Annotated in this window: 182 protein-coding genes and 2 pseudogenes (1 of these 184 running past the window's edge); 146 read left to right on the top strand and 38 right to left on the bottom strand. The window is 39.2% G+C overall.

All coding sequences use genetic code 11. The annotated features are described in order from the left end of the window. The first annotated feature begins 1052 nt into the window (after nt 1-1052). The 5 genes from J2S74_RS04315 to J2S74_RS04295 all read left to right on the top strand — a co-directional run bounded on the left by J2S74_RS04315 (nt 1053) and on the right by J2S74_RS04295 (nt 4424). Nucleotides 1053-1175 (top strand): hypothetical protein, encoded by a 123-nt coding sequence (locus J2S74_RS04315; protein ID WP_307322277.1) that lies wholly within the window; start codon nt 1053-1055, stop codon nt 1173-1175. Between the two features lie 354 nt (nt 1176-1529). Then, nucleotides 1530-2312 (top strand): DUF6904 family protein, encoded by a 783-nt coding sequence (locus J2S74_RS04310; protein WP_307322274.1) that lies wholly within the window; start codon nt 1530-1532, stop codon nt 2310-2312. 16 nt (nt 2313-2328) lie between these two features. Then, nucleotides 2329-2622 (top strand): hypothetical protein, encoded by a 294-nt coding sequence (locus J2S74_RS04305; protein ID WP_307322271.1) that lies wholly within the window; start codon nt 2329-2331, stop codon nt 2620-2622. A 180-nt stretch (nt 2623-2802) separates the two neighbouring features. Next, nucleotides 2803-3543 carry a Fic family protein gene (locus tag J2S74_RS04300; RefSeq protein ID WP_307322269.1) on the top strand — a complete coding sequence of 247 codons (741 nt, stop codon included), beginning with the start codon at nt 2803-2805 and terminating at the stop codon, nt 3541-3543. 548 nt (nt 3544-4091) lie between these two features. Next, a complete protein-coding gene (locus J2S74_RS04295; RefSeq protein ID WP_307322267.1) occupies nt 4092-4424 on the top strand; it encodes a hypothetical protein in 333 nt (110 codons plus the stop codon). A 651-nt stretch (nt 4425-5075) separates the two neighbouring features. Here J2S74_RS04295 and katG read toward each other — a convergent pair. Continuing rightward, nucleotides 5076-7295: a catalase/peroxidase HPI gene (gene katG, locus J2S74_RS04290; protein WP_307322265.1), complete on the bottom strand. Its 2220-nt coding sequence runs from the start codon at nt 7293-7295 to the stop codon at nt 5076-5078. Nucleotides 7296-7774: 479 nt separating this feature from the next. After that, a complete protein-coding gene (locus tag J2S74_RS04285) occupies nt 7775-8047 on the bottom strand; it encodes an acylphosphatase (protein WP_307322262.1) in 273 nt (90 codons plus the stop codon). Between the two features lie 355 nt (nt 8048-8402). Here J2S74_RS04285 and J2S74_RS04280 point away from each other — a divergent pair, with 355 nt between their 5' ends. The 13 genes from J2S74_RS04280 to J2S74_RS04220 all read left to right on the top strand — a co-directional run bounded on the left by J2S74_RS04280 (nt 8403) and on the right by J2S74_RS04220 (nt 24464). Next, complete coding sequence (locus J2S74_RS04280; RefSeq protein ID WP_307322261.1) at nt 8403-8810, top strand: immunoglobulin-like domain-containing protein; 408 nt, start codon at nt 8403-8405, stop codon at nt 8808-8810. A gap of 404 nt (nt 8811-9214) precedes the next feature. Next, on the top strand, nt 9215-10813 hold the full coding sequence (locus tag J2S74_RS04275; protein WP_307322259.1) for a xylulokinase: 1599 nt from the start codon (nt 9215-9217) through the stop codon (nt 10811-10813). A gap of 268 nt (nt 10814-11081) precedes the next feature. Next, on the top strand, nt 11082-12554 hold the full coding sequence (locus J2S74_RS04270; protein ID WP_307322257.1) for a protein adenylyltransferase SelO: 1473 nt from the start codon (nt 11082-11084) through the stop codon (nt 12552-12554). A gap of 86 nt (nt 12555-12640) precedes the next feature. After that, the gene (locus J2S74_RS04265; RefSeq protein ID WP_307322255.1) at nt 12641-13105 is read left to right on the top strand and encodes a divergent PAP2 family protein; all 465 of its coding nucleotides are present in this window, start codon (nt 12641-12643) and stop codon (nt 13103-13105) included. 212 nt (nt 13106-13317) lie between these two features. Next, a complete protein-coding gene (locus J2S74_RS04260; protein WP_307322253.1) occupies nt 13318-14313 on the top strand; it encodes a LacI family DNA-binding transcriptional regulator in 996 nt (331 codons plus the stop codon). 207 nt (nt 14314-14520) lie between these two features. Beyond that, complete coding sequence (locus tag J2S74_RS04255) at nt 14521-15921, top strand: sucrose-specific PTS transporter subunit IIBC (protein WP_307322252.1); 1401 nt, start codon at nt 14521-14523, stop codon at nt 15919-15921. Nucleotides 15922-16003: 82 nt separating this feature from the next. Beyond that, the gene (locus J2S74_RS04250) at nt 16004-17449 is read left to right on the top strand and encodes a glycoside hydrolase family 32 protein (RefSeq protein WP_307322250.1); all 1446 of its coding nucleotides are present in this window, start codon (nt 16004-16006) and stop codon (nt 17447-17449) included. Nucleotides 17450-18011: 562 nt separating this feature from the next. Then, the gene (gene atoD / locus J2S74_RS04245; protein WP_307322248.1) at nt 18012-18665 is read left to right on the top strand and encodes an acetate CoA-transferase subunit alpha; all 654 of its coding nucleotides are present in this window, start codon (nt 18012-18014) and stop codon (nt 18663-18665) included. Between the two features lie 2 nt (nt 18666-18667). After that, nucleotides 18668-19300: a 3-oxoacid CoA-transferase subunit B gene (locus J2S74_RS04240; RefSeq protein WP_307322246.1), complete on the top strand. Its 633-nt coding sequence runs from the start codon at nt 18668-18670 to the stop codon at nt 19298-19300. A 48-nt stretch (nt 19301-19348) separates the two neighbouring features. After that, nucleotides 19349-20533 (top strand): acetyl-CoA C-acetyltransferase, encoded by a 1185-nt coding sequence (locus J2S74_RS04235; protein WP_307322243.1) that lies wholly within the window; start codon nt 19349-19351, stop codon nt 20531-20533. An 88-nt stretch (nt 20534-20621) separates the two neighbouring features. Continuing rightward, the gene (locus tag J2S74_RS04230; protein WP_307322241.1) at nt 20622-21395 is read left to right on the top strand and encodes a 3-hydroxybutyrate dehydrogenase; all 774 of its coding nucleotides are present in this window, start codon (nt 20622-20624) and stop codon (nt 21393-21395) included. 262 nt (nt 21396-21657) lie between these two features. Further along, on the top strand, nt 21658-22941 hold the full coding sequence (locus J2S74_RS04225; RefSeq protein WP_307322238.1) for a GntP family permease: 1284 nt from the start codon (nt 21658-21660) through the stop codon (nt 22939-22941). 119 nt (nt 22942-23060) lie between these two features. Beyond that, a complete protein-coding gene (locus J2S74_RS04220; protein ID WP_307322237.1) occupies nt 23061-24464 on the top strand; it encodes a sigma-54 interaction domain-containing protein in 1404 nt (467 codons plus the stop codon). A 65-nt stretch (nt 24465-24529) separates the two neighbouring features. On the opposite strand, the gene J2S74_RS04215 is transcribed toward J2S74_RS04220, so the two are convergent. After that, complete coding sequence (locus tag J2S74_RS04215) at nt 24530-25027, bottom strand: hypothetical protein (RefSeq protein ID WP_307322234.1); 498 nt, start codon at nt 25025-25027, stop codon at nt 24530-24532. Between the two features lie 95 nt (nt 25028-25122). Between J2S74_RS04215 and J2S74_RS04210 the strand changes: the two genes are divergently transcribed. Together J2S74_RS04210 and J2S74_RS04205 are read left to right on the top strand one after the other, a co-directional pair. Continuing rightward, on the top strand, nt 25123-25698 hold the full coding sequence (locus J2S74_RS04210) for a vWA domain-containing protein (protein ID WP_307322232.1): 576 nt from the start codon (nt 25123-25125) through the stop codon (nt 25696-25698). Between the two features lie 247 nt (nt 25699-25945). After that, the gene (locus J2S74_RS04205) at nt 25946-26407 is read left to right on the top strand and encodes a DUF6407 family protein (RefSeq protein ID WP_307322230.1); all 462 of its coding nucleotides are present in this window, start codon (nt 25946-25948) and stop codon (nt 26405-26407) included. Nucleotides 26408-26431: 24 nt separating this feature from the next. Here J2S74_RS04205 and J2S74_RS04200 read toward each other — a convergent pair whose 3' ends face one another. Continuing rightward, on the bottom strand, nt 26432-26737 hold the full coding sequence (locus J2S74_RS04200) for a hypothetical protein (protein WP_307322228.1): 306 nt from the start codon (nt 26735-26737) through the stop codon (nt 26432-26434). A 299-nt stretch (nt 26738-27036) separates the two neighbouring features. Between J2S74_RS04200 and pssA the strand changes: the two genes are divergently transcribed. The 4 genes from pssA (at nt 27037) to J2S74_RS04180 (ending at nt 31441) form a co-directional block, all read left to right on the top strand. After that, a complete protein-coding gene (gene pssA, locus J2S74_RS04195; protein WP_307322227.1) occupies nt 27037-27744 on the top strand; it encodes a CDP-diacylglycerol--serine O-phosphatidyltransferase in 708 nt (235 codons plus the stop codon). Between the two features lie 182 nt (nt 27745-27926). Continuing rightward, complete coding sequence (locus J2S74_RS04190) at nt 27927-28097, top strand: hypothetical protein (RefSeq protein ID WP_307322224.1); 171 nt, start codon at nt 27927-27929, stop codon at nt 28095-28097. 322 nt (nt 28098-28419) lie between these two features. Continuing rightward, nucleotides 28420-30669 (top strand): ATP-dependent helicase, encoded by a 2250-nt coding sequence (locus J2S74_RS04185; protein ID WP_307322221.1) that lies wholly within the window; start codon nt 28420-28422, stop codon nt 30667-30669. Between the two features lie 151 nt (nt 30670-30820). Beyond that, nucleotides 30821-31441 (top strand): YpjP family protein, encoded by a 621-nt coding sequence (locus tag J2S74_RS04180; RefSeq protein WP_307322218.1) that lies wholly within the window; start codon nt 30821-30823, stop codon nt 31439-31441. 322 nt (nt 31442-31763) lie between these two features. Here the strand turns inward: J2S74_RS04180 and J2S74_RS04175 are convergent, their stop codons facing one another. Further along, nucleotides 31764-32060, bottom strand: coding sequence for a hypothetical protein (locus tag J2S74_RS04175; protein WP_307322215.1), 297 nt, complete (start codon nt 32058-32060; stop codon nt 31764-31766). Nucleotides 32061-32320: 260 nt separating this feature from the next. Between J2S74_RS04175 and J2S74_RS04170 the strand changes: the two genes are divergently transcribed. The 15 genes from J2S74_RS04170 (at nt 32321) to J2S74_RS04100 (ending at nt 46079) form a co-directional block, all read left to right on the top strand. Continuing rightward, on the top strand, nt 32321-32647 hold the full coding sequence (locus J2S74_RS04170; protein WP_307322213.1) for a YckD family protein: 327 nt from the start codon (nt 32321-32323) through the stop codon (nt 32645-32647). 178 nt (nt 32648-32825) lie between these two features. Continuing rightward, entirely contained in the window at nt 32826-33290 is a 465-nt protein-coding gene (locus tag J2S74_RS04165; RefSeq protein ID WP_307322211.1) for an RNA polymerase sigma factor, read from the top strand. Beyond that, on the top strand, nt 33290-34498 hold the full coding sequence (locus J2S74_RS04160) for a hypothetical protein (protein ID WP_307322208.1): 1209 nt from the start codon (nt 33290-33292) through the stop codon (nt 34496-34498). Before J2S74_RS04165 ends, J2S74_RS04160 begins: the two co-directional genes overlap by 1 nt. A gap of 12 nt (nt 34499-34510) precedes the next feature. After that, complete coding sequence (locus J2S74_RS04155; protein WP_307322205.1) at nt 34511-34696, top strand: hypothetical protein; 186 nt, start codon at nt 34511-34513, stop codon at nt 34694-34696. Between the two features lie 357 nt (nt 34697-35053). Beyond that, the gene (desA, locus tag J2S74_RS04150) at nt 35054-36142 is read left to right on the top strand and encodes a Delta(5) desaturase DesA (RefSeq protein WP_307322199.1); all 1089 of its coding nucleotides are present in this window, start codon (nt 35054-35056) and stop codon (nt 36140-36142) included. A 69-nt stretch (nt 36143-36211) separates the two neighbouring features. Beyond that, complete coding sequence (locus J2S74_RS04145) at nt 36212-37372, top strand: sensor histidine kinase (protein ID WP_307322196.1); 1161 nt, start codon at nt 36212-36214, stop codon at nt 37370-37372. Then, nucleotides 37350-37949, top strand: coding sequence for a response regulator transcription factor (locus J2S74_RS04140; protein WP_307322193.1), 600 nt, complete (start codon nt 37350-37352; stop codon nt 37947-37949). Before J2S74_RS04145 ends, J2S74_RS04140 begins: the two co-directional genes overlap by 23 nt. A 236-nt stretch (nt 37950-38185) precedes the next feature. Next, nucleotides 38186-38671 carry a BsuPI-related putative proteinase inhibitor gene (locus J2S74_RS04135; protein ID WP_307322189.1) on the top strand — a complete coding sequence of 162 codons (486 nt, stop codon included), beginning with the start codon at nt 38186-38188 and terminating at the stop codon, nt 38669-38671. 273 nt (nt 38672-38944) lie between these two features. After that, nucleotides 38945-39400 carry a DUF2512 family protein gene (locus J2S74_RS04130; RefSeq protein WP_307322186.1) on the top strand — a complete coding sequence of 152 codons (456 nt, stop codon included), beginning with the start codon at nt 38945-38947 and terminating at the stop codon, nt 39398-39400. Between the two features lie 353 nt (nt 39401-39753). Next, on the top strand, nt 39754-40986 hold the full coding sequence (locus J2S74_RS04125) for an MFS transporter (RefSeq protein ID WP_307322183.1): 1233 nt from the start codon (nt 39754-39756) through the stop codon (nt 40984-40986). Nucleotides 40987-41090: 104 nt separating this feature from the next. Then, entirely contained in the window at nt 41091-41930 is an 840-nt protein-coding gene (locus tag J2S74_RS04120) for a S1 family peptidase (RefSeq protein ID WP_307322182.1), read from the top strand. A gap of 80 nt (nt 41931-42010) precedes the next feature. Further along, entirely contained in the window at nt 42011-42190 is a 180-nt protein-coding gene (locus J2S74_RS04115; protein ID WP_307322180.1) for an H-type small acid-soluble spore protein, read from the top strand. 237 nt (nt 42191-42427) lie between these two features. Beyond that, on the top strand, nt 42428-43417 hold the full coding sequence (locus J2S74_RS04110; protein ID WP_307322177.1) for a DUF4003 family protein: 990 nt from the start codon (nt 42428-42430) through the stop codon (nt 43415-43417). A gap of 107 nt (nt 43418-43524) precedes the next feature. After that, nucleotides 43525-44343 carry an ABC transporter ATP-binding protein gene (locus J2S74_RS04105; protein ID WP_307322174.1) on the top strand — a complete coding sequence of 273 codons (819 nt, stop codon included), beginning with the start codon at nt 43525-43527 and terminating at the stop codon, nt 44341-44343. Then, nucleotides 44340-46079 carry a putative ABC transporter permease subunit gene (locus J2S74_RS04100; protein ID WP_307322171.1) on the top strand — a complete coding sequence of 580 codons (1740 nt, stop codon included), beginning with the start codon at nt 44340-44342 and terminating at the stop codon, nt 46077-46079. The genes J2S74_RS04105 and J2S74_RS04100 overlap by 4 nt, the downstream gene beginning before the upstream one ends. 60 nt (nt 46080-46139) lie before the next feature. Here the strand turns inward: J2S74_RS04100 and J2S74_RS04095 are convergent, their stop codons facing one another. Beyond that, complete coding sequence (locus J2S74_RS04095; protein ID WP_307322168.1) at nt 46140-46265, bottom strand: hypothetical protein; 126 nt, start codon at nt 46263-46265, stop codon at nt 46140-46142. A 278-nt stretch (nt 46266-46543) separates the two neighbouring features. Here J2S74_RS04095 and J2S74_RS04090 point away from each other — a divergent pair, with 278 nt between their 5' ends. Continuing rightward, complete coding sequence (locus J2S74_RS04090; RefSeq protein ID WP_307322165.1) at nt 46544-47761, top strand: S8 family peptidase; 1218 nt, start codon at nt 46544-46546, stop codon at nt 47759-47761. 52 nt (nt 47762-47813) lie between these two features. Here J2S74_RS04090 and J2S74_RS04085 read toward each other — a convergent pair whose 3' ends face one another. Next, nucleotides 47814-48428 (bottom strand): polysaccharide deacetylase family protein, encoded by a 615-nt coding sequence (locus J2S74_RS04085; RefSeq protein WP_307322163.1) that lies wholly within the window; start codon nt 48426-48428, stop codon nt 47814-47816. 285 nt (nt 48429-48713) lie between these two features. Between J2S74_RS04085 and J2S74_RS04080 the strand changes: the two genes are divergently transcribed. From J2S74_RS04080 to J2S74_RS04070, 3 genes are all read left to right on the top strand, one after another. Next, the gene (locus J2S74_RS04080; protein WP_307322161.1) at nt 48714-51074 is read left to right on the top strand and encodes an ATP-dependent DNA helicase; all 2361 of its coding nucleotides are present in this window, start codon (nt 48714-48716) and stop codon (nt 51072-51074) included. Between the two features lie 226 nt (nt 51075-51300). Next, nucleotides 51301-52359, top strand: a complete 1059-nt coding sequence (locus J2S74_RS04075) for an XdhC family protein (protein ID WP_307322159.1) — start codon at nt 51301-51303, stop codon at nt 52357-52359. Then, a complete protein-coding gene (locus J2S74_RS04070) occupies nt 52356-53000 on the top strand; it encodes a nucleotidyltransferase family protein (RefSeq protein WP_307322157.1) in 645 nt (214 codons plus the stop codon). Before J2S74_RS04075 ends, J2S74_RS04070 begins: the two co-directional genes overlap by 4 nt. 115 nt (nt 53001-53115) lie before the next feature. Here J2S74_RS04070 and rbsK read toward each other — a convergent pair whose 3' ends face one another. Beyond that, entirely contained in the window at nt 53116-54033 is a 918-nt protein-coding gene (gene rbsK / locus J2S74_RS04065; protein ID WP_307322153.1) for a ribokinase, read from the bottom strand. 218 nt (nt 54034-54251) lie between these two features. On the opposite strand from rbsK, the gene J2S74_RS04060 reads away from it, so the two are divergent. The 5 genes from J2S74_RS04060 to J2S74_RS04040 all read left to right on the top strand — a co-directional run bounded on the left by J2S74_RS04060 (nt 54252) and on the right by J2S74_RS04040 (nt 57245). Further along, on the top strand, nt 54252-54746 hold the full coding sequence (locus tag J2S74_RS04060; protein WP_307322152.1) for a small multi-drug export protein: 495 nt from the start codon (nt 54252-54254) through the stop codon (nt 54744-54746). 21 nt (nt 54747-54767) lie between these two features. Continuing rightward, entirely contained in the window at nt 54768-55508 is a 741-nt protein-coding gene (locus tag J2S74_RS04055) for a hypothetical protein (RefSeq protein WP_307322151.1), read from the top strand. Between the two features lie 19 nt (nt 55509-55527). Continuing rightward, the gene (locus J2S74_RS04050) at nt 55528-55917 is read left to right on the top strand and encodes a GntR family transcriptional regulator (protein WP_307322149.1); all 390 of its coding nucleotides are present in this window, start codon (nt 55528-55530) and stop codon (nt 55915-55917) included. Between the two features lie 26 nt (nt 55918-55943). Further along, entirely contained in the window at nt 55944-56813 is an 870-nt protein-coding gene (locus J2S74_RS04045) for an ATP-binding cassette domain-containing protein (RefSeq protein WP_307322147.1), read from the top strand. Between the two features lie 138 nt (nt 56814-56951). Then, nucleotides 56952-57245 carry a hypothetical protein gene (locus J2S74_RS04040; protein WP_307322144.1) on the top strand — a complete coding sequence of 98 codons (294 nt, stop codon included), beginning with the start codon at nt 56952-56954 and terminating at the stop codon, nt 57243-57245. A 97-nt stretch (nt 57246-57342) separates the two neighbouring features. On the opposite strand, the gene J2S74_RS04035 is transcribed toward J2S74_RS04040, so the two are convergent. Beyond that, nucleotides 57343-57444: a sporulation protein YjcZ gene (locus J2S74_RS04035; protein WP_307322142.1), complete on the bottom strand. Its 102-nt coding sequence runs from the start codon at nt 57442-57444 to the stop codon at nt 57343-57345. Between the two features lie 653 nt (nt 57445-58097). Between J2S74_RS04035 and J2S74_RS04030 the strand changes: the two genes are divergently transcribed. Together J2S74_RS04030 and J2S74_RS04025 are read left to right on the top strand one after the other, a co-directional pair. Then, nucleotides 58098-59072, top strand: coding sequence for a nuclease-related domain-containing protein (locus tag J2S74_RS04030; protein ID WP_307322140.1), 975 nt, complete (start codon nt 58098-58100; stop codon nt 59070-59072). 147 nt (nt 59073-59219) lie between these two features. Further along, on the top strand, nt 59220-59816 hold the full coding sequence (locus J2S74_RS04025) for a nitroreductase family protein (RefSeq protein WP_307322138.1): 597 nt from the start codon (nt 59220-59222) through the stop codon (nt 59814-59816). 168 nt (nt 59817-59984) lie between these two features. On the opposite strand, the gene J2S74_RS04020 is transcribed toward J2S74_RS04025, so the two are convergent. Then, complete coding sequence (locus J2S74_RS04020; RefSeq protein WP_307322135.1) at nt 59985-61055, bottom strand: cell wall-binding repeat-containing protein; 1071 nt, start codon at nt 61053-61055, stop codon at nt 59985-59987. Between the two features lie 362 nt (nt 61056-61417). Between J2S74_RS04020 and J2S74_RS04015 the strand changes: the two genes are divergently transcribed. Beyond that, entirely contained in the window at nt 61418-63616 is a 2199-nt protein-coding gene (locus tag J2S74_RS04015; protein ID WP_307322133.1) for a sensor domain-containing phosphodiesterase, read from the top strand. Between the two features lie 46 nt (nt 63617-63662). Here J2S74_RS04015 and J2S74_RS04010 read toward each other — a convergent pair whose 3' ends face one another. After that, on the bottom strand, nt 63663-65255 hold the full coding sequence (locus J2S74_RS04010; protein WP_307322131.1) for an alkaline phosphatase family protein: 1593 nt from the start codon (nt 65253-65255) through the stop codon (nt 63663-63665). A gap of 154 nt (nt 65256-65409) precedes the next feature. On the opposite strand from J2S74_RS04010, the gene J2S74_RS04005 reads away from it, so the two are divergent. Continuing rightward, nucleotides 65410-66858: an alkaline phosphatase family protein gene (locus J2S74_RS04005; RefSeq protein ID WP_307322127.1), complete on the top strand. Its 1449-nt coding sequence runs from the start codon at nt 65410-65412 to the stop codon at nt 66856-66858. A 41-nt stretch (nt 66859-66899) separates the two neighbouring features. Further along, nucleotides 66900-67904 carry an SGNH/GDSL hydrolase family protein gene (locus tag J2S74_RS04000; RefSeq protein WP_307322124.1) on the top strand — a complete coding sequence of 335 codons (1005 nt, stop codon included), beginning with the start codon at nt 66900-66902 and terminating at the stop codon, nt 67902-67904. Between the two features lie 790 nt (nt 67905-68694). On the opposite strand, the gene J2S74_RS03995 is transcribed toward J2S74_RS04000, so the two are convergent. Then, nucleotides 68695-68820, bottom strand: a complete 126-nt coding sequence (locus J2S74_RS03995; protein WP_307322123.1) for a hypothetical protein — start codon at nt 68818-68820, stop codon at nt 68695-68697. Between the two features lie 126 nt (nt 68821-68946). On the opposite strand from J2S74_RS03995, the gene J2S74_RS03990 reads away from it, so the two are divergent. From J2S74_RS03990 to hpaB, 3 genes are all read left to right on the top strand, one after another. Then, complete coding sequence (locus J2S74_RS03990; protein ID WP_307322120.1) at nt 68947-69081, top strand: hypothetical protein; 135 nt, start codon at nt 68947-68949, stop codon at nt 69079-69081. Nucleotides 69082-69087: 6 nt separating this feature from the next. Then, nucleotides 69088-69891: an immunoglobulin-like domain-containing protein gene (locus J2S74_RS03985; protein WP_307322118.1), complete on the top strand. Its 804-nt coding sequence runs from the start codon at nt 69088-69090 to the stop codon at nt 69889-69891. A gap of 131 nt (nt 69892-70022) precedes the next feature. Then, entirely contained in the window at nt 70023-71489 is a 1467-nt protein-coding gene (gene hpaB / locus J2S74_RS03980) for a 4-hydroxyphenylacetate 3-monooxygenase, oxygenase component (protein WP_307322115.1), read from the top strand. Nucleotides 71490-71603: 114 nt separating this feature from the next. Here hpaB and yjcZ read toward each other — a convergent pair whose 3' ends face one another. The 3 genes from yjcZ to J2S74_RS03965 all read right to left on the bottom strand — a co-directional run bounded on the left by yjcZ (nt 71604) and on the right by J2S74_RS03965 (nt 72922). Then, nucleotides 71604-71711: a sporulation protein YjcZ gene (yjcZ, locus tag J2S74_RS03975; protein WP_307322113.1), complete on the bottom strand. Its 108-nt coding sequence runs from the start codon at nt 71709-71711 to the stop codon at nt 71604-71606. Between the two features lie 132 nt (nt 71712-71843). After that, entirely contained in the window at nt 71844-72314 is a 471-nt protein-coding gene (locus tag J2S74_RS03970; protein WP_307322112.1) for a CBO0543 family protein, read from the bottom strand. 98 nt (nt 72315-72412) lie between these two features. Beyond that, nucleotides 72413-72922 carry a MarR family winged helix-turn-helix transcriptional regulator gene (locus J2S74_RS03965; protein WP_307322109.1) on the bottom strand — a complete coding sequence of 170 codons (510 nt, stop codon included), beginning with the start codon at nt 72920-72922 and terminating at the stop codon, nt 72413-72415. A 246-nt stretch (nt 72923-73168) separates the two neighbouring features. Here J2S74_RS03965 and J2S74_RS03960 point away from each other — a divergent pair, with 246 nt between their 5' ends. From J2S74_RS03960 to J2S74_RS03935, 6 genes are all read left to right on the top strand, one after another. Continuing rightward, the gene (locus J2S74_RS03960; protein WP_307322107.1) at nt 73169-74263 is read left to right on the top strand and encodes a hypothetical protein; all 1095 of its coding nucleotides are present in this window, start codon (nt 73169-73171) and stop codon (nt 74261-74263) included. A gap of 599 nt (nt 74264-74862) precedes the next feature. Then, nucleotides 74863-75057 (top strand): hypothetical protein, encoded by a 195-nt coding sequence (locus J2S74_RS03955; RefSeq protein ID WP_307322105.1) that lies wholly within the window; start codon nt 74863-74865, stop codon nt 75055-75057. A 139-nt stretch (nt 75058-75196) separates the two neighbouring features. Further along, nucleotides 75197-76141, top strand: coding sequence for an alpha/beta fold hydrolase (locus J2S74_RS03950; RefSeq protein WP_307322103.1), 945 nt, complete (start codon nt 75197-75199; stop codon nt 76139-76141). 238 nt (nt 76142-76379) lie between these two features. Further along, on the top strand, nt 76380-77735 hold the full coding sequence (glnA, locus tag J2S74_RS03945) for a type I glutamate--ammonia ligase (protein WP_307322101.1): 1356 nt from the start codon (nt 76380-76382) through the stop codon (nt 77733-77735). A 370-nt stretch (nt 77736-78105) separates the two neighbouring features. Further along, nucleotides 78106-79857 (top strand): ABC transporter ATP-binding protein, encoded by a 1752-nt coding sequence (locus J2S74_RS03940; RefSeq protein ID WP_307322099.1) that lies wholly within the window; start codon nt 78106-78108, stop codon nt 79855-79857. Between the two features lie 21 nt (nt 79858-79878). Beyond that, nucleotides 79879-81708, top strand: a complete 1830-nt coding sequence (locus tag J2S74_RS03935) for an ABC transporter ATP-binding protein (protein WP_307322097.1) — start codon at nt 79879-79881, stop codon at nt 81706-81708. A gap of 142 nt (nt 81709-81850) precedes the next feature. On the opposite strand, the gene J2S74_RS03930 is transcribed toward J2S74_RS03935, so the two are convergent. Continuing rightward, the gene (locus J2S74_RS03930) at nt 81851-82717 is read right to left on the bottom strand and encodes an AraC family transcriptional regulator (RefSeq protein ID WP_307322094.1); all 867 of its coding nucleotides are present in this window, start codon (nt 82715-82717) and stop codon (nt 81851-81853) included. 608 nt (nt 82718-83325) lie between these two features. Here J2S74_RS03930 and J2S74_RS03925 point away from each other — a divergent pair. The 12 genes and pseudogenes from J2S74_RS03925 to J2S74_RS03870 all read left to right on the top strand — a co-directional run bounded on the left by J2S74_RS03925 (nt 83326) and on the right by J2S74_RS03870 (nt 98014). Next, nucleotides 83326-84648, top strand: coding sequence for an efflux RND transporter periplasmic adaptor subunit (locus J2S74_RS03925; RefSeq protein ID WP_307322093.1), 1323 nt, complete (start codon nt 83326-83328; stop codon nt 84646-84648). 316 nt (nt 84649-84964) lie between these two features. Beyond that, nucleotides 84965-88057, top strand: coding sequence for an efflux RND transporter permease subunit (locus J2S74_RS03920; RefSeq protein ID WP_307322091.1), 3093 nt, complete (start codon nt 84965-84967; stop codon nt 88055-88057). Nucleotides 88058-88494: 437 nt separating this feature from the next. Further along, the gene (locus tag J2S74_RS03915) at nt 88495-89337 is read left to right on the top strand and encodes an FG-GAP repeat domain-containing protein (protein WP_307322089.1); all 843 of its coding nucleotides are present in this window, start codon (nt 88495-88497) and stop codon (nt 89335-89337) included. A 266-nt stretch (nt 89338-89603) separates the two neighbouring features. Next, nucleotides 89604-89819 (top strand): annotated as a pseudogene (locus J2S74_RS03910) (short-chain dehydrogenase); the annotation flags it as partial. Nucleotides 89820-89928: 109 nt separating this feature from the next. Further along, nucleotides 89929-90888 (top strand): 2-hydroxyacid dehydrogenase, encoded by a 960-nt coding sequence (locus tag J2S74_RS03905; RefSeq protein WP_307322087.1) that lies wholly within the window; start codon nt 89929-89931, stop codon nt 90886-90888. 41 nt (nt 90889-90929) lie between these two features. Continuing rightward, complete coding sequence (gene cuyA / locus J2S74_RS03900; protein ID WP_307322084.1) at nt 90930-91922, top strand: D-cysteate sulfo-lyase; 993 nt, start codon at nt 90930-90932, stop codon at nt 91920-91922. 133 nt (nt 91923-92055) lie between these two features. Further along, the gene (locus J2S74_RS03895) at nt 92056-92841 is read left to right on the top strand and encodes an SDR family oxidoreductase (RefSeq protein WP_307322081.1); all 786 of its coding nucleotides are present in this window, start codon (nt 92056-92058) and stop codon (nt 92839-92841) included. 185 nt (nt 92842-93026) lie between these two features. Beyond that, entirely contained in the window at nt 93027-94265 is a 1239-nt protein-coding gene (locus J2S74_RS03890) for a Gmad2 immunoglobulin-like domain-containing protein (protein WP_307322078.1), read from the top strand. Between the two features lie 330 nt (nt 94266-94595). Continuing rightward, on the top strand, nt 94596-94985 hold the full coding sequence (locus J2S74_RS03885) for a hypothetical protein (protein ID WP_307322076.1): 390 nt from the start codon (nt 94596-94598) through the stop codon (nt 94983-94985). A gap of 125 nt (nt 94986-95110) precedes the next feature. Continuing rightward, the gene (locus J2S74_RS03880; protein WP_307322074.1) at nt 95111-96256 is read left to right on the top strand and encodes a DUF3800 domain-containing protein; all 1146 of its coding nucleotides are present in this window, start codon (nt 95111-95113) and stop codon (nt 96254-96256) included. Between the two features lie 166 nt (nt 96257-96422). Then, nucleotides 96423-96866 (top strand): DoxX family protein, encoded by a 444-nt coding sequence (locus J2S74_RS03875; protein ID WP_307322072.1) that lies wholly within the window; start codon nt 96423-96425, stop codon nt 96864-96866. A 374-nt stretch (nt 96867-97240) separates the two neighbouring features. Then, the gene (locus J2S74_RS03870; RefSeq protein WP_307322070.1) at nt 97241-98014 is read left to right on the top strand and encodes a DUF429 domain-containing protein; all 774 of its coding nucleotides are present in this window, start codon (nt 97241-97243) and stop codon (nt 98012-98014) included. 26 nt (nt 98015-98040) lie between these two features. Here J2S74_RS03870 and J2S74_RS03865 read toward each other — a convergent pair whose 3' ends face one another. Continuing rightward, nucleotides 98041-98406, bottom strand: a complete 366-nt coding sequence (locus tag J2S74_RS03865; protein WP_307322067.1) for a response regulator — start codon at nt 98404-98406, stop codon at nt 98041-98043. A 653-nt stretch (nt 98407-99059) separates the two neighbouring features. On the opposite strand from J2S74_RS03865, the gene J2S74_RS03860 reads away from it, so the two are divergent. From J2S74_RS03860 to J2S74_RS03830, 7 genes are all read left to right on the top strand, one after another. Further along, on the top strand, nt 99060-101402 hold the full coding sequence (locus J2S74_RS03860) for a beta-glucosidase (RefSeq protein WP_307322065.1): 2343 nt from the start codon (nt 99060-99062) through the stop codon (nt 101400-101402). 123 nt (nt 101403-101525) lie between these two features. Continuing rightward, on the top strand, nt 101526-103019 hold the full coding sequence (locus J2S74_RS03855) for a sensor histidine kinase (protein WP_307322061.1): 1494 nt from the start codon (nt 101526-101528) through the stop codon (nt 103017-103019). Next, nucleotides 103012-104586, top strand: a complete 1575-nt coding sequence (locus J2S74_RS03850; RefSeq protein WP_307322058.1) for a response regulator transcription factor — start codon at nt 103012-103014, stop codon at nt 104584-104586. Before J2S74_RS03855 ends, J2S74_RS03850 begins: the two co-directional genes overlap by 8 nt. A 187-nt stretch (nt 104587-104773) precedes the next feature. Beyond that, complete coding sequence (locus J2S74_RS03845) at nt 104774-106117, top strand: ABC transporter substrate-binding protein (protein WP_370875955.1); 1344 nt, start codon at nt 104774-104776, stop codon at nt 106115-106117. Nucleotides 106118-106342: 225 nt separating this feature from the next. Continuing rightward, entirely contained in the window at nt 106343-107266 is a 924-nt protein-coding gene (locus J2S74_RS03840; RefSeq protein ID WP_307322054.1) for a carbohydrate ABC transporter permease, read from the top strand. Beyond that, a complete protein-coding gene (locus J2S74_RS03835) occupies nt 107267-108091 on the top strand; it encodes a carbohydrate ABC transporter permease (RefSeq protein WP_307322051.1) in 825 nt (274 codons plus the stop codon). 361 nt (nt 108092-108452) lie between these two features. Further along, nucleotides 108453-109448: a helix-turn-helix transcriptional regulator gene (locus tag J2S74_RS03830; protein WP_307322049.1), complete on the top strand. Its 996-nt coding sequence runs from the start codon at nt 108453-108455 to the stop codon at nt 109446-109448. Between the two features lie 47 nt (nt 109449-109495). Here the strand turns inward: J2S74_RS03830 and J2S74_RS03825 are convergent, their stop codons facing one another. Continuing rightward, on the bottom strand, nt 109496-109999 hold the full coding sequence (locus tag J2S74_RS03825) for a ferritin (protein ID WP_307322046.1): 504 nt from the start codon (nt 109997-109999) through the stop codon (nt 109496-109498). Nucleotides 110000-110211: 212 nt separating this feature from the next. Between J2S74_RS03825 and J2S74_RS03820 the strand changes: the two genes are divergently transcribed. The 10 genes from J2S74_RS03820 to J2S74_RS03775 all read left to right on the top strand — a co-directional run bounded on the left by J2S74_RS03820 (nt 110212) and on the right by J2S74_RS03775 (nt 124639). Then, nucleotides 110212-110583 (top strand): nucleotidyltransferase family protein, encoded by a 372-nt coding sequence (locus J2S74_RS03820; RefSeq protein ID WP_307322045.1) that lies wholly within the window; start codon nt 110212-110214, stop codon nt 110581-110583. A 14-nt stretch (nt 110584-110597) separates the two neighbouring features. Beyond that, nucleotides 110598-110903, top strand: coding sequence for an HI0074 family nucleotidyltransferase substrate-binding subunit (locus J2S74_RS03815; protein ID WP_307322043.1), 306 nt, complete (start codon nt 110598-110600; stop codon nt 110901-110903). A 162-nt stretch (nt 110904-111065) separates the two neighbouring features. Beyond that, nucleotides 111066-112232: a tryptophan synthase subunit beta gene (gene trpB, locus J2S74_RS03810; RefSeq protein WP_307322040.1), complete on the top strand. Its 1167-nt coding sequence runs from the start codon at nt 111066-111068 to the stop codon at nt 112230-112232. Nucleotides 112233-112704: 472 nt separating this feature from the next. Continuing rightward, nucleotides 112705-113727: a Wadjet anti-phage system protein JetD domain-containing protein gene (locus tag J2S74_RS03805; RefSeq protein WP_307322038.1), complete on the top strand. Its 1023-nt coding sequence runs from the start codon at nt 112705-112707 to the stop codon at nt 113725-113727. Then, nucleotides 113709-115211, top strand: coding sequence for a replicative DNA helicase (locus J2S74_RS03800; RefSeq protein WP_307322035.1), 1503 nt, complete (start codon nt 113709-113711; stop codon nt 115209-115211). Before J2S74_RS03805 ends, J2S74_RS03800 begins: the two co-directional genes overlap by 19 nt. A 1-nt stretch (nt 115212) precedes the next feature. After that, complete coding sequence (locus tag J2S74_RS03795) at nt 115213-115962, top strand: DUF6063 family protein (protein ID WP_307322033.1); 750 nt, start codon at nt 115213-115215, stop codon at nt 115960-115962. Then, nucleotides 115946-120403, top strand: coding sequence for a coiled-coil domain-containing protein (locus J2S74_RS03790; protein ID WP_307322030.1), 4458 nt, complete (start codon nt 115946-115948; stop codon nt 120401-120403). Before J2S74_RS03795 ends, J2S74_RS03790 begins: the two co-directional genes overlap by 17 nt. 573 nt (nt 120404-120976) lie before the next feature. Continuing rightward, complete coding sequence (gene grpE, locus J2S74_RS03785; RefSeq protein ID WP_307322027.1) at nt 120977-121522, top strand: nucleotide exchange factor GrpE; 546 nt, start codon at nt 120977-120979, stop codon at nt 121520-121522. Between the two features lie 3 nt (nt 121523-121525). Continuing rightward, the gene (locus tag J2S74_RS03780) at nt 121526-123379 is read left to right on the top strand and encodes an Hsp70 family protein (RefSeq protein ID WP_307322024.1); all 1854 of its coding nucleotides are present in this window, start codon (nt 121526-121528) and stop codon (nt 123377-123379) included. Nucleotides 123380-123394: 15 nt separating this feature from the next. Next, the gene (locus J2S74_RS03775; RefSeq protein WP_307322021.1) at nt 123395-124639 is read left to right on the top strand and encodes a DnaJ domain-containing protein; all 1245 of its coding nucleotides are present in this window, start codon (nt 123395-123397) and stop codon (nt 124637-124639) included. A gap of 568 nt (nt 124640-125207) precedes the next feature. On the opposite strand, the gene J2S74_RS03770 is transcribed toward J2S74_RS03775, so the two are convergent. From J2S74_RS03770 to J2S74_RS03760, 3 genes are all read right to left on the bottom strand, one after another. Further along, nucleotides 125208-125993 (bottom strand): YihY/virulence factor BrkB family protein, encoded by a 786-nt coding sequence (locus J2S74_RS03770; RefSeq protein WP_307322018.1) that lies wholly within the window; start codon nt 125991-125993, stop codon nt 125208-125210. Between the two features lie 102 nt (nt 125994-126095). Then, on the bottom strand, nt 126096-126398 hold the full coding sequence (locus tag J2S74_RS03765; protein ID WP_307322307.1) for a 2Fe-2S iron-sulfur cluster-binding protein: 303 nt from the start codon (nt 126396-126398) through the stop codon (nt 126096-126098). Then, nucleotides 126398-128059: an L-aspartate oxidase gene (locus tag J2S74_RS03760; protein ID WP_307322015.1), complete on the bottom strand. Its 1662-nt coding sequence runs from the start codon at nt 128057-128059 to the stop codon at nt 126398-126400. Before J2S74_RS03760 ends, J2S74_RS03765 begins: the two co-directional genes overlap by 1 nt. Before the next feature lie 352 nt (nt 128060-128411). Here J2S74_RS03760 and rhaM point away from each other — a divergent pair, with 352 nt between their 5' ends. The 3 genes from rhaM to J2S74_RS03745 all read left to right on the top strand — a co-directional run bounded on the left by rhaM (nt 128412) and on the right by J2S74_RS03745 (nt 130955). Further along, on the top strand, nt 128412-128726 hold the full coding sequence (gene rhaM, locus J2S74_RS03755) for an L-rhamnose mutarotase (protein WP_307322013.1): 315 nt from the start codon (nt 128412-128414) through the stop codon (nt 128724-128726). Nucleotides 128727-129037: 311 nt separating this feature from the next. Further along, complete coding sequence (locus J2S74_RS03750; protein WP_307322011.1) at nt 129038-129961, top strand: aldo/keto reductase; 924 nt, start codon at nt 129038-129040, stop codon at nt 129959-129961. A 97-nt stretch (nt 129962-130058) separates the two neighbouring features. Beyond that, nucleotides 130059-130955 carry a fumarylacetoacetate hydrolase family protein gene (locus J2S74_RS03745; protein WP_307322009.1) on the top strand — a complete coding sequence of 299 codons (897 nt, stop codon included), beginning with the start codon at nt 130059-130061 and terminating at the stop codon, nt 130953-130955. A gap of 166 nt (nt 130956-131121) precedes the next feature. Here J2S74_RS03745 and J2S74_RS03740 read toward each other — a convergent pair whose 3' ends face one another. Continuing rightward, nucleotides 131122-131772, bottom strand: coding sequence for an SGNH/GDSL hydrolase family protein (locus J2S74_RS03740; protein ID WP_307322005.1), 651 nt, complete (start codon nt 131770-131772; stop codon nt 131122-131124). 1018 nt (nt 131773-132790) lie between these two features. Here J2S74_RS03740 and J2S74_RS03735 point away from each other — a divergent pair. Further along, the gene (locus tag J2S74_RS03735) at nt 132791-133588 is read left to right on the top strand and encodes a DUF4145 domain-containing protein (protein WP_307322001.1); all 798 of its coding nucleotides are present in this window, start codon (nt 132791-132793) and stop codon (nt 133586-133588) included. Between the two features lie 357 nt (nt 133589-133945). Here the strand turns inward: J2S74_RS03735 and J2S74_RS03730 are convergent, their stop codons facing one another. Next, complete coding sequence (locus J2S74_RS03730; RefSeq protein ID WP_307322000.1) at nt 133946-134920, bottom strand: aldo/keto reductase family protein; 975 nt, start codon at nt 134918-134920, stop codon at nt 133946-133948. A gap of 554 nt (nt 134921-135474) precedes the next feature. On the opposite strand from J2S74_RS03730, the gene J2S74_RS03725 reads away from it, so the two are divergent. Both J2S74_RS03725 and J2S74_RS03720 read left to right on the top strand, forming a co-directional pair. Then, a complete protein-coding gene (locus tag J2S74_RS03725) occupies nt 135475-136668 on the top strand; it encodes a hypothetical protein (RefSeq protein ID WP_307321997.1) in 1194 nt (397 codons plus the stop codon). Between the two features lie 40 nt (nt 136669-136708). After that, nucleotides 136709-137884, top strand: coding sequence for an amidohydrolase (locus J2S74_RS03720; protein WP_307321994.1), 1176 nt, complete (start codon nt 136709-136711; stop codon nt 137882-137884). A 502-nt stretch (nt 137885-138386) separates the two neighbouring features. Here J2S74_RS03720 and J2S74_RS03715 read toward each other — a convergent pair. Continuing rightward, nucleotides 138387-138998 (bottom strand): GntR family transcriptional regulator, encoded by a 612-nt coding sequence (locus J2S74_RS03715; protein WP_307321991.1) that lies wholly within the window; start codon nt 138996-138998, stop codon nt 138387-138389. Between the two features lie 277 nt (nt 138999-139275). Between J2S74_RS03715 and garR the strand changes: the two genes are divergently transcribed. From garR to J2S74_RS03700, 3 genes are read left to right on the top strand one after another with little or no spacing between them, the layout of a single operon-like run. After that, nucleotides 139276-140163, top strand: a complete 888-nt coding sequence (garR, locus tag J2S74_RS03710; protein ID WP_307321989.1) for a 2-hydroxy-3-oxopropionate reductase — start codon at nt 139276-139278, stop codon at nt 140161-140163. Between the two features lie 7 nt (nt 140164-140170). Next, nucleotides 140171-141607 (top strand): four-carbon acid sugar kinase family protein, encoded by a 1437-nt coding sequence (locus tag J2S74_RS03705; RefSeq protein WP_307321986.1) that lies wholly within the window; start codon nt 140171-140173, stop codon nt 141605-141607. A gap of 30 nt (nt 141608-141637) precedes the next feature. Then, complete coding sequence (locus tag J2S74_RS03700) at nt 141638-142981, top strand: GntP family permease (RefSeq protein ID WP_307321984.1); 1344 nt, start codon at nt 141638-141640, stop codon at nt 142979-142981. A gap of 441 nt (nt 142982-143422) precedes the next feature. Here J2S74_RS03700 and J2S74_RS03695 read toward each other — a convergent pair whose 3' ends face one another. From J2S74_RS03695 to J2S74_RS03675, 5 genes are all read right to left on the bottom strand, one after another. Further along, nucleotides 143423-144772, bottom strand: coding sequence for a purine-cytosine permease family protein (locus tag J2S74_RS03695; RefSeq protein WP_307322305.1), 1350 nt, complete (start codon nt 144770-144772; stop codon nt 143423-143425). Nucleotides 144773-144920: 148 nt separating this feature from the next. Further along, complete coding sequence (locus tag J2S74_RS03690; protein ID WP_307321982.1) at nt 144921-145256, bottom strand: cupin domain-containing protein; 336 nt, start codon at nt 145254-145256, stop codon at nt 144921-144923. After that, on the bottom strand, nt 145257-147014 hold the full coding sequence (locus J2S74_RS03685) for a hydantoinase B/oxoprolinase family protein (RefSeq protein WP_307321979.1): 1758 nt from the start codon (nt 147012-147014) through the stop codon (nt 145257-145259). Nucleotides 147015-147017: 3 nt separating this feature from the next. Further along, on the bottom strand, nt 147018-149060 hold the full coding sequence (locus tag J2S74_RS03680) for a hydantoinase/oxoprolinase family protein (RefSeq protein WP_307321976.1): 2043 nt from the start codon (nt 149058-149060) through the stop codon (nt 147018-147020). A gap of 48 nt (nt 149061-149108) precedes the next feature. After that, nucleotides 149109-149651 (bottom strand): helix-turn-helix domain-containing protein, encoded by a 543-nt coding sequence (locus J2S74_RS03675; RefSeq protein ID WP_307321972.1) that lies wholly within the window; start codon nt 149649-149651, stop codon nt 149109-149111. Between the two features lie 348 nt (nt 149652-149999). Here J2S74_RS03675 and J2S74_RS03670 point away from each other — a divergent pair, with 348 nt between their 5' ends. The 26 genes from J2S74_RS03670 to J2S74_RS03545 all read left to right on the top strand — a co-directional run bounded on the left by J2S74_RS03670 (nt 150000) and on the right by J2S74_RS03545 (nt 182373). Continuing rightward, complete coding sequence (locus tag J2S74_RS03670; protein WP_307321969.1) at nt 150000-150677, top strand: N-acetylmuramoyl-L-alanine amidase family protein; 678 nt, start codon at nt 150000-150002, stop codon at nt 150675-150677. A 301-nt stretch (nt 150678-150978) separates the two neighbouring features. Beyond that, nucleotides 150979-151941 carry an MBL fold metallo-hydrolase gene (locus J2S74_RS03665; RefSeq protein ID WP_307321967.1) on the top strand — a complete coding sequence of 321 codons (963 nt, stop codon included), beginning with the start codon at nt 150979-150981 and terminating at the stop codon, nt 151939-151941. A gap of 12 nt (nt 151942-151953) precedes the next feature. Continuing rightward, nucleotides 151954-153486: a class I adenylate-forming enzyme family protein gene (locus J2S74_RS03660; RefSeq protein WP_307321964.1), complete on the top strand. Its 1533-nt coding sequence runs from the start codon at nt 151954-151956 to the stop codon at nt 153484-153486. A gap of 39 nt (nt 153487-153525) precedes the next feature. Further along, entirely contained in the window at nt 153526-154305 is a 780-nt protein-coding gene (locus J2S74_RS03655) for a helix-turn-helix domain-containing protein (protein ID WP_307321961.1), read from the top strand. A 224-nt stretch (nt 154306-154529) separates the two neighbouring features. Next, complete coding sequence (locus tag J2S74_RS03650) at nt 154530-155675, top strand: XdhC family protein (RefSeq protein WP_307321959.1); 1146 nt, start codon at nt 154530-154532, stop codon at nt 155673-155675. 2 nt (nt 155676-155677) lie between these two features. After that, a complete protein-coding gene (locus J2S74_RS03645) occupies nt 155678-156307 on the top strand; it encodes a nucleotidyltransferase family protein (RefSeq protein ID WP_307321956.1) in 630 nt (209 codons plus the stop codon). Further along, nucleotides 156285-158723: a xanthine dehydrogenase family protein molybdopterin-binding subunit gene (locus J2S74_RS03640; RefSeq protein ID WP_307321954.1), complete on the top strand. Its 2439-nt coding sequence runs from the start codon at nt 156285-156287 to the stop codon at nt 158721-158723. Before J2S74_RS03645 ends, J2S74_RS03640 begins: the two co-directional genes overlap by 23 nt. Continuing rightward, entirely contained in the window at nt 158720-159175 is a 456-nt protein-coding gene (locus tag J2S74_RS03635; RefSeq protein WP_307321951.1) for an SRPBCC family protein, read from the top strand. Before J2S74_RS03640 ends, J2S74_RS03635 begins: the two co-directional genes overlap by 4 nt. A gap of 40 nt (nt 159176-159215) precedes the next feature. Then, nucleotides 159216-160100 (top strand): FAD binding domain-containing protein, encoded by an 885-nt coding sequence (locus J2S74_RS03630; protein ID WP_307321949.1) that lies wholly within the window; start codon nt 159216-159218, stop codon nt 160098-160100. Next, nucleotides 160097-160585: a (2Fe-2S)-binding protein gene (locus tag J2S74_RS03625; protein WP_307321947.1), complete on the top strand. Its 489-nt coding sequence runs from the start codon at nt 160097-160099 to the stop codon at nt 160583-160585. Before J2S74_RS03630 ends, J2S74_RS03625 begins: the two co-directional genes overlap by 4 nt. A 19-nt stretch (nt 160586-160604) precedes the next feature. Further along, nucleotides 160605-162167, top strand: coding sequence for a class I adenylate-forming enzyme family protein (locus J2S74_RS03620; RefSeq protein ID WP_307321945.1), 1563 nt, complete (start codon nt 160605-160607; stop codon nt 162165-162167). Further along, nucleotides 162167-162970 (top strand): enoyl-CoA hydratase/isomerase family protein, encoded by an 804-nt coding sequence (locus J2S74_RS03615; RefSeq protein WP_307321943.1) that lies wholly within the window; start codon nt 162167-162169, stop codon nt 162968-162970. Before J2S74_RS03620 ends, J2S74_RS03615 begins: the two co-directional genes overlap by 1 nt. A 188-nt stretch (nt 162971-163158) precedes the next feature. Then, the gene (locus tag J2S74_RS03610; protein ID WP_307321940.1) at nt 163159-163434 is read left to right on the top strand and encodes an FAD-dependent oxidoreductase; all 276 of its coding nucleotides are present in this window, start codon (nt 163159-163161) and stop codon (nt 163432-163434) included. Between the two features lie 14 nt (nt 163435-163448). Then, complete coding sequence (locus J2S74_RS03605; RefSeq protein ID WP_307322303.1) at nt 163449-164480, top strand: FAD-dependent oxidoreductase; 1032 nt, start codon at nt 163449-163451, stop codon at nt 164478-164480. Nucleotides 164481-164573: 93 nt separating this feature from the next. Next, complete coding sequence (locus J2S74_RS03600; RefSeq protein ID WP_307321937.1) at nt 164574-165821, top strand: benzoate/H(+) symporter BenE family transporter; 1248 nt, start codon at nt 164574-164576, stop codon at nt 165819-165821. A gap of 517 nt (nt 165822-166338) precedes the next feature. Continuing rightward, a complete protein-coding gene (locus J2S74_RS03595) occupies nt 166339-167142 on the top strand; it encodes a hypothetical protein (RefSeq protein ID WP_307321934.1) in 804 nt (267 codons plus the stop codon). A gap of 263 nt (nt 167143-167405) precedes the next feature. Beyond that, nucleotides 167406-168920, top strand: coding sequence for a hypothetical protein (locus J2S74_RS03590; RefSeq protein ID WP_307321931.1), 1515 nt, complete (start codon nt 167406-167408; stop codon nt 168918-168920). 422 nt (nt 168921-169342) lie between these two features. Next, nucleotides 169343-171439 carry an HNH endonuclease gene (locus tag J2S74_RS03585; RefSeq protein ID WP_307321928.1) on the top strand — a complete coding sequence of 699 codons (2097 nt, stop codon included), beginning with the start codon at nt 169343-169345 and terminating at the stop codon, nt 171437-171439. A gap of 297 nt (nt 171440-171736) precedes the next feature. Then, nucleotides 171737-173251 (top strand): hypothetical protein, encoded by a 1515-nt coding sequence (locus J2S74_RS03580; protein ID WP_307321924.1) that lies wholly within the window; start codon nt 171737-171739, stop codon nt 173249-173251. 29 nt (nt 173252-173280) lie between these two features. Next, nucleotides 173281-175968, top strand: coding sequence for a phospholipase D-like domain-containing protein (locus J2S74_RS03575; protein WP_307321921.1), 2688 nt, complete (start codon nt 173281-173283; stop codon nt 175966-175968). 44 nt (nt 175969-176012) lie between these two features. After that, on the top strand, nt 176013-176864 hold the full coding sequence (locus J2S74_RS03570; RefSeq protein WP_307321918.1) for a GIY-YIG nuclease family protein: 852 nt from the start codon (nt 176013-176015) through the stop codon (nt 176862-176864). 25 nt (nt 176865-176889) lie between these two features. Continuing rightward, nucleotides 176890-177255 carry an HIT family protein gene (locus tag J2S74_RS03565; RefSeq protein WP_307321916.1) on the top strand — a complete coding sequence of 122 codons (366 nt, stop codon included), beginning with the start codon at nt 176890-176892 and terminating at the stop codon, nt 177253-177255. A gap of 117 nt (nt 177256-177372) precedes the next feature. Further along, nucleotides 177373-177699, top strand: a complete 327-nt coding sequence (locus tag J2S74_RS03560; RefSeq protein WP_307321913.1) for a nucleoside triphosphate pyrophosphohydrolase — start codon at nt 177373-177375, stop codon at nt 177697-177699. Then, entirely contained in the window at nt 177692-180118 is a 2427-nt protein-coding gene (locus J2S74_RS03555) for a DEAD/DEAH box helicase family protein (protein ID WP_307321911.1), read from the top strand. Before J2S74_RS03560 ends, J2S74_RS03555 begins: the two co-directional genes overlap by 8 nt. 18 nt (nt 180119-180136) lie before the next feature. Next, nucleotides 180137-180895 (top strand): protein NO VEIN domain-containing protein, encoded by a 759-nt coding sequence (locus tag J2S74_RS03550; RefSeq protein ID WP_307321908.1) that lies wholly within the window; start codon nt 180137-180139, stop codon nt 180893-180895. A 149-nt stretch (nt 180896-181044) separates the two neighbouring features. Then, on the top strand, nt 181045-182373 hold the full coding sequence (locus J2S74_RS03545; protein ID WP_307321904.1) for an IS3 family transposase: 1329 nt from the start codon (nt 181045-181047) through the stop codon (nt 182371-182373). Between the two features lie 94 nt (nt 182374-182467). Here the strand turns inward: J2S74_RS03545 and J2S74_RS03540 are convergent, their stop codons facing one another. Further along, nucleotides 182468-182704 (bottom strand): hypothetical protein, encoded by a 237-nt coding sequence (locus J2S74_RS03540; protein ID WP_307321901.1) that lies wholly within the window; start codon nt 182702-182704, stop codon nt 182468-182470. 218 nt (nt 182705-182922) lie between these two features. Between J2S74_RS03540 and J2S74_RS03535 the strand changes: the two genes are divergently transcribed. The 6 genes from J2S74_RS03535 to J2S74_RS03510 all read left to right on the top strand — a co-directional run bounded on the left by J2S74_RS03535 (nt 182923) and on the right by J2S74_RS03510 (nt 193457). After that, nucleotides 182923-184416 (top strand): ATP-binding protein, encoded by a 1494-nt coding sequence (locus tag J2S74_RS03535; RefSeq protein WP_307321898.1) that lies wholly within the window; start codon nt 182923-182925, stop codon nt 184414-184416. After that, nucleotides 184416-187220, top strand: coding sequence for a Z1 domain-containing protein (locus J2S74_RS03530; RefSeq protein WP_307321896.1), 2805 nt, complete (start codon nt 184416-184418; stop codon nt 187218-187220). The genes J2S74_RS03535 and J2S74_RS03530 overlap by 1 nt, the downstream gene beginning before the upstream one ends. After that, nucleotides 187202-188230, top strand: coding sequence for a PD-(D/E)XK motif protein (locus J2S74_RS03525; protein ID WP_307321894.1), 1029 nt, complete (start codon nt 187202-187204; stop codon nt 188228-188230). The genes J2S74_RS03530 and J2S74_RS03525 overlap by 19 nt, the downstream gene beginning before the upstream one ends. Beyond that, entirely contained in the window at nt 188227-190002 is a 1776-nt protein-coding gene (locus tag J2S74_RS03520; RefSeq protein ID WP_307321891.1) for an AIPR family protein, read from the top strand. The genes J2S74_RS03525 and J2S74_RS03520 overlap by 4 nt, the downstream gene beginning before the upstream one ends. 145 nt (nt 190003-190147) lie before the next feature. After that, complete coding sequence (locus tag J2S74_RS03515) at nt 190148-191830, top strand: DNA cytosine methyltransferase (RefSeq protein WP_307321888.1); 1683 nt, start codon at nt 190148-190150, stop codon at nt 191828-191830. Nucleotides 191831-192296: 466 nt separating this feature from the next. Then, on the top strand, nt 192297-193457 hold the full coding sequence (locus J2S74_RS03510; RefSeq protein ID WP_307321885.1) for a hypothetical protein: 1161 nt from the start codon (nt 192297-192299) through the stop codon (nt 193455-193457). Nucleotides 193458-193477: 20 nt separating this feature from the next. Here the strand turns inward: J2S74_RS03510 and J2S74_RS03505 are convergent, their stop codons facing one another. Next, the gene (locus J2S74_RS03505; RefSeq protein ID WP_307321882.1) at nt 193478-194290 is read right to left on the bottom strand and encodes a DNA-methyltransferase; all 813 of its coding nucleotides are present in this window, start codon (nt 194288-194290) and stop codon (nt 193478-193480) included. A 1062-nt stretch (nt 194291-195352) separates the two neighbouring features. Here J2S74_RS03505 and J2S74_RS03500 point away from each other — a divergent pair. From J2S74_RS03500 to J2S74_RS03440, 13 genes and pseudogenes are all read left to right on the top strand, one after another. Beyond that, nucleotides 195353-195595 (top strand): 3'-5' exonuclease, encoded by a 243-nt coding sequence (locus J2S74_RS03500; RefSeq protein ID WP_307321879.1) that lies wholly within the window; start codon nt 195353-195355, stop codon nt 195593-195595. A 126-nt stretch (nt 195596-195721) separates the two neighbouring features. Beyond that, nucleotides 195722-195913, top strand: coding sequence for a type I restriction enzyme HsdR N-terminal domain-containing protein (locus J2S74_RS03495; protein WP_307321876.1), 192 nt, complete (start codon nt 195722-195724; stop codon nt 195911-195913). After that, complete coding sequence (locus J2S74_RS03490) at nt 195910-196308, top strand: type I restriction enzyme HsdR N-terminal domain-containing protein (protein ID WP_307321873.1); 399 nt, start codon at nt 195910-195912, stop codon at nt 196306-196308. Before J2S74_RS03495 ends, J2S74_RS03490 begins: the two co-directional genes overlap by 4 nt. 9 nt (nt 196309-196317) lie before the next feature. Then, nucleotides 196318-197379 carry a S24 family peptidase gene (locus J2S74_RS03485; RefSeq protein ID WP_307321870.1) on the top strand — a complete coding sequence of 354 codons (1062 nt, stop codon included), beginning with the start codon at nt 196318-196320 and terminating at the stop codon, nt 197377-197379. Between the two features lie 90 nt (nt 197380-197469). Further along, a complete protein-coding gene (locus J2S74_RS03480; RefSeq protein WP_307321867.1) occupies nt 197470-198438 on the top strand; it encodes an SNIPE associated domain-containing protein in 969 nt (322 codons plus the stop codon). Nucleotides 198439-198465: 27 nt separating this feature from the next. After that, nucleotides 198466-198825 carry a GIY-YIG nuclease family protein gene (locus J2S74_RS03475; protein WP_307322301.1) on the top strand — a complete coding sequence of 120 codons (360 nt, stop codon included), beginning with the start codon at nt 198466-198468 and terminating at the stop codon, nt 198823-198825. Between the two features lie 203 nt (nt 198826-199028). After that, the gene (locus J2S74_RS03470; protein WP_307321864.1) at nt 199029-200435 is read left to right on the top strand and encodes a M20/M25/M40 family metallo-hydrolase; all 1407 of its coding nucleotides are present in this window, start codon (nt 199029-199031) and stop codon (nt 200433-200435) included. Nucleotides 200436-200785: 350 nt separating this feature from the next. Beyond that, a complete protein-coding gene (locus J2S74_RS03465; RefSeq protein WP_307322299.1) occupies nt 200786-201766 on the top strand; it encodes a winged helix-turn-helix domain-containing protein in 981 nt (326 codons plus the stop codon). An 82-nt stretch (nt 201767-201848) separates the two neighbouring features. Next, nucleotides 201849-203417 (top strand): hypothetical protein, encoded by a 1569-nt coding sequence (locus J2S74_RS03460; RefSeq protein WP_307321861.1) that lies wholly within the window; start codon nt 201849-201851, stop codon nt 203415-203417. Between the two features lie 245 nt (nt 203418-203662). Beyond that, nucleotides 203663-204070 (top strand): gamma-glutamylcyclotransferase family protein, encoded by a 408-nt coding sequence (locus J2S74_RS03455; protein WP_307321858.1) that lies wholly within the window; start codon nt 203663-203665, stop codon nt 204068-204070. A gap of 12 nt (nt 204071-204082) precedes the next feature. After that, nucleotides 204083-204538, top strand: a pseudogene (locus J2S74_RS03450) (gamma-glutamylcyclotransferase family protein); the annotation flags it as partial. Beyond that, complete coding sequence (locus J2S74_RS03445; protein ID WP_307321855.1) at nt 204538-205044, top strand: hypothetical protein; 507 nt, start codon at nt 204538-204540, stop codon at nt 205042-205044. The pseudogene J2S74_RS03450 and the gene J2S74_RS03445, both read left to right, overlap by 1 nt. A 40-nt stretch (nt 205045-205084) precedes the next feature. After that, nucleotides 205085-205279 (top strand): conserved phage C-terminal domain-containing protein, encoded by a 195-nt coding sequence (locus J2S74_RS03440; RefSeq protein ID WP_307321852.1) that lies wholly within the window; start codon nt 205085-205087, stop codon nt 205277-205279. Between the two features lie 53 nt (nt 205280-205332). Here the strand turns inward: J2S74_RS03440 and J2S74_RS03435 are convergent, their stop codons facing one another. Beyond that, on the bottom strand, nt 205333-206163 hold the full coding sequence (locus J2S74_RS03435) for a helix-turn-helix domain-containing protein (protein WP_307321849.1): 831 nt from the start codon (nt 206161-206163) through the stop codon (nt 205333-205335). A 92-nt stretch (nt 206164-206255) separates the two neighbouring features. On the opposite strand from J2S74_RS03435, the gene J2S74_RS03430 reads away from it, so the two are divergent. Further along, the gene (locus J2S74_RS03430; protein WP_307321846.1) at nt 206256-207071 is read left to right on the top strand and encodes a phytanoyl-CoA dioxygenase family protein; all 816 of its coding nucleotides are present in this window, start codon (nt 206256-206258) and stop codon (nt 207069-207071) included. Nucleotides 207072-207478: 407 nt separating this feature from the next. Here the strand turns inward: J2S74_RS03430 and J2S74_RS03425 are convergent, their stop codons facing one another. The 6 genes from J2S74_RS03425 to J2S74_RS03400 all read right to left on the bottom strand — a co-directional run. Then, the gene (locus J2S74_RS03425) at nt 207479-207883 is read right to left on the bottom strand and encodes an NUDIX hydrolase (protein WP_307321844.1); all 405 of its coding nucleotides are present in this window, start codon (nt 207881-207883) and stop codon (nt 207479-207481) included. A 535-nt stretch (nt 207884-208418) separates the two neighbouring features. Beyond that, nucleotides 208419-209234, bottom strand: coding sequence for a carbohydrate ABC transporter permease (locus tag J2S74_RS03420; protein ID WP_307321842.1), 816 nt, complete (start codon nt 209232-209234; stop codon nt 208419-208421). Nucleotides 209235-209249: 15 nt separating this feature from the next. After that, a complete protein-coding gene (locus tag J2S74_RS03415; protein WP_307321839.1) occupies nt 209250-210203 on the bottom strand; it encodes a carbohydrate ABC transporter permease in 954 nt (317 codons plus the stop codon). Between the two features lie 280 nt (nt 210204-210483). Further along, a complete protein-coding gene (locus J2S74_RS03410; protein ID WP_307321836.1) occupies nt 210484-211839 on the bottom strand; it encodes a sugar ABC transporter substrate-binding protein in 1356 nt (451 codons plus the stop codon). 14 nt (nt 211840-211853) lie between these two features. Continuing rightward, nucleotides 211854-213335 (bottom strand): argininosuccinate lyase, encoded by a 1482-nt coding sequence (argH, locus tag J2S74_RS03405; RefSeq protein ID WP_307321833.1) that lies wholly within the window; start codon nt 213333-213335, stop codon nt 211854-211856. Continuing rightward, a protein-coding gene (locus J2S74_RS03400) for an ROK family transcriptional regulator (RefSeq protein ID WP_307321832.1) crosses the window boundary here: on the bottom strand, nt 213336-213928 show its final stretch. Its footprint extends 625 nt past the window's final position; only the last 593 of its 1218 coding nucleotides appear in the window; the start codon falls outside the window, past its right edge — the gene reads right to left on this strand; the stop codon is at nt 213336-213338. It abuts the gene before it with no gap.

The raw sequence follows: 213928 nt of genomic DNA, 5'->3' as shown, positions 1-213928 counted from the left end.
CCTATCTTATAGGGCACTTTTCGTATCTCGAGGATACAGGAAGTAGCAACTCCTATCTTATAGGGCACTTTTCGTATCTCGAGGATACAGGAAGTAGCAACTCCTATCTTATAGGGCACTTTTCGTATCTCGAGGATACAGGAAGTGCAACTCCTATCTTATAGGGCACTTTTCGTATCTCGAGGATACAGGAAGTAGCAACTCCTATCTTATAGGGCACTTTTTGTATCTCGAGGATACAGGAAGTAGCAACTCCTAACTTAGGTAATTTCTTACTAATCGTTAATTTTAGTATATGCAGGAAGTAATATTTTGTCAAGGGATAAGATACTTATCTGCTTCCTTAATAAGGTATATGTTCTTTATATTTTAAAATTACCCTTTATTTAACTAAAACAAATTTCTAATGAATTACACTAATAATTCATATAATATTGGTATAAAATATATGTGTACAATCTGTGATTTATCCAATAGATTTTGGAGATTATTACCGAAATAAATTAATGAACGATTAATTCTACAAAGTTTTTTTCGTTATTAGATGGTTTTAACTGTTTTAACTGTAATGATTTTTTTGCTTTTTAACTTCGTTACCTTTATGATTTGACAACTTACACAACACTAATAAGACCCTCTAACTGTTATTAAGAATGATCTATATTAATCAAAATATTCATTATTTTATATTTTACCCTAGATGCTGTTTAATAATACTCTTTACTTAAATTATTCATTTGTTAAATATTAGTTCATATTTTGTTTATAAACCCACCAACACCCAGTGTGTTGTCAATTACAGTCCACACAGGTTGAGGTAGTTTCGCAGATAGTTTTAAAATAAACTCTGTTGAATTTATTATATCTGTTTTAAGGATAACTTTAGCAAATCTTCTTCAACAAGTGACCTAGGGTCTATATTGTGCAAAAGTTTTCTCTTCGATTTAGACGTTAGGACACCTCCTAATGTCTTTTTTCATTGGATTTATACTGTTAAATAAGTGGTTTCTTGGCTAAACTAGAGTTAAAGATTTAGTAATTGGAGTAGCCTCATGGATATTCAAGAACAGCTCAATCAAGCAAGCTTTAAAGAGATTGATAGACTAACAGATGGAACAGCTGCTAAGGGACAAAGGAAGAGGGACAAAGGGACAGTTTCAGCGTCCCAGAAGTGAACGGGACAGTGAACCTGTCCGAGGCTGCTGAGAAACTCAAATAGTTAAATTGCAATGGCTCCGTCGTTGCGCGCCTACTATGAGAAACCCACTCATAGTAGGCTTCCAAAAGATTGCAACGGCTTCGCGCATTGCTTAGAGGGACTGAAAAAGTGGGAAAGCACGAGGCCACTGAAAAAGTCATATATTTTTCGCTGAGAAAATAGCAATCGCTCCGCGCGTTGCGCGCCTGCTATGAAAAAACCACTCATAGCAAGCTTTAAAAACTTGCAACGGCTTCGCTGATTGCTTCGAGACCACTGAAAAAGGGAAAAACGTCCTTTTTCAGTGGCCTCGGAAAGCACCACTTTTTCAGTGCCCTTAGAACAAATTAGAGAGGGATTCATTATGATTGAAGTAAGAAATACTACAAACTATACAGGAGTAATGATATGTGGAGATTTTCATGATTTTGAAGCACTTTATAATTCACTTCATACAATTGTAGGTGATGAATGGGAGTGGGAAGCTTATGAGGGGGCTAGATTAAGGGTACTTGGTACTTGTTATGATATTCGCCATGCTTTAATGGGGAATCGTGAAGTCAAGTTTGTTGAAAATGGACTCGATCACGATAAGAGGAGGTACTTGTCAATTGTAGGAAACGACAAAAATATTTATCTAGCGTGTAATGTTCTATGGCCAGAAATACTTTTTGTTACAATGGCATTAAATGATTTTATTAAATTGTATGCAAAAAAACAGGCTAAGAATAATTATAATATCTTTAGTGATTATCGAAATGTTTGGGATACATCGATTACAACAGTTCGAAGCTTTCAGGCTGCTATTGCAACTTGTTTAAAAGTAACGATACCAGAAACATCACATAACAGAGTATTAAAATTAGTAAATCATGACTATACTTGGTCTGATCATTATGCAACACAGTACGTTGATGAATTGAATTGTGAATTTATTGAAATGAATAAAGAAAAGCGGTTAAAAAACATTTCCATTATGGCTAAGCGACTAGCAGAAAAGGGTCGAGAGTATCAAGCAGTAGAGATAGCTGTGTTAGATGCAGCAAGAAAATATAACTGCCATATGACTGAAATAAAAGCTTCGACTGAATATCCTGAAAACATAGAGTGGTAAAAAAAGGTGGATGGAAGTGTCTAAAAAGAAAAATACTGCAACTTGGGCAGAGGCAAAGAAACGATGCCGATTAAATCAGGCTGATATACAAATGGCAAAAGAATTGGGAATGACACCAAAGAGTTTAATTAAAAATATCCCTACACGGAATGAGCAATGGAAAGCACCTGTAAAAGTCTGGATTAGTGATTTATATGAGAAAAAATTTGGAACGGTCCTGACAGTTAACTCTACTCACAGTAAAAAAACAAGTGGAAAGAAAAAGCCCATGATTTCTGAGTCTTGGGATGATGAGGAGTTACCGTTTTGATGAAAAACATAAAGCGATTATCTGAAGAGGAAATAAAAGTCATATTAAGAGCAGCTCGGGACAAAGGGACAGGTTCGACGTCCCAGAAGTGAACGGGACAGTGAACCTGTCCCCGTGTCCCGTTCCCGTGTCCCGTTGAATTCTTAATTAAATTGGTACAAGATTAGAGAGGTGAAGCCAATGTTCGAACAAATTAATCAAAAAAAGGCTCTTCTGGATGCTAATCGACCTTTACCTAAATATACAGTCAAAAGTTTACGTGAAAAGTTATTACTCGAATGGACATATAATTCAAATGCAATTGAAGGGAATACGTTAACAATCAACGAAACGAAAGTGGTTCTAGAAGGGATTACTGTTGGCGGCAAAACGATGCGCGAACACTTGGAGGTCCTTAATCATCGTGATGCGATTCAATTTGTGGAGGACATTGTACAAAAAGGTGAACCCTTATCGGAGTGGCAGATTAAGAATTTACATCGACTTGTACTAAAAGGGATTGATGATCAATATGCAGGTGTATATCGAGACCAGCAAGTTTTTATTTCTGGTGCCAAACATACACCTCCACCTCCTTATCTAATAAAAGAAGAGATGGAGCAGCTGATAACTTGGTATGAGCAAGCAGAAACAAAGAAATTACATCCAGTTACTCGGGGAGCTATGTTACATGCTATTTTTGTTGGTATTCATCCTTTTATTGATGGAAATGGCCGGACATCACGATTGTTATTAAATTTAGAACTTATGAAAGACGGCTTTCCACCAATTGTTATTAAAGTAGCAAATCGCCTTGCTTATTACGAAGCATTAGATAAAGCACATACCAAGAAAGAATATGATGACTTTATTAATTTAGTCACAATCGAAGTAGAAGACTCATTAAACTTGTATTTAAGTGCAATAAATAAAAATGCTTAGTTCAAGCAAAATTTTCTGCTAGAAAAATTAGGTAAACACCACTACATCATTCTATCTGCGATCACTATTCAACCCAGGTGGAGTGCGTCTCGCAATTCATTTTAGAAGAAGGCAACTAACCCTTTATGGGCGTTGCCTCTTACTTTTATTGTAATAGATTAACAATACAGTATTGAATCCAGATAACACTCGAATTTTGTCGAACCATTTACTATTGACAAGTATAATTGAATGAAACTATGATATAGACAAACCTCACATTACCTCTAGATTCTTACACCCATTTTTTTAACACCTTTTACAAAGAAATCCCTGAAAAATGAAGTAACTGATGAATTATACCAACGTTTTTGAACAACCTCTTTATTTTCACTTCACGTATTCTACTTAAGACTCTTTTTTTCCATCTGTTTTTAAAAATCAATTAATAAAAAATCAAAACTGAAAGGGGTGATTAGTCATGTGAATTTATAATTTTCCTAGTAAGCTTTCAAAGTCTCTGTAAACGTTTTCTAGTATTAAATTTAAATTTTAAGGAGGATTATTTAATGGGTCACGATATTTCTGGATTCAATAGAGCAGGAGAAGAAATTGCTTATGCACGTTTTAGCATGGGGAATTATAATGCCACTATACTGTACGAAGTACTCAATGCCTATGATTACTATGCTGGAGTGAGTGGATCAGGCAACACTTCCACTTTTTCAGTACAACAAATAGAAAAGGCTTTGAATAACTTTAAGAAAATATACATTAAGGGTGATTCTACCCTTTTAGAAAGTGATTACTCAAATTGGGATCTAAAACAAATCCTGAATTTTATACAAAACTGTTTAGAAACAGCACAAAAAGAAGGGAGTGTTAGAGTCTATTTTGGCTAATGTTTTTAATAGTGTTTACTAAATGCTTTCATTTCAATGATATACCCTTATAACTACTAAGAGATTACTTCCATATTGATCAACTTTCCTTTCCCCTCCACAAATCTTACGAATTTTTTTATCCAAAACTCCCATTAAACTTAGAAATACATTAAAGATGTATTATCTTATTGATCTTGTATCCTAATTTATATTACTAATCTTCTTTTAAAAAAATACAGAAAAAGACCGAAGGATACAAGTTTCAAATCTTTTACCTTTTTAATAATAGGTACTGTTAAGGTAAATAACTAAAATCTACACGAAACGAAGTGCAATTTAATGGGGACGTCCATTTTGTGAATGGGTAAGGTTGACTATAGTTGAATTGTAAAGTAAGTGGTATGACAATTGATTAATTCCAAATCAATGATTTTACTATACAGCTCGGTGATGTTAGGGAAATGCATAGATTTGATGGGATCATAGGTAGTGATTTTTTTCTAGCAAATAAATTAATTATCGACTTTGAAAATATGGAAGTACGAAAAAACTAGGTTAAGGTGCTACATCATATAATATCTACCATCACCATCCAAACCAGGGAGACAGGCCTCATTTTAAAGAAAAACCGCCGTCTATAAAATAATAACGGCGGTTCCTTCTTTAAACTTATTTACCTGTTAGTTGAGCTTTCTTAAGGTCAACCGACTTAAGGTCGAAACGATCGGCATTCATTACCTTAACCCATGCAGCTATAAAGTCATTGACAAACTTCTCTTTGTTATCGTCCTGAGCATAAACTTCTGCAAGGGCACGTAGAACGGAGTTCGAACCGAACACGAGGTCTACTCTCGTTGCTGTACGCACTACTTCACCTGTATTACGATCACGTCCTACATATACGCCTTCCTCTACAGGCTTCCACTCTACTCCCATGTCAAGCAAGTTAACAAAGAAGTCGTTCGTGAGAGTGCCTACGCTATCCGTGAATACACCGTGTTGTGTGCCACTATGGTTTGTGCCAAGAACACGCATGCCACCGATAAGGGCAGTCATTTCAGGTGCAGTTAGACCAAGTAGTTGAGCTTTGTCTACGAGGAGCTCTTCTGCACTTACACTGTATTGTTTTTTCTGATAGTTACGGAATCCATCAGCGACAGGCTCAAGGACTTCGAAACCTTCTACATCCGTTTGCTCTTGGGTTGCATCGCCACGTCCAGGAGCAAAAGGAACCGTTACATCAAAGCCAGCATCTTGTGCCGCTTTTTCAATTGCAGCACTACCACCGAGTACAATTAAATCTGCAATACTAACTTCTTTATCAAAACTATTTTGAATCCCCTCTAGTACACTAAGAACTTTTGAAAGTTGCTCTGGTTGATTCACTTCCCAATTCTTTTGAGGTTCAAGGCGGATTCGGGCACCATTAGCGCCACCACGATTATCGGAACCACGGAACGTACTAGCAGAAGCCCAAGCTGTTGTTACAAGCTCACTTACTGTTAGTCCTGAGTCTAGGATTTTTCCTTTCAGATCAGCTACTTCAGCATCTGTTAAATCATAATTACCAGCTGGTACAGGGTCTTGCCAGATTAAATCTTCTTCTGGAACTTCTGGGCCTAGATATCTTACTTTAGGACCCATGTCACGGTGAAGAAGCTTAAACCATGCACGAGCAAATGCATCGGCAAACTCGTCTGGATTCTGATGGAAACGACGAGCGATCTTTTCGTATTCTGGATCATGACGCAGTGCCATATCTGCTGTGGTCATCATCGTTGGAACTTTAACGGAGGCATCTTCTGCATCTGGTGCAAGATCCTTCTCATCAGGATCTACAACCATCCACTGCCATGCTCCTGCAGGGCTCTTAGTAAGCCACCATTCATATCCAAACAATAGATCAAAGTAACCATTATCCCACTGGGTAGGATTAGCAGTCCAAGCGCCTTCAATACCGCTAGTGATGGTATCACGACCTTTACCCTTGCCGTGTGTGCTTAACCAACCTAAGCCTTGTGCTTCAATCGGAGCAGCTTCTGGATCAGGACCAACATGGGCAGCATCTCCAGCACCGTGTGCTTTACCAAAAGTATGACCGCCGGCGATGAGTGCCACTGTTTCTTCATCGTTCATTCCCATTCTTGCAAAGGTTTCACGAATATCGCGAGCACTTGCAATAGGATCTGGTTTACCATTTGGACCTTCAGGGTTAACATAGATAAGGCCCATTTGAACGGCAGCAAGTGGATTTTCAAGCTCGCGATCACCAGAGTATCGGTTATCCTCTAGCCATTCCTTTTCAGAGCCCCAGTAGATATCTTCTTCTGGATGCCAAATATCAGCGCGTCCTGCTCCGAAACCAAATGTCTTTCCACCCATGGATTCAATAGCAACATTCCCTGCTAGAAGGAGTAAATCGGCCCAAGAGATCTTATTACCATATTTTTGCTTAATCGGCCATAGGAGTCGACGGGCTTTATCAAGGTTACCGTTGTCAGGCCAGCTGTTAAGTGGTGCAAAACGCTGGTTGCCTGTTCCACCACCACCTCGGCCGTCACCTGTACGATATGTACCTGCGGCGTGCCAAGACATACGGATAAAAAATGGACCATAATGTCCATAGTCAGCAGGCCACCAATCTTGACTGTCTGTCATAAGTTCATGAAGATCCTGCTTAAGGGCATCGTAGTCTAATTTTTTAAACTCTTCTGCATAATCGAAGTCTTCTCCCATAGGGTTTGTTTTTCTATCATGTTGATGGAGAATATTGAGGTTCAACTGGTTTGGCCACCAGTCTCGGTTTGACGTGCCACTAGATTTGGGACTAGTAGCGGCGCCGTGACTAAATGGGCACTTTCCAACGTTCGCATTGTCTTTAGTATCCATACTTTTTTCTCCCCTTGTTTATAAATTTAATTACGCTTCTAATCGTAAGAAAAATTAGAAGACTATAATTATTATTATGTAATCATTATAATAAACTATTATTTGTTTTAAAAGAAATATGCTTGCTAAATTAATATATTTAAACAGATGAAGGACAAATAGATGAAACACCAACGGAAAAGGTTATAACACTTACATTATAACCCGGTGGTTTACATGAAGAAGAACGAAATTGTTACATTTTTATTAATAATTGTATTATTTATTCCCGTTACTTCTAAACTTTCAAACATATATTAATATATTTACTTTAACCAGAGATGAGAATAGCTAGATTATTACTTTAGCTACGTTCAATATTGTATATGGAGATAATATTATTCATATAAAATTTTTAGAACTAAAATGGACAAAAAGTTATTGTGGAAGAGAAGGAAGGAGATAAATAATCTATACAATGAAGTAAAAAGATATTATTTTTAGTACTTTATTTTAAAGGTTGATAGGTTTGTCCAATTGTTTTGCTTCTCCACTATGACTTCATTTACTCTTGAAAAGGGTGATCCTTTTTTCACTCTAGAGAGAAAGTTCTCAAGAATGGGACGTTTGCCAATAGCGTAAATACTTACTGTTCCATCCATATTGTTTTTTACCCATCCATTTATATTTTGTGTCAGAGCTTCGCTATGAACGAAATAACGAAATCCAACCCCTTGAACATGTCCGTGTACGTAAATTAACCAACATTCCAAGCCGATCATTCCTTTTTTTATTATAAAATTAGACTTATTAGTAATTTACGTTAAGGTAATGCCAATAATACATTTGCACTTTATTTATAGGAGAAATTCGTAAAATAAACCGGCAAATAACAATATTACTTAAGAAATTAGTTAATGCAGGAAATGTGAGATTAATAGAGAAAATAAACTAATAATGATAACAGGAATAAATGTAGTAATGGGATGAGAGGAATTCTTTTCATGGCTCTTTTCGCAAACTTTGTCAGCGACGAGGGATGCTTCATGAATCTTTCATTACTTATTGATTTCATTTTTCCCCAAACAAGCAATTGAAACGGAGGGTTCTATGGATAAGGAAAATGATTTGATTAAACCTTTGTCTGCTGAGAAAATCGTTGAAATAACAAAAGCCAATTTGCAAATTCCAAACGCTGATGATATTCGTGGCAATATTACATTACCATCACGAAGCGAAGCAGGTGCAACGATCACTTGGGAAACAAATAATCCCGATGTGGTAAGCGTAACTGAAATCATCAATGATAGAGATGAATGGATCTTAATGGTTGACCAGTATATTGCAGGATTAGGGTATCTACCTTTAAGAACAACTGATTTATTAAGCGCAGAATTCACTATTTTACATTCATCGGAATACTCCTTAGGCAATTTCAAAAAGAGGCATGGATCCGTAATAAACGTTACTCAAGAAGAGTATGAAGCTATTATGAAAAAATGGTCAGGTGAAGAAGTGCTAGAACTGGGAAAGTAACAAGAAATCTACAAGGGTTTAGCCAAGTGGAACTAAGGAGGAATGTTTAATTAATGAATTTACGAAATGTTTATATTTTTATTAATGAGTTGCCCTTTTAACTATGTTATAATGTATAATGAAAAAGGGTCATTAAGTTAAAACCATTATAGAAAATAGTAAAAATGATCCTATCGATATATAATAAACATGCACATGTTAATAACAATTGTAAACGAATACTTTGGAAAATCTATTTTAGCTCTTTACCACATAGATTGTTGTTATTTTGATAACTCGAAGGAGTGAAAGGCGGAGACTGAAACGGATTCGAGTGACAAGTTGTCAATAAGCAACAATTTATTAGAAAACAGCATTTATTTTTTTACATAAATCACTTTAATCAGTTATTGGAGGAAAATCACATGAGTCTTGATGTAAAAAATGCCATTGAAAGTGGCAAAACAGCACTTGGTATTGAATTTGGTTCTACTCGAATTAAAGCAGTTCTCATTGGAGAAAACAATGAACCGATCGCATCCGGGAGCTATGACTGGGAAAATAGCTATGTAAACAATATCTGGACATACAGTCTTGAGGATATTTGGAAGGGATTACAAGACAGCTATCAAAAGATGGCAAACGATGTGAAACAGCAATATGGAGTCACCTTAAAAACAGTAGGATCCATTGGTTTTAGTGCCATGATGCACGGCTATATGGCTTTCGACAAAGATGGAGAACTTCTCGTACCTTTCCGTACATGGCGTAATAATATTACTGAACAGGCTTCTACAAAATTAACAGAGGTATTTAACTACAATATTCCTCAAAGATGGAGTATTGCTCACCTGTATCAAGTAATCTTGAATCAGGAAGAACATATTGCCGACATTAGCTTTCAAACAACGTTAGCCGGTTATATCCATTGGAAACTAACAGGAGAGAAGGTTCTAGGAGTTGGTGAAGCATCTGGTGTATTCCCAATTGACTTAGAAACGAAGAACTACAATCAAACAATGATCGGTCAATTCAATGATTTGGTAGCTCCTAATAATTTACCTTGGAAATTAGAAGATATTCTCCCTAAGGTCTTGTTAGCAGGAGAAAATGCAGGAGTACTTACAGAAGAAGGAGCTAAGCTTCTGGATGTTACAGGAGAGCTTCAAGCTGGTATTCCCCTTTGTCCGCCAGAGGGTGATGCAGGAACTGGGATGGTTGCAACAAACAGTATTGCGAAACGCACTGGTAATGTATCTGCAGGTACTTCAGCTTTTGCAATGGTTGTACTGGAAAAAGATTTGTCTAAAGTACATCCTGAAATCGATCTTGTTACGACACCTACAGGTAATCTAGTAGCGATGGCTCACTCAAATAATTGCTCTTCCGACTTGAATGCATGGGTAGGATTGTTTGATGAATTTGCAAAAGCAGTGGGTATGAATGTAGACGCGAATGAATTATATGGAACTTTATTTAAGCAAGCCCTTCAAGGAGATCCCGATGGTGGCGGCCTATTATCTTATGGTTACCTTTCCGGTGAGCACATGACTCATTTTGAAGAAGGTCGTCCATTATTTGTTCGTTCTTCAGAAAGCAATTTCAATTTATCTAATTTCATGCGTGTACATTTGTTTACAGCATTTGGCGCGATGAAAATAGGCATGGATATTCTTCTCAAAGAAGAAGAAGTGAAGCTTGATCAAATTTTAGGTCACGGTGGTTTGTTTAAGACAGAAGGCGTAGGACAAGGTTTCTTGGCTGCGGCTCTTAATGTTCCTGTTTCTGTTATGGAAACGGCAGGAGAAGGAGGAGCATGGGGTATCGCCCTTCTTGCATCTTATATGGCTAACAAAGAGAATAACGAAACATTAGAAGACTATTTAAATCAGAAAGTGTTTGCAGGTCAACAAGGTAAGACTATGTCCCCTGACCCTAAGGATGTAGAAGGCTTTGAACAATTTATGGAACGTTACAAAAAAGGACTTGCAATCGAAAGAGCAGCAGTTGACAATCTTAAATAACTTTTAGATATTTAACGGGACAGGAGGTCAATCTCCTGTCCCATTATTGGTTTTATAGGGAATAGTCCGAAATGGATTACTGAATATACATAAAATGCGGCAGGATATTATAACATGTTGAAGAAGAAACTAATGAATGAGCTTTGTATTATTTTAGTTAAAGGCTGTTTTCGTAAACTTTATTGCTTTTTTTGAAGAGCTTGGAGGAGCGAAAGGCGGTGACTCCTTTTAGAAAACAGCTAGTTAAAAAAGAAAGGAAGGTACATAAATGAGTAATGAAGGATTAGAAACAGGCTGGAACCTGAAGAATAGTTATGGTAGGCTTCCGAAAACATTTTTTTCCACCATCAATCCTACCCAGGTTCGTTCACCGGAGTTGATTATATTTAACGATACTTTGGCATCCTTTCTCGGCTTAAAGGCCGATGCTTTAAAAGGTGAGGAGGATGGTACAGCTGTCTTTGCGGGGAATCAAATTCCCGAGGGGGCAGAGCCACTTGCCCAAGCATATGCTGGCCATCAATTTGGTCATTTTACGATGCTGGGAGATGGTCGGGCTATTCTTCTAGGAGAACAAATGACTCCACAAGGTGAGAGGATGGATATTCAGCTAAAGGGATCTGGTAGAACACCGTACTCACGTGGTGGTGATGGGAGAGCGGCACTTGGGCCGATGCTAAGGGAATATATTATTAGCGAAGCCATGCATGCCCTTGGTATCCCCACTACCCGCAGTTTAGCAGTTGTGACAACAGGAGAGCCAGTATATCGTGAGACAGAATTGCCCGGTGCTATCCTGACCCGTGTGGCTGCAAGTCACCTTCGTGTTGGTACCTTTGAATATGCTGCAAGATTTGGAACGGATGAGGAGCTTCGGGAGCTTGCGGACTATGCTATTAAGCGACATTTTTCAGATGCTGAAGAGGATGAGAATCCGTATCTTTCCCTTTTAAATGCTGTAATTAAAAGGCAAGCTGAGTTGATTTCAAAATGGCAGCTAGTTGGTTTTATCCATGGGGTAATGAACACGGACAACGTGACCATCAGTGGAGAAACGATTGATTATGGACCATGTGCCTTTATGAATACGTATGACCCAGCAACCGTATTTAGTTCTATTGATAGACAAGGCCGCTATGCGTATGGAAATCAGCCAGGTATTGGTGGATGGAATTTGGCTAGATTTGCTGAAACCCTATTGCCTCTCCTTCATGAGGATGAGGATCAAGCCTTAGAAATGGCACAGGATGCAATATCCAATTATTCTAAGTTATTTAAAAGTAATTGGATCGGAGGGATGAGGGCAAAACTAGGGATATTTAACGAAGAGCAAGGAGATGAAGCCTTAATAGAGGCTCTCCTTGGACTCATGCAAAAACATAGCGCTGACTTTACTAATACCTTCCGTAATTTAACATTAGGTGAACTGTCGGAAATGGAATTGTTCGAAGCAGAAGAATTTAAACAGTGGCATAAGCAATGGCTAGAGAGGTTAGCTAGGCAGGATCAATCGAAAGACACGTCCATTGAGCTGATGCAGAGCAAGAATCCTGCAGTAATTCCAAGAAATCATCGGGTAGAAGAGGCATTGGAAGCAGCAGTGGAACAGGAGGACTTTAGTGTGATGGAGCAGTTGCTTGATGTTCTTTCCAATCCTTACGAGCTTTCGCCTGGAAAAACAGAGTACTGCAAACTACCAGATCCATCTGCCGGCCCTTACCGAACCTATTGTGGAACATAACAGTAAATGCTCTTGGCCAAATATATTTATATCTCACTGTATAGATTAGGCCTATTTCCCGAAAACTAATCAGAGAGGTGATTAGGGTGAGTAGAGGGATCGTAACATCATTAATTGCAATTGTTATTGCCCAATTCTTGAAAATACCTTTAAAGCAAAGGGAAACAAAAAAGTGGGCTTGGGAAACCTTTTTTGAAGCGGGTGGAATGCCCAGCTCCCACTCCGCTGGTGTTGCATCATTAGCGACCTACACTGGCTTAAAATTAGGGATAAGAACACTGGACTTTGCATTATCGGTTATTTTTGGTTTATTAGTCATGTACGATGCACAGGGGATACGAAGACATGCTGGGGAGACTGCAATTAAAGTAAATGAATTAGAAGCCAAAGTAGAACAATTAGCAGGAGAGTCCACTGGCAGTTACCATGAACGAAAAGAAAAGCAATTAAAAGAGAAGCTTGGCCATCAGCCTGAGGAAGTCTTTGCCGGAGCTATATTAGGTGTAATTGTCGGTGGCATAAGTCATCTATTAGAAAAAACTTATCGCTAAAAATGATTTAAACGTATATTAATAAATAGGGGAGCAGGAATCGGATAAAACTTCCTGCTCCTTTTATGTTGCATACTGATTTATTTCTAAAGGTGTATACATGTACACTTTTTTTTTGTTTCTGAAAAAGCTATAATTGTGTTTTCAGAAACGAAAAGTGAGTTTTAACTATTTATAATTCTCTAAAACAATGGTTTGGGGGTGTTATTTGAATGTTAACCATAAAAAAAATTGCTGAAATGGCCCAAGTTTCAAGAACGACAGTGTCACGTGTATTAAATGATTCTGGATATGTAAGCGAAGAGGCACGGAAACGGGTGCTGGCTGTTATCGAGGAGACGGGATATGTACCGAGTCAGCATGCAAAATCACTTCGGACAAAGAAAACGAAGGTAATTGGAGTGATTCTTCCAAAACTGAGCACAGAAACTTCTGGCCGAATTGTGAATGGAATGAATGATGTATTTCAGGAGCATGGGTACCAAATCCTCCTTACTAGTACGAATCTAGATGTTCAAAAGGAAATGGAATATTTACGTCTATTAAAAAGTAGACAAGTAGATGGAGTCATTCTGATTGCCACCAATATTAACTCTAAGCTAAAGGAGGAAATTAATCAGCTAAATCTTCCTTTTGTAGCCATCGGACAAGATATTTCAGGAGTATCATGTGTGACGTATAATGATTACGAGGCAGCGAAAGCAATGACAGAGCTCCTTATTGCGAAGGGACGTAAAAATCTCGCATTTATTGGAGTGGATGAATCGGATCGTGCAGTTGGTTATGATAGGAAACAAGGTTTTATCGATGCAATAAAAAAACACGGTCTTTTGTTGCGGGAAGAATGGATGGAGAAAGGCAAATTTGATATTGAGTCTGGCTACGAAGCGATGAAGCAGATTATTCATAAAGCAGGGGGAGGTCCGTTTCCTGATGCTGTTTTTGGGGTTACGGACAGGATAGCAATTGGAGCAATGCAATTTTTAAGAGAAAAAGGCCTTCAAATTCCAAAGGATATCTCCGTTGCTGGAATTGGCGCTTCTGAGATTTCTCGTTTTGTTCATCCTCCTTTAACTACGATGGATTATGAGAATGAGAAAGCTGGACAACAAGCTGCTCAGATTTTATTAGAACAAATTAATACAAATAAAGAGAGGGAAAAAAAGGTAAAATTAAATTATAGACTTCTAGAACGAGATAGCATATAATCGTTTTGAGAACGATAACAAAAATAATAACTCTTTCTTATTATGAAAAACAATAATATTAATTTGCTGGATCTTTTTTTACAATACGTAAAATGGATCCAATAATATTTATGTTTGTGGAATCGATTCCACAATATTTTTTATTAAATTGTGGAATCGATTCCATATTAAAGCTACCATAAGAAGGAGAAAAAAGGAGCGGTAATAATGGCTGAAAATCATCAAATTGCAAAAGAGATTATTGAAGCAGTAGGGGGAGAAGATAATATAATTTCCGTTGCCCATTGTGCAACTCGATTACGGATTATGATAAGTGATAAGGAGAAAGTGGATCAAGCTAGAATAGAAGATACAGACAAAGTTAAGGGAGCTTTTTATAATTCTGGCCAGTATCAAATTATTTTTGGGACAGGAACGGTAAATAAGATTTATGAGGAAGTCACAAAGCTTGGCATTGGAGGAGCAACAAAATCTGAGCAGGCAAAAAAAGCAGCGAAAAGCGGGAATGCATTCCAAAGGGCAATTCGTACGTTTGGGGATGTCTTTGTACCCATTATTCCGGCGCTTGTTGCTACTGGTTTGTTTATGGGGTTTAGAGGGCTTGTTATGCAAGAGCAAGTTCTTGCGCTGTTTGGGATGACACCGGATGACATTTCGGAAAATTTCCTGCTGTTCACGCAAATTTTAACGGATACGGCATTTATCTTTTTACCAGCCCTTGTTGCATGGTCTACGTTCAGAGTTTTTGGCGGGTCACCGATAATCGGAATTGTACTAGGGTTGATGCTTGTTAGTCCTGCACTTCCTAATGCATGGGGTGTCGCTAGTGGAAGTGTTGAACCACTCATGTTTCTTGGATTTATCCCAGTTATAGGTTACCAAGGATCAGTACTTCCAGCGTTTATTGCGGGAATCATTGGAGCAAAATTGGAAAAGCAAATTCGAAAAAGGGTACCTGATGCATTTGATTTGATCGTTACACCATTTTTAACACTACTTATTATGATCGCATTAGCGTTGTTTGCAATTGGACCAATTTTCCACATGGTAGAAGAAATAATTTTAAGAGGAACTGTTGCTGTTCTTGAATGGCCTTTTGGTATTAGTGGAATTTTAATCGGATTTTTTAATCAAATAATTGTTATTTCTGGTGTACACCACGTATTTAATATGCTTGAAATTCAATTACTGGAGAGATTTGGGTTTAACCCGTATAACGCAATTGTTACTTGTGCAGTTGCGGCGCAGGGCGGGGCAGCTTTAGCTGTTGGGTTAAAGACGAAAGCAAGGAAGCTAAAAGCGTTGGCACTTCCTTCTTCACTATCTGCTTTCTTGGGGATTACAGAGCCAGCAATTTTTGGTGTCAACCTACGCTATGGAAAACCATTTTTGATGGGGTTAATTGGTGGAGGAGTTGGAGGATTTTTTGCATCGATCTTTGGATTAAAAGCAACAGGAATGGCCATTACCGTTATTCCAGGAACATTACTTTACCTAAACGGCCAAATTTTGCTTTACTTGCTTGTAAACTTTATTGCTATTGGAACGGCGTTCACTTTAACTTGGATGTTTGGATACTCAGATAAAATGCTGGAAAACAAAAAATAATAAAGTTCACTTCTTAGAAAACGGTTGATCCTTCTAAGAAGTGAATAGGAATGAATGACTCAAAAAACAGGAGTTTTATAACATGAATCAAGTAGATTTACTTCAGAAAGCGTATAAGAAAGTCGAAGATAATAAAGAGAATATACAATTAGATCCATACCGTCTTCATTTTCACTTAATGCCCCCAACAGGGTTATTAAATGACCCCAATGGACTGATTCATTATAAAGGGACATACCATGTATTTTATCAGTGGAATCCGTTTCAAACGGCACATGGATCTAAGTTTTGGGGGCATTATACGTCCCGTGATTTGATCCATTGGCAAGAGCAGCAACCAGCACTTGTGCCCAATGAATGGTATGAGAAAGATGGCTGTTACTCTGGAAGTGCGATTGAAGCTAATGGGGAATTGGTTTTGTTTTACACAGGAAATGTAAAACATGGAGAGGATAAACGGGAAACCTATCAATGTATGGCTGTTTCTTCCGATGGATTAAAGTTTGAAAAAAAGGGGCCTGTACTTTTTTTACCTGAGGAATATACGTCTCATTTTAGAGATCCGAAAGTATGGAAGCGAGAAGATGTTTGGTATGCTGTTGTAGGGGCACAAAATCTCAATAAAGAAGGAGTTGTTGCCCTTTTTTCTTCAACCAATTTAAAAGAGTGGAATCATATAGGAATTCTAGCAGGAAGCAAGTTAAATGGATTGACTGATTTAGGCTATATGTGGGAATGCCCTGATTTTTTTAAGTTAGGCGAGAAGGATGTTTTGCTCGTTTCTCCCCAAGGGGTGGAAGCGAAAGGCCATCTTTATCAAAATGAGTTTCAGTCAGGTTATTTTATCGGTAAATGGAAAGTAGGAACAACAGAATATTTGCATGGAGAATTTACTGAGCTTGATCGGGGCTTTGATTTTTATGCGCCTCAGACCTTTGAAGATGAGCGTGGCAGAAGGATTATGATCGGTTGGATGGGAATAACGGATGAACAGGAAGTGTATCAACCAACGATAGAAAAAGGCTGGGTTCATGCATTAACGATTCCCCGAGAACTGGTGTTAGAGGGGGAAAAGCTCATACAAAAGCCCGTTACAGAACTGAAGCAGTTAAGACAAGAAGATGGTATAAAGTATAATGTAAAGTTAGAAAATGAAGAAAAGTCGTGGGAAAAACTAGCTGGTGTTGTCAGTGAATTGAAGATACGGTTTGAACATCTTGAGGCTGAAACAATCGAGTTAAATATACGTAGTCATCTAAAGCTAACGTACAATCAAGACCAAAATCTTTTTACGTTGCAGAGAAAACGATTTAAGGATGGCAAGGTCGAAAGTAGGAGCTGTGAACTTCCGAAATTAGAGGAACTTTATATATATTTAGATACAAGTTCCGTTGAAATTTTTATCAATGGTGGATCCGAAGTGTTTACAGCTCGATTCTTTGCTGATCCGAAAGATGAAGAGTTTGCAGTGAACGTGAAAGGGCAAGTACACCTGTTTATTGAAAAGTGGAATCTAGTATCTAGGTGACTACGACCTTTTTAAAATATCATAACTCCGGGAAATTGCACTGAGAGTGATTACTTGTGGGATAAAAATAAACAATGCTAAGAGGATGAGTCAAAAGGTATAAAACACCTTTTGGACTCGTCCTCTTTTTCTTTTTGGAAGGCTGTTTTTTTAAAAGGTTACTCCTGCGCCAAGAACATGTTGTATCGCTTGGATTCGCTACAGGCGGACCCCTTCCGCTTCCCCAAGCTTGTTCAAAAAAGCAACAAAGTTTACCAAAACATCCTTGGGAAAAAAAGCACTTTTCCGCCATTCCGGAAAAGTGACATTTATTTTTTCCGGAAAAGTGGAAAATTCCATTTTTCCGGAATTGTAGAGGAAGGGTTACTGTCACTATTTTTTTAGTCTAAAAAATAAAATAAAAAACCTCACGTCAAAATAAGTAAGCGTTTTCTAAGGTTATGGACATTTTTATTATAAAAAATTATTTAAGAAAGCATTTTTTTAAAAGTTGGCACAGAAATTGCTTATTAATAGGGTGAGTGATTGGAAGACAATCATCATATCTTGGAGGTGCTTTTTTATGAGTAAAATTACTTCATATGACGAACTCATACCAATGTTTAAAAATGGAATGACTGTTATGTCTGGTGGGTTCATGGGGGTAGGTACTTCGGAAGTGTTAGTATCTGCTTTATTGGAGTCAAATGTAGAGGGATTAACCCTAATTGCAAGTGACACAGCAACGGAAGATAAGGGTGTTGGCCCTTTGATTGTTAATAAAAGAGTAAAAAAACTTATCGCATCACATATTGGGACGAACCCGGAAACTGGGAGACAGATGATTCAAGGGGAATTAGAGGTGGAATTAGTACCTCAAGGAACCCTCGCTGAGCGAGTGCGTGCCGGGGGATCAGGACTTGGTGGAATTTTAACTCCAACTGGTGTAGGGACAGTCGTAGAAGAAGGAAAGAAAAAAATGGAAGTTGATGGTCGGGAGTTTTTGTTAGAAAAACCTTTGCGTGCGGAGGTTGCCCTTATTAAAGCTAAAAAGGCAGATAAGTTTGGAAATCTTGTCTATAACCAAAGCGCTCGCAACTTTAACCCGATGATGGCATTGGCTGCTGATTTAGTCATTGCGGAAGTGGACGAGATTGTGGAAATAGGGGAAATTGATCCACATGAGGTGGCAACTACAGGTATCGTAGTGGACAAAATTGTTGTAGGAGGACAGTAAATATGACTGCAAAAGAAATTATTGCTGCACGTGCAGCGAAAGAGATGAATGACGGTGATGTTGTTAACCTTGGCATTGGATTACCTACATTAATTCCCAATTACTTAAGGGAAGGGGTTAATGTCATTCTCCAATCAGAAAATGGTTTTATTGGCCTTGGACCTGTAAAGGGTGAACCTCAAGGGGAACTCGTAAATGCAGGTGGACAGCCTGCAGGAATTAATCCGGGGGGAGCCTTTTTCGACAGTTCCTTTTCATTTCAGTTAATTCGTGGGGGGCATGTGGATGTTACGGTTCTTGGAGGATTAGAAGTGGACCAGTACGGTAACCTTGCGAACTGGATGATCCCAGGAAAAATGGTTCCAGGAATGGGTGGTGCTATGGACTTAGTGACAGGTGCCAAAAATGTAATTGTGACGATGGAGCATTGTTCCAAAAAAGGAGCACCTAAAATCCTCGAAGAGTGCAGATTACCGTTAACGGGAAAAGGCGTCGTAGACGTGATTATTACAGAGTTGGCCGTTTTTACTGTAACGGAGGACGGTTTAGTTTTAGAGGAGTTGCAAGAGGGTGTGGACCTGCAAACGGTAATTGATAGAACAGAAGCGAACTTCAGAATTCCAGAGCTGGCATAGCTCACAGCTAAAGGATAGTAGAGTCATTGAATAATAGGAGGGTGTTATATGCGTGAGGTTGTTATAGTAAGCGCTGTCAGAACAGCAATTGGAAGCTTTATGGGATCCCTAAGTAAGACCCCAGCTACTGAATTAGGAGCCATTGTCATTAAAGGAGCTCTAGAACGAGCTGGATTAAAGGGAGATCAGGTAGATGAAGTCATTATGGGGAATGTTCTTCAAGCAGGACTTGGTCAAGGCCCTGCCAGACAAGCAGCTCTTAAGGCAGGAGTACCAGTGGAGGTAGCCTCCACAACCATTAATAAGTTATGTGGATCAGGTTTGAAAGCTGTTCATTATGGTGCTCAAGCGATCCAATTAGGGGATGCAGACATTGTTGTGGCAGGTGGCATGGAAAACATGAGTCTTGCCCCTTACCTTCTAATGGAAGGGCGTACTGGCTATAGAATGGGCAATGGGAAAATGATAGACAGCATGATTCAGGATGGTTTGCTATGTGCAGTTAATGACTACCACATGGGAGTAACAGCAGAAAATATTGTGGAAAAATACGGATTCAATCGGGAACAGCAAGATGAGTTTGCTGCGTGGAGCCAGCAAAAAGCGGAAGCAGCAATAAACGCAAACAAATTCGAAGATGAAATTGTTCCAGTGGAAATTCCACAACGTAAAGGTGATCCAATTGTTTTTGCTAAAGATGAATTCCCAAGAGCTGGCGTTACAGCGGAGAAACTTGGGAAATTAAAGCCAGCATTTAAGAAAGACGGAACTGTAACACCGGGAAATGCTTCTGGAATTAACGATGGAGCTGCTGCTCTTGTTCTTATGAGCAGAGAGAAAGCAGCATCTCTAAGAATTAAATCTTTAGCGGTTCTTCGTGGAAATGGATCTGCTGGGGTGGATCCGGAAATTATGGGAATTGGTCCTGTTCCAGCTACGAAAAAAGCTTTGGAAAAAGCAGGTGTTACATTAAATGACATGGACTTAGTGGAAGCAAATGAAGCCTTTGCGGCCCAAGCATTAGCAGTAGGCAATGATTTAGAAATTCCAAGGGAAAAGTTAAATGTTAACGGTGGGGCTATTGCTTTAGGCCATCCCATTGGTGCAAGTGGAGCGCGTGTTTTAGTTACGTTATTGCATGAAATGAAGAAAAGGGATTCCCGTTACGGCTTAGCTACCCTTTGTATTGGTGGCGGTATGGGAGTTGCAAGTGTTGTGGAGATGGAGAATTAAGAATATATTATTCTGCTTGGATACGCTGTAGGCGGACGCCTTCCGCTTCTCCAAGCCTTTTCGAAAAAAATTATTGGGGGAATGTAAGATGGAAAAGAAAGTAGTTTTTGTTACGGGGGCAGCTAGTGGAATTGGATATCAAATTGGTGAAGCATTTCTTAAGGATGGAAATCGTGTAGTTTTTACAGATATTAATGAAGAAAAAATTAAGGAAGTTACTGAAAATCTACGAAATGAAGGTTTTGATTGTTTAGGGTTAAAAGTAGATGTGACAAAAGAAGAAGATATTAAAAATGCCATTGAAGCAACGGTAGAGAAATATGGAAGATTAGATGTTTTATTTAATAATGCTGGCTTACAGCATGTGTCGCCAATCGAAGAGTTCCCAACAGAAAAATTCGAATTTATGATTAAGGTAATGCAAATTGCACCATTTATCGCCACGAAATATGCATTCCCTATCATGAAGGAACAAGGCTTTGGCCGCATTATTAACATGGCATCCATTAATGGACTTATCGGATTTGCAGGTAAATCTGCTTATAACAGTGCAAAACATGGGGTAATTGGTTTAACGAAGGTTGCTGCCCTAGAAGCTGCTGATTACGGTATTACTGTAAACGCTATCTGTCCAGGATATGTGGATACACCACTTGTTCGAGGTCAATTTGAAGACCTTGCTAGAACTCGTAATGTACCAGTTGAAAAAGTAAAGGAAGAAGTCCTCTACCCATTAGTACCACAAAAACGTTTACTAGACGTTCAAGAAATTGCTGACTATGCTATTTTCTTAGCAAGTGAAAAAGCAAAAGGAATTACAGGTCAAGCAGTTGTTTTAGACGGAGGATACACTTGCCAGTAATTTTATACGAAAACTATGTTTTAATACATTGTTTATTTTCAAACGAAGTTGATTGAAGCGAGTGCCTGAAGCGTAAATCAACTTCCAAATTTAGCACAGTCAAAATAGTTTTCATTTATCGTGGTGTCTATAAAGACATGGGAGTTTTGAACACGCTTTAATATGGTTTTGCGATAAGAAGTTAACATCTCGGCACTTGTATGACCAGGGTGTGCAAATGCCGAGACTTCCATTATTATATTGATTATTGAGGGGTGTAGTTATGTTTGGAATTATACTAGGTCTAATCGTTTTAATGACCCTCGCATTCATGGGATGGTCCATCATTTGGGTTGCACCAATAGCAGCTGGGGTTGTAGCGCTAACTGGCGGCTTAGACCTGTTAGATGCTTATACGAACACGTACATGAGTGGGTTTGTCAACTTTGCGAAGAACTGGTTTCCAGTTTTCATGCTAAGTGCTATCTTTGGTAAGTTAATGGAAGATACAGGAATGGCAAAATCCATTGCCACTGTATTGTCCAGGTTAATGGGTACAAAACGAGCTATTTTAGGGGTATTACTATCTTGTGCTGTGTTAACGTATGGGGGAATTAGTTTATTCGTTGTAGTATTTGCTGTTTATCCTCTAGCGTTGTCCTTATTCCGTGAAGCTAATATTTCTAGACGGATTATGCCTGCTACTATTGCATTAGGTGCTTTCACGTTCACAATGACAGCGTTACCAGGAACGCCACAAATCCAGAACTTAATTCCAATGCCTTATTTCAATACGAATGCCATGGCAGCACCAATCATGGGTATCGTTGCAGCGCTTATTATGGGGTTTGGTGGTTACTACTATTTAATTTGGCGTGAAAAACAGCTCACCGCTAAAGGGGAAGGCTTTGTTGAACCGAAGGACAAGAGTTCCATAAAAGTTGTTGAACATACGCCGAACGTTTATTTGTCATTATTACCTCTTTTAATGGTCTTATTAACTTTAAATTTATTAGATTGGCATATTGTTGTTTCACTACTTTCTGGTATCTTACTTATTCTATTACTAAACATTTCGAGAATAAAAGGTTTTGTACCTTCCATTAATGGTGGAGCAGTAGGGTCTGTTACGGCAATTATAAACACAAGTGCCGCAGTAGGGTTTGGAACAGTTGTACAAGCAGTCCCTGGTTTTAAAAAGCTTACAGAAATGCTCATGAATGTTCCAGGTAACCCACTTATTTCAGAAGCTATCGCTGTTAACTTATTAGCTGGTGCCACTGGGTCTGCTTCAGGTGGAATGGGTATTGCGTTGGAAGCATTAGGAGATCAATATTATCAAATTGCATTAAGCACGGGAATTAGTCCGGAGGCCTTTCACCGTATTGCATCCCTATCATCTGGAGGACTAGATGTTCTTCCGCATAATGGTGCCGTATTAACACTTTTAACCATTACTGGATTATCACATAAAGAAAGCTATAAAGATATTGCAGTAGTAGCCATTGTTATTCCTATTATCGCTACTGCAGCTGCTATTGCTCTTGCTGCAATGGGTATCTACTAAACAGGAAGTTTACTAAAAGACTCCAAAATTTGGAGGAAGCTGTTTCAAATGGAACAGCTTCTTCTTATTATAAAATTTGATATAATAGAGTCTAATTGATTGGAGGTATTTTAATCGATATGAAAAGGCTTCCATTTGAATGGTTAGAAGAAATTATTCGACTTAGCATGGAACGAATCGTTGTAGTGGATCGGGATGGGATAATTGCTTATATAGATGATGCGTATTGCGATTTCTTAGGAACATCAATGGATAAAGCTATAGGTCTTCCGGTACAGGAAGTTATTGAAAATACGCGGATGCACATTGTACTGGAAACAGGTCAGAGGGAAATAGAAAATCTTCAACCGATTAATGGCAGTGTAATGATTGCGAATCGATACCCTATCATCATTGATGGTGAACTAGTGGGAGCATTGGGGACAGTGATGTTTCCTGATCCTGATAACTTAAGACTTTATAAAAATAAAATGAATAAGCTAATGGAAGAATTAAATTTTTATAAAAATAAATCGGTAAACGAATTGAAAAGTAAATACACATTCAACGATCTAGTAGGGAAAAGTGCTGAATTCACTACCGTAAAAATATTAGGGGAAAGAGTAGCAGGTAGCGATTCCTCTATTTTAATAACTGGGGAGTCTGGAACAGGAAAAGAGTTATTTGCCCATGCCATTCATCATAGCAGCTTACGTAGTGAGTACCCATTTGTTCCTATTAACTGTGCATCCATTCCCGAAAGCCTCTTTGAATCGGAGCTTTTTGGCTATGCGGATGGAGCCTTTACGGGGGCAAAAAAGGGAGGAAAAGAAGGACTATTAAAGGTCGCTAATCAGGGGACAGTTTTTCTAGATGAGATCGGAGAGTTATCTCTTACTTCTCAAAGTAAATTATTACGGGTATTGCAGGAGAACGAGATTCAGCCTGTGGGGGGCCAAAAGACAGAGGCAGTTAATTTACGAATTATAGCAGCTACAAATCGAAATCTAGCAAAGATGGTGAAAGAAGGCACCTTCCGTCAGGATCTCTTTTACCGATTAAATGTAATAAATATAGAGCTTCCACCCCTTCGAAAAAGGAAAGAAGATATTGAAGCCATCTCTAGAAGTCTATTATTAAAGCTAGAAAGGAAATTTTACAGAAATGGCACAGACTTAACTCCTGAAGTTATTAAAGCTCTCGAGGCGCATAATTGGCCTGGAAATGTACGAGAACTGGAGAATGTTCTAGAAAGGGCGATCAACGTTCTAGATGGTAATAGAATTGAATTAATCCATCTACCTTTATATATTACCGATAAAGAAGTAAAGCCACAAAACACAAGCTACTCTGGCAACGAGGTAACTGTTAACCTATCCTCATCCCATTTTCGACCTCTTAAGGAAACAATAGAGGAAGTAGAAAAAAAGGCTATTATACAAGCCATGGAATTAACAAGCGGAAACAAATTAGAAGCAGCTAAATTACTAGGAATAGGTAAAACAAGCTTTTATGATAAATGTAGATATTATGGAATTAAATAATTTTTTGAATGCAACATTTTATTAGGGAAGCTTGCTCCAATCTTTTTATGGCGACAGCTTCCCTATTATTTTAATCCCCCACCTGTCAGCGGCTTTAAACTGAAATAGTCCAAGGCTTCATTAACGAGCTGTAGGTCATAGATCTTTTTTTCGAGGTGAAATTGGATGATAAGGTCGGCAGTTTCGCTGTTGGATAAAGAATAGCCTGCAGAGCTTAATAGCTTATCCATTTCGTCATCATTTAATTCAAGGGCGAAGGCCAATGCAATGACGGTATTTTTCCCTAGACGGTAGTTAGGGTTGGAACGGATTTTGGAAAAGTGTTTCCGATCAATGCCGGCTTTTTTGTATATCTCCGAATCACTTGCCCCTTTTGTATCAATATAATTAAACAACACTGCCTTTAAAGTAGGTTGACGATTTTTTTCGATGAAATCTTCCAGCTCAATGGGAGACATATCTGCCAAAATATATTCAGAGGATTTTACCGATTCTAATACAATCACATCCGTATGAAATCGAATATACTCTTCTAACTCTTCCAATAGCTTTTTATCGAGCATGTCTCTTCCTCCAAAATGTCGCTTAGGAAGCGACCATTTATTGTTGGTATCCCTTTAGTATTATCTTATCAAATAAATGGGAGGAGAGGATATTTATGTTGACTGAAATCATTTTTTTACTGGATCGAAGTGGTTCAATGGCAGGGCTAGAAGGGGACACGATTGGCGGGTTCAACACTTTTGTTAAAAGGCAATGCCAGCAAGAAGGAGAAACGATTATCACTACTGTACTATTCGATGATCAATATGAAGTATTGTGGAATGGTGTAGATGCAGGGTCAATTAAACTGACGGAGAAGGAGTACTACCTTAGGGGTTGCACAGCACTCCTAGACTCTGTTGGAAAAACCATTTTGGATGTAGGTCACAGGTTGAATAATACAAGGGAGGATCGCAGGCCTAATAAGGTTATTTTTGTCATCACAACCGATGGGATGGAAAACGCAAGTCGAGAGTTTTCTTATGAAAAGGTGAAGGAGCTCATCAAGCATCAGCAAGACAAATACAGCTGGGAGTTTATTTTTATGGGAGCAAATATGGATGCGCCTAGAGAAGCAGATAATCTTGGCATCACGATGGAAAATGCCTTCAGCTTTGAAGCATCCAGTAAAGGCGTTGAAATAATGTACGATACCATTTCCGAAGCAGTCCTAGAAAAAAGGCAGAAGTAACTATATGGAAAAGGCAGTAGCGATCCTCAATCAAGGGTGGCCTTTTTATCAAAGGCTGTTTTCGTATACTTGGATGCTTTTTAATAAGCTTGGGGAAGCGGAAGGCGGCGACTCCAGCGGGAAAAGCAACGACTGAAGACACCGTGGGGCGGTTTTCCCGAGGAGGCTGAAGTGTTGCCCGCGGAGCCAGGATGGCGACATTATGCCGTTGCCCACAAGCGGGGCCTGAAATGCTTCCTCGAATAGTTTGCGTCGAGTAATCGCAGACGCAGGACGTGGGCTGCCTTTAGGCGTAATTGGTCTGCCTGAAGCGTATCCAAGCCAAATTTATATTCTTAGAAAACAATTTTTTAGAAAAGAGCCTTTTCAAAAGTTTGTTTTTCTTTTGCAATCACGGTACAATTTTTCCATAGAGGTGAAGGTGATGAAAGGAAAAAAATCCATTCAGCAATTTGTTTATGATACAATCGCTGCCACAGAGAGTTTTGACCCGAATAACCCAAATAGTCTCAAGGAAATTATTAAGGCTGTCATTCATTATTATGAATTAAAGACGGACTCTGTCTTAGAAGGGAAAACGGAGACCTTGTATTTAGCCTCCATTGCCGAAGAAAATATACTTACTAGAGCAGCCCAGCTGGCAGTTGGGGATAAGGAAGACATTACGATTGAGGAAGTTTATAATAGTCAAGTTGTAAGAAAGCATTAAAGGGCGATGTGAGTCGAAGCCATGCTATTGAAGCTCCGGCCTTTCCCTTTTTAATTTAAAATAAGCATTTACAAATTCTGAGGGTTCTTCCTTTATATAATAGGTACGAACCCCTTTGTTTGTATGCAAATAAATATACCCCATTGCTCCGTCCTCTTCTTTCTTTCTGTAAGAAATGTCAAAAATAGAGGTGATGGGATACATATAGTCCTTTACGGTAATCTTGTCTTCATAAAGCTTCATATCGTATGTAACCTCTACAATTTTCTTTTCAATGGGACTAATCTCCTGATGAACCTCTACACATTGCTGAACTGCCAATGGCTCCATGTGTGAAACAACTCCTTTAGATTTGATGCCTTTAAAAAAGAATAAGATAATGGTGTATGAACATTCTCCTTACGTCTATATTAAAAGTATGAGAGCCATTAATCAAATTAATGTACTTTATAAAGGAATATTTCACAAAAGCGATTGTTATCGACAACTCCAAGTAGTGGAAAGTAACTGTTGGAACGGATTCGAGTATAAAAAAGATTACTTTTGCCATGGAAAAGAAAATATACTATTGTATAAGGATAGATATATAAATATGAAAATTATTGTATGGAGTGGAGTGGGAACGTAGCATGAAAATAACGAAAGGCATACCAAATATGGTCACGTTGGCCAACCTTTATTGCGGGTTTTTATCCATTGGTTTTGCCGCTGACGGACAGTATAATAATGCAGCCATTTTAATATTAATTGGAATGATGTTAGACAGTATGGACGGCAGATTGGCGAGAATGCTGAATGCAGATAGCACATTTGGGAAGGAATTAGATTCCTTGGCAGATATCGTTACGTTTGGTGTAGCTCCATCCTTTTTAGTATATTATACATATTTTTTCCAATTTGGTTTGTTGGGATTTGCTGTTGCCGGTCTATTTCCCTTATTCGGGGCCTACCGTTTAGCTCGTTTCAATGTGACACCACCAAAATCATCTATGAGCCATTTTACAGGTGTGCCCATTACAGCAGCGGGAGGAATACTGGCTTTACTAACATTGTTCGGGAATACAATGCCTGAAATTATTACGACCGTTATCTTTACAGCATTGTGCTTTTTAATGGTAAGCAGGATAAAAATTCCAAGCTTAAAGGATGTGCCACTTCCTAAATACGGTACAATTATAACGATATTTCTTGGGTGTTTACTAATTGTGATCTATAGAGGATCCTATACTCAGTTTCCTTACTTGATTTATATCGCTACACCACTTTATATTGCTTTTCTAGCCTATCGATTTGTCCAAGGTAAAAAAAGAAAGAAATTAGAAAGGGAAAATTCATAAGGAAAAGTGCCATTCTCATGTAGGGGATGGTATTTTTTATTTTTCTGATGAATTTTTAGAAATACCTGAATAGTGCAGTGTGCTGAGAAAATTTTTTCTTCACGAAAAATACAAAAAATTTAGTGTATTAATTTTCTTGATTTGGAGAATATAAAAATGATTTTAGAAAGGAGGTGCGGTTCATGGAAGCAGATATGACCATGGAAGAAGTACTACTAGAAATTCAACAGTTAAAGGAGGAAATGGGGGTATTAAGTAAGAAGAAGCTAAAGAAAACACACCCAAGGTTAGTGAAAAATGCCCTTTACCATTTCCCTGACTGGCAGCATGCAGTAGATGAAAGTATTTCTTAGGCCTACATACTTCATAGTGACGACATCATAGAAAAAATATAAAAAGGTCAGCGTTCGAGATAGGACGCTGGCTTTTTTTATAGGGGAGAGCTTGGATGGGGTGTGGTGGATTTTGTTGGGATTTGTCGAATCGCACATAGAAGGTATAAAATCGCACATAGAGCTCTGAAAATCGCACATATAAGCTGAAAAACCGCACATAGAACCGCAAAAACCGCACATAGACAGGTAATTTTTTGGAGATACTATCATAGTAGGTTCTTAATTTGTTAATCTTATATAATAGAACTAGAATTAATATGTAAAAATGAGAGGGATTTATATGAATAGGCTGTCAGGGGAAGTGTTTTTTGAACGTAAAAAACAGGAAATTGGTGTTTCTTTAAACGAAGTTCAGAAAAAGGCTGTACTACATACGGAAGGGCAATTACTGTTGCTCGCCTCACCTGGTTCGGGAAAAACTACCACCATTATTATGAGAATTGGCTATCTTATTACGGAAAAGGGAGCAGATCCTTCTCGTATTAAAGGAGTTACCTTCAGTAAAGCATCTGCAATGGATATGAAGGATCGATTCCAACGTTTTTTCCCAGAGCTTGCCCCTGTTGATTTTTCTACCATTCATAGCCTCGCTTTTGAGATAACGAGAGAATATTTTTATAAAAAAAGATTGACATTTGATTTGATAGAAGGAGACGCTAACAAGAAGAATAACGGACCGCAGCAGCTTCCCCTAAATAAAAAGTTGATTTTACGAAACCTCTTCGAACAGCTTGTCGGGGACAAGATAACGGAAGATCAAATGGACGAGCTCACAACCTATATTAGTTTTATTAAAAATAAACTTCTTCCGAAAGGGGAGTGGGCTTCCGTAAAATGTGAAGTACCGCGGGCTCAGATGATTTTTCAAGAGTATGAGAAGCTAAAGCGATCACAGGGAACGAACCTTTTATTGGATTATGATGACATGCTGACGATTGCTAATCATGCCATGGAAAAGGACCTTAATCTTCTAAGGAAGTATCAGAACAGATATGATTATGTATTAACAGATGAAAGCCAGGACACGTCCATGGTCCAGCACGCTATTATTGAAAAATTAGTAAAGGAACATGGTAATTTGTGTGTGGTTGCCGATGATGATCAGTCCATCTATACGTGGAGAGCTGCGGAACCTCAGTATTTACTTAACTTCAAAGAGGTGTTTCCCGATGCTGAAATATTGATGATGGAACAAAATTATCGTTCATCGAAGGATATAGTAGATGTGGCCAACCAATTTATTAAAAGAAACAAGCAGCGTTATGATAAAAATATGTTTACAGAAAATCCCTCCCAAGAGCCTATACGGATCCAAACGCTGACTGATTATAAATTCCAAGCAAAATATGTGGTACAGGCTATTAAGGAAAGAACAGGGAATTACTCCGACGTAGCTGTTTTGTTTAGGAACAATTCCTCGTCCATCATCCTTATGAATGAGATGGATCGAGCGGGTATTCCCTTTTATTTGAAGGATTCCGACAATCGCTTTTTCTCCCATTGGGTCGTTGAAGATATCTTGAATTTCATGAGGATGAGCTTTAACATGAAGCGAGCAGATATTTTTGAGAGAATTGGGATGAAAATGGACTTATACATTTCCAAAAGTAAGGTGGAGTCTCTCAAACTAGTTTCTAGTGATCTATCTGTTTTTGACCAGTTACTTGCAAGTGGAGAATTAAAAGGGCATCAAGTGAAAAAACTCAAGGAAGCAAAGAAAGTCTTTCAGGAGATGAAAGGGGCCAAGCCACTACCAGTCATTAGAATGATCCGAACGGATTTGGGTTATGAAAAGGTCCTTGAAAAAATCTGTGAACGACTAGGTTTTAAAATGGATTATCTAAATGGAATTCTCAATACGTTAGAGGAGATCGCCGATACCCTTGAAACGATGGAAGACTTTGCAAAACGACTGCAGTATTTAGAAGGTTTATTGAAGAGCTCCAAGTTCAACAAGGGAAAAAACGTAGTGACCTTCTCCACCCTTCATAGCTCTAAAGGGCTAGAGTTTAAGGAAGTGTACATGATCGACCTCATCGATGGAATTATTCCGTCACAGGATGACATCGATTCCTATCGTGATGGAGAATTAGAAATGATGGAAGAGGCAGTTCGGCTTTTTTACGTTGGAATGACTCGGGCACAACAGAAATTGGTCCTAGTAACCTATTCCACCAAAGATTTTGTCAGAGTTCGCCCCTCTCAGTTTGTAAGAGATGTAAAGAAAATAATGAACCCTCCAAAGGAAAAGCGAGAGACAGAGGCTGATACGAAGAAGAAGAGTGGAATAAGCCAGCGGAAAAAGTTTCAAGATGAGGTTGTTACCAATCCGAACGCTATAAAGGAAAAGGAATTATTAAAAGAAGGGGAGACCGTTAAACACCGGGTTTTTGGCAGAGGGAAAATTGTAAAGGTTGATCATACCCATATTATAATGCAGTTTCCTAAAGTGGAGAAAAAGCTGCTGCTGCAGATGTGTTTAGACATGGGGCTACTGGAACCGTTGGAGAATGAAACGACACAGGGGTAATTTGTGCCACCCTTGTTGATTCCCCCCTTTACTTTAGAAATCTAAAAAAATGTTAAAAATTATGACACTTTAGTTAAAATTGAATAGATTTATAGACTTTCTCCCTCAACGTGGTAAAATCTAGGTAAGGACACAAAAGGGAGACATTTCTATGAAGCTATGGTTTAAAAAAGTATCCGTTATCCTAATTACATTTATGACTCTTGGTGTTTTTATACCACCAAACTATTTGGATACACGTGCAGAGAACGAGGACGTTGTCTCTTCTTCACGGGAGTATGCAGATAATCAGTCATCGGAAAATACACATAACAATGAAATAGATTACTCTAATGAATACGAAGATAATGATGACACGACTTCATCAGCTGATTATTTAGTTAATATGCTAACTGCACAAGCAAAAGAGCAAACACTCTACAAGCTTGGTCCTAGAATTATTGATCGGGTAGAGGATGAGCTAACAACAACTATATTGCCTAACATAGAAGAAGTGTTACAAATGATTTTTGAAGAAGCAGGAGAAGATGAGTTCCAATACTATGGAATAACGGAGCAGCCTGCAAATGGTTATGGTGAAAAGATCTTCGTCCTTTATGATCACCGTACAAAAGAGGAGATTGCCAGATTTGATGTAAGACGGGACAATCGCCCTAAGGACGGTCACTGGTTTAATTTTCACTATCATTTAAGTAAGGATAACTTTGAAGAGCATTATAACATCGGAGACGTGTATTGGGATAAAAACACTCCGCCAAAATGGATGGCATAAATAAGATGTTGAGTCGATCCAGTATGGGTTCATCAGCCACCACAATGGAACGAAAATAAAGCCAGGGTTCCATGTCCCGTATCAAAATGGTATCTGGTTCGATTAAGAAATAAAATAAATAGCAATTATTTAGGCACCTGATTAGGAAGGTGTCTTTTTGTTATTAAGATACTAGTTTTATTATGTAAAATGCTAATTCAAATAGACTTAGTTTATAACTGCTTTATGAGACGGGTAAGCTGCATGTTAAAGTCCCTACCTGTTTCATAACCTCTTTATGAAACAGGTAAGGGCTCTGATTTCGAAATAGTATCATTTTATTTTATCTAATAAAACCTCCTGGACGTGGTCCCCATTGAGGTGGTGCAACTGGTGCCCCCCATTGCTGTTGTGGCGCCCAAGGTTGCTGAGCAGCAGGTGCCCCCCATGGTTGTTGGGCTGCCCAAGGCTGCTGAGCAGCAGGTGCGCCCCATGGTTGTTGGCCTGCCCAAGGTTGTTGTGCAGCGGGAGCACCCCATGGTTGCTGAGCCCCGGCAGCTCCAGTCATTTGTCCAGTAAGATAATTTCCTAATAGTGCTCCGCCAACAGGTAAAAGTAAACCTCCAAGTGGTCCAAACATTTACATCTCTCCTTTAGAAAATAATTGCCTCTACAGATTGAAATAAGTATTTTTTTATCTAATCAAACACTTTAAAATATCCAACCCATTGCAAGGCTTACCCATATGTGTATGAAGTCGGACATAAAAGTGCGTGAGCAAGGGCCCGGTAAACTAGCCTAATGGTTCTGGAAAACGGTCAAGTTCACAGGAATTTTATGGATAAAAATAAAAAAACTGTACAACATAAGCTCTATAGTTTTAAAAAGGGAGTGATTATTTTGAAGAAGTACATATTTGCTGGTATGGCAGCTGTAGTTTTAATGATAAGTACAATGGGTATTTGCACACCTGAGGCTGGTGCAGAGGGGTTCAATAAAGATGTGGAATTAACCATTGAACAGAAGGATGAAATGGCTAAGCTTCAACAGAAAGCGTTGGAGCAAAAGGTAGAAATCATTCACAAATATGTGGAGTATGGTGTTATCACGGAGGAGAAAGGAGAGAAAATTATCTCCCGTTTAGAGAAGCACCATAAAGAACTAGCGGATAATGGTTTTATTCCAAAATGGGATAAGCATAAGCGTCATGGTAATCATCATGATTAATCTTCAAGGCTAGGCCAGCACAATAGTGTTGGCTCTTTTTATAACTTTTTTCATTTTTCTCCAACACTTTTCCCCTCTCATCCGTTATCTTTATGAGAGAGAAAAGCCGCGGCTCTCACCTCTAATAAATTTTGAAAGATGAGCTTTAAGCTCATTAAAGCATAAGCGAGGGAAGGAAATGGAAGCTATTGATCTATATGAAAAGTTGAAGCTGGATCTTTATCGCTTTGCCAGGTCAATAGCAAGGCATGAACAGGAAGCAAATGACCTCGTGCAGGATGCATTGGTTAAGGCGTTAGGTGAGAAAAAGCTTTATAGTTTACCAGAGTATAAGCAGCGTGCTTGGTTTTACCGAGTGATGAAAAACCAGCTTATAGATGAACGGAGAATGGATAAGCGCCTAATAGAGTGGGAGGAGGATTTAGATATTCCAATCCCGTTTATTGCTACAGAACACTTGGAAATGAGTGAGCTATTATCCCAATTACCATTGGAATTTAGTGATCTGATTTTTAAGAGATATTGGTTAGGGTTATCCAGTAAGGAAATAGGTGAGCAGGTTGGAGTTCCGGCGTCAACGGTACGATATAAGCTTCATTTAGGGATAAAACAATTAAGGGAGATAATGGAGGAGGAAGTATAATGGGTCAACATATTGGGAATGTGGGAATTTTAAACTTAGTGAATGCTACAGAAGAAAGTGTTGAAGGGGTAGAGAGTATTGGAAATGTGGGGATGCTCCTTTACGGGAAAGAAACAGCTCATCTTGTATCTAAATTAAATATAGGCAATATAGGTAAGACGATTGAGCTTCCGGAGGACTACCGTTTTTATAATGGAAATTTAATCATTGACCAAGCTTATTTAGACACAATACAAGATTCAATCCGATTGCTTGTGAATGGTACGGTTATTATAGATAAAGAGGTTCAACCTGATCAATTACAAAAAGGGAAAATCAGCCTTATTGTGAATGGCAGTGTTTATGCACCAGCTCATTTATCTGCAGCTGTAGGGAATATTTTAGCAGAGGGCGGCATGAAAGTGGATCACTACGAAGGGCCGCAGCCACGTTTTGAAAGTGGAGAAGTTACTTTATCCAATGCCTTTTTAGACGCTTTGGAAGATTCCCAGTGCCTCGTCATTAGTGGTGTTCTTCGCTTAGCTCAAGATTTAGATTTGAAAAAATTTGACGAGAAGATTAGCAAATTAAAATTAAAAGGACTCGTTACTTTATTTGAAAATCAAGAATCTATTTTTTACAAGAAAGCCGTTTCCGTAAACAGTAAATTAGTAAAGGTCATCCCCGATGGCTACGAGGTATTGACGAAAACACTTCGCCTGAATTCACGTTCCATTCGTCGTTTTAAAAACAAAAAGTTGTATACGAAGAAGCCTTTAATTCTCGAAGGAGATGTAACAAGGGAAATGCTTACGAATGCCATCACCAAACTAGAGTCCACTTCTTTTGTTATTTGTCATGAAACCTTAGAGGATCTGGTTTATGAAATAGCGAGTAATCTAGATACAGAAATATTATCGTACAAAAATAGCTTTGTTATGGTTGAGGGAGAAGATACATGGTCTAACGATGAATTTCTTGCTTTAGAGAATCCGACGAATTTTATCGTTCAAGGGCAACTAACCCTCGAAGGGGATGTCCAGGGGGATGTTCTAAGTGAAAAAATAGCAGCTTTAGATATCCTAGGTGAAGTGATTGTTTCTGAAAAAAAATTAAAAGGCAGCTTGCAAAATGTCATACGGGTGAATACTGGCAGAATAAAAGATTTAGGAATCAGGGATGGAAGAATGCCGCAATCCTTAAAAAATGTGGGGGAGCTTTCCCTATAGGAGGGAGTCGGAATGTATCCGATAGAGGAACGTATTGCAAAACAACGAATGGAGGAGCTGCAACAGGAGGCAAAACAACATAGACTAGCCCAGCAGCTATTATCCATTGATAAAAGAAATGAAATATCCACCTTCCAAATCATCATAAAAGTCCTGTCCCTCTTCGAATTTAGATTAACTATTAATTTTGGTAAGTAGACTGTTTTCATAAACTTAGTTGCTATTTTGAAAAGCTTGGAGAAGTGGAAAGCGTCCGCCTGTAGCGTATCCAAGCCCAAGTATATCCATCTAAAACAATACAAAACAGCTTTCGGGTAATTAAAGGAATGTATTATATAAGGGCCACTGTCATCAGATGAGGTCCTTTTTTCTGTTGAAGTTAGTTATATTACGATAGTTAATAACTTATAAATCGTGTTTATATGACATTTGTCATACTGTGTCACTGACGTTTATGACTTATGGGAATCCCTTTCATTTTTTATACTTAGTGATATAAGTAAGTACTGTGATTTGGGGATACAGTACAAAGCGCAATTTGGGGAGGTTATAACCATGAGTAAAACAAATTCAAATATTGCTAAATTGAAAAAGGAAATGGCTCCTTTTGAAAAATCAGATACAAAACAAAGTATAAAACAAGTAATTAATACGTTAGGACCGTTAGTAATTCTTTGGTACGTTGCCTATTTAAGTTTGTCAGTGTCCTACTGGCTTACATTACCGATCTTAGTTGTAAGTGCCGGTTTCCTCGTTCGAACGTTTATCATTTGTCATGACTGCTGTCACCAGTCGTTTTTCAAAAACCGTAAAGCCAATGATATATTAGGTACTATTACTGGAGTGTTGACGCTGGTTCCTTATGAGCAGTGGAAGAACAGCCATAATATTCATCACGCAACGAGCAGTAACTTAGACAAACGTGGAACAGGAGATATGTGGCTCTTAACTGTAGAGGAGTATGCAGAAGCGCCTCTTTGGAAAAAAATTGCTTATCGCGGTTATAGAAATCCACTTGTTATGCTAGGATTAGGTCCAATCGCCGTTTTCGTTATTCAATATCGTTTTAACACAAAGAATGCCCGAAGAAAAGAGAGAATGAACACGTATATTACGAATGTATCTATCGTAACTTTATATGCTACTCTTATTGCCTTAGTAGGCTGGCAGGCGTTCCTTATGATTCAAGCTCCGATGATGCTCATCTCCGGGATGCTTGGTATTTGGTTGTTTTACGTTCAACACCAATTTGAAGACTCTTATTTTGAGCATGATGATGAGTGGAGCTACGTGCAAGCTGCCGTAGACGGAAGCTCTTATTACAAGTTGCCGAAGGTGCTTCAGTGGATCACTGGTAACATTGGGTTCCACCACGTGCATCACTTAAGTCCAAGAGTGCCAAACTATAACTTGGAAAAGGCACATGATTCGTCTGTGCCACTTCAAAAGGCCACAACCATTACAATTGGCACTAGCTTTAAATCATTACGATTCCGACTTTGGGACGAAGAGACAAAGACTTTCTTAACCTTTAAAGAGGCAAAAGAAGTATACCGCAAGAAGCAAGCTGCGAAACTATCGCTGGCGGATAACTTTACTCCAACACCAAAACCACAAGTAGAACTAGTACGAAAAGCAAACTAATTAGTAAAAAATATGATACAATAAACGAAATAAATGAAACGGATTTAGGAAAGAAAAGAGGGACGGATTGTGAAAAAATGGGGTGAAAAATTTCGGAAAAACACAGGACTTAGTCCGTACGTTTGGATCGTTTTTTACATCCTCCCTTTTTATTTTATTTTCCATGATTCCTCCACCTGGCAAGTAGCTATTGGCATCGCTATGATCATTGGCTACTTTATTTGCTATGTATTATCCTTTGCCTCCCATGGCTGGATTGTCTATATTGGGGCTGGTATGCAAATTGCCATTTCCACGGCCATGAGTCTGCTATTTGGATATATTTATTTCTTTCTATTTCTAGCATTCTTTATCGGCAACCTTAAAAAAAAGGCTGCCTTTATTACGTTTTATACAATCCTTCTCGTTACGACCTTTGGAACCAGTTATTATGGGTTCATCACACATAGTGTTTTTATCACACAGCTACCCTTTGTTTTCTTAAGTATCATTGCCGTCATTCTTGTTCCTGTCAGTACATATAACAAGAACAAAGAAGAGATGCTTCAAGGCCAACTGGAGGATGCGAACAAACGTATCTCTGAGCTAGTGAAGATGGAAGAAAGACAGCGAATTTCAAGAGACCTTCATGACACCCTTGGGCAAAAACTATCATTGATTGGGTTAAAAAGTGACCTAGCTGCAAAACTCATTAGTAAAAATCCTAATCAAGCAAGAACGGAAATAAAGGATGTACAAAAAACAGCACGAATTACACTAAAAGAAGTTCGAGAACTGGTCATGGAAATGCGAGGAACAAAGCTGGAGGATGAAATCTATCGAGTAAAGCAGCTTTTGAAGGCAGCAAACATAAAATTTAACGTGGAAGGACCGCTACACCCTCCTAATACATCTTTGATAGCAGAAAATGTAGTGAGCATGTGTATTAAAGAGGCAGTTACAAATGTGGTAAAGCATAGTAAAGCCACCGCTTGTTCCATTTCCATAGAACCAACTAAAACGGATTTAGTTGTTAAGGTCCGTGACAACGGAAAAGGAATTGGTCAAAAGGCGAATCGAACAAAAGGCAGTGGACTTCGGGGCATGAAGGAACGGCTGGAATTTGTAAATGGTAACCTGGATATCTATGGTGAAGACGGGACCACCATTGTTATTAAAGCACCGAATAATTTCATTCAATCGGAAGATAGGGAGGGGGCGGAGCGTTATGATTCGGATCGTCATAGCTGAGGATCAGAAGATGTTACTAGGAGCTCTATCTGCTTTGTTAGATTTAGAAGATGATATGACCGTTGTGGGAAGTGCCAGCAACGGTGAAGATGCAGTAAAACTAGTACAGGAACACAAACCTGATATATGTATTATGGATATTGAAATGCCCAAGAAGACTGGGCTGGAAGCTGCTGAGGAGTTAAAGGATTTTGGCTGCAAGGTTATTATTTTAACAACCTTTGCCCGTGCTGGATACTTTCAACGGGCAGTGAAAGCCGGTGTTAATGGGTATATGCTAAAGGACAGTCCTAGCGACGAACTCGCCGATTCGATCCGCAGTGTCATGGCAGGCCGCCGTATCTACGCCCCAGAACTTGTGGATGAATTTTATAGTGAGAAAAATCCGTTGACGGAGCGTGAAAATGACGTTTTATCCCTAATGGCAGAGGGGAGAAGCACGAAGGAAATTTCTCAGGAACTACATCTCACAAATGGAACCGTTCGGAATTACATCTCTTCCATCTTGGAAAAATTAGAGGTAGGGAATCGAATCGAAGCAATAACTCGTGCAAAAGAAAAGGGTTGGTTTAAATAAAAAGGTTGAACAATAGATCCTATCCAAAAGGTAAAAATGGACTTGGAGAAGGGATACCCACATTGCACCGTAAATTTACGGTGTTTTTTTAATGTTTCCCGTGTGTTATTGTCCCCGGAAACTGTCAATAATGTTCCTGATAGCCTAATGGTAATGGTGTAACGATTTTGGTGTGAATTACGACTTACATTATGAAAAACAAAATTTTTTACAATAGAATATTGGAGGGAATCATCATGAAAAAACTGCTTTATTTGTTTATATTAGGGCTCTTTCTAACAGGCTGTGGAACTGGTAATGGAGATAATCAAACGGGAGACGAGGTAACAACAGGTGAAGGTGGAAATAATGCAGGGAACGGAGCTGTTACTGGGGAACTGGTACCAAGTATTATGGAAGATGGGGAATTAATCTTCGTTTATACAGTAAGCAACCAGACGGAGGAGGAAGTAACTTTAGAATTTTCCACTTCCCAAAGATATGACTTTTCTGTTGAAACGAAAGATGGGGAGCAAGTTTTCCTATTCTCAAGTGTAGCCATGTTTTTACAGGTGGAAGGAGAAGAAGTGTTGCAGCCTGGAGACGAACTGGTCTATGAAATTAATTTAAAGGAATTCCAACTTGACGAGGAGTTGGAGCCGGGAGATTACGAGTTGAAGGCATGGATGACGCCAAAAGAAGGAAGCATGTCAGAAGTGTCGATGGACTTCACTGTTGAATAAATAGTTGTTAGTAAGGTTGGTGCATTTTTGTATCAACCTATTTTTTTGCTTAAGAATATGTCGGGAATGTGAACACGGCGGGTAAAGTTACTGCGACGGCGGGTAAGTAGTGAGTAATGGCGGGTAACGGTCCAAGACACCACGGGTAAACTCCCCATAACGGCGGGTAACCGATACACGTCCACCTATTTATATGGAAAAATACAGTATGAACACTCTCCTTTTGGTAAAAATGAGTGGAAAGAGACAGTTAAAACAAAAGGAGTCAACTTGATGAATCATTTAAAAGCCTTTTTTATAAAATTTGCCGTTACTTTTTCCATTCTGTTCCTCATTTTAGGAATTTACTATCAAGCTTTCATTGGTGATGTTCTCGCTATTAGCTTTATCCTAAGCTTTGTTACTTATATCTTAGGAGACTTAGTAATATTACCGAAACTTGGGCATTTATCTGCCGTGTTTTCTGATTTTGGATTAGCCTATATCGGTATTGTGACACTAGGGGCTGCTTTCATAGAAAGACCGCTCATCTTCGGGGCTGTGTCCTTTTTCGCTGCACTAGCTATAACAGTCAGTGAAGGGTTTTTCCATAGATACATGACAAAAAGCATTTTGCCGGAAATGGAACAAGGCCAGCTAATGGTAGAGCCGAGAATAAACTTTATTACCGAATTTGCAGAAGAGTTGGATGTGAACAGTGAAGTTCCAAAAAATAAGGAAGAAAAATAGCATTCGTCGAAAGGGAGCAGCCCTCGAAGCTGCTCCTTTTTTCATTGTAGCCCCATGCTAATGAGAATTTCACACCATGGAGAATGAAAATTTTTAGTCTCCTTGGAATGAGCGGAGGTCCACGAGACTCCTGCGGAAGAACGAGCAAGCCAAGACCACGCAGGGCAAAGCCCGTGGGGGCTTGACAGGTCGTCCGCGGAAAGGGAGTGGACCGTAGCGAATGACAACCAGATTTATATTTTCATAAAAAGTTTCAAGAAAAATTCGAAAAACGAATAAATTACTACAATATGCCCTTGAAAGTTTCGTCACTCGAAATATATAATAAGATAGAGAATAGGATGTGAATAAAAATGCAAGAAGGAAACTGGAAACGGAATTTATATATTTTAATGGTCTGTCAGTTTTTTGTCATGGCAGCCATGACAATGATTATCCCCTTTTTACCACTTTATCTTCAGGATCTCGGTGTTACGGATCCGCAAGCTGTAAGCCGTTGGGCTGGATTTATCTTCGGAGCTAACTTTTTATCTGCTTTTATTTTTGCACCATTATGGGGCCGTATGGCAGATCGCCATGGCCGTAAACTAATGCTACTTCGATCAGGCTTCGGAATGGCCATCGTCATCACCCTCACAGGATTTGCCATAGGACCTTGGTCACTTCTTTTTCTTCGATTGTTAAATGGAATGATCTCCGGATTTATCCCAGCAGCTATTGCCTTAATGTCTATGAGTACGCCAAAAAAACATGTTGGATATGCCCTAGGAATGCTGCAGGCAGGTGCCGTTGCAGGCGGTATTTGTGGACCGTTGTTCGGAGGAATTATGGCGGATTTAATGGGATTCCGCATGATTTTTTACGTAACGGGAGCAACGATTCTTGTGGCAGCCTTCGGTGTGTTGTTTTTCGTCAAAGAGAACTTTGAGAAAAAAGAAGAAAAGGTGAAAACAAATACACTGCAAGACTTCAAGAAAATTGCTGGAACTTCACCCATGTTAACCTTATTCACTGTATTTTTTATTGTGCAATGCGCCCTTATTGGAATTAATCCGCTCTTGTCATTGTATGTACAGGAGTTAACTACCTCACAAAATGTGGCCTTTTATGCAGGGTTGGTCATGTCTGTGATGGGGTTTGCGAACATGTCTGCCAGCCCGTTTTTAGGGAAGTTAAGTGACCGGAAAGGGGCTCATTTTGTACTACTAATTGGATTGCTGTTTACAGCGATTATTACTTTGCCACAAGCCTTTGTACAAAGCTATTGGCAGCTACTATTCCTACGGTTTTTACTTGGACTTGGTCTAGGGGGCCTCCTACCATCCATCAACTCCCTTATTCGCCATTTAGCCCCAGAAGGAATGGAAAGCCGCACGTACGGTTTTTCCAACAGCTTTATGTATTTAGGGACAATGATCGGACCTATCGCTGGTGGTTGGCTTGCCTCCTTTGCGGGAATGAGGAGCCTGTTCATCGTATCGGCAATCCTCCTTTTCGTCAATGTCTTTTTGGTAAAAACAAGGGTCATACCCGTAATGAACAGGAAAATGGCCGAATCGAAAAGAAAGAAAACAGTAATAAGTTAACTTGCAGAGGTGTCACTCACTAGTTGTGGCATCTCTTTTGTAGTTTTTGCAATAATGTAGGACATGGTAAAATAAAGAGAAGGATGTCGGGCAGGGGGGTTACAATGGACGAATTTAATAAAGATAAAGAAAAGGACAGTCATAACCAAGAGGAAGAAGAGCTTTATTTTGACGGAGAAAGATACTATACGCGGGAAGAGTTTTTTAATCCTGATGATGAAGAAGAGGAAATAGATCCAAAGAAGAAAAAAACGGGTAAATGGCTGAAGGTCACTATTGCTTCTATACTGACTGTCGCTCTATTGAGCAATGTTCTCTCCCTATGGCCCCAGCTATTTAACTTAGCTTCCATTGAATTTTTGGCTATTTCAAGGGAGCTTTCCCAAAATGAAGATGTGCAGGCCTTTAAGGAATCGGTGGTAGTGGTAAGGGCTGGGGACAGCAAAGGAACGGGTTTTTACATTTCTAATGAAGGGCATATTATGACCAATTATCATGTTATTGATAATCTCCCCCAGATGGTGACCGTATCCTTCCAGGATGGTAAACGGTATCCGGCATCTGTCGTGATGGAGGATCCTGCTATTGATATTGCCATTTTGCAGATTGAAGGGGAGAACCTAGATCGACCTGTTCTTGAGTTTGAAGAAACGTGGGAGGAAGGGTTGCCCGTTTATATTATTGGCAATCCGTTATTTTTTAATTTTATTGCTAATCGGGGACATGTATTGGATCTTACCCCAACAAGAAACAGGGACGACCCGATGCTTATGATTGACGCACCCATTTATAAAGGAAACAGCGGGAGTCCTGTTATTAATCATGATGGTAAAGTTGTGGGAGTCGTATATGCAACCACCCGGGTTGATTATGAAGGGGATCGAATTCGCGTAGGATTAGCTGTGCCAGTCGATTATTTCAAAAAATATCTCGATGATTTTTAAGTTGGAATGCCTTCCATTGAATATTTGGTTAAATAGGGGAAAACCTATATTTGTCATTATAGTGAAGGAGGGTAAGCCGAATGGAGAAAGAGCGTGTTCAAGAGATTTTAGACTCCCCTGATATGATTCGAGTGACCTATAAAGGGACTCCTGTATTTATTGAAACAGTGGATCAAGACGCAGAAAAGGCATATGTATTTCCAACGGAAGAACCGGATAACCGTTTTAGCGTGGAAATAAAAAGTCTGCAGGAGCATTAAAAAAAATTCGACAGGTAACCAGTGGGCCTGTCGAATTTTTTATAGGGGCCCAAAATTTAAAGGACAAAGTTGACGAGCCACCATAAATTGGCAATGGAATTCGAAACTTATATTAGGGCAAAAATGAAGAAATGCTATCATTTTTTCATAATTATCGAATCAACCTAATAAATAATTGAAACATTTTCAACTGCCCGACGTATATACAAGTATCAGAAGAACAAAGGATGTGTTCTCATGGGGCAGGTTTCGGATCAACTCGTCAATGAATTCACAGATGCCTATGGTCAATTGAGGAAAAAGCTAAAATGGCACGTATCCGACGAACGATCCCTAATAATGGTTGCAGCTCTCTATATTATCAAGGGGAAAAAGTTAGATATACAGCAGTTCCTTGATGTTAGTGACTACATTAATAAAAATGTTGGTGTTTTCTCTTCCTTGAAGTCTTCACTGCGATTTACCATTGCAACAATGCTGCTTCTTCGTTTTGATAATCCAACGGAAAAATTCCATCATTATATGAAGATCTATGACAAGCTTGTCCAGAAGGGTTTTAAAAGGGGGAATTTCACTTATATCTCTGCAATTAGTCTTCTGACAAATGAAACGAAGCTAGATGACTTAAATGTAAGTATTGAACGGGCCGCAGAGGTATATGAAGAAATGAAAAAGAGGCATGTTTTTTTGACCGGGCAAAGTGACTACCCATTAGCCGTTTTATTAGCACAGGCAGATCGAAATGTGGAGAGCCTGATGGATGAAACGGATTACTATTACGATAATTTATCGAAAAATGGTTTCCGTAAAGGGAATGATTTGCAATTTCTATCCCATGTTTTATCCTTGCAAAAGGAAGTCGACTCCGAAGATCTTATGGAACGGTGCAGCATGATAACAGATAAATTTAAGGAAGTAGGTAGGTCTGTAAAGCCTATGTATTACCCAGCGTTAGGGGTCCTTGCACTCTTGGATGATGGGGAAAAAGAAGTGACTAATATCATGAATTTATACGATCATCTAAATAAGGAGAAATTGTTTCGGTGGCATAAAGATATGAATTTTATCATGGCTATTCATTTTACAGTGAAAGATAAGGTAGATCATACTAGTTTAGTAAGTACAGGTATGCAAACGACAATGGAAACAATACTTCAAGCGCAGCAGACAGCTATGGTTGCAGCCATGGCAAGAACAGTAATAATAGCTTCCAACAATAATAATTAACGTTACTAGCCGGTGCTTCAGAAGCCACCGGCTTTTTACAATCTATGCGAATGAGCCTTTCAACAAAAACAGTAGTATTTATTAAAATGTGTTACCATATATAGGAATTGAAAAGGTTTTTAAAGGGGAAGGATGGAAGAGTGATGGCGACGATTGAACTGAAGGATATTCAAAAAACATACGGAAAAACGGAAGCGGTGAAACACCTTAACTTAACTATATCGGAGGGAGAGTTATTTGGTTTCTTAGGACCTAACGGAGCGGGGAAAACGACGACGATAAAAATGATGACAGGTTTGTTGGAGCCCACCGAAGGGACCGTAGAGATTTGCGGGTTCGATATGTGGAAGAAACCAATGGAGGCAAAAAGAAACATTGCCTATCTACCGGACCAGCCAAATTTGTATCCTAAATTAACAGGTTGGGAATTTCTTAGATTCATAGCTTCGGTGTACCAAGTTAATGAAGATGACTTCTTAGAGCGGGCAGAGAAATATTTACATATGTTTCATTTAACGGACAGTGCAGAGGATCTATTGGAGAGCTATTCCCATGGGATGAAGCAGAAGATAGCTTTAGTAGGCGCTTTAGTCCATGATCCGAAGGTTATTTTTTTAGACGAACCTACTGTAGGACTTGACCCTGGAAGTGCCCGTAAATTGAAGGAGTTGTTAAGGGAGCTATGTGATCAAGGGACGACTGTATTTATGTCCACACATATATTAGAAATTGCAGAAAATATGTGTGACCGGGTGGGAATCATTACGAATGGGTCGTTGCTGGCCCTTGGTACGATGGAGGAATTAAGGGCGCAAGGTGGAAACGATAAAGCAACGTTAGAGGATATCTTTTTAGAATTGACCGCTGGTGAGGACTCTGCAGAACTCATTCGAAGCTTGGAATCTGAGGATGTGAATGGAAAATGACGAAGCTCCTCTTACAAATATATTGGAAACAGTTCAAACGAACCTTTTCCGGATTGCGGGCGGGACAAATCCTGCCTATCGTTGCAGTTGGCTTCTTGGGTCTGATGTTTTTGCCAATTTTTATTTTGGGAGTCAGGGCATTAGGAGAAATTTTACCGGTGGAATTCCTGGCAAGCTTGTTTTCCATCATTGCTTTGTCTGCCGTTATCTTAACGATGCTGTTCGCTATTCCTCAAGTATTTAAACATTTGTTTTCGTCTAGAGATGTGGAGTTTTTATTTACCCTGCCCGTAGCAACGAAGCATATATTTTGGGTGAAGTATATACAAAGCTTTTTTTCCACAGCAGGATTTGTTTGGATTTTATTAGTACTCTTTTTTGTAGTGTTCGGATCCGGAGCTAATGTCAGTGGTTTCTATTATGTGGCAGTTCCACTTGTTTCTTTGGCTGTGGTGTTAATTGGCTTGACCATTGCCTATTTATTTAATCTAGTTCTTATTCAAATTATTCCTAGAAGCAGAGCAAATGAATTGATGACACTCATGACGGGGATGGCTGGGCTCTTCGTTATCATTCTTTTTCAACTACCTAATATTATGGGGTGGAACAGAGTATCAGTGGGCTTAACCTCTGAGCTCCCCACTCTTCCAGTGCTGCTGCCCACTACTTGGGCTGGAGAGTCTCTGTCCCTTTTCAGTCAAGGCTTCTCCTTTACCGCCTTTGTTTGGGCCATTAGTGCAGTAGTTTTTGCAGTGATCGTTTCCCTTTTAACGTCTACTATTGTGGAAAAGGGATTCCGGACAGGCTGGATTCGATTAAGTGAAGGGACGTCAAGAAAGAAAAAACGGAAGCGTCCAATGAAAAAATCTGGTTTATTGAAGCACCCTATCATCTTTCTTGGAATGAAGGAGCTACGTGCTGTTCAACGAGACCCTAGGGAATGGCTGACCTTTTTACCGTTGCTTGTCATTATGATTTTTCCTATAGTTGCCCTTATGACCAATGAAGGTACGCGGCAGGCGATTATTCATAATCCGTTAATTAGCTGGCTTGTGGCACATGCAATGATTATTTTTTTCTTTACGATGCTCATGGGAAACTTTTCCGCATCTAGCATTGGTCGGGAAGAGAAGGCAGTTTGGATATTAAGGACACTGCCATTAACAGGTATGCAAATTGCATTAGGGAAGTTGTGGATTCATTGGTTGATACCTTTTAGCTTTGTCATTATCCTTGAAATAGTTTTAACGTTTTTCTTAGGATGGGCCTGGTATTTAGGAGTTGCAGGGGTATTAAGCATCGGTTTCATTTCTTTAGGAATGAGCAGTATTGGACTATGGGCAGGAACCATTGGAGGAAAGTATAATCCTAACAACCCTCAACAAAGAATCGAGACTGGAACTGGCTTTTTACTCATCTTTATAAATATTCCTTATATGCTATTAATGTTTGCCATCGCTGTCTTGCTCTTTATGCCTACGGAATTTCAGCTGCAGATTAGTAATTTTTCAGAGAGCTCGTTAGGCTTCTTATCTTTCCTTGCTTCCATTGTGACAGGAGTATTATCTGTCAAAAACCTATTAGGGGACTGGAGCATGCTTGTGGGGATATTGACGTTGGTTATTGCATCCTTAACCATTACGTATTTATTCCTATGGCTTAGTGCCAAAAGAATTGATCAAGGTATTCAAATTACGATAGTAGACGGATCTGGGGGGAAATTGAAAAAGCTATAAATCAGTTAGAAAGGCTTAGCCATTTGGAGGCTAAGCCTTTCCTATTAACTATCGTACATTTTACAAAAATCTGTTTTCGAATTGTTGGTGTATTTTAATTTGATGTTGGTTCATGTATTGTTCTGTTCGGTGTATTTTATCTAAATTTGGTTTGATGTAGTTTCTAATGAGTGTTAGGATTGTCATCTTTCTAACCTCCCCGTTTCTTAACTTAAATACATTTTATCCCTTAGAAATATTTCCCTAAACATACTGGGGGTTGGTTTTCACTACTCCTATGGTCTGATTTATTTCTCATCTAAAAGTTGCAAATTACCTCGTCAATACTTTTGTTTTTCAACTTCGTATGACTTTTGTACGATTTTATCCCTTCGGAGAACGAAACATTAATTATTTAGAATATTTGAATATTTTTCATATATGTATGAATACAGTAACATTCAATTTTTCTTAGGAGGGATTAGGTGAAGAAAACTTTATCTGTTTTATTCATGCTGTCGCTTTGCTTTGTTTTAATTGTGCCATCGATCGGTGCACAAGGGGTTTCCTCTGAAGGGAAGAGTGGCGAATACTTAGTTCAATTTAACGGGCCGGTGAATCACGGATTACTTACTGCTTTTGGTGTTAGTGAAGAAGATGTTTTCCATGAGTTTAATGCACTTCCCGTTGTACACTTACAATTAACGGAGAAACAAGCATTCGGATTAAGTAACCACCCTAAGATTAAATATTTAGAAGAAAATGCAGAGGTTCAAGCACTAGGTCAGACAGTTCCGTGGGGTATTCCACATGTTCAAGGGACAGATGCACATGGGGAAGGTTATACGGGGAATGGTGTGAAAGTAGCCATTCTTGATACGGGAATTGATAATACCCATGAGGATCTTAATGTTCAACCAAATGGACATTCCGTTTTCTCCGATGCCGATAATAGTGATCCGTTCTATGATGGCAGCGGGCACGGTACACATGTGGCAGGTACAGTTGCAGCATTAAATAACAATCTCGGTGTTCTTGGGGTAGCTTATGATGCAGAGCTATATGCGGTAAAGGTTTTAAACAATAGCGGAAGTGGATCCTACGCTGGTATTGCAGAGGGAATTGAGTGGTCTATTGAAAATGGAATGGACATTATTAATATGAGTCTTGGCGGCTCCCATAGCTCCTCTATTTTAAAGGAATTCTGTGATCTTGCCTATGACTCTGGAATTCTATTAGTGGCTGCTGCAGGTAACAGTGGAAACCGTGGTGGAAATAACGATTCTGTTGGCTATCCAGCAAAATATGATTCTGTTATTGCTGTAGCTGCTGTGGATGAAAATAATAATAGAGCATCCTTCTCCAGTACTGGACCTGCTGTAGAGCTATCTGCACCTGGAGTAAGGGTATTAAGTACGGTTCCAGGTAATGATTACGCTAGTTACAATGGAACTTCTATGGCATCCCCGCATGTGGCAGGTGTTGCTGCACTCATCTGGGCAGAAAAACCTGAGCTATCTAATGTGGAATTACGTGAACTATTACGTGCAACTGCAATTAATTTAGGAGGATCCAACCAATATGGGTATGGACTTGTGCAGGCACTTGATGCTATCGAATATACCGGATCCGGTGGCGGTAATGGAGGCGGCCAGGATGATGATGACAGTGGATCTGGTAGACCGGGGAATGGCCGACCTTAAACCTTAATTAATTTAGAAAAGACGATGTGTACTGTTTGTACCATCGTCTTTTTTATGGGAGGGAAATTTCGTAGCCTTTTTCCTTTATTTCATCTATTAGCTCTGGAAGGATGGATACGGTTTGTTCCAGTTCGTGAAGAAGGATAATCGAGCCTGGTTGAATATTTTCTATCACATTACAGAAGATTTTCTCTGGTTTTTCCTTATGCTCCCAATCGTAAGAGGAAATCTCCCACATAACGGGGGTTAACTCTAATTCCTCCATGATGTCCATCGTGTCCTCATTGTATTGTCCAAAAGGAGGGCGGAAATAACGGACTTTCTGGTCAGTGACTGCTTCTATTTTTTCTAAACTTCCCTTTATTTGCCTATATTGTTGTTCTCGGGAAAGGTTTGTTAAATTTTTATGATTGTGGGCATGGGAGCCAATAATATGTCCTTCGTCTAGCACCCTTTTCCACGGTCTTTTAGGATGTAATAATCTAGATTGCCAGAAGAACATTGCCGGAGCATTTTTTTGCTGCAAAATATCCAAGATACTGTTCAAATGTCTACCAGGTCCATCGTCAAAAGTAAGGACAACCTTTTTCTGGTCTTTTTTAAGTTGTGCTAAATTTTTTAGCCATCTATCGTCTTGGAGATCGTACACGACCTCATCCGTTACCACTCATGGAGTCCGCATTTGGAAGACCTCCTTTATATGTTTAGTTCATTTTAATCAATTTTGATCAGGATATGAATGATAATTATAAAAATACCTGCATATTTTTTTGGTGGGAGGGTGTGAAGATTATCTAATTTTGTTTAATTTAGTCGAATCGCACATAGAGGGTTAATAATCGCACATAGAACCATGATAATCGCACATAGAAACTAGATTATAGCACATATAACCTCAAAAATCGCACATACAGCTACCATCTAGTTCACTAGATAGAACGTATGTGCTAAAATGAAAGAAACTAACGAAGAAAATAGACTAATTTTTTATATAAAAGTGGAACTGGGTGATGTTGTGAGCGACAAAATTGAAATTTCCGTCCGGAGTTTAGTGGAATATGTCTATAACAGTGGAAGTATTGATACAACACTCCAGGTGAAAAATACGGCCCTAACAGACGGGATCAAAACGCATCAAAAAGTTCAGAAAAAGTACGATCCTGACGATCGAAAGGAAGTGCATCTGACTGCCGCAATCAACTATAAAGACTTCACCTTTCTATTAGAAGGGAGATGCGATGGTGTTCTCTTTCAAGACGGGGTAACCATTGATGAAATCAAGTCTGCTTCAAGGGGACTATCCCATATTGACCCAGAAGGGAACCAGGTCCATTGGGCACAGGCTAAGCTCTACGGTTATATGTATGCAAAAGAGCATGAGCTAAAAGAAATCAACGTACAAGTTACCTACGCAGATGTGAAAACAGATGAAATAAAGTCCACGAGGAAGTCCTTTACTTTTGAGGAATTAGAGGCTTTTATGTTTACTGTGCTCAACGGCTATATCAAATTTGCTGCCATCACAGCCGCATTTACAAAGGAGAAAATAAACTCCATTCAGCAGCTCACCTTTCCCTTTGAAAGCTATCGTAAAGGACAACGGGATATGGCAGTGGCCACCTATAAGACCATCCTTGATGATAAAAAACTGTTCGTGAAGGCTCCAACGGGTATTGGAAAGACCGTGTCTACTATTTTTCCAACCGTAAAAGCCATCGGGGAGGAAAAAATTCAAAAACTGGTCTATATAACAGCAAAAACCATTACCCGGACTGTAGCGGAGGAAACCTTTTCTCTTCTGAGGGAAAAGGGACTTCGCATGAAGGTGTGTACCATCACGGCCAAGGATAAAATTTGTTTCAAGGAAGAAACCATATGTCAAAAGGAATACTGTGAGTTTGCTAACGGTTATTATGACAGGATTAATGAAGCAATTTTGGATTTATATGAAAATGAGGATAAGCTGGACCGGGAAACGATAGAAAAGTACGCTAAAAAGCATACTGTCTGTCCTTTTGAATTTTCCTTAGATGCGGCAATGCTTGCTGATGCCATCATCTGTGATTATAACTATGTGTTTGATCCCAGGGTAACGTTAAAACGGCTATCTGGTGAAAATAAAAATAGTTATGCTTTACTAGTAGATGAAGCTCATAATCTAGTTGATAGGGCTCAAACGATGTATTCAGCATCCATTCGTAAATCGTTATTCTTAGAGGTGAAAAGGGAGTTTTCCAAAAGGGACAAGAGTATCTCTCAATCAGCCAATCAAGTAAATATGTTTTTGCTAAACTTAAAAAAAGAGCGGCTTTCAGACCCCTACACGACACAGGAAGAGCCCCTAGAAGAATTACCAAATTTGCTCCAGCAATTTGTCGAAATATGTGAGGAGTGGCTGCCACGTAATTCTAATAGTGAGGGGCTGGATGTGCTCCTGGAGGCTTACTTCGAGGCAAATACGTATTTGAAAATTAATAAACTTTATGACGAAAATTACATTACCTATTTCGAACGAAACAAAAGTGAAGTAATTATAAAGCTTATGTGCATGAATCCCTCTAAGCTTCTTCGCGAAGGGACGAAAAACTATCGGGGAACGGTGTTCTTTTCTGCTACCCTCATTCCAGGTAATTATTATAAGGAGATGTTAGGTGGTACTAGTGAAGATTATACGTTATCACTGGACTCCCCGTTTAATCGTGATCAATTAGACACCACCATTGTAAATGTCTCTACAAGATTTAAAGATAGGGATAGAACAAGTCAGAGAATTGTCGATGTGATAAAGGAAAGGGCAGCCCATATTGGAGGGAATATATTGATTTTCTTCCCGTCCTATCAATATATGGCTCTCGTTTATGGGGAGTTTACAGAGCAGTTTCCGGAAGTTCCTACGATCATTCAATCTAATACTATGAATGAGGGAGAGCGGGAAGAGTTTTTACAGAAATTCCAAGGAAATCATCAAAAAGGGGTGCTAGGTTTTGCCGTTTTAGGGGGCATCTTTTCTGAAGGGATTGATTTAAAAGGGGACAGGCTTAAAGGTGTTATTGTTGTTGGGGTTGGTTTACCTCAATTCAACACGGAGCAAGAAATTATTAGAAAATACTTTCAATCCATTGGGAAAAACGGCTATGATTATGCCTATGTTTACCCAGGAATCAGTAAAGTTCTCCAAGCTGGGGGCAGACTTATTCGTACAGAGACCGACACGGGACAGCTTGTGTTAATCGATGATCGCTTTTTAACTCCCAAATATCAGGCACTATTGCCCTACGAATGGAAAGACTTTGAGGTAGTATACGGTTATTAACATATTCCCTGTGGAAATCTAATCAAATAAGAAGATTCTAGAATAGTGATAAAATTTCCAAGGAAATGTTCTTTTATGACGTCATTTCCGAGGAAATGATGTTGTGTTTTGTCAAATCCATGAAAATACTTGTGAAAGCACTTTTCCATGTGGAGGAGTGCTTTTTATGTATGAGATCCTTTGGGGAATGCATACATATTACAAAGGATGATTAGGGGGATAGGTAATGAAGGAGTTTTATAACTTTCTAAAAATGATACAGAAAAATGCTCATCAATCATTTTGTATAGCAACAGTAATTGAAGTAATTGGTTCCGCCTATCGACATGAAGGGGCAAAAATGCTTTTTTGCAATAATGGTCAGCGGTACGGAACCATCAGTGGAGGTTGTTTAGAAGAGGATTTACAAGTCCATACAGAAGAGGTACTTTACAATAAACTGACGAAAATCATGACGTATGACCTAAGGGCGGAAGATGACATTGGTTGGGGGCAAGGAGCTGGCTGTAACGGAAAAGTAAGGATTTTACTTGAGTCTCTGCAATGGGGTCCTTACTTTGAAACTGTTTTTTCTCATTTAGAAATAGGGAAGCATATTATATCTGTTCGAAAAGTGAAAGAAGGAGAAATTTCAACAATGCCCGCATTATTTTTTACAAATGGTGAGGAAGTGGGAACTTTGCCCTTTGCTATTGGAAGAGAATTAAATACTCAAGTTATGGAGTTTATAAGGGAAGAGCGTCCATTAAAATACGTTACGTTTAGTAAGGATGAGGATTATTTAATGGAGCGTTTGGAAGGAGAGGATTTTCTTTATATTTTCGGTGCTGGTATGGATGTGGAACCGGTTGTTAGAAGGGCAGCTGAATTTTCCTTTTCACCAATTGTCATTGATCCAAGAGAAACCCGTTGTAATGAGAGGAATTTCCCCAATGGGAAGGAGCTGATTGTGGAGCATCCGGAAAGATATTTGGCAAGTAATGAAATAAAGGAAAATAGTTACGTTTTGATTATGAACCACCACTTTGAAAGGGATCGATACGTATTAAACTATCTTCAAGAAATGACTCCTCCCTTAAAGTACGTTGGAATTTTAGGGCCGAGGGAAAGGACAAAACGGTTGTTAGGTTCTACAAAAATTCCAGAGTGGCTTCACTCTCCAGTTGGAGTGGATATACACGCAGAAGGTGCCGAAGAAATTAGTATTAGTATTTTAGCTGAGTTAATTAAGGAACGAAATAAAAGAAGAGCGCTTAGCCGTAAAAGAAAGTGGGCAATGCTATGAACCAAAACAACATATCAGCTGTCATTCTCGCTGCCGGCATGTCATCACGAATGGGAAGGGGAAAAGCAAAGCAGTTGCTACAGCTAAGTGGTGAATCCATTTTAGAGCGAGTCATTAAAAAGATTCAAACCCACCCTTTTTCTAAAATTATTGTCGTCGTTGGACACGAAAGGGAGAAAATAAAATCTCAAATCAACATCAATGATCCTAGGCTAATTTGGCTGGACAATGATGAATATAAGTTAGGGCAGCACCATTCCTTTAAAAAAGGGATGGAAGCCTCCCTTTCCCATCAGCAAGAAGGGGTAATGTTCTTTTTAGGTGATCAGCCATTTATTCAAAATAAGGTTATTAGCCGGATAATGGGCAATGGAGCAGAACGGTTGGAGAAGGAACAGACTCCCTTTGCTATCCGCCCTCATCATAAGGGAAGACCGGGGCACCCTGTATTTTTTGGAAACATAAGTAAGCTTCATACAACATGGAACAAAGGGGGAAGGGCTCTGTGGCGAAGTATGGAAGAAAAAGAAATGATACATCTTGAAGATCCGTATATTCACTTTGATGTTGATACACCAGATGATTATCAACGAGCCCAAAGGATTGTCCTAGAATTGGAAAAAGGAAAATGGGAAAATTGAGCACTGTGACATCATTTTTCCAAAAGGCAGGTTGTGAAAAGAAATGGCAGGTCAGTAGGGTTATGAAGAGGGTGGCTCAAAAACTTGGAGTACCCTCTTTTTTGATTGTATTAAATTAATCGGTAGAATTGGTGATCTGTCCTAGCGTTGGCATTCCTCCTTGGGCACCAAATTTGGTAACGGAAATGGAAGCTGCTCGAACGGCAAAGGATAAGATTTCTTTCCACTCCCATTGTTTTGCTAAACCATAGGAAAGTGCTGCATTAAAACAATCCCCTGCCCCTGTCGTATCTACTACTTCTACTAGAGGAGCTGTAACATGCTCTAATTTTCCTTCAATAATATGGGTTGCCCCGTGTTTTCCACGGGTAACAATTAATTTATTTCCAAATTTAGATTCCCATGTACGAATGGCTTCAAACAATTCAGCATCAGATCTATCTGCCTTTTTCCCAATCAACATTTCAAACTCTGTCTCATTAGGAGTGATAACATCTACTAATTGTAGTAACTCTGGTGATAGGGGATTAACTGGTGCTGGATTTAATACTGTTTTTACACCCGATGAACGTGCTATACGAAGGGACTCATGTACGGTTTCCATTGGAATTTCCAGCTGAAGCAGTACAATATCAGATGCAGCGATTACATCCCTATAGGACTTTACCATTTCTGGTGTAAGCTTTCCGTTCGTCCCCGGGACAATAGCAATGGAGTTATCCTCTTTAGTGTGGTAAATACTTGCTATCCCTGTAGACTCATTTTTCAAAGTGAAAATTCCATCTTGAGAAAGTCCATACTGTTCCATTTCTTCAAGTATTCTTTTCCCAAAAAGATCATCTCCCACGGCTCCGATCATTGTGACATCAGCACCTAATCTTGCACATCCCACAGCTTGATTAGCACCCTTGCCCCCAGGTATATAATGAATGGAGTCTCCATGTACCGTTTCACCTATTTGTGGCATTACCTCTAATGAAATAACTAAATCCATGTTTAAGCTACCAACTACAGTTATTTTAGGAGTGTCCATTACCTTCGCCTCCTTGAAAATTTAATTGCTCCATTTATTATAGCAAAGGGCTAGTAAAGATAGACCTGTACTTAAGGTGTTTCTCCTTATAAATTGGAAAAAGCACAAACTACACCTAAATTTTGTATATTTCCAATTTCTTACTTTTCAAATTCACTTTTTGGTGTTATAGTGTTTATATTGATATACACACTATAACACTGAAAGGGGATGTTATGATGGATTTTATTGAATTCCTTTGGGCTTATATACTTGTCTTTTTATTATCTGCAACACCGTTTCTCGAAGCATGTGTTGTGATTCCCATATCGATCGTGGCTGGTCTATCGCCAGCACCAGCGATCATATTAGGGTTAGTGGGAAACATTCTTACTGTTTTAGTTGTCATCTTATTTGTTAATAAAATTAAAGAATGGAGAAGAAGAAGGAAAGAAGGGGATGTAGAGAAGGGAGAAAGCAAACGAACAAAACGGGCACAAAATATTTGGAAAAAGTATGGATTGCCTGGGTTAGCTATTATTGGTCCGATGTTTGTGGGAAGTCACTTAACTGCTTTTATGAGTATCTCATTAGGAGGAACGAAGAAAAGAACCTTTTATTGGATGACGATAAGTATTACACTTTGGACCATTGTATTAACGATTTTAGCCGTTTTAGGAATTGATTTACTAGGAAGAGAAGACGATGGTTTTCTCCAAAACATTTTTCAGTAAGTAGGTATAAGGAGGGATAAGGTGATGCAACAAGCATTCTGGTTAGCGAGAAAAGAATTAAAATATAACTGGGTGGGACTTCTATTTACCATATTAATGACAATATTTTTTGCTACTCTTTCAGCAACATTATTAGAGCAGGCAGCAAGACATTTGTTTGGATCAGATGTAACGTTTTACAATAAAGTTCTCATTGATATTATGTTCGTCGCCATGACACCATGTTTAGGGGCTATATTTATGTCTCGTCCATACTTAAATTTTGAGACGGTGAAGGAAGATCCCTTTAGTAAACGGATGGCTTTTTATCGTACCTTACCAATTCCGGTTGCAACCTTAGGGTTAAGCAGGACCCTGTTTAGCTTAATCACTTTAGGGATTCTATCTATCGTTTTTTACGGAACGATTGCTATTTTCGCATCATTTACGTTGTATCAATATATCTCACCGGTGGAGTTTATTATATTTATTTTTGTATGGTTTGGTTACGCCCTTGCCTTAAGCGGGATTAATCCTTTCATTGAATACGGTACGAACGGAAAGATGCTCCACCTTTCTCCATTATTTATATTGGCCATATTTGTAATTGTGTTACTTAGTTTTTATTCTTACGTCGGTTACGGCATTGTGGAGTGGGTCCTTCTTTTAATTAGAGATTATGGGTGGATGATAGCATTTATTTCCTTCCTTATTGGAATATCAGGCTGTTATCTTTGGAGTAAATTACTGACGGTTCGATTAAAAAAGAGGGACTACATGTAAAGGAAGGGAGGCGGACGAGATGAAGCTGCCGATCCGAGTTTCAGAAGAAAGCAGAGAACCGATTTATCATCAAATTGAAACACAAGTGAAAGCCTTAATTGTTAGTGGACAATTGCCGCCAGGTACGCCACTCCCTTCGATCCGTGTTTTGTCCAGTGATCTATCCTGTAGCGTGATTACCACAAGACGGGCTTATCAAAACTTAGAAAACAACGGTTTTATAAAAACGGTTCAAGGAAAAGGGACCTTCGTGAAAGAAATAGACTCCGATAAAAAGGAAGAAACAAAACGTAAGGTTGTGTTGGATGCCATTGTAAAGGCCGTGGAGCAAGGGAAGCAGGTGGGGTCTTCTAAAGAAGAACTACAATCTATTTTTGAAGAGGCTATCAAAAAGGCATTTAATGATTAAGGAAGGTAAAAGGGGAAGGTGAGATCATGGATACTAACGTATTAAATATTAATGGTTTAACGAAGAATTATAAAAAGTTTTCCCTTGGACCATTAGATTTACAAATAGAGAAAGGGACCGCAGTTGCCATTGTAGGTGCAAACGGTTCTGGAAAAAGCACATTATTCCGGTTACTTATGAATGTACTGCAGCCGGAAGCTGGTTCCATCGAATGGTTTGGCCAGAATTTGTTACGAAAGGAAACGGAGATAAAGGGAGAAGTGGGGTACGTAGGTGACATGCTGGAGCCATTTGGTCATTTAAAAATCAAAGAGCTCGCTGCTCTTGTTTCCCATTGGTTTCCATCCTGGGATGAAAAGTACTATTCTCAACTAATTAAACGGTACCAGGTGGATGAAGAAGTTAAGTTTGGAAAAAGCTCGAAGGGAACGAAGAAAAAAGTAGAGCTTGTTCTTGCAATGTCCCACCGTCCTTCCGTATTACTATTAGATGAGCCTTCAGCTGGCTTAGATATAAGCTCCCAGCGAAAAATGAAGGAGGATTTAATCTCCTTTATGGAAGACGGAGAAAAGAGTATTATTTTAGCCACACATAATGTGGAGGAAGTGAAGCAGATTTGTGATTTTATTACGATTCTTCGGGACGGCAAAGAAGTATGTACCTTCATGAAGGATGACATTTATGATAACTGGGGAAGGATCTGGGTCGAGAAATTTCCACAAGGTTTAAAAAATAACCCTAATATAATTGCCTATGAGGAAAATCCACCTCAAATAGTGACAAACAATATAAGGGAAATGGAAGATCTACTCCAAACAGAACAGGTGAGGATTATTAACATGCAACGGGTAAATCTTGAAGAAGTGATTGAGTATTTTGTGGATACGGAACAATGATTGTAGACAAATAACTGCCTCGACCTATCCTTAATGTTGAGTCAGTTATTTTTTATTAAATTTAATTGCTCCTTCCCTATCTGTCAAAAAATTCAGATGTGTGTTAAAATTTAACAAAAGAATATAAGGGGGAAGGGTATGAAGAAACTTGCCTATATTGCTGGTGTACTGTTCATTCTTATTTCCATATTTGCACAAATGACATCCTTAATTGACGACCGCTATACCATCGGAAGTATTTGGTTTATTGGTGTATTTGCTGGGTTCTTAGGGCTTATTGGTGCAAGTAAAGTCGGTGAAAACTACGAAAAAGCGAAAGCAATTCTTTTGTTTTCCGTTATTTTTGGCTTTATAGGTATTGGATTTTATGCAATTATCCCTGCTTTATTGATTCTTTATGTTTTGTTTCAAATTCGTCCGAAAGATAGGTAGTGTTATAGCTTGCTTCAGTACTAATTTGTACTTTTAAACGGAAAATAGGGACGCCAGTCGAATTCTCGACTGGCGTCCCTTACTTATTACCTTTGAATTAGTAACCTGGAGTTACTACGACTGCGCCGATGATTACTAGCAGTACAAATACTACTAATACGAAAGAGAAACCGCCTAAAGGTAAGTGAGTGTGTGTCATTTTAGCCAAACCTCCTTTAAAAGCAGCAGTTTGAAAGGGATTTCTCAGAGAAACCCTTTCTACTATTACCATATTACTGGTGAGTAAAATGGATTGTATTTTTGTCTAATTTTGTCAAAATTCCGCAGGTGTTGATGGGTGGTGCAGATTAGAATAATTCTAGTTCGATAGATTATTGGGCGAATTCGATAGATTACAGTTTGAAATCGATAGATTATAGTCTGAATTCGATAGATTAACCAATTAGCTGGAAACCGTCAATTGTGGTAGATGCGTGGAAGGGGTGGTGCAGATTAGAATAATTCTAGTTCGATAGATTATTGGGCGAATTCGATAAATTACAGCTTGAAATCGATAGATTATAGTCTGAATTCGATAGATTAACCAATTAGCTGGAAACTATCCATGCAGGAATGACGTTGGAAAGAGGTGGTGCAGATTAGAATAATTCTAGTTCGATAGATTATTGGGCGAATTCGATAGATTACAGCTTGAAATCGATAGATTATACCCCAAATTCGATAGATTATCCATTCAACTGGAAACTACTTCGACGTAGTTTTCACAAAATAGACATATCTTTCCCCCTTAAACAACAGGATTCCCCCCTTCTCTTGCAGAAACTAATGGTATCAATGAAAGGGAGTGATAGTTTGATATCAAAACCGCTAACTAAACCAATAATTATTAATCAATTAGAGGCTTTATTAAGGCGATTGCCTCAAAACTACATTAGTCGTCCTAAAATCGAGGGGGATTTAGCCAAATACAAGTCGGGTTATAGGGGACAGATGTCCTTAAATTACTATTTTAACTTTCTTGATGAGAAGGAATTGTACATTTTACAGGATTTAAGACTTCCGTATAAAGATAGTTACTTTCAAATTGACGTTACAATTGTTTGTCAGTATTTTATATCCTTACTTGAGGTGAAAAATAACGCTGGACTCCTTGAATTTGACCTCGATTTACATCAACTGAAGCAAACATACAATGGTATGGAAAAAATATATGATGACCCTGTTCAGCAAGTTCAAAGGCAGAGTTTTCAATTAAATGCTTGGCTTACAAAAAATAAATTTGCTGCTGTTCCAAGTGAATATAATGTAGTAATATCTAATCCTTCTGCTTATATAGTTCCGCCAAAGCCCCATCAGCGCTCCTTCTTCATAGATAAAATAATCCGCCCAGGTAGTATCCAAAATAAAATTCAATTTTTTCAAAGAAAGTATCGGAAAGAGCAGCTAACGAAACAAGAGGTACGACGGTTGGTCAATCGTTTAATTAAAAGTCACACACCTAAAATTGAGAATGTATTAGAAAAATACCAAGTTTCAGAAACGGATATTATAAAAGGAGTCCATTGTCCAAACTGCTCAAAACTGCCGATGATTAGACATTGGGGAACATGGTATTGCCAATATTGTGGACACAATGACCCTGATGCTCACCTCGGTACGTTGAAGGATCGAGCTTTTCTTCTTGGTAGAGAAGTAACAAACCAACAAGTTAGAAACTTCCTGAACTTCCCTTCCATTTCAACTGCCACAAGAATACTTCATTCTATGGAGCTTTCCTACGTTGGCACTACAAAGAGTCGCATTTACTTTTTACCCCCAGTTGACTAGTGCTAAGATTTACCCTTTAAAGATTGGAGACTATAACCGGTTATTGTTATAATTAGCAAACAGAAATTTTCGTCCAAGGAATTTGCTGTTTAACAGTATTCCCCATTGGTGAATAGTATAAGTTACATAGGAAAGGGGTTTGTGATTGTGGATATATTTAAAGGGATACATGAAAGGCGAAGTATAGGGAAAGTAAAATCGGATCCTGTGGAAAAGGAAAAGATTGAGAAGATGTTGGAGGCTGCCACTTGGGCACCGAACCATCACCATACGGAGCCTTGGAAATTTTTTGTGCTGTCAGGGGAGGGAAGGCGTCCTCTAGGGAGGGTCCTTGCTGAAATAGCGAAGGAAAGTATGGACGATCCAACGACAACGGAAAATCAGGAAAAATTAAAAAAGGCAGCGGAAAAGCCGTTCCGAGCGCCTGTGATTATTACAGTAGCCGTGACACCATCAGATAATCCAAAGGTCATTCCCATTGAAGAGGTGGCGGCAGTTAGTGCAGCGATTCAGAATATGCTCCTTGCTGCCCATGCTCAAGGATTGGGCGCCATTTGGCGTTCTGGAAAACCTGCTTATCATCCGAAAATGAAGGAGCTATTCGGATTAAGGGAACAGGATGAAGTGCTGGGCTTTGTTTATGTTGGCTATTCAGATATGCCAGAGCGACAAGGGAAACGAACCTCCTTTACGGAAAAAACTACTTGGGTCGACTCCGACAATGGTGGAAATTCTATTAGCTAATTAGGGGTAGTATAATAATTTTTTTAAATAAAGGAAATGACTTTTGCTGACGCTCGCTCACTACGAGAAAACCACTCGTAGTGAGCTTTATAAAGATTGCGACGACTTCGCTCATTCCTTAAGAGAGGAACTCAAAAGGGGAAAATTACCCTTTTGAGTTCCTCTCTTTCAATGTCCTCCGTGGGCGCTGTGATCGTGGTGGCCGCCACCGTTTGCAGGGACGATTTCTAGCATTTCATCTAAATAGCCTTGGGTTTGATGGGTTACTAATTCCTCACTGCCGATTAAATAGGCATGGTTGAAAGGGCCTTCTGTAGGTGTATGCTCAAAGATTGGTTTGAGAAGCTCCAAATAGACATGCATTTCCTCTGTAAATCTACCGTCTTCTAGCCATACCATTGGGGCGTGCTTTCCTAAATGAGCAAATGGAGCAGCAGTAATGGCCAATTCAGGAATTTCTGTGGATACCATAACGAGACCATGTCCTGGGTTCGATACTCCCCAACCAAAACTTGTTTCTTCATCTTTAAACTTAGCAAACTCGATGGAAACTTGGGCAGGAGTTTCTCCACCAATTCGGGTGACTTCACCAAATTGGCTTAATTGGTCAAAAACTTCTCCTGAAACAACTGACTCAGGACCGACTACATAAATGTTCGCATTCCCACCTCGTTTTTCCAAAGCGGCAATGGTCTCTTCTGGAATTTCATCCATAGAAACGTAAAGAAGTGACTCATCCATATGAGTGATCCAGCTTCCTGCAGGAATAGTATATTCTTTCGCGCTGTCATCCATGGAACCGATAATAACACTATTAGGAACGTTATTAATTAAATTAGTGTAGATTTCATCTATTTCATAGGCGAAGGCAGCGGGGGTATCCTCTGTAATTTGTTGCACTTCGTAATCTGCTAGTTTCTCTAATTCTTCATCGTTTAACTTGCCTAAAACCATAATCTGTATACCATTTACATTTCCTTTCGGATCTAATCTTTCAATCTCGTTGAAAATTACCTCTGGAATTGTTCCGTTGTCACTAAATAATAACGGTCCGTCATTCGGATGATGTACTAAATTTAAGCTAGCAAGGGCTAACTGCCAGTTTTCATAGGGTGCTAGCATAATAGTGCCTGGTTGATTTGCCTCCTGATCTTGGCTCTCTTCCGTAGCGCAAGCAGCCGTAAAGCCTGCTAATATGGATAAAACTACAATAATTAGAATTTTTTTAATGTTAAACAAATTATTCCCTCCTCGTTCTTCTTATTTGATTATTATTCTAATTTGGGTGTTTGAAGAAAGTATGAAGAAACTTTGGACGAAATTTGAACTTCCTCGAATTCAAAAGAGTACCCCTTTTTACGCATCTACCACATGAGTAGTTTCCAGCTAAATGGATAATCTATTGGATTTGGGGTAGAATCTATCGATTTCAAGCAATAATTTATCGAATTCGTCCAATAATCTATCGAACTAGAATTATTATAATCTGCAACCTCCTGTTTACCCGATTGGAGATACCTTTTTAATCAATTCTTATTACTGTGTTATAATAAATTAGAGATTTTATCGATTTTTGTAGAAAAAACAAAGGAGGGTTGTCTGTGGAGCGTGATCATAGTCTTTATTCCATCTTGAAAGAGCAGAATAAAATAATTGAAATGATTTCTATCATGAATCTGCCCCTTGCAGACATTCTCCATGAACTAATCCATACCATTGATTTCATCATGCCTACTATTAAATCCTCCATTATGATATTGGATGAGAAAACTCAAAGCTTGGGGAATGGAATTGGGAAAAAGCTACCTCCTGGATATTTACGGGATATTGATGGGCTTAAGATTGGGCCCTGTACAGGATCTTGTGGAACCGCTGCTTATTTCAAAAAAACAGTTATTGTAACCGATGCAAAAACGGATCCCCTATGGGAACCGTTTCGAGATATAAGCTATACATATAACATTGCCGCCTGTTGGGCTAAACCACTAATTTCGCCGAATAATAAAGTTTTAGGCACCATGGCCTTTTATAGTGATGAAAACAGGAAACCGACGGCTGAAGAGCTAGAATTAATGGATACCTTCTCTAACTTAGCAGGTTTAATTATTTTAAAGAAGAAGACGGAAGAAATTTTGCATTTGTCCAATACTGTGGTGGAGAATAGTCCAGTTATCCTTATGCGATGGAAGGCTGAAGAGGGATGGCCCCTGGAATATGTAACGGAAAACGTTTCTCAGTTAGGCTATACAACGCAGGATTTTATGTCTGGAAAAATAGAATTTACTTCCATCATCCATCCAGATGATTTAAATAGGATTGAAAATGAGGTTGAATATTATTCAAAACATGAGATTGACCAATACATTCAAGAGTATCGAATTCTCACAAAAGATGGAAAGGTAAAATGGATTGATGACCGGACTATCATTCAAAGAAATGAAGAGGGAGTAATCACCAATTATCAAGGGACAATCTTGGACATAACGGAACGAAAAGAAGCGGAAGCTACCATCAAGTTTTTGGCTGATAATGATACGTTAACCCAATTGCCAAATCGTCGGGTTTTCTTGGAACAATTAGCATTGGAATTAGAGGAAGCCCAATCAGAGGAACATATAGTGGCGGTGCTGTTTTTAGATTTAGATAACTTTAAAGATGTTAATGACTCCATGGGGCATCATTTCGGAGATCAACTATTGCAAAACATAGCCAATACGTTGAAAGCTGCCATATCGGAGGATGGATTTATTTCCCGTGTATCAGGGGACGAATTTGCTATTATCTTATCAAATGTTAATGACCAAAAAGTCATAGGAACAGCAAAAAAGATACTACAGATTTTTAACGATCCATTTGTAGTTGGTGGAATGGAGTTCTCCATTACAGTAAGTGTAGGAATCAGCCTGTTTCCACAACATGGCGACAATCCTGACACCTTGCTAAAGCATGCTGATCTTGCCATGTACAGTGCTAAAAAACAAGGGAAAAATTGTTTTCAATTCTATACGAGAGAAATTAATGAGAGCGAACGGATAAGGAAAAAGCTGTATAAGGAGCTGAAGAAAGCTTTAAAGGAAAATCAATTTGTTTTGTATTTCCAACCCCAGCTGAATATCCATACGTTAGAAGTCACTGGTGTTGAAGCATTAATTCGCTGGGATCATCCTGAGAGGGGAATCCTTTCCCCTATGGAATTTATTCCCTTTGCAGAAGAATCAGGATTGATTTCTGCCATCGACGAATGGGTATTAGGGGAAGCATGTCGTCAACGTGCTGATTGGAAGAAAATGGGCTTTTCACCCTTTTCCATGAGCGTTAACCTATCGGCAAGGCAGTTCTATAATCATAGTCTTGTGGACGATGTCCAGAATCTGCTGAAGGAATTGGAGCTTGCTCCTAATGATTTAACATTAGAAATGACGGAAGGAACGTTAATGACGGATAAGGAAAAAACGATAAACGTTTTGAAAAGGCTAGGGAAAACAGGCGTTTCTACTTCCTTAGATGATTTTGGGACAGGCTACTCCTCCCTAAGCTACCTAAAGTTCCTGCCCATTAACAAATTAAAAATCGATCGCTCCTTTATGTCTGATATAACCGAGGATGTGAGGGACGCGGCAATTCTTGAAGCCATTTTCACATTGGCCCAGCGTTTAAAGCTCGATGTGATTGTGGAAGGGGTAGAGACAATGGAGCAGCTCAATTACTTAAAGGAAACAAGCTGCGGCGAAGCGCAAGGGTACTTTTTCAGCCGTCCACTTCCGGTCAGCGAGATCGAAGGCTTTTTCAAAAGAGCATAAAAATAAGATCCGGTCCTTCTACAAACAGAGTTGGACCGGATCTTTTTTACTCCGATAATAATTCTAGTACATAATCCTTCAGATCCAAGATACGCAGATTCTTTGGCTTTTTATCCGTGCCGGCAATAATTAATACGGCTAAGGCATCGTTTTTATGAATGCCCCCATGGTCACCTCCTGCGGGATAGGTGGGCACGGTATCGTCATAGAAGGAAAACCCTGGCTTAGCTGTTAAGATTAACTTGGAAGCTTCATGGCTTTTTAATGAAGTGTACAGTTGATTTAAGACGTCGGGATAATCCACATAAGCAATTTCTTTAGACGCATCATCAAGCTTTAGAGTCAAAACAGTTGGGTCTCCTTCAATGGACCATGTTTGACCATAGCGATCTGTCCAGCTTCCGCCAGGCTTGAAAAGGAATTCACTATTTTTTTCACGGTAGGCTTGTACAGTAACCCAGTCATCATCCCCATTATCCGTCAGCCATGCGGCAAAATCAATTCGGTAATCATCGATGGCTTGTTTCCCGAGTTCTTGCAATATTCCTTGACGCTGAACGTCATATATATAGGACATCCGGCCATTAACTCCAAAGGCAATTTCCCCTTCAGAAACAGGTGCACCCAAGGAAGAGGCTAAATATCCATCATATAAATCACGTAAATCGATGGTTAGTGCTTCTTCATTTTCTGCTAGCTTGTCCTGGCCGTGGTCCCCTAAGAGGATAAAAATATTGTTTTCTAAGGCAGCCTCCCAGCTGTCATAGGCATTCAGAATTTCTTGTAAATAATTATCTATCTCTTCGAACCCGGCCCGATAATGGGGACTGTGTTCGTGGGCAGTGATATCAAATTCAGGAAAAAATACCAGGGTGAAATGTGGCTGATCCCCCTGCTCGATCAGTGCTCGCATCACTTCTGTGGAATACTTATCATTTATGCCATAGCGATTGAATATACCATCCGTAAAATTATAGTCATCAAGAAATTCAGGTATCTTAAATCTGCCAAAGGCTAACAGATCTGGCCCCTTCGTTTCTATTGTATCTGGCAGGTTCACTATTTCATTGGACAGTCCAGGAAACTCCAGCACATGTGTCTCATCACCACGGTAAACAATCAGATTAATAGCTCCGGTGGAAAAACCTCGCTCAGACAGCTCCTCGAATATTGTGGGGACATTAGGATTTAGATGCTTATTGTTAAGGTTATACGCCGCATCTATTAGGCTGTCACGGAGACCTAAGCTTAACAGAGTTTGAATAGAGGTACCATAGTTCACCATTCGATCCTCCGCTTCGTTGTACCAATATAAACCGGGAACCTTATGCTTATCTGACATTTCCCCTGTTAATAGTGTACTTTCAATAGTAACGGACATGGTAGGGAAAGGGGAAACCAAATCATTGTAATACTGCCCCCTCTCCACGAGATATCGAAGGGCAGGCATATTATTTTTCTCTAAGCTACTTTCCACTAAAGATCCCATCATCGTATCGACAATAATCATGACCACATTTTTTTGGGGGAAGTTGCTCCGGTCCTCTTCATAGGATAAGCCCTGGAGACCGTCATCGGTCTGCCCCCCCTGACACGCAGATAACATTAACACCGTAAAAAGAATAAATAGCCTCTTCATAAAAGCCTCCTATATAAAAATGTATGACTTTTTCAGTGCCATTTGCATTTGTTCGTATATTTTAGGTTTCCTTTAACTTCCTGTTTTATGAATGCCTGAGAGGATAAAATAAAATGCTATACAAAAAAAGTTCCATTTTTACGGAGGAAAGGCCATGACCCCATCATCTAAACCAATTGTTCTCTTAATCATTGATACATTAATGACGAGGCCTCTAGAGGAAGCCATTCAAAACGGATATGCACCAGCCCTGAAGTTTTTCAAAGAAAAGGGTAACTATTTTCCGCAAATGGTCAGCTCCTTCCCTACTATGTCTGTAACGATAGAGAGTACATTGTTAACGGGAGAATACTCCCATAAGCACCGTCTTCCTGCACTCATTTGGTATCACGAAGATGAACAAAGAATTGTAAACTATGGTACGGGAATAAAAGAAATTATGAAAACCGGTTTCTCTCAGTTTGTTAAGGATATGTATTATGGCCTTAACAACGTACATTTAAGCCGGGATGTTAAAACGATTCATGAAGAGCTGGGAAAAAGGAGCTTAAAGAGCGCGGCTATCAATGCCTTTGTTTATCGTGGAAAGCATATTCATGAAATGAAACTTCCTCCTGCGTTACGGTTAACAACTGGATATAACAGCACTTGGAAAATACAAGGACCACCTATCTGGTCCCTCGGCTCCTTTTCAAAGCTAAGCCCATTTACCGTGAACCCACAAATTTTTTCTGGAAATTATAAAGCGGGATTCCGAGAATTAAAGCATTTAATTAGAAAAAACAAGCTTCCTCCATTTACCATGTGTGTTATTCAAGATCTTGATTTACGTATTCATTTCAAGGGGCCGATGGATATGAAGGGTATACAGAAGATAGATCGGGAATTACAAAAGATGCTGAACCTTTATGGGAGTTGGGATAATGCATTGCAGGAGGCAACGTGGATTATCTTATCCGATAACGGCCATGCACCAATGGGAGATAGGAAGGATCACCATGTTATACATTTGAGGAAGGTGTTAGATGGGTTTACCATTATGAAGGGAACTACCCCCATTTCTCCAAAGGATGAGCTAGCCCTTGCCGTTAACCAGCGAATGGCCTTTATTTATTGTATAGGGCCGAATGTGAATAAAAATAAAGTGATTGAACAGCTAAGAGGGGACGAACGAATCGATATTATTGCTTGGGAGGAGGAGGGGAAAAATCATGTAGTATCGGGGGTACTGGAAGGGAAACTTTCCTTCTGGCCAGGGGAGGATTACGTAGATGAATATAAGCAAACTTGGGGTATATCAGGGGAAGTAACACTATTAGACATTACCATTCGTGATAATCAAATTACCTATGGAAATTATCCCGATGCGTTGGCCAGACTCTCCAGCAGCCTTCAATCCCATCAAGGGAATTATCTCGTTGTAACGGCAAAACCGGGATACGAGTTTAAAGAAAAGGCATCACCTATTCATGTGGGGGGTGCTGCCCATGGCTCCTTGCATAAATATGAATCACTCGTGCCAATGATCGTGGCAGGAACAGATTCTTATCCGAAAAAGGAGCGGATTGTTGATTTGAAGGAATGGATTTTAAGCCTTATTTAATTTCGTTTACGTTATACTAGAAAGGGAAGGTAGGTGATGGTATGAAACGAGTTCTTCCTGTATTTCTAGTCATCGTACTATTCGGAATGATATTCTCACCAGGTGTAAAGGGAAATGAAGGGGAAGAGGAAAAGGTCCTCGTTTCCTTAGGGGATTCCATTAGCGCTGGATACAATCTGGAGGCCCCAACGAACCAGGCTTTCCCCCATTTAATTGGTGAAGGTAGTTTTGAAGTGACGAATTTAGCCGTACCAGGGTGGACGACGAGGGATTTGCTGATGGCCCTTAAAGATGATGAGACATTTTGGACACATATAGAAGATGCCAATGTAGTTACTATTAATATTGGAAGTAACGATCTTCTGCAGGCCATTAATTTCTTTGGATTGTTAGAAGAACCAAGCTCCTTTAACCCTGAGGTAGTTCAGGAGGGGTTACTTGATGCTCGCTATGTTTTATGGAGGAACCTAACGGAAATCTTAGGCATCATCCGCTATCATACAGACGAACCCATCATTTTTTATAATATTTATAATCCAATCGTATCGGACGGCTCCTTTCTCATGGAGCTTCTATATATTATCGTGGATGAACTAATTTTAGATATAAATCGGAATATTCTAGAAAGCTACCACTCCATTGAGGAAAAAATTTTAGTGGTGGATGCCTATGGAGTTTTTTCTGGAAATCAGGAGCAGTATATCATCCCAGGGGATATTCATCCAAACACGGCAGGACAGGAGAGGCTAGCTCAATTGGCTGATGCCGCATTAGGATATGGAGAAGTGGTAGCAGAAGTTTCGGGGGAAGGGACTGTGGAAGAGGATTTGCCAGTGTTGAAAGAGGATAAAGCAATTGAGGAGACGGCGGACGAAGATTATTTAGTAGCAGAGGAGCAGGAAGGAGAGGAATTAGATGAAACAGGCACCACTTCCTTCTTTTCGTTATTTAGTATTTTCATAGGTACAGCTATTTGTATTTGGCTGATCTTAATTGGAAAGCAGTATTTAAAGAAAAGGGGAAAAAGTAGTGATCTAGAAACATAAATGGGTTGTCTCAAACGGCATTTTGAGACAGCCTTTTTATATAAAAACTTAGGTTAGAATAATTCTAGATCGATAGATTATGGTTGGATTATGAGTGGAAATCGATAGATTATAGCTGGATTTCGATAAATTATCCAATTCGTTGGAAACCGCAAAGTTAAAATTAATTAGAATTATTCTAGAACGATAGATTATGGTTGGATTTCGATAGATTATGAGTGGAAATCGATAGATTATAGCTCAAAATCGATAGATTATCCAATTTGTTGGAAACCGCAAAGTTAAAATTAATTAGAATAATTCTAGAACGATAGATTATAGCTGGATTTCGATAGATTATGATCGCAAATCGATAAATTATAGCTTAATTTCGATAGATTATCCAATTTGTTGGAAACCGCAGAGTTAAAATTAATTAGAATTATTTTAGAACGATAGATTATGGTTGGATTTCGATAAATTATGACCGCAAATCGATAGATTATAGCTCAAAATCGATAGATTATCCAATTAATTTGGAAACCGCAAAGTTAAAATTAATTAGAATTATTCTAGAACGATAGATTATAGCTGGATTTCGATAGATTATGAGTGGAAATCGATAGATTATCATCCAAATTCGATAGATTAGCCAATTCACTGGAAAAACAACAACCGAAATTCAAACGAAAAGACCAATTTTCCCCATAAAAATGAGGTAATGCAGCGGCTAATTGGTAGCAGGATCAAATTTCAGCCCAACAAAATGGAAAGCTGAATAAAAGATCCCTCCTTAGAGGGATTTAGGTAACTAATCTCTTGCATCCTCGAGTTCGCGGCTGACTTTAGAAATGGTTGTTCTTTCTCTGCCGTTGCTAGGTTGAGCTGCATCCTTTGACTTAATAGGATTACGTTTCGATTTAGAGCGTTTGCTCATTTCGTTTCACTCCCTTTTTAAACTTCCTTCACCACTATTTTCACCCCATACCTACAATTTATGTGGAGAAACTTTTTCCGAGCAACGTCGTCATAATAGCAAAGAACAAAATAAGGTGTGATAAACATGAAACGGCAGACAAAAATTCCCAAAAAAATCGGATTGTTAACGGCAACATTTATTTTTTTCCTAATGGCAGTGGGGTGTGGTCAAGGGTCTGGCGGATCCTCCATCCCTGAGAGTGAATGGGAGGTTGGGTAGGGAAGCTTGCCGAGCAGTATTAAGGGGAAAGAGGTACCGGATAAAGAAGTTGCGAAGGTATTATCGGAGCTTATGCTGTCTCCTTATAATGAAGAGCTGTGGGAGAAAACGAAGTATGATGGTCCAACAGGTAAGTGGTTTCTCCATGATGGAAGCGGTCATTTCGGCTATGGGCTGACGTCTGGAACGATGAAACCAGGGGGAGACTTGTTTGTGTCCCTTTATGCTCAAGGGAGTAAGGAAGTGACAATGGAGCGGGACATTCGTATCCAGCTTACGGAGTTGGAGGAAGACTGGTCCACAGAAAAAGATGTTATTCTTGAGGAATTGGTCCATGTGGAAAGGGTAGCTGGAGAAGAAACGGTATATTCCGGTACTCTCCCTAAAAAAGAGAATGCCCTTTACCTTTTAAGTGTGGAAATTCTCGATGAGGCAGGAGAAGTGGAAGATACAAGGGTTACGTTAATCTATGTACCAATACCGGAAATAAACGCTTCCCTCTCCACGGATCAGGAAGTGTATGAAAGGGGGACGGCTCAACTAACATTAACCTTGGAAAACCATGGTCCCACAAACCTCTTCTTCGGAGTGTATTACTCTATTGAAAAAAAGGTGGGAGGGACATGGCGAGTAGTTCCAATGGATATTGCCTTTGTGGATATTGGAATTACCCTTGCAGTGGGTGACGAATACGAGGAAACGATTGATATTAGGGAGCTTACCGAAGGAGAATATCGGGTGATTAAAGATATTCAGACGGATGGCCTTGACCTTAGGGAGACGTTAGCAGCGGCATTCACAATAGAATAAGCTGCCTATAAAGTTAATTCGGGGATGAGTCATATGGTTGAAACATGCCATTCGACCCATCCTCGTTATTTGTAAGTGACAAGCTTTCCATGCATATATATAGAAACACCTTTTTTTCAGGGGGGATGAGGTTGGCAATTGTCTTGGGAAAACAATATATAGAACGAATTGATGGACTCAATAATGAAGTTTGGATAGACGGAGAACGGGTGACTGGTAAACTTTCAGAACACCCGGCCTTCGAAGGAATCCTCCGTACAAAAGGGATACTATACGATACACAGCATGATAGGAATACACAATCATTGGTCACAGGAATTACACCTAATGGAACCGAGCGAATGAATTTTGCTTTTGAACAGCCTGTTACTGTTAATGACTTAAAGAAGCGGAGGGAAGCAACCCAGCTATGGGCGAGAAAAAGCTGTGGGACGGTGGGGCGTTCCCCAGACTATATTAATACTGCGATTATGACGTTAGGGTCTTCACCTGGTTTTTTTGAAAAAAAATATGCAAATAATGTTCAAGGAGTATATGAGCAGGCGGTAAAGAAGGATCTTTCCTTTACCCATACCTTCATAAATCCGCAAGTAAATCGATCTCCAAACTACTTGAAGTTTGAATTTTTAAATGAGCTAAACAAAAAGGATATTATTGCGGCAAAAGTTATTGATGAAACGGAAGAGGGGATTGTTGTTCATGGTGCGCGCCTCCTTGCTACACAAGGGGGATTAACGGATGAGGTATTAGTTCTTCCAACAGGGAGCGCCACGTCCGATCCATCTTATGCTTATGCCTTTGCCATTCCTTCCAATACGAAGGGTCTTAAATTCCTATGTAGAGAACCGTACGCAAGCAAGGTATCTAACTCCTTTGACCACCCATTAACGGCACATTTTGATGAAATAGATTCTGTGGTGGTATTTGATCATGTCCTCGTTCCATGGGATCGGGTATTCCTTTATGGAGATGCAGAAAGGGCAGCTGGGATTTATAAGGATATCCATTTAAATATTATGCTCCTTTTTCAAGCCGTCTCTAGGCAAGTAGTCAAAACGGAGTACTTACTGGGCTTAGGGGAAGCATTGGCACAATCCATTGCCATAACAGAATACAGCCATGTTCAGGAAAAATTAAGTGAGATCATTATTACCTTAGAGATTATGAAGGCACTCTTGTACCGAGCAGAAATGGGGGCAACTAAGAATGAATTTGGAACGTTGGTACCGGAAGCCATTCCATTAATGACCGCATCCAGCTATTATCAAAATATATATCCTCGCCTTGTGGAAATATTGCATTTGCTTGGGGCAAGTGGATTTATTGCTTTACCTACTGAAAAGGACTTTCAATCAACCGTTGGCAAGGATATAGAACAGTATTTACAGGGGAGAAATGCAGGTGCAAAAGATCGTGTCCAGTTGTTCCGACTTGCTTGGGACTTAACCATGAGCCCCTTTGGAACGCGACAAACACAGTACGAACGTTTTTTCTTCGGAGATCCAGTCCGCCTGTCATCGGCCCTTTATCAAGCTTATGATAAAAAAACACTGGTCGAACAAGTAAATGATTTTTTACAGAACCACCACGGTTATTGAAAATAGGGAGGGGGCCGTAGCGAATGACAACCAGATATGTTTTTTCAGTAGCAAGTAGTAAAAAGAAACAAAGGGATGCCACTCAGGCATCCCTCTTATATGCTTCTTTGAATTTTAGTAGTATCCGTAACCATGAGGTGTTACTACAACTGCACCTATGATTACTAAGAGAATGAAAATCACTAGGATAAATGAGAAACCGCCAAATGTTGCGTGTGACATTCTCGAACGCCTCCTTTAGAAGCAGTTTAGTAAAGGCTCTTCATTTCCTTTACACTATTACCCTATTTATTTCTAATAAATATTGATTGGATGAATGCCTAAAAAAATGAAAATGGGCAATGAAGGGGGATATCAATCCACGCATTTAAAGAACCACCGGTAATGGATACGTGAAATATAAAAAGTAAGCCAAATGGAAATAAAGCTCCAATACCATGTCCAGTTACAGTACTTGATTAGCTTTGTATTTCTCACGGCGTAAAGCTCAGGTAAAGAAATTACCGCGGTGAAAAACAAGTAATACAAGCCTTTTACAAAGATGCTTTTCTTTTCTGGGTAATGGACATTAAATAGGGCTGAGAGCGTCGGGAATACAAAATATTCGAATGTGAAGCTCGTATTACTTTTCTTGAACTCCCTGTAAGGATATTTTATCCAGCCTTTCTCAGCAACAATTAAACCAGCACTCCAAGTGATAAGTTGCTTAAAAAGAAAAGCAACATAGGCATGCATTCTTTTTTCCTTTGGAACTAAAAAGATCAGTAAGAAGAAACAAATAATCCAAGTTGATGCTAACAAGGTTTTTTCCTTCGTGTAACTCATGGTGCTCCCCTCCAGTTTAAAGTGTATTATTTCACAATCGGAAAAAAATATTTGCGAAGGAAACTAAAAAAACGAGAACCATGAAATGGTTCTCGAAATTAATTCTCTTCCTCAAGTATATAGTTCGTTGACTTTTTTACAAAATCAGTAAATGACTTACCAATAACATCTTCTCCTAAACAGGAAAGCATATGTGTTAATTCATTTAATTGATCCTCTGGTATAGTTTCTATCTTCTTAATAAAATCAATATCTGTCTCGTGGGATTGATTTTTAATAAATGTTTTAACAACCTCTGAACCAGCATCTGTTAAGGTAACTTCCCTTGTACGTGCGTCCTTTCCATTTGTTACAACTACTAAGCCATTCTCTTCTAATTTTTTTAGCTGGCGAAAAACATTGGACATATTCGTTTGAGATAAAAATGTGAGGGTGGACATGGTCATTTTAGGCTCAAAATAGAGACTCCAAAGAATTCGAAAGCTAGGAAATGATTGCTCATATTTTTTTATACTTTTTCTAATGTCATTTTCTACGACAAAATTAATCCCTCTAATTAGAGCGTAAATGTAATACCCCTTAGCAAAGGATGTCTTTGATTTCCCCATTTCCCGCTCCTCCTTGAACTTTATTTCACTGGATTTGCAATAGAATCATTATTAACATTATTTTACAATTATAAAACATAAATGGTGGAAGATGGGAAAAAGGTAACAGTTTAGCAGTGCTTGTTACGAAAGGATAAGGAAATTTTGGGGAATTTCTTTTGGAGAATAGCTATATTTTCCTGTTTAATTTTTGATAAAAAAGCAAATATTTATTTCATTAAAGAAAAAATAAGGTGGTTCGTTCAATTGAAAAATATCATTGTAGGCTTTCTTTTACTACTGACGCTCCTGCAGTCGTCGAATACATATGCCCATGACGCTGATCCAAAAATTACTTTCCTCGTTAAGTCATCAAGCACCTCTGTGTTTCAAACAACATTAACGGTGGAATCTAGAGATCTTACAAATAATATTCTCCATTATGAGCTAGGGAAAAAGGTATCCGTCCTTCCGATAGCAGGAAATTATATTTTGCTCGAAGAGAATGGGGGGATGGTTCGCTCCTTCTTAATGGATGAAATGGGGAACTTTTATGATTTAGAAAAAAAACAGGTAGTGAATTTTTCCCCAGAAACTGTTAAAAAGATTCGAGGTTACTTTAAGGGTTTACATGGGAATCATTTTGGTGAATTAGTGGAATGGGAGACGGGAGAGACGTTGCTGCCACGGTACTCCGAGTTTAAAGTTACTGATTTGGAAACGGGACTAAGCTTTAATGCCCAAAGAAGGGCAGGAAGCAACCATGCGGACGTACAACCGTTGACGAAAGAAGACACGGCAATCATGAAGGAAATTTATGATGGGACGTGGAGCTGGAAAAGGAGAGCGGTGGTCGTTCACTTTGAGGAGGAACACATTGCCGCGTCTATGCACGGAATGCCCCATGGTGCAGGTGCACTTGCCAATGGATTTCCAGGACACTTCTGTATTCATTTGATGGGAAGCAGAACACACACCACAGGGAAAGAAGACCTATCCCATCAAGTAATGGTACATAAGGCAGGAGGAGAGTTGACAGAATTTGTTCGAGGGTTAGAGGCGGAAGAAGTGGCGAAGTTGTTCTTCATCGCTTTAAATCAGAACGATATGGACTTGTTCCAACAAATATATGTGGGGGATGCACAGGAGTTTCGTCCAATTGTAGAGAGTGTGGAATCCGTTAGAATATTAGAGCATAGTAGCCCATCGGCGGAGGGGTCCTTTGTTTATGAAGCACCAGTAACCTATATTGTAAAGCAGCAAGGGCGGCCGGAGATAAACGATGTATTTACATTGGAAATTGTTAGGGAGTCGTTGATGAGCCCGTGGAAATTGGTGAATGTTCCATTTAATAATTGGTAAAGAGCGAGGGGCAGTTTTATGAAAGGTTTATGGAACAGGTAATCGGTGTTTGAACTTACATACGCGTTTCATGGGGAAGGTTCGAGATGTCTGTACTTAGGATTTTGTTCTTCTATTAAGTTATATTTCTTTGTATATATAGTAATAGGAAGAATATAAATCAGTGATTTTAAAAGGCTTTTTTCGGAAACTTTATTGCTTTTTTTTAAAAGCTTGGAGAGGCGGAGGTGGCGACTCCAGCGGGAAAAGCAACGGCTAAAGACACCGCAGGAGCACTTTTTTCTGCGACGAGCAAACATAGTGGCGCAAGAGCACTTTTTTCTGCGACGAGCAAACATAGTGGCGCAGGAGCACTTTTTTCCTGCGACGAGCAAACGAAGTGGCGCAGGAGCACTTTTTTCCTGCGACGAGCAAACGAAGTGGCGCAGGAGCACTCTTTTGAAAACACCTTTTAAAAAAGGGAATTGTCTTTCCGTGAAAATTAGGGTAAATATTTTTTAGTCAAGTAATGAAGGAAATTCGGAAAATAGGAAAGAATTAAGTTAATAATATAAAAACCTGCGTCAACAAACAAAATCTTATAAGGGGAGTGGTGGATTATGTTTGGGAGGGATTTAGATAGGGTTATTGTAGTTGAGGATAATGAATTTAGTATTAAGAGTGCGCAAAAGGAATCGCAGAAAGCCACTAAGAAAGGGCATCGGGTAGTCTTTGACCTTCGCAACATTAAGGACCGGAAAAGAAAGACGGAACTCACTTCTCTTTTAAGTACCATTGACAGGATGATTAAATAGGTGTGAACGGAGTTGCTTTCCTCTCTTCGGTAAGAGTAGAAAACAGCAAAACACATGGCTTTTGGAGGTGTAATTAGCATCTCCTTTTTTTATTGATGTATAAAGCTTATAAAACATACGTTAAAGTTTAATATAAGGGGTGGAAGACATTAACTATTTAGAAACAATTGAAATAAATAATTCAAAACAGTGGGTTTATATACGTAGCCAAAACCAATACAACCCCATTATTCTATTTTTACATGGTGGTCCGGGGGCTTCTCAAATTTATTGTGCTGATAAATATTTCAAAGCATTAGAACATCATTTTATCTTAGTGGATTGGGATCAAAGAGGGTCTGGAAAAAGTTACAGTAGGAATACTTCAAAAGAATCAGTTTCCATTAACCAATATGTTGAGGACATAAGGGTTTTAACAGAAGTATTAAAGAAACGCTTTAATAAAGAGAAGTTATATTTGGTCGGTCACTCTTGGGGGAGTGTTATTGGTTTGTTAGCAGTCGAAAAATATCCTGAATTGTTTCATAGTTATATAGGAATTGGTCAAGTCATCAATTTAGTTGAAGGAGAAATGAGAGGGTATGAATATGTATTGGAACAATCGAAATTGAAAAATGATACTATTACTCACAAAAAACTTAACAAAATAGGACCTCCTCCTTATAACTCACTATTTAAAACGGCGATTGTTAGGAAGCTTGTCGATAAATACGGAGGGTATAAATACCAACAAAAAACAAAATTGTGGAACGATTACCTGAAGGAAATGCTAGAATCTAAACATTATAGCCTTTTAGATATCGTTAAATGGTTTAAAGGGACAAATTATTTAGTGAAGCGTCTAAACAATGAGCTGTTAACAATCAATTTTTTCGAGCAGGTTAAAAAAGTTGAAATTCCTATTTATTTTTTAGCTGGAAGGTTTGATTATATTACACCATCTTCTTTGGTGGAAGAATACTTTGAAATGGTAGATAGCCCACACAAGGAAATGATTTTTTTTGAAAACGAAGCACACGATTTACACTTTGAAAATACTAATAAGTTTTTCGACGTTTGCCTCAAAATTTGTAATAAGCCATGATTTTTAGCGTGAAATCAACGGCTTTTTCTTTGTATTACCATTGAAAATTTAGGTGTGAATAAACATTTTTCTGCCTCAATCGGACCCGTTATATAGTCGTGTAGGGGCTCTTTACTCCTTTAAAAAATTACCGTGTCAGATTATCTTACGAATTTCCTTACATGTTACCAGAAATGTCTTAATATTAAAAACATAACAAAGGATGTTAACTACGTTAACGCGGAAGGGGACATGTAAAATGGCAATGGTAACGGAGCAAGTAAATACTTTAACGGCAATTAAAGAAGTGATCAAAGAGAAGAATGTGGAGCTGTTACATTTACAGTTTGTTGATATCGAAGGGATTTTAAAGCATGTAACTGTAACAGCGGAGCAAGTGGACGATGTGGCAGAAGGAAAAATCATGTTTGATGGATCGTCCATTAAAGGATTTTCACCAATTAACCGATCTGACCTTTATTTACAACCGGACTTAAGTACTTTCGCAGTTCTCCCTTGGTCAGTGGAGGAAGGCTACTCAGAAGCTCGCTTCTTATGCAGCGTAAAGAACCCAGATGGCACTGATTTCGAAGGAGACCCTAGAAACGTATTGAAGAAAACGGTGAAGAAAGCAGAGGAAAAAGGGTACACCATTAATGTAGGTCCAGAGCTAGAATTCTTCCTATTTGAAACGGATGAAACGGGTCGTCCAACACAACAAACGCAAGACTTTGCTGGATACTTTGAGCCATCTCCACATGATAACGGAGAAAAGGTAAGACTAGAAATCTATCGTGCATTAAAGGCAATGGGCTTCACGATCGAAGCATCTCACCATGAGGTTGCCCGCGGTCAGCATGAAATTAATTTCAAGTATGCCGATGCGTTAACTTCAGCTGATAATGCAACGACTTATAAATGGGTCGTAAAAACAGTGGCGAAGAAGTTTGGATTACACGCTACGTTTATGCCAAAACCAATTGCTGGCGAAAACGGAAGTGGGATGCATACGAACATTTCACTATATGATTTAAACAAGGGTGAAAATGCATTTTATGATGCTGCAGAGGAAAAAGGGCTATCTAAAACAGCCTACAGCTTTATCGCTGGATTACTAGAAAACGTAAAAAGTTTTGTGGCAGTAACGAATCCTCTAGTAAACTCTTATAAGCGTTTAGTACCTGGATATGAGGCACCTTGCTATATCGCATGGTCTGACTCCAACCGCTCAGCGTTAATTCGTATTCCTGCAGTGCGGGGGGCAGGTACAAGGGTAGAAATTCGCTGTCCAGATCCATCTGCGAACCCTTACTTGGCATTTGCAGTAATCGCGTCTGCTGGTATTGATGGAGTGGAAAAGGGCTTAGAAGCTCCAGCGGCATTTGATCGCGATATCTTCAGCATGACAGCAGAAGAACTATTCTTAGAAGAAATTGAAAACTTACCAACTAGCTTAGAGTATGCCATAAATGAGTTTGAAGCAGGCGAAATCGGCCGTTCGACATTCGGTGACCACGTGTTCGATGAATATGTCCTAGCAAAACGTGCTGAATTAGACAGCTTCCGCACAACCGTTCATGGCTGGGAGTTGGAAAACTATCATACTAAATTCTAATATGAAGTATTATCCCCCATTGTTATTTCGCAATGGGGGTTTAGCTTATCCCTAGGTAGCAGCTCCGCAAGGAATTTGTCCAGGAGACTTCTGTCCAGGAGTCCCACGTCCCGGGGAACCCCGTCCGGAAGACTTCTGTCCTGGAAGCTGGCATCCCGGAGCCCCTCGTCCGGAAGACTTCTGTCCTGGAAGCTGGCATCCCGGAGACCCACGTCCGGAAGACCTCCGTCCCGGAGACTTCCGCCCAGGCCCCCCCTTCCCGAAACCCCAAGCAAGATAATCCATGTAAGGTGATAAAATAATCCATGGTTAAATGCGATAAAACAAGATAATCTTAACTTTACGAATATTTAATCAGGGGGAAGTGCGCTTGAAATCTGAATCATTTGTGAAGAGTCATCTCATACGATACAAATGGCAATATCTTTTCGGTACGATTTTATTGTCCATATCAAGCTTATTGCAGCTTCAAATACCTAAGTTTCTCGAAACCTTCGCCGACCATGTGGAGGCCTCTACACTAACACAAACCATTCTCATTCAACTAGCTATTTATATCACCCTTATCGGCTTTGGGATTGCCTTCTTTCGATCGAGTGGTCGAATTTTTATCTTCCGTCTTTCGAGGATACTAGAAAAGAAAGTAAGGCGATCGTTGTTTACCCATTGGGTAAAGATGCCTTCTCAATACTACAACAAACAGCGGATTGGCGACCTCATGTCTCATGCCATCAACGATGTAAACCTGATCCGTGATGTGGCCATGCGTGGTATCTTCCTAACAATTGAAGCCTTTATTTTGATCACCGTTGCGGTCATTACGATGGCCATAACGATCAATGTTTGGCTGACGTTACTCGTCATTCTCCCACTCCCCGGTTTGACCTATCTTACGTATAAATTCCGATTACAAATTCAAGAGCGCTCCACAAAGGTTCAGGAGGCAATTGGCCACCTTACCAGTACGGTACAGGAGTTTTGCTCTGGCATTCGTGTAGTAAAATCTTACAGCCAAGAAAACCATGAAAGGCAGCGGTTCAAAAGAGATAATCAACATAATGTGAAGGCTAACCAACAACTGATTCTCACGAACTCCATGTTTAATTCCATCAGCATTGGCATCGTTGGCTTAAGCTATCTCCTCTCGATTTTTTTCGGGGGACTGTTGGTCATGAATGGGACGATCAGCTTAGGGGAGTTTGTGGCCTTTAATACGTACCTGTCCTTGTTAATTGCTCCCGTGGAAAACTTGGGGAAGGTCATTAACACGTTGCAGCGGGGCTGGGCTTCTAACATTCGCCTTAGGAACATCCTCAACACGGAACCTGAAGTGAAGGATGAGTCCATGGTACAAGAGGATGGGGAAGTACATGGGGAGATTCATATTGAGAACTTAAGCTTCTCTTATCCAGAAAGTAACGAGGTTGCCTTAAAGAATATCCATCTAACTGTTCCTAGAGGTTCGAGCCTTGCCATCGTTGGCCGGGTTGGCAGTGGAAAAACAACGCTCATTAATGTGTTAACGAGGATGTATAATCCACCGAAAGGGACAATTTTTTACGATGGAAGGGATATCTATGAAATCCCGTTAAAGACGTTACGGAAATCGGTGGGCATTGTTCCACAGGAGAACTTTCTTTTTTCCTCTACGATTGCAAAAAACATCGCCTTTGACCCTGAACATTATAGTCGTGAAGACGTGGCAGAGGCAGCCAAATTATCGCAAGTGTATAACAACATTATCGAATTTCCGAAGAAGTTTGATACGCCATTAGGGGAACGGGGGATCTCCTTATCCGGTGGGCAACGGCAGCGGGTAAGTATTGCCAGGTCCCTTATTAAAGAGGCGTCGATCTTTATTTTTGACGATAGCTTATCGGCTGTGGACGGGGAAACGGAGGAGAAGATCCTTCAGGGGATGAAGGAGAAAATGAACGAACAAACGACCATCATCGTAAGTCACCGTATTTCTTCTATTAAACATGCAGATCAAATTATCGTTATGGAAGAAGGGCGAATCGCGGAGCGTGGTACCCACGAATCCCTCCTTAAGGAGAAGGGGCTTTACCGAAGGATGTACGAGAAACAAACCTTCGGCCATGAAAACATTATTGGAGATTGAGGCGTTGGGAGGACAACGACGATGAACATCCATAAGGAAAAACAGGTAGCCAATGGGCTGGATCGTGAATTACTTTCGAAATTATTAGCCTTTGCCAAGCCATATTGGAAGAAGATTGTCGTAGCATTTGTATTAGCGGGCTTGTTTGTGGCAGCTACGTTAGTGCAGCCCTACTTAATTAAAGTGGCCATTGACGATTATTTAACGGTGGAATCATCCCTGCAGGAAAGCTTCCAAGGGTTTGTAATAGTAGGGGTACTGTTTTTGATCTCCGTTATTGGCGCGGCGGTGTTAACGTATTATCAGGACCGTCTCCTGCAATTTACAGGGCAGTCCGTCATCTTTGATATTCGGGAAAAGCTTTTTCGCCATCTTTCCAAGATGCACATGCAATTTTTTGACCGAAATCCAGTGGGGCGTCTCGTAACGAGGGTAACTCACGATACGGAGGCCCTGAACCAGCTTTATTCCCAAGTCATTGTCAATCTGGTGAAGGAAGTGCTTATATTAGTAGGAATTTTTATTATTTTAATTAATATGAGTGTAACCCTCACGTTAATTAGTTTTACGGTCATACCCTTTTTAATTATTTTAGTTTATTTTTATAAATCATTAGTTCGCCGTGCCCACCGCTATACGCGACTGGTGTTGTCGAGACTCAATTCCAATTTAGCGGAAAACTTGTCTGGGATGCGGATTATTCAATTTTTTACACGGGAACGGAGACAAATTCGTCAATTTGATCATTTAAACAACGAGCATTACCGGGCGGGGATGAGGGGGACGGTGGTAAACTCCATCTTCAACCCCGCTATCGGGTTTCTTGGTAATATTGCCCTTGCCCTGATTATTTGGTACGGGGGAATTGCCGTGATCGATAGTGCCCTCACCTTTGGAGTGGTGTACGCCTTTACCCATTATATTCGCCAGTTTTTCCAGCCGATTATGGCACTGGCCGATCGCTATAATCAAATCCAAACGGCCATGGCCTCTGCGGAACGAATTTTTGAATTGATGGAAGAGGAACCGGTTATCAAGGATCATCCAAAGGCACGTAATTTCCCTCGGGCGGTGCAAGGGGATATTCAGTTTAAAAGTGTTTCCTTTGCCTATGTGGAAGGGGAGACAGTGCTAAAAAATATTAGCTTCCATATTCGACCTGGGGAAACGGTGGCATTTGTAGGGGCAACGGGAGCGGGGAAGAGCTCTATAATCAATTTGATCAATCGTTTTTATGATATACAGGCGGGTGCGATTGAAATTGATGGGATGGATATTAAGAAAGTGAAGATTGCGGATCTCCGTACGAAGGTCGGCATCATTCAACAGGACCCGTTTATTTTTACGGGGGACGTCATCTATAATATTCGACTCCACAATGACCATCTTTCCGATGAGGATGTGAAGGAATTGACGAGGTCCATAGGTTTAGAGGAGTTTGTGTTGAGTTTACCTAACGGATATAATACGAGGCTTGGGGAGCAAGGGGTCATATTATCCAGCGGGCAGCGGCAGCTTATTTCCTTTTTGCGGGCACTCGCCTTTGATCCAGATATTCTAATCTTAGATGAGGCCACATCCAATATCGATACGGAAACGGAAGAGCTTGTCCAGAAGGCCTTGTACCGAATTTCGGAGGGACGAACAACGATCATCGTAGCCCACCGGTTATCGACTATTAAACACGCGGACAATATCATCGTCATGGACCGGGGGGAAATCCGTGAAACAGGGGATCACTATGACCTTCTGAAGCAGAGAGGAATCTATCACCGCCTCTATCAAATTCAGAACAAAGAATCCATCATGGAAAAACGTATGAGCGGCATTGGGAAAGGGATGAAAGTATAAGAGGGTGCCTCAAAAGGTATGTTTTAAACCTTTTGAGGCACCCTCGAAGTATTTGTGAAGCCGTCGCAATCTTTTAAGAGCCCACTACGAGTGGTCTTCTCGTAGTGGGCGAGCGACGAGCGAAGCAAATACCATCACTTATTCATCTCGTTCTCCGAGACGCCATTTTCGTTTTGTGCCGTTTGGCAAATTCCGTGGGGGAGACTCCAACCACTTTTTTGAAAATTCGACTGAAGTAAAACTCATCCTGGTAACCGACACTTTGGGCAATTCCCTTTAGCTTGTAATCGGATAACACTAACAATTCTTTGGCACGGTCCATCCGTACGTGGAGAAGGTAATCCATGGGACTGTATCCGATGAATTTTTTGAACACACGGGAGTAGTGACTAACGCTCATTCCCGCCTGTTCTGCCAAACCTTGAAGGGTAATGGGCTCATTATAGTGCGTCGTCAAATAATCCACCGTAGAATCGATGGCGTTGGTAGTGTTGCCGAGGGCCTTCTGGGATCGAAAATCCTGAATAATTGTAAAGAGCAATTCTAAGAATAAGAGCTTTTGCTTCATGGCTACGGTGGCTCCTCGCCTTTTTCTTAAGTCCAGCAATTGCTCCAATAGATTCACAGCCTGGGGAGGATTTTGCAGGTTGTACATACCGGAGAGGGGAAAGTCTATGTTATCTTCTTTGGAAAAATTCCATTGGTCCTTTTCAACGAAGGCCGCCGCAAAAGTGAAACGAATGAAGTAATATTCCAGTGGTTCTTTAGGGTCTGTGGAACGCTCAATAATCATGCCTGGTTCAAAGAAGAATAGCTTGCCAGCCTCTACGGGGTAACTTGTTCCATTAATGATGAATTCTCCTTTCCCTTTGGAAATGAACCAAAGGGAGTGAAAAGCCTGCTGCCGCGGAGGATGGTACCAACTAGGGTCACACGTTTTATAGCCAACGAGAATAATAGAAAAAACAAGTCTATTAAGTTTGGATAAAATCTCCCCAGGTTTAATCATAATTTGCCATTCCTTTCGGTGGGCGACTGCAGAAAACTACTTTAGTGACTTTTTTCAATAATCCCGATCAGTCTTTGTTCAAATACCCACGTATTAAAACATAGTTTATTTTCAAACGAAGTTGATTGAAGCGAGTACCTGAAGCGTAAATCAACTTCTAAATTTAGCACAGCCAAAAATAGTTTTCATTTATCGAAGACATGGGAGTTTTGAAGAGCCTATTATAATGCTATACATTTAAGTATAATGCCTTTTTTCGTTAAAATGATTGTAAAGGTCTTATAAGGTGAAGGGAATATTGTTTAAGTTTGAAAAGGATGGGGGATTATCGGTATAGTATGGGGTTTTAATGGGGGAGGTTGGGGGATAATCAGCTTAGTATGGGGGATTGTTGAGGTAGTATGGGGTTTCATTTCCTTAAATTAACTAAAAAACAAAAAATTACCAACCTCACTCATTCAGAAACCATAACTTTTCCAACATTTTGTTCTTAAAATTGTAGGTTTATATACTAATATTTTACTGGATTTATGATTTAATAGAATTTGTACATGTTTTTTAGAAATGATGAGCGGTGATTATTGAAATAAAAATAAGGTGGGGAAAGAATGGAAGCGGTATCGAAGAACGTTAAACGGATATGCCTTACAACAATAGCTTTCCTTTTTTTAGTAGGCTGTAACGGGGAATCGGAGGCTCAATCGGATGAAGAGGAGAGCAACCCTGTTTTTCCAGTGGAGATTATCAAAGTGGAAAAAGGGATTTTAACGGATGAGGCTAGTATTTCAGGAACCATAATGGCGGCGAGGCACATGCCGGTCCTTTCCATGTTGACGGGAGAAGTGACCGCTGTTCATGTAGAAAACGGAGATACGGTAGAAAAGGGAGATGTCCTTATTGAAGTGGATGCCAGTGACATTGAACTGAACATTTCCCAGGCTCGGGCTGGATTGCAGGCGGCAGAGGCAAACTACAACAGTGCAAAGGCCATGAGGGAACAGGGGATTAAGCAGGCAGAGCTTCAATTGGAACAAGCCCAAGAGCTACATGACATGTTGTCCAATGCAGAAGAGGCAATGGATGAGCTAGTAGATGCGGAGCTCCTTTCGGATGTAGACAATATTCCAGAAGAGTTTCAAGAGTTTTTTACAAGACTGATTATGAGCAATCTTGAGAGTAATTTGCCTACGGAACGAGATATTGCCCAAGGGGAAACGGCAGTCAAACAAGCGGAAATGGCATTGGAGCAGGCAGAGGGAACGGCTCAACTGGAAGCGGCGGAAGCACAGGTGAAACAGGCGGAGATCGCATTGGAAATGGCGGAGAAGCAAAAATCCAATGCGGTGATTACGGCACCTATGGCAGGACAAATTACGAACTTTAATACGATGGTCGGAGAGATGGTTTCCCCACAAGCGCCATTATTGCAGCTTGTGCAAATGGATGAGCCACTGGTGAGAATGGATGTAAATGAATCAATGCTCCCGAATCTCAAGGTGGACCAAGAGGTAGAGATTCATGTCCCATCGTTTAATAAAACGTACAACGGACTCATTAAATATATTGGGATTATGCCAGGGGAACAATCCCGATCCTATCCAGTGGAAATCACTATTACGGACGCTGACGAGGATCTTCGTATTGGCATGCATGCGAGAGCCATCATTCACACCGATGTAACTGAGGAGCAAGTACTCGTGCCAGTAAGAACCGTAGTGGATGAAAACGGGGAAAAATTTGTTTATGTCACGGCCGACGGGGAAACAGTGGAGCGACGAAGGATTACGATCGGCAATGAAACCTCCGAATGGTTTGAGATAGTAAATGGCCTGGAAGCAGAAGAGTTCATTGTAGAGAGAGGGATACATCAGCTTTATGATGGAGCCCAAATCAACGTACGCAACGGAGACGACTTCAATTTTTCCAATTAATCAAGTCTGTTCAAACAGGGAAAAACACCCCTTTTTATAATATAACTATGTTTTATTCATTGCTTATTTTCAAACAAAGTTGATTGAAGCGCAAGGCACGAGACTCCTGCGGGAAAAGCAACGGCTGAAGACACCGCAGGGCGGTTTTCCCGAGGAGGCTGAAGCGTTGCCCGCGGAAAGCGAGTGCCTGAAGCGTAAATTAACTTCCAAAATTTAGTGCATCTAAAAATAGTTTTTATTTATCGTGGTGTCTGTAAAGACATGGGAGTTTTGAACAGACTCTAGTACTGCACGTAACAAAAATGGAGGAAATTCAATGAGACTCATAAAAGAATCGGTCATACGGCCAGTAGGGGTGATTATCGCTGCCCTCGTTATGATCATATTGGGCGGGGTGTCCCTAACAGGCCTCAAGGTCGATTTAATGCCAGATTTAGAGATTCCTATTGTGGCTATTTCGACGCCGTATCAAGGGGCTGCCCCACAAGAGGTGGAGAATCTCGTAACCCGCCCCTTAGAGGGAGCATTAACGGCCACAGAAGGGTTATCAACGATTCAGTCTATTTCAACGCAAAACCAATCGTTAATTCTATTAATGTTTGATTTTAATACGAATCTAGATTCTGTCATGCTAGATTTACGGGATCGAATCGATATGGTGCGTCAGACGCTCCCAGAAGGAGCCAGCAGTCCTACGCCAATGAGATTTGATCCTAACCAAATGCCAATTATGCAAGTGGGAATCTCGGCGGATATGGATTTAACCCGCCTTACAAATATAGCGGAGGACAATATCATTCCACAAATTGAGCGAATCCCTGGTGTTGCTTCTGTCGATCTTGCTGGTGGTCGTGAGCGGGAAATTCTTGTGGAGCCAGATTTGTCCTTAATGCAGCGATACGGTTTGACTATTTCTCAGCTCTCCCAAATCATCGCTGGGGAAAACCGAAGTGCACCTGCTGGGGAAATTGAGCGAGGTGGCCAGGAGATGGCCCTGCGAATCGTTGGTGACTTCCGAACGGTAGCTGAGTTGGAGAACATTAATGTTCCGTTACGAACAGGTGAATTGATTAAGCTATCTGACGTGGCGGAAGTAAAGGATACATTCAGCGAAATGTCGGCCTTTGCTTATGTGAATGGGGAACCGACGTTAAGTATGGATATCTCTAAGACCTCTGATGCCAATACGGTTGAAGTGGCACAAGCTGTTTCGAGGGAGCTGGAAAGGCTTCAACGAAATATTACGCAAGGGGTTACGCTCACAACGATCATGGATTCGTCCATCTTTATAACCGATTCCATCGATAGTGTTGCATTGAACATGATCCTCGGGGGTTCCATGGCCTTGCTAGTACTACTGGTCTTCTTAAGGAGCTTCCGCAGTACCTTGATTATTGGATTGTCCATTCCTATTGCGGTTATTTCTGCCTTCACCTTACTGTACTTTGCCGGGGAAACGATTAACATTATCACCTTAGGGGGACTTGCTTTAGGGATCGGACTTTTGGTGGACAATTCCATCGTTATTTTGGAAAACATTTATAAGTTCCGGGAACGGGGCTACAGTAAAAAAGAGGCGGCATATGAAGGGGCAAAGGAGGTTTCCTCCGCAGTTATTGCCTCCACCATGACAAGTATGGTTGTATTTGTCCCGATCGTATTTACGAGTGGAATTGCAGCAGAACTGTTTATTCCATTGGCCTTAACAGTGGGCTTTACCTTGTTAGCATCCTTAGTTGTTTCCTTAACGATCGTTCCAATGCTTTCTGGATTATTGCTGCCGGATTTAGTTGCGACGGAAGTGAAGGAAGAAGAAGCAAGGGGCTTAAGAAAACTCGCCAAGGATATTGGAAATAGGTTGGAGAAACTAACGAAAGCCTATGGAAGATTACTTCAATGGGCCATCGATCATAAGAAAACCGTTGTCTTAGGAACACTCCTTCTTCTAGTAGGTAGTTTAGGTACTGTTCGATTTGTTGGGATGGAATTAATCCCATCCTTTGACCAGGGGGAGATTATGGCAGGTTTTGAAACACCCCCAGGAACTACCTTTGAAGAAACAAGGGAATCGGTAAGGGAGATCGAGGAGTTTTTACTTAGTATCGATGCCATCGAAGTAGTTCACACATCCATTGGTGGCGGTGGGATGATGGGGCAACGAGGGGGAACGAATAATGGAAATTTTTACGTCCGGTTAGTCTCCCCAAGTGAGCGGAATGTGACCACCAATGAAATAATTAATGAGTTCGGAGAATTCACTAGCACTCTACCCAACATAGATGTGAATGTGAGAGCCTTTGAGAGTGGCGGGATGGGCGGTGACCCTATCAGTATTGATGTGCGGGGCGACGACCTTGAAACCCTTCATCTCATTGCCGATGATTTAAAGGATATAATTAGTGAGGTGCCTGGAGCAGCCAATATAGAACATTCCCTTGGAGAAGGGCGACCAGAAATGCAACTCCATGTGGATCGAGACCTTGCCTATCAGTATGGCCTCTCCTATGCAGAAGTAATGGATACAGTAAGGACGAGCGTGAGCGGTCAGGTGGCCTCCTTAATGCAAACGGAAGGCCAGGAAGTTAGCATTACCGTTATTTTATCGGAAGACTACCGAACGAATTTTTCCCAATTACAAGGGCTGCCGATCTTAACACAAACAGGGGATATCGTCCCATTATCCGCCGTGGCGGAATTCGTACAAGCGGAAGGTCCTACAACCATTAATCGTCAAAATCAGTCTCGTGGAGTTTCCATCACAGGGGATATTATGGATCGGGATTTAGGAAGTGTCATTGCGGATATTGAGGTGGAATTAAGTAATTACATTTTTCCTGAAGGTTACGACTATAGCATTGGGGGAGAATATGAAACGATGATGGAGGCATTTGCCGACTTAGTCCTTGCCTTATCATTGGCCATCTTCCTTGTATATGCAGTAATGGCGTTCCAATTTGAAAAGGTATTGTATCCGTTTATTGTCATGTTTAGTTTACCGGCAACCTTTATCGGAATTATGATTGGCTTCCTCGTAACTGGACGGCCATTAAGTGCTCCCGCGTTCATAGGGGTCATCATGCTGGCAGGGATTGTCGTGAACAATGCCATCGTGCTGGTAGATTATATTAATAAATTGCGTGAACGGGGATATTCAAGGGAAGAAGCAATCTTAGAAGCGGGGCCAATGCGATTGCGGCCAATTCTCATGACGATGCTTACTACCGTTTTAGCCATGGTGCCTCTGGCCATTGGTATTGGAGAAGGGGCAGAACTACAAGCCCCAATGGCAACAGTCATCGTCTTCGGACTATCCTTCTCCACATTGATCACACTAGTATTCGTTCCAGTAATGTATATATACACAGACCAGCTAACAGATTGGTTTAAAAAGAAAAGGTTTGGGAACTGAGGGCACAACCTCCGTTACCTATCGTAAAACGTCTAACAGAATTCAATCTGTTAGACGTTTTTTAAAAGGCGTTTTTCGCAAACTTTGTTGCTTCTTGAAGCTTGGAGAAGCGGAAGGCGGCGACTCCAGCGACGAGCTTAACTTCTTGAATTCACTACGAGTTGTCTCGACGGATGCGCTACGAAGCAATGCTTGTAGAGGAAGAGACAGGTATTACGGCTGAAGACACCGCAGGGCGGTTTTCCCGAGGAGGCTGAAGCGTTGCCCGCGGGGAACTAGGACGGTGACATTACGCCGTTGCCCACAGGACGTGGGCTGCCTTTAGGCGTAATTGGTCCGCCTGTAGCGTATCCAAGCTATACTATATAAAGGTTTTTTGAATTAAGAGAAAAAATGGGCATAATATCTCCGACTGATAAAAGTGAGGGAGATTTATGATGAAGAAACGGATGCTGTTTACCTTATTCACCATTGCACTAATCTATTTTTCACCAATGACAAGTCACGCTGATGATGATCTTCTGGAGATCATAAGGGAATTTGTCCCTGTCGAGGGAACGTTAGTGAGTCCGGTAGCACCTGCAAATACCGATGCCTATCAGCTATATGATTTTGATGGGGATGGGAAGGAAGAAATCTTGGTTACCTATGTATTGGAAGCCAAGATATTCCCGTCCCCTTCCCGGTATGGTGCAATGGTTTTAAAAAGGGATGAGGATGGGTGGAAGAAGATTTGGGAGACGCTATTTCAAGGTGTCGGACTCGACTACTCCGGTTTTGCAGATATTACTGGGGATGGTACCGACGAATACCTTTTCGGGGTGACCATCGGTGCTTCCGCGGGGAATTCTCTAGAGATTTTTCAGTGGAAAAACAAGTCCCTGAAGGAAATTGGAAAGGTCCCTTATCATATGTTGGAATTGTTGCCAGGTAAAACGATAGGACTAGCCCTGTGGCAGCGGTATATCGCAGACACCCATTTTGTAGAGGTTCTTTCATGGAATGGGAAAAAATTAGTTTATGATGAGGAGTTATATGAGGCCTACTATCCAAAAATTGAAGCATTCTACAATGAGAAACTAGCGCAAATGGATGCGTGGTTTTATTGGTACACTTTAGCAGATGCACAGGTCAAAGCCAACCAATTCCAGAAAGCTAAAAAGTCCATTGAAAAGGGAATGGCATTAGTTAAAGAATTATCCATGCCCGATGAGGTCAAAAACTTTAAGAAACTAAGAAAACAGCTAGAGAAAAAGAAAAAATCCAAAAAAATAAATTAGCTCTAAAAAGGTTGTTCAGTCCCTTGAACAACCTTTTTAGAGTTCCAAGTTTAAAATATATCCACTTAATTTTTCAAATAGTGAAAATTCATACTATACTAATAATAGAGTGTGAAAATGAGATAAGGAAGAAGGGGGTAGGGAAGATTGAAGAATTACATGGTAGTCGGTGGGAGCCGGGGCTTAGGAGACGCTTTTGCGAAGGGGGTTCCTGAAAAGGGAGACACGGTATGGATTGTTAAGTCATGTTTTGCGTGAAAACTTAAAGGAAGTATGGAATTGGGGTCACGTGTATTAATCCTGGGAGTATAGCTGCGCAAATTCCCTATGAGGAGGGTGCGGAGAAAGTCCTTGCTACATATAAAGGGAAGCAAATTCCTGTTCACGATCTAGTTTCCCTTGTAAAATGTGTTGTCCATCTGTCAAATGCTTCCTGTGTTAAGGAAATCAATATTCCAGCTATGTATGATACGGGAGTGTGATTGGTGGATCGCGACAAGTTGATGAGGAAGCAGGCAAGAAGTGTCGCGAAACAGAGCCATTCATCTTTCCGGTAAATAGAATCCAACCAAAAGAAAGGGGAAAGTGATTTTGACTAAACAAAAAGTGTTTTCCGAAAAACAACTTCCGCAAAATATACAATCGTATTTAGAAGAACATGTGGATTTAAAGGTATGGGACAAATCGACCCAAATGCCTCGCGAGCTACTCCTTAAAGAAATAAAAGATGTCCAAGGCCTCATTACTACTGGTTCGGCTATTAATGAAGAACTGTTGCAGCAGGCACCAGAGCTAAAGGCTGTTAGTACTATTTCCGTTGGGTACAATCATTTTGACACCGAGGCTATGAGAAAATACAAAGTAATCGGCACTCATACACCATATGTTTTAGATGATACGGTTGCAGATCTTGTGATGGCTTTAATGCTCTCTGCAGCCAGGCGTATCCCGGAGTTAGACGCAATGACAAAGCGTGGAGAGTGGAAAAAGGGGGATGACAATCCGCGCTTCGGAGTGGATGTTCATCATAAGAAGCTTGGAATTATCGGAATGGGACGCATCGGCGAAACCATTGCGAAGCGAGGGAAGAACGGATTTGATATGGAGGTTAGTTATTTCAATCGAAGCCGTAAGCCAGAGGTGGAAGAGAAATTACATATTGAATACAAATCGAAAGATGACCTTTTAAGTGAGTCCGATTTTATTGTATTAATGGTTCCACTTTCCCCCGAAACAAAGCATTTCATTGGGGAAAAAGAGTTTAAGCAAATGAAAAACTCAGCAATATTTATCAATGCATCACGGGGACAAACGGTGGATGAACAAGCGATGATTGAGGCATTACAGAAGGGAGAAATTCTGGCTGCAGGTTTAGATGTTTTTGAACAAGAGCCGGTGGAGCCAACGAACCCCTTGTTGACGATGAAAAACGTAGTAACACTTCCACATATTGGCTCAGCAACAGCTGAAACAAGAAATGCCATGGCCATGCTCGCCGCAAAAAATTTAGTGGCTGCCCTGACTGGCAAGGGAACCTACTACTCTGTTTAGGTGCACAACTTTATAAAAAAGTTCAGGAAGGGGAGATTTCGTTGAATATTGAACAGTTTCCGCGGAGGAATTATACCTATTCCCCAACGCCTATTGAAAAGGCGACACATTTTACTGAGGCGTTAAATGGTCCTAACATTTATATCAAAAGGGACGATTTACTTGGCTTAGCCGAGGGGGGAAATAAAACAAGAAAACTAGAATTCCTCATAGGGGATGCCCTACAGAAAGGGGCAGACACGATTATTACAGCAGGTGGAATTCAATCCAATCACTGCCGCCTAACCTTAGGGGCCTGTGTGAAGGAAAAACTAAAGTGTATTCTTGTCCTAGAAGAGAACGAAGTGGATCAATACCTAACAAAGACAAATGGTAATTTCCTTCTATTTCAATTATTAGGTACGGAATCTATAAAGATCGTTCCAAACGGAACAGATGTCTATGAGGAAATGGATAAGATTGCAGAACAAGTGAAAGTTGAGGGACGAAGCCCTTATGTGATTCCTGTAGGTGGTTCCAACGTGACAGGAATTACAGGATATGCAGCCTGTGCAGAGGAGATCCTGGAACAGGCGAAGGAACAAGGTATAGACTTCGATTATGTGGTTTGTACGAGCGGAAGCGGCGGTATGCATGCAGGCTTGATTACTGGATTTTTTGCAAGGGGAAGTAAAACGAAGGTCATTGGCATTAATGTTAGTCGTGGGAAAGTAGAACAAGAGGGGAAAGTTTATGAGCTTACGAAGGAGACGGCGACCCATTTAGGATTAGCCAACAACCCTCCACGTGATACGGTAGTTTGCTTTGAGGAATATGTAGGTCCAGGTTATGCTATGCCTACGAAGGAGATGGTAGAAGCGGTGAAACTATTAGGTAGGACCGAGGCTATTTTGCTGGACCCAGTTTATACGGGAAAAACAATGGCTGGAATCGTTGACCTCACAAGGCAAGGCTACTTTAAGCAAAGTGATACCATTTTATTTATCCACTCTGGCGGTACACCGGCATTATACGCTTATGCCCCTCTCTTTTAGGAAAAAAATAGGGCGGATCTCGTAAACACGGGATCCGTCTTTTGATTTTCGAGAACTAAACCAAGTTTTTCTAATACACATAGGTTAGGGGGGAATAATAAAGAGAACTTTGTGAAAAGGTGGGAATGTTTAAATGTCGGAGTTCAAAGGAAAAGTGGCTATTGTTACTGGTGGTGCTTCCGGGATGGGGAAGGCTGTTGCCAAACGGTTGATAGCATATGGTGCGAGAGTATGTATTTTTGATATTAGTATGGAAAAGATCCATGAGTGTATAAAACAAATAAATGGGGAAGAAGGACAGGCAATGGCTGTAGTCTGTGATATTTCAGATGCAAAGGATGTTGAGCAGGGAGTTAAGGACGTTATGGAGCAATGGGGAAGGCTTGATATGGTTTTTGCCAATGCTGGAATTGCAGGAACGCTGGCCCCCATAGAGACCATGGACATAGAAGAGTGGGATAAAACAATAGGGACAAACGTCAGGGGTACCTTTGCCACAGTGAAATATTCCATCCCGTACTTGAAAGAAGATGGTGGCAGTATCGTTATTAATAGTTCCGTAAGTGGAAACCGGGTGTTCTCGCAAGCAGGGTTTTGCGCTTATAGCACAAGTAAAGCTGCGGAAGTTGCTTTTATGAAGATGGCGGCACTAGAGCTTGCACAATATAAAATACGAGTAAACACCATTTGCCCTGGGGCAATTAAAACGAATATTGGAGAAAGTATTCATAAATCAAAGGATTTAAAAGAAGTCAGCATTCCAATGGAGTTTCCAGAAGGAGATCAACCGTTAGAACATCGGCCAGGGTCCGTCGAACAAGTGGCAGACTTAGTGGAATTTTTATTATCACCTCGTTCTTCACATATAACGGGAACAGAAATATATATCGATGGGGGAGAATCTTTATTACGAGGATAATAAAGATTTTTTTTGAAAAAAATAGGCGTGACCTTTTTGGAATCCTACCGTCATACTTAGTGAAGGAAGAACAATGGGGACTGCGTCGTGTTCCCATGCTTGCCGCCTGAACATATAGTAATCATTATAGCTAAAGTAATAGACAGTGTTTTTCCTATTATGATCCAATAGGAGGCTTGAATGAAATGAAAGGCTTTTTTAAGCGATGGATGGTCGTTGCCGCTTGTTTAACGTTATTTGTTGCCTGCAGTCAGGATGATATAGTGGAAGATCCGTTACCTAATGGAGGGTCTGATACATCAGCGGAGGAAGATACGAATGGTAATTCAGAGGCTACGGACCCTAAAGATGGGGAAAGGGAGGACGCTGCCAATTGGGAGGATCTTGCGGATGGACGAGAAGTAGTTTTGGAAAACGAAGCATTTAAAATCTTCGAACCATCGCCCAACGCGGAGGTGGAGACAGAGTTAGTCGTTCGTGGTCTAGCAAAGGTGTATGAAGGTACCGTGCATTATGAATTGGAAGACGGCCATTATATTTTTGCCAGCGGCTTTGTAACTGCAAGTAATGGAGCACCTGATTGGGGAGAGTTTGAGATTTTTATTGATTTGAGGGACGTGCCAAGTGGAGCCGCAACCCTATACCTTTTTGAAGAAAGCGCCAAAGACGGGGCTTGGCATAAAAATCAGTTAGCCATCCCGTTAGAAGTGGCCAATGAGAAAGAGGTTGTAGAGCCTAACAACCCGGGCCCAGAGGTTGTACTAGAAAATGAATCCTTTAAGATCTTTGATCCTGCACCGAACTCCGAAGTAGAAAATCAATTAGTCGTCCGTGGGCTGGCTAGAGTGTACGAAGGTACAGTGCAGTATGAGTTGGAAGACGGCCATTATATTTTTGCCAGTGGCTTTGTAACTGCAAGTAATGGAGCACCTGATTGGGGAGAGTTCGAGCTTGTGATTGATTTAGCCAAAGTGCCAAGTGGATCTGTAACACTATTTTTATTTGAGGAAAACGCCAAAGACGGCTCTTGGAAAAATCAGCTAGCTCTCCCTTTAAATGTGATCAACGGGGCAGTTATCAATGAACCGGATAACTCAGACCCAGAGGTAATCTTAGAGAATAATGCATTTAAAGTGTTTCAACCTGCACCGTACACAGAGGTAGAAAATCAAGTGGTGGTCCGCGGATTAGCGAGAGTATTTGAGGCCACATTGCAGTATGAACTGGAGGATGGTCATTATATCTTAGCTAGGGGATTCACTACAGCATCCGACGGTGCACCAGAGTGGGGAGAATTTGAAATACTCATCGACTTTGATTATGTTTCGAACAGTACTGTTACCCTAATCCTATTCGAAGAAAGTGCCAAAGACGGCTCAAGAATAAATGAATTGGTAATACCTCTAACGGTAAAAAATAAATGAATTCGAGGGGACGTTGAGCAAACGTCCCTCTTTGATTGTTTTATAAAATTCGTCTCCTGTAAATAAGTTTGCGGTATAGTAATATGGATTCATTATCCACGTAATTTGCCGCGAACCGAACGCAATCGCAACACCACTGCTACTTTCCAGTGACACTAGCTTTCACAACCCAAAAATAAAGTTTAAAATAATTTACTCTTTTTTAACGAGTTAGCAAATGTTTAATTAGGGGGTCGCTTGTTGTCATTTTGTCTTTGTTCTTCTTAGAATAAACAATGAGGAATATGAGAATAGTAGGTACTAATAATACTAGTAGAGGCGGTACTTGGAATGAGTAGATTCATAGGATTTTTAATAGGTGTGTTATATATGGATTGGATTTTCCACTCAAGGCATGTGTATGCCTTTGAACTGGCAGCGACCACAACGGCTGAACGTCTAGGGGCCTTGGCATTTATTGGCTTAGGGACGATACTCTTTTTTATCTTCTGTGCAAAATTTTTTCTAGCCTCTTTCTTTCATGGTGTTCTTGCGGCAGCGGGATTTTTTGCGAGTTTTGATATTGTCGTTATCCATTGGATTTTTCAGCTCCACCGGTTGACGGCAGGGCCAGAAGCGAATGTCATTGAACCTATTCTTGTTGTTGTTGGGATTATTCTATTTATTTATGCCATTAAAAGGGAAAGGGGATTAGTCCAACCAAGTGTGGAAGAATCGTAGATGTTTTGTGCAGGCTTCCTTCATGTTTTCCACATTTATAAAGGGTTACATGAAGTTTTGTCGAAATATTTAAATAATACAACAACGTGTTAAAAGAGTTGGATTTTGCTAGAGGGGGATAGGGCATGGCGGAAAAGACATTTGCTTTTGTTGATGAATTTGGTAACTTTGGTTTTGACTTCGAGGAACAGAATGTTTCCTCCCATTTCATCGTGACGGCCATACTGGTGAAAGAGAAGGATCTTGAAGACCTTCACAGCCAAGTGGAGGATATAGGGAAAAGGTATTTCCCATCTGGGGAATTAAATGTGAGTGCCGACAAGAGAATGCAAGTTTTACAAGAGGTTGCTCCCCTCAACTTTACGATTTTCTCAGTGGTTGTAGATAAGCGCAAATTACATACAGATAGCGGACTTGGTTATGACAAGAGCTTTAAAAGGTTTTTATCGGGACGCCTTTATAAACAGTTATTACACACCTTTCCCCATTTGCAGCTGACTGCAAGGGATAATGGATCGAAAGAGTTTATAAAGGAGTTCAAGGAATATATGCACTCTAGACATCAGCCTAATTTGTTCAACCAGTCGGAGTTCGGTTTCGTCGAGAGTCCATCTGATGTTTTGTTGCAGCTTGCGGATATCATTTGTGGAACGATTGCTTCTGGATATGATCAAGGAATGAAATCAGACTACTATAAAAAATTTTTTTCCATACTTAAGGAAAGATGGATTCGCATCGATGAATGGCCGGGGAAAAAGAAAGGGTACACGGTAGACCTTGGTGACCTAGAGGATGAAGTCGCGGAATACAATGATATCATAGCGGACTTATCCCTTGAGCGTGCCCAAGAGTTTATCAGAAAATATGAGTTTTCCGAGGAGCAATACAAAAGAGATCAAGTAAATTTCGTGAAGTTCTTGCTGTTGAATCTGGAGTATAACCGCCACGGTTATGTAAGGACCGATGAAATTCTTAGGAACATAAATGCCTTTCGAAAAAATCAGCTGAGCAGTACCCAACAGTTAAGGACCAATATTGTTGCCAAGGTTCGGGATGAAGGGGTTCTCATTTCAAGCAGTGATAAGGGCTATAAGCTGCCGGTCTGTGTGGAGGATGTCATTGAGTTCGTAAATCACAGCAACATCATCATTCAACCAATGTTGAGCAGGTTAAAAAAGAGCCGAGACCAAATCTTACGTGCTACAAAAAATGAACTGGACATATTCGCCAGTGCAGAATTTCAGCCTTTAAAGAAATATTTTGATCAATAGGGGAAGGCTGGCAGCCATAGTGTAGCTGCCAGCCTAATTTTCGTTCACTGTCCACTACAAAGACCCCGAAATAGCCCTTTCCAAAAAAGTGAAGGAATAAAATACATTTTGAATTATAGATTATTAGTGGACAACTTATTTCATTGGGAAGGGGAGAGCCGCAATAATGAGAAAAGTAGATTTGGGTATAACTATTGTTCGCGTTATAGTGGGTTTGATTTTCTTTGCTCACGGAATGGACAAAGTGGTTAGGGGCTTAGGGAATACCATGGATTATTTTGCGAGTCTGGGCATTCCAGGATTCCTAGCAATAGCTGTGGCATTTATTGAGTTAGTTGGAGGACTAGCACTCATATTAGGATTAGGCACAAGACTTGTAGCCACTATGTTAATTCCAGTTATGCTGGGCGCCATCTATTTTGTCCATTGGCCCGAGGGACTAATGAGAAGCGCTGCAGGAGCAGGCTATGAGCTTAACTTAATCTTATTAGGTGCCTGTCTACACTTAGCCTTATCAGGAAGTAATTATTTTGCTGTAGACAGTTTGCTTGAAAAAACAGGTGCAGAATACTCCACGAAAATTGGAAAGTGGATAATCGAGAAAAGATAGTTATATAGAGGGGGAAGCCTCTAAATCTCGAGCAAAATGACTAGCAAAATTGCTAGTCATTTTTTGCTTGTGTAATTTTTTCAATGGAGTAGCTATGTTGTAATATAAGGGGATTATTGGTAATCGCCAGTGAATGGCCCTTAGCGTTCCATGTGGGGATTATAAAACAGGTAATTATCGGTTGAGAAAGGTTACGCGTTTCATGAAGAGTTTATGGAACAGGTAATCATAAGTTGAGAATCCCTACGCGTTTCATCGAGTAGTGTCGATGTATCCGGAAAAATGGAAACTTGTCCATATTTAAATCATACTCAATAAAAGCGTCACATGGTAGGATTGAATCATTAATAAATGAAATTATGGAGGGGTTCATAGTGGCATTTGATAAAGTAATCGCCATAGGTTGGGATGTTGGTGGCTGGATGGGGAGTAATCATGGTGTGGCTATATGTCAATGGGACAAGACTTCTAAAAAAATCAGTTGGCTTGGTAAGCCTACTGAAACCTCAATAACCCATAATAGTCTAATGTCTTTGGAGCAGCTTATTCAACAGGTTGACCCTTCATTCGACTTAGACCATAGCAGCAGAAGTAACACCCTTGTTGTGATAGGTGTCGACGCACCACTTGGTTACCCAATGGCTTTCACCAAATTATTAAATGGAGAAACGCCACCAATTGTCAAACCGCAGAAAGAAATACATAATCCGTTGGCGTATCGCCGGACCGATCAAGAAATACATAACGTTTTTGGAAAAAAGCCCTTGTCAGCAGTATTCGATCGAATTGGCAACAACGCTACATTGGCCATTTTACATACGAGGCTTTGGGAGAAGGATAACGATTTTATAGTCTACCCATTTCGCGAAAGGACTTTTAAAGATAACCGAATTATTATAGAAGTGTACCCGGCGTTAGTAAAGGAAAGGAGAAATGCTGAGGTGTCAGAGGAATTAAGGCAATACATGCCTGCAGGAATCGAGCCTGGAACCGATGCGTACGATGCCAGTATATGTGCTCTCTACGCCATTGCCTATGGAACGAATGGTACCCTGCTTCCGAAACTAGTGGAACCACCGATTCATTTAGCAGAAGAATCAAAAGAAGAAGGTTGGATTTATTATATGATCAATAGGGGCGAGGAATGATTGGTTAGGGGGACGGACTGCCCCAATTATTTCACCACTAATCTATCAAAAGTTTCAATTAATTCATCTTTACTATAGGGCTTTAATATATAGTCCATTACCCCTTCCGTCGAAGTCTTTTTTGTAACGCCAAGGGTATCGAAGGCAGTTAAAATAACAAATTTTACATGAGGGGAATCCTTTCTAATTTCCTCTATCGTTTCAAGACCATTCATTCCTGGCATTTTAATGTCCATAAAAATAATGTGAGGTTGAAAGGTCTTTGCTATTTGTATGGCTAAACGACCGTTGCGAGCCTCATCATTAACTACAATATTAGTAAGTTCCCTTTCTAGTATCATTTTTAGACCCTTTCTCTCAATATCCTCGTCATCAACTACCATCACTCTCATATACAACCTCACCCCCTTTGTATTTGTTACCGTTTTCATGTTTGTGGTGCAAAAACATAATGGGAACTCTTTAAGAGCGTGCTCAAAAAGCGTCTTGCAATGGCTCCACTCGCTGCGCGCCTACTAGGAGAAAACCACTCCTAGTAGGCTTTAAAAGACGGCAGCGGCTCCGCTCATTGTTTCAAGTCTGTTCAAACGGGAAAAACAGCCCCTTTTTGAACAGACTCTTTAATTATTTTTCTATTGAAACACTAACTATTCTGCTTTCAAAAGGTTGGCGTTACAACCGGGCGTATTGAAACGCGAAAATAGCAACTATCAAAGAATTCGCGTTGCAACCAAGCATATTGAAACACGAACAACTGAGTTTTCAAGGATTATCTAAACATATTACCTTCCATTTCCTATTATAATGACAATACTCTAAAAATTCAGCAAAATGACAAAAGGTTTTAAATAATGCTAAACTACCTGTTTTTCTGCCAGAAAACATCAGATATACTCGTTTAAGAAAATAGATTGTCGATTCATAAGACTAGCATAAAAATGTCCATGTTAAAACCAATATATTACAGATATTTAGAAATAAAACTACAAACTCCTTTGATAGTATAACAGTTGTAAGCGCTTAACAATTAAAGGGAGGTAGTTGAATGAGTAGGAAAAGAAATGCACTTTTATCGGTAGTACTTTCGGGAACTCTGTTACTATCGGGATTTGGCTCTGCTTTAGCTGGTAATGCCCAACAAAATGATGGGCCACCACAGTTAACAGGGTTGGATTCGATTGATGATGTTGTAGCAGCAATGACATTACAAGAAAAGGCAGCACTTGTGGTTGGGGGAAACAAAGAAGTTTTAGAAGAGATTGACAATGAGATTATTGGTAACCAAGCAACGAGAGTACCAGGGGCGGCTGGTCAAACTCAAGCCATTCCAAGGTTGGGGATCCCTTCTATTGTTTTAGCCGATGGTCCAATGGGGGTAAGAATTAATCCTACGAGACCAAACGATGACAATACTTATTATGCAACAAAATTCCCGGCACCTAATGTACTTGCTGCCACGTGGGACCGCGATTTGGTATATGAAGTGGGAGAAGCGACAAGCCACGAATTAAGAGAATATGGAATTGACCTCCTTCTTGCTCCAGGAATGAATATTCAAAGCTACCTTTTAAATGGTAGAAATTCTGAGTATTTTTCTGAAGATCCATACTTAACAGGAAGAATGGCAACAGCACTTGTTAGTGGTGTAGAAGACCATGGTATAGGAACTACTATTAAACACTTTGCAGCTTATAACCAAAGGGCCGATAACAATATTGATGCCATCGTAAGTCAAAGGGCTTTAAGGGAAATCTATTTGAAGGGCTTTGAAATGACAGTGAAGGATGCGGATCCATGGGCAATTATGGACTCCTATAACAAAATTAACGGAACTTGGGCTACAGAAAATAAAGACCTACTTACACATATTCTGAGGGAAGATTGGGGCTTTAATGGATTTGCCATGACGGACTGGGAGTTTGGTGCTCGTAATATTGCCAAGCAAATGGAAGCTGGAACTAATTTGTTAATGCCAGGAAGACCACAACAGTCTACAGCAATCGTTAACGCTGTAAATGACGGTATTCTAGATGAAGCGGTATTAGATCGAAATGTAAAGGACATTCTACGGATTATTGTTCAAACACCAACATTCCAAGGATACGAGTATTCTAATGATCCTGACTTAGCTGCAGGGGCAGAGGTGGCTCGAAAGGCTGCGGCAGATGGTATGGTATTGTTGAAAAACGAAGAACAAACATTGCCTTTAGATAGTGATACAACCGTTTCTTTATTTGGTACTCCTTCCATTGAAACAATGACTGGCGGTCGTGGAAGTGCCCTTGTACATGCAGAGTATCAGATTGGCATTGCAGAGGGATTACAAAATGCAGGCTTCACTATTAATGAAGAGCTTTATGAAAAATATGAAACGTATGTGGAGACATTAAGGGCAACGGATGAATACAAGCAGACGCCTGGTAACTTCTTTGTATCTACTTTCCCAACGTTACCAGAAATGGATGTATCGGAAGAAGCAATTACTGCAGCAGGGAACTCTGACGTAGGGATCATTGTCCTAGCCACGGAGTTTGGAAGCTATGGAAATGATAGATCCTTAGAAGATTTTTACCTCTCGGACTCCAAGCAAGCGATGATTGATGATGTAACGGCGGCGTTCCATGCGGAAGGAAAACCTGTTATCGCGATCTTAAACGTGGAAGGACCACTGGAAGTTGTTAGTTGGAGAGATAAAGTAGATGCCATTCTATTATCCTGGCAGCCAGGTCAAGAATTTGGTAATGCGGTGGCAGATGTTTTATCAGGTAAGGTAAATCCTTCTGGTAAACTACCACAAACATTCCCGAAAGATTACACAGACTTACCGTATTCAGAAACATATCCTGGAACGGGAAGCTTTATCTACGAAGAGGACATTTATGTGGGCTATCGCTACAATACAACCTTTGATGTGGAGCCTGCCTATGAATTCGGTTTTGGTTTATCCTACACAGAATACGAGTATAGTAATATTCGTGTAAATCGAAACGGCAACTTTAAAGATAAAATTCAAGTTTTTGCAACAGTCGAGAATGTTGGGGAAGTTGCCGGTAGAGAAGCAGTTCAAGTGTATGTGAGTAAGCCAGACGGTAAGTTAGAAAAGCCAGAGATCGAATTGAAGGCCTTTGATAAAACGAGGGAGCTTCGTCCAGGTAAAAAAGAGAATTTGCGTTTTGAATTAGACGCGAAGAACCTTGCTTCCTTTGATGAAGAATTATCTGCTTGGGTATTAGAAGCAGGAACATATGAAGTAAGAGTCGGTGCCTCTTCTACAGATATTAGAGGAACAGCTACATTTACAGTAGCTGAAGATGTAGTTGTAGAGGTAGTAAATGATGTGCTGGCACCGCAAATAGAATTTGAGAGATTATCGAAATTCGCTCAATAAATAGGATTCCCCCTCTTCATATCAAAAGAGGGGGTTCCCTTCATTAAAGGACTTCATTACTTTATTGGCGAATTATGTCTTTATACATAAATGCTCCTTTGGCAAAAACAAGGTGGTGCCCCTATGAAAATACGTAAAAAGCTCATGACCTTTTTCTTAATACTTATTCTTTTAATGTCTTCTATAACCATCTACGTTTATCAAATTAGTCAAAACTCCGTTAACCAATACGACGATATTCTACAACGTTTTTTAGTATTGAATGAAATCTCTCAAGTAAACAATGAGTTACACGACTTGTTTAATGATTACTTTCTCGTGCCTTCAGATAGTAAAATTGACACCTTTGAAGACTACAAGGAAGAGTTTTTGGCACATCAGCAGGAGTTTAATGAACTCATTGCTCCTGAGAGTGATGTTTCCATGAGTAAAAACTATTATCATATGATGGCCTATTTAATTGACAGGATGGAGAATGCCTATCTTGCCCATGGGGCAGGGGAAACAATGCAGTACTTTCAATATCGGGATGATGCCACAAAGGTGTCGACTTGGATTAATGATACGACATTAATGTTTATTAACAATGAATTGGAACAGTATCATAAGTTTCATCATGATCTGCTACTGCAAAATCAATATAATTTATCCATTGCATTAGGAGCGGCTACTCTTATTTTACTAGGGTGTCTCGTCATCGGCTCGATTTTTTACCAAAGAATTACGGATCCTATTGAGGTACTCGTCAAGCAATCGAAGGAGCTTTCCGCTGGGAATTTTGATTTAAAAGATATTCCCGTTACAAGGGATGAAATGGGAGTTTTGGCAAGGACATTTAACACGATGAAAAATAGTATCCATCAGCTAATAAAGGAAATGAAGCATCGGGCGGAATTGGAGTCACAACTAAAGGAACAGAAGATCAAAAATATGGAAACGACTCATTTATTGAAGGAAATGGAATTAAAGACATTGCAAAACCAAATTAACCCGCACTTTTTATTTAATACGTTAAATACCGTTTCGAAAATGGCTTATATTGAGGGAGCCGAGGAGTCCAGCGAGCTGATCGTCTCCATTTCTAAACTCCTCCGCTATAACCTTAAGAAAATTGACAAGCCGGTGACATTAGAGGATGAGTTAAATAATGTACGAGAGTATATATGTATTCAAAAAAGTCGTTTCGGTAATCGGATCGCTTTTGATATGGATATTTCTACTTCCCAACTAGATATCCCCATTCCACTGTTAACGTTGCAGCCGTTAGTGGAGAATGCTTTTATCCACGGTGTTGATACCATGGAAGAAGGGGGACGGATTGTCATCATAGTTGAAGATACTGGAACTCATGTACAAGTGGTCGTGACCGATAATGGTGAAGGGATGGACGAAACGTGCTTGAAGCGGATTAAAGAGGAAATGGAACAGGGAAATATATCTAATCATCATGGGGATACGACCCGTATCGGCATGTCCAATGTATATAAACGATTGGCCCTCCTTTATGAAAGCGATGGGATAATGGAGATTGAGTCCAACCTTGGTAAAGGTACAAAAATAACGTTAAATTTGCCAAAACATAATTTCGTGAGTAAAGAGGTGGTCGTGAATGTATAAGCTTTTGATCGTAGACGATGAACACATGGAGAGGCAAGCACTGCGCGTTATGGTCTCCAAAATGTTTCCGAATATAGAAGTGGTTGGGGAAGCGGAGAACGGACGGAAAGCCATTGAAATGGCAGAACAATATCAACCTGACTTTATAACAATGGATATAAAAATGCCTGGGATTGACGGGTTACAAACGATAGAAGAAATAAAGAAACTGAGTCCCGGTGCTACTTTTGTAATTATGTCTGCCTTTGATTCTTTTAACTATGCTAAAAAGGCTATAAAGCTTCATGTAAATGATTATCTATTAAAACCATATAAGCGTCAGGAATTGCGGGAAACGTTCCAAAGGATTTGCAGACAGAAGGACGAGGAAAAAAGGGAACGATTAGAAACGTTGAAGCTAAAGGATCAACTGGGCCATATTAATACTTTGGCAGAAGTGGAGTGGGTGTCTACGTTAATTCATAATCAGCATCAAGATTTTTCCCTAGAGGAATTGAACAGGCTCCTAAATATTCAAATAATAGAAGGGATGTGTGTGGTCATTCATATTTCTTCTGTTGAAGGACTGACATTATCCGATTCCCATAAAAAACATTGTTACAAAACGATAAAAAATCTAGTGAAAAAACAAATAGAGTGTATCGTTGGACCCATGATCAACCAGCATATACCTGTTTTTGTCATGAACGATGAGGAGAAACAATCTACTAGTCTTCGAAATAAGGTCATTCATCTTATTAAGGACACCTTCCAAACAATGTCAGCCCAAGGGGAATGTAAGGAATTGGAACTCTTTGCTGGAGCAGGTCAACCATATCGGTCTATGGATGGGTTAAAAAAGTCTTACCATGAAGGAATCATTGCCTTAAGGGACCGGGAATATAAAGGGAAAATTCGGTTTTATCAAGATTTGATTGGGGATGTGAAGGAAGGGACAATTCCTGTAGAGCTGGAAAAACAATTGCTGCAAGCTTTATACAGCGGTAACTATAGTAATGTTGTTCAGTTATTTGATTCCATTTTTACTCGAATGCATACTCATTTTGCTGGGGAACTTGAGCAATTGAAAAAGTATGTGACGGAGCTTTTTATTGTTATTACACGTGTATCTGAACTTAGTTATGTGAACGATTTAGCTTATTACCCTACGGTAGAGAACGTAGAACAGTTAAGGGAGGAGGCGCTCTTTCGCCTGAAGGAAATCATGGAGGAAGTAACCCATGAGTCTTCCCAAAATAGTGAGGACTTCTTCAGAAAAGGGAAAGCTTATATTTCCCAGAACTATAAGAAAGATTTAACACTGGAATTTGTGGCAAAGGAAATCAATTTAAGCCCTACCTATTTTAGTAAGCTATTTAAAAACCACGCTGGAATTAATTTCATCGATTACTTGACACAAGTAAGAATCGGTGAAGCAAAAAGGTTGTTGACCACTACGGACATGAGCTTAAAGGAGATTTGTTTTGAAGTCGGCTACCGGGATCCTAATTACTTTAGCAGGGTGTTTAAAAAGAGTGAATCCATTCCCCCTTCCCAATACCGGGATCAAGTGACCATAAAAGGTTAAAAAAATCCAGAGGAAACGTAAAAAAGTACTAGTGAGTGCGACGGGGTTGTTAGTCTTTTCACATAGAGTAATTTTGTCTAGATGATGATAAAAAAAGTAAGCATTTAGAAACCGTTCTAGTAGTTTCTACATGCTAAGATTTGAATTGTAAACGATTTCAAATCTAAGGGGGAATAAAAAAGTGAAAATCAAGAAATTTACTTTGTTAACGATTTTATCTATTATTCTTGCATTGTTTATGGTAGCTTGTGGCTCCGATGAAGAGGAGACCACTGGAGACGATCAAAATGGTAATGGCGACAGCAATGGTCAGGAGGAAGCAGCAGGAGATAATGGTGAAGCCACAGCAGAGGAAGGATCCCTAGAAATCTTCAGCTGGTGGACTGGAGCAGGGGAGGAAGCAGGATTACTTGCCCTCATTGACTTATTCGAAGAGAAGCATCCGAATATTGAAGTGGTAAATGCAGCAGTTGCTGGTGGTGCAGGGACCAATGCCCAGGCTGTATTAGCGAGTCGTATGCAAGGAAATGATCCTCCAGGTACCTTCCAAATCCACGGTGGTGCAGCATTGAATACTGGCTGGGTAGCCGCAGGTAGAATGGAGCCAATTACAGATTTATATGATTCCGAAGGATGGCACGATAAATTCCCACAAGATTTAATTGATATGGTAACAAGCGATGAAGAAATTTACTCCGTACCGGTTAATATTCACCGCAGTAATGTTCTTTTCTATAATGTGGAGATATTTGAAGAGCATGGTTTAGAAGCACCTACAACCTTTGATGAATTCTATGAGGTTGCGGATGCCCTTCAAGCAGCTGGTGTAACGCCACTTGCCCTTGGAGACCGTGAAAGCTGGACTGCATTACACTTATTTGAAACGATTCTACTAGGAAGCTTAGGTGCCGATGGATATAATGCTCTATGGACACGGGACCTAGATTTTGACTCACCAGAGGTTGTAGAGGCCATTGAGCACTTCCATAAGTTCTTAACTTACGTAAATGATGATCATGCAGCACGAAACTGGCAGGATGCTGCACAAATGGTTGCCCAAGGGAATGCAGCTATGAACATTATGGGTGACTGGGCTGCAGGATACTTTGCCACAGACTTAGAGCTAGAGCCGAACGTGGACTTTGGATTTGTACCAACACCGAACACCACAGGAAAATTCATGGTTGTAACGGATAACTTCGGATTACCGAAAGACGTGGAAAATCCTGAGATCGTAAAAGACTTCTTGAGAGTATTAGGATCTGTTGAAGGTCAGGATGTATTCAACCCATTAAAGGGATCCATTCCTGCACGTGTGGATGCAGATGTAAGCAAGTACAACGCCTACGGCCAACAAACAATTGAAGACTTTAGGGAAGCGGTATTAACTCCTAGCTTGGCGCACAACTCTGCAGCTCCTGCAGGATTTGTCTCCCAAGCAGACCAAGCAGTAAATATATTTGTTGCTTCAGGAAATGTTGATCAGCTGGTGCAAGCACTACAAACAGCAGCAGAACAAAATATTCAGTAATAGTGGTAGTTAATATGAAGATGGTAAGCGGTGGTAGATCACGAATAGCTACCACCCTTCCTTTTATTTACAAGGTTACTTTTAAAAGATTGCATTTAACGTAGAACTTAATTTGGCTTGGATACGCTACAGGCGGACGCTTTCCGCTTCACCAAGCTCTTCAATAAAGCAACAAAGTTTGCATTTACTATTGTTTAATTATGTTGGTGTAGGGGGTAATGTGCGTTGAATCTTAGTAAAGTGTCTTCAGATAAATTACTTCCAGTACTGTTTATACTGCCATCCATTGTGGCCATTGGTATTTTTGTTTATGGGTTTATTAGTTGGACGGGATATGTGTCCTTCTCTAATTGGAATACACTAACACCTGATTTATCCTTTGCCGGCTTAAAAAACTATTTGTTCTTGTTCAACGATTACAGATTCCAATCTGGTATGCGTAATACGCTATTCTTTACCTTGTTTTTTATCATCGGTGTATTAGGGTTAGGGTTCTTTTTAGCCACTTTTATAGATTCTAATATTAAAGGGGAATCCTTTTTCCGTAATATTTTCTTATTTCCAATGGCATTATCCTTTGTTGTTACAGGTGTTGTATGGCAATGGTTATTAAACCCTAGTACTGGAGTGAATCTATTACTAGCATCCTTAGGCTTCGAAAGCGTACCGAGGTGGTATATTGATACGACCATATTATTCAGCTTTCCCTTAGGACAAATTCAATTTGGTATTCCAATCGCTTTACTGTCCGTAGTTATTGCTGCTGTATGGCAGATGACAGGTTTTTCATTAGCTATGTATTTGGCAGGTTTGAGGGCTATTCCGGAAGAGGTAAAGGAAGCAGCACGAGTGGACGGGGCAACAGAATTTCAAATCTACCGCAAAGTGATTTTTCCAATACTCATGCCCATTACCGTTAGTATTATCATCATCATGGGCCATATCTCTTTGAAGATATTTGATTTAATCTATGCAATGACAGGATCAGGGTCCAACTTCGTCACAGATGTACCAGGGGTTTACATGTTCGAAACGACCTTCCGTGGTAATTTCTTTGGACACGGTGCAGCGATTGCCATGATCATGCTACTGTTAGTGGCTGTGGTGATTGTGCCGTATCTAATCGTGAGCAGGAAGGGGGATTCCTAGATGTTGAAAAAAATTAGACTGGGTAGAGTATTGGTTTATTTGATCCTGGCAATGATGACCATCTTCTTTCTAATGCCGATATATGTCATGTTAATCACGAGTGTCAAACCTTTAGCAGAGGTTTCCCTTGATCGAATGTGGGAACTCCCATCTACCGTATCCTTTGAGGCCTATGGGTATGCTTTTGAACGATTATATCCGAATTTGTTAAATACTATTTATCTAGTTGTTCCAGCAACATTGATTTCAGCGTTGTTAGGTTCCTTAAACGGTTATGTCATTTCCAAGTGGAAGTTTAAAGGATCTGACTGGATTTTTACAGCAATATTATTTGGAATGTTTATTCCTTATCAAAGTATTCTCATTCCGTTGATTCAGTTTTTACAAAGCATTGGGTTGTATAATTCCATTCCAGGGTTAATCTTAGTGCACGTCGTATATGGGATACCCATTACTACGTTGATATTTAGGAACTTTTATGCCAACATCCCGACGGAATTATTGGAAGCAGCGAAGATCGACGGCGCAGGGTTCTTGGGAATTTACCGTTACGTCATGTTCCCGTTATCTATATCGGGCTTTGTGGTTGTTTGCATTTGGCAGTTTACAAATATATGGAACGAGTTCCTATTTGCCGTTAGTATCACAAGTTCAGGCTCACAGCCAGTGATGGTTGCCCTTCAAAATCTATCGGGAAGCCAAATTGTTCATTGGAATGTACAAATGGCCGGAGCCTTATTAGCAGCACTTCCAACACTATTAATCTATATTTTGGTTGGGAAGTATTTTGTGCGGGGTCTCCTTGCGGGTTCAGTGAAAGGGTAAAGACTATTAGAGAGATTGCGTGCAAATACCACCTCTCAAAAAATAAAATGTTTGCGGTATGGAGGATAGTTTTGGAGCTATCCTCTTTTTTGTGGTTTCGGTAGTAATCCTTTTCACTTACACTATTGGGAATTTTTGTGTGAGGGGAGGTTTGGATGGAACAGGTAATCGTTGGTTGAGGGTGCATACGTGTTTCATGGAAGGTCTATGAAACAGGTAATCACCAATTGAGGCTCAGGACGCGTTTCAGAAAATAGTTATGAAGCACTTCTCAACGAATTTTGAAGGAATTTCCAAGTCAATGTAGAAGAAGTTCCATACTAACTGTTCATCCAACGCTTCGGAAGGGGACCATCTAACTATGGAAAAAAAACTAAACAACAAACAGCGTTTGCTACGGGTTCAGGACCTGTTGAAGAAATATACAGACGAAGATACGGAGCTCTCATTGGAAGAGTTACTGGACAAGTTTTACGAAGAGAATGGTGTGCATATTGGTAGGAAGGCTCTTCGTGATGACTTGAGGGAACTGGAAGAGTCGAGGTTGTTTGATGTGACGGAGAATCAGGAAAAAGAAGGGGTGGAGAAATATTACAGCCACCAGCATCGGCTCTTTGAGATTCATGAACTGCGTCTACTTGTGGATGCTGTTTCGTCTGCAAAATTCATTACAAAAAAGGAAACGGAAAAGCTTGTAACGAAGATTCAGGCTTTGACAAGTAAGAACCTTGCGAAACAGCTGGAAAATAGAATTATTCTCTCGGACAGTGCGAAAACGGAGAATGACAAGGTGAAGCATATCATTCATGAGTTACACACTGCTATACAAAAGCAGCAAGAAATCACCTTTCAATACGGGAAATACAATTTGGCAAAGCAATTTGTATTAAATCGGGACGGAGCTTTTTATAACGTTAAACCATACGCCCTTGTGTGGAACAATGATTTCTATTATTTAATCGGGGAATATATTCCTCGGAAGGAAATCCGCCATTACCGGGTGGATCGGATGCGCAATATCTCATCTACGGAGGGGACATTTTTACCTGATCCGAATTTTGATACAACAAAGTACACTCAAAAGCTCTTTCATATGTATGCGGGAGAGGAGTCTATTTTAGAAATTGAGTTTGCTGCGGATCTAATCAATGTAGTTATCGATCGGTTTGGCAGGGAAGCGAGTATTCGCCCAACAGAGGAAGGGACATTTCGCCTCTCCACAACGGCAGTTATAAGCGATGGATTAGTAAGATGGCTCCTAACCTGGGGCTGTGATGCGAAGGTACTTACCCCACCATTTTTGGTAGAACGAATGAAAGAAGAATCGGAAAAACTATATAACAGATATCATTCATAAAGAAAAGGGACGGCTAGGTAACCGTCCCAAATTCATTTTCTCAAAAATCATTCCCCAGGCGTGAAAGTTCGTTTGCCCAGTTCATTTTCTAGCATGTAGAAGGCGTTACTGTCGTTTTCAATTCTTCTTAGTTTTTGAATAATATTATCGAAAGAAGCTTCTTCCTCTACCTGCTCCTCAATAAACCACTTCAAAAATGTCATGGTGGCGTGTTCCCGTTGGTCCAATGCCATGTCGGAAAGCTTATAAATTCGTTGGGTAACATCCTTTTCGTGGGCAAGGGATTTTTCGAAAGCATCTAATACGGAAGCGAACTCATTGTTCGGATTTGGTATTCCAGTAACCTCCGCTTTTTCCCCCATATCATTGATGAAATTATAGAACTTCATTGCGTGAAAGCGTTCCTCTTCTGCCTGTGCCAAAAAAAAGTTTGCGAAGCCATCAAGGCTTTCGTGGGAACAATAAGCTGCAGTAGCCAAATATGCCTGCGCGGAATAAAATTCAAAGTTCATTTGATCATTTAAACCTTTAACAAGCTCTTTACTTAACATAAAATTCACCTGTCCTTAATGTTTATTTACTTTTGATGTTACTATAGCCACTAACCGATGTCCAATGAGGACAGTTATTTAAAACAAAGCACTATAAAATAGGGCGTGGACGGTACTTCAGAAAGGTATAGTTCAATTAATGATTGATGTATAATGTAGATAAGTAAAAGGACGAACAATGGTAACAAAATGAGAATAAAGGGGGGAGAAGAATGTCCACTCGGTCGGAATTACGAGAACAAATCTTAGGGGAGTTAAGGAAAATAGTAACGGATACACTTTCCGATGAAAATGTAAGGATTTATTTGTTTGGCTCATGGGCGCGCAAAGAAGAAAAACATAGTTCAGACATAGATGTTGCTGTAGAATGTATAGAACCTATTACACCGAATAAATGGCAGGAACTAAGTGAAAGAGTGGAAGAATCTACGATTCCTTATCATGTGGACATAATTGATTTAAATACGGCAAGTTCCTCCCTAGAAAAAAATATAAAAAAAGAGGGGATCATATGGAAAGATTGCATGAAAGGTGAACTTCTGCAGAAAAAGCACTTAAGTCTTTTAAAGAGCTCGTTTTACTAGACCAACCAAACGATGTGGAGAAAGATGCAACGATTCAACGGTTTGAATTTACATTCGAAGCGTCATGGAAAGCGGCGAAACAATATTTGTATGATGTGGAAGGGATAGACATTGGTTCACCTAAAGGAGTCATTCGCAGTTGCCGGGAAGTTCATTTATTGAATGAGGAAGAAGTGATTCTTGGATTAAATATGGTAAATGATAGAAATTTAACTGTCCATACTTATAACGAAGAAGTGGCAGTGAAAATTCATGCCAATTTAAAAAGTTATTATAACCTGTTAAACACCTGGGTTCAAAGGATGAGAGAAAAAGCTTAAATGGGGATGCACCCCTCTCCGCACCTATATTCTGAAAATTTATCCATTTCAGTCTTACTTGTTGACATCAACATTACCTAAAAGATAAAATACGTCATAAGTTAGTTTTTTTAGTTTAGAGAAGTTAGTTTAGTAGAGAATAGCTGAGGAGAGTGAACGGAAATGAATAAAGAAGTTATGGGAAAAGGGTATTTTGGTGAGTTTGGAGGAAGTTTTGTTCCTCCACAATTGCAGGAAGTATTAGAAATTTTAGCAGACCAGTTTGAGAAGTACAAGAATGACCCTGAATTTAACGAAGAGTTTAAATACTATTTAAAAGAGTTTGTTGGGAGAGAGAATCCCCTTACCTTTGCAAGTAACCTAACAGAGCAACTGGGTGGAGCGAAGATTTACCTTAAGCGTGAAGACTTAAACCACACGGGTGCCCATAAAATTAATAATGTCATCGGCCAAATCCTATTAGCGAAGCGAATGGGTGCCAAGCGTATCATCGCGGAAACCGGGGCAGGTCAGCATGGTGTCGCAACCGCAACCGCTTGTGCCATGTTCGGCATGGATTGCACTATTTACATGGGAAAACTCGATACAGAAAGGCAAGCCTTAAATGTTTTTCGAATGGAGTTATTAGGGGCTAAAGTCGTTGCTGTTGATAAAGGGCAAGGCCGCCTCAAGGATGCGGTGGATGAAGCATTGAATGATCTCGTGGAAAACTACGAAAATACCTTTTACCTATTAGGTTCAGCCGTAGGTCCGCACCCATTCCCATCCATGGTGAAACACTTCCAAGCTGTCATTAGCGAGGAGTCCAAACGGCAAATTATTGAAAAGGAAGGTCATCTACCTGATGCGGTTATCGCCGTAACAGGGGGAGGAAGCAATGCCATCGGAGCATTCGCTCACTTCATCGACGAGCCATCCGTTCGACTTATTGGAGTGGAACCGGATAAAGCTGCAACCCTCACCGAGGGAACGCCAGCGGTAATCCACGGATTCAAGTGCCTTGTTTTACTTGATGAAGAAGGAAATCCACAACCGACGTATTCCATTGCTGCCGGCTTAGACTATCCTGGTATAGGACCGGAGCACAGCCATTTGAAAACGAGCGGCCGAGCGGAGTACTATACGGTTACCAATGAAGAAGTATTAGAGGCATTCCAGCTTTTGTCTAAAACAGAAGGGATCATCCCTGCTTTAGAGAGCGCACATGCCATCGCCCATGTAAAAAAATTAGCACCACAGCTTTCAAAGGATCAAGTCATCATCGTAAACATATCCGGCCGCGGAGACAAAGACGTTCATCAAGTATATGAAATGTTGAAAAATGAATAGATTTTTGAAAAGGCTTCTGCTGAAGAAGCCTTTTTTGTGTGGTTTTTAGGTTTTGGCTGCAGTCTATAGGGCGGTTTTGTTTATAATAATTCTAGTTTGGTAGATTATTGTAGAAATTCGATAGATTATTAGTGGAAATCGATAGATTATTGCTCCAAATCGATAGATTATCCCACAATTTCGATAGATTAGCCAATTTACTGGAAATCCCGCCTTTTACAATCGGAAATAAAAATGTAAGGTTGGGGGAAAAATGGGGTAGTTTGGGCTTTAAACGGGGGAGTATGGGGTTTAATCGACAGGGTATGGGGGATTATGAGGATAGTATGGGTTTACATTTACTTTCATTAACTACAATTCTTAAAATACCCAAATTTGTGAAGAGTCGATTACATATATTTCTACTGCTATCCCTTCGACAATCTAGTACAATAGAAATTAGAAAAATGTAAGTATTTAGGGGGAGTTGTCGATGGAAAAGATAAAGAAACGGCTAGTTGCTTTTCCGAAAAAATCAATATCATTAGTGGATTTAGAGGAATTATGCAAAAAGGATGTGGAATCCTACGAGGAGTTCTCGTCTATTATATTAAAATTTGAAAAGGAAGGAATTCTTAAAATGGTAAAGGCTAAAGGGCAAAACTCCCGGCCTCCTTTTTTAGCATTTCAATATAGAATAAATAAGAGTCCATTAAAGGAATTACATCATCAGGATTTGCAACGTTTTCGCCTTCAACTTCATCCGACCATCTCCATAGATCATTACTATAAAGAGGATCCTTCTATTTGGAAAAAAGACCTTCCTTTTATTCAAAAAATTGACGAGTACATAAAGGAGCACAACTTTCCAATAGAGGATGTTCCTGCCCCTGAACGGAGCTTTGAATTAGTAGGGGACGAGAAGTGGATTACGGAGAAAGGTGGCAAGGAGCTCCTAGAAAAACTGGGAATCTATGACCGGTTGAAAATTATTCCAGTTTCGGATCCTCTCATGTTCGCCATTAATCCAATAACTATTAACCATTCAGAACAGCTGCACCTGATTGTGGAGAACAAAACGACTTATCAAGGTCTTCTCCCAATATTACGAGAGACAAAATTCTCCACTCTTATCTATGGGAGCGGCAAAAAAATTATAAAAAGCATCGAACAGTTTCCTTCCCAATACCCTGTTCAAGCGACACATAAATTCCTTTATTTCGGAGATGTGGATCGGGAGGGGATATCCATTTGGTATTCCCTAAACAACAAACAGCCCACCACGTTAGCACTACCTTTTTACCGGGCGTGTCTTAAAAAGGAAGCATCGAAAGGGAAAGGCTATCAAAGGGAACGGTCAGAAGCAATGGAGAAATTTCAAACCTTCTTCCAACCACAGGAACAAGAACAAATTACCAACTTACTAGAAAAGGGGCTGTATTTACCGCAAGAAACCCTTAAAACGAAAGAACTACAGGAGATTTGGAGGGAGTCAGATTGGACAGGCATGATATAAAGGATTTAATTAGTGGCTTCAGGGATCGGACGAGAAGGCTTGCTCTGTTTGACCCCCTCCATGAACTGGAGCGTAAGCGGGAGCAGGACCAACAGAATACCCTGATTGATATGAAAGGCCTTGGTCTTCTCACCCTCCTTTTCTTTTTCGAGCAAAAAATCATGAGGCAAACGAAAACAGGAGTGAAAGAGCTTGCTAGGTTCCTTCAATCGATTACAGAGTCGAAATATAAATTGGATGAGACTCAATATGAGAGATTAGCAAGATCCATTATTCAAACCTTTCGACCTACCACTGGAAAAAAACGTAGCTATGTTTTTTATAACTGGGAAGAAAAACGGGATGACAGCATTGAATACTCCATTCTTAAAGCCAATGCATTCGATGTAAAAACCAATACGCAGTATTATACATTGGATGAAGACGGGCTCGAATTGCTTTTTGCAACGAAAGAGTTTTACAGTGAATTTCAATTGTCCATTAATCAATTAATGCTCCGCAAGCAGTTAGATAAAGGGGAGTTCAAAGGGGCGCTCCGCCAAATAAACGAGATGCGAATTGATGTGGAAACTCTCGAGGAGCGGATGATCAAGCTAAAGCATGAAATACAACGAAGCATTGTTTCGGAGGAAACCTTTGAACGATATAAACAACTGTTAGAGGATATATACGGCCGCCTTGCAAGGGAAGATGAAGAGTTTCAAGAACTCCGTCAATTTGTAAAGGAAACTCGGGAACGGCTATATTCCAAGGATGTTCACCAAAGGGAACGGAAAACGTATGAGCTTGTCCTCAAAATTAATCAAGAGCTGGAGAAGGTGCATTATGACCATTCCCGTCTCCTTGAACAAACCGTTTCCCTTAAAAATACAACGTTAATCACTGCACAGGAATCCCTTTATTATACAGGTATCCAAGCTTTTAACTTTGATCAAGATCTCGTTTCAAAAGTTATATCCACACCACTTCCTATGGAGGCAATGAAAGGGGTTCTGCACCCGTTTCTAAAGGTGGAAGAAAACGAGCTGTGGTCGCCGTTAACGATTTTTGCCGAGCAAAATATAACGGAAGAACGGGAAGAGACGGTGGAACAGGGCCTGATAGAAGTGGACGGAGATCAACAAGATCATCCTTATCGAAGCTGGCTCACGGAAAAATACAAAGAAGTGATGGACCTTTACTTAGACGCTTTTTATGAAGCTAAAGTTGCCACACTGGAAGACTTCATGAACTATTTAGAGAAAAAAGACCAACGCAAGGTACTGGAGCAACGTTATTTTTACGATTTCTGGTTAATTCTTCACCAGCGGTCGCCAATCATTAATGGATCGGTGGAGGAAGAAGATGGTCAGAAAACATTGCTCAGTGGTGCTTTGAGCCTCCTTGGTAGACGAACGTTAACCATTGAAGAGGGGAAAGGCACGATCTCTAAAGTAAAACGGTACTCCATTCAACAAATGATCCTGACATTGGAGGAAGAGTAACATGGATTATACAGAACAGAAGGTAATCAAAGCCTTTCAATTATATACAACGATAGCGAGAGACGGATTTGCGGAAGGGGAGGCCCTACAGCAATACAAAACGGACGATGATATACGGGCTCTCCTAGATTCTTTTAGCCGTGAAGTAGATTGTGTTGTGATTCGAACGAGTGAGCGGTTATTTCTCGTTCCTCGGACGAAATTGTCACCATTCCATGTAAGCAATGATTGGATTAAGCGGAATTATCTCCGTTCAGGTGCTACTAATGCAGATATTTATTTACTGTATTTTTCCACGATGGTCTTATTCGGGAGCTTCTATGATTCGTATCAAAGCCAAGAACCGACGAGACAGTTTCTTCGTTTAGAAGAGTGGGTACAGTTTATCCAAGGGAGAATGGACCAGCTTAAGGTCCATGATGAAGACGAGTTGAAGGAGCTAGAAAAGGAGTTTTCCTATAACTGGCGCTCCATCATCGAAAAATGGGATGACATGGATGACATTAAGGAAACGGCTAAAAAGCAGACGGGGAATACGATCAGCCGTTTCAGCTTTATTGACACAGTAAAACGATTCCTTGTGGATCAAGAGCTAATCCAAGAAATTGGTAATGACGAAGTGACGTTAACAGAAAAGGCAAAAACGATTATTCAGCGCTTCTATATGGAAGTGGAATATAATAGAGGAATTTTGGAGTTTATTTACGGATTTGAAGAAAAGGGGAGTGAAGAGGATGCCATCCATCAGTAAAATTCGCTTAACAAATGTCATTTATGAGGAAGGGAACAAGCGCTACAATGATGAGCTGTTTCTATTTGACGGCTACAATGGGGCGATCCTCCTGGAGAATGGTGGGGGAAAAACGGTACTCATCCAAACGGCACTACAGGCCATCCTCCCCCATGTGGACTTAGCAGACCGGAAAATCAAAGATACATTAGTTCTTGAAAATGCCCCGGCCCACATTGCTATTGAGTGGATCACCAATGATGAGCCACGCCAATATGTGGTGACGGCCGTTTCCTTATTCATGAATAAGCATGGACTTGATTCGTTGCGGTATGTCTATGAATACACGGCTAATGACCCAAATGGAATTGAAGGAATCCCCTTTGTCCGTGATGGAAAAGGTGGAAAGCGCACTGCCGAGCGGGGAGAGATGGTAGATTACTATGGTGGTATGAAGGAGAAATCCTTCCACGCAAAGACCTTCTCTACTATCAAGGAATACAAGGGGTTTTTGGAGGAACAGTACCATATCATTTCCAGCGAATGGGAGAGTGTTGTGAAGATTAATAGTACCGAGGGAGGTGTGGAGGCCTTCTTTGATGACTGTAAAAATACGAATCAACTCTTTGATCGATTGCTGATCCCTACGGTGGAAAGCTCGATTGCAGGGCATGATGCCACCATGTTTGCAGATATGTTTGAAAAACAACATACAAGCTTCAAAAACTATAAAAAGCTAAAAGAAACCATCGAAGAGAATAAACGGATCCAACAGCAGTTGGAAGAGTATGTGCGGACGTATGAAGGACTCCATAAGAAAGAACAGGTATATGAGAAAACGAAGGAACGGACGAAGGGAATTTGGCTCGAGACCCTTAGGGAAAAGGAGAGTACAGAAAGGGAGCGGGACAATATTGTTCAAGAGCTGGAACGTTGGAAGACGAGTAACTATCAATATAAGATGAAGAAGGCCTCCCTTGATATTCAGCTAGAAAAGGAAAAATTAATAGCGTTACAAAAGGACCATGAGCAAGTAGTCATCGCTCGAGGAGTAAAGGAAGAAGAGTTATTGGAAAAACAAAAGCATTACTACTCCTTGAAATATGGTGAACTAAAGGAAGCCCTAAAGGAACATCAAGACCGATTAGCCCATGTGGAACAGGAAATGGAAAAGCTCGATCAAACGGAGGAATTAGATCAGCTAAATGATCAATTAGAAGAGGCGAAGGCCCAGCTATTAGGTTTCTTCTTGGAGGAAAAAGAAGGGCTGGAGAAGGAAAAGCAAGGTCTTATCTATGAACGGAACCCTGTGGAAAGGGAATTAGCCAACCTTCTTCAAGTTGAGCAGGAAGTAAAAGGAAAGAAAGAGGCATCAGAAAAGACCCTCTCCGAAGTGCAAGGGCGCATTCGTATGCGAACCTCTGATATGAAGGATTTAGCTAAGAAACTTCTCACTAATCCCCTAGAAGAAAATGTCCAAGTGGAGTATGGAAAGTGGACGGAGAGAAATGGGCAGTTGGAAAGGGAGTTAATCCAGCTCAAGGAAGAGGAGCAAAGGTTGGTCCAAAGGAAGTTAGAGGCAGAAGGGAAGAAAGAAACCCTTCAAGGAGAATTTACTCGTGTGGAAAAGGAAAAAAATCAACTGGATTTCCAATTGTCAGAGGTTGGGAATAGGGAAAGGGAGTTAATCCTTAAGCTAGCTTCTGTAAGACCCCAGTGGTCCAGTTTGGATTCCGTTTACTTTCAGCAGAACTCCATTATGACTAAAATTCTAGAAATGATCGAGAAGCTAGATAAAGAACGAAGTACTTTACTCTATAAGGAACGGTTAGCCTACCGCTTTGTGGATGATCATGGAAACCAGGAGCAGTTCTTCGGTGATGCCTTCGTGGAACAACAGCTACACACGTGGAAAAATCAATTGGATTATGTTGTTACAGGGGTGGAATATTTACAATCATTAGCCCCGTCGGAACAAGAAAGGAAAAAGACGTATCCTTTGTGGCCGTTAACATTGATAACGACGGCAAAATCCAAAGGGAAACTGCAGGAAAAGCTTTTTCAAGTAACGGATCGTTTACAGTTTCCCGTCGTTGTTTTGACAACGGAGGAAGCGGCAGCGGTTTCTGAGAATGGGGATGAAGGTTATTCTTGGATAGCGCCAAAACATTGGGGAGAAAATAGCGACCCTGTCTTTTTCCAAGAGTGGAAAGAACGAATCGGCGACCTCGCTCGGGAGACGACCACAAAAAGGGAAGAAAAGGAAGCGGAACGAAACCAATGGGAACAAATACAAAATGAGTTTGACAGTTTCTTTCAATATTACCCATACGAAAAAATAAAAGAATGGGAAGAAGCCCAAAGGGAAAAGACAAATGTAGTGAATGACGTTCTTTCTTCGATAGATAGGTTGAAGGAAGAAATAGTGGAAATAGAGATGGCCATTTCTAGTAATGGTCAAATGTACAAACAAGCCCATGAGGAAAAACAAGGCTTGCTTAGGAAAATGCAGGATGGAGAGCAATATCTTCAATATGAACAGGAAGTAAAACGAGAGGAAGAGCGGAAAGAGGAAATTCAGCAAAGGCTTGAAGGGTTGAAAAGGGAACTAACAGGCCTTGTGAAGGAAATAGGCGACTTCGAGGAGCAGAAGAAAGATTTAGATGGACGCATCCAAACTTTATCCTTTCAGATCCAACAATTGTTGGCTGAAGAAGACTATCAGGATGTTAAGGATTTGCAGCCAATTTTTACAGGGGAGAGCAAGAGGGTCATTAAAGAACGGATTAGGGATATAGATTATAAGATTAATGGCATTAACCGCACCCACCGGGAACTTAAGGTGAAACATGATGCGGCCCGCGAAAATATAGCTTCTACTGAAAAACAGATGAGGGCTCTATTGAGTGAGCATGGAGAAATCGATGTGGAGCTGCCTTTCCCAAGTGACGGGAAACAAGAAATGGAGTTAGTTTGGGCGAAGCTTTTATCTTTGAAGGATGTGGTGAAAGAGCTTGGGACGGAAGTGGAGAAGAAAGCCACTTTGATGAATACGCAAAAAGGTAAAGTGGAAAACAAAGTGGAGCGGTTCCGGGAAGATTTTTCCGAAGAAGAGGTGTTGGAGTTTGCTGGGCTTGAGCTAAAAGAGGTGTCCGAGGAGCTCAAGCTAGAGAAGGAGCGGTTAAAGGAGAAAAAGAAATTCATAACTGAAGAAGAGGCACGAGTGACCCAAGAGTTGAGGAGTATCGGGGAGGCGGAACGTGGCTTGGACCGCCATAGCGAGTTACATCACTTCGACGCGCCTCACATAAAGGGGCAACTGTTACTCCATGAGGAAATTTCTATGTTTAAAGAGAATCGGAAGGGCTTCGTGGCGAAGGTGACAAAGGAACTGCAGGAGAACCGAGAAGCGGTGGATGCTGAGAAGGTGCAAGTGGAACGGGCGAAGCGAAGGTTCCGGGAGTTCTGTAATGGGGCTATCACGGATGTTAAAATGCGAAACATGGCGTTAAATGGGGTAGAACAGAAGGAAAGCTATGACGACATCGTTACCTTTAAGAAAAACATGATGGTAAGCGTGGAGCGGGCAACGAGCTACGCCAATGAGCATATTCGCCAGAAGGACGCTGAGCTGCAATCCTTTATCAATCACATTCATAGCCACCTGGAGACCATTGTGGAGGAATTAAAGCAAATTCCGAAAAAGACGAAGGTAAAGGTTGGGGACGATTGGAAGCAGATATTCACCTTTAGCATCCCCGAGTGGGAGCCGGAGGAAGGGAAAGCTCGGATTCGCGATTACATGGAGTGGATCTTGCAACAGCTGGAATCGGAGCGGTTCTTAAACGATCAAGGAGTTCAGGACGATGCAAAAATCAGGAAAGAAATCGAATCGTGGCTCCATTCGAAACAGCTGCTGCAAATGATCATGAATAACGAGGTTATGAAGGTAAGCTGTCGCAAGGTAACAAACGATAATAAGGTTACTACGAGGTCTTACTCCTGGGAGCAGAGTAATGTGTGGTCGGGAGGAGAAAAATGGAGTAAAAATATGACGTTGTTCTTTGGAATTTTGAATTATGTGGCGGAGAAAAAGCAGCATATTCAGCCGAAGATGAAGCGTCATAGAGCAGTTATTTTGGATAACCCATTCGGAAAAGCCTCCAGCGACCATGTGTTGAATCCTGTTTTCTTTGTAGCCGAGCAATTAGGCTTTCAAATTATAGCGTTGACGGCTCATGCAGAGGGGAAGTTTCTGCAGGATTTCTTCCCAATCATTTATAGTTGTCGATTGAGGGGGGCTGCTGGACTATCAGGAGCAGGGGCAGCCTCAGGATCCGGATCCGGGGCGGGTAAGCAAGTGATGACGAAGGAAAAATGGCTGCACCACGCCTACTTCCAAGATCACGAACCGAAGACCATTGATAGGCTCGGAGAAACAGAGCAAATGACGTTGTTTTAATATAAAAAGATGCGTGGGGACGGTTTGGGCCGCGGAGACAAAGTATATGAAATGATGAAAAATAAGTGTTTTGAAAAGGCTTCTGCTGAAGAAGCCTTTTTTTGTGCAGTTTTTAGGTTTTGGCTGCTGTATATGGGATGGTTTTGTTTGTAATAATTCTAGTTTGGTAGATTATTGATGTAAATCGATAGATTATTAGTGGAAATCGATAGATTATTGCTCTAAATCGATAGATTATCCCACAATTTCGATAGATTATCCAATTTACTGGAAAACACCACGGTTATAATCGGAAATAAATATGTAAGGTTGGGGGGAAATGGGGTAGTTTGGGCTTTAAACGGGGGAGTATGGGGTTACATTTACTTTTACAACCTTGTCACGGACCGGGTCCCGTACAGTTTTGTGAACTTTTCTAATTCAAGGGGGAAAAGTTGTTTTTGTATGTGACATTATTAGACATTTTTAGTAAAGTGAAAAGTGTGATGAATGATGATGATGTTGGGGTTATTTCAAATATAAAATATAGATTAGTAACCGATAGAATGTAATTACTAGAAAGCGGGTGTAAAGGTGAGATTTCCATTCTTCAAAAAGCAGGATGAGTCATTATTAACGGAGTTGCAACAGGTGCGAGGGCAGTGGGCCACAACGGAAAAAAGGTTGGACGAGCTTGAGCAGCAGATTCAAAAGGCAACAAGACTTCAATATAAAACAGGGAAAAACCTGGATGATAAATTAGATAGATTATCCTCAGCTATAAAGGAACAGCAGGAAGCAAACAACTACCATAACGCGGAACGGATAGTGAAGAATTTAATTGGTCAAATCGATGATATGGATATTGTCCTTGGAAACTTACAAGAGGGTGACCAATGGGAAGAACTGATAAAAAGGTGGATCGATACTACACTCTCCACCCTGCGGGAATTAGGTGTTCAAGATACCGTTCATCTTGGTGAACAATTTGACCCCCGGCTAGCAGAGGCCATTGAAACAGTCCCAACTTCAGAGTATCTTCAACCACTACAGATAGCTCGAGTATATAAACGAACATTTATAAATGAAAAAGGCATTATCATTAGAAAAGGCCAAGTGGCCACAGTGAAGGAGGAGTAGTAAATGTCATCAGCATCCAGTAAGGATAGTTCCTTTCGTCCCATCGTTGGCATTGACCTAGGTACAACAAATTCAGCTTCAGCGTATATTTTTAAACAAAAACCGAAAATGATCCCTCTCGAAAACGATGAAAATATGATCCCATCCGTTGTTCTCATTCATCCGAAGGGCCGAGTCGTGGTTGGGGAAGAAGCGAGAAGTGCATTAGTAGCTATGCCTGATAGAACAAAGGCGGCGGTGAAAAGAAGTATGGGAGAGGACATAACATTTCCCCTTGGAGAACAGTCCTATACACCGGAAGAGTTATCGGCATTCATTTTAAAAGAAATAAAGGAGTCAGTTGATGATGTCTTAGGGGAAGGGGAAAAGGAAGCAGTCATTACTGTACCAGCTTATTTTACAAACGCTCAGCGTCAGGCCACCAAAAAGGCTGGGGAGTTAGCAGGTTTCGTGGTGGAGCGAATCATCAACGAACCCACTGCAGCAGCACTAGCCTATGGACTGCAGAATTTAAATGATGACAGCCATATTCTTGTTTATGATCTTGGTGGAGGTACCTTTGACGTTTCTGTAGTAGAAATGATGGGCGGCATCCTTGAAGTAAAAGCCTCTGAAGGGAATAATCAGCTTGGCGGAGAGGATTTCGACTGGCACTTAGTGGACTGGCTGGCAGAGAAGGTGATGGATGAGCATGGGGTGGATCCACGTCAAGACGTTCGTGGCAAAGCTAGATTAAAGGAAGAAGCTGAAAAGGTAAAAAAAGAGTTATCATTCGTTAACTCCGTGGATGTTGCTATACCGGTTATTACTGTAAAAAATAATGTGCCAATTGGACTAGATGTTACGGTAACTAGGGAAGAATTTATTTCCCTCATCAACCCTTTACTTCAAGAAACGGAAGAAAAACTTCGACAGGTACTTGAAGAGGCAAGTCTAAAACCTAGTGATATAGATGAAGTACTTCTTGTTGGGGGCTCAACGAGAATTCCACAAGTTCATAAGCTTGTTCAACAATTTTTTAAAAAGGAACCGAGAAGTGATCTTAATCCTGATGAAGTAGTCGCTCAAGGGGCGGCGGTACAAGCCGGAATAAAATCAGGGGCACTTTCGAAAAAAGGGATAATTGTTACGGATGTGGCCCCTTTTTCTATGGGCATCGCCGTAGTAAATCATAGTCCAGGGAAAAGAGCAGGGATGCCTGGAGCCTTTCATGCGATCATCCCGCGAAATACCACCATCCCTGTGACACGTAAAGAACAATTTACTACTACTTCCGATGGTCAAACGGAAGTAAAAATAGAAATTTATCAAGGGGAGAACGAGTGGGTAAAGGACAACTATTTCCTTAATGAGTTCCTATTAGAGGGGCTACCACCACGGCCAGCAGGGGAAGAGGGAGTAGATGTCACCTTTCGATACAATTTAAATGGTATTTTGGAAGTGGGCGCAAAGAGCATCACAACTGGTGCTGAAATGAAGGTTAGATTAGAAGATGCCATAGATCGTAGCTCAGAAGATGCCTTTTATGGTAGTCTTGCAAAAATAGAAGGAGCCTATCAACAGGATGACGGAGAAAAAGAGGTTACCGAAGATGAGGAATGGAACCTTTTCGACTACTTAGAGGTGGATGATGATGACCAAGAAGAAGCGGAAGAGACACTTCAAGAGTTGATGGAAGAAGCAGAAGATTGGCTGACTCGCTTTACAAATGAATTAGATAATCGGGACGGACATTGGAAGGAACAGTTACTTCAAGCAATTGCACAATTAAAAGGGGCTTTGGATGAAAAGGATACAACTAAGTTACATGAAGCTATCGAAAAATCCGTCGATTTAGCCATTGACTTAGAATTGTAATGGAAGGTGAATTTTATGAGCATTTCAACAGCAGAAAGCTATTATAAGATTTTAGGCACGACGGCAAAAATAAGTCAACGGAGAATTAAGGAAAAATATATTGAGGCTGTGAGGAAGCATCCACCTGAGACGGATCCAGAACAATTTGAGAAAATCCGTAAAGCATACGAAGTACTTAAGGATCCCTTGAAGAGGAAAGAATATGACCTCATGAGAAAATATGGTGGGAAAATTGAGAACATGCTTGAAAAAGCTGCAGATTATGTTACTGGTGATGATTTTACAAAGGCAGCTGCCATCTATAAAGATGTTTTAGCCATAGACGCTACTAACTTATCTGCAAAAATAGGATTAATGTTTATTCATATAGTCGAAGATGAATTGAATGCTGCTTATGAATTATTTCGTGAGCTGCAGAAAAATGCGGATAGGTTAAGAGAAGAGGGAATCGAATTAGACTTCATCTATTCTGTTTTTGCAAAAATGTTAATAGAAATGGATTATAACAAGGAAGCTTATACCATTTTAGAAGAGGGATTAAGGAAATTTTCCCACCAAAATACTTTTATTTTTGAACCACTAACGATGGTATGTATCATGCTCGAAAAATACGATCGAGCTATGGAAGTGGCAGAAATGGCTATTCCCAGTCCCGAGGAAGAAACAGTGGAAGATGTTCCGTCCTATATCATTTGGATCCATACAATTTCACAAACAGATCAGTGGTCTAAGCTGTCCAGAATTCAGTCTCGATTCCGTAAACTATTGAAAGGAATCGAAGAAGAGGAAGACCGTATGGGCGTATTTTATGCACTAATGGAAGAATACGAAGAAGCCTATGAACATCAAAAATATCGATTAGCAGAAATATTTATTGACTTTGCTAAATTGGTCCAAGTTGACCTCTATGATATTAAAGAAGAAATAAAAGAAGTAAAAAAATTGGTTCGTGTAGAGAAAGACTTTAATAGAATTTTCCAAGATGAAAAAACCTTCCCTTTAGTACTGCGAAATGCAGTCCATTGGTACTTTGACGATGAAGATCATCCCGTCGTTCAGCAATTAGAAAGTCAGTTCACCCCAGAATTTGTTGCTGAATTAGAAGAGGAGAAGGAATATTACGCAGCGAGTATTCTTCACTTAAAAAAGAAATACCCAGCACTCTATAGCTACTTTAAAGAAGAATGGGACAGCCTATTTGAAGAACTAACGAGATATTTTAATAGAGAAATGAAACGAGGGTTAAAAAAGTTTTTCTAACAAGGGATGGTTCCGATACTTCCAAAAGGGAGTACCGGAACTGTTTTTTTTAGGTCTGTAAAGTGTGCTAGGAATCAATACCAAGATAGTTGCTTGGCGAATATACATTGAATTAGGAAGAATCCGTTATCTAACTAGGGGGATGGGGGATTATTGAGGTAGGTGGGGGGATTATGGGTATAGGTTGGGGTTTTATCGATAGGGTATGGGGGAATATCGAGGTAGTATGGGGTTACATTTACTTCTATTAACTATAATGGAAAAATATACAAATTAACCCACGTGCGAAGCGAAGTGTATATGACAACAGTATAATGCTTTCTTCTGTAAAAATAACTTACTTCTTATATGACCCTTAAGATTCTGAGCTTATATAATCTCCTCAAATCAACCCAAAATTTATAAATTGACTATTACCCTTATCACTCTAACATAATAATCTCTAATTCCTTTTTAATCTATATAATGCCAAAATGTGACTATCGGAACATCTAATGATAATCCTATCCTGAGTACGTTTCCAGAGCATCTTTCTGAAGATGCTCGCGGAAACGTACTCGTTATGTGTTTAGCTGCTTTCTTTCAACTCCGCATTTATTTCTCCTCCGAGGAGGATGATGACGGAAGAGAGGTGGAACCAAATCATGAGTGCGATGACGGCTCCGATTGTTCCGTAGGTGGCTGTGTAATTGGCAAAGTTATCGAGGTAAAAGGAAAATAACAGGGATGTCAGCTGCCAGCCGAGTGTTGCAAATAGAGCCCCTATGTAAACCTCCCGCAGTTTCAGTTTGGTATTCGGTCCAATTAAGTACAATAATGTAAAAACGATAAACAGGATAACGAAGCTGATTACCCAGCGGAAGAGGTTGAAATTCAAGAAGTTTAGGTCGATGGCGAAGAAATCCTTCATTACGCCACCAACGACTTGTAAACTTAAAGCCACAAGTACGACAGCAAACATACCAATGGTTAAAAAAATTGAGATGATTCTGCCTTTAAAGAATTTCCTTTCTTCCGTTACATGGTACGCCCTATTTAACAAATGGAGAATCGTGTTTAAGGCAAGGGATGCTGTCCAAATGGTAAAAAGAATACTAAAGGATAATAATCCAGTATTATGCTGAGCGGTGATTCTCGTCCACTGTCCTTCGATAAAATAAAAAATCTCTGCAGGAACCACGTCGCGGAGGAGCTCCAAGTCAAATTCAAGTGCAATAGGCAAGAAAGAAAACAAAGAAATGATAAAAATGAGAAATGGAAAAATTGATAGCAATAAATAGTAAGCGCATTGTGCAGCTAACTCAATTAAACGGTGCTCTTTAAAGCGTACAAAGATCGAGATGATGAATTCCATTTATGAAACCTCCACTTCCATTAACGTCACAAAATAGGGACATACTTCCTTTATGTTACCATCCAATTGCCAAAATTAAACATAGGACAGCCGCACCCCTTTTTAAAGTTCTTTTACGAGATCTTTAATTGTACTTCCTTTTGGCAGTGGTGCTAGGGTGAGGAAGCCGTTGGTACTTGGCTCTGCCAGTTTCATGCAGCTTAGTCCAGGTTTTCCGTTGATGATCATCATGCAGGTTGCGCACAACCCCGTGCGGCAGGAAAAGCGGTAGGCAAGGCTGGGATCGTGATGCCGGTAAATTTCCTCTAAAGCTTCAAGAACGGTCATTTCCTTCGTATAATCTACTTCAAACAAATCCACCACTTCTGAATTCGCACGTTCAATTTTTACCGAAAGTTTCTCCATCACCTATCTCCCCCTTTCACTGGGCTTGTGCCAAATTCCATTGTCTCATCATCAAGTTTCACAATTGTATGGTACGTTTCGGAGGACATTTGAGGATAATCCGTAGTAAAATGTGCTCCACGACTCTCCTTCCTTTGGATAGCAGCACCTACAATGGCCTGAGCTGTGCGAACCATATGGCCAGCTTCAATAAAATCAAGGATTTCACGGGAATAGACCCCAGTACTACTAAGCTTCACCTGCTCCAGTTCGACCTCTACTTCTTTCAGCTGTTGTAACGCTTTTCCAAGACTTTCGTTCGTACGAATAACCCCAACGTTTTCACCTAATATCCCTTGAAGCTTCTCCTTTAACTCATGGGGCCTAATATGTCCATTCGTTGGTGACTGAATTTTTTTCAAAAACAGGTCTGTCATCTTGGATTGTGGTGAATTGGAAGGGGGAGCGGATGTGATCCCCTCGACCGCGGTGGCCGCTAGTCCTGCTCTGGCGCCAAAGACAATGCATTCGGAGAGGGCGTTGTTGCCGAGACGATTTCCCCCGTGGAGCCCACCGGCAGTCTCACCGGCAACGTACAGCCCTGGGACTGTGGTGGCTCCGTCCCCATCAGCCTGAATACCGCCCATAATAAAGTGAGCTGCTGGTCCAATTTCTGCACGGTCCTTGGCAAGATCTATCCCTCGATCTGTGCATAGGGTAAACTCGTGGGGGAACTCCTTCTTTACCTTGTCCAATTCACCGGAAGCATCGAGGTAAACGCCGCCCCGTGACGTGCCTCGACCAGTGGCAATTTCTGTTGCGATGGCGATGGCTAGCTTGTCCCTTGTTGTATTTTCTAAAAACTCCGGTTCATAAGCGGTCATAAACCGCTCCCCACGGCTGTTGTAAAGCTTCGAATAATGGTAAAAGCTAATGCACAGTCCGGCAATGGAATGTGGCGTAACTAAACTGACGGGATAAAATTGAACTTGTTCCATATCGATCAAGGAAGCCCCGGCAGCTAATCCTAAGGAAAATCCATCTCCTGTGGTTTGCGCCGGGTTGCTAGTAATGGGATAGAGTTGGCCGATTCCCCCAGTGGCAAGGATTACTGCATTACTATGTATAAGGTAAGGCGTGTTTGTCTTCTGGTCAAAAACAATAGCACCACAGATGTGACCGGACGTCTTCACTAACTCCAAAGTAATTACATCGCTCCATTTCCGAACATTATCCATGGAGTTTACTTTCCGAATGAGGGTTTGGACAATGGCAAGCCCCATTTTTCCCTTGCGAGCACTGACGGAACGGGGGACAGAATGACCAGCAGTGGGAAAAACAGCTACTTCTTTATTCTCATCTAAATCAAGCTTTAATCCCCAATCGATTAAATCCTCAAGGCGGGTGGAGAGGTCGTTAGCAAGGATATTCATCAACTCTGGATCGCTAAGACCGCGGCCACTTTCTTTAATATCATTAAGGTAATTTTCTACACTATCTTCCGGTTGGGACCAGGCACCTAAGCTGGCAATTTGCACAGCGCCTACGGTGGAGCCACTTTTCCCAACAGCACCTTTATCAATAACGAAAACATCTGCACCTGCCTGACCAGCATATACACTAGCGACAAGACCAGCCGCACCAGATCCAATGATTAGAATATTCGTTTTTATAACTTCCATTGACTTCATATAAAACAACTCTTTCCTTTACCTTTACTATTGAATTTAGGCTGTTGCTTTTCCCGCTGGAGTCGCAGCCTTTCGCTTCTTCAAGCTTTAAAAAAAACAATAGGGTTTACAAAACAGCTATTATACAAGACACATTTTACTAGAAATGAGGTGTAAATAAAAACATAGGGAGTAGTGAACGGGGCCAAGGGAAATTGGTTGTTAGAAGAGGGGTTTGGACATGGAGCGTTGAATTAGTATGGTAAAGAAGGGAAACTAAACCAAGGCTTGGGTATATAAAGCAGAGCAAAAAGTTCTTAATGGGTAAATTCTCAACAAAAAATAGAAGAAAAGGGGAATGGAAATGATTCGAAAAGCTTCTGTAATGAAAGTCTATCCTGGACATTTTGAAGAATACAAGAAACGCCATGATGAGTTGTGGCCGGAAATGGGAGAAATGCTAAAGGAGCATGGGGCACATAATTACTCGATTTTTTTAGATGAAGAGACTGGAAATTTATTTGCCTATGTGGAAATTGAGGATGAGGAACGCTGGAGTAAGGTGGCGGAAACGGAAATATGCCAAAAGTGGTGGGCGTACATGAAGGACATCATGGAAACCAATCCTGATAACAGCCCTGTGGCTAAGGAATTAAAAGATGTATTTTACTTGAAATAATAGACTGGAAATAGGTATGAAATGAGGCTGGAACAAAAGTGTTTTATAAATGACAAATCCGAACGAAATAGAGATTATAATTGGTGCATATAAAAATCGCTTCGGAAATATACTTCGCTTTCCGCGGGCGGCTGGTGAGTCTCCTCGTCTAACGCACTGTGGGGTCTCATCTTTGCCTTTGCTCCCGCAGGAGTCTACGTATATTTCCTCCGCTAAGGTAGTACACTGTTCGTATTTCCAGTTAAACGCTTTGTTATGTCCTAGCCTCATTTTGGAAAATATAAATGAAACTGCAAAAGGAGTGGAAAGGAATGAAATATCGAAGACTTGGAAAAACGGATTTGAAGGTGTCTGTAGTTGGTGTTGGAACATGGCAATTTGGTGGGGAGTGGGGGATGGATTTTTCCCAAGAAGAAGTAAACAGCATCTTAGATAAATCGAAGGAAGTGGGCATAAATCTTATTGACACGGCAGAGTGTTATGGGGACCATCTTTCGGAAAAATTTATTGGGAACTATCTGTCCAACGATAAGCGAGAGGATTGGATTGTGGCAACGAAGTTTGGTCACCAGTTCCACGCTAATTTTGAGCGTACAAATCACTGGTCAGCGGAGGAAGTATTAACACAGTTAGAGGATTCTTTAAAGGCCCTAAAAACAGATTACATAGATCTTTATCAGTTCCATTCAGGCAGTGATGAATCTTTCAAGAACGATGAACTATGGACGATGCTTGATAAACAAGTACAGGCAGGGAAGATACGTCATTTAGGGATATCTATCGGCAGCAATCAAAACATTTATCAAACGGATTTAGCAACGGAAGTGAATGCTAAGGCGATACAAGTGGTGTATAACCGTTTGGAGAGGGAGCCGGAGGAAGAGGTTTTCCCATCATGTGAGAGGCAGGATTTAGGGGTCCTTGCACGTGTTCCATTGGCAAGCGGTTACCTTAGTGGGAAATACAAGCCAGGTGCTGTCTTTGGTGATCAGGATGTTCGCCACAAACATGATCAAGAAGACGTAGCAAGGAAGCTTCGTTTAGTGGAAGAGATTAAGTTGAACGAAGTACCAGAAGGGGTCAATATGGCTCAGTGGGCGTTGGCCTGGTGCTTAAAGCATCCTGCCGTAACAACAGTAATCCCAGGGTGTAAAAGTCCGGAACAAGTGGAGCTAAATGCTAGTGCAGCAAGCTTAGATCTAGTTCAAGATGACCACCCACAGGCGGTAAAGTAATAATAAATATCACAAAGCCTGCATCGGGTGGCTCTTCGCCGAGCCTCCTTGGAGCAGGCCTCATTATTAGCCATAAAAGGGGCGGAGGAGAAATTCTATGAAACTAGTTACGTTTGTGAAACAAGAAGAACAAAAATTAGGTGTGAAAACGGACCGGGGAATTATGGATATAGAAGCAGCGTTAGAAAAGGTACCAGCGGAGAATGTTCCAACGTCGGTGATGGAAGTTATTCAACAAGGTGAGTCAGCGGTTGCTGCTTTACAACAGTATGTGAGTGCATTGGCGGAAACAGAGGATACTTCCTTTATTCTCGATGAAGAAACGATTCAGTGGGGGCCCGCTGTTACACAGCCAAATAAAATTATTTGTGTGGGGTTAAATTACCGTAAGCATGCCGATGAAACAAATTCCCCTTACCCGGAAGTTCCGATTCTATTTAATAAATTTAACAACGCTTTAACTGCACATAAATCTACTATTGCAGTCCCGAGAGTGACGGAAAAATTAGATTATGAAGTAGAACTAGGAGTTGTTATTGGAAAAGAAGCAAAATACGTAAGTAAAGGAAATGCATTGGATCATGTTTTTGGCTACTGTACGGCGAACGACCTATCTGCAAGGGACTTACAATTAAAAACACCACAATGGCTATTGGGGAAAACATGTGATGATTTTAGTCCAGTAGGTCCCTATTTAGTAACGGCAGATGAAGTGGGCAACCCTAATAACTTGTCTTTAAAAACCTATGTTAATGGAGAAGTACGTCAGGATTCAAATACTTCCGATATGATTTTTTACGTAGACGAAATCGTGAGCTATATTTCTCAGCATATGACGTTAACCCCTGGAGACATTATCTTAACAGGCACACCTGAAGGAGTAGTAATGGGATATCCGAAAGAGAAGCAAGTTTACTTACAACCGGGGGATGTAGTGACTGTGGAGATTGAAAAGGTAGGTTCCTTAACAAATACCTTTGTTGCGGAGGAATAATTGTATAATTAAATAATGGGCGGTTCCAATGCTTCCTTTCAACAGATAGGAAGCATTGGAACCGCCCAAGACCAAGTGAAATAGTTAATAAGTAAAGTTCCAATGGCTTCGTCCGTTGCATTCGGCCTACTGAAAAAAAGGAAAGCACCTTTTCACTAGTCACAAACTATTTTTCCCAATTAAAGCTAATCTCCCGTAAAAACGCTCTTGCTAGGAGCATGTGACCTGTTGCAGATGGATGAACTCGATCCCAGGCTAATGCAGAAGAATGTAAGTTCTTTAATACTTTATTAAAGGCTGCTTGTGTATCGACAAGAATGCAGTCATACTTTTCTGCCAACTGTTTCACTATGTCTCCGTACTGATTCATGGTATGTAGCATGGCATCTTCGTTATTTTCGATGTAAAAAGGAGTCATTAGTACCATCCCTTTTACATTTCGTCTTGTTTCCGATACAAGCTTCTCTAGGGTTTCTGCGTACTCATCTAAATACACATGTTTTTCCTTTATTAAAGGTTTGTCGAATTGACGCCAAACGTCATTAATACCAATCATGATGGAAAGCCAATCGGGATTATGGGCAAGAACATCCTCCTGCCACCGAGCATGCAGATCTCGAACCGTATTCCCACTAATCCCTTGGTTAACTACCCTTATTCCAAGCTCAGGATAAGTGGACTGAAGTAATGCATCAACGAAAGAGACATATCCTTTTCCAAGGGCATCAAAGGTCCCTTCTCCTTCAGGCTTTTTCCTATCACAATCCGTTATGGAATCCCCAATAAAAAGAAGCTTATTCCCTTTTTCTAGTATCATAAACTCCCATTCCTCTCCGTATAAAATTTAATTTGAGTATAGCATAAAAGTAGTAACATATTGATTAATTTTCAACCAAGTGTTGCTCATATAAACCCTCATCACTTATTGTTTCACTTTATTATTTAATAACTATATAGTTCAACCTAAAAATAAAAATTATGTGATCATTCGCTACAGCCCACTCGCTTTCCGTGGGTGATCTGCCGAGCCTCCTCACGACTTCTGCTGTCTCTTCCTCTGCTAGTGATGCTCTGTTGTAGCATCCGTCGAGACAACTCGCAGCATATTCATGATGCCTATGCTCGTCGTTGCGGGGTCTCGCCTAGACCATACTCCCACAGGAGTCTCGTGGGCCTTCGCTCATTCCTCAGTTAAACATTGTCAATTTTCATAGTCCATGGTGTAATTTTCATTGCATGGAAGTCAACCCTGAAAATACAAATGCTGGATTACAGATTGCATCTCTCGAAGGAGTGAAAGGCGGCGACTCCTGCGGGAAAAGCGTGTCCTTGGGAGACCCCACAGATGCGATAGCGAGGCCACTGAAAAAGTCAATTTGAACAGTGGCAATGGCTTCGCTCGTTGCGCGCCTTATATGAGAAACCCACTCATATAAGGCTTTGAAAACATTGCAACGGCTCCGCTCATTGCTTCAAGGCCACTGAAAAAGATAAAAAGCGATCTTTTTCAGTGGCCTCTGCGATAGCGTCGAGGAGGCTCCCGGACCGCCCGCGGAAAGCGTCCGCCTGTAACGGATTCGAGAGACAAGATTAATGCATTTTCATATCCATGGTGCATATAGTACTTGCATGGAGAACTCCCTAAGATACAAGGTATTAAGGGCGGTCTTATACTTCATTCAGTTTCAATGGATGTATACGATCGTCTTTTTTTAGTATGCACGGAAATACATCGTTTTCCAGATTTAAAGGAAATCGAGAATATTTATAGAACTTATTAATAATTTTATTTATGTAGATTTCGGTACGAATGAAACTAAATACGAGGTGATGGGATGGGGAAGGGGAACTTTGATTTTTTAGCAAAGAAGTGGAATTTGTTAGCTGAAATTGGTCAGATGGCAGAAAAACATGTTGTTAATGATCCAAATACAACGCTAGTTAAACTAAGAATGTTTGGGGAAACGGTAACGGCCATCCTCAACGATTTGGAAAAAATCCCACGCATGGATATACATCCGCAATACAAAAGAATTAAAAGGCTGTTAAGTAAGGACATCATTAGCTATGAAATTTATGATAAATTGCAGTTTCTTCGAATTCGGGGGAACAGGGCAGTACATAATGCCAAATATGGCACCAGCGAAGAGGCAGAGGATGCCTTAAACCAAGCCTTTCAATTAGGGGTTTGGCTGATGAGGGTGTATGGCCAATGGGATTTCAAAGAGCCCAAATACATAGAACCACAAGGGGAAGTATCCCCAATAAAAACCCTATCACCACCACCTTCTAAAACAAGGGAACAGAAGCTAATTAAAGTACAAAAAGATAAGATTAAAGAACGACCAACCATTCAAGTAAAAATACACAAGTATTCGAAAGATGAACAGGGATATGAAACATGGCTAGAAGAAAATTATACAGGTTATGTGTTTAATTATTTTGGCGGCACCAATAGCAGTAAAGGAATGAATAAAATTCACCGAGCAGATTGTAGATTCCTAATGAGAAAACAAGACAAAGGAAAAAGGACCACAATCCCTAAAGTGTGCTCCAAGAATAAAGATGAATTAATAGAGTACGTTACCCATGAAAGAGGCAACTCATGGGAATTCTGTAAAAGCTGCTTCTAAATTGATCTTTCTGTAACCTTTGGATCTCAAAGCGTTATAGATCTTTGTTCTTGGAATTATTTATTTAATGTGAATACAAAAAATAACACTCAACTTATAGAGTGACATTTATTAATGAGGTAGTGATAGCCTAAATAAAGGGATGCTTTTAAGGGGGCAATTCAAACTGTTACATGAAAGGAAGTTCCATAATATATAATTAATTGGATAAATTAAAAAAGACTTAGTTCGTCTACCCACTGATCAAGGTAACCAAATGTTGCATGAAGAGCGGCGACAATAAATGTTAAAGAAAAAAGTAACCACTCTTGGTTACTTTTTTCTTGTTCCTATGACAGTAAAAACTCTAAAGGGTTGTTATCTTAACGGTGCAAATCCTTCAACTTTCTTTAAAATACGCTCAATCTCAGCCAAAGTATCTTCCGAAAGGTCCACTTCCACAGCCTTCACATTTTCTTCAATTTGCGCTGGTTTGCTTGCACCGATTAATGCAGAGCTGACGCCTGGGTGGCGAAGGACCCAAGCTAAGGATAGCTGTGATAACGAGATGCCTAACTCCTTAGCAAGGCTGTTTAGTTCTTGTACACATTCAAGAACATTTTCTTGAAAATAGCTTTTAATAACGAAATTCACGCTTTCATCGGCTCCGCGGCTGTCCTTTGGTAAGTCCATTCCTGGCTTATATTTACCTGTTAACACCCCTTGCGCTAGTGGAGAAAAAACAATTTGGCCAATACCATTTTTTTCACTAACAGGTAGTACTTCTTTTTCAATATATCGCTCGAACATATTATAGATCGGCTGATTCGATATAAGAGGGCGTAAATTCAGGCGTTGACTAATTCCTGTTGCTTCTGTAATTTGAGCTGCGGTCCATTCACTCACAGCAGAATATAAGATTTTCCCTTGTGCTGTTAAATCATCCAATGCACGGAGGGTTTCTTCCACTGGCGTTTGGTCGTCAAATCGATGACAATAGTAAATATCGATATAGTCAACATTCAACCGCTTTAAGCTAGCCTCGCATTGTTCCATGATATGCTTTCTTGATAATCCCCGATCATTTGGCCCATCACCCATTGGGAAAAATACTTTTGTGGAGAGGACATAGCTGGAACGATCATATTTTTTTAGTGCTGCTCCCATGGCTTCTTCTCCAGCCCCGCGATTGTAGGCGTTTGCAGTATCAAAAAAATTAATGCCATTTTCAAATGCTGCGCGAACACATGCATCAGCAGCTTCTTGTTCTGCGGCAGTTCCGTATGTAAGCCAGCTTCCGAGTCCAATTTCACTTACTTTTAATCCACTATTACCAACATTTCTATATCTCATAATAGCCAATTCTCCTTTACTGCTTAGTTGAATATATATTTCTGTTAATATAATAACTTATTTATTAATCTATTCCCAATGTTCTTTTTTTCGAAGGCACAGATTTTGTGTTAGAGATAGGTAATTTTCATCTTTAGAAACAAAAGCTACGACCTGGAAATGTGTATACTTCAAATGGTCTAGTGGATTTTATTATCTTTTAGGCAGTGAAGTCGCTAATACCAAACAATAAAACAATTCGTTTCCATATTTATATATTTTAGTATCTTCTACGGATACGAGCTCTTAATCTATCAACGAAGCCATACTTCACTCTGCTTTTATAATAAAAAAGGGCCCTGAGATGCTTTTTATTATTTTGAAATAGTAAAAAAGATATTTAAATAAAATTCAAATCTCCTCCCGAAATATAGAATTGGTTAAAATTTAAATGTAAGCGCTATTTTCGAAAATTCTAAAATGAATAAATTGACTGAAAACTATAATTATATTATTATACTAATATTCTACCTAAACAACAAAAATCATACTATCAAGAAGGTAAGGTGTTTCTTATGTCGCAGATGTTAGCTTTAGTTATTTTAACTTTTATTTTATTTATTGGAGATTTTGTTTCAGCACGCACAAAGGCCTGGGTACCATCGGTTTTCATATGTGCGGTACTGTTCCTTATAGGATATTGGACTTTCTTCCCGGAGGATATCGTGTCTCTAGCAGGTATCCCGCCGGTGGTCGCAACATTGTCGATGTACCTGTTAATAACCCATTTAGGAACATTGCTTTCCCTGAATGAACTGAAAAGACAGTGGAAGACGATAGTGATTGCCCTCTCCGGAATTCTGGGGGTCATTGCCATGTTAATGACTGTCGGAACGCTTATATTCGGCTTTCAAACGATGGTTGTAGCGATTCCGCCTTTAGTGGGCGGCGTTGTTTCTTCATTAATTATGTCGGAAGCAGCCAGTGCGGCAGGATTTACCACTTTAGCGGTATTTGCCATTGTTATCTATGTGATCCAAGGTTTTGCAGGATATCCGATTACAGCAGTACTCCTGAAAAAAGAAGGAAAACATCTGCTGGAACTATATCGCAATGGCCAACTTGAAAAGAAGCAGCAGTCTGATGGGGCGAAAGAAGTGACTGCGACGGTGGAACCAGGCGCTGCCAGATGGAAAATGCCTGAAAAGTATAATACGAATTTCTATAAGTTTTTCAAACTTGCTCTGGTGGGTTATCTTGCTTACCTTACGTCCACATTATTAGCACCTGTTGTTAATATCAGCCCATTCATCCTTTGCTTAGTGTTTGGGGTCATTGCTTCCAGTGTGGGCTTCCTTGAAAAGCAAGTATTGCAAAAAGCAAATGGTTTTGGCTTTCTCATCCTAGCGTTAATGCTATTCATCTTTAATGGATTAAACCAGGCAACTCCAACTATGATGCTTAGCATTTTGTTCCCGCTAATCGGTACGATCATTGTCGGTCTTATCGGCATGTACATCTTCTCTGCCATTGCAGGAAAAATCCTTAAAGTGAGTAAAAACATGGCGTTTGCGGTTTCCCTGACAGCACTATACGGTTTCCCGGCTGACTATATCATTCCGAAAGAAGTCGTCAATTCTTTAACAGAAGATGAAGAAGAAAGAGACGTGTTACTCAGTCATATGTTGCCACCAATGCTTGTTGGAGGATTCATTACGGTAACGATTGTATCCGTTGTATTAGCTGGAATCTTCGCTGGCTTCTTATAAAAAAATGGAGGAAATTAAAATTAACGGAGGTGGAATCATCATGATTCATCAAAAAATAAAAGAAGCGATCAGCAAATATAATGAAGAACTAACGGCACTACGAAGAAAGTTTCATAGTGAACCAGAGTTATCTTGGGAAGAAGAAAATACGACCAAATTTGTCTGTGAGTATTTGCACAATTTAGGAATCTCCTATCGGCGAGCAAAGCCAACAGGAGTAATTGCCGAGATTAAAGGCGGAAAGCCTGGAAAAACAGTGGCCCTTCGCGGGGACATGGATGCCTTATCCGTTGAACAGCTGAACAAGGATTTACCCTATGCGTCGAAAGAGGACGGGAAAATGCATGCTTGTGGCCACGATGCGCATACGGCGATGTTATTAATTGCTGCAAAGGCCTTGAATGAAAATAGAGAGGAGTTGCCAGGGAATGTCCGCCTTCTCTTCCAGCCGGCTGAAGAAGTGGCAGAAGGAGCGAAAGCACTTGTGTCGCAAGGGGCAGTGAAAGGAGTCGACAATGTGTTTGGGATTCATATTTGGTCGCAAATGCCAACACAAAAGGTAAGTTGTAACCCAGGTCCATCCTTTGCTTCGGCAGACCTTTTTACAGTCACATTCAAAGGAAGAGGTGGCCATGGTGCCATGCCTCAAGATTGTGTGGATGCGGCGATTGTGGCTTCCGCGTTTGTGATGAATGTTCAGCCGGTTATTTCAAGAACCATTGACCCGCAACATCCGGCCGTATTAACAGTTGGAAAAATGACCGTTGGCACCCGCTTCAATGTGATCGCGGAAAATGCCGTCATAGAAGGAACTGTTCGCTGCTTTGATCCGGGGACACGGGACCATATTGAAGAACAACTTACTCATTACGCGGAACAAGTTGCCGCTCTTTACGGAGCAACAGCAACAGTGGAATATACTCGCGGAACACAGGCAGTCATTAATGATGAATCTAGTGCGAAACTAGTTCAAAAGGTGGCAGCAGAAGCCTTTGGTGAAGACGTATTATACAACGAAAAACCAACAATGGGCGGTGAGGACTTCAGCTTCTACCTTGACGAAGTACCTGGAAGCTTTGCATTAGTTGGCAGTGGCAATCCAGAAAAGGATACGGAGTGGGCTCATCACCATGGGCGCTTCAACATTGACGAAGACGCTCTAGCCGTAGGGGCAGAGTTGTATGCTCAGTATGCTTGGGCATATTTAAACAGCTGATCTCCTTCTCCTTTAAAAAGGAAAGGTTTTGCCCCCTCATCGGTTAACAGTCGTTACTCTACCAACGAAGCTAAAGTAGAATAATATAATGAATACTAATGTATTTATAGTACCAGTTATAGCCAGACTTTTGCAGTTAAAACGAATAAAAAACAGCCTTGAACTAGCACGATTGCTGGTTCAAGGCTGTTTTTGTTTGTCAGAAAGTTGTAGTGTAAATCACCCTTACTAGCTATCAGTTTGCATCACAGTGTTTACATTTTTTGTTATTCAATTGTGAAGTAGAAGTGATTATAAGAAAAATCCTATAGACACTGTAACTGCTTATGTATGCTTAAAGAAGTTTTTATCTTTAAGCCCTTTTTGTTTTGAATTATACTTTGAAATTCGTTTTGAAAATCATTTGAGTATTTATGTTGTGATGTCAAAAGCAACGAGTGAAGTTTCACGAGTAGCCATTAGATAAGGGTATCACTAATAGGAAGGTGCCTTCCAATTTGGGTTATTGCTTTAACAAATGCAAACAAAAATCTAAATCAGCCTGTAAATGCTGCTTCATAAGTTTTTCTGCCAGATCTCCGTCATGAGCAAGAATCGCCTCATATATGTCTTGATGCTCATCAATCAGAAACGGTCGTTTATAAAGGACAACTGTCTTTCGGAAGAGGTAAATAATAGACTGCATTCGATCAATAATATCAATCATAACTGGATTATTACTTGCTTGTACAATAAGATCATGAAATTCTTTATTTGCCTTCATAATTTCTTCTGTTGATCCACTTCTTGCTATAGATATACACTTCTCTAACCTTTGTAATGTTTCCTCGTTCATATAAGAAGCCGCACAACGGGATGCAAAACCTTCTAGCAAAATCCTAATTTGAAAAATATTTCGTAAATCTGCCTCTGTTGGATTAATAACTTTCTTTTGTTTAATTAATCCTTCTTGTTCGAGCTTGCGAATGGATTCCCGAATAGGTGTCCTGCTCATTCCTAATTCTTGTGCAAGCCGTTCCTCAACTAATTTTGTCCCACTTGGAAGCTCGCCATTAAGGATTTTATCCCGAATATATTCATACGCCTGAATAAAAGCTGTTGTCTGTTTACTCACATTGATTCGACTGCTGCATCATGTTCCATTTGCAAACAGCCTAACCTCCTTTTTACTTATCATAATAAAATTTCTTAAAGTATTTCTATATTTATAAAAGCCTTGCCCTTTTACTTTAATTAGTCTCTCTAGAAAGTATAGATGTATTTAATTACTTTTAAAAGTAGAAAAATATTTTGTGTACAATTTAGATTTTTTTGTATACAAATTTTAATAAAATGTGTACAATTGAACCGTTGAATGAAAACGCTTTAGAAAATGGAGGGGGATATGAATCATGAAACTCGGTTTTATTGGACTTGGCATAATGGGAAAGCCAATGACTCTTAACCTATTAAAAAATGGATATGAAGTAACAGTATTTGATATTAACGAAGCAGCAGTTAGAGAACTAGTTGAGCAAGGTGCTATAGGAGCCCGGTCACCGATGGAAGTAGCCCAAAACAGTGAAGTAGTTCTAACAATGCTGCCTAATACTGAGCATGTAAAGAGTGTTATCTTAAACGACAACGGTATCATAGAAGGAGCTGAGGAAGGTACTATCGTAATTGACATGAGTTCTATTACACCAGTAGCTTCTAAGGAATTATCTGAAAAATTAGCTGAACGTGGCATGCATATGCTAGATGCTCCTGTAAGTGGTGGAGAGCCTAAAGCAATTGATGGAACTCTTTCGATTATGGTTGGTGGAAAAGAGGATATTTTTGAAAAGGTAAGACCAATACTAGCGTCAGTAGGCAAGGATATTGTCCTCGTGGGGGATCATGGTTGTGGTACTACAGCAAAACTTGCTAACCAAATTCTTGTGAACGTTAACATCGCCGCAATGTCAGAAGCGCTCGTATTAGCAGCAAAAGCGGGGATTGATATTGAAAAGATGTATCAAGCAATCCGTGGTGGATTGGCAGGAAGTGCTGTTTTAGATGCAAAAGTACCTATGATATTAGAGCGAAATTTCCAAGCTGGCGGACGTATTGATATTAACTTAAAAGACTTAACTAACGTTATGGATACGGCACACGAAATTGGGGTACCGTTACCACTTTCAAGTCAAGTATTAGAAATGTTCCATGCTTTAAAAATCGATGGAAAACAAGCAGATGATCACTGTGGTTTAGTACAATACTACGAAAAATTAGCAAAAATAGAAGTGAAAAAAGGGTGATATAAAAATGTCTATTATAGAGAGAAAAGTTGATGAAGTATTGACTTCCTATGAACCTATTAATAAAGAAGAATTAACTAGGCTATGGAATGAAGTTCGTCCTTCTTTTCAACATCAAATCATTGTACTAGATGATGACCCAACTGGAGTTCAGACTGTTCACGGTGTAAGTGTATATACGGATTGGACAAAAGAAACAATTGAAAATGGCTTTTTAGAAAAGAATCAAATATTTTTTATCTTAACAAATTCGAGAGCCTTTACAGAGAAAGAAACGGAAATTGTTCATCGTGACATTGCAGAGCGTGTAGAAGAAATAGCTCAAGCGATGAATAAACCTTACCTCATCATTAGCAGAGGTGATTCTACATTACGGGGGCATTATCCACTGGAAACTGAAGTAATGAAAGAAGCGGTTGAACGTAACGGTAATGTAGAAATGGACGGAGAAATATTATTACCTTTCTTTAAAGAGGGAGGACGCCTTACCGTTGATAACATTCATTATGTTCAATACAACGATACACTAGTTCCAGCTGGGGAAACAGAATTTGCAAAGGATCGAACTTTCGGATATGAGTCTAGTCATCTAGGAGAATGGATAGAAGAGAAAACAAACGGTACTTACAAGAAAGAAGAAGTAACTTATATCACTTTAGAAAGCATTCGTAAGCTAGACATAGAGGCAATCAGTGAGCAATTAATGAACGTGTCTAGCTTTAATAAAGTAGTGGTAAATGCATTGGAAGAGGAAGATGTGATGGTCTTTTCGATTGCACTAACACTTGCTTTGAATAAAGGGAAGCGCTTTATGCTTCGAACAGCTGCTACCTTTACAAAAGTAATTGGAGGCATTTCTACCCGACCTTTACTAAAACGAAAAGATTTAATTGAAAATAACTTAAGAAATGGTGGGCTCATTATCGTTGGCTCCCATGTGCAAAAAACAACGGCTCAGCTTCAAGAATTACAAACAGTTGACTCCTTGCATTTTATTGAATTTGATTGTCACCTTGTCCTGAATAAAGCTGCATTTAAACATGAAGTGGACCGCGTTCGAAAAGAAGCAGAAGAAAAGGTGGCACATGGAATTACAACAGTTATCTTCACAAAACGGGAGCGTCTTGATTTAGGGGAAGGCATGAAGGAAGAAGAACTAAAATTGTCAGTGGAGATATCCGATGCCGTAACAAGCATCGTTCGAAACTTTGAAGTAAGACCCAACTACATCCTCGCAAAAGGTGGAATCACTTCCAGTGATGTAGGGACAAAAGGCTTATGCGTAAAACGAGCAACAGTTGCAGGACAAATTGCACCTGGAATTCCTGTTTGGAAAACGGGAGAGGAAAGTACATTCTCATATATTCCGTATGTGATTTTCCCAGGTAACGTAGGTGCTGATACGACGTTAAAAGAGGTTGTTTTAGAGTTAGAACAAATATAAGATTTATATAATGAGAGGAGATATTCATTCATGGTTACAGGAAATTTATTAATAGTCATTTTTCTATTATCCTTAGCAACATTATTTTTCTTAATTTTAAAAATGAAGCTTGAGCCATTTCTAGCTTTAATTGCTGTAGCATTAGGAACAGCAATAGTGATTGGAATTCCTTTAAATGAAGTCCCGGGAATAGTAGCCGGAGGTTTCGGTAATACCTTGATTGGTGTCGGTATACTAATTGGTTTAGGGGGTATATTTGGAACATTCTTAGCAGCTTCTGGAGCAATCGAAAAGATTGCACAAGCAGTTTTAAAAGCTTTCGGAAAAGATAAATCCCCTGCAGGCTTAGCGATAACTGGTACTGCTGTTTCTATTCCAGTATTCTTTGATGCAGCATTCGTTATTTTAAGTGGTTTAATTAAAAGCTTATCTAAGAAAACTGGCATCTCTATTGTATCCTTTGTAACCGCTTTAGGAGTAGGTCTAATCGTTTCTCACAGTATGATTGCACCAACACCTGGTCCACTTATCGTGGCAGAAAATACACAATCAGACTTAGGGTTATTCATTTTATATGGTATTATTTGTGCCATTCCTGCAACAATAGTCGGGGGATATTTATATGGGATGTTTATTGGAAAAAGGTTTAATCATTCTGGAGAAATTGAAGAAGAAGTGGTAACTCCGGAATTTACACCGAAAAAAGAAATCAGCACAAGTTTATCTTTATTTATGTTAGCGTTACCTATTCTATTAATTTTATCAAATACATTTTCAAAGCTATTGGTACCAGAAACAACTATCTCGAAGTTATTAGGTTTTATAGGAGATAAAAACGTAGCCTTATTTATCAGTGTAATCGTGGCGATTATTGTATTAACACCTTACATTAATAAATCTAAACAAACCCTTTATACTGAGGCTATTAACTCTGCAGGGATTATCTTATTAATTACTGGTGCAGGTGGAGCGTTTGGTGCCGTAATTAATCAAAGTGGAATTGGAGATTTCTTAATAGTGACGATGCAAAGCTGGAGTATTCCTGTTTTATTATTAGCTTTTATTTTTTCTCAAATTTTACGGGCTTCACTAGGCTCTGCTACAGTAGCACTTGTAACAACATCTAGTATTTTAGGACCTCTTGCCTTTGATTTAGGTGTATCCCCAATCTTACTTGGTCTTGCTATTTGTTCAGGGGCAATTGGATTATCACTACCTAATGACTCAGGCTTTTGGGTTGTAAATAAATTTGGTAAATTAACGATCCCACAAACGTTAAAAGCTTGGACAGTCGGTGGATTTGTAGCTGGATTAACGGCCCTAATAACTGTTTACATTTTAAGCTTATTCTCTGGGATTTTACCAGGACTATAAGACTATAAAAGGACGTCTAGAAGATGCTATAAAAGTATCGCTCTCTGGACGTTCGTTTATCTAAAATTATAAGGGGCGAACTTTCACTATGCTTGTAAATACAATAGATATATTAAAAGATGCACAGAAAAATAGATTTGCTGTCGCGGCCTTTAATGTACATAAATTTAGAACATGCAAGGAGCCATAGAACCAGTCATGACTAAGTTTATAAGGTTGTTTTCGTCTAATAGCGAGATCCAGGAAATAGAACATTAACACCTATCTAAAATAGGCAGTGGAAGTGATTCTTTAGTAAAATGTTTTAGGATATAACCTTGGGTTGGTGGGAAAGGATGGTTACTTTTTTACTTTTTTGCAGTTATGAAAATTGTAATTTTATTCAATTTATTAACTAAAAAATACCACAACCTCATTTTAAAAGGTTGTGGTATATATAAATTAACTTACTTTAGGAGCTTCTGTGTTACCTTCTGTTTGTTTCCATTCTTCTGGAGTGAATTGGTCTGGAGCTGCTTTTGCCTTAATCTTCATAGCAATGACGTAAACAACACCAGCGGCCAATAACGATTGAACAGCAGGCAGTCCGAAAGGCTGAACATATTGTGTAAAGTAACCAATAGCGGTTGCAATTACGATTGCGATCGTTGCCATCCAGTTCCAGCCTGGGTTATCGATCCAATTTTTATTACGAACGAAGAAGAAATCGGCGAACATAACACCAGCAATGGCTGGATAAATCAATGCAGTCATGAACAAGAAGTCCATAAAGTAGTTAAGAACACCTGCTAATGCTACGACAATAGCAATGATTGTTCCGATAAATGTGAGGATTGCTCTCCCTTTACCAGAGTTAACATTCATAAGGTTAGAAAGGGCAAGACCCATGCTGTAGTTATTAACTAGCTGACTAGTCCAGGTTGCAAACCATAAGATTAGAAAGCCCCAAATAGGGAAGCCTAACCCAAGCATTACTTCAACAATATCAGCAGATCCAACGCCCACGGACATAATGGCACCTACATAAAATAGAGGGAATCCAACTGCAATAATACCTAATGGAATAAGGACATTATCTTTTACTTTTGGTTTAGCATAACGTGTGTAGTCCGATGCGATAACCCACTGAGATACATTCACACCAATAATTAAACTTACTGCCATAAGAAACGTCATTGTAGGTTCAGGAGACCAAGAAGAGATTGTTTCCCAACCTGTTGTTGTTAATGCATAAAAGATACCGGTACCAATGAGCAATAGACCTGCTGGTACAGCAATATAATCTGTCCACTTCATGGAGGCATAGCCTATAATAGAAGGAACTGCAAATAAAAGTCCGACAATTACGGTGATGATTGCCCACGCAAACCATTGGCTGTTATAATCAATACCTATCATTGCAGAAATAGCATTACCAGCTACAGCAGTTTGCAATGCCCACCATCCGGTTGACACGACAAAAATGGTAAGTCCAACAATAAACCGAGCTTGTAAGGAACCGAAACTAGTACGTGCGATAACGGAAGAGGAACGGCCTGTTTTCGCTCCTATGTAACCTTGAATAGCATTCCCAATCCATTGAAAGACGAATAATGACACGGCGAGGATCCAAAAAATTTGCGACATACCGAAACTAACCGCTAGCATGGCACCAACCATTAACACTGGAATGGTAAACTCCAAGCCACCAAAAATAACGGCAGGGGTTAGCCAATGCTGACGCTCAGAAGATGGGATAGCAGAGAGTGCCTCATCTTTTACAATCGTCTTTGGAACATTTTTTTCTTCCAACACAGAAATCACTCCTTTTGAATTTTGAATATTCTGTAAAATTCTCTTACAAAACTATTAATCCTATTAATAGTTTTTATGTTAACCTTGCCTTCCTGTTACTAGGCGGGGAGGCAAGGTTAATACCAAAAAGCTCAAAAAGTATCTACTATCGTTTTACAAGGGCCCAAATAATTTCACAATCCTCGTTACCGTCGTTATAAGCCCAGTGCTCTTCTCCGTATGGGATAAAGGTTGCTTGCCCTGCGGAGACTTTATATTCTTTGCCACCGCTCATGGTAGTAATAGAGCCTTTTATAACAATGGCATACTCATCTTCTTGATGGGAACCGGTTCCTTCTAGGGGAATGCGTGCTCCTGGAGGGATCGTCACTGTTCCAAAAGTAGCCCGTGCACCTTCTAATATAGAGTCGTCAAAGAGAGTTCTCATTTCAATATTTGGTTTGTTTTCAGGAGAGACTTGATTAATTGTTACTACTTGCATTTACACACTCTCCTTTCCTTGACGTTCTTCCGTAACACCAATAACATCCAGTGTTTCTTCATCAATAATGACTCCAAAGTCAACTTTTGCTTGTTCCACAGTAATGTATTGATTTTTTACATCCATTACTACTTTTTCCACAGGACGTTTTAATGGACTGCCGTAGCCTCCCCCAGTGGCTGTGATAAGACGAACCACATCATTTTTTCCTAAAGGATATTTATTGTATTTACCAAATGGGCCGTCAACGGTACCATCGGCTTTTACAATTTCAATTTTATTGTTAGATCCTTCTTTGCCCCCTTCAGCACCCCAAACATTGAATTTATGACGTCCAAAGGATCCTGTAAAGGCTTGATTATCAGTTAATGCCCGGTAGGAGCGGATAACCCCTTGGCCGCCACGAAATGTCCCGGCACCTGCACCATCTGTGTTAAGGCTGTATTCATCCACTAATACACCATTTCTTGTTTCACAAACTTCTACAGGGATGTTAAATGTCTCGCCGTCGAGAATACAGAATTGACCTGAATCACCGTCACGGTCAACGGCAGCACCCCAACCACCAACAGAAGGTTCAACAATTAAAAATGGCTCATCTGTATCTGGGTGTTTTCCAGATACAATTGCAACACAGACAGATAAGAGATGCCCAGCTGTTAAACGATCTGGAATAACTGGTGCTAACGCCTTCCAAACAAGGTCACAGCCGAATAGCATGGACTCCCAATACATGGATACTGGGGCAGGTCTCGCTGCATTGAAGACAGACCCTTTGTCTGTTAATACCTTTAACGGGCGGAAAGCTCCATCATTCACGTCTTGGGATGGATTTGTTACGGCAAGGAAAATGGTTCGAACGGAAGAGACCATTCCCGTTAGTGTCGAGTTAATGGATCCTGTCACTTGCGGATGACTCCCACGGAAGTCACAAATAAACTCATGGTCCGTAATGGTCAGCTTCAGCTGTACACGAAACGGGCCTTCTTCAATACCGTCATCATCGATATAGTCCACAGCTTCGAAAGTTCCTTTAGGAAGCTGCTTTAATGCTTTCAGTGTTAATTGCTCACCGTGATCTAATAGGTGGTCAATGGAATTTTTTACAACGTCTTTGCCGTACTTATCACAAAGCTCTTGGAAACGTCTGTCCCCTGTTTTTAAGGCGGCTACCTGTGCCCACATATCTCCAAGGGAGAGGTCAGGGAAACGGACGTTTGCTGCAATAATGTCTACAACGGCCTGATTGAGTTTTCCTTCGTCGTAGAGCTTTACGCATGGGAATTGCAGACCTTCTTGATAAATTTCCGTAGAGTCAGTGGACATAGATCCAGCGTCTTTTCCACCCACTTCGGTCCAGTGGGCTTTGTTTGCGGAAAAAGCAACTAATTCTCCTTCGTAGAAGATTGGCATAACAAGGCCTACGTCACATAGGTGGGAACCGCCGCCTCCATAAGGGTCATTAATTAAGATAATATCTCCCGGTTTTAAGTCACCTTCTTTGTTGTATCTTTCAATCGTTTCTTTTACCATGAAAGAAAGCATACCGATAAAACCTGTAACCCCATTTCCTTGCGTTAATAACTGACCTTTCGAATCAGTCAAGCCGCTTGCGTAGTCTAATACTTCATAGATAATCGGGCTCATGGAAGTACGAGCTAATGCGTAGAACATTTCCTCACCGATGGCTACTAAAGAGTCTTTTACAATGTCTAATGTAAATGGATCTACTTTTGGAGCAATTACTTGTTTTGTCATTTATTACACCCCCGTATTTATGATTAAGTTTCCATAAATATCAACTGTTAGCGTTTGATCAGGATAGAGTATGGTGGAGTTAGATTGTTCCTCTACAACAGCAGGTCCTTGGATCGTGACATCGGCACTTAAAAGGTTACGGTCAAACACGTTGGTGTCGATCCATCCCATATCTTCATAAAGAACAGGGCGAACTTCCTTTAAAGCATCTTCTGCAGTTCCGCCAATACGATCTAATTTTGCCAATTCCGGCTTATTCACCGTACCAAAAGCTGTTAAGTGAATATTGACGATTTCCGTTGGTGCTTCTTCTAATTTGAAGGTATACAGCTGTTCGTGGGTTTCATGGAACTTATCAATCACGAGCTGTAAGCTTTCCTCTGTAATGTCACCAGCTGGAACTGGAACTTTTACCGTATGTTCTTGACCAACATAACGTAAGTCAGCAAAACGAGTTAAGACGACGTCGCTCTCGGCAATTCCTTCGTTGTTAAACTGCTCGACTGCTTCTACTTCCTGTTTCGTTAACTTCTCATTTAACTCAGCTAAATTAATTCCGTCGACACGGCGGATAAAGGTTTGAATGAAATCGTGACGTAAGTCTGTCATGAGCATGCCGAAAGCAGAAAATACAGATGCGCCGACAGGAACAATAACTTTTCGTACTCCTAATTCCTTGGCTAGGGCAGGGGCATGCATGGAACCACCGCCGCCAAAGGCAACTAAAGCAAATTCACGAGGGTCATACCCTTTTCGAACAGAGATGAGCTTTAATGCATTAAGCATGTTCGAGTTAGCGATACGGATGATACCAAGGGCTGCCTCTTCAACGGTAGTATTAAATGGCTCTGCAATCTTTTCTTGGATTGCGGCTCTTACTTTTTCCATGTCTACGTCGTTATCAAAGTTTTTCGGAGATAAGCGTCCGACAACTAAGTTAGCGTCCGTTGTAGTAGGTTCTTCTCCACCTTTGCCATAAGCAACAGGGCCTGGAAGGGCTCCGGCTGATTTAGGGCCAACTCGTAAGGAACCGCCACCGTCGATCCAAGCAATGGAACCTCCGCCATTACCAATCTCAACGATATCGACTACTGGTACTTTTACTGGATAGCCAGCAGTTTTATCGGTACGTTCAATGCTATACTCCGTCGAAACCTTGACTTCCCCTTTATCAATCAGGGAGCATTTGGCTGTTGTCCCGCCAATATCAAAGGCAATAATATTTTGTTCTCCGAGCATTTTTCCCAGTATAGCGGAGCCGTATATTCCTGCAACCGGTCCTGACTCAAGCATATTAATTGGTGTTTCTTTCGATTGATCAAAGGTAGTTGTTCCGCCGTTGGACTGCATAATATATTTGTTCGACTCTGTACCAAGTGCCGCTAATTCACTTTCTAAACGATTAACATAAGAGGAAGCAATTGGTTTCACATAGGAATTTAATACTGTCGTGCTTGTTCTCTCATATTCCCGCCATTCTTTTGTTACTTCGTGGGAAGCGGTAACTGCCACCTCAGGCCACAATTCTTTAATAAGGGCAATGGTTTCTTGTTCATGAGAAGGGTTACTATACGCATGTATGTAGGAAACGGCGATGGCTTCCACTTCTTCTTTCTGGAAGTATTGAACGATTTCCCTCACTTGGTCTTTATTTAAAGGCTCAAGGACTTCCCCTTTATAATTCAAACGCTCTTCCACTTCTTGGCGTAAGTATCTTGGAACGAAAACAGTTGGTTTTTCATAACGAACGTTAAATAGATCTGGACGATTACCACGGGCAATTTCTAGTACATCCCGAAACCCTTTGGTTGTAATAAGTCCCGTCTTCACACCTTTTCTTTCTGTTAAAGCATTAATAATGACGGTTGTTCCATGAATAAACGTGTCTAATAATTTAGGGTTGATACCGCTTACATTAATGACATCCATAACCCCTTGTTCGAAGTTAGGAGGGGTAGTATGGCTCTTGGCTACGCCCATTTTTCCATCGTTATCCACGTAAACCAAATCTGTAAATGTACCTCCAATATCAGTTGCAACTCTCATAGGTAAAGCCCCTTTCGTCATGATATTTTATGAAAAACTATCAGTCTCTTAAAAAAGGACTGGTGTTAACACACATAGAACCTTTGCATCGTTATCCAGCGGATTTTCCCAATAATGTGGTACATGGGATGGGAAGTGAATCGAGTCTCCTGCTTTCACGATGTATTCTTTTCCATCTACATTGAAAAGGACGATACCATCTAATACATAGTAGAACTCTTCTCCTGGATGGCTAAATACTTTGTCATAAGGCTGGCCAGGGGATAGGGTTACGAGTAAAGGTTCTAAGGACCTTCCGGTAAACTCCCCACCGAGTCGTACATATTCTGCCGTGGAACCTTCAATACGAAATGGCTTCTGGTCCGTTGTTTTCACTACATAATTGTAGTTAGCGTGGCTTTCGAAAAAATCAGTAATGGGAACTTCTAATGCATCAGCGATCTTTTTTAAAGATGTGATAGCTAAGGAAGAAGACCCCCGTTCCACTTGAGATAGAAAGCTAACGGATAAACCTGTCTTTTCACTTAAGTCTTTTAGAGTGAGTTTTTGCTCATTGCGCAACGAGCGTATCTTGTCAGTAACTTCATTCATAACTAACCTCCAACACATTGAGAACTATTTTTGTATTTGTGTAAAAATTTTAGTATTACTGTATTTTTTCTCATGTTATCATAATGATTTTTAAAAATAAAGAAAATTTTAAACTATTTTATAATTTTTTAGGAAATAGTGAAAAAAGGTTACTTGTACGTTGTGGACCAATTCACATTGCCAAACAATCCCAGCAAATTTTTTGAGTTTTAGTCTTATCAAAAAGGCTAATAGAAAGAGGAATTCTATTAGCCTATTACCACTCGCACATTTCTTTTTTCTTTAAGAGACATGTCTAGACAAGCTTCTTTAGTTTGAATAGATATGCTCTAGAAGGGAGGTGTTAGAATGTTTAAGCTTTATTTAGACCCTGGTCATGGGGGCTCTGATACTGGGGCCACTGGAAATGGGATGCAAGAAAAGAACCTCACCTTAGATATTTCACTTCGTATTCGCGATATTCTTGAGAATGAATATGAAAATGTTCAAGTGAGAATGAGTCGAACAACGGATACTACTCGAAGTTTAAACGAACGTACCGATGATGCAAACAATTGGGGAGCCGATTATTTTCTGTCCATTCATGTCAATGGATTTGATGGAACGGCCCAAGGATATGAAGATTATATTCATAGTAGTTTATCAGACACGTCCCAGACTGCCCGTTATCGGGATATTATGCATGAGGAAATTACGAGAGTAAATGATCTTGTTAATCGAGGGAAAAAGAAAGCAAACTTCCATGTTTTACGAGAAACGAGAATGTCAGCTCTCTTGACGGAGAACGGCTTTATTGACCATCCAGAAGACGCGGAAAAATTAAGAGATCCAAATTGGAGACAGACAGTTGCCCAAGGACATGTAAATGGATTAGCCCGTGCCTTTAATCTACAACGAAAAGATCCCATATACCGCGTCATTGTTGATGGTACTCAAGAAGGAGCTTACCGTGAACAACAAAATATTCTAAATGCCGTTCAACGAAATCTGGGAAGTGCCAGCAGAATTGTTGTGGAAAAGGTTTAAAGCAAAACCAAGAGGAGTATACTTATCCGTCAAGGGTGAGTATACTCTTATTTCTGTTCCTTTCTTACAATTACATTGTTGTAAAAATAGTTAGTTTTTCTTGTTTCTTTGATGACCAGAAACCAATGAAAAACACTTATTCTAATTAATTTAACTTCATAGTATTAATTGAGTGTATGCTAGTAAATCATTGAACCTCTGTAAACATAATTAAAGGAATTCTATATGAAATGTCAAATGTAGAGTATATCAATATTTATAATTTAACAGACTTAATCGCAACAAATTAAGGAGGGGTACGATGGAAAATAATAAGCCAATTGATTTAGGTAAAGGTATATCATTAATTGATGGTTTCGATTTAGGTTTGTCTTACCGCACTGGAACGTATGTCATTCATGAAGAGGAATTAACATTAATTGAAACGGGACCAAGTCCTTCAGTCCCCTATATATTACAAGGATTAAAAGAATTAGGATATAATCCAGAAGACGTTCGCTACATAATTGTTACTCACATTCATTTGGATCACGCAGGTGGCGCGGGTTTATTATTACAATCATGCAAAAATGCAAAAGTAGTGGTTCATCCAAGAGGATTTAAGCACTTAGCTAATCCTTCTAGATTAATTGCAGGGGCAAGAGCAGTGTATGGGAGTGAGTTTGATTCCTTATTTGATCCTATTATTCCAATTCCAGAAGAGCAGTTAATAGTAAAAAATGATGGTGATCAATTAAAGATTGGAGAAAAGTGTAAGTTACAGTTTTTAGATACACCCGGTCATGCCAGTCATCATTTTAGTATTTATGATCCTGTGCGAAATGGTATATTTACTGGGGACACGGTAGGGATGCAATATGAATGGCTAAAGGAATTAAAGATCAATTTTCATTTACCAATTACATCTCCAAATCAGTTTAACCCTGACACGATGCTTCAATCTATTGAACGAGTTAGAAGTATAAATGTAGATTCTATCTATTATGGTCACTTTAGTATGACGAACCATGTTAATGATGCTTTGAACCAAGTTGTATACTGGATTGAAAAGTTTGTAAAAGAAGGGGAAAGGCTATTTAAAGAAAATGACTCTCAAACGGTTTTAGCTTCTCGCCTGTACGAACTGGTACAAGATTATTTATTAAAACGAAATGTACCGGAAGACCATCGAATATACCCTCTTTTAAAACAAGACATGGAGATTTGTGCCATGGGAATACTAGATTACTTGAACAAACATGAAAAGGAACTAACAATTTATTAAGGAGGAATAACGTTGCACCTAGGGACTCATTTTACGTTTACTGCCAATCGATATCCAAACCAAGTAGCTATCGTCCAAGGGAATAGACGCTATACGTATGAACAACTAGACAAAGAAATAAATCGAGTTGCCTATTCACTCCAGAAACTCGGTTTAGGAAAGCAGGATCGAGTAATGGTTCTGTTAAAAAATAGAATAGAAACAGTTATAATTTATTGGGCTGTGCAAAAATTAGGTGCTATCTTTACTCCTATAAATTTACGTTTAGCACCGGATGACATTCAGCATTGTGTTATTGACGTAGAGGCCAAATTTATTGTTTTTGAAACCACTAGTGCTCATTTAATTAAAAATACTAAATTTGAAGAAAGACCAATTCTTATTAGTATTCATGAAGGGCAAGGAGATATTACGTATAGTGAATTAAGAGATCGGGGGTCAGAAACCTTTACGCCAGCTTCAATAAATGAAGATGATATCTCTGTTATTTTGTATACATCTGGTACTTCCGGTAAGCCAAAAGGGGTACCAAGAAGTCACAAAAATGAATACGCTTCCAGTATGGCGCATATCGTTCAATGTCATTATCAGAATCTTGATAAAACATTAGGTGCGGTTCAAATTTATCATACGATGGGGATACGCTCTCTTTTAGCTATGGTTTTATTAAATGGAACCTATGTGATTAGTCCAGATTTTGATCCAGACGAATACTTAGAGATGATCGATGAAGAAAAAATAACTTGTCTATATTTAACCCCAACAATGTATCATGATCTTGTTTATAGTAAAAAAGCTAAAATTTATACGTTTAATGATTTGAACACCCTTGTTTATGCAGGGGCACCTATGTCTTTTGATTTAATAAAAAAATGCTATGAAGTTTTTAAACCTAAGCATTTTATCAATCATTACGGGAGTACGGAAATTTATACGTTTACTACTTGCTCAAACATTATGGAAAAACCAGGCTGTGCAGGCAAACCTGGACTTCACCAAAATATTAGACTAGTGGTACCAGGAAAAAATAGGAAACCTTCTCCGGAATCTCTTGTGCCCCATGGTGAAGTTGGAGAAATTATTGTGGACATGCAATCCTACGAAGCATTCAAAGGGTACTGGAACAGGCCAGATGCTACTAGAAAGGCCATTAGAGAAGGGTGGTACTATACAGGTGATTTAGGCTATATAGACGAAGAAGAAGATTTGTTTGTAGTCGGACGTGTAGACGAGATGATTTTATCCGGCGGTGAAAATATACATCCGCAGGATATTGCTAGTGTCATTATGGAGCATAATCAAGTAGATGAAGTGGTAGTCGTTGGTGAAGAGGATAAAAGATGGGGACAAATGGTTGTAGCTTATGTTGTAGTAAAAGACCCCCAAGTAACAGCGCAAGAATTGGATCAATTCTGTAAGGAACATAAAAAGCTATCCAATTTTATGAGACCAAGAAAATATGTATTCATTCCAAAAATTCCAAAGACATCGGCTGGGAAAATTATGTATAGAAAGTTAAACTCGCATGATAGTGAAGATACATAATACTCTTTTTGAGAGGTAGGGATAGAGAGGTGAATAGATATGGGTGATATATTGATTATTGATGATGATATTGAAAGCTGTCATTCTGTACGTTCGATTATCGAAGGAAGTCAATTTAACCATCTATCAATATATGAGTCTAATACGGCTCATAGAGGACTAATTTTATTGAAGCAAAAGCAACCAGCAGCACTTCTTATAGACCTCTCTCTTCCTGATCATAATGGATTAGATGTAGGCAAACAAGCGCTAGAGTTATATCCACAGATCCCGATTATTGTACTGACACAATTAAAAATGTTTGAATCCATACAAGAGTGTATTAATGCAGGGTTTTCTGGCTATTTACTAAAGCCATTTTCAAAGAGTGAACTCCTAACTATCTTAGACCGTTTATTAAAAAAAGGTGTAAATCCTCCAAATGGAAATGAATTATTAAATAACAAAATTTTAACGGAAAATTTTAAAACAGATTTGGGAAATCCTATTAAAACCGCGATCAAGCTGATTCAATCTAATTATAATGAGACATTAAATCTCCATGAAATAGCCGATTCTGTTTATTTAAGTCCCTCCCATTTTAGTCGGTTATTCAAAGAAGAAACTGGAACCACATTTGTAGAATATTTGACACGATATCGAGTAGAAAAATCAAAGGATATGTTAAAAATGACCTCGTTGCCTATTGAGGTGATTGCAAACAATATTGGATTTACTAGCGCTAGTTATTTTGCAACCACATTTAAACGGATCGAAGGAAAAAAGCCGAGAGAATATCGAAGAATGTTTACGGAATATGGCAAGAAAATGAAAGTATGATAAAAAAGTGAAAGAACAGGTTATTTATAAAAAAATAATTAAAATAATATTAAGAAAATTTTAAAACTTCCCGTTGGGAAGTTTTTTTATAATGGTTACTAACAAATAACATAAAAAGTGTTTTTCCGTTTGGAGAAATGCTGAAAACGTATCCTCGTTTTATCAAAGAAATCCTGAGAGGTGAGAAGTTGGTGATAAATCTTTTCCAAGAATTAGGGGATTGCATGAAAAATAGAAAAAAAGCAGTTATTGCAACAATTATTAATAAAGAAGGTTCCACTTACAGGCAAGTTGGAGCGAAAAGCATCTTTCATGAAAGTGGAAAGGTAATTGGAGTATTAAGTGGTGGTTGCGTAGAAGAGGATCTTTTTGAGTACTGTAAAGATGTAATGGAGACAGGGCAATCTAAAACAATTTATTACAATTTTCAAGAAGAAGATCCACTATTAGATCTTAACGTAGGTTGTCATGGAGCTATGACTATTTTCTTACAGCTATTTGATCCTATTAACAGCTTCCAGGAGTGTCAACAGTTGTTAAATAATCTTTCTAAGCTATTAGTCGGCTGTAAGCCTATTAATTTAGTAACCATTGTAGATTCTGAAGACGAAAAGCAAATTCCTATTGGTACTTGTTTTGAACCGAATGCAGACTACTATTATTTTAATGAGTTTAAAATATTGAAAAGTTTACATGAGCAACCTTTATCTATTATGCATAGTCCTGAATCCAACACCATTTTGGAAACGTTTGCAACGAATGGTTGGATCAACATAAAAGTAAACTGTTATATAGAAAAGTTAGAACCTATTCCTAGATTAATAGTTTTTGGTGCCGGACCTGATGTTATACCTGTTGTAAAGGGAGCAAAATTACTTGACTGGCATGTAACTGTAGTGGACCACCGGCCTGGATATGCAAATAAAGACATATTTCCAGATGCGGATAAAATTTTCTTAATAGAGCCAGGGAAGCCCGTCGAGGACATTCATGTAAGTGAAAATGCTTGTACAGTGATTATGTCCCATCACTTTCAGCAAGATATGTTGTACTTGAAGTATTTACTAAAGCAACATCCATTTTATATAGGACTGTTAGGTGCAAGGCATCGGTCGGAAAGATTAATCCATGAATTGCAATCACAAGAGGGAATATTCATTAATGCAAATTTAGAAGAAAAACTTCATTATCCAGTGGGGATAAATATTGGTGCAGAGAGTCCAGGGGAGATCGCAATGAGTATCCTTTCCGAAATGATGTTAAAAAGGAATCAGAAAAATGGAAAGCCCTTAAAGAACACCGTTGGCCCTATTCATTGTGAGTCAAAAAACACTAATAAAATTTTATTGGGTGTTAATACAGAAGAATGAATATGAAAAAACAACCAGAAGTATGGATCGTTGTTTTAGCGGCAGGATTTTCAAAAAGGATGGGGAAACAAAAGCTCATGCTACCAGTAGGGCGCAAAACCCTTCTAAGACGATCGGTAAAATCTGCTTTGAGAGTAGGAGATGTATCGGGAGTAGTAACTGTTCTAAATGCGGCTTTCCCAATGCTCGTAGAAGAAATAAAGGACTTACCTGTTTCTATAAAACAAAACGAAGAATCTTATCTAGGTATGAGTTCCTCCCTAAGAAAAGGAATTGAAGCCTTACCGTCATCAGCCGATGCAGCAGCGATCTTACTAGCTGATCAACCTGGAGTAGCTTGGGATGTTGTTCATAAAGTGGTGTTAGAGTATTTAAAATCAACACCATTAATTACTCAAGCCTCTTATCAACAAACTCCCGGACACCCAGTAATATTTGATAAGCAATTGTTTCCTCAATTAATAGGAATACGGGGAGACCAAGGAGCAAAAGAAATTATAAAAAGTTATAAAGAGGAACGAAGGTTAGTTCATGTTACATCTCCAATACCTGAAGATATTGATACATTGGAAGATTATGAGCGAATAATTTTGAAAAGGGGTCTATGTGATGCAACATCAACAAATTGGTAAAGCGCTAAAAAGAGTGGAGGATCCCCGATTAACCTCGGGTGAGGGGACTTATATTGATGACTTGAATCCAATTGGAAATATTCATCATGTAGCAATTCTTCGAAGTCACCATGCTCATGCAAACATTAAAGAGATTAGAACCGAAAAAGCAGAAAAAATGAAAGGGGTAAAAGGGGTAGTTGTTGGAAAGGATATAGCGGAACTTACAAAGCCTTTTCCAGTTGGTGTCTCGAACCCGGTGAAATATTACTCTCTTGCTATAAATAAAGTGAGGTTTGTTGGAGAACCAGTAGCAGTGGTAGTAGCTGAAAATCGTTATTTAGCAGAGGATGCCATGGATCAAATTGAAGTTGATTATGAACCTTTGCCAGCTGTTGTAGATATTGAGGAAGCTATGGCTCATGATGCACCCATTTTACATGAAGAAATTGGAACGAACATCGCAAATCAACGCTTTTTTGATTATGGAAAAACAGAAGAGGCTTTTGAGGAAGCGGATGTCGTAATTAGTCATAAATTTAAATTTCCAAAGTATAGTGCAACTCCTGTGGAAACATATGGTGTAATCGCAAATTATCAAGAGAGTGAAGGACAGTATACCGTATGGTCCAATTTTCATGGCCCTTTTACGTTACAGTCAGTTATGGCTGCTGCTTTAAATGTATCAAGCAACCAATTAAGGTTAATCGTTCCAAAGGATGTTGGAGGAAGCTACGGTATTAAGTCTGGAGTTTTTCCTTATATTGTGCTCATGTCTATTGTCTCAAGAAAAATAGGGGTACCTGTAAAGTGGATTGAGGATAGGCAAGAGCATTTATTAGCTAGTTCTAGTGGAACGGACAGGGTCACATGGATTGAAGCGGCTGTGAAGAATGATGGAACGGTCACAGCTTTGAAAATGAAAATGGCGGATAACGTTGGAGGATATATTCGGGCTCCGGAACCAGCTTGTTTATACCGCACTCATTCAAATTCTACAGGAGCCTACCGTATTCCAAATTTACAAATGGAAACCATTGCTGTTATGACAAACAAGTGCCCAACTGGATTAATTCGCGGATATGGTGGACAGCAGCTTTATTTTCCATTAGAGCGAATGATGCAAATGATTGCTCGAAAGTTAAATTTAGATCCTGCAGAAGTACTAAATAAAAACTTAATTCGTAAAGATGAATTCCCATTTGAAACAGCTTCTGGTGGAATTTATGATAGTGGCAATTATGAAAAAGCTCTTAAAACCGCACTGGAGACAGTGAAATACGAAGAGTTTAAGGAGAAGCGGCAAAAGGCTAGGGAAGAAGGGAAGTATCTTGGGATAGGCTTAGCTTGTATCGTAGAACCATCTGGGTCAAATATGGGCTATGTCACCATTGCCTTAACTCCAGAAGAAAGGGCAAAGTCGCTCCCTAAATCAGGGTGTGCGGAAGGGGCAACAGTGTCCATAGATCCTATGGGAGGAATCAAGGTAAGAATTAGCACTGTTCCTACTGGTCAAGGACATGAAACTGTTTCAGCGCAAATCGTAGCAGAAGTATTAGGGGTAAAGCCTGAAACGATAAAGGTAATTGCGGAGATGGATACAGCAACGAGTCCTTGGTCCGTAGCATCAGGAAGTTATTCTAGCCGCTTTGGTCCAATTGGTTCCAGTGCTGTATTTCAAGCGGCACAAAAAGTACGAACGAAGCTTTTACGGATTGCTGAACACCAGTTAAAGGTTCCCATACAAAACTTGAAAATTAGTAACGGAAAAGTAGTTGTACAAGGGCATGAAGAAAAACAACTTTCATTAAAAAGACTAATTGGTACAGCACACTGGAATCCCCAAGACTTACCAGAAGGTATGGAACCTGGGATTCATGAATCTGCTTTTTATACTGTTTCAACTGCGAAATCTCCTAGAGAGGATGATACCGTTAATGGATCCGTGACTCATGGTTTTGTAGCTGACGCCGTTACGGTGGAAGTAGATGCTGAAACTGGAAATGTAAAAATCTTAGACTACGTTACTGTTCATGATGCAGGAAAGCTCCTCAATCCTCTGATCGTGGATGGGCAAATTTTAGGTGGGTTAGCACATGGCCTTGGGGGAGCAATGTATGAAGAATTAGTATACGACAAAAATGGTCAGTTGCTAAGTGGTAGTTTCATGGATTATCTTTGTCCAACTGCTACGGAAATGCCGGAAATTACGATTAAACATCAAGAAACGCTATCACCAGTTACTCCATTAGGTGCAAAGGGTTTAGGGGAAGGAAATACCATGAGTGCTCCAGTTGTTATTGCAAATGCTGTTTCTGACGCCTTACAGCCATTAGGAATCACCATTGACGATTTACCTTTATCACCTAATAAAATTTGGAACAAAATACAAGAAAGCAAAAAGAATATAACAGCACTTAAGGAGGAGTTAACATGAACGGAAATGGAAAAATGGAACTTCCAGGTTTAAAGGAGGATGTATTTAATAGTTTACTAGAGCCGGAACTTCTTCAAAAATGCATGATGGGATGTAAAAAGCTAGAGAAGATTGGAGAAAACAAATACGCTGCAGATCTTTCTGTTGGCATTGCTGCAGTCAAAGGGAAGTATGAAGCTACCATACAGTTGGAAGATGTGGAGTTTCCGAATCATTACAAGATTATCGTCCATGGAGAGGGGAAACCAGGCTTTGTAAATGCGGAAGGTGTCATTGATTTATCTGATCTTGAAAATGAAGAAACTTTATTAGAATACACCTACACTGCTGAAGTTGGAGGGAAAGTAGCTTCTATAGGGCAACGGATGTTAGGTGGAGTTGCGAAGCTAATTATTAGTGACTTTTTTAAGAAGGCAAAGAAAGAGCTTCAACGGCGTGAAAAAACAGATTAATAGAAAGTCAAAATAAATATCGTGAAAGGGGGTAGATTGAATGAAGCCAGCCACTTTTGATTATTATCGTCCTGACTCCGTAGTAGAAGCACTTCAATTGTTAGAAGAGTATGGTGATGAGGGAAAGCTTCTTGCAGGAGGTCAAAGCTTTATCCCGATCCTTAATATGAGAATGTCAGAACCGGAAAGTTTAATAGATATTAACCATTTAAAAGAGCTAGATTATATCAAAGAGGAAGATGGTTACCTAAAAATTGGTGCTGTAACTCGACAGAGTAAATTAGAAAAATCCCCTTTAGTAAAAAAATTAGTTCCAATTTTAGTAGAAGCAACCTCCTTTATCGGACATATTCAAACAAGAAACCGTGGGACGGTAGGGGGAAGTGTTGTTCATGCAGATCCAAGTGCGGAACTCCCGTTAACCTTACTCACATTAGATGCAAAAGTGACAATTAAAAGTATGGATGAAGAACGGGAAGCGAACTTACGTGATTTCTTTATCACCTATTTAACGACTGAAATTATGCCTTCAGAATTGTTAACGGAGATTCAAATCCCATTACAACATATGTCAAATGGGTATGCATTTGAAGAATTTAGTCGTAGACATGGCGATTTTGCACTAGTCGCAGTAGCTTGCTTGCTAGATGTAGATGAAGTAGGAACGGTCACTTCCGGAAGGTTAGCCGTTGGTGGAATAGATGCAGTTCCTGTACTTGCAGAGGATGCAATGGATTTATTAATTGGAAAAAAGCTCTCAGAGTCCTTGCTTCAAACAGTGGGGGAAAAAGTTGTAGAAGATGCGGAGCCAGATGATGATTTACATGCATCGAAGGAATATAGACTGAACCTTGCAAAAGTTTTAATTAAAAGAGCCATACAGAAGGCTTATGGGAGAGCTGTAAAGAGGGGGGATTCCCTATGACAAAAGTGTTGTGGACACAACAAATGATTATTTCTACAAATATCAATGGGAAATTAGTTGAAAAATCAGTGGAACCACGAAAGCTATTAAGTGACTTTATAAGAGAAGACTGTGGTTTAACTGGGACTCATGTAGGTTGTGAACATGGTGTATGTGGCGCTTGTACTGTATTAGTTGATGGTACAGCTGTGAGGAGCTGCCTCATGTTTGCTGTTCAAGCAGATGGGGCGGAAATTAAAACAGTGGAAGGCTTAAAACAAGAAAAAAATGGTCCGCCACTACAAGATGCATTTTCTGAATGCCATGGACTACAATGTGGCTTCTGTACTCCTGGAATTTTAATGTCAAGTCTGGAGTTTTTAGAAACAAACCCTAATCCTTGTACAAAAGATATCACCGAAATGCTTTCAGGGCATCTATGCCGTTGTACTGGGTATAAGGGAATGATTGAAGCAATCCATAAAGTTTCAAATAAAAATTTATAGACTAAGGAGGGTGAATATTGTGGATTTAGGATCACTTTTTGAATTCGCAGTTTCTAGATTTCCAGAAGCAACAGTAATTGTAGAAGAGGATAAGCGATATACCTATCAACAATTTAACAAGCAAATTAATCGGATCGCTTATGGTCTACAATCTCTTGGAATTAAACAGGGAGACCGAGTAGTTCTAGTGACAAAAAATCGTACAGAAATGGTAGCGCTTTACTGGGCTATCCAAAAGATTGGTGCTGTTTTTACCCCGATAAACTTTAGGTTATCAGCAGATGAAGTGAAATATTGTGTAAATAATGCTGAAGCTAAGGCTGTTGTTTATGAACCTGTCAGTGAAGAGACAGTTTATGAAGCAACAAAAGAAGATTCGCCTATATTGATTAGCTTACATCGAGGGGAAAAAGCACATAAGACTTACGAGGATCTGGTAAACCATGACCGTGAGGATTATAGTCGCCCTCAAATAGCAGACGAGGATTATTGTTTAATGTTATATACATCTGGAACTACTGGACGTCCGAAAGGTGTACCACGTTCCCACAAAAATGAGTATGGGGCTGCTGTAGCTCATATTATTCAAAATCATTATGAACCAAAGGAAAGTACCATTGGAATTATGCCTTTATATCATACGATGGGGATGCGTTCCCTTTTATCCATCACGTATTTAAACGGTAAATTAGTGATGATCCCCGACTATGAACCGGAAAAGACATTAAAAGCTTTAGATCAAGAAAAAATATCCTGTGTTTATTTAGTTCCAACCATTATTCATGATTTACTACACCATCCTCGTTTTGAAGAATATGATTTGTCCCATTTACGGAAATTGGGTTATGCGGGAGCAGCGATGACGTCAGCCTTAACGAATGAATGCTTTGAAAAATTGAAGCCTGAAGTTTTTGTCAATCATTATGGGAGTACAGAGGTATATACCTTTTCCATTTGCAATTATCTCCATAAGAAACCAGGCTGTGCAGGGAAGGCAGGCTTTCATCAACACCTTCGTCTAGTAATACCAGATCCAGGTGGAAACTCCACTCCTAACGATCTAGTCCGCTCAGAGGAGCCAGGTGAAGTAATTGTAGATTTAAAATCAATTGAAGCTTTTAATGGTTATTGGAAACGACCAGATGCAACAAAAAAGGCCATTCGGGATGGCTGGTATTTTACAGGGGACATGGGATTTATTGATGAAGAGGGAGACCTTTATATTATCGGAAGGGTAGACGATATGGTTATCTCGGGAGGGGAAAATATACATCCCCTTGAGGTAGAAGACGTTATTTCATTGCACCCTAAAGTTTCGGAAGTTGCAGTTGTTGGATTACCTGATGAGCGTTGGGGAGAGAAGGTTGTAGCGTTTGTAGTTTCAAAGGATTCTTCTTTAACTTCTGAAGAGCTAGAGAATTATTGCAGAGAGAATAAAAGCTTAGCTAACTTTAAACGCCCGAAGGAATATGTATTTGTGGAAGCAATTCCTAAAAGTCCAGTTGGGAAAATATTACGAAGAAAACTAAAAACAGGTGAGTATAAAGAGATAAATAACGATACAGAGGAGAGTGTGTCTTAATGACTAACAATTTATCAATTTCTGAGGCAAAGTGGGATCATATTAAAGTCAATAAAGATATAGAAAGGAAAACAGCTACTATTGTATTAGATCGCCCTGAAAAAATGAATACTTTGAGTTACATCGGCCGTTCACACCTCAATGAAATCTTTGAACAGTTAAATAAGGATGACGATGTAAGAGTCATTATTATTAAGGGGGCAGGAGATAAAGCATTTACCTCGGGAGGAACGATTACAGAGTTTATGGAACGGCATCCAGAAGAGCTGTCTCTCTTGCATAAAAATGTTGCAGCACCAGATCGATCTCCCAAACCTGTCATTGCCCAATTACAAGGATATACCTTTGGTGTTGGATTAGAGATTGCCATGGCATGTGATTTCAGGGTAGCATCAGATAATGTTCAATTAGCACTGCCGGAATTGAATCTAGGTATGATTCCAGGAAGTGGAGGTACACAGCGAATTGCTAGAATTGTAGGAGTTGGAAGAGCGAAGGATATGATTATGAGGGCGCGCCGTGTCAAGGTAGACGAAGCTTACCAATGGGGGCTTCTAACTGAAGTAGTTCCACATGAGGAATTAGAAGATGCTGTTCAAAATCTCGTTGATGAACTTGTAAGATTCTCACCATTAGCTCTAAGAGTATTAAAACGGGTGATAAATTCTTCACAGGAAGGTCCTTTAAGTACAGGGCTAGAGATAGAAGGATACGCCTATGGCATGTTAAGGTCTACGGAGGACTTCCGAGAGGGAGTAGAAGCCTTTGATGAAAAAAGAAAGCCATATTTTACTGGAAAATAAATCTAAACTTACTACTTTTTAATGAAATAAAGAAAGGATTTACTGTGGTTATGCTAGATAGTTAAATGTCAATTATACTTACCTACTTTCGTATTCAAAATAGTAGAAGTATAAATGAATGCAAATTCTATAAGTATCCTAGCATGACCATTTTATCAAAATATTAAATGGAGGGATCGGAAATTTCTATGGGTGAAAAATGGTTTACGGAGACATCAAAAGAAATACCAATAATTGCCGAAATGGATGTAGTAGTTGTAGGTGGTGGACCTTCTGGAGTTGCCAGTGCAGTTACTGCTGCAGAACAAGGAATGAAGACACTTATTATTGAACGTTATGGATTCTTTGGTGGAATGTCAGTAGCCGGTTTATCAGGAACAATTGGTGGTTTGTACAGTTCCTCAACCAAATCTAAACTAGAGCAAATTGTGCATGGGTTTGCTGGTAGTTTTCAAGTCTATTAAAATCAAGAGATGGAATTGCAGAACCCTTTAGATTTGGACATACAGCCTTTTGTGTACATGACCCATTAGTTTGGAAGGAAACATCGGATCATTTAATTAGGGACTCTGGCGTTAATGTTTTATTCCACACATCCTTTGTAGATGTTATTATGGAAGACAATAAGATTGTTGGAGTCATTATTGAAAACAAAGATGGCCGTAGTGTGATTAAAGGAAAAGTTTTTATTGATGCAACAGGTGACGGTGATGTGGCAGCAAAAGCCGGTGCTCCATATGTTTTCGGTAAGGACGGATCTGTTCAATCACCAACGATGGTATGCCGAATGAATAATGTAAATTGGGATAAAGCATTACAAATAAGTTCGCAAGAGGTAGGGGAAAAAATAGATGAAGCAGTAAAGTCAGGAAGTTATGATTTGCCACGACGTCATATATTCCTTTTCCCTTCTCCTCATAAAAACGAGGCATTGATTAATGCAACTCGTATTGCAGGCCCGGATAATGCTGGTTTATATGGTACATCTACTAATGATCTAACATGGAGTGAATTTGAAGGACGTAAACAAATAAGAGAATATGAGCGTTTTCTGAAGCGTTTTATACCAGGATTTGAAAGCGCTTATATTATTGATAGCGCAACGCAAATTGGAATTCGTCAAACACGAACAGTCGTTGGGGAGTATACGTTAATGAACGATGATGTGATAAAGAAACGTAAATTTAAAAATGCTATTGTTCGTAGTGCTTGGCCTATTGAAGCACATGGTACAGATGGTGTTAAGATTGTACATTTAGACGATGACTATTACGAAGTCCCATTTGAAGTCATGTTACCAGAAAAGGTAGATCAATTACTCACTGTCGGAAGGTGTATATCTGCAGAACATGAAGCATTGGCTTCTGTTCGAGTTACGGCACAGTGTTTTGAAGAAGGATTTGCAGCGGGATATGCTGCAACCCTATCAGTTAAAGAAAATATTACACCGAAACAGGTTGATATTCATAACGTTCGTGATTTTATGATCTCTAATGGATCGGAATTATAAAATTGTAAGAGTCTGAGAAATAAATTCAGAAAATTCATAATTATGAGTTGTGGTTATTGTGCCTAAAAAACTATTGAGTAAGGAAGGATAATTATGAGTAATGAAAATTCTATTATGACAGGTATAAGAGAATTGCCACAACATTTGAATCTAAAGACTATCAGCTCTGGCTTATTAGCTGGTATATTTGGAATTACAGGACCTGCCGTTATCATTATTGGTGGTGCTTCAGAAGCAGGTTTAACACAAGCTCAAACGATATCATGGATTTTTTCCGTCTACTTTTTTGGAGCACTGATCGGGTTATTTCTATCGTTAAAATACAGACAACCGATTATCGGTGCTTGGTCTATACCAGGAGCTGTTTTAGTTGCAGCAGCCCTTCAGAACTATAGTTTAGCTGAGGCAGTTGGAGCTTACTTTATCGCCGGTGTCATCGTTTTCGTGTTAGGGATATCAGGTGTAATAGGGAAAATCATGTATTGGTTACCGGCACCAATTATTATGGCAATGATTGCAGGTGCAATGATACGATTTGGAACTGGAATGATAACGTCCTTACAATCCGCCACATTGGTGGCAGGGTCTGCCATATTGGCCTATTTAGTTTCGTCCAGGTTGACTAAGAAATTTCCTCCAATATTATCGGCGTTATTAGTTTCAGTAACGATAGCAGCATTTATGGGATTATTCCAAATGGGAGACATGGCTCCTACATTTGTCGGTCCACAGTTTTTTACACCAGCATTTAGTGTGGGGGCTATCCTTTCCATCGCTATACCACTTGCCATTTTAGTAATAGGTGCAGAAAATGCACAAGCATCAGGTGTATTAATGTCACAGGGGTATAAACCTCCTATCAACTCTATGACTATTTGGAGTGGTGTCGGCGGTATGGCAACTGCTTTCTTTGGAGGCCACAACGCAAATATTGCTGGTCCGATGACTGCCATTTGTGCATCAGAGGAATCTGGAAAAAAACTCTCAGGAAGGTATGCATCTGTTATTGTAAACTTTATCGTCTTTGGTGGATTTGGTTTATTGGCAGGTATTGCGGTACCATTTGTAATTGCTATGCCGGGAGCACTTGTAGGAACGGTTGCTGGTTTGGCAATGATCGGAGTACTGTTAAGCTCACTACAAGCTGCATTTAGTAAAAGTAGATTCCAAATTGGAGCCTTCTTTTCTTTAATTATTGCTATGTCAGGTATTAGCTTTTTCGGAATAAGTTCTCCATTCTGGGCTATTATTGGAGGGGTAATTGTTTCCCTTATCATAGAAGGAAAGGATTTTGAACAATCTAGAACAGGCGGAGAGACAACAACAAAAGCAACTGCTTAAGCGGTGCACATTCACCCGTGAAGTTTGTCGAGGGTACACCTTAAATGAAATTTAGTAACGATCTGCTTCTTATTTGAAGCAGATCGTTTTTTCATTAAATATGCTGTCACCACTCGATAATTAAAGGGAAATACGAGGTAATGCAGAATTTATTCTCATGCAAGTAATTTCTCATTTTTAATTACGCCATATCCCCTAAGGAAGAAATTAAAATTTCGCTAAAGGAAGAAGGGGTAGATCAACCAGTTAAATATGCTCGAAAAATAAGTGAGCATGATGAGGGTATCGAAGGAAACCATAGTTACGCAACAGAAAGCAATTATTCAAGCTTTTGAAACTTTAGGTGGGGTACGGAATATTCAGGAGATACAAACCTGATCAATACCGAATATTACTTAGACCGAGGGATTCGAAACAAGAATAGAAAGTTATTAAGCTAACAAAACCACCCAACTAACCTTCAATACCAGCCCTTTATGGATATACCAACCAATACTAACGAAGAGGTGCAAACCCAATGAACCTATCCAACCAGCTATCCAACCTAAACAACGCCTTACAACTCAGAGGATTTCTCGTCAACAATCAACAAAACGAACACATATACATTAGCCAAGGAAACCATGCCCAAGACATCCGAAACCTTATCCAACTATTTGAACAACACAACATCCCAGCCACCATCCATAATGGAAACATTTATTTACAAGAAGAACAATTACAAACCAACCATATAGATTTCAACAAAATCATCTGGCATCCAGCCCAAAACCATGAAGCAGGTGGCAACGGACAACCCCGGGGATTTCGATACTTCACCAAAAGCATCCACGGTCCAAAAATCCGGACCCTCACCCTAGAAACGGGAATAGCCCGAATGGTCAAAGCCATCAGTGCAGCGGGCATCACCACCATCAACAGCTGCGACGGACACGGCAAACGAGCACCCATCGTCAACTTCTTCGGAACCTATAACGCCAGCTGGTTTTATGTCCAATTTCAAAAGATGCTCCAAGAGACCAAAACCAATCTAAATTACCAATGGATATTCACGGAAGAAGAAAAAGCTTTAACAGACCCTGGGTTAAAGGGAGTAAATCCCACTCGCAGCAAATATAACCTAGACCTGGTGCTTGAGGACTCTTTGCAAATTGCCGATTACTTTTTTAATAACGCTCAAGCAATATCCGAAACAAAGCGGACGATCTTCCGTAAAAACCGCAACACCCTCCGCAAACAAGTAAAGGACATGACCTTCGACCAACTATGTGTATGGATGGAAACAAGGGAGCAGGAATATACATCATTAATATCAAACTAACAAATTAAATAAACCACGAGGAGAGAGAAACATGGAGTATTTCATCATAAAGGATGGCAAGGTAGTGGAATTGACAAAGGAAGAATTCGAAAAGCTGGAGGGAACCCCAGTAGAAAAGGTGATTAAAAACATGACACCGGAGGAATTAGCTGAATTCCAGAAAACAAGGCAAGAAAACTTCATTAAACCGTTGATGGAAATATTAATCAATTCAAAGATAAGAAAGAGGAATAGGAGAATCCTATTGGAAAGGAGGTATAAACATGGGAGTACCATTAACAAATTTTACTGTCCTAAAATATATCGCAGATGGTATAGAAAGCAAAGATGCCCCTCGTGATAATTTATATATGCAACTGGCACTAGATGCCCTTAAGGAATATAGTATCTTTGCCTTTGTCTTGCACGATCCGAATGCCCATCCAGAATTCCATGAGTTTTTCCAAAGGCAATTTGAAGACTTACATTACAGTTCTGGGGAACACCTTGTGTTTTTTGGTCTAGCGGATGCCCCGGAAATGAAGACATTGGTTGGCAGAAAGGACGCCTATAGGGATATTCGCGATATGATATCCGGGTTTGAGGAAGAGGAACAGCGGAATGTAGACCTTAGTTATTCTGCCTTTGCATTAGCCAATAGTTTAGATATTAAACCAGAAAAGCTGCCAGCGATTATCGTTACAAATGACTTCCGGTTAGATTCCTTCCGCTACTATAAAACCTGTCCGAAGGAAATGGAGAAGCAAATGGGCAGAATAGCAAGTATCTCTCGGAAAATATACTTAGTCAGGCAATTGGGGACAACTTCTATTGAAGAAGAACAGAAACTGCTTAATCGGTATTTAGATGAGGCAGAGCTGGACCTCTGTAACGGAATGGGAGATGCCTTTTTGACAGAGAGTCTAGCAAGGGCTTTATCGGATGTCATGAGCTTTATTGTTCAAATGGATGATACAGGGGATTCACCTACCCGTGAGGCAAAACGAATAGCAGAAAGAGAAAAGCGAATAAGCATAAATAGAGTAATCAGTAGTTTAAATGATTTAAAAAGAGCTATCGGTGAAGTGGATGAGGACAATTTAGAAGGTCACCAACTTTATCCACTAATTGAGAAGTTGAATATTAAATTGGCTAACTTCATAACAATGCTAGAAAAAGGAAATGTGTCAGTAATGAAGGACCCCCTTCCAATTAAAGAAGCCTGGTTAGACAATCATTCCGTTCAGCTGTTGCAGACAGCAATAGAAGTAGAAGCCTTTCTAAAAACCAAAAAATTAAAACTGGACTATTCCTCCAGTGCCATCTGTTTGGCGAAAATGTTTGAGCAGGAAATTAATAACTCAATAGTACATTGGTTTAGAAAAAAACATTCCATTCAATTGCCGGAATACTATAATGAGGTCCAACCTAGAGTGAAAGCATTTGCCAAACCTAACTTTCCAGAAGGGCACCGCTTTTACCCAGGTACCCCCATTAATTTAAATAGTGAAAGAAACAGAGATTGGGCACCACCGGAATTAGGTAAATCAAAAAATCTAGCTCACTATAACCTGTCAGAACAAGACTGGCATCAATTCGGAATTACTAATTATAAAGAATTCCTTGATAATTGGGATAACATTCATAAGATTCGAAATAAAGCTGCTCATACAGAGGAAGTAACCTTAAAGGATCTTTCGAAAATGAAGTCCTCCCTTACCAAAATGGCAACAACCCATACGATTGAGAGATTAGCACATTTGAAAAATACTTTTAAAAGAGATGTAATGATAACTTAAATCCATTCTATTACAGTTCAATTTAGCGCACGAAGAACGATTGACCTTAAGTAAAAAAGATACGAAATGAAATAAGTAGCCTTTATACCTTGGCAAAGAGGTGGAGGCTACTTATTTCTAGTTTTTTTGAAGACTTAGATGAACAATGTAACCTAGCAAGAGTGTGTTGGATTGCATTGAATACCGACATGTCCCCCCTAAAAGTGGCTAACCTCCCGTCCCCTTTATATAGTTTTCACTTATATTATTCAGTTCCTCCCCCCAGTACCTTATTTAATAGAAACTGAGCATTTTCCTTATCTGTAATAGGCTGGGTCTTACTTTTTCTCATTTTTCAATAAATATATAAAAAATAAGACAAGATTAACTGTTAAACTAGGACTAGACGTAAAACTCCCAAATAAATAAATGGAGGTACAAGGATGCTGCATAAAGGCGAAGGAAGAAAAGCACTATCCAAACAGGACATGGACTATCAAATTACCCAAATACTAGACTTGGTAAGGAGAACGGAAGTAATTCATTTAAATACGATGGGCATTGATGGACAGAAAATCTCTGCTTCAACGTTGAGAAATGTCTATACTCCAAACGAACGGCAAGCCATGTTAGAGCAACTACTGTCGCTAAATTCCGGTAGTCCTTCGTCCATCACGAAACGATTGAATCGAACTAGTTACCCTATAAAAGCAACGAAATCTTTTACGGAACATACTGTCTCTGAGGAAGATAGAGAATTAATCGATAACATCCTTTCCTTAGCGAAAGAATTTGACATTAAAGTGATAGCTGGGTTTGAGGATGTTCCATTAAATAAACCGAAGAAGCTAAGTGTGTTAATGACTTCAGAGTTAGAGGTACTGTTAGAATTAATAAGAGAAGAAATACAAGACAAAGGAAGTCAGCAAATGGTTAGCAAGATTTTGCATTTAGCAGATGAAATTAGTGTGGAAGTGATTCCAGGTTTTGAAGATATTGATCTATTGTCCATTTCGGAAAAGGAATTACGCAGGTACTCCAGAACGGAACATGACTTAATGTTACGCTATCTATGGCAGCAAAAAGAGGATAACGAAGTAGTGGATCAGATCCTTGAATTAGTAGAGAAGCTAGACATCGATTACCTTCCAACGTTTAATTTGAACTTTATGAAAATCACGATTAATGAATTACGAAACAAAATAACAAAAGCCGAACGCTTAGCAATTTTACAAGAATTAAAGAGTCTTAGTAACCAGCAAAAAATAGATGGAAAAAACTACCCAGATTCCTTGAACTATAATACTTCAAGGCAAACAACGGAGGCACACTTTGGGAACAGTGAATTACAGCGGAAAATCATTCTGAAGGTTAATGAGTTGGGAATAAGCTCCCTTCCTGATTTCCCTGCACTTGATTTTCTTACTTTAACAATGAAGGATTTAGAGGATTATACGGAACCGGAGTTAAAAATGCTTCTTGCTGAACTCCATTCATATGAAATGTCCAGTATGGAAATCGATCGGATTATCTTTTTAGCCAAGGAGATGAATCTTCAGGAGCTCCCTGACTTTGATATTGATTTCCAAACAATAACCGATCACGAGCTACGATATGTGAACTCGAAGGAAGATAGGGAATTAATCATCACTACATTGGAGCGGTTATTTGACCAAACGGTAAGCAACCCAACAGACTTGGATTTGATTAACCCACTTGAAGTCATTGAAAAATACCGAAGCGGGGCGATTATCGAAGAAGAGGATGAGAAAGGGCAAGAGAACAGTAATAATGAATGGCGTAAAAATATCCCAGGGGTGATGAAACTAAATATTCGCAGTTGGAATACAGATTCCCTTGACGAATTTTATAGGAAAGCAAAGGATCTGATGAATAGCTACCAAGGTGGGAAAGAGCTAGAAACCATCAGGGCCTTTGTATGTGATCTGTCTGAAATTGTTTTTGAACAGAAGCAAGAGGAAGAAGACGAAGAAGATTGGAGAGAAGGAGAAGGGGATGATGACGGAGTTTCTGCGGCGATATTAAGTCTAGTAGAAATGATTATTCTACCCCATCATGAAGTATTAGAGCGTATTGAAGAACGGGGTGGCCAGATCTTGTTCAGTGATATATGGAGTCAACCGTTTAACGATACACTGAAAAATGCAGTGAAGGACCGGGACGGCTGGGCATGTGTCATTTGCGGTGCGGATAAAGGGCTGCATGTTCATCATAAAATTCCAAGGAAATTTGGAGGAGTCAATCATAAGGATAACCTTGTGACCTTATGCCATTCCTGCCATCCTGCCATTGAGACAGCAGATATTAAACATGCATATACAAAATGCTTAGCAAACTACTGGAAGAATCGAAATAAGCGAATGATTATGCCAGTGGCTGAAAACAAAACACAACTGAAGCAGGAGGTAGAAGCTAGCTTAGACTCGCTGGTGGTCGCCCTTTCCAATCGTAAAGAGGATAAGCTTGTGGAAGAAGTACTTGGAGTAATGAAGCGACTGGAAGTAATTTTTTATGATTAATGGTAAAACAGAAGAGAGTTCTTGCCCCTGGATCATCATCAGGAGACGGAGGATAGGGGAACCAAAAAATTAATTCGTCACCATAAAAAAATATCGAGCGAAACAAAAATAAACATGTAACTCTGGACATGTTTTTTTGTAGATACGGTACAACGAATAAGCAGAAGGTTATAATTAACCATAATATCCTTTACTAAATAAAAGATTTATGAAGGATTTTCTACCTTAAAAATGGAAATTTTAAAATGGAAACAAAAGATTAGTATACATGTACTTCATAGAATAGGAGAATGCAAAATGTCTGTTACAGAAGAGATTTCATTTAATGGTCCTAAATGGACTTCTACACAATATAACAACGTAAAAGGAGAGGACCACCTAGGGATTAAATTTGTTTCTATTCTTATTGCTGATACGTTGCAATCAGGTGTTACATCCATTACACCTAGGGCGAGGTATTGGTCATTTTTCATTTGGGTGTTACATGATTTTATTCAAAATCACTCGGATAAATCCCTAGAACAATTTAAGAAATATTTGAAGCGGCAGGAATGGTTTTATGTTCTTGCCAATATAGCGGATGCGGAAGAAAGAGGGAAATCTACTAATCAAGTGATGGGTGTAACGGTTGCCTTAAAGGTATGGAATGAATGCCAAGATATCGTTCCACTTAGAACAGATTATTTAAAGAATACGTTTGGAGGCTATAGCGTTTATCGGAACGTAATGAAAACCATTGGTCTGATTAAGGAAAGTGATCAGCAAAACGTACAACTAGATTTGATACGAAAAACAGGTAAAGAATTAGCAGAAGCTTTCGAAGAAACGATTCAACATACGGTGTACTATCAAAAGTATCGTTTATCAGAAGAGGAAGTTCCAAAAGAGGTACTTAGGGAGTATGGAAAAATAGCTGGGTTATCAAGACTGAATTCTCCCCAAGCGAAGGACCAACTTATTCTACGGAACTTATTCATTCCAACAGATCCAAAGCATATATCAGAGCAGCTTCGTCAAGAATCTTTACATTATTATTTACATATTTTGAAGCAAGCAAAATCCACCTCTTTATCTAGAAAAAATTGGCGTTATTATATGTATGAAGTTTTTTCTAGTAAAGGAGAATTTCAACAAGCCATTCCAGATAAATTCTCGAGAGTTGCTAAGGGATGGGAGATCTACCAAGCAAGACAGTATTTCACTTATAGTTTAGAGTCAATTTGGTCATTCGTCTTAGATTTGTTAGCTCGTCGTCCCTCTTCTAGAGAACAACTACTTTCAAGGATACATGATGAACTAATGGAAGTAGAGATACCTTTTGACTTATCGGTAAAAGAAGTCATGGAACAATATATTCCGCTTAAATTTGAAGATAGAGAACGGTATATCGATGAAATGAACTCAGAAACCATGGAGATTAACAAAAGGGTTTGGTACCCCATACTCGTATTGTTAGACGTGTATAAGCGATTAACTAATAGAGAGGATTTTAATGATCTTCATAAAGGATTCTTAACTTTAGGTAAGAGAGAAAACATCTCTTTCGAAACATGGTTCTATGAAGCGGAACGTTTTAATGATCTATCTGTTGGCGAGTTAATAGAAAAAGTAATTGTTTACTATATTTTAAACCAACACCAAAATGTCGCATTAAGGAAATTGATAACAACTAGGAATGAGACTTACCATTTCGTAGAGGATGAAGGGAAGCTTCGGTTTATTCACAGTGACAGTCCGGCCTTTAATGTGTTTCGAGTAAATCAAGGCTTGTCTATTTTGGGTGACTTAGGGTTTATTTCGGACCAAGAGTAATCCAATGATGAATCTGGGGGAAGGAAATCATGAGAGATATAGATATATTAAATGAGTTGAGAGAACCGGGATATGAAGTGGCTTTGCTTAGTACGTATTCCATTGATCTAAGTTTTTTTGAAAAAACAGTATTAGGTACCCTCCTAGACAATAGCTGTCATCATATTGGTATATTTACGGATCATGGAATGCTGATGGAGAATTATCAGGATGGATATAAGCTCAGTGATCTTGGAAGAAGTTATTTGGTACAGCATGTTCCCACTACTGGTGCTTTCCATCCGAAGATTTATTTACTATTAGGTGACAAAAAAGCCAAGGTCATCGTTACAAGTAGTAATTTAACGGCTGCAGGCATGTTGAAAAACGCAGAGGTTGGAAATGTCTTCAAAATAGATGAGGGGAATATGGCTTCTTTGTCTATCATTAGAGCTACTTATGATTTTTTTCGAACCATTTATTCTCGTAATCAATTAAGGTATATGTTGCATGTGTTATCGGAGGCAGAAAAGTTTTCCTATTTGTCAAAGGGAGACTTTGAAGATCGAAATCAGGAATTTCCAATGTTCCTATCCAATGTACGACAACCAATTATGGACCAATTAGAAGCTCTTTTGCCTGACGATATAAAGAGAATACGTGTTATAGCTCCCTATTTTGATCAACAATTAATGGTTATGGATAGATGGTTAAGGAACTATCCAGATGTGAAAGTTGAATTTTTACTTCAAAATGAAACATCCAATTTTCCATTGGAGAAAGATCAAAGTAGCGCTATAGAATTAAAGGAGTTTCATTTCCACGCTAAACAGCAGCCCCGTTATCACGGAAAGGTGTTTCACTTCGAAGGGGAACAAAAAGGTTATGTCGTATATGGAAGTGCTAATTGTAGTAAACAGGCAATGCTGTCCAGTGCAGAAAATGGTAATATGGAAGCGATTATGTTCGAAGAGAATTCTAGTAATGAGTTTCAGAGCTTCTTAGACGAAAAGGTTCAGGTCGGTCCGCTCTCACCAGACTTTAAACGGGAAGAGGTGGAGGAAGAGCCAGTAAGCAATAAGTGTCCCGTAATTTTCCGAGAAGCTGTATACGAAGAAAAGCTTGAAGTAGTATTAGAAAGCTCAGAGGAGATTAATGCTGTCTTTATAAATAAGCAAGAAGGTCAATTTGTAAAGCAGATGGGCGAACTGTATTTTTTTACATGGAACTCCAAGCCGATAAATACCAATATAATCTTCGGAATCACAGTAATGACAGAGATAGGAGAATTTGAGGTACAGGGATGGTATCAAGATTGGGATAAATTATATTTGACCTTTACTCAACAAATAGGAAAGCCATATCGTAAAGTACAGGATGATCCGGAACTCCGAGATTATCAAAACGTGGTTGACTTGTTAAATGATCTCTACCAACGTCTTGTGTTAGATGAAGAAGATATGATGAAACAGAGAGAAGAAAATACGAGTACCTCCACGATACATGATAATGCAGAGTTACAGGACGAAGATATAGAAGTCAGTAATAATGAAGATGACTATTATGATTTATCAGAAGAGGGGCATACCGAGAAATACGGTGTCATTAAGGGGAAAGATGTATTATCCGACTTAATTAGTGCCCTATTAAGTCAGTATCAACTAGCTAGTGGAGCTTCTAATGAGAGAATTACACCGAAATATACTCCGAAAAACAATGGAAATACAGGTGAACCGACTATTCAATTAATGAACCATGTGATGAAGAGGATGGATCGTTTCAGGAAAAAGTTTTTAAAAGGACTTACCTCACCGGCTTATATGGAAAAGGTCGAAGCGGAAGTTTTAATTAAAAATGCCACCATCTATGCTCACTTCCTGATGAATTTTAGTTCGCGTGAAATAAGTAAGATAATACAAGTTTACGAGGAAACAGCCGACTTTAAGAAACAACTTGTACTCAACAAGAAGTTATTGAAGAAGAAACAAGAAACGATAAATGATTTATTACAAATAGCAAATGCAATTACTCGTTATGGAAAAAAGAGCACCCTTTCTGAGAAACTCTTAGAATCGAATAATATCGTTCCTCTATTACTAGCTTCCTTATTGTTACAGGAAAAGGTGATAGAAGAAGGGGACGATATGATGGATAGACGACACAGTCGTAAGAAAATTAGTATAGCCCTCAAAGAGATTCATGAACATGTAGCACCTATCAGGTATGAATACGATCGTTATTTGGAGCAAATCGTTTTGTATATGGCAAAGCTAGATTATGAAACAAAAGAAAAAGAATTACGTAACAGGCTGGAGCAATTATTTGATTTCCATTCTTTAACGCATTTTAAAGAGCTAATAAGGGAGAATCCCAATATTAATTTTCACGGTAACCTAACGAATAGTGAAGCGAACTTACACATCGAAACAGAACTTAATTTAAGTGGGCCTTTCAATATGTTACAGCTTACATTATTAACATCCATGCTTAATGTGATGGAATGGAGCGATAAGACCCAATTCACAATTACCTTCCATAATAATAAGCAGGATGGTTCGCTAAACAGGTTGGTATTAGTTTACTCAAAAGATAAAAAAAGTCTAGAAACAAAGTATGAATACCATAATGGAAATAAGATGGAATATCAGAAAGATTACGTAACTGTTCCTAAACTCATTACTGCAGCTGAACGGGGGAATAGTGAGTTTATGGCTAAAGATTTCAAATTAAAGTATTGATAAGCTAGCGGCATACATTATCTTATAAGAACAAGGAGGTAATTATGAGCCATATTTTAGGTAAAACAATTCAAATTTACATGCCGGATGGTTCTCCTACCAGTGTAAAAATAGCGGAAGTGACAACACGAATTGTTCAAGAAATCTTAATACCAAGGAATAAGCTAACGGAAATAGGCAATCGTGAGGAAGTAAAGAATGTTGGAGTGTACTTTCTCTTTGGGCGAGATGAAGTAGATAATAAAACAAATGTCTACATCGGAGAAGCAGAAAATTGTTACGATCGTTTAAAACAACACAATAAAGATGCAAACAAGGATTTTTGGAATGTAGCCATTGTTGCAGTTTCAAAAACAAATAGCTTTACTAAATCTCATGTGAAGTTTTTAGAAGCCCATTGTTATAGAGAAGCAATGTCTATTGGACGATATAAAGTGGTGAATGGTAATACCCCGACCCAGTCATGGCTGTCGGAGCCTGTTGTAGCTGATCTCATGGACAACTACGATACAATGAAAACACTATTATCTACTTTGGGCTATCCAATCTTTGAACGAGTGGCTAATGAAACGTCGGAGGAGTTGTTTTATTGTAAAGGAAAGGATGCTAATGCCCGGGGAGAGTATACAGACGAAGGATTTGTTGTCCTTAAAAACTCTATTTGTAACCTAGAAGCAGTATCCTCTGCAGGTCCTTGGGTGGTAAACGCAAGAAGAGAATTAATCGAGAAGAACATTTTGATACAAGAAAATAATGTTTTGAAGTTTAGAGAAAACCATATCTTTAACTCGCCAAGTGCTGCAGCGGCTTGTGTACTTGCAAGAAGGGCAAACGGTTGGACAGAGTGGAAGAGTGAAGAGGGATTTACTCTAGATGAACTAAAGAGACAAGGGTAATTCAAATCGAAGGGATTAGTTAATAATGCATAACTGTGCTTTTTGCGAAGAACTGGAATTAATAGTAGAAAACGAATATGCTTTTGCCATTTTTGACGAATACCCAGTAAATAAAGGTCACCTTCTCATTCTACCTAAACGTCATGTAAGTGATTTTTTCGAAACCACCTTGGAAGAGAGGGCGGCGTTCAATGCGCTTTTAGAAGAAGGTAAGAGGTTACTGGAGGAAAAATATCAACCTGATGGTTACAACATTGGTATAAACTGTGGAGAGTCAGCTGGACAGACCATCTTCCATGTCCATGTCCATTTAATTCCTCGATATAAAGGTGACATGGAGGACCCACGTGGAGGTGTCCGGGGAGTAATTCCAAATAAGCAAAAATATTAGTCCTTATGAAGTGTCCCTTCATAGGACTTTTTATTTATCTTATTCTTAGGTATCCTTCGTACTAGATACTCTAATATGATAAAATGTTAAATATATACATTAGAGGAGAGATCTGTGATGCCAACTTATAATAAACTTGTTCGAGATAAAATTCCAAACGTCATTGAGGCAACTGGTAAGTCTTTTAGAACGAGGAACCTAGATGAAGAAGAATACATAAAAGAATTAAAATTAAAATTGGCTGAAGAGGTAGGGGAGTATCAGGCAACATTAGATGATGGACAAGCCATTGAGGAACTGGCTGATGTCATGGAAATTGTTCATGCCCTAGCGAGAGTACATGGATCTACCATTGAGGAAGTTGATAAGGTGCGTGAAGAGAAAGCGAATAAACGTGGGGGATTTCAGGAGCGGATATTCCTGATTGATGTGGAAGATGAGTAAGATTACCCTCATTACAGAGTCGTTAGTAGAGGAATTAGTAGAGTCCATTAATAAATCAGCCTCTATCTATATCTTAACCTCCTTTGTAATGAAGTCTGGGGTAGATGTCATTGAGAAGGCACTTATACAAGCGATTGACCGTGGGGCTGAAGTGAAGGTATGTACTGGTGATTACTTGTTTGTGACACAACCAGATGCATTAAGGAAAATAACAGCCATTAGTGAAAAAATAGAGGTTCGTTTATTTAAAAGTAATGGTCGATCCTTCCACCCGAAGGCTTATTTATTCCAATATGGAGATCAAGATGGTTCCTTAATTGTCGGTTCATCTAACCTTTCTAGATCTGCTTTAACCCATGGAGTTGAATGGAATCTTAAGATGGAATCAGAGGCATCTATTGATACATACGAAAAAGCTTTAGATGAGTTCTTGAAGATTTTTTTACATGAACAGACAGTACCGGTTAACGGAGAAACGATTCTCCATTATGAAGAAGAATATAACAAGTACCATCGGGAAAATCCAGAGCTTATCCGAATTTGGACAAAATCAGAAGAGATAGAACTAATGATTCCGAAAACAGAGACTAAGGAAGGAACAACTGTTGTTAAGGAATTTAAAGAAAGCTATGGACCTATTTCTCCGAGGCATGCACAAATTGAAGCTCTCGAAGCATTGGAAACGGTTCAAGAAGAAGGATACGATAAAGCAATGTGTGTTATGGCAACCGGTCTAGGTAAGACATACTTAGCAGGATTTTTTGCCCAAAACTATGACCGAGTGTTATTCATTGCCCATCGTGAAGAAATATTAAAGCAGGCGAAGCAGTCTTTCCAGCACATCATGCCAGAGCGTTCCTTTGGGATTTATAATGGAACGAATAAAGAACACGAAGTGGATTGTGTTTTTGCATCGATTTTCACGCTAGCAAATGAAAGGCATCTGGAGAAGTTTAATAAGAACAGCTTCGATCTTATTGTTGTGGATGAGTTCCACCATGCTGCGGCCAAAACATATCAACGGGTGTTGGATTATTTCCAGCCTGATTTTCTTTTAGGAATTACGGCAACCCCCGATCGTATGGATGGTAAAGATGTTTATGGAATATGTGATGGAAATGTGGCTTATCAGCTTCACTTTATTGAAGCCATTCAACGGAAATGGTTAACGCCATTCCATTATATAGGTGTTTATGACGAAACGGACTATTCACAAATTACCTGGTTAGGAACCCGATATGATGAAGAGGAGCTCCTAGCTGTTCAGCTACGTGATGATATGGCGGAAAAAATTCTTGATAGCTGGAAAAAACATAAGCAAACCCGAACGCTAGCCTTTTGTTCCTCTATCAAGCAAGCCAACTTCTTAGCAAATTATTTTAAGAAAAAGGGAGTTGCAGCCACCAGCCTCCATTCTCAAGGGAGTGAATACAGCAGGGCAGACGCCATTCGGATGATTGAGGAAGGTCAATTAGAAGTTATTTTTACAGTAGATTTATTTAATGAAGGTACAGATATTCCTTCATTAGATACCCTGCTATTTGTTCGTCCGACAGAGTCATTAACGATATTCACACAACAAGTTGGGCGTGGACTGCGCTTGTTTGACGGGAAAAACTTTTGTACCATTATTGATTTTATTGGTAACTATCGAAATGCCGATAACAAGTTAAGCTTATTGGATTCAAGAGAAGAAGAGGAACGGAAGAAAAGCGGGGAATTAGTTCCACAAGTACCAGAAAACTGTATACTCGATTTCGATTTAGAGGTTATTAACCTTTTAGAGGAGTTACGTAAAAAGCGTCAGCCACGTAAAGAACAATTACGGCATGCATATTTTTCCTTGAATCAAGAAATTGGAAGAAGACCCACTTACCTAGAACTTCATCTACATGGGAATGCCAATTCCGTTGAGTACTATCAAGAATTCAAATCCTATGTTGGATTTTTGTATTGGGCGGAGGAGTTAAGTGCCCATGAAGAGGAAGTATTTAAAACATATGAGACTTGGCTAAGGGAAGTGGAGAGAACAGGAATGGCTAAAAGTTATAAAATGGTTGTTCTATCCTACATGCTTAGCAGAGGACTGGAAAGGTGGCTAGACCCCTTAACAGCTGTAGATGCAGCCCCATATTTCCACCGTTACCTTACGGAAAAGGAATATAGAAAACGAATTGATTTCTCTGACAGACAAGGCAAAAGCCTATGGGATTACGATGAAGCCAAAGTAGCAAAACTCATTTCCACCATGCCACTTACCAAATGGAGCGGTAGTTCAAAAGGGTTACTCTCCTACGAAGACGGTATCTTTAAACCTACCTTTGATGTGGTAGAGGAACATAATGAAACTTTATGCAAATGGACGAAGGAGATTTGTGAGTATAGGTTGCATCGGTATTTTGAGAGAAAGTCTCGATAATTTAAGAGGGATGGTGGTATGATGAAAAATAACCAAAAAAAAGCACTTATAGTTGCATTTTACTTGTCTAAATATGATAGAAAAGCATTAGAAAGTTTAAATTATTCTACCTGGAGAAGTGCTTATGAAGATATTGGAGGAAAGTTTGGTTATAGCCCTAATTCAATAAAAAATAGGCGAGATGATTTTGACTCTTTAAACGATAATAATAGAAGTGGTTGGTATCAAAAGGAATTATCTAAAAGTAGCTTAGAGATATTTGAAAAATTCTCAAATATTAGTGAGGATGGATTGACTGAAATTGTTAGAGATATTTTGTTTGAAAAAAATAACTATGAAATACTTAGTATATTAGAGGATGAAGATAAAGGAGAAAGTATTAGGTCATATAATCTTAGAGGAGTTACTGGTAAGCAGGCAGAAAAACTATTTATTAATTTTTATAAAAAAGGATTTTTGGGTGAATATAATGGTGAGCTCATAGATACTAGAGATGACGGTTGTGGATATGATTTTAAAATTAATAAACAAGATATTGTATTTGAAGTAAAAGGCCTTTCCTCTGAAGAAGGTGGAATCACTTTTACCGATAAAGAATGGACAGTAGCAAAGCAACTAAGAAATAATTATATACTTGTGTTAATAAGTAATGTATTTAGTGATCCGAATATTAGATTAGTTATTGATCCCTACAATAATTTATCTCCAACAAAAGCAATTACTAAGGTTGTTGCTGTTAATTGGAATATAAAAAGTAAGGATTTGGAATCTATTTAATAAAATATATTTAGTGGTCTTAATAAATAAGAGTGTGAGTATAATAAAATGGTACCTGTAGATAGGACACTTGAAAAAGAGTGTTTAATCTACAGGTATTTTTTTATATACTTGAATTTTAAGATATGGGAATAGGGGAACAGAATATTATGAGCAAGATTACATTTTCTACTAAAGAGATAAAAATACTTCAAAAGAATCCTAATGTACTTCGTGTTAGTAATTTAGCCATTACATATACCGATGATTTTAAGAAGCGATTTATGGATGAGTACTTAACTGGCAAATTCCCTCGTCAAATTTTTGAGGAGAATGGCTTTGACTTGGCTATTCTAGGGACGAAACGAATGGAACAAGCTGCCTACAGGTGGAAGAAAGCATATGAAAAGGATGGGTTAATTGGGTTAACAGATACAAGGAAAGGAGCTTCTGGTAGGTCAATGAAGAGAGACCTATCTCAGTCGGAAATAATTGAAAGGCAAGAAGCAAAAATTAAGATCCTAGAGGGACAGGTTGAGCTGTTAAAAAAGCTAGAAGCGACAGAAAGGAGGCTGTTAAACGCAAGCGAAAACCTAGATTCGAGTAGTGTATTTCAGTTAATTTATGAGACCATTGAGCAGAATCAATTTAAACATTTGACCAAGTATTTTTGTGAACTTTTAGGGGTCTCCCGATCTGGATACTATAGCTATCTAAAGGCATCCGATAGCCGAGAAGTAAGAGAAAAATTAGACCTAGAAGCAAAAGAGATGATATTAAAGGCATTCAATCGTCGGGGATATAAGAAAGGTTCACGCTCCATTAAAATGACATTGGAGAATGAATATAAGATTAACTTTAGCCGTAAAAAAATACAAAGGATCATGAAGAAATATGAAATTGTTTGCCCACATAGAAGGCCGAATCCTTATAAAAAGATTGCTAAAGCAACAAAGGAACATCAAGTCGTACCAAACAAGTTAAATAGAGAATTTAAGCAAGGGGTTTCTGGAAAAGTACTATTAACGGACATTACTTATTTGCCATATAACAGTAATTGTATGGCTTATTTGTCGACCGTAAAAGATGCTTCCACAAACGAAATATTAGCTTATCATGTTTCTGATCGTATCACTTTAGATATCGCTACTCAAACGATCCATAAATTAATCAACAACAAGGAAATCAGTCTACACCCTGAGGCCTTTGTCCACTCTGACCAGGGGAGCCATTATACTAGTCCAAGATATCAAAAGTTATTAAAAGCATATGGTTTAGGCCAATCTATGTCTCGGAGAGGAAACTGTTGGGATAATGCCCCTCAGGAGTCATTCTTTGGTCATTTAAAAGATGAAGTTGACTATCAATCGGCTAGTACACTGAAAGAATTAAAGAAGAAAATCAATCATTACATGAATTACTATAACAATTATCGATATCAGTGGAACTTAAAAAAGATGACCCCTATTCAATATAGGAATCATCTTCTAGTTGCTTAATCTCTTTTTTTATAGTGTCCTTGACATGGGTACCAGTTTATAAGATAACTCACACTCTTATTTATTTTATAGGGTAGTTTATTAATCAGTTTCATTAAATGTTAAATTCTTTCCTTAATATAGTTATTAAATCTACTGCTGTCTCCTTATTAAACTGTATTGATTGACTAATTTTCCCTTGGAATTTTCGGTCATTAGAACCGTATGTATCTATTTGGAAATATTTCTCCCCAGTGCTATTAAATGTTGTATAACTAGCATCTACTTCTTTGTGTACAAGATTTCTTTCTTTGTTGCTTCTTCTTAAATTGTTACTTTTTATTAATGCCACTTAATTCCCTCCAATTATTCATATTATTTACTAATTAATTTTATCAGATTTTTTTATAATAATCAGACAATATGTAAAATTTTAGAAGGATATTGTAATGTATTGTCGAAGACGTTGTTAATCTAATTACATTTATCTCAAAACCCAGTAATTTGGTAAATACAAATTTAAAGTAATCCTCTATAATTATGTTAGAAAGAAAAAAAGTGGTGATATAAATGAAAAATGAAAATCATGAAATTATTCTACCTGATGCGACGGCTGTTATTCAATCACTAAGGTCAATTGGATATAGCATAGAAGCAGCGATCGCTGACATAATAGATAATAGTATCGACGCTAAGGCAACAATTATAAAAGTAGACATGATCTGGACTGAGGAAGAAGTTAATTATATTAGAATTGAAGATAACGGTTTCGGTATGGATGAGAATACGCTTGTACAAGCGATGAAGATAGGCTCAAAAAACCCTCTTAATAATAGAGAAAACAGGATACTAGGAAGGTTTGGAATGGGATTAAAAACAGCATCCTTCTCCTTAGGTAAAAGATTAACTGTAAAAACAAAAGAAACGTCTGGATCTGAAAATGTACGTTGTTGGGATTTAGATTATATTAAAGATACTAATAATTGGTCATTATTAAAAGTACCATTTAACCATGAGTCGGAGGAACTCCTTGGTGATATTGAATCTGATTCAGGGACAATTGTATTAATTGAGGTTTTAGACCGTGTAATAGACCAGCCATATTCTAGAAGAAAGATAAATAAATTTTATAATAGCATTAGAGATGTTGAAAATCACCTTTCAATGGTTTTTCACTGCTTCTTAGAGGGGGTTCAGAAAATAGATTTATTTCTTAATGGCAATAAAGTTCTACCTTGGGACCCTTATCTTTCAAAAGAACTTGCTACTCAAGAATTACCAGAAGAAAGACAAAGAGTAGGTGATGATATTATAACAATACAACCTTTTGTATTGCCTCATCATACTAAAATAACTACTGGAACTTTTGAAGAGTATGCAGGACCGAAAGGTTGGTTAGAGCAGCAAGGGTTCTATGTCTATCGCAATAAACGTCTGTTAGTTGCAGGTAGTTGGCTACATTTATTTAGTCGTGAAGAAGCATATAAACTAGCACGAATTAAGGTTGATATTACTAATAAGTCAGATTTTAATTGGCAGATTGATATAAAAAAATCACATGCAAAACCACCACAAGAGATTATCTCCTTACTTAAACGTGTAGCAGAAAAAGTAAGAGAACGCTCACATGAAGTTTTTTATCACAGAGGTACTAAAAGTATCGTTAAAAAGCACAATAAAACAAATATTGAGCATGTTTGGGAGCAAATCACTAGGCGTAATAAAACTCTTTTCAAATTAAATAGAAACCATACTTTATTAAAGGACCTAATTAGCAGTAATAAAGAGATTGAAGATAAATTAAATTACTATCTATTTCATGTAGAGGAATATTCACCAGCAAATATAGTTAGGTATAATACTTTCCAAATAGAGAAAGATGAAAAACTTGAAAAAATAACTATAGAAGATAGTCAAAGAATGAATATGTTAGTAAGGATGTTCTTAGATTTAAAATATGAAAAGCCAGATATCATAGAACAGGTACTTAACTATGATACGTTTAAGCAGTATAAGAAAGAAAGTATTCAGGATTTAATTGCAAAATATTTGGAGGAGATATAATGTATCAGGACGCCCGTTCAACCTCACTTAGAATTCTAGCTCAAACGATTAAAGAGGATAATATTGATATAAATTACGAGATAGAAGTAGCGATTAAAAAGGCAACTGCTGTATTTCCGGTAAGTCAAGACGAAATCCTATCGTTGAAAGAAGACCTAAAAAAAAGTTTAAATATAACCATGTCTATAAAAAGTGTACTACTTAATGGTGAAGATAAGGAGCACATACCTTGGTTAAATGTTAAGAAAACCGTAATGAACTGGAAATACTGGAATAGGTATAAACGATATTTAACAGAGGTAAAGAATTGGCCTCCAACTGTAGTAGATTCTATAGACGATACGACTGATTCTATTTTAGAATTGCTTGAAGACCCAACCGTAAAAGGGAGACAATATGATAGAAGAGGTCTTATTGTTGGTTATGTACAGTCTGGAAAGACAGCAAACTATACTGCATTAATCAACAAGGCGATAGATTCTGGTTTTAAATTAATTATAGTTCTTGCAGGAATGCATAATGATTTAAGAAGTCAGACTCAAATGCGTCTTGACGAAGAAGTTTTAGGGTTTGAGACTAGTCATGATAAGCTAGATTTAACCAGTTCTCATAGTAACGCACTGGGAGTTGGGAGATTAGTAGGAGATAATTTTTACGAAGTATTCCCTTTAACTTCAAGAGATTATAGAGGAGATTTCAGTACTAGGAAGGCTCGTAGTATAGGGGTTCAGCCTACTACTACACCTTTTTTACTTGTCGTAAAGAAAAATGCAAGTGTGCTAAAGAATTTATTAAATTATTTTAGGAATTATAGCCCATTAGCCAGAATGAATCATGTTGTTGGACATAAAACTGTAGCGGACATTCCACTGTTAATAATAGATGACGAAGCGGATCAAGCTTCTGTTAATACCGCAGAAATATATAAGGACAATGGCGAAATAGATGAAAACTATGATCCTTCTAGAATAAATGCATACATTAGACAGATATATCAAACGTTTGAACAAAAGGCCTATGTAGGTTATACTGCGACACCTTTTGCTAACGTGTTTATTAATCAAAATGCAACTACTGCAACACATGGCCAAGAGCTATTTCCAAAGGATTTTATTATTAACCTACCAAAACCTTCAAATTATGTCGGACCAGCAGAATTCTTTATGTTAGATACAGAAAAAGAAACAGAACTTCCTCTCGTAAAAGAGATTAAATATGAAGAGAATTTTCTACCAATTGGACATAAGAAAGAACATGTTCCTTTAGAGATCCCAGATTGCTTGTTAGAGGCCATGTATTCCTATATTCTAGCAACAACTATTAGACGATTGAGGGGACAAATAACGGTTCATAATTCTATGCTTATTCATGGTACACGTTTTACTGATGTTCAACATAAAGTATACAAACTTGTATTAGAGGAACTTCGCCATATAAAGAATAATGTTAAAAATAGTAAAAAACAGGGGTATCACTATAAAGGACTTCAATATCACTTTTATAAACAGTATTGTACAGAAAAACTAGCCGAAATTAGAAGTTATTATCCTTCACATTTTGATAGGGATAAGCGCTATGATTTTACATGGGAAGAAATTGAAAGGGAATTAATGAGTGTATTAGAATCTATTAAAGTTAAGGAAATTAACGGAAATAGCAAAGATGTACTTGAATATGGAGAGTATAAAGAAACCGGGTTGAATGTAATTGCTATAGGGGGAGACAAACTGTCAAGAGGGTTAACTCTTGAAGGTTTAACTGTGAGTTATTATTTAAGAGCCAGTAAAATGTACGATACATTAATGCAAATGGGTAGATGGTTTGGATATCGTCAAGGATTTTTAGATTTATGCAGAATATATACTACTAAAGAAATTAAACGCTGGTTTAGGCATATTGCAGAAGCAACCGAAGAATTAAGAGGACAATTAGAGTATATGTCAAAAATAAAAGCAACTCCAAATGAATTCTTATTAAAAATACAATCCCATCCGCAAATGTACATTACAAGTCAATTGAAAATGAGATCTGCTAGAGAGGTAAAAGTCTCATATAGTAATGAATTAATTCAGACTACTGTGTTCCCTACTACTTCAGAGGAATTTTTCAAGAGAAATTTCATAGCATTTGAGCGTATTATAAATAGATTGCAAGAAGAAAACACTTCTAATACCACTACTGAAATTATTGTGAGGAAGAAAGCGAATAAACATCACGTCTGGGAAAAAGTTAAAGGTGATACAGTTGTAGAATTTTTAGATGAATATCAAACTGTCTCTTCTGCATCAAGAGCTAATAGTAGAAGTCTTGCTGAGTATATACGTAAAAGATTGGAGGATGAGGAGCTAGTTAATTGGACGGTTGTTGTAATAAATAATGGTGACGAACGCTTTGAAATTGCTGGGAAAAAAATAGGTGTCGGTGTTAAAAGAAGTGGGATTGAGAACTACAATAAGGAAGGTTATACATCGGTAAAAACACTAACATCATCCGGGCATGAATTCTTCGATTATACAAAAGAAAAATACGACAGGGCTCAAGCTATTATTAATGCTAACAAAGGCAAGAAAAATCGGATAGCAGCAGCAAAAGAGGCTAGGGCTTTAAGGGACCCGAAGAAGGCATTGTTAATTTTATATCCAATTGATCATTGTAAGTTAGATAATTTTAGTTTCAAAAAAGAGACCTATCCTATTGGATTTGCAATTTCATTCCCAGAAAGTGGGTTTTCTCATACGGAGGTTGATTATATGGTAAATGAATCCGTCGAACAGGATGATGACTTATGGACAGAATTAGATTAATTTTTCAAGAGTTAGTAGAGGAAAATACAACTAACAAGGAACTTCCCGAGGAAAAACTCAAGGTTCGGCTATTGGAGGAGAAAGTATTTTCATCAATGATTCTGGCATTAACCAATAGTCATAAAAGAATGTTAATTATGTCAGTACCTAGAGTATTGGACGAACAAACTTTGAAAAAATTACCGGTTTGGAATGGTTTGAGAATCTATCAAAAGAAATTAAGAAATCCCTATAAGAATAAGATTGAGTGGTTTGTCATTTTTGAACAACAAATGGCATCTGCAACTGAAGTTTATGAAGCATTGATTTCAGATATTTACCGCAATTTACTAAGTACAACATCTTTTAAAAGTATGTTTTTTGAGATTAAACGAACCCTTGAGAAGTGGCATAATTTCTTTGTGAAGAATCAAGTAACAGGATTAAGTATTGAGCAGCAACAAGGGCTTTTTGGTGAGCTTAAGTTTATTCAATTTCTTTTAAAGAATGATGCAAGTAAAGGCATAATAGATTCATGGTACGGTCCGGATAAAGATCTGACAGATTTTCATTTTGGTGAAATTGGAGTAGAAGTAAAAACCGCTAATATGTCCAGGCCGTTAAAGGTATCGATATCAAAGGAAGATCAACTAGAATTGAGAGGTTTTCAGGAACTTTTTTTACAATGTTATTTTATAGAGAAGTCTAAAGTGCAAGGGGAGTCATTAAATAGTGTTATAAATGAAATACTTGTTTTGTTGGAAGGGGATCCAAACCGAATTGACATTTTTAATAAAAAGTTATTTCAGGCAGGCTACCATCATGTACATTATGAAATGTATGAAAAAACAAGGTTTGTTATTTCTGAAGTTCAAAGTTATAGAGTTGAAGATGGATTTCCTAATATAAATCTTTCTTCCCTCCCTCAAGGGGTTTTTAATGTTAAATATCAAATATTAATGGAAAGTTGTTCGGAATACCAAATAGATGAGAATGAATTATTTAGTACTTTTAGGGAGCATGTATCATGAAACTAGAAGAATTTATAAATAGTTTTAAAGAAGAAATTGAAAATGATGTAGAAAATTCATTAGAAAATAGGGAACAAATTTTTACTGAGAAAATGTATGAATACCTCTCTGATAATGGTATAACCGAGAATGTAGAAAAGACATTTGGGAAGAAACATGCAATTGGTATTAAAGTTAATGCTTACTCTCTAAATGAGGAGAAAGAAAAACTTACTTTATTTGTATCAGAGTACGATTCTGTAAGATATGGTAAGTCTATCAGTCAAAAGAATGTAGAAAAAGCAATAAGGAGAGTTGTGAGATATTTTAATACTGCCGTTAAAGGGATGGTTAGTAGTCTGGAAGAAACAGCTCCAGATTATTCGCTTGCCCAGTTAATTTATGAAGAGTATGGAAAAACTTTTAAGCATGTAGAGTATTTTTTATTAACTAATAGTTTATACAAGGCAAATGAAACAATAAACCCAATTAAGGGGGCGCCTATTAATTACCAAATATGGGATATAGAGAGATTGTATCAGTTAATTAATGAAACACAGGGGTTAGAAACAATCGAGATTGATTTTGAGAAAAACTTTAATAATAAACTGCAGCTCATGAAAGTGCCGTCAACCAATAATTCCCTTTTTGATTGTTATATTGGTTATATACCTGCAAAGTTATTAGCTGATGTTTATTCCAAATGGGGACAACGTCTAATTGAAAGAAATGTTCGTTCCTTTCTCCAAGCAAGGGGGAAAGTTAATAAAGGCATTCGGAATACCTTAAAAGATCAAAGTGAAATGTTTGTTGCATATAATAACGGGATATCTACTATCGCTGAGAGCGCCGATATAAACCCATTATTTGAAGAAGGAAATTTATACGAAATTATTAGTTTGAAAGGATGGCAAATTGTCAATGGTGGTCAGACAACAGCTTCAATATATAACGCACTCAAAGAAAAAATAGATTTAAAGGATGTTTATATACAAATTAAACTTACTGTAATAAACTCTGAAAAATCTTTAGATGGTATTACTTCAAGAATTTCAGAGTATGCCAATACGCAAAATCGAATATCAATGTCTGATCTAAAAGCTAATCATCCTTCTCTTGTTCAATTGGAAAATATATCAAGAACAACTTGGGTACCATCATTAGATAAAGGAAAAAAATCTGAAGAGAAATGGTTTTTTGAGAGAGCCCGTGGTCAATACTTGGTGGAAGTTAATAGGCAGTCAAGCCCTGCTCAAAAAAGAGCTTTTCAAAAACAAAATCCAAAAAGTAAAGTATTAACCAAGACACAAACAGCAAAGTATTATATGTCTTGGGAGCAAGTACCTCATGTAGTAAGTAAAGGAAGTGAAGCGAATTTTGAAAAGTTTATTGAGTATATAGACACAGAAAAAATTGATATTGATAGTAACCTCTTTAAGGGAGTTGTTTCCAAAGGAATTCTGTTTAATGAGTGTGACAAAATTGTAAAAGAATTAGATTATCCCGGTTACAAAGCAAATGTAGTATCATACACAGTAGCAATGCTCTCCTATATTTATGAGAAAAAGTTTGATTTTGATAAGGTTTGGAAGTTGCAAAATGTAGATAATGATATTAGAGAAAAACTGAAAATAATTGCACAACATACCTGGAAACATATTACTTCTCCTCCTGTAGCAGGTACAAATATAACTCAATGGTGTAAAAAGGGAGAATGTTGGGAGACTTATAAAGAAAAATCTATTGATATTCGAAAGCAAATTGTAAAAGAGAAATATACTAGCTCACCGTAAAATGCTAACTCTTTTTAAAAAGGCAGTGGAAGACACTGTCTTTTTTTTCTTAATATCAATGCTAATCTGTACTAAGAACGTAAGTTCTTATGTTATAATAAATTCTAAGGTAATTGTAAATGTTAAATTTTCGAGGGGATTCACGATGAAAAAGTATAAAGTGATTGATTTATTTGCTGGTGCTGGGGGACTTAGTGCAGGTTTTGAACAAACTGGTTGTTATGAAGTTGTCGCTGCTGTTGAAATAGATAAAAATGCTAGGGAAACATATAAAAAAAACCATACTAGTTTAAAAAGAGATTATTTCTTTAAAGACATTAAAGATATAAAAGAAGAACAGTTTGAAGAGTTAAATGACATAGGTGTTAACGTAGTAATTGGGGGACCACCATGTCAAGGATTTTCAAATGCTAATCGCCAAAGAAATACACTAGTATCTACAAATAATCAATTAGTAAAGGAATATATCAAAGTAATAGAAAAACTTAAACCTATAGCTTTTGTAATGGAAAATGTAAACACTATGGGGTCCGATAAACACAAATTCTTTAAAACAGATAACGATGACTCCGAGTTAGAATATTTAGATATTGAATTAAATGATGAAACTATTGTCATCGGAAACAGGATAAATTTGACAGAATCACTTGTAAGTTTTCTTAACGATGATAAATATAACGAAACTTTTCTACTAGATGAAGTTGTATATTCAAAATTAAATACTATTTTACGAAAGAAAAATCTTAAAGAATACTTAAGTAAGGAATCTAACTACAACTATTTAAAAAAGTTATTACCTAGATGGCATCACTTACATCCTTCTTACTGGTGTGATGAATATAGAGAAAAATGGGATGGTTTAAGTCTTCAGTTGAAATCTTTACTCGGTGGAGATCAGAATAATGATTTTATTTCCAATTTAAAGCAAGTAATTGAAGTACAAAGAATTTTAATGAAATACAAAGAAATGATTGATAATAAAATATCTAATAATCTATTGGTAAAAAATGAAACTATAATAATTGAAGTCCAAACCTATAACGTGTTTGAATATGTAACAAAAAAATTAAAATCTTTAAATTATACGATTAATGAAGATAATAGGTTTATACTAGACTCAGTAAATTTTGGAGTCCCACAACATAGGAAAAGGCTGTTTATTGTAGGAGTAAGGGAAACGTCTATATATAAAGGTCAAAAAGTAACCTTACCAGAATCAGTTTTATCGGATAAGAATGACTTTTTTAAAATAGACGATGCAATAAGAGATTTAGAAACATTTGAGACAAGTACAAACGTAAATACACTTCCTATTCCTATTAAAAACTTTGTGATACCGAGTTTTAATAATCTATTAAAATATTTTAAAGAGAATAATGATGGATATCTCTATAATCACGTTATAACGGATACTCGTGAAGTTGCAATGGAGAGATTTCGTAAATTGAAACCAGGGCAGAATTTCCATGATCTAGATGATGAACTAAAATCAACATATACTGACCATAGCAGAACACAAAATACGGTATATAAGAGATTAAGTTATAACAGTGTTTCAGGAACAGTTTTAAATGTAAGGAAGTCGATGTGGATTCATCCAACATTGGATCGTGCAGTTTCAATTAGAGAAGCTGCTAGACTTCAGTCTTTTCAGGATAACTTCATATTTAAAGGAACGAAAGATGCACAATATCAGCAAGTGGGTAACGCTGTCCCTCCACTATTAGCGAGGTTTGTTGCTGAAAGTGTATTAAAAGCTTTGGGGAAAAGACCTAAGAAGAAGGCATTAGATTTAATAACAAATGATTATAAGGAGAATGTTATATAAATTTTATAACAAGGGGGCTATATAGCTCCCTTTAATATTTGGATTAATCTACATAATAAAGTAAAGCCATCCTTTATAGATCTGCATGGACACCCGCCAATCTATCTAAATAAGAGTTGGAGCTATACATCCAAGAAGAAAAGATTCGGAGAAAGCTAACCCTAGAACGTCCAGGAGATTTATTCTTCTTCGTTAGAGAAAAGCACATTGTTCTATCAGACAAACTACCCAAAGTACCATTAACCACAGTGAATTTACTGGAATACTAATTCTAATCCGACACCTAAATCAAGATGAACTTCTGATTGTCGAACAATTTTCTATGGAGTTAGTAATTCTTGCAAATTACGATAATGAAGAGGTTGGTACAGTAATTATTAGCAAAGTTGAAAAGAATAAAATTTTATAATATGAATTTATTAGAAATTGGATATACTAACACTAAATTAAATAGGGGGTGATAGTATTGTCCAAGGCAAAAGCTTTTTTACAAGAAAGAGTTATTTATGAATATTTGGAATATAGAACAAAACAGGAAAAGTTATTTTTATATCAGATTTTTTATCGAGGAAAACGTTTGTTAAGTAAAAAGATGTGTAAAGTAAAAAGGATTATGCCTATAGAAACAAGTTTTCCAGATATCAATGAAATGTTAATTGAAGGGAGTAAGAAAAAGCGACCTGCTGAAGTGAAATTTCTTACGTCCCTTTTTGATTATCATAAATTGGATAAACACAAAAAGCAGTACCAAAATTTTAAGAACGAGAATGGTTGTATTATAGTCCTTAAACACGATATATTACCCAAGGGATTAATGGATGATTCCAATGTAGATATATATGAAATTGATATTGAAGATTTTAGGGCTTTTGTAATTGAAAATTTTAACAGGCTTTTACAAAAACAACTGGAAAATAGAGAAGAAAACTTTCAAAGAATTTGGATTACAAGTCAGGTAAATAATTTTTACCATGATTACAAAACATACCCTGTACAACCAGCTAAAAAAAGTGGAATATGGTGCCCTACTAACAACTTAACAAGCTTTGATTTAGCAAAAGGTGACAAAATTGTTTTTGCCAAGTTTGGTGGAGAATTTCAAATAAAACAACAAATAAATAGTCATTGGAAAAAATATAAATCTATTTACCCAAATTGGAAATTGCAGGGGTTGTTTATTGGTAAGATAACACGACCCATAATGAGCAGAGAAGAATACTGTACTTTATTTAATATAGATGTAAAGACACCATTATGGAATGATGAATACAAATGCGGCAAGCCAAAATGGAATAGAGTCTTCTGTTTTGAAAAAGAAAGAGAAGTTATATTGGATAGTGGTATCCCTATTGCTGATTTATTTAATGAATTAGAAGATATTGTGTATCCTACTTTTTTTGATGTATATACTCAACAAAATACCCGTGAATTAAAAACAACTCAATATAATTCCTTCTTGGAATATGTATCAAGTAAGGTCAGTGAAGAACTTGATATTAGTCGAATGCTAAATAATAAAATGATGAATCTAATAGGTTCAATGAGAGAAAGTAATTTTAATTTACATCAGAATAGTACTGAGATTAAGAATCAAATTCAGGATTTTGAGAACGATTTTCTACAATAATAATTCTGATGCATCAATAGTTACTTTACTTTAATATTGTTTTTTATAATTTGAAAATACTGGGGATTGATTTCGTATCCATATGCATATCTACCAAGTTTTAGTGCATTAACTAAAGTAGTACCAGTTCCAGCAAACGGGTCCAGAACTATCTCCCCCTTTAAACTATATAATGATATTAATCTCCTACATAATTCATTAGGAAAAGTAGCAGGATGATTGGCATCTGGTGGGGAATGGACCTTCCAAACTGGGTTAAGCCATTGAATCAAATCCTCCTTTATAAGTACATTCTCCTTATCTGAAAGTCGTTCTTCAATCGTTCCTCTACTTCTTTTTCCGGGCTTTCTAAATACTAAAACATGCTCCATTATTAAATCGGAATAGAGGAGTGGTGCAACCGCTTTGTCTTTGTTTTTTCCAGTTCCTACTGAACCGTAAATATTAGGTCCTTTACCTTTCTTTACCCCGTATTTTTCCCATATGAAATGTTGAAACAAATCAAAATCCATTTCTTCAGTAAAGTATTCTATCAGACTAGATTGTAGTGAGTAAATTCTAGGACGCCCATTTTGTTTATAATCCCCTGTTCTAACATCACCAACTATGATACATATAAAGGAATCTTCCTTTAAAACTCTCATACATTCAAATAAATTTTGCTTTAATTTTTTTAAGAACATTTTATAAGATAATCCCTTTCCCAATTGGTCGACATGATTATAGTCTATTAGATTCCAATATGGTGGACTTGTAACAATTAAGTCAATTGTTCCCGTCTCTATTTCATTCATATTAATAGTTGAATCTTTGTTGAATAATTTGAAATTCACTTTATATTTCTCCCCCCACCCCTATATCATATTTTCTACTATTAATATGATGTAATAGGTATGTCCTATTCAAGGAATACTTAATATATGTCAAAAAAATTTTTGTAGGTCCTTGTTGAACAAATTAAATAAATGAAAAAGAATTCTACTATAAACTGGAGACGTTGGTATTTGTAGATATATCTAATGGGCAAAGAGTGTTATGCTTTGAAGATAGAAAACGGATGAAGAGCATGAACTAGATATTAACGAAAGTCATTCGTAAAAATTTATAATAATTTACAGTACCTGTCACCACCACTGGAGGATTGCAAAATGTAACGATGATCGTTAAATTTATAAAAAGAAGTTTCAGATCTGTAACCACCCGTGGAATAAACAGAAAGTATAGTTTGCAATTTATATCATAGGTTTTTACAAATGGATGATTAGGAAATAGAAAATTAAACAAAATCTTTATTTTTATTTTTATTTTGTAGTGTTGTATAATAAATTTTGGAAAAGTAAGATGTTATTATAGGAAGTTATTTAGTACCTTATGTTAGAGAAAATTTTTGTGGGTGGGAAAAAAGTAATTAAAGAATATGGAACCTTAGTGGTAAGTGTGGAAGAAACCTTTTACACTTACCACCAAGGACATTAAGTGGAACCGTGTAGGTACTTAAGTAAAACTTTCTAGTGAATCACAGAGGATAAATATTTCCAACTCTTTCATAGTAAGGATCCTTTCTTACTGTATGTTGCTGTTTTAGACGATATCACTTATACCAAGAGAGGGTCCTTTTTACATATTATGCTTACAGAGGACTTTATACTAGCATTGGTTACGATATGAGCAGGAGCGAATACTTTTATGCTTATGGGTTAATTGAGCACGACGTAAACATTAATAGCAATGTGGACTTTGTAAAACCCTCTTTGATAGATCGTCACGGTCACCTACCGATCTATCGCTTCTTTACAAACAGTGGAAAGTAGCTTGAATTTGTTATCAATGAAATTAATACGCTTTTAAATGATTATGAATCTTCTGAGATTTGTATTGTAGCTAAGGAGAAGCGGTTGATAGAGAGTGCTAGTGTAGGTTTAGAAAAAGCGAATATTCCTTGTAAAATTTTGAATACATCCACACCGAATTTTGAATCGAATAAAGTAAAGTTAGTGACGATGCATTCTATTAAGGGATTAGAATTCAAAGTAATTTTTCTGAAAGGATTAAATGAAGGTATCATTCCAAATGAACGAATGTATGATATGGATGATCAGGAGACGATGGATTCGGAGGAACGGAAATTGCTTATGTAGGGATGACAAGGGCAAATGAACTCCTTTACATGTCTTCCGTTAAGAAGCCGTCGAAATTTATCAAGGAAATTAATAATGAGCACCTAAGGATGAAAAGAGATTGTTCCTTAAGGCCATTTCAGTCCATTGGTATTCAAGTTAACCAAGCAAGTGATTGATATTAGTTCAAAGGAAGAAGTTATCCGTCAATGGTTGTTGAAGGAGTTAATGAATACATATGGCTATCCTTTGGAGCTTATCCAGTTGGAGTTCCCTGTACAGCAATTTTCCAAAAGGAGATACGAGGGTATTGCTGTTAGCATCTATGTTGAACGGTGAATTGGATCCCGTATATCTTTGCTGAGATCAAGCGATTTGATACTGGTATTGAAGATGCTACTGCACAACTAATTTCCTATATGGAAGCTGATCCCTCTGTTCGTTTAGGGATTGTCACCGATGGTTTGGAGGTGAAGTGTATCGACCGGCAAGGGGAAGTGCTCAACGATCTTCCCAAGTGCCGGCCACAGTTTTTACCAGAAACGAAGGATAAGAGACTTTACATGAATTTAAAGAACGGGAAAAAATATATTTATGCAACGGAACTGGACGATAGTGAGAATGTGGAGATTTATGACTCGGAAACGGGGTTGTTCGTGGAATATGACTTGAAGTCTAGTATACCTCTTATTGGGAACGGAGTAGCAGTAGTTCCGATTACAGCAGACGAGTAATATGAAAGTATGATTACTTTACCAACAGACTGGATGCTTTCCCATAAAGACACCTTTGCCTTAACCGTTACGGGTGATAGTATAATTGGTGCGGGCATTGATAAAGGAGATAAAGTCATCGTCAACAAACAAAATACCGCCTCCAACGGTGATATTATCATTGCCATTATTGGTGAGGAACTTCAACTTGCTTTTGGCAATGAATATGAAGTAGATGCCCGTGCGATTAAACGTGATTTTGACTTATTAAATAATGACTCCTTTGAAATAATGGAGAATAAAGGGAAGTTTGGAAAGGTGCTATATAGTCATCAATCTCGGTTGTTTGAGACCTATCAATTACGATTGTTGATTGACCCTATTCTTTCAGCAAGGTTTATTACTAACGAAGAAAAGTACATGTTGATTAATAAGTTAAAGAAATTAACAAGTAAACACATAGCGAAGTCCCTTCCAGATCCCTTAATATATAACCAATCCATTAATGAGAATTATCAACTGATTAAATTACATATTGATAAAATTCACCGTGCAATTAATGAAGAAAAGTTTATTACCTTTCAGTATGGTGAATACAACGTGAAGAAAGAGTTTTGTTTACGAAAAAATGGAGAGTATTATGAATTGAAAGCTTATGCACTTATCTGGGAATCGGACTTTTATTATTTAATTGGCGAACATGTAAGGCATGAAAATTTAAGCCATTACAGGCTAGATCGAATGAGGAATATCCAATTAACAGACAATAAATTTATTAAACAAAGGTTGGATATAAGTGGCTATGTTCAGAATACGTTTCAAATGTTTGGAGGAGAAGATAGCTGGATAAAGATCCAATTTTCAAATGAACGGTTAGTGAATCCAATTATTGATAAGTTTGGGTTAGAGGCAGACATAAAAAAAGGTGACGATGGCTCTTTCGTCCTTTCCACGAAGGCAAAAATTAGTAGGGGTTTGATTAATTGGATTCTAAGTTGGGGGGATCAAGCAAAAGTTATTTCTCCTCCTCATTTAGTGGATGAAGTCCAGGAAATTGTTAATGAAATGAAAAAAAATTATAACAATAACTAGGGTATGCCATTTTTGGCATACCCTTTTTGGCATGATGAAAGAGTAAGTTAATCGTGTCGTCTTTTAACAAATTATTCTTGGGGGTGCACAATGGGTAATCGTAAATGGTATCTTTCAACTTGGTTCATTAGTATTTGGTTTGTGTTTTCCTTTTATATTGTTCCTTTTATTGTTGGATTAGTGTTGTTGATATTACAAGTAGTGGAAAGTAAGAAGATTAAAAAGGAATGGGAGGAAAGTGGCTTTGGTGATGTTGTGAAGGCAAGAGAACAGCAAGAAAAGCTGTTGAAGGAAAATGAAAAGATTCAGAAGGATATTGGTTCTTACGAAATAAAGCTTAACCATCTAAAGGAAGAATTGCGGAGTAAAAAGGATGAAATCGTTATTTTAGATGAGGAAATTTTAAGTCAATCCTTTGGGTTTTATGAGCCTAAATATGGCTTTGAGAATTCCGAGGAATATAAAAATCAGTTGGACATAATCAGAGAAAAACAGAAGCAGATGGCTTCCACTAAGACGGCTACTAATCATTCTAATAACTGGACGGTGGATGGAAGTAAGAAAAAGGGAGAGGCTCTCAATAATGACAATATTAAAATGGTGGTTCGGGCTTTTAACAATGAATGTGATGCTGCCGTTGTTAAAGTAAAGTTTAACAATGTGGAAGCCATTGAGAAAAGAATTAGAAGTGCCTATAGACAATTAAATAGCTTAAATAAGAAGAACCGGATTGAAATAAAAGAGGAGTACCTGAGTTTGAAACTGGATGAGCTATATCTTGCATATGAATATCAAGTGAAAAAAGAGGAAGAGAAGGAAGAGCAGAGAAGGTTGAAGGAGCAAATTAAAGAAGAAAAACGGATTCAGATGGAAATAGAAAAAGAAAAGAAGAAGCTTGAAAAGGATGAGCAGCATTTCAACAATGCATTAGTTCAGTATAAGAAACAGTTGGAAAATGCTACAGAGGAAATGAAAGCAGAAATTGAAGCTAAAATGGCAGAGATAGATGTTCAACTGGCCAAGATCAATGAAGAGATGAAAGTGGTTGATTATAGATAACAAAATGCAAAGGCTGGGTATGTTTATATTATTTCAAACATAGGTTCCTTTGGAGAAGATGTCTATAAAATTGGGATGACTCGCCGCCTAGAGCCCCTAGATCGGGTTAATGAGTTAGGTAATGCTTCTGTACCATTTAGCTTTGACGTTCATGCCATGATTTTTGCAGACGATGCACTAAAGCTAGAAAATGCACTGCACAAAGCATTTGAGCATGCGCAAGTAAATAGAGTAAATCCTAGAAAAGAATTCTTTAAAGTGTCACTTGAAGAGATAGCTAATACGGTAAAAGAAAATCACAATAAAACAGTAGAGTTTACGAAACTCGCAGAAGCAGAGGAGTACAGAAAGTCCCTACAGATAAAGAAACAGTTACAGTCTGCATAACATACTATTTATCACCCCCAATAGATCCGTTTCGTATTATTAGAGGAAAGATTTCCTATGAGACAAGGGTACAGGTACGACGTCCTGGTGGACTGTGTGGGTGATGTGAGACAGTGAAACCTGTCCCATTATTCCTGATGACAATGGTGTCATAAGGAGTATGAGATAACTAAGGTACCAAAACAAAAGGGAGATGGTACCTTATGAAAACATGGGCTCAATTGTTTGTGCGACATGGATTTAAGTTGGAGGAACAGGATGCAGGTGTGTTTGACTGCCGTAAGGAAACGGAAAGGAACATGACGTTTCTACTGGAGTGCTTAGAAAAGGGGCAAGCGAACGTTAATTATGTAGCTTCGTTGCAGGAATTAACTATAACGAGCGAACCCCTGATGGAGGAAAAGTGGATTAGTATACTAAATTTTAAGTGGCGTGGTCGTGGAGAAGGATTATATTTCAGTGCCGAAACGGAGGAACCGGCCATCTGTGAACTGGATACCTTTATCGCTGGTATCGTAAGGCAACTCAATCGCCTCGGTCTTCATACGAATGGGAGCTGTGATGGGCACGGGAGAAACGCTGCAAGTATTTCTATGCTTAGGGAGGACGAGGTGGAAGTTACCACGAAAATCCTTTTAGCTGCAGGGGTGAAAAAAGTGGTCACCCGTGGAAAGAACATTAGGCTGCTTGTGTCAAAAAGGGAGCAATTATTGGATGTGGCGGAAACGTTGTCTGTCATTCAAAAGGATTGGTTAGGAGAAGATGTAAGTTATATTCGACAACAGTTTTTTTACCAAAGCCTTGAGGAGTTGTTATCTATTGACGGTTGTAGCGGAGAAGAAGGGGCAGTAAGGGAGTACATCCTCAGCAAGCTTCATGGTCTTGTTGACCACGTATCCGTAGACCATAATGGGAATGTCCTTTCTCAGAAAACGTACGGCAGTGGGACTGGACCTACCCTTCTCTTAAATGCCCATATGGATACGGTGGATTGCTTTGCTCCTGGGCGTGTCATTGTAAAAAAGGGTGCGGAATGGTCCAGTAGTGAAGGGATCCTCGGTGCAGATGACCGTGCCGGAGTGGCTGTTGTGTTAGCGATGGCAGATTGGCTAGAAGGAACTCGGTTTAATGGGAAGGTAAAGTATATTTTTACGGTGGAAGAGGAAGTGGGTCTAGTAGGGGCCAGTGGCGTCCATAATTACTTCCTCTGGGATGTGGATGCAGCCATCGTCGTGGACAGACGTGGTACTGGTGATATTGTAGTCTCCTGTGGCGGTTACCTCCCCTTCTGCCATGAAAAATACGGGGAGTTTCTAGAAAGTGTCGCCGTTTTGAAAGGGTTGGAGGGCTGGAAAACGACAGCTGGTGGAAGTAGCGATACACGTGTTTGGGCGGAGCATGGCATCCAAAGCGTGAATCTTTCCGTAGGCTATCAAGGAGAGCATACGGATAGGGAAATTTTAGATGTGGAAGCTTGCTATAAGACATTAAAGCTCGTCCAAGGAGTATTTCAGGAGAGTAGAGAGCTTCAGAGGGTGTTGAGGCGGATTAAGATGCTGGAAACAATGAAAAGGCGTGGAACGAGACTAGTAGATAAAGAGATAAAGTAAAGGACAGTAAATTCGCCGTCTTCATAGACAGGTTGATTTTGGATGAACTGGTTAAACGGGGGATTAAGGAGGGCACTGAAAAAGGGCGTTTTTTCCTTTTTCAGTGCCCTCGAATTAAGGTTAGGGAGACTAGTATTTCGTTTTTTTCTCAATGGGAAAGATGTTTAGGGGTATTTACTCCTAAACATCTTTTTATCCAAAAGGAAATAGAAGTATCTGTGGCGAATGAATAAACCGTGGGTTAGACAAGGGGACAGGTACGGCGTCCTAGTTGGACTTTGTGAGTGCTGTGAGACAGTGAACCTGTCCCCTTGTCCCCGGTTAAAGGGAGGGGTCGTTAGTTGAAACGGATGCGTGAATTATCGGAAGAGGAATTGCTAGAATTAGAGTCTGAGTGGTGGGAACGGGAAGATGAATCCAATCTAAGCTGGATCAATGAGGGAGTACATCTTTTCGAGAATTTATCTAGGAAAAATCAACGGGATATAAACTACCGGGAAATGCTTGCTTATCTGTTACTACAGCAAGGGGAGGACATGAAGCTTCGGCAACATGCTTACGAGAAGGCTTTAAGAGTAATTCAAAGGGTAGTTCGTTTAGATACGGATAATGCACGGGCCTATTATCGTTTAGGATTTCTTTATTTTTACAAAGAAGCTTGGGCGTTGTCTATTGATTCTTTTCAACAGGCATTAAATTGCAGACCACTGGCATCAAGGAATCGGTTAGAGAAAGAGCAGGAAATGAAAGCACACCATTATATAATGAAGGGTGCTCAGATGATTCTAAATGAAAGCCTACAAAAGGTTAGTACGATTCCTTCCAGTGACTTGGAGTTATTTGGTGAAATTAAGTTATTAATGGAGGAATTAAAGGAAGGATTGGGAGAAAGGGAGAAGCCATATGTTCTTACAGTGAATGGGAAAGAACAGCGTTATTTAACGGAGAAGGAATATGAGGAACTCTCTGATCCTTATGAGAATGAGAACTGTCTTATTTTTAATCAGTTGCATATTCAGAATACACTTATTTTGTTAAATGACCAGGATATTCAAATTACCCCCAAATATGTAACATTGTTAGAATTGATTATGCAACACCCGGAAGGAATTTCTGTTGAGGCTATTCTTCAAAGGAAGTTTCGTAATTCCAAGAATCCTCAAAACAATCTAAGACGTGCCATTGGCAGGTTGCGACAACGATTGGAGCCTATTGATCCTCACCGTGAGCTCATCCAAACTGTCGATGGTGGCTACAAATGGAATTGTCAACGGGAATATCGAATGTTTAAACATACTAGAGATGTTAGCTCCGATCTGCTTCTGGATTAATCCAGAGGCTTTTTTTGTTGGTGACAGGTGTGTCACCAACCTTGTTTTATACTAAGTGTAACAAGAAGAGAGGATGATGGAGATGTTAAAGAGAAGCATTGAAAAGTTGATGAGGAAAGTAAATACAAGGAATGTGAGTATGCTAGATAGAAACATTCAAATTGTTTTGACGTATTTCGGCTTTGGTTCACAAGTTTTTCCAACATTGGATTCCGTAGCGGAAGAGTTTGGCCTTAGTTCTAGAGAAAGAGTTCGTCAAATAGTGAGTGATAAGTTTGTGAATAAGATCAATCGCGAGGAATTTCTTGTTCGATTCAACATCAGTCAGGTGATGGAAGGAGAAGAAATACATTTTACGGATGAATTGATTGGAAAGCTAATGGACCAGAAGGTAATCGAGGAAAAAGTTAACATACGGGGCCTGATCAACTTGCTTCACGCCTTCCAGCTCTGTGAGGAATATGAACTGTATAATACATCCATTAACAAGGCTACTAAAACAGAAATTGAAAGCATGGAGCAACTACTTCTACTAAAAAAAGAATACGAAAGACCTCTAAAAGCGAAAGTGAAGACGTTAAAAACCTTACCTGGTCAGCACGGATTGGTTAATTTACACGATGTAATGGTAGTAAATAAGAAGTTTTCGGTGGAAGATTTCCCCTTCTATCAAAAACTTCTTCGTAGTACAAAAAAAGTATGGTGGTCTGAAAATGCTGAGAATAATTTTGGGTATATGGTCCATGAGCGTGACAACGTGATTATCAATACGTTAGAAAAGATAGTGAATATCACCACTCAAGTAGACCTACACATCTTAGGGGAAATTATCACTGTTTATATTAGTAAACGTTCTTTTCAAAAGAAAATTCCAAGCGTTTCCTTACTGAAAGAGTACCTCTCCTCTTCACCGTATATAGAATTAAACGGCCGTTATGCATCGTTAAAAGTGGAAAAAAGTAGCCTATTAGAGATAGAGAAGGATATCCTCTATTACTATGAAAGAGAAAACAAATCTATTGTTAACTATGCTGAGATTAATGCCTATCTAGAAGAGAAAGGTTATACGAGCTCATACCGTAAAAAGACGTTATACCATTGTCCTTTCATTTATGTTGATAAAACAAAAGGTCGTGGCAATTATCAATTCATTTTGATTACCAACTTTTCCAATAAAGCTGTTGAGCTAAAAACGGCATCACCCTATGAAAGGATGAAAAGTCGATTAAAGCAATTAGAAGGTCAGACAGATGTTACTCAAAGTGTTAAAGGAAGAAAAGAGCAAGATCTTCTTAGAGAATGGTTATTTAAAAACAAGGAAACAGAAGAATGTGCTATTTGTGGAAAGACATTTGCCTGTAGATCCCTTGTGGCAGCCCATAAGAAAAAGCGTGCCAATTGTACAGAGGAAGAAAGAACCGATCCTAATATTGTAATGCCAGTTTGTTTATTTGGCTGCGACTATCTGTATGAAGAAGGAAATATTCGCATCATTGCTGGAACCATTAACGTTCTTCCAACCTCAACATTGCAGTCAACAGAAGAGGAGTATTTACAGCGTTTACACAATAGAAAGATGGACCAACGCTGGTTACAAGGAAGTGACCATTATTTTCAGACAGCTAATCTAAGTCTCGAAGCGTATTCGTGAAGTAACGCTCGTCCCTGCGGGGGATTCGTCTATTGCTTTTACCGCTGGAGTCGCCGCCTTTCACTTCTCCAAGCTCTATTAAAAAAGCAATAAAGTTTGCGAAAAGAGCCTTCATAAAAGAATGACCCGACTTCTTCACCTCTGTAAAAGCAGCTGCACTTTGGGGGAGGGAAACCGTGTGACAGCTTTGTCACTCCCCTTCCTTTATACTGCAAGTATCCAAAAGAGAAAGGAAAGTGATGTTAATGGAAAACACGTTATATGTTTTTGTTTATGGTACATTGCGGGTTCATGAAGGCAATCATTCCTTATTACGTGATGCAAAATGTGTTGCTAGGCATGCATGGACGAATGGTGTTCTTTATGACACGGGGGTTGGCTATCCTGCAATGGCTACAGATTCAATGGAAAGGGTGTATGGTGAGGTATATGAAATCACGAAAGAGCACTTAAGATGCTTGGATCGATTAGAAGGTTTTGCTGGTGATGGAGAGATCAATCATTATGAAAGGATTGATCAAACGGTTTATACCGACCATGGTCCTCTGCAAGCATACGTCTATGTGTACCTTCCACATCAAGTGACGGATTTAGTGGCTATCCCCTCTGGTGATTGGAAGTGCCACCGTTATTTAGAGGAAGAGGATCTCTAATATTTTGCTTATGGATCCTGTATGGATGATAAACGGATGGAAGTGGCTGGTGTGAAGGAGAAGTTTACTATAGTCATAGGGTGTGGTGTGGCTAGAAACTATTCCCTTGCCTATACGCGACAGGCAGCCGACGGTGGCAGGGCAGATATGGTAGAGTCTCATGATTCCGTGGAAGGAAAGGTATATCGCATAGACCAAGATGCCTTACACTATTTGTTTCAACGAGAAGGAGTAAATGCCCACATTTACAGACCTGCGTTCATTGACGTGAAAATAGATGGTCTTTCCTACAAAAATGTAGTAACCTTCCTCGTCATTGACAAGGAAGAAGAAGTGGCACCACCTGCACACTATGCCATGGAAATTCTACGTGGAGCCCAAGACTTTGTTAGTGTCGATTATTACCGTAACTTAAAGAATGGTTTGATGACGAAATTTCAAATGAAATTAGAAGGAGGTCATTTCTAATGGCAACTTTTACTTCGCAAATTTTAGTAGGTAACGCTCATCCATACGACGGTGGAATCTATGGAATTACCCATTTCTTGTATTTATCGGAGAACAGTCGACCCGCATGGATTTTGCAAGGGGCTGGTGATGCTAGGAAAAGAAAAGTGACATGGATTCCTACTCTGGAAAATATGCTGGGGGATGCCCTTTTGATGGTAGGATTATATGTGGTTAAGGACGAGACATTATTAAAAATGAAAGAGAAGTACTTTCATAATGAAAACAGCGAACACATTGAATTGTATAGAGATGTTAAACCTGAGCATTTAGAGGAAATGTATGACCGCTGTCGCCAACTGGAGGATAAAAGAAAGTTGATGTTTTCTGTATTTGCCGGTTCATCTATTGAAAAACAATTACCCACATTAAGAAAATATCATTTTGATATAGAAGTTTGTCTCTCCACTTACCGGAAAGAGTATTCTGTATGGAGCGGTAAACAAGAGGAAAGGGGAGATTTATAGTTGGCGAAATAGGCTGGAACCATGGGGTTAAATTAGGTTAATGAATGAGGAAGGATATTTAAAGGTTATAGATAACAAAACAGCAGATGAGCTATATAATCCAAAGATGAATAAATTCCTCCGACCAAGTACCTTATTCGGACCAAAGTTTGCATCATACTTAAATGAAGAGCCAGTAGAGGTAAAGAAAACGGAAACGGAAACGGATTTTGATTTATACCTAAAGGGATTGTAGGGAAATCCTACAGCCTTATGGCTCTGTGTGTATTTCCCCCACTGATATTATCTTTACTCCAGTTTGATCAAAATATTTTTACGATAAGTAGAAGGGTTAATACCGAAATGGAAGGTAAATTGTTTCGTAAAATAAAAAGGACTTTTAAAGCCTACATCACTAGCGATCTCCGTAATAGAAAGGTTTGTAAATTCTAGTAATCTTGCAGCATGACGAAGCCGCATGGCTAGTAATGTAGCCATGATAGTGTTCCCTACTTGATCTCGAAACAAATGAGAAAGGCGGGATGGGGATAAGCAAACCTCTTTAGCTAAAGAATCAATGGTATGGTGCTCTTTCAGTCTATCACTTAAAATATGCATTACCTTTTGAACTCTAGGATCTAATTTAGTGCTATTCTGTAACCATTGATTAGTTGTAAGAAGAATTTCTTCAAGGGCGTTCATGGACAACTCCAATGAGAATGCCTCAATACCACGATTATCACGGATCATGCGTTGGAAACAGCCGATGATTCGTTTTTTTAATTCTGTTTCATTAATGGAAGTAAACAAGAGCCCTTTGGTTTTATCAGGAAGATTAAGGAGTTCGATCCACGATGTCCTTGGTAAAAAGTGAGCCCAAACAAATTCCCAATGATCATTGTTTGTTTCGTACTGATGGACAATATCTGGTTTAAGTAGGGTCATGTCTCCCGCTTTTACTATTTGTATATGGTCGTTAAGGGTAAACTTGCCTTCCCCTGATAATGTGTAAGTTATTAGCCAATTCTTTGCCCCTGCGGTTCGGATAACCTCATAGCCTCTAGGCTGATAAAAGTGATCGCATATTAGAACACCTGGAGAAGGAATATTATCAGCAGGATTGTTATGGTTTTTAGTCATTAAATGTATTCAACTCCCTTTCTTTCCTCATTATAATTAAACTATTATAACGGTTCAATATATTGAATATTAAGAAAGCAGGAGGGCTTAATATGACAAATTATATCATTACAGATGAACAAAAAGAAACATTTGAAAAGGACGGATATTTAATTATTAAAGGATTGTTCTCACAAAGGGAAATTGAACAATTAAAGGGACACTTTATGAAATTGCATGAAAACGGACCAATCCCTGGTCATTTCACACCAGTATCGGAAGAGGAAGCGAAGGGTGACATCTTAAAAATGTATCCTCGACTGATGCATCCACACAAGGTAGATAGCCTTTCTAAGAAATACATGTTGGATAGGAGAGTGTTTAGTGTCCTATCTAAGCTTCTTGGTGAGGAACCGCTAGCGGCACAAAGTATGTTCTATTATAAGCCGCCCGGTGCTAAAGGGCAGGCTCTTCATCAAGATAACTTTTACTTGAAAGTGGAGCCAGGAACATGTATTGCCGCCTGGACTGCTATCGATCAAGCAACGGAAGAAAATGGTGGACTCTATGTGGTACCAAACTCCCAATATAGTGAGGTGCAATGTCCCCATAGGGCAGACCCAGACAAGTCCTTTACTCGTGAAGAGGTGGATGTACCAGAAGGACTAACCCCAGTTCCTGCTAACCTAGAACCTGGGGATGTCCTGTTCTTTAATGGGAATGTTATTCATGGATCTTATCCAAATGAGTCAAAAGATCAATTCCGCCGATCCTTTATTTGTCACTACACTGGGATTTCTGCCACGAAAATAGGAGAATTTTACAAGCCTTTATATACACAGGATGGAACAGCTTTTGAAAGCATAGAAACCAATGAATCAGCAGGACCATGTGGTACAGAATTTGCAGAGGAAGCTAAAATGGGATAAGGGAAGTAGTTTTTTTCAGGGCTTGTCACTACCCGAGGATCAACTTGATTAAATTTCTTCCCCTTCTAATATGAACCCCTTGTACAGAAGAAATGGGTCAAGCGAAAGGTTGTCCAAATTAATGGGAAAATAAAGTTCTATTAGAAGACGATAAAGGAAGTTGGGTATTAAAAAAGAAGGCTGTTTTCGCAAACTTTGTTGCTTTTTTGAAAAGCTTGAAGAAGCGGAAAGCGTCCTTCTGTAGCGTATCCAAGCCATTTTATATTCTCCAAAAACAACAAACATTTAGAAAATACCCAAAAAGAAAAACGTCATTAGCAAAGAGCCACAATAAAAAATACTAAATCATGATGGTATTCTCATCATGATTTTTTGTAATTGGGGCCAGGCAATTGTCGATTAAGACGTTAAAAAGCACGACTAATTACTTGCCCTTTATATTCTAGTGCATCCACTGCTCTAATTCGTTGAACCTCACTTAACTCGGACAAATGCGCCCATTTATAGTCAGAATGCTCATGACTAAGTTTTATTTCTGCGCCTTCAGGAAGGGAACAGCGAAAAATCCCAACTTGAGCATTAAGTTTACTATGATAATAGAATCCTGTTAAGATTGCATCTTGTACTTCAACGCCAAGTTCTTCCCGACACTCCCGGTATAATGCTTCGTGTATCGTTTCCCCAACTTCCACGCCGCCGCCAGGCAAACTCCATCCTAAATCTCCGTATGTACGTTTCAATAAAAGCACTAGTCCCTCGTTGTTCACGATGATGGCGTGGGCACCCACAATAAAAGTATCATGAAAAGTCATATTACCGCCTCCAAAATCTATCATTTTACATTCCCTTTAACTTCTTACAAAGCTAAGCTCCTATTGAACTTATAGTACCATAAGTGGAAGTAGATGATTTTGTAATAAGTTTTTGGTCAAATACTGCAACCCCATATAGCCTCTTACTTCCACAACAAATTCGACACATCCACTAAGATTTCTAGAAATGGTCATTTAAGAAAATGCTACGATTAAACTCCTTTCAAAACTTATGGAAGCTGAAAAGGCAATAAAAACTGGAGATGAGTGGCTAACTGAAGAACAAGTTAAGGATGATCTGGGAGTTTAACGAGTAGGTATAAGTTGAGAATTAACCCTGTTGCTAAACAAGACTTGTCTGAAATCAAGGAATATATTACCAAAGAACTTGACAATTCTAAATACCAGCAATAAAAGTACGACCTCTGACCTGCTAATTTCAGATAAATCAGCAGATAGAGGCCGTAGCTCCATTTCATTCAATGCGGTCGTTATAAAGGATCAGGGGCAAAGACACCGTAGTAAATAGGATGATTTACTTCAAACCTGTTAATGTAATCCCCTTGATAATATGTCGTTGTAACAAAAAGAATACGAGAATTAAAGGTAGTGCAGTAATCGTCGCACCAGCCATGATCAACTCCCATTGTGATTCAAATTCACCTGAGGCGAAGAAGGAGAGACCTACTGGTAACGTAAATATTTCCGCAGACTCTAACACGATTAACGGCCAAAGGAAAGCATTCCAGTTACTTAAGAAGGTAAAGATACATAGGGCAGAGATGGCCGGCCACACTTGCGGAATGGCGATCTTCCAAAAAATCTTGAATTCTCCCAAACCATCTACTCGCGCTGCATCCAATAAATCGTCTGGAATACCTTCCATGAATTGCTTCATTAAAAAGACACCGAATCCAGTCATCAAACCTGGAAACAACAGACCCCAATAATTATCCACCCAACCGAACTGGGAACTCATTAAATACCAAGGAATGATGAGCATTTCCGTAGGTACCATTAACGTACTTAAAATGGCAATAAAGATAATGGTTTTTCCAATGAATTTGAATTTGGCAATAATATAGCCTACCAGTGTATCGAAAAATGCTACACTGAGCGTCGTGACGACGGCGATAATGATACTGTTGATAAACCACTTTCCAAACAGCGTGTCCTGAAAGATTCTTAGGTAGTTACCGAAAGTTGGGTTTTCAGGGAAGATACTTAACGTATAAACGTCCAACGCTGTTTTGAGGGAAGTGGAAACCATCCAAACAAATGGAAAAATCATGATAACGGAGCCTAAGATTAATAACGTATATGCAATAGTAGATTTCATTTGTTTACTCATGATTCACACTCCCCTCTAGTAGTCAAACTTTCTTGATAGGACCTTCATTTGGAAGATCGTAATCGCAAGGACAATTAAGAATAAGATAACCGTCGCTGCAGAGGCTAACCCCATGCTGTATTGACGGAAGGCAAGCTGATAAATATAAACGACGATCGTAATGGTTGAGTGCAATGGTCCACCAGCTGCGTTTACACTCATATTAACGACCTGGGTAAAGGATACTTGGATAAAGTTAATACTTCCAATTACCACCGAAAAGACGATGGTTGGATTTAATAGTGGCAAGGTAACTGACTTGAACTTGTGCCAACTGTTTGCCCCGTCCACTTCCGCTGCTTCATAAAACATTTTCGGTATATTTTCTAATCCAGCCAAGAAGATAACCATTTGGAAACCAAGGGCTTGCCAAACCATGGTACCGATGATGATGTAAATGGCTTGATCAGGAGAATTCAAAAATAGTTGGGGAGGAATCCCAATATTGACGAGAAATTCATTTATAATTCCATTGTTCATAAATAGCCAGCGAAACACCCAGCTTACAGCAACAATACTAGTTACATAAGGAATAAAATAGATGACTCGGAATACACCTACAAATTTGTTTATCCGTTGTAATAATAGTGCGATTGCTAAACCAATGACTACCTGTCCCGATACACCAAAAACAATGAAAATAAGCGTATTCCATAAGGACTTTCGAAAGACGGGATCTTGGGCAAGGGCAACGTAGTTCTCCATGCCAACAAAAGGTTTTTCCGGTGATAAAATATTCCATTCTCGAAAGCCGATATTAAAGGTATAGAGAGTAGGGTAGAATCGAATGGTGATATAGAAAATTAATGGTAATAGTAAGCAGGAATACACAAACAAGTATTTACTTTGTTTTAAGGTCAATCTGGACTTTCTTTTCTTTGGTTTAGGTTTTAATGGTTGACTTGTAGTTGTTGTAGTCGTTTCAGCCATTAGATTTGACCTCCTAGTTAAAGAGGCTGGGAAAAAAGTATATAATAAATCCGAACAAATTAAATGTAGGTGCAATCTACCCGCTTCGGAAATATACTTCGCTTTCCGCGGGCGGCTGGTGAGCCTCCTCGTGCTAACGCACTGTGGGGTCTCACCTCTGCCTCTGCTCCCGCAGGAGTCTACGTATATTTCCTCCGCTAAGGTAGTGCATTGTTCGTATTTCCGATTAGACACTTTAGTTATGTCCCAGCCTCGAATTCATTTTTAAATTTGACCTCGATTAACGGTTTGCCCAGTAGTTGTCAAATAACTTTTGAGTTTCTTCTACGAGCTCTTCAAATGCTTCCTCCGGGGATACATTTTGTAGAAGGACTCTGTCTACGGCTTGGATGACAAGGTCACGCTCTTGGCTTTCATCTACGAAGAAATGGGCGTTCGCATATGGTAGCTGCTCCATAAATGCACCGTAAATTTCATGGTTTAAATACTTATCTTGCAAAGCAACACTTTCTTTTGCTGGTAATTCTCCAATCTCATCTAACCAGCGTTCCATCACTTCATCCGTTGTTAAGAATTGCAGGAATTTAACAGCTGCATCTAGCTTCGCGCCCTCAACTCCAGAAGTAATACCATTGCTCCAGAACGAAGATTGAGTGGAGCGGTGATCCTTCATTGGAAGTGGGGCAGTAGCCCATTCAAAGTTTGGTGCATCGTTTTGCAATGTACCAATACGGAAAGAGCCATCCACGTTCATGGCTGCGTGGCCTGTTCTAAAGGCTGTTACGTCATCTGTGTAAAAATCACGCTCCGCAACGCCATGAGTTGTCGGGAAGTCTAACCAGTATTTGAATGCTTCCAGTCCAGCAGGAGTGCTGTCCCAAAGAATTGTCTTTCGATCATCACTTAAACCTTGACCACCAGCTTGATAGAGTAGAGCATCACGGAACCAGTGGTGACCTTGCTGGCTTGGTTCCCAAGCCATACCAGCTTGCTGCAAACGGTTGTTGTTGTCACGTTTCGTTAAAGCAATAGAATATTCCACTAATTCATCCCAAGTAGTTGGTGGTGAGTCTGGGTCAAGTCCAGCCTCTGCAAATAAATCTTTGTTATAGAAGAGAGCCAATGTACGTACAGCTGTTGGAATCGTCCAATACTCCCCATCTAGTTTTACCGCTTCCACCATTGGGAAGAATTCTGATTCAATTTCATCATGTGGGAATGCATCTTGCGGTAGTGGCTGCAAGTAACCGGAATCTACATATCTAGGAACCCAACCGTAGAAAAGGTTAATAACATCTGGACCACGTCCAGCAGGTACTTGTGCAGCAACTCGTTCGTTGTATTGGTCATATGGGAACGTTGTATGTTTTACTTTAATTCCTGGGTTTGCTTCTTCGAATTCCTCAATTAACTCGTCAATGAGTTTTACTTTAGAATCGAAGTGGTATTGCCAGTATTCAATTTCAACAATTTCCCCTTCTCCAGCTGATTCTCCATCGGAGGTTCCTTCTCCGCTGGAGGAGTCGCCACCATTATCAGATGTGCCACTATCGCCCCCAGTATCACTGTCTCCGCCACATGCTGCAAGGAGTAAAATTAATGCAAGAACCAAAACATGTAAAAAGCGCTTTTTCATTTTCTACTTCCCCCTTAGTTTTTATTATTCACACATAACTCAACTTCCTTTTCCAGTTTACTAGAATAGTTGTTGAGGTTATGGAGAGTAACCGTAACCCAATTCTGATTATCTTGTAGTACTTCCCATGCTTCGATCCTCTGCCGTTCCACCTCAGAAGGGGAAGGGCCACCTAAAATATTGCGAATATTTACAAAATCTAAGGCATCTGTTGCTTGTTTATATTCCTCATCCGTTAAGGAGAGTAAGAGGTTAAATTTCTCTCTAGCAATGATTCTTACTTGTTCGGCATTTCCATCGGTGATGCCTTGAGTATTACTTACCAATTCATTTACAAGATCACTAACAATCGCGTGGGCCTTTCTGAAGGAAACATGATGCTTTCGTACTAAGACGTCTGCTAGCTCTGTCACCGTGGAAAAGCCGGATTGTGCATTTTCATAAAGCGTTTCCTTGTTAAAGGAACATTCCTGCAATATTTCCGATAGCATAATGAGAATATCGTTTGTATCGTTGTATCCAGATAGGAGGGATGGCTGTATGTCATCGCCAATGTCCACAATATCTCCTAAGGGTACGTTATGGGCAATGATGGTCGCCCCCTGTAATTTACCTAGTGCTTTGCTGATGGATGCCCTGGTGTGTTCTAACGCTGATGGGTTTCTTTTCTGCGGCATTATACTTGATGTTTGTACATGTTTCTCGTGGAGTCGTAAGGTGTTTACTTCATTTGTTGTCATGAAAATTAAATCAAAGACAAAGCGTGAAATAGTAGATAAGGATATGGTAAGAACGCTGCTCAATTCCAACATAAAATCTGATGCGGAAATGGCGTCATAGGAATTACTCATTGGTCTTTCAAATCCTAATCGATCACTCATGAATTGACGGTCAATAGGAAAGCCCGTTGTAGCTAGGGCTGCAGCTCCCATAGGGGAGTGGTTCATTCGCTCATATAAAGCGATCCCCCGTTGTACATCCCGCCGTAAGTTATTTTCCACAGCCATCAAATAATGGGCTAACGTAGTCGGTTGTGCTTGCTGATTATGGGTATGTGCTGGCATCACTGTAGCTTTGTGCTCAGCAACAAGTTCGAGTATTGTTACCCGTAAATCATTTATTTTCTCGATCCATTTGGCGAGCTTTTCCCGCCAAAACATGCGGAACATGGTGGTGTCCATATCGTTACGGCTGAAGGCAATGTGCATGTTGCCCACAAGATCGGGACCAATTTCCTCTGCAAGATCCGCCTCCACCATGAAAAATAAATCTTCAAAGCTAGCATTATAGTTTTTGGAATACCCTTCTTTATAAAGTTCGTATGTAGCTTTTAGGATCGTTTCAGCCTCATCTTTTGGAAGAATGGACTGCTTTTTTAACATCAATACATGGGCTAAATTAATTTCCATAATATGATTATAAAAATGATTCCTCGTAAAGTTGTAAGTAGGCTCTAAAGTTGTTTCAATGTAATTCTGTGACCTTGTTACAGACATTTAGACTACCCCTTCATCTTTTAATAATGATTCATGTTCCCGTAAACAAAGAGCACCAGCTCCGATGATGGAGAGGTTATCAAGCTTTGTTGTGGAAATCTCCGTTTGTAGTGGAAGGTGTTTTTCTAATACCTTTTCAACCTTTGGTAAGAACCAATCTCCAGATTTCGAAATACCCCCGCCTAAAATGACATATTGAGGGTTAAAGATACAAATGACATTCACGAGTGCGTAGGCGATATGATCCACTGTTTCTTCAATAACCTCACTGGCAAGGGGATCATTCTGTTTTGCATAGTCAAAGATACGTTTTGCTGTTAGACGCTCCCTTTTTAAAGGGTGGTCATTGGTGGTAGCTTTCAGTTTTCGTTCCATCCGTTTGACGATGGAAGGTCCACCTACATGACTATCTAAAAAACCATAACCGTCAAAAATATCATCGTATCCTTCCTTAGCCTCGTTTTTATCTGTGATCATGTAACCAACTTCACCTGCGGCATAAGAGGCGCCTCGATAAAGCTGACCGTTCACGATAATCCCACAGCCAACTCCAGTACCTAAAGTAATCAGGATGATATTTTCCGCATCCTTTG

The sequence above is a fragment of the Evansella vedderi genome (assembly GCF_030813435.1).
Taxonomy (GTDB): domain Bacteria; phylum Bacillota; class Bacilli; order Bacillales; family Salisediminibacteriaceae; genus Evansella; species Evansella vedderi.
Note: the sequence above shows the minus strand (reverse complement) of the source record. Positions and strands in the feature narration are given on the sequence as shown.

Coding starts and splice junctions, on each gene's coding strand:
- J2S74_RS04315 (WP_307322277.1), top strand. CDS start 1,053: ATGGATATTCAAGAACAGCTCAATCAAGCAAGCTTTAAAGAGATTGAT.
- J2S74_RS04300 (WP_307322269.1), top strand. CDS start 2,803: ATGTTCGAACAAATTAATCAAAAAAAGGCTCTTCTGGATGCTAATCGA.
- J2S74_RS04295 (WP_307322267.1), top strand. CDS start 4,092: ATGGGTCACGATATTTCTGGATTCAATAGAGCAGGAGAAGAAATTGCT.
- katG (WP_307322265.1), bottom strand. CDS start 7,295: ATGGATACTAAAGACAATGCGAACGTTGGAAAGTGCCCATTTAGTCAC.
- J2S74_RS04275 (WP_307322259.1), top strand. CDS start 9,215: ATGAGTCTTGATGTAAAAAATGCCATTGAAAGTGGCAAAACAGCACTT.
- J2S74_RS04270 (WP_307322257.1), top strand. CDS start 11,082: ATGAGTAATGAAGGATTAGAAACAGGCTGGAACCTGAAGAATAGTTAT.
- J2S74_RS04260 (WP_307322253.1), top strand. CDS start 13,318: ATGTTAACCATAAAAAAAATTGCTGAAATGGCCCAAGTTTCAAGAACG.
- J2S74_RS04255 (WP_307322252.1), top strand. CDS start 14,521: ATGGCTGAAAATCATCAAATTGCAAAAGAGATTATTGAAGCAGTAGGG.
- J2S74_RS04250 (WP_307322250.1), top strand. CDS start 16,004: ATGAATCAAGTAGATTTACTTCAGAAAGCGTATAAGAAAGTCGAAGAT.
- atoD (WP_307322248.1), top strand. CDS start 18,012: ATGAGTAAAATTACTTCATATGACGAACTCATACCAATGTTTAAAAAT.
- J2S74_RS04240 (WP_307322246.1), top strand. CDS start 18,668: ATGACTGCAAAAGAAATTATTGCTGCACGTGCAGCGAAAGAGATGAAT.
- J2S74_RS04235 (WP_307322243.1), top strand. CDS start 19,349: ATGCGTGAGGTTGTTATAGTAAGCGCTGTCAGAACAGCAATTGGAAGC.
- J2S74_RS04230 (WP_307322241.1), top strand. CDS start 20,622: ATGGAAAAGAAAGTAGTTTTTGTTACGGGGGCAGCTAGTGGAATTGGA.
- J2S74_RS04225 (WP_307322238.1), top strand. CDS start 21,658: ATGTTTGGAATTATACTAGGTCTAATCGTTTTAATGACCCTCGCATTC.
- J2S74_RS04220 (WP_307322237.1), top strand. CDS start 23,061: ATGAAAAGGCTTCCATTTGAATGGTTAGAAGAAATTATTCGACTTAGC.
- J2S74_RS04215 (WP_307322234.1), bottom strand. CDS start 25,027: ATGCTCGATAAAAAGCTATTGGAAGAGTTAGAAGAGTATATTCGATTT.
- J2S74_RS04210 (WP_307322232.1), top strand. CDS start 25,123: ATGTTGACTGAAATCATTTTTTTACTGGATCGAAGTGGTTCAATGGCA.
- J2S74_RS04200 (WP_307322228.1), bottom strand. CDS start 26,737: ATGGAGCCATTGGCAGTTCAGCAATGTGTAGAGGTTCATCAGGAGATT.
- pssA (WP_307322227.1), top strand. CDS start 27,037: ATGAAAATAACGAAAGGCATACCAAATATGGTCACGTTGGCCAACCTT.
- J2S74_RS04190 (WP_307322224.1), top strand. CDS start 27,927: ATGGAAGCAGATATGACCATGGAAGAAGTACTACTAGAAATTCAACAG.
- J2S74_RS04185 (WP_307322221.1), top strand. CDS start 28,420: ATGAATAGGCTGTCAGGGGAAGTGTTTTTTGAACGTAAAAAACAGGAA.
- J2S74_RS04180 (WP_307322218.1), top strand. CDS start 30,821: ATGAAGCTATGGTTTAAAAAAGTATCCGTTATCCTAATTACATTTATG.
- J2S74_RS04175 (WP_307322215.1), bottom strand. CDS start 32,060: ATGTTTGGACCACTTGGAGGTTTACTTTTACCTGTTGGCGGAGCACTA.
- J2S74_RS04165 (WP_307322211.1), top strand. CDS start 32,826: ATGGAAGCTATTGATCTATATGAAAAGTTGAAGCTGGATCTTTATCGC.
- J2S74_RS04160 (WP_307322208.1), top strand. CDS start 33,290: ATGGGTCAACATATTGGGAATGTGGGAATTTTAAACTTAGTGAATGCT.
- J2S74_RS04155 (WP_307322205.1), top strand. CDS start 34,511: ATGTATCCGATAGAGGAACGTATTGCAAAACAACGAATGGAGGAGCTG.
- desA (WP_307322199.1), top strand. CDS start 35,054: ATGAGTAAAACAAATTCAAATATTGCTAAATTGAAAAAGGAAATGGCT.
- J2S74_RS04140 (WP_307322193.1), top strand. CDS start 37,350: ATGATTCGGATCGTCATAGCTGAGGATCAGAAGATGTTACTAGGAGCT.
- J2S74_RS04135 (WP_307322189.1), top strand. CDS start 38,186: ATGAAAAAACTGCTTTATTTGTTTATATTAGGGCTCTTTCTAACAGGC.
- J2S74_RS04130 (WP_307322186.1), top strand. CDS start 38,945: ATGAATCATTTAAAAGCCTTTTTTATAAAATTTGCCGTTACTTTTTCC.
- J2S74_RS04125 (WP_307322183.1), top strand. CDS start 39,754: ATGCAAGAAGGAAACTGGAAACGGAATTTATATATTTTAATGGTCTGT.
- J2S74_RS04120 (WP_307322182.1), top strand. CDS start 41,091: ATGGACGAATTTAATAAAGATAAAGAAAAGGACAGTCATAACCAAGAG.
- J2S74_RS04115 (WP_307322180.1), top strand. CDS start 42,011: ATGGAGAAAGAGCGTGTTCAAGAGATTTTAGACTCCCCTGATATGATT.
- J2S74_RS04110 (WP_307322177.1), top strand. CDS start 42,428: ATGGGGCAGGTTTCGGATCAACTCGTCAATGAATTCACAGATGCCTAT.
- J2S74_RS04100 (WP_307322171.1), top strand. CDS start 44,340: ATGACGAAGCTCCTCTTACAAATATATTGGAAACAGTTCAAACGAACC.
- J2S74_RS04095 (WP_307322168.1), bottom strand. CDS start 46,265: ATGACAATCCTAACACTCATTAGAAACTACATCAAACCAAATTTAGAT.
- J2S74_RS04080 (WP_307322161.1), top strand. CDS start 48,714: ATGAAAGAAACTAACGAAGAAAATAGACTAATTTTTTATATAAAAGTG.
- J2S74_RS04075 (WP_307322159.1), top strand. CDS start 51,301: ATGAAGGAGTTTTATAACTTTCTAAAAATGATACAGAAAAATGCTCAT.
- J2S74_RS04070 (WP_307322157.1), top strand. CDS start 52,356: ATGAACCAAAACAACATATCAGCTGTCATTCTCGCTGCCGGCATGTCA.
- rbsK (WP_307322153.1), bottom strand. CDS start 54,033: ATGGACACTCCTAAAATAACTGTAGTTGGTAGCTTAAACATGGATTTA.
- J2S74_RS04060 (WP_307322152.1), top strand. CDS start 54,252: ATGGATTTTATTGAATTCCTTTGGGCTTATATACTTGTCTTTTTATTA.
- J2S74_RS04050 (WP_307322149.1), top strand. CDS start 55,528: ATGAAGCTGCCGATCCGAGTTTCAGAAGAAAGCAGAGAACCGATTTAT.
- J2S74_RS04045 (WP_307322147.1), top strand. CDS start 55,944: ATGGATACTAACGTATTAAATATTAATGGTTTAACGAAGAATTATAAA.
- J2S74_RS04040 (WP_307322144.1), top strand. CDS start 56,952: ATGAAGAAACTTGCCTATATTGCTGGTGTACTGTTCATTCTTATTTCC.
- J2S74_RS04035 (WP_307322142.1), bottom strand. CDS start 57,444: ATGACACACACTCACTTACCTTTAGGCGGTTTCTCTTTCGTATTAGTA.
- J2S74_RS04010 (WP_307322131.1), bottom strand. CDS start 65,255: ATGAAGAGGCTATTTATTCTTTTTACGGTGTTAATGTTATCTGCGTGT.
- J2S74_RS04005 (WP_307322127.1), top strand. CDS start 65,410: ATGACCCCATCATCTAAACCAATTGTTCTCTTAATCATTGATACATTA.
- J2S74_RS04000 (WP_307322124.1), top strand. CDS start 66,900: ATGAAACGAGTTCTTCCTGTATTTCTAGTCATCGTACTATTCGGAATG.
- J2S74_RS03995 (WP_307322123.1), bottom strand. CDS start 68,820: ATGAGCAAACGCTCTAAATCGAAACGTAATCCTATTAAGTCAAAGGAT.
- J2S74_RS03990 (WP_307322120.1), top strand. CDS start 68,947: ATGAAACGGCAGACAAAAATTCCCAAAAAAATCGGATTGTTAACGGCA.
- yjcZ (WP_307322113.1), bottom strand. CDS start 71,711: ATGTCACACGCAACATTTGGCGGTTTCTCATTTATCCTAGTGATTTTC.
- J2S74_RS03970 (WP_307322112.1), bottom strand. CDS start 72,314: ATGAGTTACACGAAGGAAAAAACCTTGTTAGCATCAACTTGGATTATT.
- J2S74_RS03965 (WP_307322109.1), bottom strand. CDS start 72,922: ATGGGGAAATCAAAGACATCCTTTGCTAAGGGGTATTACATTTACGCT.
- J2S74_RS03955 (WP_307322105.1), top strand. CDS start 74,863: ATGTTTGGGAGGGATTTAGATAGGGTTATTGTAGTTGAGGATAATGAA.
- glnA (WP_307322101.1), top strand. CDS start 76,380: ATGGCAATGGTAACGGAGCAAGTAAATACTTTAACGGCAATTAAAGAA.
- J2S74_RS03935 (WP_307322097.1), top strand. CDS start 79,879: ATGAACATCCATAAGGAAAAACAGGTAGCCAATGGGCTGGATCGTGAA.
- J2S74_RS03930 (WP_307322094.1), bottom strand. CDS start 82,717: ATGATTAAACCTGGGGAGATTTTATCCAAACTTAATAGACTTGTTTTT.
- J2S74_RS03925 (WP_307322093.1), top strand. CDS start 83,326: ATGGAAGCGGTATCGAAGAACGTTAAACGGATATGCCTTACAACAATA.
- J2S74_RS03920 (WP_307322091.1), top strand. CDS start 84,965: ATGAGACTCATAAAAGAATCGGTCATACGGCCAGTAGGGGTGATTATC.
- J2S74_RS03915 (WP_307322089.1), top strand. CDS start 88,495: ATGAAGAAACGGATGCTGTTTACCTTATTCACCATTGCACTAATCTAT.
- J2S74_RS03895 (WP_307322081.1), top strand. CDS start 92,056: ATGTCGGAGTTCAAAGGAAAAGTGGCTATTGTTACTGGTGGTGCTTCC.
- J2S74_RS03890 (WP_307322078.1), top strand. CDS start 93,027: ATGAAAGGCTTTTTTAAGCGATGGATGGTCGTTGCCGCTTGTTTAACG.
- J2S74_RS03885 (WP_307322076.1), top strand. CDS start 94,596: ATGAGTAGATTCATAGGATTTTTAATAGGTGTGTTATATATGGATTGG.
- J2S74_RS03880 (WP_307322074.1), top strand. CDS start 95,111: ATGGCGGAAAAGACATTTGCTTTTGTTGATGAATTTGGTAACTTTGGT.
- J2S74_RS03875 (WP_307322072.1), top strand. CDS start 96,423: ATGAGAAAAGTAGATTTGGGTATAACTATTGTTCGCGTTATAGTGGGT.
- J2S74_RS03865 (WP_307322067.1), bottom strand. CDS start 98,406: ATGAGAGTGATGGTAGTTGATGACGAGGATATTGAGAGAAAGGGTCTA.
- J2S74_RS03860 (WP_307322065.1), top strand. CDS start 99,060: ATGAGTAGGAAAAGAAATGCACTTTTATCGGTAGTACTTTCGGGAACT.
- J2S74_RS03855 (WP_307322061.1), top strand. CDS start 101,526: ATGAAAATACGTAAAAAGCTCATGACCTTTTTCTTAATACTTATTCTT.
- J2S74_RS03850 (WP_307322058.1), top strand. CDS start 103,012: ATGTATAAGCTTTTGATCGTAGACGATGAACACATGGAGAGGCAAGCA.
- J2S74_RS03835 (WP_307322051.1), top strand. CDS start 107,267: ATGTTGAAAAAAATTAGACTGGGTAGAGTATTGGTTTATTTGATCCTG.
- J2S74_RS03830 (WP_307322049.1), top strand. CDS start 108,453: ATGGAAAAAAAACTAAACAACAAACAGCGTTTGCTACGGGTTCAGGAC.
- J2S74_RS03825 (WP_307322046.1), bottom strand. CDS start 109,999: ATGTTAAGTAAAGAGCTTGTTAAAGGTTTAAATGATCAAATGAACTTT.
- J2S74_RS03820 (WP_307322045.1), top strand. CDS start 110,212: ATGTCCACTCGGTCGGAATTACGAGAACAAATCTTAGGGGAGTTAAGG.
- trpB (WP_307322040.1), top strand. CDS start 111,066: ATGAATAAAGAAGTTATGGGAAAAGGGTATTTTGGTGAGTTTGGAGGA.
- J2S74_RS03805 (WP_307322038.1), top strand. CDS start 112,705: ATGGAAAAGATAAAGAAACGGCTAGTTGCTTTTCCGAAAAAATCAATA.
- J2S74_RS03795 (WP_307322033.1), top strand. CDS start 115,213: ATGGATTATACAGAACAGAAGGTAATCAAAGCCTTTCAATTATATACA.
- J2S74_RS03790 (WP_307322030.1), top strand. CDS start 115,946: ATGCCATCCATCAGTAAAATTCGCTTAACAAATGTCATTTATGAGGAA.
- J2S74_RS03780 (WP_307322024.1), top strand. CDS start 121,526: ATGTCATCAGCATCCAGTAAGGATAGTTCCTTTCGTCCCATCGTTGGC.
- J2S74_RS03775 (WP_307322021.1), top strand. CDS start 123,395: ATGAGCATTTCAACAGCAGAAAGCTATTATAAGATTTTAGGCACGACG.
- J2S74_RS03770 (WP_307322018.1), bottom strand. CDS start 125,993: ATGGAATTCATCATCTCGATCTTTGTACGCTTTAAAGAGCACCGTTTA.
- J2S74_RS03765 (WP_307322307.1), bottom strand. CDS start 126,398: ATGGAGAAACTTTCGGTAAAAATTGAACGTGCGAATTCAGAAGTGGTG.
- J2S74_RS03760 (WP_307322015.1), bottom strand. CDS start 128,059: ATGGAAGTTATAAAAACGAATATTCTAATCATTGGATCTGGTGCGGCT.
- rhaM (WP_307322013.1), top strand. CDS start 128,412: ATGATTCGAAAAGCTTCTGTAATGAAAGTCTATCCTGGACATTTTGAA.
- J2S74_RS03750 (WP_307322011.1), top strand. CDS start 129,038: ATGAAATATCGAAGACTTGGAAAAACGGATTTGAAGGTGTCTGTAGTT.
- J2S74_RS03745 (WP_307322009.1), top strand. CDS start 130,059: ATGAAACTAGTTACGTTTGTGAAACAAGAAGAACAAAAATTAGGTGTG.
- J2S74_RS03740 (WP_307322005.1), bottom strand. CDS start 131,772: ATGATACTAGAAAAAGGGAATAAGCTTCTTTTTATTGGGGATTCCATA.
- J2S74_RS03735 (WP_307322001.1), top strand. CDS start 132,791: ATGGGGAAGGGGAACTTTGATTTTTTAGCAAAGAAGTGGAATTTGTTA.
- J2S74_RS03730 (WP_307322000.1), bottom strand. CDS start 134,920: ATGAGATATAGAAATGTTGGTAATAGTGGATTAAAAGTAAGTGAAATT.
- J2S74_RS03725 (WP_307321997.1), top strand. CDS start 135,475: ATGTCGCAGATGTTAGCTTTAGTTATTTTAACTTTTATTTTATTTATT.
- J2S74_RS03720 (WP_307321994.1), top strand. CDS start 136,709: ATGATTCATCAAAAAATAAAAGAAGCGATCAGCAAATATAATGAAGAA.
- garR (WP_307321989.1), top strand. CDS start 139,276: ATGAAACTCGGTTTTATTGGACTTGGCATAATGGGAAAGCCAATGACT.
- J2S74_RS03705 (WP_307321986.1), top strand. CDS start 140,171: ATGTCTATTATAGAGAGAAAAGTTGATGAAGTATTGACTTCCTATGAA.
- J2S74_RS03700 (WP_307321984.1), top strand. CDS start 141,638: ATGGTTACAGGAAATTTATTAATAGTCATTTTTCTATTATCCTTAGCA.
- J2S74_RS03690 (WP_307321982.1), bottom strand. CDS start 145,256: ATGCAAGTAGTAACAATTAATCAAGTCTCTCCTGAAAACAAACCAAAT.
- J2S74_RS03685 (WP_307321979.1), bottom strand. CDS start 147,014: ATGACAAAACAAGTAATTGCTCCAAAAGTAGATCCATTTACATTAGAC.
- J2S74_RS03680 (WP_307321976.1), bottom strand. CDS start 149,060: ATGAGAGTTGCAACTGATATTGGAGGTACATTTACAGATTTGGTTTAC.
- J2S74_RS03675 (WP_307321972.1), bottom strand. CDS start 149,651: ATGAATGAAGTTACTGACAAGATACGCTCGTTGCGCAATGAGCAAAAA.
- J2S74_RS03670 (WP_307321969.1), top strand. CDS start 150,000: ATGTTTAAGCTTTATTTAGACCCTGGTCATGGGGGCTCTGATACTGGG.
- J2S74_RS03665 (WP_307321967.1), top strand. CDS start 150,979: ATGGAAAATAATAAGCCAATTGATTTAGGTAAAGGTATATCATTAATT.
- J2S74_RS03655 (WP_307321961.1), top strand. CDS start 153,526: ATGGGTGATATATTGATTATTGATGATGATATTGAAAGCTGTCATTCT.
- J2S74_RS03650 (WP_307321959.1), top strand. CDS start 154,530: ATGAAAAATAGAAAAAAAGCAGTTATTGCAACAATTATTAATAAAGAA.
- J2S74_RS03645 (WP_307321956.1), top strand. CDS start 155,678: ATGAAAAAACAACCAGAAGTATGGATCGTTGTTTTAGCGGCAGGATTT.
- J2S74_RS03640 (WP_307321954.1), top strand. CDS start 156,285: ATGCAACATCAACAAATTGGTAAAGCGCTAAAAAGAGTGGAGGATCCC.
- J2S74_RS03635 (WP_307321951.1), top strand. CDS start 158,720: ATGAACGGAAATGGAAAAATGGAACTTCCAGGTTTAAAGGAGGATGTA.
- J2S74_RS03630 (WP_307321949.1), top strand. CDS start 159,216: ATGAAGCCAGCCACTTTTGATTATTATCGTCCTGACTCCGTAGTAGAA.
- J2S74_RS03625 (WP_307321947.1), top strand. CDS start 160,097: ATGACAAAAGTGTTGTGGACACAACAAATGATTATTTCTACAAATATC.
- J2S74_RS03615 (WP_307321943.1), top strand. CDS start 162,167: ATGACTAACAATTTATCAATTTCTGAGGCAAAGTGGGATCATATTAAA.
- J2S74_RS03610 (WP_307321940.1), top strand. CDS start 163,159: ATGGGTGAAAAATGGTTTACGGAGACATCAAAAGAAATACCAATAATT.
- J2S74_RS03600 (WP_307321937.1), top strand. CDS start 164,574: ATGAGTAATGAAAATTCTATTATGACAGGTATAAGAGAATTGCCACAA.
- J2S74_RS03595 (WP_307321934.1), top strand. CDS start 166,339: ATGAACCTATCCAACCAGCTATCCAACCTAAACAACGCCTTACAACTC.
- J2S74_RS03590 (WP_307321931.1), top strand. CDS start 167,406: ATGGGAGTACCATTAACAAATTTTACTGTCCTAAAATATATCGCAGAT.
- J2S74_RS03585 (WP_307321928.1), top strand. CDS start 169,343: ATGCTGCATAAAGGCGAAGGAAGAAAAGCACTATCCAAACAGGACATG.
- J2S74_RS03580 (WP_307321924.1), top strand. CDS start 171,737: ATGTCTGTTACAGAAGAGATTTCATTTAATGGTCCTAAATGGACTTCT.
- J2S74_RS03575 (WP_307321921.1), top strand. CDS start 173,281: ATGAGAGATATAGATATATTAAATGAGTTGAGAGAACCGGGATATGAA.
- J2S74_RS03570 (WP_307321918.1), top strand. CDS start 176,013: ATGAGCCATATTTTAGGTAAAACAATTCAAATTTACATGCCGGATGGT.
- J2S74_RS03565 (WP_307321916.1), top strand. CDS start 176,890: ATGCATAACTGTGCTTTTTGCGAAGAACTGGAATTAATAGTAGAAAAC.
- J2S74_RS03560 (WP_307321913.1), top strand. CDS start 177,373: ATGCCAACTTATAATAAACTTGTTCGAGATAAAATTCCAAACGTCATT.
- J2S74_RS03555 (WP_307321911.1), top strand. CDS start 177,692: ATGAGTAAGATTACCCTCATTACAGAGTCGTTAGTAGAGGAATTAGTA.
- J2S74_RS03550 (WP_307321908.1), top strand. CDS start 180,137: ATGATGAAAAATAACCAAAAAAAAGCACTTATAGTTGCATTTTACTTG.
- J2S74_RS03545 (WP_307321904.1), top strand. CDS start 181,045: ATGAGCAAGATTACATTTTCTACTAAAGAGATAAAAATACTTCAAAAG.
- J2S74_RS03535 (WP_307321898.1), top strand. CDS start 182,923: ATGAAAAATGAAAATCATGAAATTATTCTACCTGATGCGACGGCTGTT.
- J2S74_RS03530 (WP_307321896.1), top strand. CDS start 184,416: ATGTATCAGGACGCCCGTTCAACCTCACTTAGAATTCTAGCTCAAACG.
- J2S74_RS03525 (WP_307321894.1), top strand. CDS start 187,202: ATGGACAGAATTAGATTAATTTTTCAAGAGTTAGTAGAGGAAAATACA.
- J2S74_RS03520 (WP_307321891.1), top strand. CDS start 188,227: ATGAAACTAGAAGAATTTATAAATAGTTTTAAAGAAGAAATTGAAAAT.
- J2S74_RS03515 (WP_307321888.1), top strand. CDS start 190,148: ATGAAAAAGTATAAAGTGATTGATTTATTTGCTGGTGCTGGGGGACTT.
- J2S74_RS03485 (WP_307321870.1), top strand. CDS start 196,318: ATGATTACTTTACCAACAGACTGGATGCTTTCCCATAAAGACACCTTT.
- J2S74_RS03480 (WP_307321867.1), top strand. CDS start 197,470: ATGGGTAATCGTAAATGGTATCTTTCAACTTGGTTCATTAGTATTTGG.
- J2S74_RS03470 (WP_307321864.1), top strand. CDS start 199,029: ATGAAAACATGGGCTCAATTGTTTGTGCGACATGGATTTAAGTTGGAG.
- J2S74_RS03465 (WP_307322299.1), top strand. CDS start 200,786: ATGCGTGAATTATCGGAAGAGGAATTGCTAGAATTAGAGTCTGAGTGG.
- J2S74_RS03460 (WP_307321861.1), top strand. CDS start 201,849: ATGTTAAAGAGAAGCATTGAAAAGTTGATGAGGAAAGTAAATACAAGG.
- J2S74_RS03455 (WP_307321858.1), top strand. CDS start 203,663: ATGGAAAACACGTTATATGTTTTTGTTTATGGTACATTGCGGGTTCAT.
- J2S74_RS03445 (WP_307321855.1), top strand. CDS start 204,538: ATGGCAACTTTTACTTCGCAAATTTTAGTAGGTAACGCTCATCCATAC.
- J2S74_RS03440 (WP_307321852.1), top strand. CDS start 205,085: ATGAATGAGGAAGGATATTTAAAGGTTATAGATAACAAAACAGCAGAT.
- J2S74_RS03435 (WP_307321849.1), bottom strand. CDS start 206,163: ATGACTAAAAACCATAACAATCCTGCTGATAATATTCCTTCTCCAGGT.
- J2S74_RS03430 (WP_307321846.1), top strand. CDS start 206,256: ATGACAAATTATATCATTACAGATGAACAAAAAGAAACATTTGAAAAG.
- J2S74_RS03425 (WP_307321844.1), bottom strand. CDS start 207,883: ATGACTTTTCATGATACTTTTATTGTGGGTGCCCACGCCATCATCGTG.
- J2S74_RS03420 (WP_307321842.1), bottom strand. CDS start 209,234: ATGAGTAAACAAATGAAATCTACTATTGCATATACGTTATTAATCTTA.
- J2S74_RS03415 (WP_307321839.1), bottom strand. CDS start 210,203: ATGGCTGAAACGACTACAACAACTACAAGTCAACCATTAAAACCTAAA.
- J2S74_RS03410 (WP_307321836.1), bottom strand. CDS start 211,839: ATGAAAAAGCGCTTTTTACATGTTTTGGTTCTTGCATTAATTTTACTC.
- argH (WP_307321833.1), bottom strand. CDS start 213,335: ATGTCTGTAACAAGGTCACAGAATTACATTGAAACAACTTTAGAGCCT.